The organism is Kangiella profundi (assembly GCF_002838765.1).
Taxonomy (GTDB): domain Bacteria; phylum Pseudomonadota; class Gammaproteobacteria; order Enterobacterales; family Kangiellaceae; genus Kangiella; species Kangiella profundi.
The window spans coordinates 2,075,984-2,306,669 of the sequence record NZ_CP025120.1 but is presented as its reverse complement, the minus strand read 5'-3'; the positions used below and the strand labels follow the sequence as shown (position 1 = coordinate 2,306,669).

The following is a 230,686-nucleotide window of genomic DNA, read 5'->3' as shown; positions in this document are numbered from 1 at the left end:
TCGCGCAGTTCTTTACTGACAGCAGATAACTTAACATCAATCGCTTGAATGGCTTTTTCTGTATCGGTCTGTTGGCTACGGTTTTCCGCCAGCTGTTTCTGGAGCTGGTTAATGACCTGTTTTAATTCTTGGAGTTCCTGCTCTGCCTGTTGCTGATCCTGAGCGGAATAAGCGATAGGCGAAAGAAATAGAGCAAGCACCAACAGGGCAAACTGTGGCACTTGCTTGGGTGAAGATAAAAACAATAAATCAGTTAACTTCAAAGATTGGACGCCCCGTCATTTCTTCAGGTATCGGTAAACTCATTAAGCTTAACATGGTAGGAGCGAGATCCGAGAGAACCCCGTCATTGATCTTGACGCTGGCTTTGCGACCAATATAAAGAAGTGGAACAGGCTCACTTGTGTGGGCTGTGTGCGCCTGGCCGGTAGAGGCATCAGCCATTTTTTCAGCGTTGCCATGGTCGGCGGTTATCAATGCTTCCCCACCTACTTTTTCAAGCGCTGTTACGATGCGGCCGATACACACATCAAGTGCTTCAATCGCTTTTACCGTGGCTTCAAAATTTCCAGTATGACCCACCATATCAGGGTTAGCGAAGTTACAGATAATCACATCATAAGTTTGATTTTCTATAACATCGACAAGATGATCGGTAACCATGGCAGCGTTCATTTCGGGTTGCAGATCGTATGTTGCTACCTGAGGCGATGGTATCAATTTACGCTCTTCACCAGTAAAGGGCTGCTCGCGACCACCGTTAAAGAAGAAAGTAACATGAGCGTATTTTTCTGTTTCGGCAATTCGCAATTGTTTCTTGCCAAGTTTCATTAAATGCTCACCAAGCACATTGGTCATGGCGATTGGCGGATAGGCGACGCTGGCAGGAATGTCAGATGAATATTCTGTTAACATGACAAAGTCGGCAAGTAGTGGACGAACTTGGCGAGTAAAGCCATCAAAGTCATCGTTCACAAAAGTTTTACTTAACTGGCGCGCTCGGTCGGCTCGGTAGTTCATGAATATCACTGAGTCACCATCTTCGATAACAGCTGGCTCGCCAATGGTGGTTGCTTTGACAAACTCGTCATTCTCGTCGCGCTCATAAGCAGCTTGCAAAGCGGAAATAGCATCATCTGCCTGATAAGCCGCTTTACCTTCGGTCAGCATTTGATAGGCTTCTTCGACACGTTCCCAGCGGTTGTCGCGATCCATTGCGTAATAGCGACCAATAATACTGGCAATGCGTCCAACTCCTTGCTGCTCGCACATCTGCTGCATCAGCTTAAGGCTGGCTTCTGCGCTTCTTGGCGGCATATCGCGTCCATCAAGAAAGGCATGAATATAAACTTTTTTAGCACCACGCTGATGACAGAGCTTAAGTGCGGCATGAAAATGATCTTCGTGACTATGCACGCCACCAGGCGAGAGCAATCCCATCAAGTGAACTGCCTTGTTTTGTGCTACAGCCTTATCTATGGCTGTAACCAAAGCCTGGTTTTCGAAGAAGTCACCGTCGACTATGGCTTTACTGATGCGAGTGTAATCCTGATAGACCACACGACCAGCTCCTAGGTTTAAGTGGCCAACTTCTGAGTTACCCATTTGACCATCCGGTAAACCAACGTCGGTACCAGAACCAGAAATAAGCGTGTTGCTGTATTGTTGCCAGTATTTATCCCAGTTTGGGGTATGCGCAGCCATGATGGCATTATCGGTTGGATCTTCACTATAACCCCAACCATCAAGGATGATTAAGGCCATTGGTTTTGGCGTGTTACTCATGGAATCTTGAATCAGCTTGCTAAAAGTTGGCGCTATTGTACCTTTTGCCTTGATTCTAAGCCAGCCGGAGGCTTGAAGATAAACTTAATTACATAAAAACAATTGATTTAATTGTGAAAAACTACCTATAGTTATTGGCTGAATTATTCCGATAAACAAAGAGGATGAATAAATGGAAGCGGGTCTAATAACGATAATTGTGTTGGTTGTTTTTGTAGTTTTTCTACTATTTTCGGGGATCAAAACTGTTAACCAGGGCTTTGAGTATACGGTTGAGCGCTTTGGTAAGTTCCGTAAAGTTCTGACTCCTGGGTTGCATATTATTGTGCCGATCATGGATCAGGTTGCAGCAAAAGTTAATATGAAAGAGCAGGTACTGGATATTCCGGCACAACAGGTTATTTCACAGGATAACGCCACTGTAACTATTGATGCGGTCTGTTTTTTCCAAGTGATTGACCCAATTAAAGCGACCTATGAAGTTAATCAGCTGCATAGAGCGATGCAAAACCTGGTACAGACCAATATCCGTACCGTGTTGGGTAGTATGGATCTGGATTGGATGCTATCTAAGCGTGATGAAATCAATGCAAGAATTTTAACTATTGTTGATGAAGCAACGAACCCTTGGGGAGTTAAGGTTACTCGTATAGAGATCAAAGACATCCTGCCGCCACGTGATTTGGTCGATGCGATGGCTCAGCAGATGAAAGCTGAGCGTTTAAAGCGTGCCAAAATTCTAGAAGCTGAGGGTACAAAACAGTCTGAAATTTTAACTGCGGAAGGTATGAAGCAATCATCTATCTTAAAAGCCGAAGGGGAAAAAGAAGCTGCGTTCCGAGAAGCAGAAGCTCGTGAGCGTCAGGCAGAAGCTGAAGCCAATGCTACGCAGATGGTTTCGAAAGCAATTGCCGAAGGTAACGTGCAGGCGATTAATTACTTCGTGGCGCAAAAATATGTCGATGCTTTAGCACAAATTGCTACTGCGGATAACCAGAAGTTGTTGATGCTGCCTCTCGAAGCATCTTCGGTGATTGGCTCGGTTGCCGGTATTGCTGAAATTGCCAAAGAATCCTTTGGGCAGAATAAGGGGTAATTATGGAATTTTTTCTACAGATTGAGTATTGGCACTGGCTAGTATTTGGGTTGGTGCTTCTTATCCTGGAAATGTTTGCACCTGGCGCCATTTTGCTGTGGTTTGGTGTTGGCGCTTTGGTGGTTGGTGTTTTGCAGCTCATATTGCCCGGCTTGATGCCACCGGAAATTCAATGGTTAGTATTTTCCATATTGTCAGTAGCAAGCCTGGTGTTATGGAAGTCCTATGCCAAGAAACACAAGCTTGACCAGGATGACGACAGTGGCTCACTCAATCAGCGCAGTAAGTCTTTGGTTGGGCGCGAATTCAACCTGAGTAATGCTATCGAAAATGGGGTCGGCAAAGTCAGAGTTGGGGATACCTACTGGCGTGTTGAAGGCCCAGAGCTACCCGAGGGCCATAAAGTAAAAGTTATCGGCTATGAGGGAGCTACCCTTAAAGTCGAGTCAGTTAATCCTGAGACTGCCAATACTGAGGCATAGTCCTAAATGCGGATGGTCACATAAGGAGGCTACGGCCTCCTTATTGACTTTTAAGGAGTGGATATTTTATTCCTGAAAGTCAACAGACTCTAGGTCTTGGCGCTGTTTTGTGTATAATGCGCTGTCTCTATTTTGTGAAATCCAAAGGCTTATCAGCAGATGCAACAACTACTTGAGTTTTACGGCAATCATCCTATTTTAGGTACTGCCTGGCTGGCATTTACCCTATTGTTAACAATCAGCTTGATCAAGACCGCAACAAGCGGCTCTAAGTCATTGACTCCATTAGTGATGACACAGATGGTCAATAAGCAAAATGCAGTGGTGGTTGACCTGCGCGCGATAGCGGATTACAACAAAGGGCATATTCCGGGCTCAATCAATATTCCTTTCGGTAAGCTGAAGGATCGAATCAAGGACCTTGAAAAACATAAAGAGGTCCCCATCATAATGGTCTGTAACGCAGGAGTGCAGGCGGGTAATGCCGCGATGCAACTCAGAAAGCACGGTTTTGCCGATGTGCATAAACTTAAAGGCGGAATCCAGTCCTGGACTACAGAAAACTTGCCTTTAGCGAAAGGCTAAGCTAAAACATCCGACGATATTTGAGAACTATAATGTCACAAGTAACCATTTACACTACTCGCTACTGCCCATTCTGCGTCAGAGCGAAAGCGTTATTAGATGAACTTCAGGTTGATTATAAAGAGATTCCTGTCGACGGTGACCCAGAGCTAAGAGCTCATATGGAATCAATAACCGGTGGCTACACGGTTCCTCAAATTATTATCAATGAACGAGCAATAGGTGGTTGTGATGACCTGTATGCATTACACCGCAAGGGTGAGTTATTGCCACTATTGCAAGACAATAATTAGTAAGAGTAAAAGTTAAGAGAGAAGATTATGGCAGAGCAAGATCAAAACATCGGAAATAACAATGAGCAGAAAGTTGAAACTCCTGAAGGAGCACAACTTGTCATTCAGTCAGTTTATGCTAAAGACATTTCATTTGAAGCTCCAAACTCACCAGAAGTTTTCCTTGAGCAATTTAAGCCAAGTATAAATGTTAACCTTAACAATCAGGTAAAAGATCTAAAAAATGATAGTTATGAAGTAGAGCTACAAGTAACTATTACGGCAAAAAATGGTGAGAAAACCGCTTATATCGCTGAAGTTAAATACGGCGCTGTATTTGGTATTAAAGGTCTTGAAGATGAAGTCCGAAGCCGTATGTTAAGAACTTTCTGTTGCGAACAGATTCTTCCTTACGTTCGTGAGGCAACTTCAGAAATTATCGCTCGTGGTGGCTTCCCACGCTTTACATTGCAGCCAATCAACTTTAATGCTTTGTATGAGCAGGCAATGCAGCAAGCTCAACAGCAGCAGGCAGGTCAAGGCGAAGCGAACGCTTAATGTCTGCACAACTTTCCTTTGCGGTTCTAGGGGCTGGTTCTTATGGAACCGCATTGGCAGTTTTGCTGGCCCGTAATGGCCATAATGTTCAATTATGGGCTCGTAATGCTGAGCATGTTGCAGAAATGCAACAGGCCAGAAATAATTCTAAATATCTTCCCGATGTAGCTTTCCCTGAGAACCTATCTGTTACAGACAGTGTTGAATCTGCACTTGCGGATCATCCAATTATTCTGGTGGCAGTTCCAAGCCATGCATTTCGCGATACGCTGCATCTTATAAAGCCCTATGTAGATCAAAGTAGCCGGTTAGTCTGGGCCAGTAAGGGGCTGGACCCTGAAAGTGGTGATTTGCTTGGTAATGTGCTCAAAAGCATTTTAGGAAGCGATATGCCACATGCCATTTTATCCGGGCCTACTTTTGCCAAAGAAATGGCTATCGGAATGCCAACTGCCATTACTTTAGCGGCCAATAATGATGAGTTTGCGGAACAGCTTGCCTTGGCACTGCACAATGAACGTTTCCGTGTTTATACCAGCGACGATATCGTTGGAGTTCAGGTCGGTGGTGCTGTTAAAAACGTTGTCGCCATAGGTGCTGGTATTGCCGATGGCTTAGGTTATGGGGCTAATGCTCGAACTGCCTTGATTACTCGTGGGCTGGTCGAAATGACTCGCTTAGGTGTTGCCGCTGGTGGCAAGCAGGAAACTTTTAATGGTATGGCGGGGATGGGCGATCTGGTATTGACCTGTACCGATAACCAGTCACGCAATCGCCGATTTGGTCTGGCCTTAGGTAAGGGAGCCAGTCGCGATGAAGCTGAGCACGCTATTGGGCAGGTGGTTGAAGGTGTCCGTAATGCCAAGGAAGTCAAAATGTTAGCAAAGCGACTCAATGTCGAAATGCCCATCAGCGATGCTATCTATCGCATCATCTACGAGGGCGTTGATGCCCGTCAGGCAGCCCACGAACTATTAACGCGCGATCTCAAGTCTGAAGGAATAAAATAGCTGCTATTCTAGGGAAAGAAATATAATAAACCCTTCAAAATTCAAGACTGATATTAAATTGATTGTTCCGCAAATTATCAAAAAAACAGCATGATGACATTTAGATCTTATTAAGATTATGTAAAAAGAAGCTAGTATCAGTTTAAAACCTGCGAATATCCAAACTGGCCACCACTTTAGTCCTATAAAAGGAAACTCACTTAAATGATGGGCATGCCGGATTAGAAAAACGTTTACTAACATAAACGCTAAAGTAGCAATAATCAGTGTTGAATTATAAATCCATGGCCTACTACTATATTTAACTGTTAGATGAGCAATGAGCCAGGGGGTGGTTAGCAAAAGCCATCCAATCACATAATAACTGGTAGAGCCTATATCAAGTCCCACTATAAATCTCCTTACAGAAAGCCTTCAAACTGCTCCTGTCGCAATACTTCGTACGTAACTATAGCAACCGTATTAGATAGGTTCAGACTGCGGCTGTTAGGGCGCATAGGGATTCTCAGCAGGTGTTCTCCCATATCTTGAAGGATATGATCGGGTAGTCCTCTGGTTTCTGGGCCAAACATTAAGTAATCACCATCCTGAAACTCTACCTGATGAAAATAATTTTTGGCTTTGGTGCTAAGCCCAAACAATCTCTGAGGCTGTTCACTATCGAGAAATGCCTGATAGTTCTCATGAATTTTGACCTGTGCCCATTCGTGGTAATCCAATCCCGCTCGACGCATTCGCTTGTCATCTATTTCAAAGCCAAGCGGTTTGATTAAGTGAAGCTGAAAACCGGTATTGGCGCATAAGCGGATGATATTGCCGGTATTAGGTGGAATTTCAGGTTCAAATAAAACGATATGGTACATTCAGTCGTCGTCCTGCTGTTGCCAGTTTTGAAGTTTACGGGTCAGTGTATTGCGTCCCCAGCCAAGAAGTTTTGCTGCTTTCTGTTTGTGCCCCTGAGTCAGCCGCAAGGCATTGTCCACGATAAAGCGCTCAAAATCATCCTGAATTTGTTGCAGTATATCTGTCTGTCCCTGGTGGTAGTGCTGTTCTATGGCCTTGTGAATCTGCTGCTGCCAAGCCGGAAGGTGGGTGTTGGGAAGCTGGCTATCGAGAGCCTTGCGACAGATGTCGATAACCTGGTTAATATTGAATGGTTTAGGCAGATAATCAAAAGCACCAAGTTCGTGGGTTTGACTTCCAATATCCGTATCAGCATAGGCAGTGATCATAATTACCGGCAGATTGGGATTTGACTGATTGAGTTTTTCAAGTAATTCCAGGCCACTCATTCCCGCCATTTGAATGTCAGTGATCACAATATTGGGATTGTGAGTTCTGACCAGCTCCAAACCTTCAGCGCTGTTATCGCAGGAAATGACTTTAAACTCAGCGTTGTTTAGCGCGCGAGCCAGCACCCAGCGAATTGAACTATCATCATCTACGACCAGAATGGTTGGTTGCTCACTCATTGTTGTTCAACCTCGCTATCATGATTGACCACGGGTAGATAAATAGAAAAAGTAGTACCTGAAGCGTCGCTAATAAATTCTATGATGCCGCTTTGCTGCTGAACCAGACTTTGGGCAATCCCCAGTCCTAGTCCACTACTTTGTTTTCCACTGATGAGGGGGACAAAGACGTTAGGTTGCAGTGCAGGGTCAATTCCTGGGCCATCGTCTATGACATCAATTCGAAGGGTCAGCGGATATTGTTTTATGCCAATACTATGACGAGGTAACGCACGGGTTTTTATAACAATGTTCGCCTGTTCCTGAGTCGCGCACGCTTCGATAGCATTCTGAACCACATTCAACAATGCCTGATAAACAGACTCTGGCGCGATCGTAAGGTCTGGCAGACTGGGGTCGTAATCTTTTTTGAGCTGAATGCTCTCTGGCAGGTTAATGCTACAGAAGTCGTAAACCTGTTCAGTAATTTCATGAATGTTGATTAATACCTTACTGGCTTTTTTGCCACCTAGTAACATGCGATCTACCAGTTTAGAGAGTCGCTCAATCTCATGCTGAATGATGTCGGTAAATTCTTTTTGTTCTTCAGGAAGCTCAAGCGCCAAAAGTTGTGCTGCACCTGCGATACCGCTGAGTGGATTTTTTACTTCATGGGCTAGTTGGGCCAATAATTTATTATTAATTTGGTTTTGTTGCAGAATCCCAAGCTCATGCTGATAGCGTTTAATGCTCTGTCTGTCTTGCCACTCGACCATTAGATAAGGTTTATCAAGATGTATCCAATGGCCGGTAAAGTTAGCAATAATGTTGCGGCCATTTAGCAACTCCAGCCTTAAATCATCCTGAGCAAAGCTGCCGTTTTCCTTAAGCGTTTTTAATAGCTGGCGGAGAGGAAGGCTGTCGCTGGCGATAAAAAAGCTATAGCGTTGACCGAGCAGAACCTTGGAAGTGGTTCTTAATGCGCTTTCTGCGGTTTGATTCAAATAGGCAAAGCGACCATGAGTATCGAACAGCATAACTGCAGTAGACAGCTGGTCGAGCAGAGCTTTAGTATTCATAGATGGCTGGACAGGAAAAGAACGAATTATAACAGCTTAAACTGAATAACGCACCAAAACGGTGCGTTATTCAGTTTGGTTGAAAGTCGAGTGCTATCGATTCAAGATTGAGGTCCGTAAGACATGAAATGTCACAGCCTTGCTGGTCTGGACAATTTCCTGCGTTTCGTCATTGATAACCATAGCTACCAGCTCATGAGTACCGCGTGCCACATTGGCTAAATTAAAGTAAGGAATTTTCTGATCCTGGCCTACCTGAACGCCATCCATATGTAATCGAATACTGTGGTTGGGTTGAATCTGTGGCGTAATACCTATCACGATATTGACCGAGCCATCGTTTGCCCTGACTCCTTGATCATTGGTCGGGCTGTCAATTGAAAATACTTCATACATTGGCCCTTGCTCTTCATCATCGCTTTGACTCTGCTGTTGCTTGCTGGGACTTATGCGAGGTGTAGAAACGACATTCTGATTAGTTTTAACAGTAATCGCTTCGGCGCCTTCAATGGGCTTATCGGTATAGGTTACCTTGCCATCTTTGTCCACTTTTTTGTACAAAACAGTGGCATCAGCAGCTGTGAACCATAGTGCCGTGACAAAAAAGAGCGACAGCTTAAAAAGATATGAAACTTTAACTTGCATTAAAATCTCCCTGTAATGAACTTACTTAATTAGACAAAGTATTAGGTAGTTTGTGCCATCTGTCAAAATAAAAAAGCCCAGCTTGCGCCGGGCTTTAAAAGTTACTTTGTGAGCCGTTCTGATTACAAGCTGTAGTACATGTCAAACTCAACAGGGTGAGTGGTCATGTTCAGGCGCTCAATATCAGCACGTTTAAGCTCAATGTAAGCATCAATCATATCGTCTGAGAAAACACCGCCACGAGTCAGGAACTCACGATCTGCATCAAGCGCATCCAAGGCCTGCTCCAAAGATTTGGCAACAGTAGGAATGGCTTTCGCTTCTTCAGCCGGTAAGTCGTATAAATCTTTATCCATGGAGTCACCGGGATGGATCTTGTTCTGGATACCATCAAGACCTGCCATCATCAGTGCTGCAAACGCAAGGTATGGGTTTGCCATAGGGTCGGGGAAGCGAACTTCAATACGACGTGCTTTAGCGCTGGTTACGTGTGGGATACGGATTGAAGCAGAGCGATTGTTTGCAGAGTAAGCCAACATTACTGGTGCTTCAAAACCAGGAACTAGACGCTTGTATGAGTTGGTTGATGGATTGGTAATTGCATTAAGAGCGCGAGCGTGCTTAATAATGCCGCCAACATAATATAGAGCTTCTTCAGAAAGGCCAGAGTATTTATCGCCCGCAAAAAGGTTTTTTCCATCTTTTGCCAAAGACATATGAACGTGCATACCGGTACCATTGTCACCAACGATTGGTTTTGGCATGAAGGTTGCAGTTTTACCATAAGCATGAGCAACGTTATGAATTACATACTTTAAGATCTGAACTTCGTCAGCTTTTAGCATAAGCGTATTAAATTCAGTAGCGATTTCGTTTTGGCCACCAGTTGCAACTTCATGGTGGTGAGCTTCAATGCGCAGACCCATTTGTTCCATTACCAGACACATTTGCGAACGAATATCTTGTGATGAGTCAACAGGAGGAACAGGGAAATAACCGCCTTTTACACGAGGACGGTGAGCATAGTTACCGCCTTCGTATGATTTGTCTGAGTTCCATGCCGCTTCAGGATCGTCGATCTTAACGAATGAACCACTCATATCAGTTTTAAAACGAACATCTTCAAACATGAAAAATTCTGGCTCGGGACCAAAGTATGCGGTATCAGCGATGCCTGTTGATTTTAAGTATTCTTCAGCGCGACGAGCTACTGAGCGTGGATCACGATCATACCCAGTCATGGTTGATGGCTCTAGAATATCGCAACGCAAGTTCAATGTAGCGTCTTCAAAGAATGGATCCATCACAGCTGATGAAGCATCCGGCATCAACACCATATCTGATTCATTAATGCCTTTCCAACCAGCAATTGAAGAACCGTCAAACATTTTACCTTCTGTTAACATTTCTTCGTCAACAAGACGTGCAGGAATGGTTACGTGTTGCTCTTTACCTTTGGTGTCGGTAAAGCGAAGGTCCACAAATTTAACATCCATTTCTTCAATCATTTTAAGAACGTTTTCAACTGACATTAGTATTGCTCCAGTGAGTCAAAAGGAAATTTATGGTGGCTATTATAAGCAGGTCATAAAATTAAGACTATTTAAAACAGGGAGAACCTCATATAAGATTGCACCAAATTGGTGCGACGCGAGGATTCATGTCATTTAAATAATCATGTATGGCCAAAAGTTATAAGAAGTAATTACGACTGTATAAAAAAAGTACATATGTAAATATTTTTTTTAGAGCAATATAAGGCTACATCCCTTCTCATATAAAGGATAGTGACCAGTTTGAGCTCAATCATATAAATGTAAAACTTGTTGACCGAACATAGAAAATTATGATAACTATAACATTCTCCAAGGCTGTGTTTGGCCGTGGTACTTTATTGTGGCGCGATAAAATACAGTTTTGGGCAAAAAGAAAGAAAATTTACCAACTTATCTATAGGTAGGATTTTATGACTAACAAGACAATGATAGCTAAAGCAGTTAAGTACGCTTTATATAGCGGCTTTGCAGCTTCAATGGCTGTTGCTGCTCCAGCTACTTTCGCTGCAGAAGAAGAAGCTGATGACGCAGAAACAGTTGTTGTAACTGGTTCTCGTTTGAAGAGAACTGACGTTGAAGGTGCAAACCCAGTTACTGTAATCACTCGTGAGCAAATCGAACTTTCTGGTGAGATTTCAGCAGCTGAATTACTACGTAACACAACTTTCAATACAACTGGTTCATTCCGTCCACAATCTGGTTCATCAGCGCAAGGTGTAGCGATGATCGACCTACGTGGTATTGGTTCTTCGCGTTCACTAGTATTGGTTGACGGTCGTCGTTTGACTATGTCTCCATCTACTGGTTCTAGCCAAGATTTGAACTCAATCCCAATGGGCGCTATTGAGCGTGTTGAGATTTTGACTGATGGCGCATCAGCGATCTATGGTTCTGACGCGATCGGTGGTGTTGTAAACGTTATTACTCGTAAAGATTACAACGGCGCTGAAGTAAGCCTACAAAAAGGCGAGCCAAGCATTCCATCTGAAGGTGGTGAGCGTGAAGCTGGTAGCGTTGTATTCGGTTCTTCTAACGATACTACAAGCCTACTAGGTGGTGTATCTTGGAACAAGCGTGACATCGTTTTCCAACGTGCATTCCCATGGGTAACTCCTGGCGCATCAATCTATGGTAACAACTGGACTCGCACAGACTTCAGTAATGCCTTTACTGCAATCCCTGGCGGTTGTAACGAAGATAACTTCTATGCAAATGGGGCAGCTTGTGCATACAACTTCAACGCGACTAACGCGAACGAAGCATCAACTACCAATGAGTCTCTTTACTTAAAAGCTTCTCACATGGTAAACGATGACTGGTCAATCTATGCAAATGCAACAATCGCAAAGAATGACTCTTTCGGTCGTTATGCACCTGCTCCTGATTCAAACTATTTCTACAGTGGTTTGACTACTCCAGCAGACAGCTATAACAACCCAACTAACCCTGATGCTTGGATGTATGATCCTAACAACCCTAACGCGGTTGCATATGATGCATCAATCGGTGCTAACGAGCCAATGTGGTTCTTCCACCGTTTCGCAGCAGCGGGTAACCGTGATAACACAGTACAAAACGAGAACATTGACTTCTTGTTCGGTACTACAGGTTACGTTGGTGATGTTGAGCTAGACTTCAGCGTACGTCGTGTACGTAACCAAACTGTTGAAATCGGTAACGGCTACCTAGCAGCTCAAACTGCTTGGACATTCGTAAACGACTTCAACCCAGGTTATGAAGTATATGGTGACAACACTTCTACATTTGACCCTGATTTGTACCGTTATGGTTATGATATTCAAAACCCATCATCTAACCCAACTAACGTGCTTCGTGGTTCTGTAGTAACTACTTCTCGTGTAAGTAACTTCGACTTCGACGAAATCTTTGCTTCTGCAGCATTTGATATCGGTGAGTTGGATGGTGGTACTATCCAGATGTTTGTTGGTGCTGACCGTCGTGAAGAATACTACTCAGACGCTTATGACGCTCAGTCAGAAGCAGGTCTAGTAGGTGGTTCTGCTGGTAACTCTGCTGGTGGTGGCCGTGACGTAACTGCTGCTTACTTCGAAACATTGCTTCCATTTACAGAAGACTTAGAAGTATCTGTAGCTGGTCGTTTCGATGACTACTCAGATTACGGTAATGACTTCTCTCCAAAAGTTTCTGTACGTTATCAGCCAATGGACGAATTGACACTTCGTGCGTCTTTCGGTCAAGGTTTCCGTGCTCCAACTTTGGATATCCTAACTCAGCAAACTGCATTCTCAGCTGACCCAGTACAAGATGAAGCTACATGTCTTGCATTTGGTGAGCCAGCAGACTGTGAAGTTCAAATCAACGCATACCGTATTGCTAACCCAGACCTAGAGTCTGAGCAGTCAGACCAATATGCATTTGGTTTAGCTTATCAGCCAACTGATTGGTTCAACTTCACTTTGGATTACTACAACATCCAGATTGATAACCGTATCGCGTTCTTCAGCTCACAAGGCTTGATTAACCGTGAACAAGCTGGCGATCCAATTCCTGCAGGTCTTGGTGTAACTCGTCGTGCAAACGGTTCTATCGCTCAAATCTTAACTGGTTATGGTAACGAGGGTGACCTTGAAACTGACGGTGTTGATTTGAATGCTCGTTTCAACTTTGACTTCGAAGATGCTGGTCGTTTGGCTTCAAACTTCCAAGTTTCTTGGATCGATAACTTGAGCATCGACGGTGGTCGTAACCTAGTTCGTGACCCAGGTGTTCCACAATGGCGTGCAGTTTTACAAAACGTTTACAATATCAACGACTTCACAGTTGCTTGGAATGTGAACACTATCGGTGGTCAATACATTGATGTAGAATCTGTACCTGGTAACGATGGCGTTGGCCGTTCTGGTAACATGGGTGTGTGGACTACGCATGACCTACAAGTAAGCTATAACACTCCTTGGGATGGTCAAATCTCAGTGGGTGCGCAAAACGTTTTCGAGAAATACCCAACTATCGAAGACTTTGATGGTCGTGAGTACAACTACTACTTGTACAATGGCTATGGTCGCGTAGCTTACGTTCGTTATACTCAAACTTTCTAAGTTTAAGTTAACAAACGAAATAAAAAGGCGAGGGTTACCTCGCCTTTTTTTATATATTTAAAAGTTAATTAATAAAAATCATTCAATAGTTATAGACCAGGCAAAAGGTTGATTCTCAATATTAAAAGTTGTCGATACAGTAGAGCGATTCAATTTAAGCGTATTTTCTTCTAATTCTTTAAGGTTAGTATTTGTTAATGTTGCTTTAATTTGCTCTTCAAGCCGCGCGCGATGCTGATCAAGCAAATTAAAATCATGTGCCAAATGTTGACGAAGTAGTTGAGGGTTAGAGGTTGAGAGATTCTGTAGGATTGGAATAACTCTACTTATGATATCGTTCAACCAGTTAGCATATTTTTCTTCGTGAAACTGTTTTTTAACTGTATCTAATATCCACTTGATAGTATGAGTAATAGACTGGTTGTAAGGGTTTCTATTCCATGCTTGATATTGCCCTGACTGGTATACCTGAGTAGCAATATCGAGTAATAGGTCTACTTGTATAAATAATGGGCTGGTGTGAAGAATTTCATTGAGAACATGCGCACCTGACTTTGTATCTTGAGATATAACAGAGTTGGGATGGTGAGCCATTATATGTATGGAGCCATTGTCAGCAAGTGCCTTTTGGCATTCTGAAAGGGTCTTTAATATATCCGAATATTCGAAACCAAATTGGCTAATAAAAACATCAATAGCCCCCCTTTTAAAGGGCATCTTCTCTGCTGGCGTTTTTGGGTGGAATGTTACTTTAGATAACAGTCCTAAAAGTTTTTTATCATCCTTAAAAGTATCTATTGGCTTGATGTCTGCTGCGTCAATTCCGTGAACTACGAAATCTAAATTATGGGAGTTACTGTACTCAACAGCTAGACATGCCAGAGCGCCATTCCCACAACCAATATCTACAATCTTACTTCCGGGTTTAAGCTTTGAGAAAATATCAAACCAGTAACGTTTTATCTCTCCTGTATAACCTTTTGAAATATCTGACTCTGAAAAGCTATTTAGAGTTTTAGATGAAGACCAATAATTTGACCAATGATTCATAATTAGAGATAGTAATCTTTTGGAGTAAAAGTCAGTATAAAAAAGATATAGATAAATGAACACACAAAAAAATGAAATCATACCAATGTTTTCTGTTCCGCTAGGCATTTCTTACAATTCAGAGCATAAGATTCTTAATCAGCAGCTGCAAAAATTGTTTAGAGAGAAAGCATTAAATAGCAAAGTCGACCAGCATGGATTTGTTAACAAAAATAAACAGGTATATGAGAGTTCATTCGATTTATTTAGTTGGCAAGAAGAGTGTGTACAGCAGTTACAGAAATTCTGTTGGGGGCAGTTATACCAGTTAGTTGGAACACTGAATCAATATAATGTTGAAACTCTGCAACGATTACACATTGCCTGTGAAAGCTGGTTCCACATTACCAAAAAAGGGGGATACTTCGGGATTCATAATCATCCTATGGCATCCTGGTCTGGTGTCTATTGTGTTTCAGCAGGTGATAAAGCACCAGATGATCCTGATAGCGGAGGATTGAATTTTATCTCTCCTCATATTAGTACGACGAGTTTTATTGACAAGTCTTGCTCAAGCCTTGGTGGACAGTTTAGTCGAGGGAATAAGCTAATCCATATGCAAGAAGGACAGCTGGTTTTATTTCCTTCCTGGCTTTTGCATGAGGTTAAGCCATACTATGGTGAATCGGATAGGATTACTGTTGCCTTCAATTGCTGGTTTAAATATTCTGGATAACACATTAGGCGAAAAAAAAACCGCTAGTTAGCGGTTTTTTTTATGTAGAAAATAATTTGATTATCAACTTCTTCAGTGGATAAAACTTCCTGCTGGTTAATGCGACACCAGGTAGGAATGTCGCTCAATGTACCCGGGTCAGTGCATATAACCTCAAGTGTATCACCTTCGTTTAACTCCTTGAGTGCATTCTGTGTGCGTATTACAGGCATCGGGCACAGGAGATTAGAGCAGTCTAAAGTGTGTTTACTACTCATACATGCCATTCCTCTTTAACTTCATGAGCAGGCATGGGCGGCACGTCCATTACATAAGAGGTACCATTAAAGTTTTCGATTTGTACGGTAACGGCATCTGCGCTTTTACCGCCTGAATAACGGGCAACGATTTGCGCTGCAAGCTTTATGTCTTCTTTGTCGAACGAGCCATCCAGTAAAGTTAAGGGACCACCATGGCTAACAGTATGGATACTGGTAAACTGTTTCTTGTAACCTTTTAAGAAGTTATTTTCACCTTCTTCACGGCTTACAATCAATTTGAAGTTGGGTTTTGGTCGTATGTGGCGTCCAACTTTTAATAGCATAATGTCATCAAGTTCGTAGCGTCTTTCACCACGAGCTTCCCATAAGTCTGCAAGTTTTGCTGAGTAATTTGCGTCAGTTAAGAAGCAACACCCACCAGCTGGCTGGGCAAAGTCGTCGAAGCCAAACTTTTTAGCCAGTTCAAACTGAGGCTTACGGCTCCGACCAGAGAAATCGTATAGTTGTTCCCGGTCAACCCAGCCTTCTCGCTCAGGTAAGGTTGGCATTAAGTTTTTGGCGCACAATGGGCGTAACAGCCTGTCTTCGGCACCAGATTCACGGGCAATGATAGGCATGGTTTCTTTACGCTGTGACTTTGGACGCTGACCGATTACTTCTCCGGTAATAATAAAATCAAAGCCGTTTTCTTCAGCCCATGCCCAGGCTTGGGCCTGGTTAACCATGAAGATTTTACAGTCAAGGCAAGGATTCAGATTGGCACCGTATCCGTGCTTTGGATTTAGAACGATATCCTTATATTCTTCAGAAATATCAATAATATGGAGTTTTATTCCCAGCTGTTCTGCAACCCACAGAGCATTATTGCGCTTTTGCTTGTCTTTATCTTTCTTGCGAATGGCATGAGTATGACCTTCTACGCAAAAACCAGTATAAAAATTAATACCTTCCACATGTATTCCCTGTTCCTGAATCACTTTAGCTGCTAATAAAGAGTCCAGGCCTCCAGAAATCAAAGCTACGGCCTTGCGCTTTTTTTGTGGGGCATTGTTCGAAGTTTGAATAGAATTTGCTTGAGTCATAATCAGAAAATCAATAAGTTACACAATACGAGGTGGTCAAAAAATGGACAGCGATTATATATTAGCAAGCCGCTATAGGCAAAGGTTGAGAGGTTAAAAGTAAATAAAAGACAAATTCAATGTAGCAAGACAAGAGTCAAAATTGCTAATAATACAAAAAAAGTTTGGTAAATCAGATAATTAAGTTACTATGAGGGTGCTAGCAACAGGAGGTAATTCTGGACACTAGAACAAGAAAGCAACAAATTTTAAAAGAGCTTGGCTATGCTTCTGCGTATGGCTTGATGGCTTTATTATTCAATAGCTTCCTGATAGCTCATCTGTACGGAAACCTAAGCCTGCATTTCGGGCAAATATTCATTATCTTCTGTTTGGTTACTCGAGGGCTGTATCCGGCTGCTTTTGCGGCACTTCTTGGCTCTATTGGGCTTTATGTTGAAACCCATAACCCTGCATTTTTCGTCAATTCTCTAATTGAAATACTGGTACTTTACGCATTGAGTAGAAGAGGCTGGGTACTTCTAGTTGCAGACGTTGCCTATTGGCTTGTTATAGGTATCCCAATTACCTATGTGTTTGTCATTTATTTCTACGGGATAAGCTCAAGTGACTTCATACAGGTCATCATGCTTAAGCAGCTATTAAATGGCGTATTGGTAGTGTCAGCTGCTTCGTTATTGAGACCATTCTTGCCAAGTAAATGGCATAGACTTGATATTCAGCTACAGCTACCAAAATTATCCTATCGAATATTCGAGTTATCGATGATAAGCATCCTGCTACCATCACTAATAATCACGTTAATTCTATCAAATAATTCTGCCAAGATAGCAGAACAGCAGGCCAGTGAATTGTTAGGTGTTCAGGCTGATCACTACACTGAAATAACAAGAAACCATTTAACTCATCACCAAAGAATGGTTGATAATTTAGCCAATACCTTTAGCTGGCAGCCGTTCAATGATAAAGAGAAACTAGAGTTTTTGTTGGATGCTCACAACCAGTATCCGGATGTCTTTTCGATGCTTATCACAGATGAAATTGGGTATGTTATTCATGGAGCTCCGCAAGAATTTGAAGATACATTGCGGGGTCTTTCCAGATCAGAAAAGATGGTTGACGACCGGTTATATTATCAGGTCCCTTATTCACGTAATACACATTACATATCCGATGTATTCCAGGCCAGGGGTTATGGAAATGACCCCATTGTGGCAATCAGTGCGCCTTATTTTGAAGATGACCAATTTGCAGGTATTGTGCAGGCAACTTTAAACTTGGCTAATTTCGAAAAGTTTGGATCTGGTACTAGTGGCTTTAGTGTATTCGTCATTGTGACCGATGCAAAGAATAAACTTGTGTATGCTTCTGAAATATTAAACCTTGAACCTTTATCAGAGTTCGTTCCTGAAAAAATAGATCAGGTGTACACAGATGAGTTACCGCTACTTAAACTAAGTGAAGGTTTTTTCTTGTTTAAAAATAGGGTTACTGACAGTGGTTGGAAAATATATACACTGAGCTCACCAGACACATTAATAGATGCCTATAAAAATGACTTTTATAATCTAATCGTCAGTTTGTTGATTATTGCCTCCATTGTTTTATTAGTAGTTCAAAAATTCTCAAAACAGATTACTAGACCGCTCGAAACCATAGTGAAACACTTTTCATCAAACGAACCTATACCTAGAAAAGCTCGTTCTATCTATAGTAGTGCAGAAATTGAATCCGTAAGAGAGCAGTTACAGCAAGCGCAGCACTTTATGCTGGAGTATCAGAAAACGTTGCAGGAGCAAGTCGAAGAAAAAACTAAAGAACTCCTGGAAGCCAATGAAAAACTGGCATTAGTCAGTGTGCAGGATGAGTTGACACAAATTTATAATCGAAGAGGTTTCGACCAGAATGTAAAAAATGCCTTCGCTGTTTCAATTCGACATGCTACCCCTGTTACTATGGCTATTCTTGATATTGATCACTTCAAAAATGTCAATGACCAGTGGGGGCATGCTGCGGGTGATCAATGCATAATCATGGTTGCCGAAGAAATGAAAAAGCGATTTAAAAGAGATTCAGATTTTGTTGCACGCTATGGCGGTGAAGAATTTGTAGTGTTTATTGCAGGGGGCGATATTAATATTCATAGACAGATGCTGGAAGAACTTAGATTGAATATTGCAAACCATGAAATCTACTACGAAGATAAAATAATATCGATAACTGTCAGTATTGGGGCATATAGCGTCAAAGACGATTTAAATATTACTTATGATAAACTGGTTTCAAATGCTGATAAGTTATTATATAAAAGTAAAACATCAGGAAGAAATCAGTTATCTGCAGATCAACAGTAGAAAAAATAACTAAGGAATAATCATTGGATCAGGCGGCACCAAGAACATTTAATGAAAAGGCTCTTTTGTTAGGAGGAGTTTATGGGCTACTTGGTTTAATAACCAATCTCTGGTTTATTATCCCGTTATACGGAAACCTTAGTCTCCACCTTGGCGAAGTATTTGTCATTATCTGTTTAATAACCCGAGGTTTTTATCCAGCAGTTTTCGCATCCATAATCACATCGACGGGTCTTGTATACGAAACAGGAAATTACACTTTTTTTGTATCAGCCATTCTTGAAATTTTCGTTTTAAATGCCTTTCTTAGAAAAGGAGTCTTGTTACTGCTAGCCGATGTTATTTTCTGGGTGATACTGGGTATACCTATTACCTATTTAACAATTAAGTATATTTATGATGTGACATCTGGAGACTTTATACAGGTAATCTTACTAAAGCAGGCTGTTAATGGGGTCTTGATCGTATCAATCGCTGCGCTTTTGAAACCCTTTATTCCGTTGAGATTGTTTTCGGCAGCTGCGGAGCCTGAAGCTCCGAAGTTATCGGATCGAGTTTTTGAGTTGTCCCTGAATAGTATTTCGCTACCAGCTCTAATTATATCTTTGTTCTTGTCAGACTCTGCGGCAGACAATACTGAAAAACAGATGGAAAATGTACTGAAAACGCGTACAGAGCATTATGTAAGTTACCTAACAAACTATGTTGATTACCATTTAAATTCTCTAAGAAGTCTCGAGGCAGTGGTTCTGCAGAATGATCTTACAGACGTTGAACGGGACGTGATGCTTAATAAATGGAATCAGATATACAACGGTTTTATAACAATGCTGATTGCAAACCAATCTGGATTGATTATTAGTGGTTCTCCTGCGGAATTTTATAACAATATTAAATCTGAAACTGAAGAAAAAAGAAAAGTAATTGATAGAGATTACTTCAAAGTCCCCAAAACAGAATTAAGAGCATATGTCTCTGAAGTGTTTCAAGGTCGAGGTTTTGGTGATGACCCAATAATTGCAATAAGTGTGCCTATACTGAATGAAAACAATCAGTTTCTTGGAATAGTAGAAGGGTCTTTAAATATTCCAAAGTTTGAGAACATAGAAGAAAGCATGTCTGTTTCCGATGGGCATATTATCATCAAGGATCAAAATAAAAATATTATTTATTCTTCTCCGGAACTTAACTTAAATACGTTGGATCACTTTGAAATAGTCGATATAAGTCCTACGTTTACCAATAGAATGAGAATATTTGAGTTAAAAGGTAAACAGTACCTATATCACGCCGCTACAACGGGTTATGGATGGCGGGTGGTTGCTCTGGCCGAACCTTCTATTCTGATAGGCTCATACGGTCATAATTTTTTACGCCTGACCATTATCTTGCTTTTCATTGCCATTCTGTCACTTGCTGTTACTCGTCGTTTCTCAAAACAAATAACTAAGCCACTGGAAAATCTTGTTAGAAATTTTGCTGCTCACAGACCTATTCAGGACTCTGCTAGTAATATCCAAACCAGCCTTGAAATCGAGTCAGTCAGAGAGCAGCTTAAAGAGGCTCAGTATCTCACGCTTGAATATCAGGAAAGTTTAAAAAGAGAAGTCGAAATAAAAACATCAGAGCTAGTTGAAATGAATGAGAAACTAGAAAAGATGAGTGTTGAAGATGACTTAACCAAAATATTTAACCGACGTGGTTTTGAGAAATCTGTGTATGAAATTTTTAAGTTGAGTTGCCGTAACAAAACGCCATTAACGTTTGCTATTTTAGATGTTGATCACTTTAAGGTAGTCAATGATACCTGGGGACATTCGGTCGGTGATAACTGCCTAGTTATGATAGCCAAGGAATTAAAGGAGCACTTCCAAAGGGAAACTGACTTTGTGGCCCGATATGGTGGTGAAGAATTTGTTGTTTTTCTATCAGGGGGAAACATCGATAAACATTGTAGAATGCTTGAGGAATTTAGGAAGAAAATTGCTGGACACAGAGTTCCCGCTAATGGCAATTTCGTCAACCTGACCATTAGCATAGGCGTCTACAGCCTGGAGAACGATTTTAATATTGGATATCATCACTTGGTCTCAAAAGCCGATGAACTGTTATACCAAAGCAAGAATAACGGTAGAAATCGTATTACCTGTGCAAGCCAATAGAGCTGACAGTTTCCTGAACTTAATCGAGCTTTACGAAAAACTTCCTATCTAGCTGATATCTATAGATAATCTTTCGTACTCTCATCATACCTGAAATTAAATTGACTATTTTCTGTGCGAATGGCGCTATCTAGTATAGAATATGCGCCATTTTTTCACCTTTGAGAAATTTATGATCGATAAGTTACGCAATATTGCGATTATTGCCCACGTTGACCACGGCAAAACAACTCTAGTTGACAAGCTGTTGGAGCAATCGGGCACCTTGGGCGAACGCGCTGGCCCTCAAGAGCGTGTAATGGATTCAAACGATCTTGAAAAAGAGCGTGGCATTACTATTTTGGCAAAAAATACCGCCATCAAATGGAATGATTACCGTATTAACATCGTTGACACCCCTGGACACGCTGATTTCGGTGGTGAAGTAGAGCGTGTTATGTCGATGGTAGATTCTGTTCTACTGTTGGTTGATGCGGCTGAAGGTCCGATGCCTCAGACTCGTTTTGTGACTCAAAAAGCATTTGCGCAAGGCCTTAAACCAATTCTGGTTATCAATAAAATTGATAAACCTGGTGCGCGTCCTGACTGGGTTATGGATCAGGTTTTTGACCTGTTTGATAACTTAGGCGCTACTGACGAACAGCTGGACTTTGAGGTAGTTTATGCTTCTGCCCTGAATGGCTGGGCTAGCCGTGATGCGGATACGGTTGGCGAGAATATGCAACCATTGTTTGAAGCTATCGTCAACAATGTTGCACCACCACCGGCAAATGCTGAAGGCGGCTTCCAGATGCAGATCTCTCAGCTGGACTATAATTCTTATGTAGGTGTTATTGGTGTCGGTCGAGTAAAACGCGGTTCTGTTAAGCAAAACCAACAGGTAACAATTGTCAGCGCTGATGGAAGCAAGCGTAATGGTAAAGTTGGTCAGGTATTAGGTTATCTGGGTCTTGAACGCCATGAAGTCGATTCAGCTGACGCTGGTGACATTATTGCGATCACCGGATTGGGTGAACTAAAGATTTCAGATACTATCTGTGATCAAAATACCGTTGAAGCTCTACCGCCATTGTCAGTGGATGAGCCAACAGTAACCATGACTTTTCAGGTCAACACCTCTCCTTTTGCTGGTAAAGAAGGCAAGTATGTTACTTCACGTAATATCCTTGAACGTTTGCAACAGGAGCTTGTTCATAATGTGGCCTTGCGAGTTGAGGAAACTGACGATCCGGATAAGTTCCGTGTTTCTGGTCGCGGTGAACTTCATCTTGGTATCTTGATTGAGAATATGCGCCGAGAGGGCTATGAGCTGGCGGTATCTCGTCCTGAAGTTATCTTGAAGGTGATTGATGGCAAGCTGCAGGAGCCTTATGAAACAGTCACTATTGATGTGGAAGAAGAGCATCAGGGTAGTGTCATGGAGCGTATGGGCACGCGTAAAGCGGAGCTTACAAACATGTCTCCTGATGGAAAAGGCCGTGTTCGTTTAGATTTTATGATGCCTAGCCGTGGGCTGATTGGCTTTCAGACCGAGTTTATGACGCTAACGTCGGGTTCTGGCCTGATGTACCACACATTTGATCATTACGGCCCACACAAAGGCGGTGACATTGGTCAAAGAGCAAGTGGTGTGTTGATTGCCAACATGACCGGTAAAGCACTGACCAACGCCTTGTTTAACCTTCAAGAGCGTGGCCGTCTGTTTGCAAAGCACGGTGATGAAGTTTATGAAGGGCAGATCGTTGGTATTCACAGTCGCTCAAATGACTTGACGGTTAATTGTCTGAAAGGCAAGCAGCTTACCAACGTTCGTGCTTCTGGAACAGACGAAGCTCAGGTTCTAACACCGCCGGTTAAGTTGACTCTAGAGCAGGCATTAGAATTTATCAACGATGATGAACTGGTCGAAGTAACGCCTAATAGTATTCGTTTGCGTAAGAAGCATCTTACAGAATCGGATCGTAAGCGTGCGAGTCGACCTCCAAAAGCATCTTAAGTCTATAAGAGCTTTAAAAAGCCGCTATCTGGTTAACAGGTAGCGGTTTTTTTTATATCACCAAATTATCAATTCGAGTGAATGAGTTAGCAATAAGTTAATAAAATCGTTACACTTTTTGTATCTATGAAAAATAGTTGCAACCAATTGCAGTGATATCAATCATATAAGCAATAAATTACAAAAAGGTCTTTTATGAATCAGATTAAGATTGCAGCGCTTTGCGCTACTCTGACAACTTTGTCAGCCTGTACGACTTCACAAGGTGTGGACGCTGCCAAAGCTTTAAGTAACCTGTTTGGCGGTCCACCTGATCGTGCTCAGATGCTTGATTCAACTGTTGAGGAAGCTTTGCAATATGAGTTTGACAAGTGTATGAGTGGTAAGGAGTTTACTGCTGATTCGCAATCCAAATGTATTAAGCTTGCCTATGCAACGGTTAAGGAAGACATGAATCTTGAAGAGCGTCCGGGGCAGGATGGAACTGTAATTATAGAGCGTGTCGATGATGACGAAATGATTTACGAAGATCAAAGCAATCAAGAAGAAGATAAGGACGAGTAATAATCGATGATTGCATTGTTACAGCGTGTGCTGGAATCAAAAGTCGTTGTAGAAGGCAAAACTATTGGTGAAATTGATCAAGGGCTAATGGTTTTGCTCGGTGTTGAAAAAAACGACGACCAGGCAGTTGCTGATAAATTATTGCAACGAATTTTGAAGTACCGAGTATTCAGCGACGAGCAGGATAAGATGAATCTGTCATTACAGGATGTGAAAGGTGGACTGTTGCTCGTGCCGCAATTTACTCTTGCTGCTGATACACAAAGCGGTTTACGGCCAAGCTTCTCTTCCGCAGCTCCTCCACAAGTGGGTAAAGAGCTGTTCGAATATGTGGTAGGTCAGGCCAGAGCACATTATGACAAAGTCGAATCAGGCCAATTTGGAGCTGCCATGAAAGTCCATCTGATTAATGATGGACCAGTTACTTTTCAGTTAAAGATTTAAAGTACAATTTCATCATCATCTTGAAGCTTGTCAGGGTGGGTCGATTCAATCAGTTTCTTGAGCTGCTCTAAGTTGGATTGATTCACCTCTTCAATACTTCCCTGAATCAAAAACAAGATAGCATTTTGTACAATGCCTTTCCCTGAATACTGCTGGTTCATTGTTACGATAGTTGATTCATTGTCACTGCCCTCAAAGGTGACTAGTGTTGTCCCAGTTAGCCATTCATTTGAGTAGTCATAACCCACCTGCTGATTTGCAATATAGGAGGTCAGAGTGTGCTGCATTTTAATCGGAGTTCCTTCAGCAGATTGGTAATTCATTTGCCATTGGCTACCAACTTCATTTAAAGAACCGCTGATGTTCTCAATAGAATGGAATTCCGCTACCCAATGATTCAGTAACAGCGGGTTATTATAAACCGCAAAAACCTGCTCGACAGGAGCATCAATGGTTACACTCGAATTACTTTCGAAGTTTCTTTTGAAAATGCCAATTGCTACCAGCACCATAAATAGAGTGCCGATAAAAATAAAACCATACTTTAAAACTTTCATACTGCACTTTTCCTGTTACGGCTTGTTGTCCCGAAGCTCCGCCACTCTATCCTGCAAATATTCTTTCGATATATTCTCAGGAGCAATAGGTTTGCCAATGATTAATGTTACCTTGGTTCGGATACGTTTTAAACGGTCAATAATCTTATTGACTTTTTTACGACTGAATAGACTCTGCCAGAGACCTTGCAACGCCATCGGAATCACGGGCACAGGAGTTGTTTCAATGATTCTCTCGATACCAGATTTGAAGACATTCATTTCACCATCTGTTGTCAGCTTACCTTCGGGGAAGATACAAACCACTTCACCATTTTCAAGAGCTTCAGAAATTTGATACATGGCCTTGTTAAGTAGCTCTTTGTCTTCATTGGCACCAGCGATTGGGATCGCTTTTGCCGTCCTGAAAATAAAGCTTAACACAGGTATCTTGAAAATTTTATGATACATAACAAAGCGGACGGGGCGGCGAATACTTCCCGCAATGATCAACGCATCGACATAGCTGACATGATTGCAAACCAGTACCTGCGCACCTTCGTCTGGGATATTGTCTAAGCCTTTCTTTTTAACTCGATAAATGGTGTGAATAAGGATCCAGACCAGAAAGCGCATCAAAAACTCAGGGACCAGAGTGAAAATATAGATGGCGACCAGAGCATTGAGAATTGCAACCAATAAAAAGAACTGAGGAATGGTCATTCCATTGCCGAGCAATACTGCGCCTAGCACCGCAGCAATTACCATGAAAAGGGCATTTAGAATATTGTTACCCGCTATTACTCGTGACAGGTGTGAACGTTCGCAGCGCTCCTGAATTAAAGCGTACAGAGGAACAATATAAAAACCACCAAAAATACCAACGAAGGCACAATTAATTAAGGTTCTAATGGCACCTTCCTGGCTTAGGTAATCGGCGGGAGACAAGGCTCCTGTGAAAGTGCTGTGTGGGTTAGCAAGAAAAATATCAATAGCAAACCAAGTCATGCCGATTGCGCCAAATGGTACAAGCCCCAGTTCTACTTTTCGACCTGATAAGAATTCACATAGCACCGAGCCTAAACCGATCCCAACAGAGAATGTCGCTAGGATCATTGTTGCTACCAGATCATTGCCGTTTAAACTGACTTTAGTGAAGTTTGGTATTTGAGTAAGAAAAACTGCGCCATAAAACCAGAACCAGGACACGCCAAGGATGGATAGAAAAACCACTTTCTGACGACGGGCGAATTTAAATGTTTTCCAGGTCTGGGTAATCGGGTTCCAGTTAATTTTTAGATCTGATTGCGTAGAGGGTGTGACAGGTATCCTACTGCTGGCCATGTAGCCTGTAATTGAAATAGCCAACAACAAACCTGATAAAACTTGAACGCCAATGTCTCCACGTCCAATTAAAATGCCACCAATAACGGTACCAATAATAATTGATAGGAATGTTCCCATCTCAACCAGGCCATTACCACCGAGTAACTCACTATCATCAAGGTGTTGGGGAAGAATACTGTATTTAATTGGGCCAAATAAACTGGACTGGAAACCCATCAGAAATAAAACCAATAATAGAAACCAGATATTATTCAGGTAAAAGCCAATAACGGCACAAGTCATTATGCAAATTTCTAACAGTTTAATTTTTCGTATGAGCGCTGACTTTTCAAACTTTTCTGCAATTTGTCCCGCGGTTGCTGAAAATAGAAAGAATGGAAGGATAAAGAGTCCGGCGGCAATATTATTGAGCATGTCTGAATTTAAATTAAGCTCTTCAGAAGCTTGATAGGCTATAAAAATCAATAAAGCGCTTTTATAAACATTATCATTTAGTGCCCCCAACGCTTGTGTGACAAAGTAAGATGAAAAGAATCGCTTTTTAAATAATGAAAACTGGTTGGCCACTTATTATCCCTCTTATTGTTCCTGTTCTAATTTGGCAAATTGAAAAAAGTTTGTGAATTTCGATAGGTGATTTCGGCAATATGTTCCAATGACTGTTGTCGGCAGTCCGCTACCTTTTGTGCCACATGCGGCAAAAACATGGGTTCGTTGCGGCCATCTTTTGGTTTCGGCCGTAAATCTCTTGGTGTCAGCCAGGGTGCATCGGTTTCAATCATTAGCCTGTCATCTGGTATCAGATGAACCATGTCGGCAAGCTCCTGTCCGCGTCTCTCGTCGCATATCCAGCCTGTGATACCAATGTATAGGCCTAGCTCCAAATAGTGCTCAAGAGCATCCTGGGAGCCTGTGAAGCAATGAATGACGGCTGGTGGAAGCTGCTGTTTGTATTTAAGTAATAATTCCAACATAGTGTCGCTGGCGTCACGTTCATGAAGAAATACAGGCTTCTGCAGTTCACAGGCAAGCTCTAAGTGTTGATGCAATACCCGGATCTGACTGTCTGGAGTAGAAAAATTGCGGTTAAAATCAAGTCCGCACTCACCAATGGCGACGACTCTGTCTTGCGAGTGAAGCGATTGAATCAGTTTAAAATCACTAGATGTCATCCGCTCAGCGTCATGAGGATGGCAACCAGCGGTACTATAGCAATCATAGCGTTCAGCCATAGCCAATGCCTGTTGGCTCTCGCGGGCATTGGTGCCAGTGATAATGACTGACTCTACCCCCGCGTCATGGGCTCGCTCGAGGACTTGCTGTCGATCCTTGTCGAAGCGATTACTCGTCAGATTAACCCCAATATCAATAAACTGTTTTGTTGCAGTCTGCGCCATAAAACCTGATTGGCATTAGAAAAAGTCTTGTAAGATGTTATAAACTAAAACAGCCTTAAATCAAAGAGATAACAAAAAAGGGAATATCATGTCTGCAGAAACACCGAGAGTCACAAACGCACTGGTTGCCATTGCCGCAACTTTTTTAATTATTGCGGGATTAAAATCCGCCAGTAGCTTTGTGGTACCTGTGATCTTGTCATTATTTGTGGCAATTATTTTGGGGCCGCTTTACTTCTTCTTTGCAAATGCAAAATTACCGGTAATCAAAAAAGATATGCCAGACTGGCTGGCCATCATTTTGGTGGTGGTCATAATGAGCCTGTTCTTCTTTATGATCGGAACACTGGTCGGTAATTCAGTAGAGCAGTTTTCCAGTAATCTTCCTCGTTATGAAATGATGTTACGGGCCAAGTTCGAGGGGCTTGTTGTGTGGCTCGCTGGGCACGGCATAGAAGTACCGCAGACACCGCTGGCTGATCGTTTTTCACCAGGTGTTATGATGAATCTGTCTGCTTCAATATTAAATGGATTAGGGAGCGTGCTGAGCAATACCTTCCTCATTATCCTGACATCTATTTTCCTGTTGATGGAAGCGAGTATTTTTGGAGACAAAATGCGTCGAGCTTTCCCTGATGTGGAAAGCAAAGCCCATCTTGGTCTGGGTGAAGTCATTACCAAAATCAAACAGTATGCATCCATTAAGTCTGTGGTTAGTTTATTAACTGGTGCCATTATCAGTTTGTGGTTATGGCTAATTGGGGTGGAGTATCCTTTCCTGTGGGGCCTGATAGCTTTCATGTTCAACTTCATTCCTAACATCGGTTCAATCATTGCGGCTATTCCTGCGGTATTGCTGGCTTGGTTAACTTCAGACAGTTTTACCACGCCCCTGCTCGCGGCAGCAGGCTATCTGGCGGTTAACTTTGTGATTGGTAATATTGTTGAGCCTAAGTTCATGGGTAAGGGGCTGGGGCTTTCTACCCTGGTAGTATTCCTTTCATTATTATTCTGGGGCTGGGTCCTGGGTCCGGTTGGCATGTTGCTTTCAGTGCCACTGACTATCATCGTCAAAATCTTCCTTGATGCCAACAAAGAGACGCAGTGGATAGGGATTATGTTGGGGGATAAGTAAATCGCTCATCAACTAAACCAATAAAAAACGCCCGAGTGATTTCGGGCGTTTTTGTATTACAGGTTTAGCAATTATCGGTTTACTGATAGGCAGAATCGCCGCCACCCAACGCCTTATACAGAGTTACTGTGTTAGCCAATCGGGTGCGTTCACTTTCCAGCTTAGCTTGCTCAGCAGCAAATAGATCCTGCTGTGCACTCAGAACTTCAAGATAACTGGCAAGGCCTGCTTTGTATTTGGCTTCGGCCAGGTAGAGACGACGCTTTTGAGCTTTAACCAAATCAAGATTGGCATTAAGCTCATCATCGTAACTCTTGCGATTTACCATCAGTTGATACACTTCGGCAAAAGCCTGTTGAATGGTTTGCTCATAGCTGGCCACCATCTGCTCTTTTTGTGCTTTGGCAACATCAAGCTGCGCGTTTAGTGCATTACCAAAAATGGGCACAGAAATGGACGGCATAAAGGTCCAGGTTTCTGAGTCGCCATCAAACAAGTTATCAAGCTCGGTGCTGGCAAAACCAAAATCTCCAGTTAAACGCAAGCTGGGGAAATAAGCAGCTCGTGCTGCACCAATGTTACCGTTTGCAGCATACAATTGGTGTTCGGCGGCCAACACATCAGGCCGGTTGAGTAAAACATTTGAGCTGATGTTGTTAGGCAACTCCAAGCTCATGAGCTCAGGCATCTGTTGCTTGTCACTTAATGACACTTGACTCAGCGGTGTGCCAATCAATAGTTCTAGATTGGTTTTAGACACAGCATACAGACGTTCAAGTTGCGACTTGCGTGCTGAAACTTGGGCCAACGCTGCCTGCGCCTGTGCCAAATCCAGATCACTGGCGATACCGTTATCTTTTCGCTTCTGGATTAAATCAAGGCTTTCCTGGCGACTTTGCAGAGTCTGCTCTGCAAGGCTCAGGTTTTGCTTGGCCGAAAGCCATGAATAGTAGGCATTAGCGGTTTCAGCAATGACTGAAATTTTTACGAAGCGCTGCGCCTGCTCTGTAGCATAAAACTGATTTAAAGCCGCGTCGCTCAGGGAGCGTATTCGGCCGAATAAATCCAGCTCATAAGAAACCAGTCCGACCGATGCATCGTAGCGGTTGAACATTACGCTGCCACCAGTAAACGTCGACAAATCACGTCCACGAGTCTGGCTGACCTCACCACGGAAGCCTGGTACAAACTCTTCCCACTGGATCTGATAGCGTCCTTTAACCTCTGCCACGCGTGCGGTCGCTATGCGTAAATCGCGGTTATGCTCCAAAGCCTGTGCGATTAGACTCTTTGCATTTTCGTCGGTGAAGAAACTTTGCCACTCACGTAAAACAACCTGCTCGGTGGACTGAGACTGCTGTTCGGATATGGACAGGTTTTGAGCCACCGGTAGTTCAGGGCGCTCATTATCGGGTGCCATTGAAATGCAGCCCGATAACACAAGTAGTGCCGCTAAAGGCGTTAAACTTCTTTTAATCATCATTAATCTCCATTCCTCTGGCAGCCATTTCATAATGTTTTAGTTTTCGAGGAAAAATCTTGCGCACCAATAAGTAGAATACTGGAACGAAGAAGATTGAGAAAACTGCCGCGGCAAACATACCGCTGACCACACCTGTACCAATTGCCTGACGGCTGGCAGAACCTGCACCACTCGCCAATGCCATTGGCAGAACGCCCATGATAAAGGCTAGTGAAGTCATTAAGATTGGGCGTAAACGAATCTTGCAGGCTTCAATCACGGCTTCTAACGGCGATTTGCCATCGGATTGTGCTTCACGAGCAAACTCTACAATCAAGATAGCATTTTTTGCAGATAGACCGATGATGGTGATCAAGCCAACTTTAAAATAAATGTCGTTAGGCATCCCTCTTATGTCCATCCCTATAATACAACCCAGAATTCCAAGTGGTACCATCAGTACCACCGCCATTGGTACCGACCAGCTCTCATATAGTGCTGCCAGAACCAGAAAAACAACCAGGAATGACAAGGCGAAAAGCAGGGCGGTCTGATTGCCTGCTACTTTCTCTTCCAGCGATTGTCCTGACCATTCGTAGGAAATGCCTGATGGCAGGCCTGCGGCGAACTGCTCCATCAGATCCATGACAACACCTGAACTCACACCTTCTGCACCCGAGCCGGTTAGTGGTAAGGATGGCAGACCATTGTAGCGAGTCAGTTTGGCAGGAGCTTCGCCCCAGGATGCGGTAGCAATTTCTGACAGATTGACTAGATCACTCTGTTGGTTACGAACTTGCAGGCTCATGATTTCTTCGGTGGTAGAGCGTGTTTGTGCATCTGCCTGCACCCAGACCTGACGGACTTTACCATTATCAATATAGTCATTGACGTAGGATGACCCCAGCGCGATCTGCAACGTGCTATTCAGCGTTGGGATATCAATACCCATGGCTCGCGCCTTAACCCGATCTACTTCCAGTGTCAGCATTGGGGCTGCTGGTAATGTATCTGGACGAACTTCGGCGAATTTGCCGGTCTGTTGTGCTGCACCAATAATCTGGAATGCCGCTGCAAACAGTGCATCCTGACCGCCAGTGCCGCGGTTCTGCAACTGGAAGTCAAAACCATTACTGTTACCCAACCCTGGAATTGGCGGCATGTTAAACGCAAAAGTGTTACCTTCTGAGAACTTCTGGAATTCAGCACTGGCCGCAGCTGCAAATTCATCTGCATTGCGCATGCCTTCCCGCTCATCCCAAGGCTTAAAATTGACGAAAGTAATGGCAGTATTCTGGCCGCTTCCAAAGAAACTGAAACCGGCAACTGTAATTACACGAACCACCTCAGGCTGCTCAAGATACCAGGCGTCAGTTTTCTGGGTTAATTCCAGTGTTCGCTCACGTGTGGCTCCGGGTGGCAGTAAGGTCGTAGAAACAATAAAGCCCTGATCTTCTGATGGAACAAAAGCGGTTGGCATGTATATAAAGCGCGCTACGACATAACCACAGAGCAGTACAAACACCGACATGGTTATTAGCATCCCTTTTTTGCTAAACATTTTCTGCACAGAGTTCATGTAGAAGTTCTTAAAAGACTCAAAACCTCTGTTGAACCAGCGGAAAAAGGCCCATTCTTTTTTAACCTTGTTACCTTCCTCATCACGCTTTTCGAGCTTCAATAAGCCCTGCGCAATTGCTGGACTTAAAGACAATGACAGGAAAGCTGAGATGGCTACCGAGATAACAATCGTTAATGAGAACTGCTGATAGATGCGTCCTACCGAGCCAGAGAAAAAGGCCATTGGAATAAATACCGCGATCAATACTGCGGTAGTACCAATAATCGCGCCAGAGATTTGCTTCATGGCTTTTTTGGTAGCTTGATATGGTTTGAGGCCTTCTTCGTCCATAACGCGTTTGACGTTTTCGACCACGATAATGGCGTCATCGACCACAATACCAATCGCCAGTACCATCGCGAACATGGTCAGCATGTTAATTGAGAAACCAAATAGCTGTAGACCTATGCCTGCACCGATTAATGAGATTGGGACCACGATCAAGGGAATTAACGTGGCACGCCAGCTTTGCAGAAACAGGAACATGACTACGGTTACGAGAACGACAGCCTCTAAAAGTGTTTTAACTACCTCACTGATGGACTCATCAACAAAGATTGAAGCATCATAAGGGACCACCCAGGCCATATCCTCAGGAAAGAATTGCTCAAGCTCTTTCATTTTAGCTTTGACCGCTTCTGCGGTTGCCAGAGCATTACCGGTATTGCTTAACTTAATCGCAAATGCCGCTGCATCTTGGCCACTTAAGAAAGCCTGTGAACCGTAACTGTTAGCACCACGCTCAATGGTCGCTACATCTTCGAGACGAACTACTGCACCCTGGGATGAAGAGCGTAGAATAATGTCACCGAATTCTTCTACTGTCGATAACTGTGCTGGCACCAGAACCGTAGCGTTAATTTGTTGATTGCCTGGTGAAGGGAGAGAACCCAGCTCACCGGTTGCCAACTGTGCATTTTGACTACTGACCGCAGCATTCACTTCCGAAGGCGTTATGCCGTAGGCGGCCATCTGTTTCGGATCAAGCCACACGCGCATCGCATAACGTGAACCAAACTGCTGAGCACTACCGACGCCATCAATACGGCGAATGTCACTTAAAATCGCACGGTCAAGATAGTCACCAAGGTCGGTGCTGTTGTAGGTGCCATTCGGTGAATAGAGAGAAACCACCATCAGGAAGTCTCGACGTGCTTTGTCCACTGCAACACCCTGGGTGCGAACAGAAGAGGGTAATCGAGCTTCAACACGCTTGAGGCGGTTCTGTACTTCTACGCCGGCAATATCAATATCGGTTCCTGTATCAAACGTCAGATTAATGGTGCCGGTACCGGTACGGGAGCTCTCAGAGTTAATGTATTTCAGACCTTCGATACCATTCATCTCTTCTTCGATGATAGTGGTGACTGTGTCCTCAATGACTTGCGCCGAAGCACCCGGATAGGTTGCGGTTACAGAAATTTGCGGTGGTGAAATGTCCGGGTATGACATAACTGGCAGCTGCTGGATCGCGAGCGTACCACCAAGCAAAATAAGTAATGCAATAACCCAGGCAAAAATGGGTCGGTTAATAAAAAACTGAGCCATGAATTACTCCTGAGTCTGATTCTGGGCTGCGCCAGAAGGTTTGTTCATTGCTGTGACTGGAGTTCCGGGTTGTAGAAATTGGGTGTTACTTACAATAACCTGGTCACCACGTTGCAAACCGCTTTTGACCACCCAGTTAGGGCCGACCATTGGTCCTAACTCAACTGGCTGAACTGCCAGTTTTCCGTCTTTGATTAACTTTACGGTTGCGCCATTAGCTGACATGGTCACAGCTTTCTGAGGAACCTGGAGTAGGCTTTCAGATTCACCCACTGGCAGTTTCACTCTGACAAACATGCCTGGCAGCAATAAATGGTCTGGATTATCAACAATTGCTCTTAATTGAACCGAGCCAGTATCGGGTTCAACTGACCAGCTGGAAAATTCAAGTTTTCCAGAACCAGGGAATTGAGTACCGTCATTATAGAAAATCTGTACGGTTGATGAGCTGGCATTAGAGCTTTGCCCTGATTCGAATAGTTTGCGCAACTCCATCATTTCTGAGCTTGAGCGTGTGAAATCAACATACACCTGATCGAGCTGTTCAATTGTGGCCAGGTGAGTTGACTCTGCTGCTCGAACCAAGGCGCCTTCGGTGACCATGGCACGACCGATGCGACCTGATATTGGTGCTGTTACGGTTGCGTACTCAAGCTGGATCTGGGCATTTCTAAGGTTAGCTCTTGCCAGTTCAACACGAGCCTTGGCCTGTTCGTTCTGTGCAGAAAAGGTATCAAACTCCTGCTTACTGACGGCGCCAAGTTCGAGCAACTTGCTGTATCGCTCAAGGGTTTGCTGGTTAAGCTCTTGCTGGGCGATGGCATCGCTTAAATTTGCTTTAGCGGCCTGTACATCAGCCTGCAACTGGCGTTTATCAATGTGAAACAATCCTTCGCCCTGTTTCACCATGTCGCCTTCTTTAAAGACTCTCTTCTCCAGAATGCCGTCGACGCGGGCACGAACTTCCGCTGTACGGATGGCATTAACTCGACCAGGCAAGTCCTGAGTAAAGGTAGTTAGGCCCTCAGAAACGGTGCTAACTTCAACAGGTACTGGCTGGCTTCCTTGCTCCGCGGCAAGACTGCTAAATGTCAGGGTTGAAACAAACAAACCCAAAAGGGTGCTTTTAAAGAGTGTGCGTGTTGTCATGGAATTTGATTTCATAAAACTTTTCTTAATAAAGTTCTGGTTCATAAAGTAATCCTAAAGGGTATTGGTGGGACTTTTGATTGCATCCCAGGCAAATTCAATCATTTCCTCAATCAGTTGCTCATCCACGGTGTTGTGATTAACAAACTGCCAATGGATGAAGTAACTGAAACCGCCGTAAATCTGAATGTTCACGTCGGGGATTCGAATACTTTTTAAAACTCCAGCTGCTTTTGCGTCCTGGTACAATTTTATGAAAGGCTCAAACACGATATGCAATTTCTCACGAGTTTGATCTTCGATTGCGGATGAGAACCCATAAAGGTGACTGAAGCGAAAATACAGACAATTATCCAGCATAAAGCGGATACCAGCCCGTAGAAGAGCCTTGATGGCCTCTTCGTAACTGCTGTCAGGGCGGTGATTTTCCAGTAAAAAATCAGCTTCCTTTTGTTTTACATACAAAAAGATTTCATTTATCAACTGCTCTTTACTTTCAAAGTAGTTATAGACACTGCCAGTCGCGACATTGGCCTCCTTGGCCAGAAGCGACATGGAGGTGCCTTGCAGGCCTCGTTCAACAAATAAACGAATCCCTGCCTCAAGAATTTGTGCTCTTTTGGGCATAAAGATAATTTTTGAAATGAATGTTCATTCATTTTACGTTATCTAGCTGATGATAGACAAGAACTAATCCCACAAACAAATGTAAAAAGTTATTACTTTGTGACCGCTACATACTTGCTGGGCTAACATAAGGTGCATTTGTAGTTGTAATTGATAAATAAAAAGCTCCTGTGAGAGCGTCACATTATGATACGGTTACCCGGTTCTTTATGAGTAGGTGAAATTACTTTAGGGGAAAAGCATGACAATGGTTTTACGATTGATAGTTGGATTTTGTGCTTCGGTACTACTGATATTGGCTATTAGCAATGGTGCTCAGGCGAAAAGTTACGAGCAGGGCGTGAATAACATCAAGGTGCCACAGGTGCTGGCGCACAGTGACAGAGCTGAGCCAATTAATCGGATCTTAAAGCATCGATTGGATATTCTGTTACCTGAGTTGATGGCTGAGTCAGGGCTGGATATGTGGCTGGTGATTAATCGGGAATATGGTGAGGATGCGCTTTTTTATACTTTGGTTCCTGAGCCGACCTTTGCAGCGCGGCGTACTACTTTGTTGGTGTTTGTCAGAAATGAGGACGGTGTCGAGCGCTTTAGTGTCAGCCGTTATCCGATTGCCGGCTTTTATGAAAGTCGCTGGCAGGGTGGTACTGATGAGCAGCAGTGGCAGCGACTGGTAGAGATCATTAAGGACTATGACCCACAGAGAATTGGTATTAATGTCAGCGAAGAGTGGGCCGTTGCCGATGGTTTATCACAGGGGCTTTATTCAACTTTAATGAGTCACCTGCCTGAGGAGCTCCAAAAGAGAGTAGTTAGCTCTGAAGAATTGGTTGTACGCTGGTTTGAGACACGAACTGAACCGGAAAAAGAAGTTTATCCGCAGATTGTGGCCATTGCCCGTGGCGTGATCGCCGAAGCTTTCTCCTCCAAAGTGATTACCCCTGGTGTGACAACCGATAAAGATGTTGCCTGGTATATCCGGGAGCGGTTTGAAGAATTAGGTGTTAAACCCTGGTTCCAGCCTTATGTGACAGTGCAGCGCAAGGGCGACAGTAATGAGCCTGAGTCACCTTTTTTCGGTAGAAGTGATCGCGTCATCATGCCTGGCGATATCATCCATACCGATGTAGGACTGTGCTATTTGAAACTATGTACCGACACACAGGAGATGGGATATGTCGCTCGCTTCGGAGAATATGAGGTGCCAAAAGGTTTAAAAGAAGCATTGGCGAAAGGCAATCAGTGGCAGGATATTTTGACTGCACAGTTTAAGACGGGCCGCACCGGTAATGAGATTCTACAAGCAACTCAGATTGCCTCTGGTAAGAAAAAGCTTAAATCCAGTACTTATACGCATCCACTAGGCTTTGTTGGGCATGCGGTAGGACCTACCATCGGTATGTGGGATAACCAGGGACCAACGCCAGTGAAAGGTGATCGTAAACTCTATCCCAATACTGCTTATGCCATAGAAGGCAATGTTAAAGTAAAGCTGCCTGAATGGGATAATCAGCTGGTACAAATTATGCTAGAACAGTCAGCCTTATTTGATGGCAAGCAGGTAATTTATCTGGCCGGTAGGCAGACCGAATGGCACTTTATTCGTTAAGAGATGTTTGTTAACGAGTAATCTGTAATGTAAAAAAGCCGACTGGAAAGAGTCGGCTTTTTGTTGGGAGGTATTATTTATCTTTCTGCTTTTTAGCGATATGAATCGTTTTCCAGACCTTGGCAATAAGCTGACCATCTTCATCGTGAATATCGACTTCAAATACGGGTTCAATGACATCCTTATCTTTTAGCTGCAGGTTAATATCCAGTAAATCCTGTTCAGTGAGTTTGAACTCAGCATAAACATCTTTACGACCAGGCTTGATAAATTTAATTTCTGCCTTTTTGTCCCATACCACATAGTCACGGCTAAGTTTGTGCAACAGCAGTAGCATATAGAATGGGTCGGTCATCGAAAATAGCGCACCGCCATAGTGGGTGTTTACATAATTTCGGTTAAACCAATACTTTCGTAGCCGAATTTTGGCGTATTGCCAGTTGTCATCGAGTTCAAGAACCTTGATGCCTGAGCCCCAGAATGGAGGCCAGAGATTCATCACTAACTTGAGCCTTTTGGCGGTCAACTGCTTCATAAGAACCTGCTTTAGACGTTGGAGTCGTCTGCTGTCTCCTGTTCATTAGACTGTGCAGCTTTTGGCGCATAAACCCGGGCAAAGATGAGGCCCAACTCAAACAGAATCCACATTGGGATACCGAGCAGTACCTGTGATATCACATCAGGTGGTGTCAGTAGCATGGCAAAGATAAATATAGCAACGACGATGTAGGGTCTTTTGTCACTGAGGGAGCTATGACTGATCATGCCTGACCAAATCAACAGCATGGTAGCAATTGGAATTTCAAAAGCTAAGCCAAAGGCAAAGAATAGCTTGAGTGCAATTGATAGAACGCTGTTGATATCGGGTAAATAGTTGATACCTTCAGGGCCAATACCAGAGAGAAAGCCGAAGATAATGGGAAATATCAGATAGTAGGCAAAAGCGATACCAGCGTAGAACAGGATTATACTGGATAACAGTAATGGAATGGCAAACCGCTTTTCATGCTGATAAAGCCCCGGCGAAATAAACATCCAGATTTGATGTAGAACATAGGGCATAGCAATAAAAAATGCCGCTACAAACGCCAGCTTAAAGGGAGCAAATAAGGGTGAGGTGACATCGGTCGCTATTAAGCTGGAGCCGATGGGTAATTGCTCAATCAGTGGCTTAGCCAACCATAGATAAAGTTCATTGGCGACGAATGCCAGCCCAATAAATATACAGACAATCACCAGGACAATCCGTAACAGGCGATTACGAAGTTCCAGCAGGTGCGCTATCAGTGGTTGTTCCGAATCTTGGCTCATCAGGAAGACTTGTCTGGATTAGCAGTGGATGATTTTAGTTTTTGTTGCTCATTGGCTAAAGCCTGTTCGCTTTGCTTTAAGGCCTGCTCAGCTTTGGCAATGGTAGCCTGGGCTTCTTCGCGCAGGCGTTTTAGTTCTTCGTCGGACTCAGCCTGCTCCATGATCATTTTCTCATGTTCGGCTATACGCTTTTTCATTTCTTCAAGCTCTAGCTCACGCGTGACTTGTTGATTGAATTGGCTAAAGCCACGCTTGGCTTTGCCGATCCAGCGACCGACAGTATGCATGGCCTTGGGCAGTCGCTCTGGCCCCAGTACCACCAGGGCTATAACCACGATCAGCAATAGTTCGAAGAAACCAATATCAAAAGGCATAGTAACTTAAGAAAGGAGGACTATTTTTTTGAGTTTGTTGTTTCAGAGCTTTGCTCTGAGTTTTGTTTTTGGCTTTGTTCAGTGCTTTCAAAGTCAGCATCTTTAGACTTGTCTTCGACCTGCTTATCTTCGTCTTTAACTGCTTTTTTGAAGTTCTTGAAGGCTGAGCCAATGTCACCACCGGCATTGCGCAATTTTTTGGTGCCAAATAACAACAAAATAATAACTAAGAGTATGAGTAATTCCCAAATACCAGGTTTCATGCTTTTACCTCAAGCGTTAATGCTTATGCAAATGGCAGCCGACCACCGCCACCTACGATGTGAATATGAATATGATACACTTCCTGACCGCCATCATCACCTGTATTTATGATCGTTCTGAATCCATTGCTTAGCCCAGCGTCTTTGGCAAGTTGTGGAACTTTGGTCATCATGTAGCCTAGAATGTCGGCATCTTCTGCATTAACTTCCGCCAGACTTGGTATGTGCTGTTTAGGTATCATCAGCAGATGGGTAGGAGCTTTAGGAGCAATATCCTTAAAAACCAGAATCTTATCGTCTTCGTAAACTTTATCGCTCGGAATGTCGCCAGCAATAATTTTGCAAAAAATACAGTCGCTCATAACTTCTCCTTTAGTTGCAATTGAAAAGCGGTCAGTTATTTAGTTGGCCAGAGGCTTTTAATCAAGAACCAGCCAGCACCTGCTCCCAAAATAGCAGCCGGCCACCAGTCTGTAGGAACCGCAAGATAGCTAATACCACTCAATATTGCCAGAGAGCCGCCAATAAATGCGTGTTTAAGTGCATATTGCTGTTGAAGCTTGTGTCTTTCAAGCTCTGTAAACTGGCTTTTCAGTTGCTCGAACTGATTCAGTGAATGGCCAACTCTGTGCAGGTTATCAAACAACAGCCCTGGGAGCTTAGGTGCCTTGTTCAGCCAGTCAGGGAATTGACGTTTAATGTCTTCGAACATGGCTTTAGGACCAATCTGCTCGCGTACCCATTGTTTTAGGTAAGGTTGTGCAGTCTGCCATAAATCGAGTTGTGGATAGAGCTGACGCCCCAGACCCTCGATGTAGAGAAGAGTTTTTTGCAAAAGAACCAACTGAGGTTGAACCTGCATATTAAAACGGCGTGCGGTCTGGAACAGTTGAATCAGGAAGTGACCAAATGAAATCTCCGCCAACGACTTGCCAAAAATAGGTTCGCATGCGGCACGGATTGCTGATTCAAACTCAGGGATTGAAACATCGGCATCAATCCAACCAGACTCAACGTGTAGCTCAGCAATGCGTCGGTAGTTACGATCAAAGAAGGCAAGAAAGTTGTCAGCTAGATAGCGTTTATCGTTTTCGTCCAGCGTGCCCATAATGCCACAATCGATAGCTATGTATTGGGGGGCATTGGGGTTGGTTACATTGACGAAAATATTGCCGGGATGCATATCCCCATGGAAAAAACTGTCGCGGAATACCTGAGTGAAGAATATCTCTACACCACGATCAGCCAATGCCTTCATATCCACCCCACTGGCACGCAGAGCCTCGATATTACCAATTGGTATGCCTGATATTTTTTCCATAACCAGCATTTTTACTCGGGTGTAATCCCAGTAAATTTTAGGCACATAGAGTAAGTCGGAGTTCTCAAAATTGTGGCGCAGGTGTGAGGTATTCGCTGCTTCAATTCTTAAATCGATTTCTCGAGCCAAGGTGCTGTCATATTCCTTAACCACTTCGATAACTCGCAAGCGGCGAGCTTCGCTGGAATACTTTTCAGCCCAGCGCGCCATAGAATGCATCATCTGCATATCACGCATGATCTTTTGACGAATTCCGGGACGTAGAATTTTTACTACGACTTCTTCGCCACTGTTTAAAGTAGCTTCGTGTACCTGCGCGATTGAAGCAGAAGCCAGCGGCGTATCATTGAAGTTGGAAAATACATCGTCTATAGCTGTGGCAAGCTGCTTCTCAACAATTGAGCGGGCAATGTTAGAATCAAAAGGTGGGACCTGATCCTGCAGTTTTGCAAGTTCGTCTGCGATATCTGGTGGAACCAGGTCGCGTCGAGTGGAAAGCATTTGTCCTAGCTTGACGTAAATGGGACCAAGTTCAGTTAGAGCCAAACGTAATCTTTCGCCTCGTGATTTATCTTTAGCTTTACGGCGCAAGCTCAACGAGAAAAGTTTAGCCAGCGGTCTGAACCTGGCCAGGGGAGTTGGAGCAAGAAATTCATCCAAGCCATAGTGAACCAGTGTGCGGTTTATTTTTAGCGCATGGTGAAGTTGTCTAATGGCGTTCATGCTGTCTTCTCGTAATTGGTTTCATAGCGATTAATTGGTATTGCTTTTCGCAGAAGCTTTTTGTTCTACTTTCTGAGAGAGTCGAGCAACTCTCTGCTTGAATCTCTCGGCATCCGATTTGAGATCCGCAATAGCATCATAAAAGTTTTCAAGCTCTATTGAAGCGGGAGAAAGCTTCGCCTCAAACCGAATATATTCACTGAAATTTTGCTTTGCGGTATTTACTGTTTTTTGCAACCAGTCGCCAACTTTTTTGCCGCTGCTAATCATCTGATGAGCCAGAATATCTCCCGTATACTGCGATAAATGCTCTTCCCAATCAATGTCGAGTTGTTTGAAGAAATTCTGGAAACTTTGTGCAGTACCAATTTCGCCGGCAAAGTGAACTTCACCTTTAAAAATTGAGTCGGAACCTTTTTCGCTCATCGCTAAGTTAAAGAAATTGGCTGCTGAGCCTTTTAATTCGGCATTGGGGTTTTTGTCCAGCTCAGCCTTAACCAAAATCAAACCATCTTCAATAACAATATAAAAGTCGCTATTAATATCGGTAAGAATGATCTTGATGATTTTCCCTTCCAGCGACTCAAGCCGAGAATGTGCATCTGGATCAAGCTTGATTGCCTGATTGACAAGCAATTCGATGGGAGGTGTTAATAGCGATATCATCATATGTTGTTTTATTTAACGAAGTGGCTAGTATTTTTTTCCAATATGCAGAGCAACAATGCCACCCGTTAAGTTCGTATATTCAACCTCATCAAAACCGGCTTCTGACATCATCTGCTTCAAAGTTTCCTGGTCGGGGTGCATGCGAATCGACTCTGCGAGATATTTATAACTTTCTGAGTCATTGGCGACAACTTTTCCCATTGCTGGCAGTAGAGAGAAAGAGTAGACATCATATACTTTAGATAAGGCCGGCAATACTGGTTTAGAAAACTCAAGCACTAATAGCTTGCCACCTGGCTTTAGAATACGATACATGGACTCAAGAGCTTTTTCTTTCTCGGTAACGTTACGAAGACCAAAAGCTATCGTGATGCGATCAAAATAATTATCCGGGAAAGGTAGGCACTCGGCGTTAGCTTGAACATATTCAACATTACCCACGATGCCGCTATCAACCAGTTTGTTTCTTCCAACCTTAAGCATCGATTCATTGATATCTGCCAATACCACTTTACCGCCTGGACCTACGATTTTTGAGAACTTAGCAGTGAGATCACCAGTGCCGCCCGCTATATCAAGAATGGTCTGGCCGGTGCGCGCTGCCGCGCGTTCTATGGTGTAACGCTTCCACACTCTGTGCACACCGAATGACATGAGATCATTCATTACATCGTATTTGGCAGCTACCGAGTGAAATACCTCAGCAACTTTTGCTGCCTTCTGGCTTTTCTCAACGGTCTGATAACCAAAATGGGTCGTATTATCCGAGGTTTTCTTGTCGTGCTCTGTCATAGTATTGGGCTTTGTTAATTAATCGCTGTGCTTTGGATTGAAAGTTTTTACCGATTTATCTTTACTGCGGGTCAGTCCGGCGGCTTCCAGTCGCTTCAAATACTGTTGCCAGTTGGTCTGCTGGTCGCGTCCGAGTTCATAAAGTGTTTGCCAAGTATACAGCCCACTGTCATGTCCGTCATCAAAGGTAAGCTTGATGGCGTACCGGCCAACCGCTTCTATGTTAGTTATCTGAATGTTCTTTTTACCGCCAATTAGGGTCATTTCCTGATTGCCGTGGCCTCTGACTTCTGCCGAAGGTGAAAATACCCGAAGATACTCATAGGGCAGAAAATAAGTATTGCCGGGGAAGGCAACCTCGAGTTGTTGGCTTTTTTGATGCAGCTTGATGGCTGTGGGTATGGGAGAACCTGTTTGCGGCATATCGCATAAGCTTTACGGGCTAAGTTGGCTCGATTGTAACAGAAATAAGTGCGGGGGTTATAAAGTTATATGGAGTTTTGTGGCCTCAAAAGTTGAGTAAACTGATATAAATCAGCAGGCATAAAAAAGCTGACCCGAAGGTCAGCTTTTTAAGTTATCGCGTGAGCGATAATTATTGCCAGTCAACCTGTAGAGTTACACCTGAGTAAGATGAGTAACCACGGATGCTGATGTACCAACGATCTTGTGCTGGATTAGAGAAAGAACAAGTTTCGTTGTTACCATAACGGTATGGACGACAATCGTAGCTTGAAGTAGTTGGCTGTGAACCACGACGTACATACAAGTCTGCGTCACCTGAACCACCACTCATTTGAACATTCAAGCTGCTCATGCCAGCAGGAATATCAACATAGTAGTGAGTGAAGCTACCTGAAGCACCTGATAGGTTTTCAAGAGTTGCGCTTCCGCCTGCTGGAGGAGGGTTAGTACCGCCACCATCGTGAGTTGCTACTAGGTTAACGTTAGAGTAACTAGTGTAACCACGAACCATTACATAGTAAGTACCTGTTTGTGCTGTGAAGTCACAAGACTCGGTATTACCATTGCGGTATGGACGACAGTCATAGCTAGAAGTAGTAGGCGCGCTACCAAATTTAACGTAGATGTCAGCGTCACCAGTGCCACCTGACATATCGAAGCTTACGTTTGAAGCACTTGATGGTACGTCAAATGTAAAGTCAGTTTCTGAGCCTTGAGCACCTGAGAAAGTTACAGATACACCATTTTCAAGCTCGTTACCGCCTGGAGGTGGTGGTGGTGGAGGAGTTGAACCGTCAAACAAGCTGTACAATAACAAGTTTGGTGAACCTGATTTAGCATCGGTTACTTTACCTGAAGTTGCAGCATTTTCGATTGCAGCTTCAACTTGAGCAGGAGTCGCATTTGGGTTGTTTGCTAAGTATAGAGCAGCAACACCAGCTACGTGTGGAGAGGCCATTGAAGTACCGCTGATAGTATTAGTACCACCGTTTGACCAAGCTGAAGTGATGCTAGAACCTGGAGCATAGATGTCCAAGCAAGAACCGTAGTTAGAGAAGCTTGAACGTGAATCGCTAGAGGTTGTTGAACCTACAGTGATTGCACTTGGCTCACGAGCTGGAGAGTAGTTACAAGCGTTGCTGTTGTCGTTACCAGCAGCTACTGCAACTGTTACGCCAGAAGCTACAAGGTTTGCAACCGCATTATCAGTAGCAGATGAAGCACCGCCACCTAAACTCATGTTGGCAACAGCAGGTTTAACGTGGTTGTTTGCAACCCAGTCAATACCAGCGATTACGCCAGAGTTAGTACCACTACCGTTACAACCTAGGACTTTTAAGCCATAAAGCTTAACGCCTTTTGCAACACCGTAAGTAGAACCACCAACAGTACCAGCTACGTGCGTACCGTGACCATTACAGTCATTTGGGTTGCTGTCGTTATCAACGAAGTCATAACCACCCATAAAGCGACCACTGAACTCACTGTGTGAGCCTAGGATACCGGTATCGATGATGTATGCGTTTACGTTGCTAGCAGTTGTGTTGTAAGTGTAAGAACCGCTTAACGGAAGGTTACGCTGATCAATGCGGTCAAGGCCCCAAGTGGCATTGTTTTGAGTAGCATTGATGCTAACGATTTGGTCTTCCTCAACTAGAAGTACGTTAGGATCCTGAGCAAGCTTTTGTGCAGCTTTCTCAGACATGTTGAATACACCGCCTTTAACGGCTTTGGTAAATGTGCGCTGAACTTGAGCCTGATATTTACGGCTTAAGTTATCGCTTACCATAGCAATAGCTTGCTCTGAAGCATTGCTAGAAAATAGTCCCATATTAGCTGTCACCGCATCATCCTTTAGAACAACAATGTATTGTCCTTTTACGGCTTTTTCAGGTTGAGCTGCTGCTTTGAACTCACCAGCATATGCGCCGGTTACGCCCGTCGCCAGCAAAACACCTGCGACTACTTGGTTTAGTTTCATGTTAAAACACCCCTTAGTGTTGTTTATTTTATTGTCCTCGAAGATCGAGGCTCTAGGACTCTACTAAAAATTATTACTTCGGAACAATAAAATTTATGCATTTAAGGGGTTTTGATAAGTAAATTTTGACGGCTGTCTAATTTGTACAGAGCGTTACAAAACAAATACAATTTATAATGTTAGTGTTTACTATCGCTACAATTCTTGGTTTCAATGCGTTTATGCTTTTTTGGTAAGTTACTTTTGAAGTGATATAAGATTTTAGAAGGTTTCTGTATTTATCTTAGATAGTTTCTATTGTTCTATTTTTTGCACTTAAAAATCTAATGGGTAATAAAAGTGTTGAGAATCAATATGTTGAGTGATTAATTCAATTAAAAAATATAATAAAGCCCGAATTTGGTCGGGCTTTATTTCATAGAAAGTATTAATGGCTAGAGGATGAAACGGCTGAGATCTTCATCATCAGCTAATTCCGATAATTGCTTAGTGACATAAGCATCATCAATGATCAGGGGTTCCAAATTCTCACTGGCGTCAAAGGAAACCTCATCTAGCAGACGTTCCATCACTGTATGCAAGCGGCGAGCGCCAATATTTTCGGTGGTTTCATTAACCTGGAATGCATACTCTGCGATTTTAGCGATACCGCTTTCTGCAAACTCTATCTTTTTGCCTTCAGTTTCAAGCAGTGCTTGATACTGTTTGGTCAAAGCTGCGTCCGGTTCGGTCAGGATGCGTTTAAAGTCATCAGGTGTTAAAGCTCGCAGTTCGACACGAATTGGCAGACGGCCCTGCAGCTCCGGAATCAGATCAGACGGTTTTGATAGGTGAAATGCACCTGAGGCAATAAATAGAATATGGTCAGTTTTTAACATGCCATACTTGGTATTGACGGTACAGCCTTCCACCAGAGGTAACAGATCTCGTTGCACACCCTCACGGGAAACACCGCCATCGTTATGTTCGCCACGTTTGGCTACCTTATCGATTTCATCAAGAAAGACGATGCCGTGCTGCTCTACTGCTTCTACCGCCTTAATCTTCAGTTCTTCCTGATCAATCAGTTTGGCAGCTTCCTCTTCAGTCAGCATTTTCAGAGCATCTCTAACTTTAAGTTTACGCTTTTTACTTTTGCTGGGTGACATGCTCTGGAACATTGACTGAAGCTGGCTGGTCATATCTTCCATACCAGGAGGAGCCATAATATCGATACCAACCGCCATTTGGGCAACATCGATTTCAATGTCTTTGTCATCCAGCTCGCCTTGGCGCAATTTCTTGCGGAAGATCTGACGGGCAGAAGAATCCTGAGATTCTGCTGGCTGATCCCAGTCACTGTCGCTGGATTTGCGAGGAGGAGGTAATAGTGCATCAAGAACTTTTTCTTCAGCTGCATCCTGAGCACGGTTTTGAACCTTTGCCATTTCCTGCTCACGAAGCATTTTAAAAGCAGCATCGACCAAATCGCGAATAATGGATTCGACATCTCGACCGACATAGCCCACTTCAGTGAACTTGGTAGCTTCGACTTTAATAAAGGGGGCGTTGGCCAATTTTGCCAGGCGGCGGGCAATTTCAGTTTTACCCACACCGGTAGGGCCAATCATCAGGATGTTTTTGGGAGTGATTTCGTTGCGCAGCTCTTCGCTGACCTGCATTCTACGCCAGCGATTGCGCAGGGCGATGGCCACGGAGCGTTTAGCATCTTTCTGACCAATGATGTGTTTATCCAGTTCATGGACAATTTCACGAGGTGTCATAGACATAATGTTGTACTCTTTTGTAAATTCTTTAATTCTGGTTTAGTCACTAGTTATGCATACCGGCAAAAGCTGTTTAATAACTAAGCTCTTCAATGGTCTGGTTGTGATTGGTGTAAATGCAGACATCACCGGCAATGGTTAAGCCTGTTTCAACAATTTCACGTGCACTCAAATCGGTTTTCTGTAACAGAGCCTTGGCGGCAGATTGTGCGAACGGGCCACCGGAACCGATAGCAATCAGGTCATCTTCAGGCTGAATCACATCGCCATTACCAGTGATAATCAGAGAGTTCTCTTTATCCGCCACCGCAAGTAGAGCTTCCAGGCGACGCAATGCCCGATCAGTTCGCCAGTCTTTAGCAAGTTCGACGGCTGCGCGCATCAGCTTGCCGCCATGGGCTTCCAGCTTCTTTTCAAAGCGCTCAAACAGGGTAAAGGCATCTGCGGTTCCGCCAGCAAAGCCTGCTATCACCTGGTCGTTATAGAGGCGGCGTACTTTGCGGGCATTCCCTTTCATGATGGTGTTACCCAGCGACACCTGGCCATCGCCACCAATGACAACAGTGCCATTGCGGCGCACAGATAAAATAGTCGTTCCACGATATTGTTCCAAAATATTCTCCGGATTCAGTCTTATTCTTGGCAATAGTGGCTAGATGGGGGCTGGGGCAGTAAATTCAAGGAGAAGTAAGCCAATTGTAGAAGGTGTTCAAAAAAGAAAAAAGCCCGAATGCTTCGGGCTCTACAGATTAAATGAACTTTGTAAGTAAAAGATTTTGGTTTAGATCACCAAATCCGACAATCCTGATAATTATTATCCTGTAATTTATGACGGTCACTTTCTGCGGCACGTTTGGAGTTGTATGGACCCAGGCGAACTCTGTACCATCCATCCTTTTCTTCCACATTGGCCTGAAAACCAATGAAAGCCATTTCAACCTTCATGGACTCAGCATCATCCTGTTTGCGGAAGGCGCCACATTGCATAATATAAGTTTTGTTGCTGTCGGTTGTTGTCACTCGAGTTGAGTCAACTTTGATTTCTTTATTGGTCAAAGTCTCGTGATAGGTGAACTTCGGTTCTGAACTTTCAGTTTCAGTTGACTCAGCAGCTGTAGATTCTTTCGTTTCAACTTTTTCAGCCTGTTCTTTTACAGGAATCACTTCTTTTATGATTTCAGGCTTTTTTACTAGAACCCACAGGAATACCGCGAATAAGGTGATTAGAACGCCACCGACGAAAACCAGAATCGGGGAAAGCGGCTTACGAGAAGATGAGTTTTGTCTAGGGCTGCGTTTATTGCTCTTACGTGCTGTTTTACGTTTCTTGGCGTAATCCTTGGTCATTCTTATACTCTTAGTAACAGTGCGGCTAAAAAATTATCAATGGTAAAGTCAATTATAGGGCCCATTGGGCAATGCGGTTATTGTATGTGGTATTGGTAACTTAGCCAACTGAGAAAGAGAATAAAGTGTGATACCGGGACGGAAACGGCTCATATTAAAAAGGATCTTGAGGGTCGATGTCGATTGACCAGCGAACTTTGCGAGAACTGGGTAGTTGTTCAATATTGGATATTACGGACTTTAGTGCTCGCTGAATTAAACCTCTTTGTTGTGCCTGACACAAAAGCTGTGCCCGCATTTTACCGGCGCGTTTGGCCATCGGCGCAGGAAAGGGGCCAAAGCAATCCAGACCAGCTATCTGACGCAATGACTGGCTGACCTCCTTTAAAAACTCCATTGGATATTGCAAAGTCGTAGCTTCTGCACGAAACAATGCCATTGAGGCATAGGGGGGCAACATGCCTGCCTCGCGTTCAGCTAATATCTGCTGACTAAGAGACTGATAATCCTGGGTAAAGAGGTTTAGTAGCAATGGGTGTTCGGGGTGATGGGTCTGAATCACCACTTCGCCGGGCTGATCTGCGCGTCCTGCCCGACCGGCGACCTGAGTTAATAGCTGTGCAGTTCTTTCGGTCGCTCTGAAGTCGGCACTAAAGAGACAACCATCTATGTCTACCACGGCAACCATGGTCAGGTTAGGGAAGTGGTGCCCTTTAGCTAGCATCTGAGTACCAACCAGAATATCGACTTCATTATTTTTGATGGCGGTCACATAATCCTGCATGGCCTGCTTCCGTCGGGTACTGTCACGGTCAATCCTGACCACCTTTTTTTTAGGGAAGGCTTTTATTAAGGCCTGCTCAAGTCGCTCTGTTCCCAGTCCTACAGGAAATAAATCCGATGCACCACACTCTGGACACTGCTTAGGCATAAACACTTGTTTATCGCAATGATGACAATGCAACCGTTTTTGCTGTAAATGGAGTGTCATATGCTTGTCACAACGCTGGCAGTCTGCTATCCAGCCGCAGCCATGACACATCAGGCTTGGGGCAAAACCACGTCGGTTCAGGAAAACCAGACACTGATTACCGTTATCAAGGTGGTGCTGCATGTTTTCTAGCAATGGTTGCGATAGTCCATTGTTAAGATGGCGTTGGCGTATGTCGAGAACCTTAATATGAGGCGGTTTGGCATTGGCTGCACGCTTGCGCAATGTCAGGTGAATTAGTTTTGCCTGATTAACATTATGCATTGACTCCATTGATGGGGTGGCGCTACCCAGGACCACTGGAGCCTGCTCGTCTCTGGCACGCAGAATAGCTAAGTCACGCGCTGAATAACGAAAGCCTTCCTGCTGTTTATAGGAAACATCATGTTCTTCATCGACTACGATCAGGCCTAGATTTGCAAAGGGGGTAAATAAAGACGAGCGAGTACCAATTATGATTGAAGTAAGTCCTTGCTTCGCCTTTAGCCAAATGTTTAAACGTTGCCGGTCAGTCAGTCCTGAATGTAACATGGCAATGTCACAGTCAAATCGGCGCTTGAATCGTTGCACGGTTTGCGGTGTCAGACCAATTTCTGGAACCAGCACTAAAACTTGCTGTTGATTGGTTAAGACCTTTTCAATCAGCTGCAAATACACTTCTGTCTTTCCGCTACCGGTGACTCCATCCAGCAGGAACCCCTGAAACTGACCAATGGATTTTTGCATGGATTCAACGGCATGACGTTGTTCAGGATTTAAATCTAACGCTCTAGAAATTTGGGTATGAGATGTTGGAGTTGGCTTAATGGCTTCTTTTTGTAACCAGCCTTTTTCGATTAATGGCTTAAGCTGGCTGGGAATCAGCTCTAGTTGCTCGAGATCGGAGGCCTGAATTATCCCTTGATGGTCGATTGCCCAAAGCAGAATCTTGTGCTGCTTGACTGCGTTCTTATTTAAGTCAGGAAAGGCGGTTTCGCCAGCTTCAGTAAGCTGCCAGCAATACTCGGGTTCCAGTTCTGCCGGCTCACCTTTATTCAGCAGACTTGGCAGGCAGGTAGTAAAAACATCACCAATGGGGTGCATATAATAGTCAGCTGCCCACACTAACAAGTTGAATAGGTGGTTCGGTAGTAAAGGCTCGCTATCAATGGCTTCCAGTATAGGTTTGAGTTTGTTTTGCGGTGTCGATGATGTCTCAGTATGTGCAACTACCATACCGACAAGCTGCTGGCGTCCAAAAGACACGCGTACTCTGCAACCAATGGGCGGAACTGGATGATGGCCCACCAGGTAATCGAAACTACGGCGCAATGGCGTGGGAACAGCGACTTTTAATATGGGCTTTGACTGAGGCATGGATGCACAATTGATTAAAGTTGGGCTAAGCATAGAAAGACTGTGCTGTTAAGGCAACTTTAAATTGAACTGGCTGGCTAACTGGTACGACTTGTGTTCAAGAAAAAGTCTGCTAATGTAGCAATGGTTACAAGATTTGCTAACAATAACGTTGTACTAACACAACATATATGTAACAAAAACATCAATACAAATGGGGGTAATCTATGAAAATCGGTACTTTAGCCTTTTTAGCTGGCCTGGTCATCGCGGTAATTGGAGCATTCGTTAATGTTGAATGGTTTCCTTGGGTATTAGCTGCATTAGGTTTGGTTGTTGGTTTTTTGAATATTTCAGGTGGTGAAACTCGTCGCTTCCTGATTGCTGCAATCGCGTTCATGATGTCAGCATATTCATTAGACACTCTACCAATGGTTGGCGAAATGATCGGAAATATCATGCACAATATCGGCTATTTCGTCGGTTCAGCAGCTTTACTGGTAGCAATTAAAGCGCTGTTTGAGCTCAGCAAAGACTAAATCGAATTCCTGAGTTTCACTCAATTGTTCTTATAATAGTAATAATTGTACATAACTTTTAACGACCCAGAAGGGTCGTTTTTTTATACTTAATCCTGTCAAGTTATTTGTTCTAAGCAATTCAAATTTAAAGAAATTCTAAGTCATATCTGCATTGCTCTGTTTAAAATGTAACCAGTTGATTTTTTTAAAATGTATCAGAATGTATCAATTCATTGGTACAAAATTCATACAAAAAGTAATGCGGATCTGACTCGATCTTTTATTTATTTTTGTGATACAGTTCGCACAACTCGAACTCGATAGAGGTTATCTCCCATGAAATATTTGAAAAGAACTGCTTTAGCTTTTGGTTTATTGCCAGCTTTCGTAGCTGCTCCTGTTACCAATGCAGCTTCACTAGACGTTGATGTAGACATCGCGCTACCAAACGTTGTGATTCTTTATGGATACACAGACATTGATTTGACCATGACTGCTGATCAGTTTGGTCCTTTACTAGATTCTAACTGTACAGCTGATGACTGTTCAGTAGCTGATACTGCTCCAAAATCAGGTGTTATTAACAATGGTTCAGTAGACCTTGCATTCACTAACAATGCTGCTGGTACTAATCCAACCATTACATTGGACAATAGCTGGGGTGTTCGTAGCTTCGGTTACACTGCTTTGTCACCAACTATTGTTGACAATGGTAGTGATGCACCAGTTGGCAACCTTGCTATTGAGCAAATCACTACACCTTCTGCTTCACTACAAACTGGTTCTGTATCTTTTGATTTAGACTTATCGCAAATCAGCACTAACAACGTGCGCGCTAGCTACACAATCACTGTAGTAGGCTCTTAATATCGAGTTTGCAGGTCTATTCAAATGTTTGCCTGTGCAAAAAAGCCGAGCATGAGTTGTTCGGCTTTTTTTGTCTTAAGCATTATAACGGCGATCAGTCTACTGGGCGCTGGTAAAGCTGGCGCTGCACAGCAGGAAACAGCCCGTTGTGAATCATCGCGATTATCCATTCAGCTTAGACGTGGTGACTTGGCTGGAACAGGTAACAATAGTGCTTCGCAATCCATTGGTATCAATACCACCAAAACTGGCCAGGTAACGATTGGTACCCCAATTGATTTAAATATCGCCGCTGATGTAAACGCAAACTTTAATGGCATTGTCACAACTGATACCAGTGATTGGGTGTGGAGAGCCACAGCTACCAGTGGTGGTGGCTTTAAAGGTTTTTTAACAGCCCAATTTGTTTTTAGCGGTTTGGCGATTGGTGACAATAAAATTTGCAGTGGTCCAAACTCCTGCCTGACTGTGACTAATGTTGAAAGTATCGTCACCAACCTTGAATATAAACAGGGTAGTGGCAAGTTACTGTCAGCTGAAGGTCGAGTGAGACTGACCGTTGATGTCAGCCAGGCCAACGAGTCGGGTAATTATCGATCAAATCTATCGGTTAGTATTTATGATAATTGGAACGGTAACCAAGCGCTGATAGACTGTATTTAGTCTTCAGAACAAATTAGAGCCCGCTATGATTCCTCAATCTCACCCTTTCATCCTGCTAAAAATATTGGCCTTTGTGCTTTTTCTTCTTTTATCGGAAAGCGCTATTGCTGCTCAAAATTTAGAACCAAAGTTAGCGATTTCACCATCACGAATTGAAATGTCGCCAGAGAAAAAAGCGACAGAAAGTATTACGGTACTGAACCTTGGCAGTAGCCCAATGCAGGTAGAAGTCTATATACAAAACTGGGATTTTGACGCCAATAATAATTATCGAGCATTACCCCCTAATGAACAAAGCCTCGATCAATGGCTGATTATAAATCCTGTTCGCCTGACTATTCCTGCTAAAAGCCAGCAGACTGTCCGACTGGCTGTGCGCCCCAGAGTAAAACCTGAGGATGGTGAGCATCGAGCGATGGTTTTTTTCCGTCAGCTCAATGATCAGGGTAAGGGACTTAATTACAAATTTAATGTTGGTGTGCCGATTTATGCTTATTTTGGTGAAGTTAAGCGTGAGTCGGAGCTGCTTGGAATGGACTTTGATCCTATCAAGTTGCAGTTTGTTTTTGATATTGCCAACAAAGGTAATGCCTATGTGCGCCCAGAAGGTGTCTTCATAGCCATGAAAGCAAATGATGCAGGTTCTGACGCCGACATTCTAAAGAAACTCGACCTGGAAACAATGACGGTTGATGGCCTGGGGGCTCTTGCCAGCGGCAAGCTTGCGGCAAAACCTGTTTTCGCCGGTACGCGTCGTCAGGTACTTTCAGCTGTGCCAATTAAAGAAATATTAAACGAATCCTACGTAGTTGCTATTAAGGCGACTATTGGCCAACAAACGTTTGCAGAAGTCTATCGCATTAACATTGGGGAATAAGTTTTACATTGAAAACGATTTTATGGACAAAATTGGTTTTGTCGGGGGTGCTATTGTGCGCGCCCCTGGTGTCTTATTCTCAGACAGCCTCTGAAATAGAGGCTCAAACACAGTCGCAAAAGCAAACTAGCTCCCTCCCTGAAAAAAAGCAGAAAGCCCCTCTTGATTTACATCGCCCGGTAGATGTCCAGAATGCTTATTTTGATGCTGCCAGCTCTGGCTATGGGGGCGGTCGCTCCTATGGTTTCCGTAAAATTCTAGTCGGTCTTGAGGTTAATAATAAAGAGGTTCTGGTTCTCGATATTGTTCAGACGGAAAGCGATTACCTGGTCCCCATCAAGGAAGTATTTCCGGTCATTCAGGCAAGCTACACGCTTGAGCATGGCATTTTAACCATTAGAGTTCCCGGCAGTGAGGTTGAGATGTCTTCACGGGTCACTTATCGAATTGATGGTGAGTTGTGGGCCTCACTTGGAACACTTAATGAATACCTGAAAGTCAATGCTCGCTTTGATCCGGCTAAATATGCAGTGACCTTTTTGCCACCGTGGCAGGAAGAAACCAAAAAATCCGATGCGCCTGCAGAGTCTTTAGAAGTTGAGTTTGGGCCAGATCCATTCAGCCTGCGTCAGATTCGTTTATCGCACGAAGTTCAGGGCGTAGAGAAAGATGACGAGGCGCTGGAGTTTGACGTCTTAACAGAGCGGAGTGAGTTGGTAGCAACAGGCTCAGCAGCAGAGGGTTCGTGGCTAATTGATGCCGAAAAAGTGAATGACGAAAGCTGGAAGCTGGATGATTATTTTTGGACTAAAAGAAGCGATCACCATCAATGGCTGATCGGTAAGCAGACGGTCAGTCCATCGGTAATATCACCTGCGGTGACCCTGACGGGTGGACAATATTTTTATAGTAATCAGGCCATTCCATACAACGCTTATCAGGATATTTCCCAGTCTAGCTTTTTTCGTGAACTAGGTAATTCAGTTCAGCGTATTCGAGGCACTGCCGAGCCGGGAGCAATCGCCGAACTTTATGTTAATAATCAATTGGTTGGTGAAACCTTTGTGCGGCTCGATGGTACCTATGATTTCGGTGAGTTTAGAACGGAATCGAGCCTGTTTAATGAAATTGAAGTGGTCATTCTTGATCCGGTGAATCGCTCTGAGCTGGAAAGACAGCTAAAAACCCGGGCAAGTTCAGATTACCTGTTAAATGAAGGGCAGGTAGTTACCAGCGTGGCGCTGGGCCGGAAAGGTAACTGGCTCGACCCAGATTATGTCAATCAAGGCGATGCAGGTATGTTTCTGTATCGCTACGGTATTTCTGATACTACGACTCTCGAGGCCGGATATTTACTTGACGATACCTCTGTAACTACTACCGGAATTGTTTCATCGCTGGGTAATAACTTTGTCGGGGCAATGCGTGTTGCCGATAGAAATGATGCCATGGCAACACAACTGGAGCTGGATGGTTTTGGTGAAGATTGGCGTTTGTCGACCTTTGTGCGCCAGGAAGAGGTAAACTTTTATGAGGGGCGTGACGAGAAAGTGACCTCAGCTAATGGTTATTATTACTATACCCCCGACCCCTCTTTACGATTAGAGCTTTTAGGGCGTTATCAGGAAACGGGGGATAAGGTCAGTTATGTTAAGCCAGGTATTTTTTACAGTCCCAGTTATAATTTTTCGGTAGGTACACGCCCAGATGCCGATGGCGATTATCGTACTGAACTATTTTACCGACCTTCCCAGGATGCACGTTTTCGTATAACTCATAAGCCTGATGAGCAAACGGGGCGATTTGAATGGAATGCATCTGATAATGTGAATGGCTATATGTCAGGGCGGATGTATAAAGATACTATCGGTGAGCGTACTTACGACAATACCATTATTGAGAAGGCGGTTGGTTTCTATTGGTATCCCGACAGCTGGACTGACTACCGCCAGTTTCGATTCGAACTGAACCATTCGAATGAATACGGGGTGGGTGTCTTTACCGAGTACCGTACTCAGTTAATGCCCGGAGTCTATTTTGATTTGAGGTTACGTGATGCGGATCCACAGTTCGATGGTGGATTATCAGCGTTTGCACGAATTTCAATGGACTTTGCAGTGGTTAAAGGCAGTCTGGTTCCGAGTAGCAACCGACTAGCTTACAATACTGCGGGCACTATTGCTGGAACCATCAAAACCGATGGTGATTGCTCCCAGCTTGAACATGTTAGCCTGTTATTGAACGGAGTCGCTTATAAGGTTCCGGTGAAAGCCTGTACCTTCTATCTGGATTATGTAACTCCAGGCCTCTACAAGGTTATGCTGGATGGTGAATTCATGCCGATTGATATGGTTCCAGAGGGTAAGAGCCATGTGATTAAGGTAGCGCCATCTTCTGTGACAAATGTGGATTTTGTCGTTAATTCAGAATACAGCGCCATGGGGCAGCTCAAATCTGCAACGGGGCAGGCTTTATCCAATGTAAGGTTAACCCTGTTTAACGAGAAGGGTGAAATCATGACCGAAACTCTGACCGATCAGTTTGGTTATTACAGAGTTGATGGGCTGGTGAATGGTAATTACACCATCAGCGTTGTCGGTATGGGTGGTCAGAAACTGGCAGAACGAACTTTTAGCATTAAGGGCGACTTCCTGTTTGGTCTAGATATCATCATGCCGCCATCACTGCCACGACAATAGCCCTATAAATACGGGCTTTGGGCTTGATCTAATGGGGCTGTAAGCGTATGATCGCGCTTCTTTAAATCTTGAGTGGTGTTTGGCGCAGTTTAGGTCTGTTGCCCGAATGGCGACTCGCAACAAGAGAGCACTATTATGAAACAAGGTATTCACCCAGAATATAAAACTGTAACTGCAACTTGCAGCTGCGGTAATGTTATCGAAGTTGGTTCAACAGGTTCAGACGTTAACTTGGACGTTTGTTCAGCTTGCCACCCTTTCTATACAGGTAAGCAGAAGATTGTTGATTCAGGCGGCCGCGTAGACCGTTTCCGTAAGCGTTTCGGTAGCCGTAAATTGAAATAAGCAATCGATACATTTACGCGATAGACACAAAAAAGGCACTTTCGACAAGTGCCTTTTTTTATGGATGCTATTTATAAGTTAGTTACTAGAAGTTAGAAAATAGAGCCAGGATCAGTTGTCTGGTCCTGCTCCTCTTCCTGCTCAGATTGATTCTGCAACTGCTTCAGCTCTTCATCCAGTTGCTTCTCCAGAGCCTCTCTGGAAGACTCACCGGTGGTCTCATTGTCAGTAGAAGACTCTTCCAAAAGACGCATCAATTCATCATCAAAAAGCTCATCAATCGGCTCTTCGCGCTGCTGGGTATTGTAGATAGTATTAAAGTCTTCCTGATCTTGCTGTGCCACCTCAGTCGGTACATTGTCATCACGGAAGTATTCAAATATCGCATTGGTTTGGCCAAGTGCTGCGAGTTTCCCCGTTTCTGGATCAATCTTAGTCGAAACCACGCCTGGGGGCTGAATCATTTCTTTTGAAGGAGTACCTTCAAGAACTTGCTCCATGAAGGTTGCCCAGATTGGCAAGGCTGCTCGTCCGCCATATTCGTACTGGCCAAGACTGCGTCGGTGGTCTGAGAAGCCTACCCATGCGCTAGCAACCAGATCTCGATTAAAACCTGAGAACCAGGCATCTTTATAATCGTTGGCTGTACCGGTTTTCCCCGCAAGATCGTTACGTTTAAGCAGAGAGCTATTACGACGGGCCAACTGTGTGGTGGCTGTTCCGCTGTGAATGACATCCTTCATCATGTCATAAATTATGAAGGCATCTCTTGGGTCGACCACTTGCTTGGCGATTCGGTCTTCTGGCATTGGCAAAGCAGGTTCATTGCGAATTTCCGGTGAGTATTTCTGCTCACGAATCTGGTTCTCGATGCGCATTTGCTCGCACTCATCACAGACCAGCATTGGGCTGGCCTGGTATAGGATATCTCCGACCGATGAACTGATTTCCTTTATATAGTACGGTTCGACCTGGTAGCCGCCATTTGCTAGAACTGCGTATGCGGAAGCCATTTCAAGAGGAGTGAAGCTCGCGGTTCCAAGAGCTAAAGACTGGTATGGATCCATGTGCTCATCGGGTAAGCCGAGGTTAACCAGAAACTGCTCGGCATAGTCGGCTCCGATGGCATCAATAAGGCGAGTAGAGATGGTATTGATTGAACGTTTAAGACCAATTCTCAGGCGAGTTGGACCATTGTATTTCAAGTTGTCGTTTTGCGGACGCCAAACCTCATCGATAGACTCATTAACTCTAACGAATGGGGCGTCATTAACCAGACTGGCAGCGGTAAAGCCTTTAGAAAATGCCGCAGCATAAATAAAAGGTTTTATGTTAGAGCCCGGTTGGCGACGAGCCTGAGTGACCAGGTTAAACTTGTTGGAGGCAAAATCGAAACCACCTACCAAAGCGGTAATCGAACCATCGTGTGGACTTAAGGCTACAAATCCGGCTGAGGCTTCGGGTATTTGTGAAAGATGCCACTGCTCTTCTGCAACCTTAAGAATACGAATGATACTGCCAGCGCTAACAATATCTGAAGCCTTTTCAGGTTTGTTGCCAATTCGTGAATCACTGATGAACTTTGCCGCCCATTCAAGGCCTGGCCATTCAATCTTCAGTACTTGGTTATCTTTGCTGAGCACCTCAATTGATTTTTCATCAACATTAAGTACTACAGCTGGTGTTAGTGGTCCAATAGTCGGGGTACTATCGAGAAGCGTAAGCAACTCTTCTCTATCATTGGCATTGAATTCTTCTAGAATTAGCTCAGGCCCTTTGTATCCATGACGACGGTCATATTCCAGCAGGCCATCTCGTAAGGCTTTGCTGGCTACTTTTTGCTGTTGTGAGTCTATGGTTGTTTGGACAATAAGCCCCTGGTTATAGGCGACATCGCGTCCAAACTTGTCAATGACATCAATTCGTGCCATTTCAGCAACGTACGGCGCTTCCAGATCGAGATCGGCTGTGTGTTTTTTTGCCGTTAATGGGGTAGCAATCGCTTCTTCGTACTCAGCCTGGTCAATATAATTCTGTTCCACCATTCGGCTAAGAACCAGATTTCGACGCTGGAATGCTCGCTCAGGATTTGAAATCGGATTGTATGCTGACTCACCTTTGAGTAGACCTGCCATCATCGCGGCCTGTGGAAGGGTCAATTCAGTTAGATCCTTGCCATAATAAACTTGAGCTGCAGCACCAAGGCCATAAGCTCGATGACTGAAATGAACTTTATTGACGTAAATTTCAAGAATTTCCTCTTTGCTCAGCTCTTCTTCCATTTTGATGGCCAAGAACATCTCAACCAGCTTGCGCTGTAGTCGCTGATCTCGAGTCAGGAACATATTACGGGCGGTCTGCATGGTAAGAGTACTGGCCCCTTCAGAAAACTCGCCACTGAATAGGGCAACCTTGATCACGCGCAATAAACCTTGGATATCGACCCCGCCATGTTCAAAAAAACGTTGATCTTCTGTGGCAATAAGCGCATTAATAAAGTCTTGAGGAACCTGCTCCAGTTCGACAGGAACTCGGCGGACATCACCAAACTCGCCGATTAATTTTCCGTCAGCGGTATAAATACGCATTGGAGTCTGAAATTTTACATTCTTGAGAGAATCGATTGCAGGCACTTGAGGCGCCGAAAAGAGGTAAGCTCCAAGAACGATTAAAACCATAAATATTGTGAGTAGACTCACAAAAAAGGCTAATTTCTTCAATATATTGATGGTCATTTTTTCAGAAAGTTTTATTGTGGGCTGTGAAAGCTCGGGAAATAATTGAGCACCAGTATACCTTTTTCTAAAAAAAAGGCTGAATTTTTTTGTAAATCAGTGTAAATATAGTATCTTAGAGACGTTAGTTAATAAAAAAGTTTAACTTTCGTGATGAAAAAGTATGCACTTTTTTGGGGACAAGTCTAAGATAGATAACGCATAGGGAAGATGTTGAACCAACTTAATGAGGCATAGGATTTATGGTTCTGGGGTTATTCAAAAAGAAACAAGTACCAGTCATCGGTATCGATATCAGCTCGACAGCTGTTAAGGTACTCCAGCTTGGCAAGGTGGGGAATCGTTACAGAGTTGATCGTTATGCGGTAGAACCACTACCACAAGGTGTGGTGGTTGAGCGCGATATTCGTGATACTGAAGCCGTCGGCAATGCAATCAAGAAAGCTGTCGATAAAGCTCGTACAACAACAAAATATGCAGCCGTGGCCGTTTCTGGTTCCGCGGTTATCACTCGTTCTATTCAGATGGAAAAAGGACTGACCGACCAAGAGATGGAAGACGTCATCAAGGTCGAAGCAGATCAATATATTCCTTATCCATTGGAAGAAGTTAATCTGGACTTCCAGGTTTTGGGTGATTCAGAAGTTAATGATAATCAGGTTGACGTACTATTAGCAGCGTCTCGAAGCGTGAACGTAGATTCGCGTGTTGATGCACTGGAAATTGCGGGCCTGATTCCAAAAGTGGTGGATATTGAAGCTTACGCCATTGAGCGTGCTTACCAATTAACCAAGAAGAAAACTGTTGAACATATCGAAAATTCGGTAGTGGCCATTGTCGATATCGGTGCGACCATGACCAGTTTGAATGTTTTGCGTAATGGACAGGTTATTTATAACCGCGAGCAGTTATTTGGTGGTAACCAGCTAACTGAAGAAATTCAAAGCCGTTACGGTTTGTCATATCAAGAAGCTGGCTTAGCGAAAAAGCAGGGTAGCTTGCCTGATGATTATGAAACAGAAGTTCTAATTCCATTCGCAGAAATTATCACCCAGCAGGTTGGACGCGCGTTGCAGTTCTTCTTCTCTGCGAGCGAATTTAATTCTGTTAATGAAATCATTTTGGCGGGTGGTTGTGCCTCAATTGATGGCCTTGATGGCATGATTCAGGAGCACCTGGGAACCCCTACACGTGTTGCTAACCCATTTGCTGAAATGTCGATTTCTTCTCATGTGAATACTCAGGCTTTGAGTGCGGACGCTCCAGCAATGATGATTAGCTGTGGACTAGCACTAAGGAGTTTCGACTAATGGCACGCATTAACTTACTCGACTGGCGTGAGGAACTGCGCCAGGAGCGACAAAAAGAATTCTTTATTACTTTATTCTTAATGGCAATTCTTGCTGGTTTGATTTGGTTCCTGGTACATAGTGTTATGGCCTCAAGAATCGAAAGCCAAGAAGCTCGTAATCAGTTTTTAGAAACTGAGCTGAGACAGCTTGATCGCCAGATTGCAGAAATTAATAAACTGGAAAAGCAACGAGAAGAATTAATCAAGCGCATGGACCTAATTCAAGGGTTGCAACAAAGCCGCCCTGAAGTCGTACGTATGTTTGATGAGTTAGTGAACGTTGTACCAGAAGGCATTAATTTAACGTCATGGGAACGTAAAGGTACTAACCTCACTTTTACCGGCCAAGCTGAAACCAACCCTCGTATTTCAGAGTTTATGCGTAAAATGGATGCAGCTGAGCGCTTGAACACAAAAGCTTTGAGAGACGTTAATAAAGATAGTAAAGGCATGCCGGCTCAAAACTTTGTGCTGGATGCTGAGCAAATAACACCTGGCCTTGAAAATAATGGTCAGCAGGAAGGAGGTCAATAATGGCTGATTTAAGTCAATATCAAGACTTTAATAATATTGGGTCGTGGCCACTTCCGGGCAAAATTTTTGTTATCGTGGCAGTAATGCTAGTAGTGCTTGGTTTAGGGTATTACTTTGACACCAATGATCAGATTAGTGCTCTGGAGTCAGCGCAAACTAAAGAAACTCAGCTGATTGAAGAGTTTAAGACAAAATATAAGAAAGCCGCCAATTTACAGGCTTATCGAGATCAAATGGCTGAAATGCAGGAAACCTTTAAAGGGTTATTGCAACAGCTACCTCGAAATACAGAAATTCCGGGATTGCTTGATGAAATATCATATGCGGCTACTGGTGCCGGAGTTGAACTTCTGTCACACAAGTACTTAGATGAGATAAAGCAGGAGTTCTATATCGAGAAGCCAATCCAAATTTTAGCGACTGGTAGTTATCACCAAATCGCTGATTTTGTCAGTCGAATTTCTGGTTTACCTCGAATTGTAACCTTGCACGATTTTAAAATTGAACCTGCACGTTCAGCTGCAAATAACAGAAGAGGTGGACAACCGGATTCTGAGGGGGCAGAGCGCTTAAGCTTCAGTGTACTTGCCAAAACTTATCGTTATGAATCAGAGGATGAGCAGCAGTGAGTTACCGTAATAACAAAATAGCAACCCTACTTGGGTTATCAGTAATGATGGGGATGCTTGCAGGTTGTGAGGATGCTGACTTATCCAGCCTACAGGCACAGGTTCAACAGATAAAGAATGATACACCGACGAGTGTGCCACCGTTGCCAGAAGTGAAGCCCTATGAGCCATTCACCTATTCTGCATCGGATATGCGCAGCCCGTTTGCAAGATTAGATCCTGAGTTTGAAAGCAGATTGCTACAGATTGATGCAGATTGTGTATCTGACGTTAAACCAGATCCAAATCGACGCAAACATGAATTAGAAAAATACGGTCTTGATGCACTGCAATATGTAGGCCTGATTTCCAATAACAAAGAGCACCGCGGTCTGGTTAAGATCTTGAGTGGTGACAGTGCAGGCGTTATACAACCTGTTCATGAAGGTGAGTATCTTGGCTTAGATGATGGTCGCATCACTAAGATTGATAGCAACCAAATCACCATTGAAGCCATAGTTCCCAATGGTCGTGGGTGTTGGGAAGCTCGCACACAATACCTTGTCTTAGGGCAGTAGGGGGCTGGACTATGAATAATACAAACCATTTATGGACAAACAAGTCACAATTGGGTAAATCGACTATGTTGACAAAGACTACTACATTTATGAAAAGTTGTTCGGTGTTTGCTTTTGCGATGCTCGCATCGTGGGCAGTACATGCCAGCCAACTTGAAGCCATTAACTACAACGTGCTTCCGGGGGATAAGGTTCAGCTGAGAATGACTTACTCAGACGTTCCTCCGACACCTCAGGAGTTTACGACTGCAAATCCTGCCAGAATCTCTATGGATTTTGAGGGTGTTGACTCAGGATTGGACTTTAAAACGAAGGACATTGGTGTCGGCGTTGTGAATTCCGTGACAGCTATTCAGGCTCAAAATAGAACACGAGTAGTCATTAATTTGTCTGAACTAGTTTCTTATAACAGTCAAATCGAAGGCACTGATTATGTGGTTACCTTGGAGCAAGGCAGCGTTACCGCAAGTGGCGATTCTAAGCCTAGCCGTACATCCAGCTATAGCCCTGGCTCAGGATATGATATCTCTGGTATTGATTTCCGACGTGGTGTAAATGGTGAAGGCCGAGTATTAGTAAACCTTGGTAACCCAAACGTCTCGGTTGATTTGCGTCAAGAAGGACGTACTGTAATTGCTGATTTCATGGGCGCTGACATTGACCCAGCTTTCATTCGTAGATTAGATGTTATTGACTTTGGAACCCCTGCCCAAATTGTTGAAACTTCTACGCGCGGAAACGCTGTACGTCTAGCTATTCGTGCAAACGACTCATTTGAATACCTTGCCTATCAGGCAAATGATCAGTATACGATTGAACTTAAGCCTTTAACTCAGCAAGAAATAGAAAAGCGTGAGCGTGAGCAGCCTAAGTATTCTGGTGAAAAGCTAACTCTTCAATTCCAGGATATGGATCTGAAAGCTATCTTACACACTCTCGGTGACTTTGCAGGTATCAACATTGTGATCAGTGATGATGTTCAAGGCTCAATGGCTCTTAATCTAGTCAATGTACCTTGGGATCAGGCCTTGGATATTATTCTTAAGTCGAAAGGTTTGGGGAAGCGTCAGGAAGGTAACGTCATGATGATTGCTCCAGCTGATATTATTGCCCAGCGTGAGCAACAGGAACTTGAGGCCAATAAGCAGCAGGAAGAGCTTGCTCCGTTAAGAACTGAGCTCATTCAGGTAAATTATGCTAAAGCTGCTGAAATAGCTGGTATTCTACAGGCTGGCCTAGGCGGAGGCTCTGGTGATAAAAAGTCTGTTGGCATCCTTTCAGAGAGAGGGTCTGTAACTATCGACCAACGAACTAATACAATTTTGATTCAAGATGTGGCAACTAAAATTGAAGATGTAAGACGACTGGTTGCACAATTGGACATTCCTGTAAGACAGGTTCTTATTGAGGCACGTATTGTCACTGCTGATGATGGCTTCGCTCGTGACCTAGGTTCTCGTTTTGGTGTGAGCGATGTTATGAACTCAGGTGAGGTAAATGGAGATTTCAATGTTAACCTTCCAATTGCTAACCCTGCTGGCTCGCTAGGATTATCATTCGCTCGTCTTCAAGACGGTATTGTTGTCGATATGGAGCTTTCAGCGCTAGAGTCTGAAAACCGTGGTGAAGTGGTAGCAAGCCCAAAAGTTATTACAGCCAATCAAAAAGAAGCCTATATTAAAGCGGGTGAAGAGATTCCATATCTGCAAGGCGCTTCTTCTGGTGCTTCGAACGTACAATTTAAAGAAGCTGTTCTTGAGCTTAAGGTTACTCCACAAATTACTCCTGATGGTCGTGTAATTCTTGATTTAGCTATTACTCAGGATACACGGGGTGAGAATGTAATATTCACTAATCCAGATGGTGGTGGTAGTGCCGGTGCTCCTGCAATTAATACTCAGGAGATTGGAACACAAGTATTAGTTGATAATGGTGAAACCATTGTTCTTGGTGGTATTTTCCAACATAGAACGACTTACGACGAGTCTAAAGTACCATTGCTAGGTGACATTCCTCTTCTGGGCTGGTTGTTCAAAAACACTCAGCGTGAGGACACCAAGCAAGAATTGCTCATATTCGTAACACCAAAAATTATTGAGCAGGGCTTGAAAAACTAATCCCTCGTACCCAATTACTGAAAACCCAGGTATAATTCGCACGCCTGGGTTTTTGGTTTTTATCTGTTTTGGTAATCGAAGAGTTCAAAAAATACAATGAAAGGTAAGCGCAATATCTTTTTAGTGGGACCAATGGGTGCCGGTAAAACAACTATTGGCAAGCAGTTGGCCGAAATTCTGAAACTTGAGTTTGTGGATAGTGACCACGAGCTTGAGGATCGCACGGGTGCGCCAATTGATTGGATCTTTGATATTGAAGGTGAAGATGGCTTTCGTAAAAGAGAAGAGGCCATACTGGAAGAATTAACTCAACGTCAAGGCATTGTTCTAGCTACTGGTGGTGGCGCCATTGTTTCGGATAAGAGCCGAAATTTTCTGGCTGCAAGAGGGGTTGTTGTATATCTTGAGACATCAATTGAGCAGCAATTAGAGAGAACTCGACGTGATAAACGTAGACCATTAATTCAAAATGACAATCCTCGCGGAACATTAGAGAATCTGATGAAAGAGCGTGAGCCGCTGTATCTGGAAATTGCAGATTTAACCGTTGCAACTAATATTAGCTCGGTGAAATCAGTGGCCAAAGAAATTGTTGAGTTAATGGAACAGCCTATTGCTTAAAGTCATAAGCCATTGAAATACATTGACTTATCTTTCGATTCAGAACCATTCACTTATAAGATTCTTATAGGCAAAGATCTTTTCAATAAAAAGGTCTTTGCTGATTCCTTAAAGGGCAACTCAGTTTTTATTGTTTCCAACGAAACAGTTGCACCACTTTATCTAAACCAGCTTAAACTAGCTCTATCCGACTATTCTATATTTACCTATTTGTTACCTGATGGAGAGCAGTATAAGAGCCTAGACTCCTGGCAAGAGCTGCTAAACGCCATGATTTCAGTAAGACTACGTCGTAACGATACCATTATTGCACTTGGTGGTGGAGTTGTAGGAGATATGGCGGGTTTTGCTGCAGCATGCCTCAATCGGGGTATGTCCATCATTCAGGTTCCTACAACATTACTGTCTCAGGTTGACTCCTCTGTTGGTGGAAAAACGGCGGTTAATCACCCGCTTGGTAAAAATTTGATCGGAGCGTTTCATCAACCCAGCTTGGTAGTTACTGATATCAAAACATTGGGCACATTGCCAGAAAGGGAGTTTTTAGCAGGTATTAGTGAAATTATTAAAGCAGCGATCATTTCAGACAGTGCCTTTTTTGAGTGGCTTGATGAAAATGCACTTCACATACTAGAACATGATGAAAGTGCCTTGGTAACAATGATTGAAACTTCCTGTCGTATTAAGGCAGACATAGTCGCTGAGGATGCTAAAGAAAAAGGTATTAGGGCCTGGTTAAATTTAGGGCATACCTTTGGTCATGCCATTGAAACATGTGCCGGATATGGCAAGCTGTTACATGGCGAAGCAGTTGCCATAGGTATATGTCTGGCAGCAAAGTTTAGTTTTGGAAATAGTAGCTTATCGAAAACTGATTCTGAACGAATAGTGCGACTAGTCCAAAAGTTTGGTCTGCCAACCACAATCCCTGAATATCTTAATGCTGATGAATTAACCAATGCCATGCGATTGGATAAAAAAAATACTAGTGAAAGCATTACCTTAGTTTTGCCTGAAAAAGTTGGTAAGGTTATGATTGATAAAAGTGTGTCTCTAAGTGAGATCAATGAGTTTTTAACCCAAGCGATGGATTAATCAAAAAGACCATGACACTCGAACTGGCAAAAAATAATAATCCGTTTTCTGCAGAACGCAGAGTTTTGTTCCTTCCAGAGAGCTGGAAGCGATTAATTTCAGTGATTCGACATAAGGCGTTAAATGGTGGCTATACGCTTGTGGAAGGGGATTTTGGAGCTGGCAAAAGTACTTTTGGTGTAATTCTTGAAAAACGACTTCTGCTTGACGAGTCGGTTGAATGTCAGCGAATCCAGGTGCACCCATTAAGCACATATGAGCAGATATATAGTCAATTACCTAAAGAACGAACTAAACCATTAATTGTTGTAGTTGACGATGCTCATGAGGCATCCACTAGTCTGCTAGTGCATCTCACAAAGCCGACCGACAATGTTTTCTGGTTATTATTGGGTGAAGTAGGAACCAGCGAACGATTATCTGATTTCTTTAATAATCATGTCACACTGCCGTTGTTTACAAAGCAGGATTGTTACCAGTTCCTGCTAAAGCAATTACATGATCAACCCAAAATGATGCAGCTTTCGCAAATGCAGAGCGATACGATCTGGTATGCGTCAAAGGGGCTTCCCAAGCTGATAGTGGAAAATGCTGAAAAAAGCATGAAAAAGCTGGTAAGTGGTTATGAAAGCAACGAGTCTTTTGAGAAAGCAAATAAAGGCTGGTGGACAACTGCAATATTAGCCTTTGCTGCTGTTGTCTTCATTATTGCTCTTATTGTTACAGACTCTGATGAACCGCAAAGCAATGATTTACAAAATCAGCGATTGGAAGTGATTCAAGACCAGACTACAGATGGCGAAGAGTTACAACAATTAGACACCACAGAGAGTGAACCCTCACTTGATGCAGAAGGTTCAGAACAACAACTGGTTGCCGAAGACAATCCGGTGGAAGACCCTATAGCTAAAATTGCTTTATCAGAACCGGAGCCTGCAACAACAGAGCTTGTTGTCGCATCAAAACCGACTTTTGACCAATGGTTTGAGGCACAATCAAGAGATCACTACAGTGTGCAGCTATACTCCAATACTCAGCGAGAGGCTGCAACTGAGTTTCAAAAATCTTTAGACCTTGCCGATAGCTATGTATACAAAGCCAATGTCAACAATGAAGTGCGTTACAGAGTGCTCTGGGGTTCATACCTGACTCGAGCTGAAGCTGAGCAGGCAATTCTCTCTCTACCCCCCCATATACTAAACCAGCAACCCTGGATTAGACCTTTTTCTGCAATTGCAGGTGAGATAAGTCAGTAAAATATCATATTGGGCTGTTTTAGGTGTTTATAACCTTTATAATGGCGGCCATGACAATGGCTAACTGACAATATTATGAGCCACCCGCTAAAAAACGATCGTTATATTAAAGCTTGTTTACAACAACCCGTTGATAGAACACCTATTTGGATGATGCGTCAGGCTGGACGCTATTTGCCAGAGTATCGTCAACTGAGAGCAGAAGCAGGCAGTTTCATGGACCTGTGTACCAATCCTGAGTTGGCCTGTGAAGTTACGCTGCAACCACTTCGTCGTTACCCATTGGACGCCGCCATTCTATTTTCAGACATTCTAACTATTCCTGACGCCATGGGCCTGGGGTTGTATTTTACGCCGGGTGAAGGTCCAGCTTTTCGTAAGCCCGTTAGAAGTGAAACGGATGTAAAAGCATTGCCAATTCCTGACCCGAATCAGGAGTTAAAGTATGTGACTGACGCTGTATCAACCATACGTCGTGAACTCAAGGGCGAAGTACCTTTGATTGGTTTCTCCGGCAGCCCTTGGACATTGGCGACTTATATGGTTGAAGGTGGCACTACTAAAAACTTCTCAGAAGTTAAAGGCCTAATGTACAAAGAACCTGCGGTTATGCATCAGCTTCTTGATAAGTTGGCAGACTCTATTATTGTATATTTGAATGCACAGGTTGAGTCAGGTGCTCAGGCGCTCATGGTATTTGATACCTGGGGTGGTGTCTTGAGCCCAAGAGATTATCAGGAGTTCTCGTTACGCTATATGCAAAAAATTGTCGATGGCCTTAAACGTGAACATGAAGGTCAACAGATCCCTGTGACCTTATTTACCAAAGGTGGTGGAGCCTGGCTAGATATTATGGCGGCAACTGGCTGTGACTGTCTTGGTGTTGACTGGACAACTGATCTGGCTGATGCGCGCACTAAAGTTGCTGGAAAAGTAGCATTGCAAGGTAATATGGATCCATCCATACTGTATGCATCAGATGAACGAATTCGTGAAGAAGTTGCCACCATTTTGGCTAGTTACGGTAAGGGGGCTGGCCATGTATTTAATCTGGGCCACGGTATTCATCAAACAGTAGAACCAGAAAAAGCTGGCGTATTCATTCAATCAGTACATGAGTTGAGCAAGGCCTATCATACATAACAGCAAAGTGAAGTATTATGCGCAAGGAAAGTGACTTTAATCCGCCATGGTGGCTCAGTAATCGTCACCTGCAAACATTCTGGGCTCCTTTGAGCCCCAAAATTCCTCTACCTAATTTAGAGCGGCAAAGAGTTGAACTAGACGATGGTGATTTTATCGATATCGACTGGCTCAATCCAAACCGCCATGCACCAACTGTAGTATTGTTGCATGGCTTGGAAGGTGGAATTGACTCACCCTATTTGCGCCGTATGCTGTTTAAAATTCACCAAAGACGCTGGCGAGGGGTTTTGGTTTATTGGCGCGGCTGTAGTGGTGAAATGAATCGACTGGATAAAACCTATCATTCTGGTCGAAGTGAAGATTTGCACCAGGTTATGCAGCATATTCAAAGTGAAAAAAATCCCGAAAAGTTATTTGTAGCAGGCTACTCGTTAGGGGCAAACATTCTTTTGAAATGGCTTGGTGAGCAGGGGGATAGAGCCAATATCACTGCCGGTTGTGCAGTATCTACTCCGTTCAATTTGTCCGTTTGCGCTGACTCCATTGATCAGGGATTTTCAAAAATTTATAAGCATTACCTGTTGACCGCACTTAAGCGTAAGATTGCCAGCAAGTTCACTGCTGAAGAGTTGCTGAAGAAACTTAATCTGACCCTGAAAGATTTGATGTTAATCGGTTCGTTCAGAGAGTTCGACAATCGAGTAACTTCAAGATTAAACGAGTTCGACGATGCTGAGGATTATTACCGCACAGCATCCAGTATCTATTATTTGAAAACCATTACGAAACCAGCTTTGGTGCTGCATGCTGAAGACGATCCTTTCATGTCTCCAGCAATTATTCCCAAAGATAAGCAGATGTCTGAAAGCCTTGAGTTAAGAGTAAGTGCTCATGGTGGTCATGTTGGGTTTGTTAATGAAGCCAGTATTTCCAATGCTAGCTTCTTCCTCGAGAAGACCATCCTTGATTACTTTGATCGATTTCTGTAAGGACTGATATCGAAATTTGAAGTCTAAAAATTGCTTATAGATTTCCAGTCAAAATTTGCTATGCTGAATCCTCGATAAATAAGATGACGCAAGGCAATGGAACAAGTCTTCAAAAACTTAAAACAAAAAGCATTTGCGCAGCCCTATCCAGAAGTCAAAGAGCGCCGCAAAGTCTTAAAGCAAATCAAGAAAATGCTGCTTAAGAGTGAGTCAGCGATTATTGAAGCGATTAATAAAGACTTTACCTATCGCGAACCATTCGAGACACAAATTGCCGAATTATTCCCGTCCATAAAAACCATACAGCATGCCAGTAAACATTTGTCTTCATGGGTACTACCCGAAAAGCGGAAAGTGAGTATCTGGTTTAAACCAGCGACTGCTAAAGTTATGTATCAACCGCTAGGGGTGGTTGGCGTAATAGTACCCTGGAACTATCCTCTTTACTTAGCCATAGGCCCAATAGTAGCTGCCATTGCTGCTGGTAATCGGGTCATGGTAAAGATGTCTGAGTTCACCCCCCACTTTAGTCAGTTATTTGCTGAGCTGTGCGATAAATATGTTGATAACGGTTGGCTGAATATTGTAAATGGTGATGCAGAGGTGGCCGCAGATTTTGCTGCGCTTCCTTTCGATCACCTTCTTTTTACTGGTTCAACCGATATCGGAAAAAAAGTTATGGCATCGGCCAGTAAAAATTTAACCCCTGTAACATTAGAGCTTGGCGGAAAATCACCGACTATTATTGATGAGGGTTACCCCATAGAAAAAGCGGTTGAAAAATTACTGTTTGGAAAGCTTTTGAATTCAGGTCAAACATGCCTGGCCCCGGATTACGTTTTTGTTCATAACTCCCATAAAGATTCATTTGTTAAAACTTGTAAGGCAGTTGCCCAGAAATTTTATCCCGACTGGAAACGCGCTCATTACACAGCAATGATCAATAACAAACAGTGGGAGCGTCATCAACAACTACTGGATGATGCCAACGAAAAAGGCGCAGAGTTGATTCCACTGTTTCAGGATTCGGAAACAACCGGTCGTAAGCAACCACCTCATCTGGTTATGGGCGTTACAGACCAAATGCTAATCATGCAGCAGGAGATTTTTGGCCCATCATTACCAGTCATATTTTTTGATTCGATAGATAGTGTTATAAAGTCCATCAATAGCCGTCCCCGTCCATTGGCGCTTTATCTTTTGTCTTATGATAAGGACCACTTCAAACGCCTGATGATTGAGACTCATTCTGGAGGCGTTACAGTCAATGACACGATTTTACATGTGAGCCAGGAAAATCTGCCATTCGGCGGAATAGGGCCTAGCGGAATGGGGCATTATCATGGTCTAGAAGGCTTTAAAACTTTCTCCCATGCTAAAAGTATTTTTAATCAATCTAGAGTTGCCAGCTCCAAATTGATTTATCCACCTTATGGCAAACTCAGCAGATTCCTGTATCGACTGATGCGAGGTCGATAATGGTAAAAGATGCTGATGAAACCGAAATTGAAAGTTCAGCCCGGCGAAAAGTTCTAAAAGGCGCTTTATGGGGAAGCCTAGCCATTGTTTCTGGGGTGAGCCTTTGGCAGCTGTCGTTAACTGAGTCTGTAGAAACTGTCGAAGCTGATGAATACCCCTATCGTTTTTTAAACATGGATGAGCGGCTTCTACTTTGGGCCATCATACCTGCTTATCTTTATCCTGCCCTGGATAAAAATGATGAAGAATCGAGGTTCTTGGTTTTAAGAAATATTGATGGAGCCATTAGTGGGCTTCCTCAATCTACACAGGATGAGTTACGTCAACTGTTTAGCTTGCTCAGTTTTCAGCTAGGTAAAGCTTTGGTGGCAGGTATCTGGACGCGATGGAATCAGGCTGATATAAACTCTCTTCAATCATTCCTGACGGCCTGGCGAGAAAGCTATGTCGCATTATTGAGAGTTGGCTATCTTGGTTTGCATCAAATCATTGTAGGCTCTTTTTATGGCGAGCCGATGAGCTGGCAAGCTATTGGTTATCCCGGACCACCACAAATGAATTTGCCTGAGTCGTTTTATGAAGACTTCTAATACCTTTGATGCAGCCACTTTACAGAAGAAAACACTGGCTGCTGATGTCGTCATTGTGGGGACAGGTGCCGGTGGTGGAGTCAGTGCCGAAATTTTTGCAGAAGCAGGCTACAAAGTTTTATTGATAGAAGAGGGGCCTTTGAAAACTGCCCGCGACTTTAATATGCGAGAAAAAGAGGCTTACCCGCAATTGTATCAGGAGTCGGCTGGACGCAAGACACTGGACAAGGCAATCAATATTTTGCAGGGGCGAGCTGTTGGTGGTTCGACGACAGTCAACTGGACCACCAGTTTCCGAACACCTGAGCAGACCTTAAAGCATTGGCAAACCCATTTCGAGATTGGAGGGCATAGCAAAGAATCACTGGCTCCCTGGTTCGCCAAGATGGAGCAACGGTTGAATATCGAGCCATGGCAAATACCAGCCAACCCAAATAACCGCACGATAGCTAATGGCGCTGAAAAGCTTGGCTGGTCCCATGCAACTATCGCCCGTAATGTAAAAGGTTGTGCCAATCTTGGTTACTGTGGTTTGGGTTGTCCCATCAACGCTAAACAATCCATGCTGGTCACTACAATTCCGACTGCCCTCAAGGCTGGCGCGAGGCTTATATATAAGGCGCGGGTTGAACGGATAACATATAGCAATGAGGCCGTAACGGGTTGTGAGTTGATTGCAATGGATGGATTTGGTCAGCCTATCACTGATACTACTATTTCTATCAAGGCTCCTTTGGTCATTTTGAGTGCCGGTGCGATTGGTTCGCCAGCCGTATTGTTACGCTCAAAGGTTCCGGATCCAAACAATCTAATTGGCAAGAGAACATTCCTACATCCCACCGTCATCAGCGCTGCGGTAATGCCTGAGGCTGTGAATGGATACGCCGGAGCACCGCAAAGTATCTATAGCGATCATTTCTTATGGCCTGATGATAATGAAATGGGCTTTAAAATTGAAGCTGCTCCACTTCATCCGCTACTAACATCGACAGTGTTGACCAGCTTTGGACAAGAGCACTTTGCTCTGATGCAACAGTTTCCAAATATACAGGGTTCAATCGCTTTGCTTCGAGATGGGTTTAGTGAACAAAGTGTAGGTGGTGAGGTGGTACTGGATGACTATGGCTTTCCAAAAGTGAAGTATGAGTTAAATGACTATTTCTGGAAAGGAGCAAAAAAGGCATTACTGGCAATGGCTGAAATGCAGTTTGCAGCAGGTGCAAAGCAGGTGCTACCCATTCATCTTTACGCAACGCCCTATCGTAGCTGGAATGAAGCCAAAGCAGCAATCGAACAGTTATCCATGAAGCCACTGGAAGCTTTGGTTTTCAGCGCTCATGTAATGGGCGGGTGTGCCATGGGCGGTGATGAGGAACTATCAGTCGTTGATGAGTCAGGTCGATATCGTCATCTGGATGGGCTCTATATCTTCGATGGTTCGATTTTCCCAACCAGCATTGGCGCAAACCCTCAGCTATCTATTTATGGTTTAGTTGCTAAGCTCGCTAGCGAGTTGGTGGCAGGCTCTAGGATTTAATAGTACTTTTCAGTAAGATGGCCTTTTGATTAGTAATCGATATCATGAAGAAAACCGTTTTATACCCAGGAACTTTCGATCCTATTACCAAAGGGCACATGGACTTGGTGGATCGTGCATGTCGCTTATTCGATAAGGTGGTAATTGCTATTGCCCATAGCCCTGCCAAAAAGCCGTTATTTAGTCTTGATGAGCGCGTGGATATGGTGCGTATGATCTTCGCGGATAATCCGCAGGTTGAGGTCTTAGGCTTCCGTGGACTGTTGGCTAATTTTGCAAAGGAAAACAATGCGATAGCCGTCCTGCGTGGGATTCGAGCGGTTTCCGACTTTGAGTTTGAGTTCCAACTCGCAAATATGAACCGCCATCTTGACCCTGACTTGGAGTCAATCTTCTTAACGCCATCGGAAAAATACTCTTACATTTCCTCATCCCTGGTCCGCGAAGTGGCATCATTGGGTGGCGATATATCAGCATTTGTGGATGAGCGTGTTAAGCAGGCGCTGTTTGATAAGTTTCAGTCCTGAATGGAGCTGACAGTCATTAAAAATAATCTGGCTTGAATACTCGAACTTGAACGTTATATAAGCGATAATACTACTGCGATTTGCGTAATAGAGATTAACGATCCTTATGGCATTAAAAATTACTGACGAATGTATTAACTGTGATGTTTGTGAGCCCGAATGTCCCAACGAGGCCATTTATCAGGGGGAAGAGATTTATGAAATCGACCCTAATAAATGTACCGAGTGTGTAGGGCATTATGATGAGCCGCAATGTCAGCAGGTGTGTCCGGTCGACTGTATCCCATTAGATGAGGATCACCCTGAGACACAAGAAGAGTTGATCATCAAGTATGAAAATCTTACCGGTAATAAATTTGTCGGCTAAGACTTATACTCAGACTGATTCAAGGCGACGATAGTCGCCTTTTTTACCCCGTCCACCCCATGTCTAGACCCTTACTTAAAGAGTGGCTTGCTGAAGAGTCCTTTACCTTAACCTTGTCATCAGGTTTTTTTGGTTTTTTTGCTCATGCCGGAGTCCTGAGGGCGTTGGAAGAATCCAATATATTACCTCGGAAGCTAACCGGTTCCAGCGCAGGAGCACTCATTGCCGGCTGCTGGGCTGGAGGTATGAGTTCGAAGGATATCAAGGAGTTGCTGTTTAGTCTTAAAAGACAAGATTTCTGGGATCCCGGTTTTGGTAGGGGCTTACTGAAAGGTGATAAGTTTCGTCAGCTACTAGCTGACTCCTTAATAGTCAAAAACTTCTCTGACTGTCGTACAGAACTGTGTTTGTCTGCTTACTCGATTGATAGCAAGGAAACTATTATTCTGGATAAAGGAGATCTGGTTTCTGCTATTTACGCATCGTGCGCCATCCCAGTGATGTTTCAGCCAGTAACGATTGATAATCATCGCCTTCTAGATGGTGGTATTAAAGATAGACCGGCTTTAGATGCAACTGAGCCCGGTGAACGAATTTTTTATCATCATATAGCCTCTAAATCCCCCTGGCGGCGCAAAAACTCATCAGCCATACAAATCCCAAGGCGTACTAACTTAACCAGCCTGGTTATCCATGACCTACCTCGTTCAGGACCGTTTAAACTTGATGTAGGTCAGGTTGCATACCAGAAAGCGTATAAGGCTGCTCAAAAAGCTCTGCATAGGCCTGTGGTCGATGGCTCTGTCAGCATAGCTTCTTAGTTGGCTATATTGGGGCCTGATATTAGGACCTGAGTTAAAGAGTTGTAGACAAGTTTCTTTCTGCTCAATTAAAATATCCGCTCCTTTGTTGTGTGACTGTTTGGCGTCCTGTTGAGCGATGAGCACGAATCCTAATCCTAATCCTAATCCTAATCCTTGTGTTATCTGTGGTGCATGCTGCGCAACATATCGTGTATCCTTTTACTGGGGTGAAACCACTCTGGCTCCTTATGGCCAGGTTCCTGCTGAGTTAACTGAGAAAATAAGTCCGCAGAGAGTCTGCATGTCTGGAACTCAAGGAACAGAGCCTCGTTGCGTTGCACTAAAGGGTACTGTCGGTCAGGATGCAACCTGTAGTATCTATAATGATAGACCAAGCCCTTGTCGCGACTTTGATATTAACTTTGATGGGGTCAATCCTGGCTGCGACAGAGCGCGAGCGCGTTATGGGCTAGTGCCAATCCATGTGGTACAGATTGAGCCTGAGAATGCTGATATTGAAATTGTGGCTTAGGATTGTTGCTTAAAGATAAGTAGTTCAACAAGTCGTAATTAAACGGGCTCCTGCGGAGACTCCATTTCAACAATGATGGGCCAGCGCCCCTGCATGATGACATGCCCTACATAGCGTTTGGCACCATCGGTGGCAAATTCAAATTGGTATCTTCTTAGAAAGCGCCATTTGCCGTCCGGACCTTTGTCAAAATAGACTTTTTTTAAGGCAACATACCCATCCAGATTCTGAACATAGGCATCTTGGCAAGCTTTGAGAGCTGTTTTGTGCGCCTGTTCGCTGATGCGACTATTGTAGAGCCAGAAGCCTAATCCAAGCGCAATAGCTAATATTATGAGTAAGTTCATCATGAATGGGTAACGTTCTTAATCAAAGAATTAATAGTCCAGATAAGATAAAGGCGGCCAAAGCCGCCTTTTCTCAATAGCTGTGTTCGATTGTTATTTGCCAACAATCCATTTAGCTACGTTGACTTTCTCAACGCCGGCTTCCTTGGCCTGATCAACCGCAGCAATCAGTACTTCGTTATAAGCATCTTCATGCACACGAACTAGAACCGGTGAGCGTGGGTCAACGGCTAGCTGAGTTTCAATATTTGCACGAATCGCTTCTTTATCAACAGTACGGTCATTGATAATGACGTTGCTCGACTCATCAATTGATACAACAATCAACGGTGGAGGATTTTCCGGTGGCGTGGTGTCCTGGTTGGTCGTAGGACGCGCCAAATCAACTGCTGACTCTTTAACGAATGAGGTTGTTACGATGAAGAAAATCAACATGATAAACACGATGTCCAGCATCGGTGTCATATCAATGGAGGTTTCATCATCTTCTCTATTTTTTCTACGCATATTTCTCTAATCCTATCGCTCTGCCTTTTGTTTGGCGGTACTGGTTAATCCAGAAGTGGCCAACAAAGTTACATCTGGGCGACAATTTCACCAATTAAGTTAGTATAGCTGGCACATTAAATGTGATCCAGAGCTAAATGTCTAGTGTAAATTTAGCAAATTCCGATCAGGTTATATTGATTACCAGCGGGCAACGCTTACCTTTTGAATACCGGCTTGTTTTGCCTGGTCCAGAGTACCGATAAGGGTCTCATGCAGTGCCATGTCATTCACTCGAACAAGTAACGAAGCGTCTGGTGAGTTGACCAGTTGTCCTTCGATATTGGCGCGAACAGCTTCTATGTCAATGATTCTATTATCAAAAATCACCTGGCTATCCTCATTAATGCTGACCAGTATGGGTTGACTGTCCTGCTCACAGTTACCCTGACATTGATTGGTTGCTTTAGTGACATCGATGGTCTGAGTATTGATAAAACTGGTGGTGACTATGAAGAAGAGCAGCATGATGAAGACAATGTCCAATAAAGAAGTCATATCGACTTTCGCCTCTGCTGCAGCGTCTTGCGCGGTTTTAGCTTTTGAATGCTTTAACATGGCTAGCTCCTTATTATCTAAGTTATCGCCAAGCCTTCTGGACGTCTATTTGAAGGCGGCAGTTTCAACATAGCAGAACTAACAGTCAGAAGCTAGCTTGAAGAAATAACTATCGCTGGCATTTGGGGCAATAAAAACTCGAACGTTGACCAATTACTTGTTTCTTAATCAGGGCGCCACACTGGTTGCAAGGTAAATCGGCTCTCCCATAAACATTGAGTTGCTGTGCAAAATACCCCGGAGAACCATCTGTCTGGGTAAAGTCCTTCAGGGTTGTGCCACCTTCACTAATAGCCTTTTCCAGTACGGCCTTGATAAAGCCTGCCAACAGGTTGCAGCGAGCCAGGCTGACTTTGTTAGCAGCCCGCTTGGGATGTATGCCGCTCATAAATAGTGATTCGCTGGCATAGATATTGCCAACGCCTACAACGACTTTGTTGTCCATTATTGCGTTTTTAATGGCACCCTTGCGTTTGGATAGAGCTGTGTGCAGATACTTTCCGTCAAAGTCATCACTCAGTGGCTCCGGGCCCAGCTGACTCAAAACGCTTAGTGTTTCGCCTGAGGGTTGCCACAAGATGGCGCCGAAGCGTCGTGGGTCATTGAAACGCAATGCGCTGTTATCATCAAACACCACTTCGAAGTGATCATGCTTTTTTAAACTGGCCTGAGCGCTGACGACGCGCATGGTGCCGGACATGCCTAGATGCATGATCAAATTACCGGTAGGGAATTCCCAGAGCATATATTTAGCACGTCGACGAATCTCGCCTGATGTCACCCCTACCAGTGCTTTTGCTTCCTCTGCTATTGGCCAGCGTAGCTGTGGCTGATAGATGTTCACCGCGGTAATGCGTTTACCAACGATATGGGGCGCGAGGCCATTTTTAGTGGTTTCTACTTCAGGTAATTCAGGCATGTAACTAGAAAGATATCGATAATAACAGGATGGCTAATATTATCGATTACAACGCAAAAAGCCCAGAGTTAACTGGGCTTTTGTTTACATAGAAGCGTTTTCTTGGAGGCAGAAAACTTAAAGTGAGCAACCGTTTCTTTTCAGTAGTTATCTTGTAATAACTATAGAAAAGAAGGTTAAGCTAGATTACTTAATTTTAGCTTCTTTGTAGATAACATGCTTGCGAATGGTTGGATCAAATTTTTTGATTTCCATTTTGCCTGGCATGTTTTTCTTGTTTTTGTCTGTAGTGTAGAAGTGACCAGTACCGGCACTTGATACTAAACGGATTTTATCGCGCATCTCTATCGCTCCTTATACTTTTTCGCCACGAGCACGCAATTCAGCTAGCACAGTATCGATACCTTTTTTATCGATAACGCGCATACCTTTTGCAGATACACGTAATTTAACGAAACGCTTCTCGCTCTCAACCCAGAAACGGTGAGAATGTAGATTAGGTAAGAAGCGACGCTTGGTTCTGTTCTTCGCGTGTGACACATTGTTACCGGTCACAGGACGCTTACCTGTTACCTGACAAACCTTAGCCATGGATAGCCTCCAAAAAAATAACTCAAAAAAACGGTTTAAGGGCACGATGTTGGTAATTGGAACATCGCAGCTCTTCAAATTGGGCGCACTTTATACCAGAAAGCAGCCAGCTTGACAACAAAACTCATAGCAAATGACCTGTTTCTGGCTTAATTTGTTAAATTTGGGTGTTCGCTGGTCATTTAGGGCCGAGTATCAGCCAGATGACATTATAGTAGCCCATGCTCGGCAAAGGAATAGCTGCCTCCCTGTGCAACTATGATATGGTCCAAAGTTCGGATATCCAGTAAGCCCAGTGCTTCTTGAATTTTATCGGTAATATGGCGATCTGAGGGACTAGGCTCAAGCGAACCACTGGGATGATTATGGGCAAGGATAACGGCCGCAGAATGGTAGGTCAGAGCTTTCTCTACAACCACTCTAGGATGCACTTCAGAGCTGTTAATTGTTCCCTGAAACAGGGTTTCTGAAGCCAATAACTGATGTTGATTATTGAGGAACAGAACCACAAACTGTTCCCGCTTATGGTGGCCCAGCAGGCTTTTCAGGTAGAGTTTGACGTCATTGGGGTTGGTAAATGATTGGCTGTGTTGCAGGTTTTCCTGCAAATAGCGTTTAGATAGCTCGAGGCAAGCCTGTAATTGGCAATATTTAGCACTGCCCAAGCCAAGGTGGCTGGTGAACTTTTTAAGGTCAGCTTCGAGCAATGCGCGCAAGCTGCCGAATTCTCCAAGTAAATGACGGGCCAGATCAACAGCATTAAGGCCCTGAGTTCCGGTGCGTAGAAAAATAGCTAGCAGTTCTGCGTCGGATAGGCTTTGCGGTCCCTGGCGCAGAAGTCTCTCCCTTGGCCGTTCGTCCTGTGGCCATTCCATTATCTTCATGTTCTTCCCTGTTTTATTCAACTTGAGTCAGGAATCTTAAAAGCCTGGTGTAGAGGTGTAATTAGGATTTTCGCTATAAATTTTGTGCGTAAAGGCGTAAACTGTGCCAAATATTATAAGTTAAGTTAAATCAACCGGTTAGCATGAAGTTGCAAGGTAAAAAAGTCCTTCTGGGTATTACAGGTGGTATCGCTGCGTACAAGAGTGCGGAGCTATGTCGTAATCTGAAAAAAGCAGGTGCCGAAGTCAGAGTTGTCATGACTAAAGGGGCGCAAGCATTTATTACGCCACTGACATTACAGGCGCTAAGCGGCAACCCGGTACACCATGACCTGCTTGACCCCAATGCTGAAGCTGCGATGGGGCACATTGAACTGGCTCGGTGGTCAGATTTTGTGGTGATAGCGCCTGCTTCGGCGGATTTTATGGCTCGTTTAAATGCGGGTATGGCCGATGATCTGCTGACCACCTTGTGTCTTGCAACGGCCAGTCCGATTGCCGTTGCTCCTGCCATGAATCAGCAGATGTGGGCGAATCCGGCAACTCAGCAGAATGTGCAGCAGCTTATGCAAAAAGGGATTGATATCTGGGGGCCTGAAGCAGGTGACCAGGCCTGTGGAGATGTGGGTCCAGGCCGCATGCTGGAACCTTCGGATTTATTAAACCGAATTGATGATCATTTCAATGATAAACCATTGAATGGCCAACGCTGGCTAATTACTGCTGGGCCCACTGTCGAGCCGATCGACCCGGTGCGTTATCTGGCTAATCGTAGCTCTGGCAAAATGGGTTTTGCCATTGCCGAAGCCGCTGCCAGGGCTGGTGCTGAGGTGACTCTGGTTACAGGACCAGTCAATCTTATTACAAGTAATGCAATAAAGCGTATTGATGTGCAGACTGCGCAACAGATGTTTGAGGCTGTACAGAGCCAGTTTAAGGGTGTTGATACTTTCGTTGCTTGCGCTGCAGTGTCAGATTACCGTCCTAAAGTGACTGCGCAGCAGAAACTTAAAAAGCAATCTGACGATGGGCTGACCATTGAATTAACTCAGAACCCGGATATTTTGAAGTGGGCTGCGGAGCAAAATACTGCATTTTGCGTCGGTTTCGCTGCAGAAACCAACAATATCGAAGAATATGCTGAAGCAAAAATGAATAAAAAAGGAATTAATGTCATTTGCGCCAATGATGTCAGTCGAAAAGACATTGGTTTTTCAAGTGACAATAATGAAGTGAGTGTTTACTATAAAAAAGATGGAGCGTTGCAGGTGCAGCACCTGGGGCCTGCTTTAAAGTCAGTCATAGCACAGCAGCTGGTGAGTTTTTTACCCGGTATCAAATAGTTTATTGAATGACAGGGCGATGAATGTCCTGAATACTTGGCAAAGGGCTGTTTGCTTTACAGTGCAAATAAATAGACCACGAAGGATCTTAAAGGGGGATGCATGGGGAAAGGTAAAAGTCTGGTTAGCTTTTTTTTACTACCACTAATCATAGGCTTGGCTTTGTTATGCGTGGTTGGCGCAGTGCTCTACTATTTGGGAATCCAGCAACCGCTGGAAACTCAGGCCAAACAATTAATTGGTTCGCAGATTGAAGAGCGTGCCGATCTCATAGAACAAAAAATCAATCAAATCCAGAAGACCATTTCCGTTGCGGTTCAAACAGGTGGGCAATCGGACGAAGCTCAACTGGTTCGTGATATCAAATCATCTACTCCACAGATCGACCAAGTGCAGTTTTTTTCGCCTGAGGATTTACAGGTCAACCTGGATAATAGACCAGTCATAACTCATGTGGTTGTTGACTTGCTCAGGAAAGCATTGGCAGGGGAGGCGGTTCCTCCAGAGCTGATATTGAATAAAGGGCAGGCTGATTATGTTGCTTTTGTACATAAGCTGAATGATCAGCGTGCATTAATGGCAACCGTTCAACCCAGTCAGATGGCAGGCCTTATGGGTGGAGCAGATCCTGGCACCTACTTTGAGCTTCGCCAAAGCTTTGCTGAATCAAATCACACAATTGCTTCCGCAGGAACCAATCCTGGAACAGGCCAACCGTTGGTTGTATCTCCTGCATTTGGAGCAAACTGGACGGTTGCATTCTGGCAAGGTACTGGTAACTTTTTGGCGACCGCTGGTTTGCTACCCATTTTATTGATGCTGGGAGCTGTGATTGCACTTTTAATTGCTGCCTTGATGCCAATGATTAGTTTGCAGCGATTATTAAATAAAGATGCCCGTGAGTTTATTCAAGGCATCAATGACCAGCACATGCCTAATCACTTTAGCCTCAAGTTTTTTAATGATATGGCTTCTAGCTATCGTAGAGTCGCTGGATTAAAGGAGCCTGTTGCGCCATCCCAAAGTGCTGAAGAGATTGAAGAAAGTGGTCTGCAGGTTGAAGACGATGCTAGCGAAGACAATGAATCAAGTGTACCTGCTACAAAGACAATACCAATCTCTGGTCAATTCGATCTTGAAAACATCAGCCATTCAATCAGCGCCGATATATTCCGGGAGTATGATGTGCGCGGGCGGGTGGATAAGGATTTTGATGCTGGCGTTGTTTATGCCCTCGGCTTGGCAATCGGTAGCGAAGCTTATGGTAGAGGTGAACAGAAAGTTGTGGTCGCCAGAGATGGTCGGATTTCCAGTCCAGAGCTGCATGAGGCGCTCAAACAGGGGCTGGTGGACAGTGGACGAGATGTTATTGATTTAGGCATGGTTCCTACCCCACTGCTGTATTTTGCGACTCATAAGCTGGACACTCACTCTGGGGTAATGGTAACTGGAAGCCATAATCCAACTAATCATAATGGTTTGAAAATTGTGTTAGCTGGCGAAACCATTCATGGCAAAGATGTAAAGACGCTCTATAAACGAATCCGCGAGCAGGACTTCCTGAGTGGCCATGGTCAGATAACGGATTATCAAATAGAGCAACAATATCTTGAAGAAGTAGCCTCTAATATCAAAGTGGATAAACCACTAAAAATTGTTATAGATAGCGGTAATGGAGTGACAGGAAATATAGCTCCTCGTCTGTTTCAGGCTTTGGGCTGCGATGTTATTGGCTTACATACCAAAATCGATGGTAATTTCCCGAATCATCATCCCGATCCAAACCATGCAAAAAATTTGCAGGATGTGATTGCAATGGTTTTGCAGGAGAAGGCGGATCTTGGTTTGGCTTTCGATGGCGACGGTGACCGACTTGGTGTGATTGATAATCAGGGCAATGTTATCTGGACAGATCGGTTGATGATGTTGCTGGCAATGGATGTTCTATCGCGCAAGAATGGCGCTGAAATCGTGTATGACGTTAAGTGTACCCGTCATTTGCCAGACATGATTAAAAAGCATGGTGGTCACCCAATTATCTGGAAAACCGGCCATTCATTAATGAAGGCTAAAATGCAGGAAACTGGTGCCCAACTGGGTGGTGAGGGCAGTGGTCATATTTATTTCAAAGAGCGCTGGTATGGTTTTGATGATGCGCTGTATGCTGCGGCTCGATTATTAGAGATATTGGGTAAGGACCCACGCCCCTTGGCCGAAATCTTTGAACAACTACCTCAAAGTCTGGAAACCGAAGAAATTAATGTACCTGTTGCAGATAAAATCAAATTCAAATTGATTGAGGTACTAATCAAGAAAGGCCAGTTTGGTGACGGCAAGGTTTCAACAATTGACGGTATCAGAGTAGAGTACCCGGATCGTTGGCTACTGGCACGAGCTTCAAATACCACGCCAAGTATTGTGATTAAGTTCGAGGCCGATTCAAGTGAAGCATTGGAGCAAGTCAAGACACTGCTGAGGGAGCAGTTATTGGCAATAGCACCTAAGTTAAAAGTAAATTTTTAAATTAAAAAATAAGTTGGAAAATAGAGAGTATTATGACAACCAAAAAGAATACAAAGCGCAAAGAAGAAATCTTGCAAGCTTTGGCCTTAATGTTGGAAAAAGGTCCTGGGGAGCGAATTACGACCGCAAAGTTGGCACAGGAAGTTGGTGTTTCTGAAGCTGCCTTATATAGGCACTTTCCAAGCAAGGCGCGGATGTTTGAGGGACTGATTGAATTTACTGAAGAGGCCTTGTTCTCACGTATCAATCGTATCGCGAAGGAACAGGCAGATATCAAAGAGCAGTGCTTTCAGATTATGACACTGGTTTTAACTTTTGCCAGCCGAAACCCTGGGATTTGTCGCTTGTTAACTGGAGAGGCATTGGCTGGTGAAAACGAGCGTTTAAGAGGCCGCATTAGCCAGTTGTTTAATCGTATCGAAACTCAGTTGAAGCAACAGCTCAGACAGCATGAGGTAGCAGTGAGCGGCAAATTTAATCCTGACGTAGCCAGCCGTGCCAATTTATTGATGGCTGTTGTTGAAGGGCGTATTCAGCAGTATGTACGCACAGATTTTCTGCAATCGCCATTAGCAAGCTGGGACCAGCAGTGGCCCCTGCTCAGCAATATGGTGTCTTTAAACTAGGTAAGAAACTGTTAAAGAGATTCTCTTTCGGTCAGGTAGTCTACAAACTTGTTTTTGAGGTTTGTGACTTCCTGACTGGCACACAACTTTTCACCCGCTTCAGAGCTATGACAGCTCACTTCCATGACGATTTGCATACTTTCACTCTCGCCTGGTATGCGTGTAATTGATAATGAAATTTGATTTTCTGACTGTGCCTTGCCTGTCACGATTAGGGTATCGGTAACAATTTCCAGTTTATTTGAGGCATTTTCATGGGCAAATATCTGGGTGAATTTCCATGCCTTGTCACATGACACTCGATCAGGACAGCTATAGACGGCACCAAGGTTGGTTGCATCTCCACCACTACGATTGCGCTCTATTAGCTGTTGTGCCTGAAGCTCTTTAAATCGAATCAGGTCGCTCTGGAACTGTTGTTCAATACTTTTTATCTTTTCTTCGTAGCGAGATATTGAGGCATTATTGGTCTGAATTTGTGACTTTGTCGCATCTATCTCTTTGAGCGTGTTTGCAGGAACGGCTTTGCCCTGACGCTCGAAGTTTGCCGCACGACTTTGTAACTCCTGTAATTTATCGTTTAGGTTGTCGATGTGTCCATTGAGTAGATCAATGTTGGCTCGAAGCGCAGCTGTCTGATTTTTCTCAGTACGCTTAATATCATCTATAGTTTTGTACTGACGCATTAACAGAATATCGCGGCGTCTTTCTTCCATTTGCTTTTTCCGCTGTGCTTCAAGTTGCTCTTCCTTGATACGAGCCGCTTCTTTTTCTTCAGTCGTCATTTCGGGAGGAACAACTTCTAAAATACGTCCCTGTTCATTAATAACTTCGTAGCCTGCAATAACAGCCTCATCCGGCAAGTAATCTTTGACTATAAGTCGTCCATCGCTATCTTTATAACGATAAAAGTTTTTGCCAAACGCGGCTTGGCTAACAAGCAATAGTGAGAGAACAAGAAGCAGTGATTTTTTCATATAGCTCCAATAATTGAACAATTAAGACGAAACACCGTATGTTTGACGGTATTCCAGCACTTTATCATAGAAGTCGCCAAATTCTGTGTTTTGTTGCAGATAGTTGACCAGATCATCAAGCTTAATGATTGAGTAAACCGGGATGCCATAATCCCTCTCTACCTCCTGGACCGCTGAGAGTTCACCTTGACCTCGCTCCTGTCTATCCAGTGCTATTAGAACGCCACAGGGCTCAGCACCGTTATTTTTTATGATATCAATTGATTCACGAATAGCTGTCCCAGCTGATATGACATCATCAATAATCAACACCTTGCCATGCAAGGCGCTACCTACGATGTTACCACCTTCACCATGGTCTTTCTTTTCTTTACGGTTAAAGCTGTATGGCGTGTTGATATTATGGTGTTCGGATAGAGCTACCGATGCGCTGCTGACTAGCGGAATACCTTTATAAGCAGGGCCAAATAGCAGATCAAATGCGATCTTATTTTCAACGATGGTTTGAGCGTAGCAGCGTCCTAGCTGGGCAAGGTCATAGCCGCTGTCAAATAAACCGGTGTTAAAGAAATAGGGGCTTTTACGACCACTTTTCAGAGTGAACTCACCAAATTTAAGAACATTCTTGCTAAGCGCCAGCTCAATAAATTGTTTTTGATAATCTTGCATTGAGGTTTTACAGGGGGATTGTGGTTAATGTGAGCATGATAGCCCGTACCGATTTAAAAAAAAAGCATCGGTCAGCAAGAAGCTAGCATTGAAGCAGGGAGGAGAGGTACTTTAAGGGATTAAGTAAGCGATGATATTAAACAAATTCCAAGGCAATTTTTTCATCATCGACACGTACGACGCGCATCGCATGCAAAATCATTTTGCTTTCATCTTCGCCAAGAATACCTTCGATATGAACTTTCACTACATCGCCTGAATTGACTCTGTCGCCAAGGTTATTCTTGATTAATACACCGCCCTCTGAAATATCGAGGCTTTCGGTTAAAAACACTTGCGAGTCATGCTGACGAACTGCGACAGGCAGGTGAACTGTTACGCGGCAAAAACGACGTGCATCTTCCATATACGATACTGTGTTAGATTTCATACCCATATCCTTGAGTGATTTCCATGAAATTCCATGATAATTAAAGAAGCCAGTAGTGTAAAGGGGCAAAATCGTTGGTCAAACAAGCACTTAATCCGCTTGATTTTCTTCAACTTTTCGACAGATATCAACAAACTGGGCCAATGATAGCTGCTCTGCTCGCTCGGTAGGCTTAATACCAAGTTGTTCCAGACCTGCTTCATCAATGAAGTTTTTCAGGCTGTTACGTAAGGTTTTACGGCGCTGCCCAAATGCGGCCGTCACAATCTGATTCAGCAGCTTCTGATCCTTAACTGGATTGGGAAGTGTCTTGTAGGGCTGCAGGCGAACAATTGCCGATTCAACTTTTGGGGGTGGCTGGAAAGCACCGGGAGGGACTAAAAACAGCATGTCTGCCTGGCAATAATATTGAGTCATAACACTTAGACGACCATATGCGCTGGTTCCCGGTTGAGCACAGATTCTCTCGACCACTTCCTTCTGCAGCATGAAGTACATGTCTTTGATACTTTGACGCTGGTTGAGCAGATGAAATATCAGTGGGGTCGAAATATTGTAGGGTAAGTTACCGACAACTCTGATCTGTTCATTACCCGCCAGCTTACCGAAGTCGAACTTAAGGGCATCACTATGGTGGATAGTGAAGTTATCTCGGCCTGCAAATTTCTGTTCCAGGCGTGGAATGAGATCTCTATCCAGCTCTACCACGTGTAGCTCTGCAACCTTATTCACCAAGTGCTCTGTTATTGCTCCAAGTCCCGGGCCAATTTCAACCAGACGGTCATCTGCCTGGGCAGCAACCGACTCTACAATACGTTGAATATAGTGGTTATCGGATAAGAAATTCTGACCGAAGCGTTTACGGGCCTGATGACCCTGGACCATACGAGATTTTGACATGAGCTAGTAACTTATGTGGTTAGTTCGATTTACTGTTACGAATCAATTGTTGGGTGAATTGTAGCGCATATTGCATGCTACCGATATCAGCAAGGTTCTTACCGGCGATATCCAATCCGGTGCCATGATCAACCGATGTGCGAATGTAGGGTAGTCCAAGGGTTAAATTGATAGCCTTACCAAAGCCTTTATATTTTAGGGTTGGTAGCCCCTGATCGTGGTACATCGCAAGGACTGTATCGACCTGTTGCAGAAATTTGGGCTGGAATGCAGTATCGGCCGGCACAGGGCCAATCAATTCTGCATTAACCTCTGCTCTCAATCGCTCGAGGGTAGGAATAATGGTTTCGATTTCTTCACTTCCCAGATGACCATCTTCTCCTGCATGAGGATTGAGTCCGCATACCAGAATTTTAGGTCGTTCAAGAGCAAACTTGCTTTGTAGATCCTGTATCAAAATCCGAATTACCTGGTTTAGCAGTTGTGGTGTGATGGCATCAGGAACGGCTTTTAGCGGTAAATGAGTGGTAGCTAGAGCCACTCTCAGTCCTTCGGTTGCCAGCATCATGACCACTTTACTGACCTGACTCTTTTCGGCAAAAAATTCTGTGTGCCCGGTAAAACTCAGGCCTGCCTGATTAATAATGCCCTTGTGTACAGGGCCCGTCAGAATGGCGTCAACCCTGTTTTCAGAGGCTAACTGGTGGGCTATTTTTAATGTTTTGATCACGTATGCCGAATTGGCCTGATTAAGGCTTCCAGCAACTGCGGGAGCCTGTAGCTCAACGGGAACCACCCAGAGGTGTGCTTTCTGGTGAGCTGAGGGCGCCTGCGCTGGGTCAAATTCAGATAAGGTCAGAGGAAGCTGTAGTTGCTGTGCGGTTTCTTTCAGAAGTGTAGGAGAGGCACAAACAAGAAGTTGGTCACTATGTTCTAGCTGCGCCAGTTTGATAACAATCTCGGGTCCAATTCCGGCAGGCTCACCTGCCGTAATCAGAATTCTTGCAGGTTTTATCAAGCGTCTTCTTCCACGATTTTCTTCACGTAAGCTTCGTCACGTAACTCACGAATCCAGTTTTCGACTTCTTCACCAAATTTACGCTGTTGCAGAATACGCATTGCTTGTTGACGTTTCATGGCATCGGTCTGGTCATCGGTACGACGGCCTAACAGTTGAACAATATGCCAGCCAAAACTTGACTGGAATGGTTCACTGATTTCATTAACTTCAAGGTTCGCCAGGGTCTGCTCAAAAACAGGATCATAGACGCCCAGATTATTCCAGCCAAGGTCACCGCCTAGCTTGGCAGAACCTGGGTCATCAGAATGTTTCTTGGCTTCTTCAGAAAAGTCAGCATCTCCAGCAAGCACACGTTGACGAATATTGGCAAGTTGTTGCTTGGCGTCAGCTTCAGTAGTGATTGCATCGGGACGGATCAGGATATGGCGCGCATTGGTTTGCTGAACCAAGTGCTGCTGCTCGCCACGTTTATCCTTGATTTTAAGAATATGGAAACCCGATGGGCTGCGAACTGGCTGAGACACTTCACCTTTGCGAAGAAAGCTAACAACATTGGCGAACAAAGTTGGCATGGTGCTTTCGGTGCGCCAGCCAAAATCACCGCCCTCAGCCGCATCTGGGCTACTAGAAACTGCTTTAGCTGTCTCAGCAAAATCAGCACCGGCTTTAAGCTCTTTGATAACTGACAATGCTTTTTGTTTCGCTTGGCTTTCAGTTTGCACGTCTGCGTTTTCAGGCACTGCGATCAGGATATGTCCAAGGTTATATTCCACCTGATTCTGGGCATTCATTGATTGAATCAGTGAATCAATTTCTTTGTCACTGATTTTAATGCGACGAGCAACAAACGCATCTCGTAACTGACCAGTTAAAATTTCTTTACGTAGATCATCAAGAAACAATTCGTAAGAAATACCTTGTTGGGCAAGGCTTAGACGGAATTCATCAAGTGACATGCCGCTGTTTTTTGCTACCTGACTGGCGTACTGTTGTAATTCTGCAGGCTGGATTTGCATACCAGAGCGGCGAGCCATCTGATATTGCAGGCTCTGAATAATCAGCTGTTCAAGCAATTCCTTTCTAAGCACATCTTCTGGCGGTAATTGACCACCACGAGAACGGATTTGCTGTTTGGCTTGAATCACTTTGCGATCGAGTTCACTCTGAAGGATGACGTCCTCATCCACATGCGCAATAACTTTATCAATAACTTCTGCCTGAAGTGAAAATGCTGCAAGGCATAAAGTAAAACCAACTAATGCTTTTTTTAAAATCATAGATTATTTGCCTAATAAATCTTCGTAACCGTAAATGCTGTCTTCTAAAAACTCTGTAGTGCTGCCTCGCAGACTACCAATCCCTTTTAAGACAAACTGTAAAAAGACACCGGAGTTGTGTTCATCTTCTTGCCCCGGCAAGATAAACCCTTCACTGTCGAGCTGGATATTCAAATAACGACGTGCCACTAAACGCACAGCCCAACAGCATGACTCATACTCTAGACCAAGAAAGGAGTCATTGGTTCGATTTTCAATTAAATCCTGATTATAACGGCCTAAAAGTCGCCAATTATCTTTGATCGGCCATGCAAAAGCCAGCTCTGCCTCTTCCTGCTTCCTATCGAGTCGCTCACGATAGCGATGGCCCAAATTGATAATATGATTGGGTTGTGGCTCATAGTGCATGTTGACCAGCCCGTGCGTCGTATTATTGGTCTGATCATCCCATTCAATAACCGATTTAAATTCGATAGAGTCTGTCCATCGCCAGTTAACCTCTGCCAGCAGCCCTGATTGCTTATCTGTTTCACGCCCAACGGTATCAACCAGTTGAACCTGACGGTCAGCGAGGTAAACAATACGTCCAAGCGACATGGAGACTTTTTCACGGCCCTGTGAGTCGAGTATGCGGCTGGTCAGAGCGCCACTGAGCTGATTGGCGTCACCTATGCGGTCAATCCCGCTGAAACGATTGCTACTGAACAGCTGTGTAAAGTTGAACGTTGGTAAGCTGGTATCATAAATCCCAATCTCACTCTGTTCTTCATACGGCGTGTATAGATAAAAGAGTCGTGGCTCCAGAGTATGAGTATAACGCTCGTCGTCGCCATCTATAAATCGCTCAAAATAAAGGCCTGTGTCCAGCGATGCTGTGGGCAAAGTTCGTGTTAGATGCTCAACATTGCCAGTCAGATCTTCCTGCTGATAATGAGTTACCGAATATTTAAGCTGCGGGCGGAAGAAGCTGTAAAGCGTTTCATGGCTCCAACCGATGTTGGGTTCCAGATGATAACGATTGGCCGTAACGGCGTTATCTTTGTCGAAACGGGTCAGCTCAGTTTGGATATTGGCATGAAAGCCATTTTCATCCGGCTCGAAAAAACGTGTCATCTGCATCCGAGGTGCAATGGTATAACGTTCTACCGGGCTATTCAGCAGTTGCCAGTCTTTGTACTCGGTTCGGAAGAACCAGTCTTTGCTACGGTGCTGAATATAGAGATTTTGCGACAGAATATCCTGATTGCTGTTTTCAAGACTGCCACCAAAGTCCTGATAATAGCCATCATCACTGACCTTGCGTGCGTTAATGCCGGTCGTCCAGTCGTCACCAATATCCGTCAAATGCTTAACATCATACTGCCAGCGTTTGTCACCCAGTGCATCTGGATCTTTGTCATTGGGGAGAGCTTCAAAAAACAGTTCACCTTTGCTGGCTTCAGTTAAATAACGAAATTCTGTGCCCAGCATGGAACCGCGCGACGTCATGTAGCGAGGAGTGAGGGTCAGGTCATAATTTGGGGCCAGATTAAAGTAATAAGGCACACTGACGTCACGTCCATTGCGATCTGAGTTGCTGAAGGAGGGTGGAAGAATGCCGCTTTTGCGACGGTCATCAATTGGGAAAGTAATATAAGGCAACCAGAAGACTGGCACATCGGCGACTTTTACAACGCTATTGTAGGCCTTCCCCCAGCCGCTTTCTCGATCAATCACAATTTCATCGGACTCAAAGGCCCAGCTGCGTTGATTGGTCGGGCAGGTCGAAAATTCTGAATTAGATAGGGTCAGCAGTTGATTGTTATCAATGGTGATGGTCTCCGCTGAACCATTACCATTATTACTGTAGAGGTGAAACCGTGTGTTACTGATTTCGGTACTGCCCTCTGCTGCCTGGTAAGTCAGATAGTCTGCACCCACCACAAAATTCTGATTGGTAAATAGCAAGTCGCCTTCAGCTTTATAGCTTTGAGTCAGGTTATCGGCCGTCAGGCTATTAGCTGTCAGCTGCTGGCCATCCTGAGAAACCACTACATTACCGGTCAAATGGGCTGTATCACCTTCGCGTATAGCCTGATCGGAATAAACTCTGATTGGTCCTTTTTCTTTACTTTGAATTGCCTGATAGCGAATAGGCTCCATCGGCTGGCTAGGGCAGGTGTAAAACTCCGGAAACTTAAAGCCAACGTCTTTACTGACAGAGTCGTTATTCTCGTTCGATTCGTTCTGTGACTCGGTAATTGATGTAGACGGAGTTGCTTCGGGGGTGCTTGACTGATTTTCAGCTGCAGAAACAATTGCCGGCATGCTAGATGCGGCAAATAGGAAGCCTGTCGCTAAAAAAGGGTGTACCCAAGGAGTTTTCTTGCTTACCATGTATCCGTTATTTTACCTTCCGCTACGCGCCACCATCGCTTTGTTTCCTAGGTATCAGAGCGCGGAAAGTGACCAAGTGATAGAATGGCACAATGATAAACGCTTATTTGCATAAATGAAAACGTATAATGGAAAAAGATAGCCGACAAGAAGCACTTAAACTCTGGGCCTACGCCAAAATTCGTCATTTAAATCCTCATGTTGGACCATTGCAATGGAGCATGGTGTCGGGTGATGCCAGTTTTCGTCGCTATTTTCGCTGGCAAAGTGATGATGCCAGCTGGATTTGCGTTGACGCCCCGCCTGAACACGAAAATTCAGAGCAATTCATAAAAGTGGCAAACATGCTCAAAGTGGTCAATGCACCAGAGGTCATTGATTATGACTTGGGCGATGGCTTTATGCTGCTTTCCGATCTTGGTGACCAGCTATATTTACCCCTTTTGCAAAATCCTACTGGTTCAGCATTGAGCGCTGATGTTCTTTACAAAGATGCGATTGATAGTTTGATTAGCATGCAGAGCATAGACGACGCAGACTCGCTACCCGCTTATGACAGTGCCTTGTTGAATACTGAGATGGAGCTGTTTCGAGAATGGTTCCTGGGGCGCTATCTTAATTACCGATTGTCAGAGCAGGAGCATAAACTACTCGATGATACGTTTGCCAAACTGACGAAAAGCGCACTAGAGCAGCCACAGGTTTTTGTGCATCGCGACTATCATTCACGCAATATTATGTACGTCGAAGGCCAGCCACCCGGAATTATTGATTTTCAGGATGCCGTTTACGGCCCAGTAACTTATGATTTACTTTCTTTACTGCGTGACTGCTATATTCAGTGGCCGAAGGACAAGGTTCTGGAGTGGGTCGAATATTTTATTGAGCAATCACCGCTATCACTGGAAAAGCAGACTTTTATGCAATGGTTTGACTGGATGGGCCTGCAACGTCACATCAAGGTAGCCGGAATCTTTTCTCGATTGAATTTCCGGGACGGCAAGTCGGGTTACTTGAAAGATATCCCCTTAACCCTCAACTATATACTTCAGCAAGCTGAAAACTATCCTCAAATGGCCAATTTCCATCAATGGTTATCGGAAACTATTATGCCGCTTTATCGCAAACGCATTGAAGAAGATGCGTTGGGAGTGGGTATATGAAAGCCATGATTCTGGCCGCAGGACGTGGCGAGAGAATGCGTCCACTGACCGATGAGCGTCCTAAACCTTTGTTGAAAGTGAATGGGAAGGCATTGATTGAATGGCATATTGAGGCGCTCAAAGAAGCCGGAATACGCGACATAATCATCAATACCTCATGGCTCGGTGAGCTTATTCCTGAGTATCTTGGCGATGGTGCCTACTGGGGCGTCAATCTGACTTTTTCTCCTGAAGAACAAGCGTTGGAAACCGCTGGTGGTATCCGCAAAGCTCTGGATTTTTTCGAAGACCAACCTTTTATGGTTATTAATGGCGATGTCTGGACTGATATGGACTACACCAGAATAGCAAAGGCCCCAGAAAACAGTGCCCATATCGTATTAGTGCCGAATCCTGAGCATCATCCAGAAGGCGACTTCTGTGTGACAGAAGGTGGTAAGGTTAAGTCCGAAGGGGAGCCTAAACTGACCTTCTCAGGAATTGGTGTCTACCACCCGCATATCTTTAAAGAATTACCACAGGATGAAGCCATCCCATTAGGACCATTGTTACGAGAACTAATGGAGAAAGAGGAAGTAACCTATGATTTGTATGAAGGTCACTGGCACGATATCGGTACACCGGAGCGTCTAAAAAAATTGAACGAAAGTTTTCAGCGAAAAGTGAAAACCATTGAATTTGACTTATAAACTAAATTTAGAGAACGATAAATAAACATGAGCTGGTTTGGAAAAGTTTTAGGTGGCGTCATTGGGTTTTCCCTCGGGGGGCCGATTGGTGCCATTCTGGGTGGTGTTGTAGGCCATCAAATTGATAAGAAAAATGATGATGGCTTAGAGCCAGGTTCGCAGGAGCGTGTGCAGGCTACATTTTTTACCGCGACATTTTCAGTGATGGGCCATATAGCCAAAGCCGATGGTCGCGTTACCGAAAATGAAATACGTCATGCTGAAGAGGTCATGCGCCGTATGGGTCTCGATCAAACGGCCCGTAAACTGGCGATTGATTTATTTAGCCAGGGTAAAGAACGAGATTTCGATCTGCATGGCGTGCTTGAGCAGTTTAAACGTGAATGTCATAGACGTCGCAATTTGATGCAGATGTTCATGGAAGTACAGATCAGCATGGCGATGGCCGATGGCATTGTGCATCAGCAGGAAAGAACCGTGTTGCATGAAGTCGGCAAGTCCCTTGGCTTCCCCGCCTTTATGATCGATCAGTTGATTAAAATGGTTCAGGCCCAGCAACGTTTCTATCAACATTCGAGACAGCAGGGTGGTGAGCATGGTGGCCCAGGCTATCAGCCGGCAAGTGGACCTAGCGTAGAGCAGGCTTATCAGGTATTAGGCGTTAAATCGGGTGATGATCAGCAAACTGTAAAAAGGGCTTACCGTCGGCTGATGTCACAGCATCATCCTGATAAACTGGTAGCGAAAGGGTTGCCAGAACAGATGATTAAAATGGCAACCGAAAAGACGCAGGAAATAAAAGCGGCCTATGAATTAATTAAACGCCATAAAAATTGGTAAAAAATACAGGAATACTCAGGGGAAAGATTATGCCAGACAAACATACAATGATTAGACAAATTGCAGTGATGCTTGAAATGCAAAATGCAATGAACTCGAAAGTTCATGAGCAATGGTTCGAGCAGGGCTTTGAATGGTATCGTGCCATCTGGATCGAGTGTGCTGAAATGTTGGAGCACTATGGTTGGAAATGGTGGAAACATCAAAAGCCAGATGCCGAGCAGGTCAAAATGGAGTTGGTGGATATTTTTCATTTTGGTTTAAGTTCGCGCATTGATGGTGAAGCATCTTTCGAAGACATTGCAGAAGAGCTGGCCAATGAAATGCTCGAACCAACCGTAAAAGATGACTTTAAGCAAACGCTTGAAGTTATGGCGGGTCAAGCAGTGATGTATCAACATTTTGATGGTTCAAGTTTTGCCGGTTGTATGCAGCAAATGGAGATGCCATTTGAAGAGTTATTCAAAAGCTACGTGGGTAAAAATACGCTGAACTTTTTCCGTCAAGATCATGGCTATAAAGAAGGAACCTACATGAAAGAATGGCATGGTCGCGAAGATAATGAAGTGCTCGTAGAAATACTCGACAAATTAGATTCATCGGAAGATGATTTTAGACACCTACTTTATCAGGAATTGGCCGATAACTATCCACGTCCTGACAGCAAATAGTTGTTTTAGTTAAGAAATAGCTCAATGCATATCGATCAGGACGTTATCGACTGCATCAAGAACGCCAGACGCGTCTGTATATTAACAGGCGCTGGCGTCTCGGCGGAGAGTGGTATCGCCACCTTCCGTGATGCCAAAGAAGGTAAAGGACTCTGGAGCCAATATGACCCACAACAGCTGGCCAGTATTGATGGCTTCCTGAAAGATCCCCAAACCGTGTGGCAATGGTATCAATGGCGTCGCGACGTCAATAAAGATAAAGAACCTAATCCAGCTCATCTTGCCATAGCGCGCTGGCAAAAAGAATCACATCAAAACGGCAAACAAGTTGTCAGTTTAATTACCCAAAATGTTGATGGTCTCCACCAAAAAGCAGGCTCCGATCCTGTCACCGAATTACACGGCAATATCTGGCGTAATCATTGCCTGCAGTGCGGGCAAATCCATCAGGACTCTGTTGAGGGAATTGAAAGTGTTCCTCAGTGTTTAGCTTGTGGCGGCCAGGTGCGACCTTCCGTGGTATGGTTTGGTGAAGCACTTCCCGAACAAGCCTGGCGTGAAGCAGAAAGCGCTGCCTATTCCTGTGACCTATTTTTATCCGTTGGAACATCCAGTCAGGTATATCCCGCAGCTGGTCTTGCTGCATTAGCTAAAAGCCAGGGCGCAACAGTTATTGAAATAAATCCCGAACCCACAAACAGTTCGGTAGTGGATTATCAGATAGCAGGGAAGGCGGGAGAAGTTTTAAGTACTTTAACTTTTGATCCGTCATCTAGCGATACCTAAAGGTACTTCCTTAGGTCACACCACGGGCATTTCCTTCTGGCACTTACCGCGGGGATCCAGAGTTTCATTTATAAAGGAGTATAGAAGTTTTCAATGGACAAGCAGTTCTACGTTTATGTAATGGCAAGTAAAAAGAACGGTACTTTATACATTGGTATCACCTCAAATTTGGTAAAAAGAGTCTGGGAGCACAAGAATAATGCCGTAGAAGGATTTACCAAAAAGTACGAAGTTCACCAATTAGTTTATTATGAACAACATGAAAGCTCTTATTCTGCGATTCAAAGGGAAAAGCGGTTAAAAGAATGGAAAAGAAAGTGGAAACTGGATTTGATTGAAGGTATGAATCCTGAGTGGAAGGATTTATATGATGAAATCATTTGATTTTCTGGATCCCGCGGTCAAGCCGCGGGATGACCGAAACTTTTGATTTTAAGATAGTTAAACAAAAGATTAATTTTCGCTAAGTTAACTTATGGTTGGCTAAGAAATTTTACAGACTCTCACCGCACGTCATCCCGCGGCTTGACCGCGGGATCCAGTGACTTTAAATAAAATAAGGCGGGATGCCCCGCCTTTAACTTATCTACTTTTAAGCCTAACTAATCTACCAGCTTATACTCGTCTTTTAGAATCTTGATAATCTCTGCTTTGGGATTATCCGACAATTCAATTTTATTGCCGGTAATTTTTTCAGCGATACCAATATAAGTTTTAGATATATCCATTAAGGCTTCAACGGGTAGGTCGTTGTCGCGGGCTAGTGCCTGACGTTCGTCCATGCGATCTTTGTTGAGCAGGATATCCGGGTCTTCGAAATGATTTAACAAGAATTGGCGGAAGCCTTCTTTGGAATTTTCGACGACTTTACCTTCTTCGCGGAATGCTTTGCCGTCCCAGATACGTGAAGAATCGGGTGTGCCAACTTCGTCCATGTAGATCAGTTTTTCGTTGCCATCTTTATCAGTGACATATCCAAATTCAAATTTGGTGTCGATAAATATCTGGTCCAGCTTTTCGAGTTCACGACTGATAACGTCGAAACCTTCTTTCAATAATTTTTCATACAGAGCAATGTCTTCTTTGCTGCGGAAATTGAAGGACTGATAATTGTCTTCAATGTTTTGGCGAGTGACATTGACATCATCCGCTTCGGGTACACCTGGAATGCCTTTAAGAATGCCTTTGGTCGAAGGAGTAATTAACAGCTCGTTCAACTTCTGATTTTTCTCAAGGCCATCTGGAAGCTGAATACCACAAAATTCGCGCTCGCCTTTTTCGTAAGCACGCCACATAGAGCCAGTGATATATTGACGGGCAATGGCTTCAATTTTTACAGCGCTGGCTTTCTGTACAATCCAGACAAAAGGATGTGGGATTTCCAGGATGTGACTATCGGCAAGGTTGTTTTCTTTGAATAGCTTAAACCAATGGTTTGAGATGGCGTTTAAAGCTGCGCCTTTGCCCGGAACACCGTTAAGACCATCCTCACCGTGCCAGATGGCATCGAATGCAGAAATGCGGTCGCTGATGACCATGATGGCCAACGGTGTGTCAGCTGGAACATTATAACCTCGCTCCTGAATCAGGCGTTTGCTGTCCTCTTCGGTTAGCCAATACACTGACCTTACTTTACCGCTGTGAACCGGCTGATGGGTGCGTATTGGAAGGTCATTGTTAACCGCTAAAACTGTGTTTGCGAGCTTCATTCCAGGAGATCCTATTTAAGAGTTTGCCCTGTCGGCGATTCAGGTATCGGACAGTGAGAATTCAAAGCGCATATGATACCAGAATCTTTGTTTCAGGCTAGTTTTCGCTCAGCCTATATCAGATACATTTTGTCTAGAATAAAACACTAATAAGCACACAATTTACAAGGGTTTATTTCCATTCAGGGGCGGGTTTGCGCTATAGTGATATGCATATAACTGTCTGATTTAACAATTAGTTACTGGATAGGGAGACAAGAATGAGCAACTTAGCGCAAGATTGTAAGCAGCAACTCAAAGTAGGTGGAAAGAGCTTTGATATATGGAGTTTGGCTGCTTTAGACCAGAAAGGTCATGGCATTAAAAAGCTTCCTTTTTCGATTCGAATTCTTTTAGAGAACGCTCTACGCAATCGCGATGGTCTGGGCGTTACCGATGAGCATATTGATACTTTATTAAATTGGGAACCGATTCCTAAGCAGGAAGAAGTACCTTATAAACCTGCGCGCGTTTTGATGCAGGATTTCACCGGTGTACCTGCGATTGTCGATCTGGCATCGGTGCGTCAGGAAGCCAGCCGTCATGGAGTTGATGCCAAAAAGATTAATCCTCTGATTCCTGTCGATCTGGTAATTGACCATTCGGTGCAGGTTGACTATTTCGGTAGCAAGGATTCGCTTGAGCAAAACATCAACATGGAATACGAGCGTAATCGTGAGCGATATCAGTTCCTGAAGTGGGCGCAGACTGCCTTTAACAATTTCACGGTGGTGCCACCAGGCATGGGTATTTGTCACCAGGTCAATCTTGAGTATCTGGCGCAGGGCATTGTGGAAAGAGATGGAGCATTATTTCCTGATACTTTAGTCGGTACCGACTCACATACACCAATGGTCAACGGTATTGGTGTTGTTGCCTGGGGTGTTGGCGGTATTGAAGCGGAAGCTGCAATTCTGGGCCAACCAATTTATTTCATCATGCCTGAAGTTGTGGGCTTAAAACTTACCGGTAACTTGCCGCTAGGCACGACCGCGACGGACCTGGTTCTGACGATTACGGAATTACTACGTAAGCATGGTGTCGTTGGTAAATTCGTAGAAGTGTTTGGCGATGGTCTGGATAACCTGACGGTAACCGACCGGGCAACGATTTCCAATATGTCGCCTGAGTTTGGTTGTACGGTGACTTACTTCCCGATTGATGACCGCACCTTGGATTACATGCGTGATACCAATCGTGATGAAGCTGTGATTAACCGTGTCGAAACCTATTGCAAAAATAATATGCTATGGCGTGCTGACGAAGACCAGATTCGATATAGCAGTGTGGTTGAGCTGGATTTAAGCTCTGTGGTTCCGACTGTGTCTGGTCCAAAACGTCCACAGGATAAAATCGAAGTTACCAACTTAAAAGCTCAGTTTAAATCATTGATGGAACTGAATTATGGTCGTAAATATCAGTTATTAGAAGATCGTTCTAAAGCGGATAATGACAAAGGCTTTATTAAAACTGTTGAGGTTCAAGGAGAGGACTTTCAGCTACATGACGGCTCGATCGCCATTGCTGCGATTACTTCCTGTACCAATACCTCCAATCCAAGCGTAATGCTAGGTGCTGGCCTGGTGGCTAAAAAAGCCAATGATATGGGATTAAAAGTAAAGCCGTGGGTTAAGACTTCATTGGCACCAGGCTCCAAAGTAGTAACCGATTATCTTGAGCACTCAGGCTTGCTGGATGATCTCGAAGCACTTAATTTCTTCCTGGTCGGCTATGGCTGTACCTCCTGTATCGGTAACTCGGGCCCATTACCTGATGCCATCGGTAAGGCAGTGAAAGAAAATGATATGGTGGTCGCATCAGTTCTTTCGGGTAACCGTAACTTTGAAGCGCGTGTTCACCCTGACGTTAAGATGAACTTCCTGATGTCGCCCATGTTGGTGGTGATGTATGCACTGGCTGGTCGGGTTGATATTGACTTCGATAGCGAGCCGGTTACTTATACGGTTGATGACAAGCCGGTTTATTTCAAAGATCTATGGCCAAGTAACGAAGAGATCCAACAGGTCATGAGCGAGGTGCTATCGCCTGCTGATTACGCCAAAAGTTATGGCGAGATTTTTGAAGGTAATGAGCAGTGGAAAAACCTTGAGGTTTCCAAAGACAAGGTTTATCAGTGGGATGATCAATCCACTTACATCAAACAAGCACCATTCTTTAAAGGCTTAAAACCTGAGATTGATGTTCCGGGAAATATTGAGGGCGCTCGAGTGTTGCTCAAGTTAGGTGACTCAATTACAACGGACCATATTTCACCAGCTGGCGGCTTCTCAGAAAAATCTCCCGCAGGACAGTACCTGCTGGATAAAGGTGTTGAAAAGCGACTGTTTAACTCTTACGGCTCACGTCGTGGTAACGATGAGGTAATGGTGCGTGGTACTTTCGCTAACGTCCGAATTAAAAACCAGTTGGTAGATAAAGAGGGTGGTTACACACGCTACATTCCAAATGGAGAAACCATGACAGTATTCGATGCTGCCATGAAGTATCAGGAAGACAATACACCGCTGGTGGTATTGGCAGGTAAGGAATACGGTAGTGGTTCATCACGTGACTGGGCGGCAAAAGGCACAACCTTACTAGGTATCAAAGCAGTGATTGCTGAAAGTTATGAGCGTATTCACCGCAGCAACCTGGTCGGCATGGGTGTTCTTCCGTTGCAGTTCAAGCCGGGTGAAGATGCAGAGACATTGGGCTTACGTGGCGATGAAACCTTTAATATTCTTGGATTGGATAAAGGTATCGAAACTGGCCAAACCGTTCAGGTAGAAGCCGTCGCTAATGACGAGTCAGGCAAGGTTATCAAGTTTGAAGCCATATCAAGACTCGACTCACGAGTAGAACTCGAATACTACAAAAACGGCGGTATTTTGCATTACGTACTGCGCCAGTTTATTAATCAGGCTTAAGTCTGGTTTAGTAATAAATAAACAACAGGAGTTTTATGACTGAGTCATCAAAAGCTCAATCCAACTCAACCGATACCGCCTCCACTCTGGAGGCGGTTTATCAATCCCTCACTTCAGAAGACGATGGTCGCGTCTGTAAAGACATTCCAGATTCAGCTTGCCGCCATCAGCCTAAAAATGTTGTCACTCACATCATCTCTCTGACTTCAACCAAAATAGCCGATGGCCTGATTGATCCCAAGCTGATCTTAAGTTGGTTATTGTCAGCGCTGGGCGCATCGTCATTTATGATTGGTCTGCTAGTGCCGATTCGTGAGGCGGGCGCTTTGTTACCGCAACTGTTTACAGCTGGTGCGCTGCGTCGTTTACCACAACGTAAATGGGCGTGGGCTGCGGGCAGCTTCGTGCAGGGAGCCTGCGCAGTTGGCATGGCTCTGAGTGCAATATTTTTGGAGGCGACTACGGCAGGCTGGGCAATCTTGGGGTTATTAGCAGTGCTGGCCATTGCGCGCAGTGTCTGCTCCGTGTCCTATAAAGATGTATTAGGTAAAACTGTTTCAAAGTCGATGCGTGGCCGCACAACCGGACTAGCTGCTTCAATTGCCGCGGGTGCAGTAATCGCTTATGCCTTGTTATTGAGTTCCGGCTTAATAGAAAAGCAAAGTCTGGTCCTTGCTGGTTTATTAGTAGCCGGTGCGTTATGGATTTTTGCCAGTGTCATGTTCAGTAGTCTTGCCGAAGAAAGTGGTGCCACTGAAGGCGGTGGTAACCCATTGACTGTCGCGCGAGAAAACTTTTCGTTGTTGGTAAAAGATAAGCAGTTGATCCGTTTTATCATTGTTCGAGGACTACTGATTGCTACAGCATTGGCTCCGCCCTTTATGGTGGCATTAAGTGGAAACAGTGAGAGCGGCAATGATTTGCAACAAAGTGGTCTACAACAGAGCGGTTTCAGCAACCTGCTCAGCGGACTAGGACCATTGGTATTGGCATCGGCATTGGCCAGTTTATTAAGCAGTTACATATGGGGACATTTATCTGATCGGTCGAGTCGTAAGGTCCTGATTTATTCTGGGCTGTTTGCCGCATTGGCTCTGGTGTTAACCGCAGGATTCGATTGGCAGGGCTGGCTACAGATTTCGGCTGTTTTGCCTGGATTGTTGTTTCTGCTGATGATTGCATATCACGGTGTTCGATTGGGCCGTTCAACGCATCTGGTGGACATGGCTGATGCGGAAAACAGAGCAGCATATACTGCTTTATCTAACACAATTATTGGCATTTTGTTATTGGCCGGTGCTGTATTCAGTGTTATTGCGGAATACTTTGGATTAAGAGCGGTAATGATTGTGATGGCCATAATGTGTTTGCTGTCATCATGGGTTGCCCTGGGTCTGAAAGAAGTGCAGCAGGAATAACCGTTTGCGAATTCTGCTATGAGTAGGGTATAACAAAAGGCTTACACAACAATAGAAATATCAATGGGGGAAGTCATATGAATAAGTTACCAATGTGGTACTGGATTATCGCGATACTGGCTTTAGTCTGGAACCTTGTCGGAGTTTTTCAATACATCAGCATGCGGCTGATCACTCCTGAGCAATTTTCGCAGATGAGTGAAGCGATGCAGCAACTTCATAATGCAACGCCATCCTGGGTTGTGGCTGCATTTGCAACTGCTGTTTTTTCAGGGGCTTTGGCGAGCGTACTCTTGTTGCTGAAAAAAAGTGTTTCGCAATTGTTTTTCCTGATCTCCTTGTTGGCTATTTTAGTACAGGCAAGCTACATTCTGTTCATGAGTGAAAGCATTGCATTGCTGGGCACTCAAGCGGCCATTCTGCCAGCAGTATTAGCTATTGTTGGCATCTTCTTATTGTGGTTTTCGAATTTCAGTAAAAGCAAAGGTTGGCTGAAATAATCAATTTAGAGTAATAAAGAAAGGTGCCTCTGGTACCTTTTTTTATGCCTTGGCGTAGCCTGTTAGAGTTCTCGCTCTACAATCTTTATAATACGCATCCACAACCACTCATGAACCTTATGTTCGGTGTCTATGAATTACCTTCAGTTTGTTAAATCCAATAAGTATTTGCTGCTATTTGGTTTCCTCTGTGTGTTCCTGGGTAACCTGGGGCAGACATTTTTCATTTCGCTTTTTAATAAGGATTTAATCACCAACCTCTTGTTAGAGAAGGACAATTTGAGTCTGGTGTACTCAGTGGCAACACTTATCAGTGGTTTTACCTTGTTTTTTGTGGGCGCCAAAATTGACGACATTCCAGTGAAAAAATTTACTACTTTTGTGGTAATCGGTCTGGTTATTGCTTGCATCATTTTTGCCAATAGCACCAATCTGTGGATGCTATTTATTGCATACCTTGGTATTCGTTTATGCGGACAAGGTTTGATGACTCACATTGCTGTGACCACTTTAATGCGTTACATCCCCAATCATCGGGGTAAAGCGGTTAGTCTTGCTCTACAGGGAATGGGTGCCGGTGAAATTGTGCTACCTATCATGGCAGTGCATCTTTTACTGAATTATGGGCATACCAGTAGCTGGCACCTGTATGCGCTGGTCAGTAGTCTACTGATGTTTCCATTTATGATGTGGTGTTTGCATAAGGCTAAACTTAAACCTATCGAACGAGACACAAAGGGTGTTGAGGATGTATCCAATAATACAGACTGGTCTCGTAAACAAGTCATGGCGGATTGGCGATTCTGGTTTATTCTTCCTGCCATCATCGCGCCAGCATTTTTGATTACCGGTATCTTTTTCCACCAGACGTTATTGGTTGATAGTAAAGGCTGGGAAATAGAGTGGCTGTCGATTACCCTGGCCACATACGGTGTTATTCATGTAGTGGGTGCACTGATAACAGGTCCTCTGGTTGATGTTTCTCATCCACGTAAATTTCTACGCTGGTATCTATTGCCGTTGATTCTGGGGGTTGCCTGTTTGTGGTATGGGCAAAGCGACTGGTGGCTGCTGGCCTTCATGATTCTGGCCGGAACAACGGTTGCCGCCAACGGACCGGTGGTCAATTCTTTCTATGCCGAAGTATTTGGTAGCACTCATCTGGGCGCCATTCGAGCATTGGTATCAGCAGTTATGATTATTTCTACTGGTATAGCGCCATACCTGTTTTCATTATTCGATGATATCAATAGTTTCCTGGCGTTTGCTTTTGCATATGGGGCTGTGTGTATTGTGCTAATTCAAAAGAAGATACTAGCGGAGAAGACATAAAAAGATACGCATTAAAAAAGCGCTCCTGGGAGCGCTTTTTATTAAGATTGAATGAATTACTGAGCAGTTTGCTGATTAATATATTGCTTAACACCTTCCGAGTGATGTTCAACTTTGGCAATACAAAGCTCAATATTTTCAACCGTCTGATCGAAGGAGCGAGGTGCACCGGGTAGCTCCTGTACAATAGGTTCAAAGAATGCCATAAAGTCTTTCTTCTTTTGTTCAGAGCAGAACATATTGCCTACAACTGGTAATCGATTCTGACCGAATGGCGGTATTCTTGATTTAACACCATCAATATTTTCTTTAAACCAATCCCACATGGCGTCCTGAAGTTCTTGGCTTTCCATTTGTCCCATCAGAATGTAGTAAATTTCATTGTCGCGTAATGATTCGGATAAAATCAGTTCGCGTAACTCGGTTGCAAATTCCGCATCCTCAACAGAGCCCAGGCCAATTAACATTCGTCCGCGTACCGTACCATCATTCGACTCGTTTAGCTGTGATAGCAGATGTTCTGCGAAAGGAACACCCAGTTCTTCAACCGCAACAGCCATAGCTGTATTGATGACATTGCTATCGGCTTTGTCTGGATGTAAAGCATTGTCACTTTGATAGCCTGTGTAGTCGGTTGCCATTTTGGTTAGATAGTGACGAAGGTTTTTATCCTGTCCTTTTTGAGCCAGGAAGGCGACTAGCGCATTGCGCATTTGCACCTGATCAACTGAATCTTCTTTGCGAGTAACCAGGCCAAGCTCTTCAAGTTTGAGCTTGTATAAGTCGCGATTTAAGCTGGCAAGAATTTGTTTGTCCTGCTCAGAGCTAACAACTTTGTCATAGGCAAAACTTAAAAGGTCGGTTGGCGCCATCGCAACACGAGGTGATTCAGAATCAATAATCTGTGGTGCAATATCGATAAGATCAAGGAAACTTAACTTGCCAGCATTAATTGCTGCCGAGAAGCTATCGTTTACTGAGATCATATCTTCAGTAGAAAGCTGGTCTTTGTTATCCAGTAGCTTTTGCCAGTTTTCGCCAGACATTGAGAAACGATAATAGCCTGCTCCTTCTGAGTTTGGCATAACGTATTCTGGGCAACCTGCTTCAGGAATTTCAAAACTGTATTCCGCACTGTCAATTACGCTGCAATATTCGTGTTGGTTTCCGTCAATCGCATACTCGATACAGGCTGGCACTTCCCAACTTTGTTGGCTGGAGCCTTTTGACCCAATGGGTAGATATCGTGATTGAGTGAGGTTAACCGTCGCTTGTTCATTGTTACAGTTTAATTCCACTTCTAAATAGGGGATGCCGGGCTGTTCAAGAAAACTGTTGAAGGCCGAACGAATTGTTTCAAGCGGAACCTTGGTAGATTTTTCACCAATGGCGGTAATAAAGTCATTGGCCGTCGCCACACCAAATTCATGCTTTTTCATGTAGTGCTGGATACCGGCTCGGAATTCTTCTGGCGTCATAAAAGATTCAATCATGCTCAGAACACCGCCGCCTTTTGAATAGGTAATACTATCAAAAGCAGATTGGATATCATGGTTGCTGGCAATGGGTTGACGGATCTGACGAGCGTGAATCAGACTATCCTGGCGCATGGCTCCTAATGATCTTTCCAATAGGGTTTGGCGGAATTTTTGCTCAGGGTAGACATTGTTATTGGATACGTGAGCCATCCAGGTTGCGAATGCTTCATTTAGCCAGATATCGTCCCACCACTCAGGCGTGACCAGATTACCGAACCATTGGTGGGCCAGTTCATGTGCATGCACATTGATATAGGCACGCTTCTGATCAAGAGAAATGGTGTCATCAAATAACAGTAGTTGTTCACGATAGGTAATCAGGCCAACATTTTCCATCGCACCAAAATTAAAATCTGGTACTGCAACAATGTCGAGTTTGGCGTATGGATAAGGAATCTGGAAATAATCCTCAAGGCCATTCAAAATGTCTTTGGTATTTTCAAGAGCATAAGTGAGCTTTTTACCTTTTCCTTTGGTTGCAATACCACGAAGTGGAATTTCGCGCTCTCTTACTTTCGTAGGCGGAATGGCTTTCCACTCCACAACATCAAAGTCGCCCACAGCAAATGCCACAAGATAGGTAGGCATTGGTTTTGAGCGTGCGTAGACAATTCTTTTCCAGCCATTTCCCAGATCCGTTTCGGAAACCGCTGGGGTACTGGTAAAGGCTTTATGCTCACTTCGAACCGTTATCGTATAGTTGAATGGTACTTTAAAGGCAGGCTCATCAAAGCCAGGAAAAGCAAGACGTGCTGATGTAGCCTCGAACTGAGTGAAGGCATAATTTAATCCACCATCGTTGACGCGGTATAAGCCTTCTAAAGATTCATTAAATGGAGCCTGGTATTGAATGGTTAAGTCAAACTTACCAGCTGGTAATGGATTATTAAAAGTAAGCTTGGCAACGCCAGTTGGATCAACTTCTTCATAGCTACCACTAATGACTTTGTCATCAGCTAATTTAGCGCTGACGGATTGTGCAGTAATGTCTCTGCCATGTAACCACAAGTGTTGAGTTGGCGTGTCCAGCTTTACATTGATAGTGACTTTACCATTGAAATTGGGTTGGTCCGGGTCAATGGTGAGCTCAAGCCAGTACATGGTAGGGCGGGCCAGGCCTGGTAGGCGACCAGTTGGAATTTCTGCTGGGTAGTCGCTTTCGAATGCTGCAGCATCAAGTTCAGCAGATTCATTATTAAGAGTATCCGATTCATCCTCAGAACCGGCAATTGGCTTAACCAGTGTTTCGTGCTCTGAAACCTGTGTTTTTTGACTTTCATCCTGCTGTTGCTTGTCATCTTGCTGGCAAGCGACTACCAATGTTGTGGCCAGAAAGCAGATGGTGGCCAAATATGTTTTGCTCATTGTTATCCCCTTAAGTGTTATTTACCTCTTCACATAGGCCTGCTCTTTATTATTAGATTTTTCTGAGAACATGACCTGACTCTCTTGCAAGCATAATACTCTATAGATGGTAAATTTGGAGAGGTTTCTTAATATCCTGTTACAATTATTGTTTCAAGGCCCACTTCAAGCCATCATCTTTGCAGTAAAATTGCCCTCTTGAGTTTGATAAAGCACTTATCAGCCTTTCTATTTCACATTTTATTCATAAGTGAGGCTTATAGTAAGCTGAGCTAATTTTGCACTATTCTTTGGAATTTAAAGCCTTATGTCCGAGCAGAAACCTTCTTATCGTAAAGCCAGTAATAAGACGATCTGGTTGAAATACATCTTGCCACTAGTGATTTTGGCGGTTGCGATTGCCGTTACCTATCGTATGGTCAATAGTAAGCCGGTAGCGTTTAACCGCCCTGACATCGAGAAGGTTGAAGTGGTGGATGTCGAAGCGCTGAAGCTGGTCGATCATCAGATCTTTGTGGATTCCTATGGCACGATTGAGCCAACGACTTCAGGTAATCTGGTTGCTCAAGTATCAGGTATCGTAACTTGGGTCGCTCCTAACTTTGAAAGTGGTCGCTCTTTTAATAAAGGCGATGCTTTAGTCCGTATTGACAGCCGCGACTATGAAATTGAAGTCACTATTGCCCAGGCGGAGGTCGCCACTGCGCAACTGGCACTGAATGAAGAAATTGCCCGCTCGGAGCAGGCATTCAGAGACTGGAAAAAGATTAACCCAAGTCGTGAAGCCACTGATTTAGTGTTGCGTAAACCACAATTGGCATCTGCTCAGGCGAAACTGGCTGCCGCTGAGGCACGATTAAATAAGGCACAATTAAACTTAAGCCGCACACAAATTAATGCTCCGTACGATGGTTATATCATTGAAAAATTGACTGACCTGGGGCAATTAATCAGTTCAAACACTCCGGTTGCCAGTATCTTTGCGAGTGACTCTTTAGAAGTGCGTTTACCGGTACCCAGCAATCGGGTTCGTTTTCTGCAACTCGATAATAATCAGGACAAACCTAAGGTTCGTTTAGTGGCTGATTTTGCTGGTGAACAAAAAGTGTGGCTTGCTGAACTGGATCGAACCGATAGCGTCATCGATAACGCCACCCGCCAGTGGTACGTGACAGCCAAATTGCCGGGCTCAATTCTTAAAGAAGAAGCCTATTTGAAAGTAGGGCAGTTTGTTAGTGCGCAAATTGAAGGTCGTTTGCTGGAAAATGTATTTGTTATTCCATCCAAGTTGATTTCACAAAATAACGAAGTGTTTATTTTTAGTGAAGGGCAGCTTCATCGACAAAAAGTTGCGGTTATCTGGAAAGGGAATGACCAAAGTGTGATTGAGCCAGAAAAGTCAGGAGAACTCGTTCGTGAGGGCAGCCTGCTGGTGAGCAATGTTTTGAGCTTCGTGGCGGATGGAGCAAAAGCCAGAGTTCGAGGAGAGGCCGTAAAGAAAGAGCCTGAAGCCGATTTAAATAAAGTTCAGGAGGCTAAACTATGATCGCATGGTTTGCTCGTAATCCTGTTGCGGCTAACCTGTTAATGGTGGTGATCTTAGTCGCTGGCTTTTTCACTATTTCCAAGCGCGTTCCAATCGAAACATTCCCAACCACCGAATTACAGTTCATCAATGTAGTCGTGCCATTTCGTGGTGCTACGCCTGAAGAAGTAGAACAAACTATTTCGACCAGAGTTGAAGAGGCCATTTATGATCTGGATGGAATCAAACAATTAACTTCGACTTCTTCTGAGAATGTATCCCGAGTAACCATTGAAGTAGAAGAAGACTACGATGTTAAAGAGCTACTTGATGAAATCAAAAGCCGAGTGGGTGCTTTAAACACTCTACCTCTTGAAGCGGAGAGACCTATCATCCAGCAGGTAGAGCGACGCCGAGAGACTATTAGCGTTGTGGTTAGCGGTAATCTTCCTGAAAAGGAGTTGCGCCAATATTCTGAGATTATTCAGGAAGAATTATCTTCAATTCCCGGCCTGACTCAAATTGAAACTTCTGGTGCTCGCGCTTTTGAGATTGCTATCGAAGTGAACCAGAGTCTGCTGAAAGAGTACGGTCTGACGCTACAAGACATTGCCAATGCGATTAACAGCCGCTCACTGGATTTATCCGCTGGCCAGGTCAAATCCGAACGTGGCGAAATTTTACTTAGGCTTAAAGCTCAGTCATACACTCAGGAACAATTTGAGCAGGTACCAATCCTGACCCGTGAGGACGGTACTATCCTGATGCTGAAAGATCTGGCAGTGATCAAAGATGGTTTCGAAGAAGAAAGTTTAAATACCCGCTTTGATGGCAAGCCATCAATTGAGTTGGAGATTTATCGTACCGGTGATCAAAGTGCGATTGAAGTTGCACAGCGCGTAAAAGATTATGTTGCGGCTAAGAAGTCTGATCTTCCGGCTGGCGTAGATTTATCCATCTGGCGTGACCGCTCCAAAAGTGTTAATGCTCGATTAAATACTCTGATTAGCAGTGCTGTGCAGGGTGGCTTGCTGGTAATACTTTTATTGGCGCTCTTTTTGCGACCAAGCATTGCAATGTGGGTTAGCCTGGGAATACCGATTGCTTTTGCCGGTGGTATGGCGTTGATGCCAGAGATGGGCGTGACCGTCAATCTGATAAGTTTGTTCGCTTTTATTCTGGTGCTGGGGATTGTGGTCGATGATGCGATTGTTACTGGTGAGAATATCTATAACCACCTCAATCGGGGAGCTAGTCCGCTTGATGCAGCAATCAATGGTACCAAGGAAGTAGCGGTACCCGTGACTTTTGGTGTGATTACAACCATGGCTGCGTTTGTGCCTTTGAGTTTCATTGGCGGCGGTTGGGGAACCTTTTATTCATCAATTCCATTGATCGTTATTCCTGTTCTGATTTTTTCATTGGTAGAGTCGAAACTGATATTGCCAGCGCACATCGGCCATATGAAAAAGTTGAACGCCAAAAATGATAACAAGCTGGTTCAGTATCAACAGAAATTTGCCAAAGGATTTGAAGACGTTGTAATGAGGTTTTATAAGCCTGCACTGAAGTTTGCACTGGCTCATTGGCAACTGACGTTAGCAATTTTCCTGGCTTTCGCATTATTCATCTGGGCTGCAGTAAGTAGCGGCCTGACTCGCTTTATATTCTTTCCACGGATTCAGTCCGAAATCGCGCGCGCCACATTAGTGATGCCGGAAGGAACTCCTTTTGAATTGACTGACAGTTATGTTGAGCGCATGACTGAAGCTGCGCTTGAGTTAAAAGACAAATACCGTGAAGAAGACGGCAGCAGCATTGTCGAACATATTTTCTCGGTCAGTGGTTACGGTGGCGGTGGTGGCGCCGTTAGTTCAAGCAATGGTCTGGTCATGTTTGAAATTACCGCACCTGAAGAGCGCGAAAGTGATATTACCAGTGCTGAGTTGGTCAATGAGTGGCGTAAATTGATTGGGCCTTTGCCGGGAGTGGAGAGCCTGACGTTCCGGGCTGAGATTGGCCGCAACCGTGACCCGATTGATGTCCAGTTACGCGGCTCCAATATTCAGCGTTTAAGTGGCGCTGCCATGGAAGTAAAAGAAATGCTTGGCGATATCAGTGGTGTCTTTGATATTTCTGATAGTTTCTCCAAGGGCAAGCAGGAAATACAGTTCAAGCTCAAACCACAGGCAGAAACGCTGGGGTTAACTCTCAGTGATTTGGCGCGTCAAGTTCGAAGCTCTTATTTCGGTGTGGAAGTGCAGCGTATCCAGCGTGGTCGTGAAGACGTTCGCGTGATGCTGCGTCTGGCCAAAGAGGAACGCAGTACGCTTGATGGACTCAATAGCCTGTTGATTCAAACACCATCAGGAGCCAAAGTGCCCCTTGAGCAATTGGCAGAGCTATCTTATGGCAACAGTCCATCAAGCATTACGCGGATCAACCGTCAGCGAACGTTGAATATCACGGCTGATGTACAAAAGGAAACCGCTGATATTGAGGCGATTAAACGACGTATTCATCAGGAAACTACTGAGATTCTCGAACGATATCCCGGAGTAACTTATTCCCTGGAGGGCGAGGCACGTGAGCAGGAAGAGTCGACCAGTCGGTTAACCACCAGTCTGATGTTTGTGCTGTTCGCGATTTATATTTTGTTGGCCATTCCTTTCAAATCTTATGTGCAGCCGTTCATTGTCATGTCGGTGATTCCATTCGGTGCCTGCATGGCAATTGTCGGGCACTGGATCATGGGCATGTCACTCAGTGTGATGAGTCTAATGGGAATGCTGGCGTTAACAGGTGTGGTTGTGAATGACAGTCTGGTACTAGTCGATTACATCAATCAGCAGCGCCGCAAACATGGAGAAAGCCTGCTTGATGCAGTACTGCATGCCGGTGTAAGACGTCTGCGGCCCGTGATGCTGACCTCATTGACCACCTTCGCTGGATTGATGCCATTGATCTTTGAAAAATCGACCCAGGCGCAATTCCTGATTCCTATGGGCGTTTCACTGGGCTTCGGTATTTTGTTCTCGACCTTGATCACTTTGGTTCTGGTGCCACTGCTTTACTACAAATCTGCCCAGGTGAAGCATTACTTTAAGAAGAAGGTCACTGTATAAAAGTTGAAAAAAAAGGCGGTCTTATGACTGCCTTTTTTATTTTAAAAGCACTGGTGAATCTTAAATTGCAGGCGTAATATATTCTCACCCTGTCCTAATGGTTTGGGTCAGTTATGGAACATCTTAAGGAACAATCCGCTAATTTAGTCTTTTCCTCTTTACCATCAGCGTTACAGCGACGACTGTCGACCAGTATTAAGCTGTCGCAGCTTTCAGCGGGTAAAACACTGTTCGATTATCAGGAAGCTATCAGTTATCTGTACTTTCCGTTGAACTGCGTGATTAACCTAATTTACGAGCTGGATGATGGTGATGAACTTCAGGTTGCCTGTACAGGGTCGAATGACATCTGTGGAGGTGCTGTTTTTTCGGGTAGCAAGGAGTCAATGTTGAGAGCAGAAGTGCTCCAAGCTGGCACTGCTCTGTTGATGCCAGCGAAAGAGGCATTGTATTGGTTTCATAACGAACGAGAATTTCGTGAGCCCATATTAAAATCTATTAGCCGAATTGAACACCAAACTATGGCGAAAGTTGCCTGTAACCGATTCCATACCATTCAGCAGCAACTGTGCTTCTGGTTGCTGGAAGTATCAGACCAGATTCAAAATAAAGTGATTGATGTTACCCATGAGCATATTGCCGGACTGTTAGGAGTAAGGCGCGAAGGTATTTCAGAAGCTGCCCATAAGCTGCAGCTACAGGGATTCATCGATTACAAACGTGGCCATATTAAGATACTCAACCGAAAGCAGCTTGAGCAGCTTAGCTGTGAGTGCTATCACAACCTCTACTCATCAGGTTAACCTTTATAAATAAAAACGCCCCGAAATTTAAATTCGAGGCGTTGAATGTTTGAACTATGCTTTGACGGGATTATTTCTTGCCGCTGCGGCTAGGAGCACCTTTAGCTGCATTTTGTTTTGGTGCAGCTTGTTTTGGGGCGCTTTTGCTAGCTGGAGCTTGCTTCGCTTTATTACTCATAGGAATCTCCTTAAAGGTCATGAGTTACCAGCCCAACACCATGTTGAAACTGATGAATATAATGTGTTCCTAATTGTCACTATTATCTGTGCGCTAGCGTACACAGCAGCATAATTATTTAGGGGAATATTGTGTTTGGAAAGTTCACACAGGATTGGTATTGAAGATTGTAGTCCTAACAGTAGTGCATAGTTAGAAAGGCTTACAGGGTGGTTATTTGCAAAACAGCCATTCACTGATTAGTATGACTTGAATAATACGAAGAAATATAGCCTGACAGGCTTAATGGATAATTATTCAGGACACAATATGAAAACTAAATACCTTCTCGCTTTACTTTTGGTTTTGCCATTCTATGCAAACGCAACCTCCGTCATTTATTCTGAGGAATTGCAGTTCGACAATTGCAGTACACCCAAAGAGGTTCCTATTGTTTACTGTAAAAAAGACGAAGATACAGCGATCATTCAGATTGATGAAAGTGGCAAACTAATAGGTATTGTCCTTGGTATCAATGCACCAAAACCATTTTCTGTTAAGCCCTTATCAGAAAATGGCACAACAAAATATTTCAATGTGCTCAGCGAGAAAATCTATGAGGATGTTGACGTTCCTGAATATGAGACGCCCATAACAATATTCAAGAGCCTGGATGAGCAGGCTAATAGTCTCAACAAGAATATTGTTTCCGCAAAGCAATACCAGCCTGAGATAGTCAGTGAACTAACTGCACTACAAGAGCTGCTTGTTGATAATGCTCGAAAATTCGCGGGGGAGGTTGTCGGTCCAAGGGAACCTATGTTTTTGTTCTCGAAGGGAAATGGTTATCAAGAATGCGAAGAACTGACTCCCAGCACCTGTCCTTTTATGTCCTGTGGTGACAACCATTATCTTTTATTTGATCGCGAAAAAAAGCTCTTTCTGCCTATAAGCTACACTCGAAACAGTAAGGGAGAAGCAAAATTCACTAAAAATGACCCGGAGGCCATGAAGGTTTGGGGTTTGAATACAACTTTTATACGATATAACGAAGAGTATAAGCACTCTCGTCTAACTGCTGCACGCAAGGTTCCGGAAAATCTGCAGAATAATGTCACCGCCTACTTTACTTTCCAGGATGCCGACTTTAGCGAGTATCTTAAGGACATCATTCCACAGTGCCCATCAAGCTTCAAAGATGACATCATCTCTCTGGGCGTTCAGACCAATGAAGAGCGTTCAGCACTGCAATTTGTTCACCTGGTTGAAAAGGTTAACGGTAAGATTCTTAGTCAGTACATAAACAATGCATTCCTACCTGCTGGTATTCGTCTCAAAGGGAATTCCTATTACACGCACGAAGCCTTGAAAGAAATGTCCAAATTTGAACCGGGATCCGTTAAGGCAATATCTGCAAACAAGGCCAAAACTCTTTTCACAAAAGCTAAGGCAATGAAAAATATGGCCTGGTCACAATCTCAAGATGGTGCTTTTGCACGTACTGAGCTAATGGTGGATATGTTTGAAAAAGAAGGAGTCATTGCTGATAAGGCATGGGCTTCAGGTTTCCTAAAAAGTAAAAGAAGTAATGTTTCTTGGAGTTATCATGTTGCACCTGTCGTCTATGTGGAGGGTGGCAACGGAAAAGTTGATAAAATGATCATTGATCCGCTAATCGCTGACCGCCCAGTAACAAGCATGGAGTGGCTGTCATTAATGGGTTTATCCAGTCCGGACGCTCTACATACAGTTGGATTTCCAGTGCCTTTGGATGCCAATGATGTTGGAATGATTTCATTCACCATTACCAATCGTGATGCATTCCACCCGACAGTAGTAAAAAGTTTTTCTAAAGAGGAAAGGCTAGAAGAAGCGCGCAGAGTACTAGCTAAACTGGAGAAAGGGTAATCACGCAGTCCAAAATAGCTTGCGGGTACCGTCGAACAGTTAAGCACCTAAGACAAACGGGGTTAGAGTGACTAATAGCAGGATTTTATTCATATAGGTTCTCTGGCCCCATAATTCTAAAAGGAGTTTGACATGCCATACAAATCGAATGACGAACTACCTGATAGTGTCCGAAACAATTTGCCCAAGCATGCCCAGGAGATTTACCGAAAAGCTTTTAATTCTGCATGGGAAGAGTACAAGAACCCCGAGGATCGAAGAGGAAACGACAGTCGCGAGGAAGTTGCTCACAAAGTCGCCTGGTCGGCGGTAAAGAAAGAGTATCACAAGGAAGAGGGGAAGTGGGTTCGGGATGAGTCTTAGAAAATTAGTTTAAACCATTTGTACTGGGACCTTCCTTCAAAGATCACACCTACCAAATCGTACCGACCCTAGTAAACGCTCCGGCCCATCATGGCTAACGAGTGGGCAAAACAGCTCAAGAAAAAACTATCAATTTATGGCCAGCCTGAACTTCCTGAAGAGGTAATGGCTCTTTATAAAGAATTATGTCAGTAACAAGCCATTAAATTGAAAAGGGAAGGCGAGCTCCAGTATGTGCTTTACCTAACATACTGACATTGCTACTATCCATTTAAGCTGACACGATATTAACGTTCGCTTTATTTGGTATTAGCCGTAAAAGCAGACATTAAAATTAACAATAGAATCTCAAAGGTTATCGGCATTGTCCGGGAGTATAATTTTAGAAGCCTTTGATTTCAGTATCTTTGAAGAGTAAAAAATATGGATTTTAGTGAATACGAGTTGCAAAAATTATTTGGCCATGAGGCTGCTGAAGATGAAGACCCTAAAAGGCTTAAGGAGTATTACTTCAAGAGCAAGGCTTATAAGCAGGTTGTAAATGATCTTTCATTACGAATACTCGTGGGACATAAGGGGATTGGAAAGTCGGCTCTTTTTCAAGTTGCAATTGATGAGGAGGCAGAAAGCAAAAGGCTCACGCTTTTGATTAAACCCGATGACATTATTGGCATAGGTGAAGAAACGGACGATTTTCTAAGACTTATCAGGGACTGGAAAATAGGCATTAACGAAATTATAGCTAAGAAAGTATTGACTTCATTTGGCATGTTATTTGAAGGCTGGCGAGGTAGGTTGAATCAATTTGGTGGTGCCGCCTTAGATTTTCTTGCCTCGACACTAAAGCTGGACGATAAGGTTAGTTTAACCGCATCTAAAGAAGCTGTGCTGAGAGATTTTCTCAAAAACAATAAAATTTCAGTGTACATAGATGATTTGGATCGAGGATGGCAAGGAAGAAAGCATGACATCCTGAGAATTTCGGCTCTACTTAACGCCATACGGGATATTTCTACCGAAAATAGAGGAATATTCTTCAGGGTTAGTTTGCGATCAGATGTTTACTATTTAGCTCGAACTTCTGATGAGTCGACTGATAAAACAGAAAATTCCGTAATTTGGTATTCATGGACTAACCACGAAATATTAGCTCTTCTTGTTAAAAGAGTAGAAAGTTATTTCGGCAGACAGGTTGAGGAAGGTGAGCTGCTTAAGAAGCATCAATCCGAGCTGATGAAATATCTCACTCCCGTGATTGAGGAGAGATTCACCGGAAAAGGACATTGGAGTAATGCTCCTATGTATAGGGTTCTAATGTCACTAATTAGAAAGAGGCCGCGAGATTTAGTTAAGCTTCTAACTTTGGCAGGAAGAAAAGCTTATTCTAACAATTCGGATAAAATATCAACTGACAACTTGGAGTCTATTTTTGAGGAGTATTCGCAGGGAAGACTCCAAGATACCATTAATGAATATCGCTCGGAACTACCTGAAGTAGAAAAGCTGATACTTGGAATGCGTCCTTCAAAAAAGCAAAGAAAAGCATCCCAGGGTTATGTATACAGCACGGATATGCTTCTGCAAAAGCTTAAGGCGATTGAAGAGCAAGGAAAGTTTCGTTGGGCAAATGGGAATCAAGTTGATACTAAAGAGCTGGCCGCATTTCTTTATAAAATTAATTTTATTACTGCTCGCAAACAAACTCCCGTAGGCATAGATCGTAAGTATTTCGAGGAGAATCGGTACTTATCAAATAAGTTTACCGAATTCGGCTATGACTGGGAGGTTCACCCTGCTTATCGTTGGGCACTACAACCTGAAGACCCAATGCAGATATTCAACGAGCTGGAACTAAGTACTAGCTGATGACGGCTTCTACTGATGAGTCTATGGAAGAGGTTAAGTTTGGTCTATAGTGGTCAATTTAACTTGACCACTATATTAGGAACCTTTGAGTGTACGTAGTAGAGTACTGAATTGTAAATTTGTAGTATGTTGCTTGGTTAGGTAATGTTGGTCGTTCATTTTGAACTTCTCCTTAGAATCCGAAGTAAACAGGCAGAAACCGAGTGGTTGAAATTCTGTATAATGGTTCCATGTAAATTGTTAGACATTATGAGGATTAACATATGAGTTTCTTTGGTTAGAAGCAAACAAAGAAAGGGATGCCCCTAACGGTGATTTAGCTAAAGATGCTATTTACGACAAAGAAGCTGAAACCTTATCCAACACCCTGACAGCGTGGGAAGCACATTTAGTAAATAAAATGGCTTGCCCTGAAGCATTAGTAGCGCTGAAGCAAGCATGGGACGAATATATACTGGCTAGCGGTCAATAGTAGGGTGCATTTATAAAGCAGCTGCAAGTTACATTCATAACGTGACAAATGATTTACAGCTTACTTTTTTAGTGGAAAGTATATGATACCTGTATATGGTCTCAGGAAGTCGTACACCGCCTCAGCTTTCTTAAACATACCTTCGTCTCTTGTCATTAAGAAGTCACAGAAGGTAGCATTACCAATGTGAGTTGTGTCGCTCATTGATGCAATTAGTTTTCTTCTTTCTTGTATTCTATCTCGATAATACCCAATAAAATTTAATCCATAAGTTAGTGCATTTGCTTGCTGAACTAGTGGTAATTTATTTCCAGACTCATCTGTAAGTTTAAAGATAGAATCATGTGGGACAGTTTTACCAGTCTTCTCAGCATGTTCATCTATCTTATCCAAAATTTTCTTAATGATATTTGGCGGTTTAATTCCACCCCCTTTAAGATTTCTTGGGCTTACCCCAGTAAATTTCTCAAATTGGGAAACAGCAGAACCTTCCATAGTACCCAGCTTTTCTGCCACTTGATTAAAGCTGTCAGACATAGGAGAAAAGATTTCTTTAATCATATCATCTGACAGATTTTCAATTTCTTTAGGCAGTTCTATTCCACTCTCTTTAGCATGCTCCTTCATGTACTCAAATGCTTTAGTTATCTCACTCCCAAACTTATCAAAAATATCTTCAAAGGATTGCTCTTTGGCACCTCCGTACAATTTTTGGAGAAATATTGATAAAGATTCACCTGCATCATCAGTATCATCTAAGTTTTGAACAAGGTCATCGTACACATCAAATGGATTAGTATTTATAAACTTACATTTGTCTATTTGCTTAAAACTTTCGTCCAACTCAACCTCAAGATATAGTGATGGTATTTCTTGAAGAATTGTAAGAAAGTCATTAGGTCTATTAGACCTATGTATCTCAATTAGTGTTTCTTTAGAGTAAACGGCAACTAGTCCCTGAGAGTGGATCAGGGAGAGCATCCCATCTTCTTTCCCCTTAATTACGCTATCTAAGACATTTTGGTCGAGGTAAACGGTGGCATATCCATTAAGACTAATTGTTGGTGATATCATGATGATCCCTTTATTTATTAGTGTATATGCTACCAGATGAAGCCAATGAAAGGTATTGGGTGCTTAATTCACTTAACTATAAAGCCTAGAAGTTTTGGACATGCACAAACCCAAACATCAACCATATCTGTATTGAGTTGATTAGATTGGGTGAGTGATTATTTATTGGGGATGGGTTCGGAAAAATGGTGGGCCTTCCCAGACTTGAACTGGGGACCTACCGATTATGAGTCGGGTGCTCTAACCAACTGAGCTAAAGGCCCATTTTTCCATGTGTAGTCAATCAGGCGGTGCCTAATCTTTCTACAAATTGAGGATGTGTTTCTTGAAAAAGAACGCGCAGGAGTTTACGAGAAATCTCCTGCGCTTGCAATATTTTGCTTTGTTTTATTCGTCTAGCTTATTCGTCAAGATAAGTACGAAGCTTTTCCGAACGGCTTGGGTGGCGTAGTTTACGCAGTGCCTTGGCTTCGATCTGACGAATACGCTCACGGGTTACGTCGAACTGTTTGCCGACTTCTTCGAGAGTGTGGTCAGTATTCATGTCGATACCGAAACGCATACGCAAGACTTTCGCTTCACGTGCCGTTAGACCCGCCAAAATCTCATCAGTGACTTCTTTCAAGCTTTCGCCTGTTGCTGCGTCAACTGGTGAATCGATAGTGGTGTCTTCGATAAAATCACCTAAATGCGAATCTTCATCATCACCGATTGGCGTTTCCATGGAGATTGGCTCTTTGGCAATCTTAAGCACTTTACGGATTTTGTCTTCCGGCATTTCCATACGCTCTGCCAATTCTTCAGGCTGAGGCTCGCGGCCCATTTCCTGTAGCATCTGGCGAGAAATACGATTCAATTTATTGATAGTTTCAATCATGTGAACCGGAATACGGATGGTGCGCGCCTGGTCAGCAATCGAACGTGTGATTGCCTGACGAATCCACCATGTGGCGTAGGTCGAGAATTTATAACCACGACGGTATTCGAACTTGTCGACCGCTTTCATCAGACCGATGTTACCTTCCTGAATCAAATCGAGGAACTGTAGGCCACGGTTGGTGTATTTTTTAGCGATAGAGATAACCAGACGTAGGTTAGCTTCTACCATCTCTTTCTTGGCGCGACGGGCTTTTGCTTCACCAATCGACATTTCACGGTTGGCTTCTTTAATCTCCATCACGCTCAAGCTACAGCTTTCTTCGATCAATTGAAGTTTACGCTGTGCTTTTAGAATCTCTTCGGCGTGTTCAGCCAAAGGCTCTGAGTATTTGCTTTTCTTTTTTACGTGCTGCTCAATCCAGGTTGGATCGGCTTCTGAACCTGAGAAGGTTGAGATAAAGGTTTTACGCGGCATACGTGCACCGTTCACAGCAAGCATCATGATATAACGCTCTTGCTCACGGATACCGTCCATTTTTTCACGCAAGTTGGTTACCAGCATGTCAAACATTCTTGGCGCAAGACGAAGCTGCATGAACAACTCTTTCATCGCATCCAGTTGCTTGATTGCTGATTTGTGCGTACGGCCATATTTTTCAACGGCTTTAACGGTTTTGTCGTATTGCTTTTTCAGTTCAGCAAAACGCGCCGCCGCTTCTTCTGGATCCGGGCCAGTATCAACTTCAGTTTCATCTTCGTCGTCATCATCCTCATCCACGTCATCGTCGTTATCCAACTCTTCGCTGGCGTTGGCGATTTGCGCGGCTTCAGATTCTTCCTGAACGAATTCGGCTTCTTCACCGTCAGTAAAGCCGGTAACGATTTCAGTCAGACGAACCTGCTCATCTTCATACAGAGCAAACTCCTCTAACAGGATACGGATAGTGTCAGGGTAGTTGGCGATTGCGCCCAGAACCTGGCGGATGCCTTCTTCGATACGTTTGGCGATATCAATCTCGCCTTCGCGAGTAAGCAGCTCAACGCTACCCATTTCTCGCATATACATACGAACTGGGTCGGTAGTACGACCAAATTCGCTGTCTACGCTAGCCAATGCAGCAGCAGCCTCTTCAGCGGCTTCTTCATCGGTTACCGATTCGTCATTCATCAACAGCTCATCAGCATCAGGGGTGGTTTCATACACCTGAATGCCCATGTCATTGATCATGCGAATAATGTCTTCGATTTGCTCGGGATCAACGATATCCGGTGGTAAGTGGTCATTCACTTCGGCATAAGTGAGATAACCTTGTTCTTTACCGCGAGCGATAAGTAACTTTAATTGTGACTGTTGCGAATTCTCTGACATCTAGAATAACCTTTGTAGGGCTCGCAAGACATTTTGCGAGTCAAAAACCAAGCGACGGCTTGCGCATAGCGAACCGCTAATTATACAGAATTTGCCCCAGCTACAGCAAGCGCTACTTATTTGGCGCTATTGCCGTTGGAGCCTTGTTTGGCCAGCAATAGTAATTGCCGGTATTCAGACTTTTCCTGATTGGTTAGACCGTGTTCTGCTGCTTTCTGTTGCAAATAATCCACCCGAATTTTACGAGCATGCAATAACAGGCGATTCACACAGTCCTGTAATTCCTGCTGTTCCTGACCCTGAATGCGCTCTTCGCGCTCGGTCATGGCTAAACTGGCCAGGCGATCATACAGCTTTGGGTTGTCGCGCCAGTTTTCAAGCAGCAAACTAGTATTAATCTTGGGGGTTTTATGAATAATTTCAAGTAATTGATGCAAAAGTTTTGACCCTTTATCGGGTAAAGTCAGTAGCCAGTCGTAATTTTTGAGGTTCAATGCAAGGCTTGGCTGCTGTAATAGTAGCGTAATGGCCAGTTGCAGGGTTTTATTGGTTTTAGTGCTCTGAGGCTTGCTCTGAGTGGGTTTGCGAGACGGTTGTGACTGAGTTGGGGCCTCAATAATAGCCGCCAGTTTGCTTTCCGACAGTTTAGCTTTTTCGGACAGAGCGCTACTAAAAAACTCGTGGTAAATAGGGTCCGTGATTTTATCCAGATACGGCTTGGCCAGATGGACCAGCTGGCCGCGGCCAGATACTGAGCTCAAATCGACCTGTGCTGACAGGTGTTCAAGGATAAACTCAAACAAAGGTGTGGCCTTGCCAATCATTTCCTCAAATTGCTCTTTGCCCACCTTGCGAACCATGGAATCCGGATCTTCGCCATCGGGCAGGAACATCAGGCGTATTTCGCGACCTTCGCGCATCTGCGGCAGGCCATGTTCAATGGCCCGTAGTGCAGCGTCGCGTCCGGCTCGATCACCATCAAAGCACAGCACCAGCTCACGGGTGGTACGGAATAGCTGCTGTAAATGACTGGCGGTAGTGGCTGTTCCCAATGTCGCCACGGCATAATTGATGCCAAACTGGGCTAGTGCCACTACGTCCATATAGCCTTCAACAATCAGTAATCGGCTCAGTTTGCGGTTAGCCTGGCGCGCCTGATAAAGGCCATAAAGCTCATTACTTTTGTGGAAAATCGGCGTTTCAGGTGAGTTCAGGTATTTGGGCTCGCCTTGACCCATGACCCGGCCACCAAAGGCAATCACTCGGCCACGCTTATCCTTGATCGGAAACATGATGCGATCACGGAAACGGTCGTACAGCGAGCTGTCTTTACGAATCATCAGGCCGCACTCGACCAGTTGCTGCTGCAGTTTTTTATCTTGCTGCAGTTTAGGGAATATGGCTTCCAGATTGCGCCATTCACCGGGCACATAACCAATCGCAAACTGTTTAGCGATTTCGCCGCTTAAGCCGCGTCCTTTGAGGTATTCTATTGCACTTTTATTGGATTTTAGCTGCTGTTGGTAGTAGTTGGCTGCTTTTTCCATGATGTCGTATAAGGAGGTATCGACTTTGGGAGCATTGGATACCGTCTCTTCACGTGGCACCTCCATGCCCATCATGGCAGCAAGTTCTTCCACGGCATCCGGGAATTCGAGACGGTCATACTCCATCAAAAAGCCAATCGCGTTACCGTGAACGCCGCAACCGAAGCAATGGTAGAACTGTTTGTCCTGACTTACCGTAAAAGATGGGGTCTTCTCCCCATGAAAAGGGCAGCAAGCTTTGTAATTGGCACCCGCTTTTTTTAACGGCACACGCGAATCAATCAGGTCGACAATATCAACCCGAGCTAATAATTCGTGAATAAAGTGTTGCGGGATAAGGCCCATTGAGTACTTATAATTAGGTAAGGCTTAATTGGGCAATCATAGCAGAGCTGCTGGTTTTTACATAGTCTGCGGATTGGAATAGTTCTTTGGGTGGGGTGTTGGAGATAAAGGTTCGGTAGTGGCAGATAGCACCAATAATTCCTACGAGTTTGAAGTAGATCTAAGCAATCTTTTGTGAAAAATTAAGAGCAGATCCTGACTTTCGTCAGGATGACAGGCCTTAGGGAAGTGAGTTTTCTGAGGGTAAGGTTCATTACGTAAGTTTAATATGAGTATCTTGGGGAATAACAGCGAAACGAATCCAAGCGAAGCCTGCTACTTGCAACAATACCCCTATAAGTATCTTCTACAGATATAGCATCAAACCATAGTTTGTCATCCTGACGAAAGTCAGGATCTGCTCTTGAGAAATTTATAGAACAGATTGACGAAGTAGTGCTTTAGTAAGAAAGAGGGTTGCCACGGTATGACTGAACAAAAGTAGTCATAAATATAGGTACAGATACTTAGGCTGTATCAGTAAATAACAACTGTTTTTTCCTAAAAGATTATAGCTGCCAAAATATGGCGATACGTATTTTTTAAAGGAGGGTGGAAACTAACCTAAGCGGCTTTTGATTTTTCCGCTGACTTGGCCCATATCAGCACGGCCTTGTAATTGTGGCTTAAGAATGCCCATTACTTTGCCCATGTCTTTAATAGATTCTGCGCCGGTGCTACTGATTGCTTGCTCGATAAGTTCGGCAATTTCGTCATCAGTTAATGGCTTTGGAAGGAATTCCTGGAGGACTTCGATCTCAGCATATTCCACATCAGCCAGCTCTTGGCGGCCTGCGTCTTCATATTGCTTGATCGATTCGCGACGCTGTTTCACCATTTTATCGAGAATGGCGAGGATCGCGGTATCATCTAACTCGCTACGAGTATCAACTTCAACTTGTTTGATAGCAGACAGGATTAAACGGATGGTCGACAGGCGAGCCTTATCTTTGGCGCGCATGGCATCTTTCATGGCTTCTTTAATTCGATCGTTTAGAGTAGACATGGTTAATCCTTACTAAGCTAATAGAATTTGGGCTCTTCTTTCGATAGTTCTTAAGAAAAGCCCAAACAGCTATTAATACAAGCGAATGCGACGAGCGTTTTCGCGAGCTACTTTTTTCGCTGCACGTTTTACTGCCGCAGCTTTTTCGCGCTTACGAACAGATGTTGGCTTCTCGTAGTATTCACGCTTACGAACTTCAGCCAAAATACCTGCTTTCTCGCACGAACGCTTGAAGCGACGTAATGCAACGTCAAATGGCTCGTTTTCTTTAACTCTTACGCTTGGCATTAAAAATCACCTAACCTTAAAATGTATGTTTATTAAAAAGTAAATAAAATCAGTACGTTACAATTGGTGAAACGAGAGAATCACCAAGAGGGCGCAAATTTTAATCATTTTTTGATCAAAAAGCAAAGATAAACCCATGAAATATTGATTTTAAGCGGTCAGGACTGAAGATTTCTAGCGAACTCGCTAATTGGCGCAAACTCCATTAAAATTGCCAACAACTTTCTTTGCCTGTTCTGTTGTAGGATTAATCAGGCAACTATTTGACCATTTAATCAGCGTAATAAGGCTTAACCCTATGAAAATTCTCGGTATAGAGACATCCTGCGATGAAACCGGCATTGCTATCTATGATAGTGAGCAGGGTATTATTGCGGATGCATTATTCAGCCAGGTGAAGCTGCATGCTGAATATGGTGGTGTGGTGCCTGAGCTGGCATCCCGTGATCATGTGCGCAAAACCATTCCTTTAATTAAAAAGGTCATGGCTGAGTCGGGCTGTACGCCAGCTGATATTGATGCCATCGCCTACACTAAAGGCCCAGGTTTAATTGGGGCGCTGTTTGTTGGCGTTGGTATCGGGCGCAGTCTGGCGTATGCCTGGGACGTACCTGCGATTGGTGTGCATCATATGGAAGGGCACTTGTTAGCACCGATGCTGGAGGATGATAAGCCGGAATTTCCGTTTGTTGCCTTGTTGGTTTCGGGTGGCCACACTATGCTGGTCGATGTTAAGAATTTAGGCCAATACACCATTCTGGGCGAATCAATTGATGACGCTGCTGGCGAGGCCTTTGATAAGACCGCTAAAATTATGGGGCTGGGATATCCCGGAGGCCCGGCGCTTGCTAAGCTGGCCGAACAGGGGCGGGCAGGAATCTATAAGTTGCCAAGACCCATGACCGACCGACCTGGTCTCGATTTTAGTTTTAGTGGTTTGAAAACTGCGGTGGCCAATCTGTATCGTGATTCAGATAAGTCGCAACAGGACTTGGCGGATATCGCCTATGCTTTTCAGGAAGCGGTGGTGGATACCATTTATATTAAATGTCGACGTGCCCTTGAGCAGACTGGTCACAAGTCTCTGGTTGTTTCAGGCGGAGTAAGCGCTAACATTTCTTTGCGGGGAAAGCTCTCTGATTTGCTGCAGAGTAAAGGCGGCAAAGCCTACTACCCCAGACTTCAATTCTGCACCGATAATGGAGCCATGATCGCCTATGCTGGCTATTGCCGCTACCAGCAGATCATTGAACAGCAAGGTCAGTTTGAAGAACCTGCCGTTCGCGCGCAGCCGCGCTGGCCAATTGCGGACTTGGGTTGAAATACATATTACAGAAATAACTTAAACAGGAAGTTAATTTAAGGTGAAAATCAGTTTAGCTTTAGCAACAAACATCATATTTGGCTGGGTCTTGATTGCGACAACATTGGCCTATTTTCTGGCTCGAAAAAGAGTTGAAAGTGTTACGCCAGTTGTTTTCCTTCATTTTTTGATGGCCTTCATACCACCATTGAGCATCATTGCTCTGTTGTTATTAGCCAACAAGGATGAAATCAAGACCGAATCAAATTCCACCCCAGGCTCGTAATTTTCTGGGGTCATCTCTTCTCCGGCTATCCAATAACTCGAGTACTTGCTCTGCACTTAAACCATCCAATGGGTTACTGGTTGGCAGCAGACTATATTCTTTCTGGATTTGGTAAGTTTCTAATGCCTTCTGAACGGCTTGATCGAACTGGTCAACGTAAGTCTCGCTAACCTGGGCTCTTACTTCTTTCAGGCTTTTATTAAATGCTTGTGGGTCTGTAGTATCGAGACGCGGTGTCCTGTTGTTTTGCTGGCAGCCACCGATCATTCCAACACAAATCAATATGCTTACCAGTAAAGGCAGTGCTGTTCCTTTCATCCTTTTTCTCCGTCGCTATATGTTAATTAATCTCTTGCTCTTATGTTTTATCGCAAGTTTGTTTCGTTAGTTATTAATAATTGTTATGTTATTTTTTAATAAAGCAGATCTTAAAAAAACCGACTCAGAGAGTCGGTTGTCACACAGGTCGATCATAAGGGTAGGTTATTACCTTCTTTATGACTGAAAAACGATACAGTTATCCTTCATTACTAATTTTGTACTAAAGTACGAGTTTTGCGGCTGTTAATATCTTGAATAACCCAGCCTAAGCTTTTGTCATTTGCACGCATGTAATCTTCAGCGGTCAATTCAATGGCCACGTCTGGGAAAACAGCATCTGCATCCCTGTCTTCAAAGCGATACATTCTTTTTGAGTAAGTCACAATCAACCCAGAGTTTGGTAGAGTGAACTGCCACATATCCTGATAGCCGTTAGGCTTTGAACCGGTGGGCTGACCGACCAATGTTGCATTCAACAACTGGGCAAACTGAGAGGCATTTGACATAGCCGCAGAGTAGGTGTTGTTATCAATCATGACGTAAACACCAGACTTCCAGTTGATGCTGTTAGCAAGTACTAACACCTGCGCCAGCTTAAGTCCGATAAAGAAATCGCCGCCTTGATTGCCACGTAAGTCAATGATCAGGTTCTCTGTTTTGTAGTGGTTGATGAAGCGAAGCAACTCGGCAGACATCTCGTCCATTTTGGACATTGAGCTGTATTTTTCAAAGTTGATATAAACGGTTTTACCTTTGTCAGCAGCGCCATACCAAAGGTGATCGTCAACACCGCCATAAGGTTTAAACGGAAGCTTCTGCTTAAAATTGATACGCTGCGTAATTTGATTGTTGGTGCTAGCAGTCATGTGATACTTAAAGCTTTGATTGAAGTTCTTGAAGGTGAATTCGACAGAGTCCAGGCTGTCGATAACCCCCAGACCTCGTAAAAGCTCAGCAGTCATCATGTATTCGGCAACGCGAACAGGAGTTGAGTAGTCATTTTCAGCAAATGGCACAATCTCAGCAAACATGTCATACACTTGTTGCACAGGCTTGCCGTTGATGGCAGTAAGTTCATTGCCAATCAGGCTGGAGTATTCGTTAGAAGAGCCGGTAACCAGAATTTCATCATTGATGACTTTTAACTCAATGGGAAACTTGTGATATTGCTGATCCCACAAAGGAACAGTTGTGTGTCCATCGCCAACTTTATGGGTTAGGCGCATCAATTCAATAATGATTTGCTCATGAGTAAGAGATGGAAGCTGACTTTTAATCGCGCTGATTTCAAGCTCAAAGTCTTTATAGGTAAGCTTGTGGTAAAGATCGATATGCTTTTCTTCAAGGATTCTCCAGTAGGCATCGATATCCTGACTCCACTTCTCAGCATCAGCCTGGCTAACTGCAGTTGCGCTGTGAGAAGTAATAGCCGCTAGCAAGGGCAGGGCTAATAGGAATGAAAATGCTTTTTTACTGAATACCTTCATTTGGACCCTCCTGGTCGGTTACCTATATTGAAGAAGTTGTATTATTCGCTAAAACTGTCAGGATTTTTTACATCTCTGTGATGTCTATAATATACCTGTCAGAATTTTTTACAACTAATTCCATCCGTAAAATGTAAAAAAGTTTGACACTTTTGTCGAGAGTTAGGTTTTCTCGCTGTAGGATTGACTATTATTTAACCATATAAGCATCGATTTAATGTGAATTTCAAATGAAGTTTGCCCACCAAATGTAAAATTTACTGGGGTAAGCTGAGAATTCGCAGGTTTCAGGAGTGGTTATTTCAAAATCAATAGGTTAGCTAAGACTCAGTCGGCGTCTAATTAGCTGCACAATCATGACAATAGCAACGGATGCGAACATCAAAATCGCGAAATTGAGCGGGGTTCCATCAAAGAGAAGTGCCAGAATTGGCCCCGCCAGAGCGCCACTGCCAAAACGCAAAGTGCCTATAACGGCGGTGGCAGTGCCGGTTTGCTGCGGAAACTGGTTGAGAATTAGCCCATCGGAGTTAACGGTTATCAGCGCCAGCGAGCCAATCAGTGGGAATAAGGCACCGACAGTCCAATACAATGACCAGTCAAAAACAGTCACCAGAACCAGGGTAAGCGCAAAGACATTAGCGATAATAGTGCCAATCATCAGCATTCTGGCAGAACCGGCTCGCTCAACGGTGCGGGTGTTGATGATGTTGGTAATCATAAGTGCAACGACATTGGCGCCAAACAAAATACTGAACTTGCCTTCGCTAACCCCAAAATATTCGATATAGACGAATGATATGGTAGTGATATAGCAGAAGAAACCAAAGGAGCCCATCATCGAGCTGATGATATTGAGCCTTGAGGCTGGATGACTAAAGACCAGTTTATAGTTACTGGCAAACTCATGCAGCCACTTACGATCCGAGCGAAGCGGTAGGTTCTTAGGCAGTTTCCAGATGACCAGCAACAATATCATTACCGCATAGCCGGCTAGGCTCAGGAAAATTGTACGCCACACCGACAGTTCCAGAATAAAGCTACCAATTCCGGGGGCAATCATTGGCGCCACCATCATGATCAAGCTGACGTAGGACAATCCCTTGGCGGTGTGTTCTTTATACAAATCACGAATAATGCCGGGTACAACGACGGTGGCTCCGCTGCCGAACGCTGCCTGCACAAAGCGATATGTCAGGAATTCATTAATAGACTCAGTAAAAGCAAGCAATAGGGATGTAATGATAAAGCCAGTTAAACCAACTAGGGCAACTTTGCGGCGTCCAATTCGATCTGCAATAGGGCCAAATAGCATCATGCCCAATGCATAGCCCGCCAGATAGAGACTCAGCGACACCTGGATCGCGCTCGATGAAGTGCCAAGCTCTTTTGCAATGATTGGCATGGCAGGCAAATACATATCAATGGCCAGTGGCGTAATTGCGACCATTGAGGCGAGCAGAGGTAAAAGGTGAGCTACATTGATTTTACTGCGAATCATTACTTCTCTTATCGGTAATTTTGCGTTCGGTACCATGCCACAGATTTTTTATATTGCGATGGTGTCTGGCGGTCAATATCAGGAACATGGCAAATAATGGAAAGAAGTACTTATGATCCAGATAAAAGCCGAAAGCAGCAACAGCAAAACTGGATAGTATGGATGCCAGCGACGCATAGCGTGTAAAGAAGGCTGTTACCATCCAGGTGACAATACAGTAGGCAAGTAGTAATGGCGATAGCGCGACCAGAGCACCAAAGTAGGTGGCCATGCCTTTGCCGCCCTTGAAGCGGAAATAAATTGGGTAAAGGTGCCCGATAAATGCCATGAAGCCCACCCAACCCAGATTTCGATTATGCAGGTCTAAGGCATAGCCAATTAGAATCGGTATGATGGCTTTCAGCATATCGCCAAGCAAAGTGAAGATGGCTGCTTTTTTGCCACCCAGCCTTAATACATTAGTAGCCCCCGGGTTGTGCGAGCCAAATTTACGCGGATCCGGCAGGCCCATAATGCGACAAACGATCACCGCACTCGAAATAGAGCCAGTCAGGTAAGCCAGTAGCCAAAGCCCGGCAAGTTGCCATTCCATTATCAGTTCTTATCCTTTGCGCAGCATTTTATGTTCACAACAGCCATCATTAACCTAAATAAACTCCATCTTATTGTTTAGTGCCCATTTATTCACAAAGAATTAACTCAGATAGAGGCACCGCGGATTTTTCTATAGGATACTGTTATTTTTTAATCAGGTCATGGGAAACTCTTTGATTTGTGTAATCAAATGGCCTTTTCTTTGCTATCCTATGGCCCACATTAACCATAATCATTAAATCAAGAGACGCCTGTGGACATCGTTTTTATTGAAGACTTAAAAGTAGATACCGTCATTGGTATTTATGACTGGGAACGACAAATCCGTCAAACCATCAGTATTGATCTGGAAATGGCGCATGATATTCAGCCAGCAGCGCAGGAAGATACCATCGATAAGTGTCTTGATTACAAATCTGTGGCCAAACGAATTATTGCTTTTGTTGAAGAGTCCGAGTTTCAGCTGGTTGAAACTTTGGCAGAAAAGATTGCTGAGATTGTCCGCAATGAATTTAATGTGCCCTGGTTGAAGTTAAAGCTTAGCAAGCCAGGAGCTGTTCGTGGGTCCAAGAATGTAGGTGTCATCATAGAGCGCGGCAATAGATAATTTATGGCTATCATTTTTATCAGTATCGGCAGTAATCAGGATGCGGCACGCCAAATCCGATATGGTGTGCAACGCCTTGATGAAATGTTCAGCCATTTAAAGCTGTCGAAAGTTTATGAAAGTGAAGCGGTAGGTTTTGAGGGCGATAATTTTCTCAATCTGGTGGCCAGAGCGGAAACTCAGATGACGATTGCCCAAGTGGAACAGATTTTTAAATCCATCGAAAAAGAAGCTGGTCGTCGTCGCGATGTGCCGAAATTCAGTGACAGAGCGCTGGATATTGATCTGTTGCTATATGACGATGTAATTTGTGAGCAGCCAATTCACTTACCTCGTGGTGAAATTCTTCATCATGCTTTTGTGCTGCAACCACTGGCAGAAATTGAACCGCAAGGAAAACATCCAGTGGTTAAAAAAACGTATCAGGAGCTGTGGCAGGCATTTGATAAAAAAGAACAACAAAAGTTATGGGCCATAGAGTTCGATTGGCAACGATAAAAAGGGCAAAAGCATGAGTCAGCAGAAAGTCGCAATTGTTACCGGTGGGGCCATTAGAGTGGGGCGAGCCATAGCGCTTGAGCTTGCAAAGCATGGCTATGCAATAGCATTACACTACAATCATTCAGCAGAAAGTGCCGAGCAAACCGCCAAAGAAATTGAAGCTCTTGGCGTTCAAGTTAAATTAATAGCGGCCAATCTTTCCGAGCCCGATAGCTGTTCTGATGTGGTGGCTCAGGCTGCAGAGCTGGGTGAGCTGTCTGTCTTAATCAACAGCGCTGCGATTTTCCCTGAAAACGATACTATTAATGATGATCTGTCACACTGGGATCAGGTGATGAGTCTTAACTTGCGGGCTCCAGTGTTATTAAGTCAGGCCTTTGCAGCAAGCAAACCCCAGCAAGCTCATATCATCAATATTCTCGATGCTCGTATTAATCATCCAGCGGGCGACCACCTTGTGTATCGCCTGTCCAAAGCTGGTCTTTGGCATCTGACCGAGTCTCTCGCCCGAGAGCTGGCTCCAACAATTCAGGTCAATGGTCTTGCATTGGGAGCTATCTTGCCGCCGCCGGGGGCAGATGCCGATCATTTTGCTCGAATGGCCGATCATATCCCGCTCAAGCGAACAGGTAATCCACAGGCAATTGCAGACGCGGTCTCCTTTCTGATTGGGCAATCATTTATCACCGGCACTATCATTCCGGTTGATGGTGGTGAATTTCTGTAACTAATAACTCTTAAAATATATGGTTCACTTTTTAAAGGATTATCCAACCTATTTTGAATGGCTGACACAACAGTGCCGTTTGCTTAAGGTGCCACTAGTTAATGGCGTACAGGGCAAAGCCAGTTATCGTTTGAGCCAGACCATTGCTGGTGAAATTGAAAAGCAGGGCGCGCTGCCTTTCAGTCAATTCATGCACCATGCTCTGTATGAGCCAGGATTGGGCTACTACAGTGCGGGCAGTCATAAACTGGGTGAAGGTGGCGACTTTGTGACAGCACCGGAACTGTCGCCATTGTTTGCTCAGACTCTGAGCAAGAGTTTTATTAAGGTATTTGAACAAAGTGAGGCGCAAGTTCTAGAGCTGGGTGCTGGTAGCGGTGCTTTTGCCGTAGAGCTCATGAAAGAGCTAGAAATACACAATAACTTGCCGCAAGGGTATTGTATTCTTGAAGTTTCCGCAGACTTAAAGCAGCGACAAAGACAGGCCATTGAGCAATCGATTCCTCATCTGGCCAATCGATTCGAATGGCTCGACCGGCTACCTGAAGAGTTTTCAGGTGTCATTTTTGCCAACGAAGTAGTTGATGCTTTGCCTGTTGATTTGGTGCGCAAGCAGAAGAGTCAATTGCAAAAAGCTCACGTTAAGCTGGATGATTCTGGCTATCGATTTAGCTGGCAAGAAACAGAAGCCATTCAGGAAGTTAACTCTTATCTGAAACATTGGCCACACGGCTATATCACTGAGCACCATCTGCAAACTGAATATTGGCTGGAAGGACTGGTAGAGTGCTTGAGTAAAGGTGCAATAATTCTGATCGATTACGGTTACAGCGCTGATGAGTACTATGAACCACATCGAGCACAGGGGACCTTGCAATGTTATTACCAGCAACACAAACACCAAAACCCATTGTTATTACCCGGACTTCAAGATATCACCGCATCAGTGAATTTTAGCCAGATAGCTTATGCAACACATAAGCGAGGTGCGGAGATTGTGGGTTATTGTGAGCAGGCGCTGTTTCTGATGTCCAGTGGTATTGAGCAGCAAGCAGCAAAGCTAGCCGAAAACCTCGGATCTGATACAATGGCGCAGGTCAAAATCAGCCAGCAGCTAAAAAAATTGCTGATGCCTGATGAGATGGGCGAAAACTGCAAAGTTCTGGTCGCTGCTAAAAACTGTCCTGTTCAACTACAAGGTTTTGCATTGAGCAATAAATTACATCGCTTATGAATATGATGACTAAAATACTGACAGCCGTTGCGTTGTTGCTTTTGCCACAACTGGCTTTTGCAGCCAGCAGCAAAGATAACTGGTTTTGGCTAGCAGGTGTTGCTGTTTTAAATTCCACTGTTATTTCAGCAATACTGGTCTGGAAAAGTAAAAAACTGGATACATTCACGACTAAAGCTGTTGGCTTTGGAGCCTGGTTCTGGTTTTTGATTTTTATTCAGGTGATGTTGTATGGGTTTTATGTTGGGCTGACTAAGTAACTAAAATTGCTAGTTATTTTGTCCTTATACTTTGTGGGTTCGTCATTTATTTTAGTTTATGGTTTCGCCACTCGGCGAATTACTTTCTCTTGAGTGGCCAAGAGAAAGTAATCAAAGAAAAGGCCACCCCGATATTGAGGTCATTCAAAGAATGACTACCTTCGGCCAGCCCTAGCTACTTTACGCACCGTAAAATACGTGCCTTCCCTGGCCCGAATTTTACTATTCAAAACGTCCTGTTTTGAATTGCTATAGCTAGTTCTGGTCTCAGCTCAATATAAGGGGGTAATTGGTGCAAGCCTGAAATAATTAGTAATTATGGTTATGTTAATCATCGAGCAAGCAGAAAATAGTTTATTATTGTCATTCCCTCGTAAGTGGGTGACTAAAGGAAATACCCTCGGGTAAATCCAGAGAAAATAGAGAATATAAAGATGGATTGGCTTCAAGCATTATTTCTAGCATTAATTCAAGGCTTAACTGAGTTCCTTCCGATCTCGAGTTCGGCGCATTTAATTCTGACATCAAAGGTGTTGCAGTGGCAGGATCAGGGATTAGCCTTTGATGTGGCGGTGCATGTTGGGACTCTGACGGCGGTAGTTGTTTATTTCCGTAAGGAAGTGGCGGAGATGATCAGTGCTTGGTTTAAGGCGGTGTTAGGTGGTCAGCCAACGCCAAACTCCCGTCTGGCCTGGGCGGTGATTTTTGGTACGATTCCTGTCGGTTTATTTGGTCTGTTTTTAGAAGCCTTTGATATCGTTGACTTGTATCTGCGTGAGACCTATGTGATTGCGATTACCACTATTATTTTTGGTCTTTTGTTGTGGTACGCGGAGCGTCAATACAAAGGAAAACCTGCCGAGCAATTTAAGGATGAGTATCAATTACGCTGGCGGGATATTTTTGCCATTGGTGGTGCTCAGGCTCTGGCTTTGATTCCGGGCACTTCACGTTCCGGCATTACCATGACAGCAGCGGCGTTATTAGGCTTTTCTCGTACTGCAGCTGCTCGTTATTCATTCCTGTTATCAATTCCTGCAATTGTATTGCCGGGTGGTTTGAAAGGCATTCAGCTGGCTCAGGAAGGTACTAAGTTTGATTGGGACTTTTTGATTTTAGGAATTGTTGTTTCGGCATTGAGTGCATTTGCCTGCATACATCTTTTCCTTAAGTGGTTGGAAAAAATCGGCTTTATGCCATTTGTCTGGTATCGACTTATTCTGGGCGTGGTTTTATTCGCTATCGTATTTATGGGCTAACAAGTCTTTAATAGCTTTTAGTCGAGCTCGGTCGATTGCCTCGCCGAGCTTGGCGCCTTCATAGCCTTTCTCAATCAGTAACTGAACATTTACCTTTTCAGAGACCTTAAAGCATTCTCTCAGCAAGTCGCCTTGCGGATAAGGTTTATCTTCATTACCGAGCCTACCGTTAAAGTCTGCTTCACAGGTCAAAATAAATGCTTCTAAAAAGTCTGGGTTACGATAAGCACTTAATCCCTTAAGCATTTTTAGTACGGTGCTAGGGCGAAGCTCAAACATCTTGTGGCTGTGTAGGTGATAACGGGATACCTGGGTCGCGAGCTGCTCATAAACCTTTGGGATTTTAAGTCGCTTGCATAGTTTTTTTATGACTGGAATACCTGACTCTTCATGACCGCGATGCTGTGGCCATTGATCGCGTGGAGTAACGCCTTTGCCGAGGTCATGCACCGCTGCGGCAAAACGAATACGCAAATCAGGGGTTTTTCTTGCAGCTTGCTCTATCACCATCAATGTATGAATACCGGTATCAATTTCGGGGTGCCATTTCTCAGGGTTTGGTATTCCCCAAAGACAGTCCATTTCCGGCATCACAACAGCCAGCGCCCCGCATTGATGAAGCACGTCAAAATAAACCTGTGGAGATTCGGTGGCCAAAGCCTTTTCGGTTTCAGCCCACACTCGCTCAGGTGTCAGATGCTTGAGTTCATCGCCATAGGATAGCTCCTGCATCAATGCAAAAGTTTCATCGGCAATGATAAAGCCAAGGTGGGCAAAGCGGGCTGCGAAACGGGCAACACGTAAAACGCGCAAGGGGTCTTCGGCAAAAGCAGGCGATACGTGACGCAAAATTTTGGCATTGAGGTCTTGCTGACCGTGAAAAGGATCGATGAGGTTGCCAGCTTCGTCCTGGGCCATGGCGTTAATGGTCAGATCGCGACGAATCAGATCCTGTTCCAGGGTTATTTCAGGTGAAAAATCGACTTTAAAGCCTTTATAACCTTTTCCGGACTTGCGTTCAGTTCTGGCCAGTGCATACTCTCCACCAGTCTTCGGGTGAAGATAGACTGGAAAGTCTTTACCTACTTCTTTAAAGCCTTTGGCCAGCATTTGCTCCGGGGTAGCACCAACCACAACATGGTCATGATCTACAACCTTGAGTCCGAGTAATCTGTCTCTTACTGCGCCGCCAACCAAATAGATTTGCATATCAACCTTATCGAGCTACTTTATACACTGTCTGGCATCTTTATTTTGTGCGATACAGTTTAGCAAAGAGCGGTCTTCAGGTTGAGCATTTCTACAGCTATCAGGGTTCATGATTCTTTTTACTTCATCAAGCTTAGCCAGCCCCTGAGCAAATTGCTCGTCGTTGATTTCTTTTTTTGCCAGCTTTTCGACTAACTCACCACGATACAGCGGTTCAGTATTTTTCAGGTTATCGATAGCTGCCTGGCATTGACCAGCCGTTAAAGGAGTTTGCCTTTGCGAGCGTGGCATGCTGGTCACGGTCAGCTTACTGCTGTCGACTTTTTGCTCTTCCACCTTAAGAGATTGGTCTTTAGGCGGCTTGTCGGAGAAGTGGAGCTTGCCATCCTTATCTTTCCATTTATAAATCTTACCTTCATAAGCCTGGCTACCAGCAGTAAAGCAGAGCGTTAGGACCAAAGTAAATGTGAGTAAAAATCCGTGCATCTTCACACGCTATCCCTTAGATTGAGAGGTGGTTAATAATGAGCCATAATAGGCAAAGCATAATAAGTATACAATATTGAATAGGGAACTTTGGGAAATAGGCCAGATATGTATAACGATTTCTTTGGGTTAAAAGAAACACCATTCACAATCGCACCCGATCCACGCTATCTTTTTATGAGCGAGCGGCATCGTGATGCCCTGGCGCATCTGTTGTATGGAATAGGAGCCGGTGGTGGTTTTGTGCTTCTCACCGGGGAAGTGGGCACCGGTAAAACTACCGTCTGTCGCTGCCTGCTGGAGCAATTACCGGCAAACGTCCGTCTCGCCTATATCCTAAATCCTAAGTTGAATGCCATTGAGCTGATGGCGACCATGTGCGATGAACTGGGTATTGAGTATGATCCCAAAGAATCGAGCTTAAAAACCTTTACCGATTTACTAAGCGGTCGTTTGCTGGACAATCATGAGCAGGGGTTAAATACCGTGCTGATGATTGATGAGGCTCAGAATCTAAGTGTCGAGGTTCTGGAGCAGATACGCTTATTGACCAACCTCGAAACCAACCAGAAAAAACTTCTACAGATTATTTTAATTGGTCAGCCAGAATTACAGGAGTTACTTGCCAAAAAAGAACTCCGTCAGTTGGCTCAGCGAATTACTGCACGATACCACCTACGTCCCTTATCGCTAAATGAAACCAAATCCTATCTAGAACATCGCTTAAGAATTGCCGGTGTTATGCGCCCGGTTTTTAAAGGCAAGGCCATAAAACTGATTCACAAGGCCAGTGGTGGTATTCCGCGCCTGATTAACGTGATCAGTGACCGGGCAATGTTAGGTGCTTTTGCTGAAAATCTTCATCATGTGGATGTTAGGACAGTCAATAAAGCGGTTGCTGAAGTTTTAGGTGAAAAAGCTGATATGGCTGAAAGTGGCTCGGTCATTAATCATTGGAAATGGGCTGTACCAACGCTATTGATTGGACTAACTTTAGGTGTCACCGCCTGGTCATTTGGTTTGTTCAATGATTCTGTTGGAATTCAGAATGAGCAAACAGTTAAGCAAAATGTGCAACTTTCAGATAACACAGAAACCATATTAATTAATCAACAAACACCAGAGTTTGAAAGTTCGGATAACTCAGCTCTTAATACCAATGAGGCTGATAGCGGAAATATCCTTGAGAAAATTCCCAAAAGTCCAAGCGAGCTAGCCGAAGAGTTCTGGGGTGAGCAAAGCTGGGATCGCAGTGGTGCGATAGCGAGCCAAAATTTGTTGGCTCTATGGGGTGTCAGTTACCTGCCATTTCAATCAGCAGACGCCTGCAATTTTGCGGCAAATTATAGTTTAGGCTGCGATCAGGGAATGGCTGACTGGAAACTCTTAAGCCAGCTCAATCGTCCTGCAAATTTAAAATTTACAACCTCACAGGGTGGGGATTTCTGGGGAACCTTGATTGAGATTCAGAATCAGTCAGTGGTTATGCAGTTTGGTGAAAATCAGGTGACGATCGAGCGTAAAAAACTCAATCCGATGTGGACTGGTGAATACCGATTGTTCTGGAAAAAACCTGCAGGATTTAGGGATCCGGTAGGGGTAGGCAGTCGTGGTGCGGAAGTTATATGGCTGACTAATTTCATCGAAATGTCGGAAGGGATTACCATTGAACCTGATAATGTGTTTTCAGAACAGGTTGCAGACTGGTTGGCATTGTTCCAAATGGAGCATGGTCTGATATCAGATGGCATTCTTGGCAAGCACTCGATCATGATGATTAACAATTCTGCTGAGCCGAGTATTCCAAAGTTGTTTGTCGAAAGTTTGCAGGTGGAAAATTAATGTCTTATATACTGGATGCAATTAAAAAAACAGAATCAGGCGAGAAGGACGGTGATGTTCCGAATTTAAACAGTGAACATCAACATACAGCTTTTGTCGAAGATGATGAAAGCAGACGTTGGTTAATTCCGATGCTGGTAGTGATAGGTATATTATTATCAGTGGTCATCTGGTTATTATTAAAGCCTGCAAATCTTCAAGAGAGCGTTCAAGCTATACCCAGTCAAAGCTCTCAAGATAACTTACAAGAAAACGTACAAGAAAACTCTCAGACATCACTTAATAGTCAACAGCCATTTTCAGCACAAGCTAAATCGCAGGTTGATATAGACACCGTAACTGAAACAACTGAGCCATCATCAGACATTGCCTCGAGTCAGTCTGGAGTTATCATTAAAAAAGCGCCATTAGAACTACAACAGCCTGTAGTGCAGGTTCAACCTCAGAGACAGCCGCAAAAGGTAGTTGAAACGATCAACACAAGGCCGGTAACTGAAGTAGTTCAAGATTCTGGAAGTGTTCAGAAACCAGTGCAACAATCTATGCAACAACCCGTAAGAACTAATGACGAACCTGTCTTTCTAGCAGCTATTGATCATGATCATTGGCCAACGTTGATTTATACCACCCATATTTATGCCACAGATCCCGATGACCGTTTTGTGATGCTAAATGGTAAGGCATATAGTATTGGCGATACGATTACTAAAGGAATGGTGGTTGCTGATATTCTGGAGAATGATTTATTGGTGGAGTACCAGGGACAGAAGGTCATTGTCCCCGGCTTGAGTGATGTTAATCCGTAATTGCCTGTTCGGATTTTTGCTCGACTTTATCAACGATATCGGCGCCATCGTCAGGTCGCATGATACTTGTAATCAGGTAACTGTCTTTAAAAAGCATATTGGCAGTTTCCTGAATTTGCTTAGCAGTAACCGCATCTAAACGCTCCATATAGTGAGTTAAATAATAATAGTCTATATTTTCGCGTTCATATAAAACAATTTGTCCCAGCCAGAACTGATTACTTTGTTGACCCTCAGTAAATGTCATGCGTCGCTGTTGCTTGATGTTATCCAGCTTATCTTGTGATAAAGGCTCACTAAGACTTTTCTTAATAACTTGCTGGATAACTTCAATTAAATTATTTTCATGTCCAGGCTCAGCGTTGAAACTGATAAGCAGATTGAACCACTCAGTTGGATAGCGATCGATGCTGGCATTAACACCAATAGAGTACACCTCGCCTAATTCCTCTCTAAGCTTGGCCTGCAATTCTTGTTGAAGTAGTTCCTCATATAGTCCCAAACGGAATCGAGTTTCGGAAATGTAGTTCTCAATAGGTTTATGAAATTGCAAGTTAACCTTAGTTTTTTCATCTAAAGCTGTATTACGTGAGAAATGGATATTGCGTTCAACTGTTCTAATTTTTTCATCACGCCAAGTTTCAGTGTTATCGGTTGCAGGTAGACTTGCAATGTATTGCTCAATTAGCGGCTTAATTTCTTCTTCCTTGATATTGCCGGTAATAACGAAGGTAAAATTATTCGCTTTTGAAAATCGTTGTTTGTAGAAATCTAAAGCAATTTTCGGATCAATTTGTTCAGCCTCTTCAACTGACCAGGGTTGTGATTTTGGGTGGTTGTCAGTGACCAATAAGTGTAACTCATCTGCGTAGCGCTGCTCTGGATCATTAAGACGATTGCGCTGATATTGAATAACAGACTCTTTATAATTTTGAGCAACAACCGGATCAATTTTTGGCTCGGTAAAATAGAGATGAATCAACTGAAACAACAACTCCAGATCCTTGGGCGCGCTACTGGCGGATAGTTGAGAATAGTAACGTCCCACATTCAAATTAAGTTGCACCGTTTTATCCTGAAGCTTTTTACCAAGATCAGTACGGGTGTAACTGCCAATGCCGGAAGAAGCTACCAGTTTCGCTGATTCCATTGCAGAGCGCTGCTGTTGCTTACTGGCAAGCGAGTATCCCCCCGGTGCATAAGCTACCAGCAATACTTCAGTGTTTGACAAATCACTGGGTCGAATGATTACGGTGGCACCATTACTCAACTGATATTTTGTGGCTTCAACCGCTTCTATTGAGGACTGATCAACAATACTGCCTTTTTCGGGTAGAGCTACCATCAGTGGAGCATCGAGTTCAGCTTCCTGGTAAGGTTCAACCTGAACAGATTGTTCCAGCTTTGTATAAAGGTCATTTTTTAGATCTTTAGCTGGCGCTTCATTCACTGGAGCATAGACGATAGTTGAGTGTAGTGGATTGGAGAGCAGTCGCTTAAAGTGTTCGGATATTTCAGACGCACTTATGGTTGGTAACACAGCCTCCAATAACAAATGGCGCTGAATGGTTGAGAAATAATGTTCACCATATAGGAAGTGTGACATATATTGTTCAGTTAGATGACTGGAGTGAGTGGAGTCCATGTCTTCTACTGCGAGTAAACTGCCGTTAAGGACTTCTTTGCGATAACGCTCAAGTTCAGTATCCAGAAAACCATGCTGTTCCACACGCTTCATTTCTTCAATCAGACGAGTGTAACCCTGACTGAAATAACCATCTTTAGGTGTGACCGAAAAATTAAACAGTAATTTGTCATTTCCTAATTGAGAATAGCCAAGTCCGGCATTTTCAAAAGGCTTCTCAGCACTTTCCGCCAGCTCATACATTCTTTTATTAAAAAGACTGACAACAATCTGATTAAGTAGTCGATAGCGCAGTGCATCATAGTCATCAAGGGTGACACTATGGGTTTGGTAGCGAATATTCAGGGAACTGCTGAGAATCTCCTGATCGGTAATGATTTCAAAATCAGGCTCCTGTTTTGCTGGAATTAAATATTCCTGAGGTTTTATGGCATTGGAGGGTTTAATCTGACCGATGGTGTTATTAAAAAATTTAACGGCATTTTCAGGATCAACATCTCCAGTAATGATTAGAGCCATATTGTGGGGTTGATACCACTTCTGATAAAAATCTCTCAGGTCATCCGCAGTCATGGCGTTAAGAGTCTCGTCGGTGCCGATGGGCATTCTCTTGCCATGTCTAGCATCACCAAAATTGATGGGTGTCAGCACTTCAGAGAGTCGCTCACCTAATCCTTTACGAGCACGTTTTTCCGAGAGGATGACTTTGCGTTCTTTCTCGACTTCTTCTGGCTCAAATTTGATGCCTGTAATCCAGTCATCAAGAATCAAAGCTATGGTTGACCAGTTATCTGGATTGTCGGTAGGGATTTCTAAATGGTATCGAGTACTGTCAAAACTGGTAAAGGCGTTAATATCCGAGCCAAAGCTCATGCCCAGACTTTCCAGTGTGGTGACCAGATCATTTTTATTAAAGTGAGTTGAGCCATTAAAAGCCATGTGCTCAACGAAATGAGCAGCACCACGTTCATGTTCTTCTTCCTGCAACGAGCCGACGTTTAGCAGTAGTGTGATGTAAGCTCTTTCTTCAGGTTTTCCATTAGGGTGAATATAGTAGCGGATACCATTTTTCAGCTCACCGGTTGTCACTTCTGGCGATAATGGAAGTCGATTGTTATCTTTTTCCGGAGCAAGAGTCTGACATGAGATCAGAAAACTGATGCACAGAAGTAACAAACTGAATCTTGTTTTGCTGATTTTGGAACTCAAGTTTTTAACCTCAATTGTTTAAATGTGTTATCTCGCGTTTTACTGCTATTAAATTCTTATCTGCTAAAGCTCGGAAAATGGAATATCGTTGACCAGATATCGGGGCAGTGAATTCTTCAACTTGTTTCCCAGATTTTTTGCCAAGCCAATGACAACTCCTTGGTAATGAATCGCAACCTCGCCTTTTTGCAGAGCTTCAGATTTGCTTATTGAAATATCTCGCCCCTGATAATACTCGACAGCCTGTTCGCTATTGAGTTCATAGGTTTGCTGAGTAAATTCATGACCAAAAGCGGTAACGGCCTGGTGCTGTAAGCGAAAACCACTGCGGTGACTTTCTGCCAGTTTAACACCTATCCTGTCCATGCGGATCTTGCCAATCAGCTTTTCAATACCCTGCGGGAAATACCAGATCTCTTTAGAACGTTGCCAAAGAAGATGTTTGATAGGGTCTAGCTGCCAGCCAAGTTCTGCGCAGTGTTTTGCCAAATCCTTGTAGTCTTTTTTTGATAGTTGGGTGAATGGAAAGCGTGCACCCAGGTCACTATCAAGCGCTAATTCTTCCTCAATGGTAGCTTCCTTTTTCTTAAAACAGGCTACAAAGAATCCCTCGCTGTCGAACAGGTGTGGGTAGACGTGCAGGTATCCCTCTTCGGTGGTAACGTTGTCTGCGCCGGCAAATAGTTGGTCGAGCGGGAAAACGCTCATGTCATCAGGGTATAGGTCTAGCAGGTGCTGACAGACCAGCTGATTTTCTTCTTTGGACAGAGTGCAGGTGGAGTAGACCAGAGTACCGCCGGGCTTGAGGGCTTTATAGGCACTGACGATCAGTTCTTTCTGAAGGTCTGACATGCTCAGTACACTGTCTAATGACCAATTGACCAAGGCTTCAGGATCCTTACGAACGGTACCTTCGCCGCCACAGGGAGCATCCAGCAATATCGCATCAAAGGTTTCGGGAGTCAGCTCTCCGAACTGACGTCCGTCATAATGACATAGAACCCCATTACTGACTCCGGTGCGCTCAAGGCTGCCGTAAAGCGTTTTGAGGCGTGATGATGATAGCTCGTTGGCAACCACCAGCCCCTGATTTTGCATACGGGCGGCAATCTGGGTGGTTTTGGAACCTGGTGCCGCCGCTACATCCAATACCATCATCGGTTCAGGATTGGCTGCGAACAATGCTGTGACAGGTAACATGGAGCTCGCTTCCTGAATATAAAACTGTCCTGCCAGATGAGGCAGGTAGTTACCGAATCCTTCGGGAAGAGGCTTATGGGTTTCATCAATCCAGAAGCCATCATCACACCAGGGAATGGGTTCCAACTGATAGCCAGCTACTTTCCATTGCTGGATAAAGGTTTCTCTATCGGCCCGTAATGAATTGATACGAATACTTTTACGTAATGGCTTCTGGCTAAAGTCTAGCAGTGCCTGCAAGGCGTCCGGATCATTGAGCTGCTGCGCAATGTGCTGAATAAAATCTTGTGAAATGTTCGTCATAATGCAGTGGCCATAAAGCTTAGCCATAGCAGGCTGTAAAGCTGGCAAAAAAAAGGGCATCAAATGGTGATGCCCTTTAGTTTACCTTGAAACGGCTTAATCGCCTAACGACAGCAGGGTAGCGTTACCGCCAATCGCCGCAGTGTTGTTGGTGCGAGTATGCTCAGTCGCAAAGCGGTGCAGATAGAATGGGCCACCTGCTTTAGGACCAGTGCCTGACAGACCTTGACCACCAAATGGCTGCACACCAACGGTTGCACCAATCATGTTGCGGTTGATATAGACATTGCCCACGCGTGCACGCTTATCAATGTAAGTGGCTGTGCTTTCGTTGCGTGAGTGGATACCTAGCGTCAAACCAAAGCCATAGCCGTTGATCTGATCGATAACCTGATCCAGCTCTTTAGACTTGTATTTGATGACGTGCAGAATCGGGCCGAACCATTCTTGAGTCAAGTCATTGATATGATTGATAAAGAAGGCTGTTGGAGCAAGGAAGCAGCCTTTCTCAAGACCAGCTGGCATTGGTGTTTCAGCAATCAGGTTGCCGGTAGCACGTAGTTGCTCAACATGACCTGCTAACTCTTCACGCGCAACAGCATCAATCACAGGACCAACATCAGTCGATAAATCAGTCGGATCGCCCAGTTTCAGTTCCTGCATGGCGCCAGAAAGCACTTCCAGAATGCGGTCTGCGACATCTTCCTGTACGTACAGTACGCGCAAGGCAGAACAACGCTGACCGGCACTGGTGAATGCCGATTGAATGACATCAGCAACAACCTGCTCTGGTAATGCCGAGCTGTCCACGATCATGGCATTCTGACCACCGGTTTCAGCAATCAGTGGTGATAACATGCCGTCACGAGTCGCCAGAGTACGGTTAATGGTTTGCGCAGTTGAAGTTGAACCGGTGAAGGCAACACCAGCAATTCGAATGTCAGATAAAATGACTTTACCGAAAGTTGAGCCACGGCAAGGAACAAACTGCAGCACGCTGGTTGGTACGCCAGCCTGATGCATTAATTGCACCGCACGATAGGCTACCAGAGTCGTTTGATCGGCTGGTTTAGCCAGAACGGTGTTACCGGCAACCAATGCCGCTACCACCTGACCCGTAAAAATGGCCAGTGGGAAGTTCCACGGACTGATACAGGCAAACACGCCGCGGCCTTGAAGGTAAAGGTGGTTACTCTCACCAGTAGGTCCCGGAAGAGTGATTTCCTGGCCAAAATCTTTACGTGCGTTATTGGCATAGTAGCGACAGAAATCGACTGCTTCGCGAACTTCATCAATACCGTCCTGCATCGTCTTGCCGCCATCACGACTACATAAAGCAATCAGCTCAGCTTCGTTTTCTTCGAAAACGTCAGCAATTTTCTCAAGAATTTGAGCGCGCTGCTCAACTGGCGTCATATCCCATGCAATGAAGTTCTTATGGGCAATTGTAAGAGCATCCAAAGCCAATTCTTCACTGACCTTATGCACTGTACCAATCTGATGAGTGTTGTCATAAGGGCAGAATACGGCTTCTTCGTTAGTGGTAATTTCTTTACCGTCAATAATGGGCTTAGCGTGCCATTGATTGTCTAAATACTGTTGTACGTTTTGCATAAAAGGCTCGATCTGGCTGTTAATGTGGAGATTAGTACCTGCTGAATTCACACGGTCAGGACCATAGATATGTGGTGGCAACGGAATCCGATCATTGTGCAAGGTCGGGTAACGCTTTAGCACAAGACACGGATGTTCAACCAGGCTCATCACCGGAGTGGCTTTATCCACCAGCTGATGAACGAAGGAAGTATTGGCACCATTTTCCAATAAGCGACGTACCAGGTAAGGAAGCAAATCTTTATGGTTCCCTACTGGTGCATAAATACGGCATTTCAAACCCGGATAGCGTTCCAGTACTTTGTCATACAGAATCTCACCCATGCCATGCAAGCGTTGGAATTCAAAGTCACGACGTTCGCCCGCCATCTCCATAATGCTGAAAACGGTTTGCGCGTTATGAGTCGCAAACTGTGGGTAGAAGCTATCTTTGGTGCTCATGATAAAGCGAGCACAGGCCAGGTAGGACACATCTGTTCCGGCTTTACGGGTAAAGACAGGGTAGTTGCTCAGGCCAGCCTGTTGCGACCATTTAATCTCTGAGTCCCAGTAAGCACCTTTTACCAGTCGGATTGGAATACGACGACCATGCTTGCGGGATAATGCATCCAACCAGCCAAGTACTGGCAGTGCTCGTTTAGAGTAAGCCTGAACTACCATGCCCAGCCCTGCCCAGCCCTGACATATTTCCGAAGTGTAAAGCGCTTCAAAAATATCCAGAGATAATTCCAGGCGATCAGCTTCTTCGGCATCGATGGTTACTGCAACATCCAGTTCACGAGCCTGCTTGACCAGTTTTAGCAAGGTATCAACCATCTCCGTCATGACGCGGTCTTTCTGGCCGACTTCATAACGCGGATGCAGTGCTGATAGCTTGATTGAAATACTAGGAGCTAACTGGCCTTCTTTAACTTTAACCTGACCAATTTCAGAAATGGCTTTGCTGTAGGCTTCGTAATAACGTTGCGCATCATGGGCGGTATAAGCCGCTTCACCCAACATATCAAACGAGTGGGTATAGCCTTTCTCAACACTTTTAGCGCCACGCTTCATGGCTTCTTTGATGCTGCGGCCTAAAACGAATTGGCGACCCATTAGACGCATCGCCTGGTTCATAGCCTGACGAATGACCGGCTCACCAAACTTGGCAATCAGACCTTTTAATAAAGTATCAGGTTTACCATCGCCGTCCTGATCAACGTCGACAATTTTACCGGTTAGCATTAAGCCCCAGGTCGAAGCGTTAACCAGAATAGACTCACTTTGACCGGTATGTTTTTTCCACTCAGCAGCACTGAGTTTGTCTCGAATTAACGCATTAGCAACATTGGCATCAGGAATACGCAACAGCGCTTCCGCCAGGCACATCAGAATCACACCCTCCTTGGTACTCAGACTATATTGCTGCAAAAAGGCTTCAACACCTTCTCGCGACTTACTGCTCTGGCGAATTTCTTCAACCAGTTGCGAAGCCTGATGAGTAATGATATTTACGGTTTTGTCGTCTGGAGTAGCGAGCTCTAACAATTCTTGTAAGTAGCCCGATTCATCGACAGAGTAGTTTTGGGTGATAATTTCCTGCCACTCGCTCAGCGAGAGTTGCTGATAGGAATCTGACAGGATTTGACTGGCTTTAAACATTACGGCAATTACCTAATAACAATGTACTGGTTAGGTTTATCAGAACCTAAAGTACAACCTGAAAACGTCAACGCCAACCGGAGCGCTGACGGCGTTTCATGCTAACACGGGATAATACCCAGCTGATTAGCATGCCCACTAGCAGGACTAATGCGCCTGCGTAAAACACATCGCTGTGAAAACGATCTTTTAGCAGTTCGTTTTGCTGGCGAAGTTTATCCGACTCGTTTTGCAGTTCGGAAACCTGTTGTTGCAGCTGATCATTCAGCGCAATGACATTCTCTTTATCAGCAATCTGCTGTTTGGTCTGAGCAAGCTCCTGTTTCAGTGCATCGTGCTCAACCTGTAGTGCTGAATATAGGGCCTGTACCGTTGGCTGGTCGGTAATGTATTCGGTTTGGATCCAGCCTTCGTCACCATCGGCAGTACGCACCTGGCTACTTTTATTTTCAACGTCGGAAGCCAAAACTTCGATAGGGGTTCCGGCAACTACTCGACCAATGACACGATAACGATTGGTCGGGCCGCTTCGCATAACTACGCCAATATCATCGGATACATAATAGTTGCTTTGTGCGGCTGTGTTTTGAGCTGGATCAGCTGCTTGTGCAAACTGGTTGGTGGTCAGCAATAAAAACACTAATAGTAGACGAAACATAAACTTTCCTAACGGTTAAATTTTGAGCTTAATCGTAAATAAAGGGGCAAGTATATAGCAGGTATTCGGAGGGGGGAAGGGGCAGAATTAAGACTTATTGGCTTATAACTGCAAGCTATTCTAATGGAAATAAAAAAACGGCCTTAAGTCATTGATAAAGAAGACTTAAAGCCGTTTTAATCAGTCTGTTAACTGGCTAACAAATCAACCAGAAAACACTCTTTTTGTCTTATCAGGCTACAAACAACGCCTTAAAGATAAAGAAGAAGGTAACCGATAGGATCGCGCCCGCAGGTAGTGTTACAACCCAGGAGACAAAGATGTTACGGACAACACCTAAGTTCAGAGCCGCGATTCCGCGTGCCATACCAACACCAAGAACCGCACCGACCAGAGTCTGTGTGGTTGAAATTGGCAGACCAGCACCACTGGCGATAATAACCGTTGAAGCCGCTGCTAATTCAGCCGCAAAACCACGGCTTGGTGTCAGGTGAGTAATCTTTTTACCGATGGTGGCCATTACTCGGCTTCCAAGCACGATCAGACCAATCACGATACCAATTGCACCGACTAACAGGATACGAGGGTCAACTGATGCTTTAGCACCAATTTCACCACCGTTCTGGATAACGCTAACAACTGCAGCCAAAGGTCCAATCGCATTCGCAACATCATTTGAGCCGTGAGCAAAAGCCATGCCACATGCAGTAACAATCATTAACACTGCAAACACTTTCTCTACGTTGGCAAAGTGGTAGTCTTTATCGGCTTCTTTTTCCATCTTGATGCGGCTGATGAAAATTGCACCAATGATTGCAATGATGGCACCAATGCCAATTGCAATCAGGTAGGTTTCAGTCAGGCTCAAGGAAATGTCTTTGTCTTTGAAGATATGTTTTAAGCCTTTCATGATGGTAACCAATGCCATCACGAAACCGGCCAGGAACATATAGAAAGGAACATAACGCTTGGCCATATCAAAAGGATTCTGGGTGTTAAGAATCAGCTTCTGTACGCTCAGGACAATCAGGAAAGCAATCACACCTGCAATGAATGGCGTAATAACCCAGCTCCCAACAATTGAGCCAACTTTGCCCCAGCTAACTGCATCAATACTGACACCAACCGCTGCGAAACCAACGATAGCACCAATGATTGAGTGGGTGGTTGATACTGGCCAGCCAAATCTAGAAGCTAGAACCAGCCAGATGCCCGCCGCCAGTAGCGAGGCCATCATACCAATAATCAGCAGCTCAGGTGTTCCCTCAAAGTAACTGGAATCAATGATTCCTTTACGAATGGTCTGAGTTACCTCACCACCTGCCAGGTATGCACCGGCAAATTCAAAAATCGCTGCGACAAAAATGGCCTGCTTAAGTGTCAGTGCCTTGGCGCCTACAGACGTCCCCATTGCGTTGGCAACATCGTTGGCGCCAATACCAAACGCCATTAAGAAACCAAACGCGACCGCTATCCAGATAAAGGTATCGGCATTTTGTAATATAAAATCCACAAGTTCCCCCGGTTTATCGAGCTATCATCATTTCAAGGCGTGAACCGACGCTTTGAGCGCTGTCAGCTAAATCACCGATTTGTTGAACTACCTTATACATAAACATGACCTGTACTGGCGGTAATTCGTTTTCCTGTTCAAAAATCTTGAACAGAAGCTCACGTTGTAATTCGTCTGTGTCGTTTTCGATCATGTCCAGTTGATCAATCATTTCTTCAACCAGACTGGCTTCACGGCCTCTAAAGCCGGTAGCTAATAGTTCATCAAGCTCATTGATCGCCTTGAACGCCTGAGCTGACGCATCCAATGAACGCTGTAATAGACCCATCAGGTCATCATTTACGTTCGACGGGAATTGCATCTTACGACCAAAAACAAGGCCTGAAATATCGCGAGCGATATTGGCAATTTTGTCTTGTTTACTGAGAAGGGCGAGGAGGTCGGTACGGGCAACAGGAAGGAATAAGCCTTTTGGCAGGTGCATGCGAAGGTCATGCTTTAAGTCATCCGCTTCATTTTCCAGTTCACGGATGCGGGTTCTTAGCTGGTCAGCCTTATCCCAGTTGCCTTCAATAGTAGCCTGGAAAAAGTTTTTCAGTTCAGAAGCACACTCATGAACTTTCTCCATATGATCCTGCATAGGACGAATCGGTGATGACGCAAAAAGGTCAAGAATCGAATTAGCCATGTATCCCCCAATGGATTGTCTGGGCCAACAAGTAAAGGTGCACATTATAAGCAAGCGAGCACTTGCATACCAGACTTAACGATTGGCAATTCCCAATTCGCGCTGTAAACTGCATTGAATCACTCAAACGAACCTGAGTATAAATTAAGGCATGTCGATCGAAATAGAAATAAAACTATCAGCGACGCCCGACAAAATTAGTGATATAAAACAATGGGTTAGCGATAGATTCTCGGGAGAGGGTGATTGGCAGGAAAAGCAGCTGGCCAACACCTATTTCGACACGGAGAATCACAAGCTCAGAGAGATGGAAATCGGGCTCAGAATACGTCGGGACGGCGATAAATTCATCCAGTCGGTAAAATCTGCCGGTAGGGTGGTTGGTGGTCTGTTTCAGCGCAATGAGTCTGAGGTTGAACTTCCGACCAATGAACTTGACCTGCAGGCAGTCGACGAGCCTTATCTCATGATTCTGCTGGAAGAGGCTGAAGAAGAAGATGGGCCTGTTCAGCCAGCCTTTAACACCGACTTTTTAAGACGTCAGATATTTGTCAAAGAAGGCGAAAGCCAGATAGAAATCGCGCTGGATGTCGGCTCCATTCGTTGTAAAGACCATAAGCTGGATATCTGCGAAGTAGAGCTTGAGCTCAAAGAAGGTGAACCCTCAGCATTATTCAGTCTGTGTCAGGAATTAATCGAAAAGTTTGATCTGGTCTTAGATAGCGCCAGTAAGGCTGAACGCGGCTATAGTCTGTGTCAAAGACCTTCTCCTTACCTAAGGCAGTTGAGAGTGGTTGAATTAACCGCTAAATCCTCTGCCGAAGCGGCATTTGAAACTATTGCACATACTGGTCTCGGACATTGGCAGCATTATATCAAACAGATTAAACGTGAAGTGACCATTGATCATGTCCTGCAGCTCAACCGAGCACTGATGTTTATGCAACACATGTACTCGGTATTTGCACCGATGATTCCTCGTCATGCTCTCAGTAGCTTGCGCAGTGACTGGCGTGAAATCACTAAAAACTTTTCCAAATTATTAAAAGTTGCTCAAGAAATTAACTGGCTCAATAACGGAAAGCTGTATGGTTTTACCTATGAAGAACTGTCAGATTTCGAAAAGGGGTTACGCAAAGCTTTTCAACGAGAGGGCAACCAGTTTACTGAATATCTCAAATCATCCTCCTATAACTTAAAGTTATTACATTTTTCGCGTTGGCTGTATTTAAAAGAATGGCGTAATGCATTTAAAAATGGGGGCGGTCAAAGACTCAAGAAAGAAATTTTCCCATTCGCCATCCGTCAGTTGCAGCACCAGCTCTTTGATATAAAACGTCATTTAACGGGTAAAGAAGAACTGACCGAAAATGATTATCTGGCCTACCTGCCAAGAATGTATCGAACTCTGGATATTGGTTTGTTTTTCGGTAGCTTGTTTGAAAACAAAAAACGCAAAGCCTATCGCCAAAGATGGGTCGATCTTGTTGCGAGCATTGAGCTCTTCAAACAGCTCGAGTTTATCCGTCGAGCGTTAAAAACCGAAGACCGTGTGGATGAGCGTTTGGAACGCACCGAAAAAGATATTCTTGATGCCTTATTCACTATGCGTACCAGAGCGTTAGAAGAAAACCCGTATTGGAATTAGGCTGTCATTGCGAGGAGTGAAGCGACGCGGCAATCTGGTTAAGCTTTGAATAACTTTATCGAGATTGCTTCGCCATTAGGTCAATAAAGTCGACCTCATTCCTCGCAATGACGGAGTTATGTTTGAATAAGGAATTGGTTTTAAGCTAGTTGTTAAATCTTTCTTTTAATTCTTCTGCAATAAAATTCTTATCAATATCAATTTCAATATTTAAAGTGGGTAAATCAACCGTTGCTAAGTCATATTTGTTCTTTCCATAAAGAATACCACTTACAGTTTCATCATAAACAACATTCCATCCATTAATGCTATCACGCTTCTTTGATTCTAAAATAATATTAACGTTGAAGAGCTCTCCTGATAGGTCTAGTACTTGGAACCAAAGTCTAAAACTGACTTCGGGGTCTTTATCACCCGTAAAGTTAAAAGAATCCTTAGTTGGGTTGAACTTATCAAAGTACTCTCTTACAAACATTTGTTTGTGAATACTCTTATCGCTATTTAGTGTGGCGCTGATAAACCCTTTGTAAGTTCTTTCTGTTTTATTGTCGTCTTTATAGGCGTGTCCGACTTGGCTATAAAGATGAACTGCAAGAATTATTAGAATTCGAAAAATCATTATTGTTCCTTAACCAACTTCTTCTGCGCCTGTTCCAAGATTGGTGGAATAGGGCAGTTCAAACACTCGGCAATTGCACGCAGTAATTCAATTTCTCGAGGGTTCACTTTGCCATCATGGGTCACAGCGTCTTCGAGTGCTTGTATCAATGGCTTTTTCAGCATTGGTGTTAATTGATTGAGGCGCTTCAATGCCTGGTGGAAGGATTCAGCGTCAAAGGTCTTATCAAGCAATGGTGACGGGTCTTTGACAAAAGGCTGAATCAGTTTTGAATACAGCGCTTTCTTGTCTTCGTCACTTTGCCCTGTGCTGTGGATAGTGGCGGAAAGAATCACTTCGATCTCATGAGTAACCGCACTAAATCTCTTGATGCTATTGCTTGATCCTTGCCCGCTGTCACTGAGGTTTTTTTGCAAGATCGAATACAGCACATATTCAAACTCAGATATGTGACTATCCAGATGAATAGCTTGTCGTAATAAGCTGAGAAAGCCTTTGCGCTCGGTAGCGCTTAATCGACGTAGACTCGGTATGGAAATATCCAGAATGGCCAGACGTAAATGGCGCTGTTCCTTGGTGATATGTCGGGCTAGCTCAAGGACCTGGTCAGCATCTTTTTGACTAGTCTTTTCGGCAATAAGATTCAACACAGGTTCCGACATCTGATTATCGTCACTCAGCAATAAAGCTAAAGCCAGATGCATGGCATGATTATTGGAGTGATGGCTATGGGCAGCTTGTCGAATCACTTCGGGTAACGCCAGCAATAAAGCTCCGGCAGCATGTTGGTGCAAAGTCGTCGGCTGGCCGATAGTTTCTACAATGGCGTCAAAACCAAAATCCATGGCGGGTTTTTCTTCTTTTTCCAGCTCGATATCTTCGTATTCTTGCTGCTGGGCCATTTCACGCAGGCGCTGTTCTTCAATCTGTTTCGCCAAATTGCGCCAGCCCGGCATAATCGCCGTCAGGCGCTTTTCAATCGGAGGGTGCGAGGCAAGACCGCTGAAATTCAACTTAATCGGCTCCGAAATACACATATGGCTGGTTTCTTCCGCATGTGAGTTTTTCAGCAAGGAGCCTTGTTGCCTGATTTTAATAAAGGCTCCGGCTAGACCTTCATTGTCGCGGGCATATTGAACCGCTGAAGCATCTGCCAGAAATTCACGTTGTCGAGAAATAGCTGCTTTAATCAGGCGACCAAAGAAGAGTCCTATATAGCCGATAATGAATAGTGATATACCAATGACAAAAATCGCAACTACCGCATTGCCGCTATCTTTGTTACTGCTTCGAATATTTCCATAGCGAATGTATCGCATGACAAAATACCCTGCCTGACCAATTAACAAAATGCCTGCCAGAACCGCTATCAGTCGCACATTGATACGCATATCAGAATTAAAAATATGACTGAATTCATGCGCTACAACGCCCTGAAGTTCCTGACGACTCAGGTTCTCAAGCGCGCCACGTGTAACCACCAGTACCGTATCGCTGGTTTCCAATCCTGCGACGAAGGCATTGATGGTTTCTTCTTCATCCATCACATAGACCGTAGGTACTGAAGTCCCCGAGGCGATGGACATTTCTTCCACTACGTTAAGCAGGCGTCGTTCCAGTAGGTCATTGGTATCAGGCAGGATTTCGCGAGCCTTAACCATTGAGGCAACTGCTTTGCCTCCAGCACTGAGCTGGAACCAGCGGAACAGAGAGCCCATCACAATCAGTAGTAAAGTACCTATGGTAACGGCATAAAACCAGGAGTGTTGAAACCAGTCTGTTATGGAGAAAGGGTATTCCGGAGATGTCTGCGATCGAACAATCAGGAAACCAATCAGATTGAGTACTGCGATAATCAGTATCACAGCCATAAGAAAGTAAAAAACAAGCAGCCGGGTTTTCTTCCTGGCTGCTTCTTGATGCTCAAAAAAGTCCATTCTTGTTATTGCTTATCAGTTGATGAAAAGGAAAGGTTTAATCAAAAGAAACTTTAACGGCTTCTCTGGCTTCCTCGTTTTCAACTTCAAACAGTTCGGCTTCCTGGAAACCAAATGGATTAGCAATAAAGTTATTAGGTACCTGCTCACGGTATGTGTTGTATTGCATGACCGCATCATTATAGGCCTGACGTGCGAATGCTATTTTGTTTTCGGTGGTGCTTAACTCTTCCATCAACTGTGCCATATTCTGGTTGGCTTTCAGATCAGGGTAATTCTCTGATAGGGCGAATAAACGACCTAAGGCACCGGTTAACTGACCTTCTGCCTGATTTATGTTTTTGATGGCATTAGGATCTTCAGGGTGATCTGCGGCTGCCTGGTTGGCAGAGACCGCCATATTTCGTGCATTGATTACGGCTTCAAGCGTTTCACGCTCATGCTTCATGTAACCTTTGGCTGTTTCAACTAAATTAGGGATTAAGTCATAACGACGATTAAGCTGTACATCGATTTGTGCGTAGGCGTTTTTGAAACGATTGCGCAGACTGACCAGCTTATTGTAAATCCCGACTACAAACAGGATTAACGCGACGATGATGACTAAAGTGATAATGGTACCCATGTAAGATGCTCCTTATTCATTGTTATCAGCCTATCCTATCAATGTTTATCTGAGTGATAAATTATTAGTTTGCATTAAAATGTAATAAATCTTACAACATCAATAGCTTAAATTCGGGCAAATACGTTAGGATAAGCGGGCCCAGAGCATAAATAACCACTTATAGTCGACTTATTCATGATGCAGATAGCACCTATTCCAGAAGCACTGAAAGCAGAAGCGGAAAAGAGAACTTCACAATGGCTTGAGGCATTGGAAACTGCCTATTCCGGTGATATGGATCAGGTTAAGCGCATACTTTGCGGCAGTGATTATCTGTATCACTGGGCGAAACGAAAGCCTCAGTGGTTGGTGGATGCATTGGCTGCTGACTTGAGTAGCCTGTCCTCTCATATCCTGAATATTCAGCAGAACCTGGATACCAGCTGGCCTGAATACGAAGTAAAACAATTTTTGCGTCATCAACGTCATTACTGGTCCATGCAAATTGCAGTGGCCGATATTCTGCAATTGCTGCCCATCCGTCAGATCTGTTATTTGCAGTCAGTCCTGGCAGAGCAGTTGATTAACTGTGCGCAGGACTGGAGTTATCATCAAACCTGTCAGCAATATGGTGTGCCGGTTTCCGAAACCGGTGAACAGCAGCATTTGCTGGTATTGGCGATGGGTAAGCTGGGCGGTGAGGAACTTAACTTTTCATCTGATGTGGATCTGATTTTCGGTTACCCCGAAGATGGCGAAACGCGAATCAGCGAAGAGCAACGCAAGTCGATTGAGAATCAGGTGTTCTTCATGCGCCACGGGCAAAAGCTGATCAGTTTGTTGTCCGACAATACTGCCGATGGATTCGTTTACAGGGTCGATATGCGTTTACGACCCTATGGCCAAAGTGGCGCTTTGGTAGCCAACTTTAATGCACTGCAGGATTACTATCTGGAGCAGGGGCGTGAGTGGGAACGCTTCGCCATGATTAAGGCGCGAATCCTGCAGGCTCATCCTCATTTCCGCGAACAGCTGGTTAATATCATTCGCCCCTTCAGTTTTAGGCGGTATATTGATTTCAGTGTCCTCGAATCGATTCGCCAGTTAAAGCAGAAAATCAGCGCGGAACTATTACGTAAAGATGCGCAAAACAATATCAAGCTAGGTGATGGCGGTATCCGCGAGTTGGAATTTATTGTGCAGAGCTTGCAGCTAATCAGTGGTGGCCGTCATCCTCAGTTGCAGGCTAAAAACTGGTGGCAGGCACTTGAAGCTTTAGTGCAGCAGAATCTGCTTAAACAAGAAGATGCTGACGAACTAAAAACAGCTTACGAGTTTCTGCGTAAACTGGAAAACTGCTTGCAGATTCGTGCTGACAAACAAACCCAGGATTTACCCGATAGTGACGAAGAAATGCAGGCAATTGCATTGCTGATGGGCTTTACCGATTGGCAAGGTGTTCAACAGGAACTGGAGCAGCATCAGAAGATAGTCGCCAACTTTTTTAAGGGTCTGTTCCATGATCCTAAAGAAGAGCATAGCCATAATGATGCCATACCGGTTCTCGAACAGTTATTACAGGGTCAGCTCGATAGCGAACAGCAAAGCAAAACGTTAGTGCAATATCATCTATCAGAAGAAACCTTGAAGGAGCTGCAGAGGTTCAGGCAGGAATTTTCAGAGCGCAAAATTGGAGCCAGAGGTTTTGCCCGTCTAGAGCAATTGCTTCCTCATCTGGTTATCCAAGCCAGCAAGCAGAAAGATACCGATAAAACCTTGATTAGAAGTTTAGAGGTTTTACAAGGCATTGGCCGACGCACTGCTTATTTTGAAATGTTAGCCGAGAATATTCCCGTACTCGAATTTTTGGTACAGCTAGTATCGCGCTCCAGCTGGTTAGCTCGGCAGTTAGCGATTTATCCTTCACTTCTGGACGAACTTTTATTCCCCAGTAATTTTGGCAAGCAGCTGACCAAAGATAATTTAGCCAATCAATTACAGCAGGCCATGATGCGTATCGAAATGAATCAGACCGAAGAGCAGTTGCTAGCCTTGAGCCGATTCAAACAATCAAGTCAGTTTAAAATTGCTGCCGGAGATTTAACCCGCCGTTTTGATATCAGTGAAGTGTCGCAACAGTTAACGGATCTTGCGGAAGTCATTATGGAGTATCTGCTTCAGTTGGCCTGGAATGAGGTCACTGCCAAGCATGGTCGACCAAAGCAGGATGCTGGCGAATTGGTGAAGGATTTTCTGGTGCTGGGTTACGGCAAACTTGGTGGTGATGAATTGGGCTATGGCTCGGATCTTGATCTGGTGTTTTTATATCAGGGTGAGCCAGATTCAATGACTGAGCTTACCGGAGAGCAGGGTAAACCATTGGAGCTGCATCAGTTCTATACACGGTTAGCCCAACGATTAGTTCATTACCTGGGAACGCGCACTCAGCAGGGAATCATGTATGAAGTTGATACGCGGTTGCGGCCTTCTGGCAGAGCTGGCATGTTAGTAAGTCATATTGATGCCTTTGAAAAGTATCAGCTTGGCGAGGCCTGGACCTGGGAGCATCAGGCCTTGGTCAGAGCGCGACCAGTTGCCGGCGACAGCGGCTTAAAGGACAGTTATCTCCATCTGCGAAGCAAAGTCTTAAGTTGTGATAAAAGGGAGCATCTTGCTAAAGACGTCATAAAAATGCGTAAAAAAATGCGCGACAATCTGGATAAAACCGATGCGCGACTTTGGGATATTAAGCAAGGTTCTGGAGGACTGGTTGATATAGAGTTTCTGGTTCAATATTGGGCTTTGAAATACTCAAAGCAGTTATTGGAGAAGCACTCGGTCAACGAGTTGCCTTTTAATAATGTGGACTGGCTACAGTTGCTGGCAGGAAATGACCTTATCGATAAGAGTACCCGTGATTGTATGATGGAGAATTATCGATTACTCAGAGATATTGCTAATGCGAGGGCGCTACAGAATCAACCTGCGCTGTTGCCTAAAGATGAGCTAACCGAACAGCGCCAGGCGATTGTCGTTTTATGGCAATCGACATTTAAGCACAGCGATGTAGAATGAATATAGATATAGAGTCAACAAAGGAGTCGGTTATGACCAGTCAGGTGGCTAAGCAGTCTGTTGAAAACCAGGAAGTGATTAAGGTAAAAGACAGTGATTTACCATTACATTGCCCAATGCCCGATCAGACTTTATGGAATCAGCACCCGCGAGTTTTTATGGCGTTTGATAAAGAAGGGCGCGCTAGCTGTCCCTACTGTGGTAATCGTTACCAGCTCATCAAGTAATCTCTACCAATTAAATTTATAAAAACGATTCATTGGATAAATCATGACAAACCAAACAAATTCCTGGGTGGTATTAAAATTTGGCGGCTCAAGTGTTTCCAGTCAAAATGATTGGGACAACATTGCCTCCATTGTCAAAAGTAATATCGAAAGCGGCAAAAAAGTTGCGGTAATACACTCTGCTTTTAAGAACGTGACCAATGAGCTGGAAGCTATTGCACAACTGGCAGTTAGTGATGAAAGTGACGATGCCTTAAACCAACTGTTAAACAAACACAAAGCGATGGCGCATGAATTGGAAGTTGATGCCACCTTGTTGGATCCTTGGTTTGATTCACTTCAAATGGCCATTGCCGATATCCGTCATAAAGAACAACTGACTGCCATGGATAGAGCTCAGGTTGTATCGCATGGTGAGCTTCTTTCTTCAGTACTTGGTGCAGAATTTCTGCGCAAAGTATTAGGAGAAGATCATCGAGTTGAGTGGCTGGATGCTCGTCAAATATTAACCTCAGAGTCCGGCCAGCATCAGAATGTCAATGACCGCTTTTTAAATGCTGTTTGTCACCCAAGACCCAATCAGGAATTAACCAGTCAATGGGCAAGTGAAGCTGATGTGATATTGAGTCAGGGTTTTATAGCTGCCAATGAAGATGGACAGACGGTGCTGTTAGGACGCGAGGGCTCTGATACATCTGCTGCCTATTTTGCGGCATTATTGCAGGCTGACAAACTTGAAATTTGGACCGATGTTGCGGGGATGTTCAGCACTGATCCCAATAAAATCAGTAGCGCAAAAAAGCTAGAAACTATCAGTTACAACGAAGCTTTTGATATGGCGGAAGCGGGTGCAAAAGTGCTGCACCCGAGATGCCTAAGCGCAGTCATGGCTTACAACATACCCATCGAAATTCGCAATACCCATAAACCTGATGAGACTGGAACCTTAATCACCAGCGACTATGAAGCTTCAAAATGGGTTAAAGCGATAGCGCTTAAGCAACAGATTCCAATCATTACATTGCTACTTGGTCGTCGGGGTCAACAGCCAGACACCTTGCAAAAAGTATTTGCCATTATCAATGAGTTTGGCTTAAGCAGTGAATTAATGGCCTCAACTAAAAATTCGTTGGTCATGGCGATTGAAACCAACAACAGTATTTATTCTGATTCGATTTTGCAGAAACTTTCTGAAAAGCTAGCTGAAGTCTGTCGCAGTGTGTTTACTTCACATAGCGCAATGCTGACTTTAATTGGATGTGACGCCAGCCAGGCATTGTGGCACTTATTGCAAATTGATGCGGATCTTCCAGAACAATGGTTATTACTCAGCCATGCCACAGGCGACCATCATTTGTCCTTCCTGGTTAATGATGATGATGCATTAAAAATACTGCAGTTGTTGCATGATAATTTGATTAAGTAAGAGTCTGTTTTAAAGTAATCATTATAGGTTGGGTTAGAGGCTTTGCCTTGTAACCCAACAAAATATTAATATCAGTGACGGGTCCTCAAAGTAGTAGGGTTGGAGTAACTTCCTACATTCCTTAATTTATTTTTTCGCCCCTCGGCGAATTACTTTCTCTTGAGTGGCCAAGAGAAAGTAATCAAAGAGAAGGCCACCCCGTGATTGAGGTTTCGCTATGCTTAACTCCTCTCGTACTCACCAATCCATTTAACGCACCGTAAAATACGTTCCATCCATGGCCCGGATTTTACTATTCAAAACTTCCTATTTTGAATTGCTATGGTTTGGTTCATACTCGACTCAATCAAAGGGGGTATTGGTGCAAGACCGATAGGAAGTTAGCAACAAGAAGCATTCGATGTCTATTTGTCCATAGTTTTTGTTGGGTAGCCAATGGGCTAGGCTCTTTGTTGCGACGCACCCTACGATTGGTAGACACTAAAAAAGGCGCATAAAGCGCCTTTTTTTTTGCGGTATTCTCTACTGAATTAGTAATAAGGATTTTCACCTTCTGCGTGTTCGGTGACGTCTTTAACGCCTTTAACTTCCGGAACACGTTCAATCAAGGTTTTCTCAATGCCTTCTTTCAATGTCACGTCGACCATACCGCAGCCTTGGCAACCTCCGCCGAATTGTAGAACGGCGATACCGCTTTGTGTGAATTCAACCAATGATACCTGGCCGCCATGATTTGCAAGCTCTGGGTTAATTTCTGATTCAAGATAATAGCGAATGCGATCCGAAGCTGGTGCGTCGTCATCAACTTTACGAGCTTTAGCGTTTGGTGCGCGAAGTGTCAGCTGACCGCCAGTTTGTTCTTTCTGGTAGTCGATTTCAGCTTCTTCCAGATAAGGTGCGCTATCTTCGTCGATAAAGGCTGAAAAGCCATCAAATTTCAATTCTGTGTCGGTATCTTCAATGGCATCTGGCGGGCAGTATGAAACGCCGCACTCAGCATGGCTGGTACCTGGGTTCACGACAAATACACGAATACCGGTATCAGGCTCTTCCTGACCGGCTAGTAAACGGCGAAAATGCTCTTGAGCAGCTTCTGAAATAGTAATCATAATAACGTTCAATGCCTCAGCATGTTGCTTTGATGGGTTCTATTATAACCTATCATTGGGCTTGCAGCTAAATTTACAACCTATAGAATGGAGAAAACCACGAAAAACTGAGTCATATGAAACAATTACTGCTTGCTGCTTTTTTATCGGTTTCCGCTGGCCTTCCCGTGCTAGGTCTAGCTCAGGAAAATAACACTTCATTTGATTATTATTTCAATCAGAATATTCAGTTTCAGCCGGATGTTGTTACGCCTAATGAAATATTGGGAAACCCCGTGGGGGAGTGGCATGTCCGCCCCGATCAGTCGGTTGCGTTTTTCACAGCTTTGGCGCAAAGCTCTGAGCGAGTGAATGTGACTGAAATTGGTCGAACTCATGAAAACCGACCTTTGATCACTGCTTATATCTCGTCACCTGAGAATTTGGCACGTCTTGATGAGATTAAACGGCAGCGCGAGAATTTAACTGAGTATAAAGGGCCTGCGATAGTCTGGTTGGGCTATTCGGTGCATGGTAATGAGCCGAGTGGTACTAATGCTGCTTTATTGGTTGCCTATAGATTGGCTGCTTCTGATGAGGCTTGGATTCAGGAGTTATTGGCCAATACTATTGTCATGATAGATCCCATGTTGAATCCTGATGGCATGGGGCGTTTTGCGGGCTGGGTGAATCGTTATAAGGGTAAGGAGCTGGTCGCTGATTCAGAGTCGATTGAGCATAACGAAGCCTGGCCACGCGGGCGTACTAACCATTACTGGTTTGATTTAAATCGAGACTGGTTGTTGTTACAGCATCCGGAAAGCCAAGCACGAATTAAGCACTTTTATGAGTGGCGTCCACATATCGTTGGTGATTTCCACGAGATGGGCACTAATGCAACTTTCTTCTTTCAACCTGGAGTTCCAACACGTCAAAACCCTCTAACGTCCGAATTAAACTTTGAGCTGACTGAAAGAATTGGTCGCTATCATGCCAAGGCTCTGGATGCGATTGGTTCACGCTATTACAGTCAGGAAAGCTTTGATGACTTCTACTATGGCAAAGGCTCAACCTTCCCTGATATCAATGGCGGAATAGGCATCCTGTTCGAGCAGGCCAGTTCGCGTGGTCATTTGCAGGAGTCGGTTAATGGCGATGTCAGCTTTCCATTTTCCATTCGAAATCAGGCAACAACCTCATTTTCAACCTTACAGGCTGCACTTGAGCTAAGTGAGGAGTTGCTGGACTACCAAAGAGATTTCTTCCAGCAGTGGCCAGCTAAAGCCAGTAGTGATCTGGAAAAAGGCGTGATCTTCAGTTCCGAAGATGATGGCCGCATTAAAGAGTTTCTGCGGATCTTGAATAGCCACCAAATTGAAGTTGAGCAATTGGCAGGTCCTAGAAAAATTGCAGGCAGAGAATGGCCTGCAAAAACATCCTATGTGGTAAATTTTAAGCAGCCACAATATGGCCTGATTAAAGCCATGTTCGAGACGCGCACTGAGTTCACTGATAACACCTTCTATGACGTGTCGGCTTGGACTTTCCCTTTGGCATTTAACCTTGATTTTCATCATTTGAACAAAGACGAATTGCAGCGCTTACCGCTAGAGTCAGTTGAGGTTTCAACAGCAAGTTCGTATGTGGGTAGTGAAACCCCGGTTGCTCTGTTGGTTGAGTGGCAGGACTTCCGAGCGGCTACAGCTTTAACGCGATTACTCGAAGCTGATATCGATGCTAAGTTGCTGGAAAAAGGTTCTCGCTTGCCTGTTAACGGTGAGCCTCGCGAATTCATGGCGGGAACTTTTACCGTTCCCCTACCAGCTGAAACCGCTGAGCGTGATGCACTGATGCAGCAGGTGAATGATACCGTTGCTGATCTGGGATTGACTGTTTATGGCGTTGATTCAGGTTATAGCGGACAAGGTGCTGATTTAGGTAGTCCAACAGTCAGTGACCTTGAAATGCCTAAGCCTCTATTACTGATCGGTGATGGGGTATATTCTTATGAAGCTGGCGAGGTCTGGCATTTACTGGATACGCGTCTTGAGTTGCCTGTTTCGATGCAACACGCACAAGATCTTGGCCGGATTAATCTGTCAGACTATACCCACTTGCTGATGGTCAGTGGGCGTTATCCTGCACTTGATGAAAAAGAGTTGGATGTTATTAAGTCCTGGGTTAGTGATGGTGGAACCATTGTCGCTACACGCGGGGCCAACCCATGGTTAGTGCAGCAGGGACTTGTGAATTTTGAGTTGCTGGAACCAGAGGCTCCACAGAATCAAAATCGACCATTTTCAGAACGTGATGATGCGCGCGCCGAGCATATCATTGGTGGGGCTATTTTTGAGGCCAATCTGGATTTGAGTCACCCGCTGGCATTTGGTCTTGAGCTGGATAAATTGGCGTTCACCAAGGCTGGCACTATGGTCTTTAAGCCAGCAACTGAGGATTTTGTGACTGTCGCAACCTATACCGAAAGTCCGCTAGTTGCGGGGTATTCGTCACAAACCAATGTTGATCGCATTAAAAATACGCCAGCAATCTTGGCACAAGAGTACGGTCGTGGCAGTATCATTATGTTTAGTGATAATCCTAATTTCCGTGGTTATTGGCTAGGCTCGATGCGCCCATACATCAATAGTTTATATTTTAATAAGGCGCTATAAGAATTTAATGTTAATTATCAGGTAGGGAATCAACCCATGTTAAAAGCTGTTCAAGGTCTGATTGGGGGAGTTTGTCTGCTGGCAGTGGTATTAACTGCTAACGCAGCAAGCTGGTCTGTAATTGAAAATAAAAGCCGTCGTATTAATGGCTTTATGCCTATCTACGTAAGTAGTAATGAGGGTAAGGTTTGGCTTGAAGTCAGTAAGTTTGAACAGCCATTTATCATGTATACGGGATTGCCGTTTGGTATCGGCTCGAATGATATTGGACTTGATCGTGGCCAACTTGGCGAGTCGAAGCTGGTTCAGTTCGAACGTTATGGCAATAAGATTTTCCTGAAGCACCTGAATACACGATATCGCGCAGATACTGACAATCAGGCAGAAAAGAACTCGGTCAATGAAGCGTTTGCCAGCTCAGTATTATATGGCTTTGAGGTTGATGCCAAGTCAGGTAACCGTTACCTGATCGACTTAACAGCATACCTGCAACAGGATTTGCATGGCGTTAGTAACAGGCTAAAGGCTACTAATCAGGGCACCTATAGTATTGATCGAAATCGTTCTGCTTTGGTGGCTGACAAAGTCAAAAATTTCCCTAAAAATACTCTGTTCGAGAGTGTACTGACTTTTAACGGCTCCGCAGCAGGCGACTATGTAAGACAGGTTGTTCCAACTCCTGACGCTATAACGGTGCATCAGCATGTGTCTTTTGTTGCTTTGCCTGATGATAACTATGAGCCGAGAGTATTCCATCCGAAAAGTGGTTTCTTTGAACTGACTTATGCCGATTATGCTTCACCGATTGACCAGCCGATTGAGAAGAAACTGATTTATCGCCATCGCATCGAGCGCGACAAAGACGGCAAGATAAAACCGATCATCTATTACCTCGACCCGGGTGCACCTGAGCCAGTTCGCACTGCTTTATTGGAAGGTGCTCGCTGGTGGGAACAGGCCTTCGCAGCAATTGGGCTTGAAGGTGCTTATGAAGTTCGAGATTTGCCGTCCGATGCTGATCCGATGGATGTTCGCTACAACGTCATTCAGTGGGTTCATCGTGCCACGCGTGGCTGGTCATACGGTATGGCAATGGCTGACCCGAGAACGGGCGAAATTATCAAAGGGCATGTCACATTGGGCTCATTACGAGTAAGACAGGATCTGCTGATTGCTAATGCCCTAACTGGCGTACATGGCAAAGATGGCGACAAGCAGGCTGCAATGGATATGGCATTAGCCCGAATTCGCCAATTGTCGGCACATGAAGTGGGCCATACTTTGGGCATTGCTCATAACTTTGCAGCAAGTCCAACGAATCGCGCTTCTGTGATGGATTATCCGCACCCACTGGTTTCACTGGACGGTAAAAACATCAACCTGAAAAATGCTTATGCTGAAGGTATTGGTCAGTGGGATATTGAAGCTGTGCGTTATGGCTATACTGAGATTGAGGAAGAGAACGAAGAAGAAGCATTACGAAATATTGTGCGTAATGCCAGCGCCAAAGGACTAATGTTCATTTCTGACGCAGATGCTCGTCCCGCAAGCGGAGCCCATCCTTCTGCACACTTGTGGGATAACCTACAAAATCCTGCTGTGGAATTAGAAAGAGTTTTGGAAATCAGACAGACCGCTTTGAATAACTTTGGCCACAATAATTTAGCCGATGGTGCTCCCTATTCTGAGCTTGCTGAAACTCTGGTGCCATTATATTTATTCCATCGTTACCAGGTCGAAGCGGCTGTGAAACTGGTGGGCGGTGTTAATTACGAATATAGCGTTAAAGGCGACACTTATCGTCCCGTTCGTGCCGTTGAAGATGGATTACAGCGGCAGGCTATCAGCACGCTACTATCTACCTTATCAGTAGAACAGTTAGCGGTACCTGCGTCGGTGTTGGAAGTAATTCCGCCGAAAGCCTATGGTTATTATAAAAACCGTGAGAGCTTTAATGGTTACACTGGATTAACTCTTGATCCGGTATCCATGGCTGAAGCCTCTGCCAAGCATACTCTGCAATTGTTATTAAATCCTGAGAGGTTGGCGCGTTTGTTGCAACAAAAAGCACAAACTGCAGACTTGCCGGGGCTGGAAGAAGTGGTGACTCAACTACTGACAACTACTTTGCGTAGCCCCGAGCAGTCCGGATTAAATGGCTTAATTCAACAGCGTGTCGATTATCTGACCGTGATGCAACTTTTGAGCGTGGCATCTAACCAACAGGCTTCGCCAGAGGTAAGAGCCCATCTGCATAATGAGATAGGTAAACTTGACGGATGGTTGACCACTCAGTCAAAACGCAATTCAGTTCGTTATGCCTGGTTGAAGGATCTGGTGGTGCAATATCTAAATGGTAACTTTAAGCCTGAGGAAGACGTTCAGACACTGCCAATTCCACCGGGTTCACCGATTGGTTCCTGACGGAGAGTGTATATAAAAAAAGCGAGCATTAAGCTCGCTTTTTTATTGTAGAAAAACTGACCCTGGGCTCAGGAGAGGAAGAATAAACACTAAGGGGTAGTTGTGTTTAGAATGCCCAGGGTCAGGAAGAAAGTTTTACCAGCCGAGTACGCTACCTAGAATGATGCCTACTGCAAGCGGTTCCCAATAGCGGTGGTCACAATAATGGGTATGGATGTGGCCACGTGGGTATGGGTGGTAGTAACCGCCATAGTAGTACCAGTCCTGACCTAAGTAATAAACCGTTGTCGGGTAAGTTCTGTATCGTGGGTAATAACGATCATGGTACACACGATAGTAGGTATGCTTCGGTCTTGGATGATAGTTATCACGATAGCGATCGTGTGATCCGTAATGACGGTCATGTCCACGCGAATCGCTGTGGCGATGATGATCTCTACGATCATCACGTCTGTGGTCACGCCATCTATCATCTCTGCGATCATCGCGACGGTGTTCAAAACGGTTGTCGCGGTTATGACGCTGCTCAAAACGATTCGCATCATGTCTTTTTTCAACCGAGGCATGACTGCGTGCATTATTTGACTGAGGACCTTTATGTTCTTTGGCAAAACCAGCCTGCGAAAGGCCCAGGCCCAATGTCATGATCAGTGCTGTGGTTATCATTTTATTCATGGATAACTCCTTAGGATTCACTATAATACCAACTGAGTGGATATTGGGCGCTCAAGGCTCAATAACATTCATTAGTCACAACTTTACCGCTTGTAAACTGAATTCTTACTGAATACCTAAGAAAAATCGCATAAGGATACTGCTTTGAAAATTAAGATTTGTGAAATCAAAGACTTAGAACAGCTTGTGCCTGCCTTTGATAGTTATCGCCAGCGCTACAAACAACCCTCTGAGCCACAGAAAATTGAGCAGTTTTTGCGACAAATGCTGGAACAACAGACTTCAACCATATTTTTATCCTATGAGGGAGATGAGTTGACAGGTTTCATACAACTTTACCCTTCTTATTCAAGTATTGGTCTGGCTCCAATCTGGACGCTGAATGACTTTTACGTATTTGGCGGTACTGGGCGTAAGCAAACAGCTGAGGCATTGTTGAATGCTGCCAAAGATTTGTGCAAGGAAACCGATGCTATTCGAATTGAGGTGACTACCCGCAAAGAGAATCATCGTTTGCACAAGATTTACCGCGACTATGGTTTTGAAAAAGACTATAAATACGATTATTACTTCCTGCGTGTGAATGAGCAGGACATAGCTTCCAAAATGCTCAAATAACAAATTGTTATAACGACTATACGTTTAGCCGTTTGGACTTCCGTGGCAACTCAGGTATAGTTGCCACCTGCGCTGATTTGTACCGCTTGCGGGCGCACTAAAAATTCCGCTAAAGAGTGACTCTGAAACGTATCATTTCGTCCGCAAGCTATTTTTGAAGGTTATTTATGTCCAAAAAGCTTGCTACTGCTCCTGGCCTATCATCAGTTGGCTCTTCCGAATCAATCACTGATACTCGCCACCCAAAGGTCTCTAGCCACAACCCTGCTCATTGGCTGTCATTATTGCCATTGCTGTTATTTATGGTTTTATTTCTGGGCTCTGGCATTTACTACACTGTGATTGGAGTCGACTATGCTTTCTATCAGTTACCCGCTCCAGTAGCGGTATTGCCAGCGATTGCTGTTTCACTGTATCTGGCCAAAGGAAGCTTTGAGAGCAGGATCGCAACCTTATTCAATGGTATTGGTGACAGTAATATTGTTGCCATGTGTCTAATATATCTGCTGGCAGGCGCATTTGCGGCGCTAACTGGCGTTATCGGCGCGATTGATGCGGTGGTCAATTTTGGACTGTACTGGATTCCTCCGGGATTTGTGTTGCCGGGCTTATTTGTCATAGCTGCGCTGGTGTCGTTTGCCATGGGCACTTCGATGGGAACTCTTGCAGCACTTGCGCCAATTGGCTTTGGCTTGTCGCAAACAGCTGGGTTTGAGCCTGCGATTGTAGCTGGAATATTGCTAAGCGGCGCCATGTTTGGTGATAACCTGTCTGTGACTTCAGATACTTCCATTGCTGCAACGCGCACCCAGGGCGCAACAGTTGGCGAAAAATTGCGTCAGAATGCTCGCTGGGCAATTCCCGCTGCAATCATAACCATTACCTTATTCTCCTTAATTACAACCGAGCCCTCGCAAGCAGTGGTTGCTGATTATCAGCTCTATAAAGTGATTCCCTATCTGGCAATCGTGGTTCTGGCATTAATTGGATTGAATGTTTTCATCATTTTGCCTGCCGGTATCATCATTAGTATAGCTATAGGTCTTATTGGTGGAAGTTTCACAGCTGAAAACTCAGTTGCACAGACCATCTATAAAGGCTTCAGCAATATGCAGGAAATTTTTCTGTTGTCGTTATTGATTGGTGGTCTTGGGGCTTTGATAGAACAGCAGGGTGGCTTGCAATGGCTGGTCAATAAAATAAGTCAGTTGTTTGCCGCGAGTCAGTCTAAACTGAGAGCGCAACTTGCTGTATTAAGTACTGCCGCGGTAACTAACCTGGCGATTGCCAATAATACGGTTAGTATCATTTTGACCGGTAAAGTAACCAAGTCTTTAGCTGAGCAGGGTGCTATTCGGCCGAAGCAAAGCGCAAGTCTGGTCGATATCGGTGCATGCTCAACTCAAGGGATATTACCTTATGGTGCTCAGTGTCTGTTACTTGGGGCCAGCTTTGGGATATCCCCTTTGGAGCCGGTGCAGTATGTTTGGTATTTACCTATTTTATTAGCCGTCGTGATTATTAATTTGCTGTTCAGAAAAGGTATTTAGTCAACAACCGAATCGGCCCAGGTTCGACGCTGCCATAGCCAGATAAATGCACCTGTCTGTAACACACGGTAAGCAGCGTAAGCTAACCAAATTGTCATGAGCCCGAAGCCAAAATAGGGACCCAGTAGCCAAGCCACAGGCAGGAATATTAGCCACTGAGAGAGCAGGGAAACGTACATCGGTGGCTTGGTGTAACCGGCACCATTCAATGCATTGAGAAATACCAGCCCCATCGCATCAATAATGATAATGCCTGCAGATAATTTAAATGGCCAATGAGCTATTTCGAGCGCAGTCTGCTCCTTCAGAAAGATGCCCATAATGGGATCAGTGAAGATAAAGAACAACGTTGCCAAAGCGATTGCAAATATCAGTGCCATTTTAGCAACATCCCAACCCCATAAATAAGCATCATCGGGATCCTGTCTGCCAAGTGACTGACCTACCATGGTTGCTGCACCTATGCCCAGAGCAATGCAGGGCAGAATGGCAACCAGCATCACATTGGTAATGGCATTTGCCGCTGCCAGTTGGTGAATACCTACCTGGCCAATGATCCAGAATAAAGCAGTAAAGCCACCAGCGAAGAAAAGTTGCTGGATTGATGATGGAAATGAAATTCTGAAAATAGACTTAATGGTTGTCCAAGTCGCCAGCCTTTCCATATAGCCAAATTGTTTGGTGTGTCTGGTCGCCAATATGTGGTAGTAAATCGAACCCATCGCCAGAGAAATGCTGGTGCCAATACCGGCTCCTAAAGTCCCTAGTTCAGGCATGCCAAAGTTACCAAAGATCAGCGCGTAGTTAAGCACGATATTCAGCGAGTGCATAATCAAGAGGGTACGCAGATAGTAGCCAGTTTGCTTAATGGCGCTCCAATAACTTCGATAGTTGAAATTAAGACCTATGGCTAAAATGCCAGCGAAGCGGGCTTGAAGGTAAGGGATACCTTCTTCTAGCAACTCAGGATCACTATTAAGGGCGCTAAGAATATCCGGAGCCAGGAAAAATAGAATGATGCTGGTTGGGACCGCCAACAGCCCTATGATTAAGAGGGCTGCGTTAAGAGGATAAGCGGCTTCACTGTCTCGCCCTTCGCCCATACGGCGCGAAACCATGGCCTGTACGCCCGCGGCAAAGCCAATAAAGAAGGCCACTGCCATGAAATTTATAAAGCCAGCAATACCAATTGCTGCAATTGCCGCGCTGCCCTGAGTACCAACCATCGCTGCATCGACCAGATTCAAAACATTTTGCGAAATCATGCCCCCAACGATGGGCAGCGATATCTGCAGAACTTGTTGTGAACGGTCTTTATTAAGCAAAGCGGAATGTCCGAGCGCAGCGGGATTTTATGATGCGCATTGTATCAGGTATTGCTCAAAGGGCCAGAGTGCTTTCTCTTATATGGCTTGATTGTGCGGAAGCTAAATTGAAATGGAAGGAGGGTAGCATCCTTGCTGGGGAAATAATTAATCTGGGCTTTTGCGCAGCCAACGTACGTTATCGACTACTTCTGAGAAAAAGCCCCTTAAGGTTTCACCGCTCATACTATAAGGGTCAAAGTCTGAGCTTGAAGAGTACTTTAAGAAAAGCTGTCTGTTATCATCAGATCGAGTGATTAATCCCATTGACCATTCGCTGAATTTGCGCGAAATCACTTCTCTGTAATCTAATATGGCTGGATCTTTGTGGCGAGCATCAGCCAATATCTTATGGTAGGCTTTATTCACTTTTTGGCGATCACCTTCCAGTATTTGAAGAAAAATACCATTCGATAAACACAAAGCACCAGTTACACCATCGGCTTTGTTATTTTTTTGAGAGCTGCTCAGGATGTTCTTGATATCATCTGAGCTTAGCGTCCTGCTTACTCGGCTAGCATAGGTTAGTTGCACAAGCATAATCTTTATCCTCAACATCGGTTTAGTAGTTTGTTAAAAACTCTAAAACCTTATCTCTGCTCAGATGAAAGAGTTGTGAAGATTTATGGAGTGTCTTTTTTCATCATGCTTTTCCAAACAGGATCACCGCTAAGGGTATGCACAATCACGGCGCCAATGTGCAGAATCAGGAATAGAGGGATAAGGGCTTCGCCAACCTCATGGCCTTCTTCTACTGCTTCAAACACCGCAGAGCCAGCGCTGTTTTGCAGCAAAAATATTGCTGTACCGGAAATAGCCATCCACAGAAACAGTAACAATCCAGAAAACTGCACCAGACCTGCCAGCCCCTGATGTATTTCTCTTTGTGGAAGTTTAAAACGTAAAAGTTGTCCAATATCCTGTGCGGCCAAACGCCATTGCGCTCTGTTAAAGTAAGTCCATCCTTTGAAACTCAGTTTCCCTTTGCTCAAAAGACCTGCCCCGAAGCGGGTCAGGATGAACGCCAATACGGCAAGACCAAGATAAAGGTGTAGTAGAAAACCATTGGAGTTAAAGCCATCATCGGCATTTTCCCCGGTCAGCCAGGCGGCAATTCCGAAAAGAGCCAGTCCCCAGTGTAATAGCTGCGACCTACGATTAAAGGTTTCTGTGTTCATGGGATTGCTCCTCCGAATGAATGTAACTTCAATCTAGGAGTTAAGAGTCAATATCACAATGGACAGATGTTCAGGGACTTGATCCCGATCAGGAGGGTTTACAGACAAATGTACGGACTGTGCATTTGTCTGTTATTGCTTACTTAAGAGGTTCTTACGATATTTCCTTTACCATCGACCTGGATACGCACAGACTTATGGCAATTACGACAAGTACCTACACCCGTTCCGCTTCTGGAAACACCCGTCTTGAAGGTTGAAACCGAGCCACACTTAGGGCATGGAATAGTAAAAGTTGCAGACATGAGAAACTCCTATTTTATTGTTTTCTATATAATTTTACTTAAAGGTGTCAGTTTTTTTGACACTTTTGTAACTATATAGGACTTAGTACAAAGCTGCAAACTTTTCAGCCCGCTCAAGTCTTGGCCAGACACCAGACATCAATGCGATCAACACCATGTTTTAGGCATTGTTTCGAGGCTTCCTGAATGGTCGAGCCGGTGGTGACCACATCATCAACTAGGGCAATATGCTTGGGTAGTTCCTGTTTGACAGAAAAAGCACGCTTCAGGTTTTTCCGCCGCTCGATAGCTTTAAGCCCAATCTGATGCGGGGTGTCCTTAATGCGGAGCAGTGCATCTTCGAGCATAGGTATTTCTAATTTACGAGTTAGATGTTTGGCAATCAGTTGTGATTGATTAAAGCCGCGTTCTCGTAAGCGGTTAGAGTGCAGAGGAATGGGCACAATGGCCTGAGGAAGCGGAATGTCCTGATAATAGGTAATCAGTTCATCAAGCAGTAAGTTGCTGAAGCTACGAATATGATGCAGTTGTTTTTCAAACTTCATTTCGCTGATGGCATGATTGACCGGAAATTCATAATGAGTGGCTGCAATTAGCGCCTGATAACGGGGTGGTTTTTTAAGACACTGCCCACAAACAGCACCAATCGGTTGTTTTCCAAGGCTATTGCCGCATTGCTGGCAGTATTGACCTTGGCGTTGAACCGCAGAAAGACAGGGGTCACAAAAGCCCGAGTAATCGCTTCCTAAACCACATAAGGAGCAATTGACGGAGTCTTGAGGATTATTCTTGCGAACAATTGAAAATAGATTGTAAACCATAATTCCCTTTAATTGGTTGACAGTGAGTGATGAAACCGTAAACTTCACGCTATTCTTCCTGAATCTTGCTGTGCGCGAAGCCATAGACTATAAGGGTTTTTAAAATAATGAGCAATCAAAATAACGGTCAAACATTAACCAGTTTAGAGAAATTGAATAGTGGTCAGGTTCGCCATGACTGGACATTGGCAGAAGTCGAAGCTATTTATAACCAACCTTTCAATGATCTGTTGTTCGCCGCACAGAATATTCATCGCCAGCATTTCAATCCTAATCAGGTCCAAACCAGCACTTTATTGAGCATCAAAACCGGTGCCTGTCCTGAAGATTGCGCTTATTGCCCACAGTCTGGCCATTACAACACAGGCCTTTCCAAGGAACAGTTAATGGCGGTCGAAGAAGTGGTGACCAAAGCTCAGCAAGCTAAGAAAAATGGTGCGACCCGTTTTTGTATGGGCGCGGCATGGCGTTCACCACGTGAAAAAGATCTTGATGTAGTGCTGGAAATGGTTCGTCAGGTTAAAGATATGGGCCTGGAAACCTGCGTGACCCTCGGCATGTTGACCGATGAGCAGGCACAAAAGTTAGCTGAAGCGGGTCTGGACTATTACAACCACAATCTTGATACATCGCCTGAATATTATCAGCAAATTATTACTACCCGTACCTACAAAAATCGTTTAGATACTTTGCAGCACGTTCGCGATGCTGGAATTAATGTGTGCAGTGGCGGCATTATCGGTATGGGTGAACAAACCAATGATCGTTATGGCCTGTTGCAACAGTTGGCCAATATGCCAGAGCATCCGCAAAGCGTGCCGATTAATATGTTGGTTGCGGTTGAAGGTACGCCATTGGGCGACGTTGAGAAACTTGATTCAATAGAATTTGTGCGCATGATTGCTACTGCTCGAATCATGATGCCTCAGTCTTATGTACGCCTGTCTGCAGGTCGCGAAGACATGAATCAGGAAACCCAAACTCTATGCTATCTGGCGGGTGCTAACTCCATTTTCTATGGTGAGAAATTGCTTACTACTGCTAACCCGGAAGCAGAAGCGGATATGCAGCTGTTCAAACGTCTGGGCATTCAGCCTGAGCGCCGTGAGATGGATCAGGAAGAGCTGATTGAAGAAACGCCTAAAGTTGAAGAGCAGCAACCGGCCAAATCGTTATTCTACGACGCAACCAAAACTCACTAGATTGTTAATTGAGATCTATTGCCATGTGGCAAAAACTGCAAGCCAGACTTGAGCAGCGCAAAGCTCAGGACCTGTTACGCCACCGTCTGACCCTTGAGGGGGCGCAGGGTGTACGCATTCAGGCTGAAGGTAAAGAATATCTGAACTTCAGCAGCAATGACTATCTGGGGCTGGCTAATCATCCAAAATTAATCGAAGCGATGCAAAGGGCTGCAAAACAATATGGTGTTGGCAGTGGCGCATCGCATTTGATTATCGGTCATAGTGACCAACATCATGCGCTGGAAGAAGAAATCGCTGACTTTTTAGGGGCCGAAAGGGCGCTGCTGTTTTCGACAGGCTATATGGCGAATTATGGGGTGCTAACCTGTTTGCCTGAAAAGAATGATCTGATTATTCAGGACAAACTGAATCATGCATCCTTGATTGATGGCGGTATGGCTAGCGCGGCCAAAATGCTGCGCTACGCACACGCCGATATGGATTCTTTTGAGCGTCAGATGAAACAGCCTGCTGATAGTCGACTGGTAGTAACCGATGGCGTCTTCAGCATGGATGGCGATATTGCTCCGCTGCCCGAATTGGTTAGCAGCTGCAACAAGCATAAAGCCTCATTGATGGTGGATGATGCGCATGGCTTTGGCGTTTTGGGTGAGCAGGGTAAAGGAAGCCTTGAGCACTTTGGATTAGCGCAGCAGTCAGCAGCTATTTATATGGCTACACTGGGTAAGGCGCTTGGTGGCTTTGGGGCTGTTGTAGCCGGCAGTGAACTCTTGATTGAAAGCCTGATTCAGTTTGGCCGCAGTTATATCTACACTACAGCCATGCCGGCGGCAGTAGCAGCAGCTAATCGAGCCGGACTGAAACTGTTCCAGGAAGAGGCTTGGCGTCGCCAGCAATTGAAGAAGAATATTGATTATTTCCGCCGACTGGCCAGTGAACACGATATTCCATTGATGCCTTCTGAAACTGCTATTCAGCCTGTACTGATAGGCCGTAATGACAAAACATTGGCCATTAGCCGTGCCTTAAAAGAGGCTGGCATTTTACTGGTAGCCATCAGGCCGCCAACGGTTCCGGAAAACAGTGCCCGGTTACGGGTGACATTAACCGCTGAGCACAGCACTGACGACATAGATTTTTTGCTTGAAAAGCTCTCCGATGAGTTAAAGCAGGCAAATGCACAAGTATGATTGTAGAGGTAATGGGTGAGTAAGTTACAACCTTATATAGAGAGTACCGGGCAAGGGCCCGATCTGGTTCTGCTGCATGGCTGGGGATTACACTCAGGTATCTGGGAGATGCTGGCCGATGACCTGGCTGAGCACTTCACCTTGCATATGATTGATTTGCCAGGCTTCGGACGTTCACCCATTCCCGGCGATCCTTACACCTTGGATTTGCTCACCGAGCAAGTGCTAAAGGTTGCACCAGACAATGCACACTATCTCGGCTGGTCACTGGGCGGCCTGATTGCTACCAACATTGCCATCGAAACGCCTGAAAGAGTCAATAAACTTATTACGGTGGCTAGTAATCCTCGCTTTGTTCAGGAGGACGACTGGCAACATGCCATGAAAGCCAACATCATGGACAGCTTCTGTCGCTATCTGGAAGAAGATTACCAAGGAACCATTATTCGCTTTCTGGCGATACAGGCCATAGGCAGCGAAACCCAGAAAGACGATATTCGTCGATTAAGAGATACAGTATTTATTCATGGCGTTCCAGCCGGCAAGGCGCTACGTGGTGGTTTGGCGTTACTGAATGAGGTTGATTTGCGCAATGAGTTGAGCAAGGTGAAAGCACCAATGTTGCGCCTTTATGGCAGACTGGATTCTCTGGTGCCTGCCAAGACTGCAGAGCAGGTTGCCGAACTGATTCCGCATAGTCAGCACAAGGTTTATCCAAAAGCCAGCCATGCGCCTTTTCTGTCTCATAAGCCACTATTCGTAAACGACGTTAAAGAGTTTTTGCATGAGTAAAGCACCGCAGGCAAGAATCAATCAGATTTCAAAAGAGGATATCGCCCGCTCTTTTAGCCGAGCAGCGAAGACCTATGATGATGCCGCTTTCTTTCAGAAATTGGCCGGTGAACGATTGCTTGAGCGCTTACAGTATTTCAAACTGCAACCGACCAATATTCTAGATCTGGGTTGTGGTACCGGATATTTTACCCGCGAATTGAGTGGTCGATTCCCGAACGCCAAAGTAACAGGCGCAGATTTGGCGAAAGGGATGATCGATTTCTGTCGAGCTCAATCGAATCAGGAAGACTATGTATGTGCTGATGCACTGCAGCTGCCTTTTGACACTAATAGCTTTGATTTTGTATTTTCAAACCTGACCATCCAGTGGATTGAAGAGTTGCCACAACTGTTTCAGGAACTCAATCGTGTGTTAAAGCCAGAAGGTTTATTGTTATTTACGACATTGGGACCTGACACCTTGTATGAATTGAAGCAAAGCTGGGCAGCTCTAAATGACTATCAGCATGTGAACAACTTTATTGATATGCATCATGTGGGTGATGCCATGCTAAGTGCCCGCATGTCTGATCCTGTGGTTGATAATGAGCCAGTAGTTATTGGTTATAACCGCGCCACAGAGCTAATGCGTGATTTAAAAAATATTGGTGCTCATAATATTGATTCTAGCAGAAACCATGGCTTAACCAGTCCGCGTCAGCTACGTAAGCTGGAGCAGGAATACAGTAAATTTAGAATGGATGATGGCCAGTTGCCGGCAACTTATGAGTTGGTTTATGGGCACGCATTTGGTACCGAAGCCGGTGCGGCTGTCGGTTACCATGACTATGCGGTAGAAATTGGGTAAATCTTTAATCGGGAAAGGCGTTAATTTTTTTTGTTTTCAAAGTTAACGATTTTTTCTTTTAACTCTTCTTCTTTCTGCTCAAGCGTTTGTTTAACATTTTTCATTTGCGCTTCGTGCAGGAAGTCGCGCAGAGTTTCAAACTCAGTACGATAGAAGTCGCGTTCATCGCGTAAGTTATCGATGTTGCGGCTTAAAGTGGCATTGGCCTGAACGAGTCTTTTATGACTCTTTTTAAGGTGTTCGAATTCGGACCCCAAGCTTTCTTTGAAACGTTCTTTTTCATCGAGAGCATCCTGGCGAATGGTGCGAACTCGGGCATCGCACTCTTCGCGAAGCTGATCCATTTCGTCATCAAGTTCACGCTTGGTATCGGCAATGGATTGTAAGGCATTGAGATAATTCTGCTGGGCTTCTTCGTATGAGGTTTGTGCCTGCTTATATTTGCCTTTCAGCTCTCTGTGTTCTTGAGTAAGAGCTGTATTGCGCTCAGAAAGGCTTTGCAAAGAGTGTTTTAAGTCATCTCGGGTGGATTCCAGCTCTTTGATACGCTGGGCTTTGCCGGCAATATTACGAGTATTTTCTTCGAGGACTTTTTTGAGTTCTTCGTTTTTAGACTCAAGCTGTCTGACCACGGCATGCTTTAGAGCAGCAGTCACTACTGCTACCAAAAGGACTACCAGGGCGATAATCGCCAGAGTGAGTATGATAGTGTTGTCGCCAGCCAAATTAAGTCACCTGAAAAACGGACTATGATTCTATGCTACGCCAAAATGTAGCAACTTTGTATCAAATTATAGCGTAACCATTATAGAGCGATGTGTGCGAGGGGTAACAAAATGAACAAAACAAGAGAAATATTATTCATTGCAGGCACTGATACCGAGGTTGGAAAAACCTTTATTACTCAGGCGCTTATCAATGCATTGTTGCATTGTGAAGAGCAGGTTGTTGGGCTAAAACCGGTCGCTTCAGGCGCCGAGCTGGAAGCTGGAGAGTGGCGCAATGAAGATGGTCTGAAAATCCACGAGCTTTCGAAAAAAAGCCCAGGTTTTGAGCAAATCAGCTACTCCGATATTAATCCTCTGTGCTTCGAGCCCGCGATCGCGCCACATATTGCCGCTCAGGAAGCTGGAGTTGAGTTATCAATCGCTGAACTCAACAGGTTGCTTAAATTTCCTGATAGCGAACACTTGCTGGTTGAAGGTGCGGGTGGCTGGTTAACACCGCTCAATGACACCGAAACTTATGCAGACTGGGTTGAGCAGAAAAGAATGGATGTGATTTTGGTGATAGGAATGAAGCTGGGCTGTCTTAATCATGCCATGTTGACCGTACGCGATATAGAGCGCCGCGGACTAAAGCTAAGAGGCTGGGTCGCCAATTTTGTGTTTGGCGATATGAATCGAAGTGAGCAAAACCTAGATTGGTTGAAGAAGAATATTTCAGCGCCTTGTCTTGGCGTGGTGAGCAAGCAAGAAGGCGCTGATTATGAAAAAGCCAGTGAGTTATTGGACCTTAAGGCTTTGCTCTGAGGCAACACACTGATTGTTGACGCAACTAACATGGGGTTCTGGTGTTACCACGCAAATTCCCATGATCTGGTTTTCTTTGAAGTAATCCTGTCGCTCTTTTTTATAAGCCGTCGCCAGCTCTAGAAGTCTGGCTTCGTCAACGTTAGGTTTTGAGTAGGGCTCATAAGATTCCGGACCGCCACAAGGTTTGGCTCCTACTTCAACCAGGGCACAGTCGGCATCCGAGTTGCAGCTTTTGTCAGCAATGGCTGTCTGGATTTGCTGCTGAAAATCCACAGGTTTTATGTCAGGGTTTTCTGAATTGTCCTGATTGCCAGCTTGTGAGCAGGCAACTAGTGGGGCTAAAGCCAAAGCAATGATATATTTTAAGTGTTTGATTTTCATAATATTGCCAATTTTTGTCAGTTTGCTCAAAAGGCTAGCATACAGTAGTATCAGTGCATAAGCCTAATCTATTAAGTCAGTCACAATGTCACTTATGAAACCCAGTAAAACAGGTATTCCTCGCATTATTGATGCCACAAAGTATTCTTTGCAGGGCCTGAAAGGCGCATGGCTTAATGAAGCTGCTTTCCGTCAGGAGCTGGTTCTGGCCATAATCCTCATTCCTCTGGCTTTTGTCATTGGTAACACCACCGCCGAAATTGCGATTTTGCTGCTTACACTGGGTATCGTGCTGATGGCGGAGCTTGCTAACTCAGCGATTGAAGCGGTAGTTGATCGCATTGGTTCTGAAAGACATCCATTGTCTGGACGTGCAAAAGATATCGGCTCAGCGATGGTGTTTGTCGCTTTACTGTTTACAGGTATCGTCTGGGGCACTGTCTGCTACTTCAATTTCTTCTCATAAGCTTAATGACCAGCTCAATCTCTAGAGCTGGTTCAATATAAAGTCCTGAGCGAATTTGGCAGCTATCTGCCAGCTTTCTTCTGTGCTGATCTCAGAGCGCTTTAACGTTTCCAGACTATGATTTCCATTTTCCAGCCATTGAACCTTGATGGTTGGAGATAAATCATAACTGGCAACTTCGTCAGGTTTACCGAAAGGATCGCGTGTTCCTTGCAATATCAATGTAGGCGTCCTTAGACTCTGTAGATGCTCGGTTCTTAGCTTGTCAGGCTTACCAGGCGGGTGAAACGGGTAGCCCATGCAGATTAAGCCAGAGACCTGTTCGTCATCAGCGATCATACTGGCCACACGGCCACCCATAGACTTACCCCCAATAAAAATTTTCCTTCCTTTGCCGAGCTCAAGAATCTGCTGTTTATAGGCTTCTAGCAGTTTAGGCATACGATCTGGTGGTGACTTTTTACCAGTCTGCTGGCGTTTAAGCATATAAGGAAAATCAAACAGCACCACTTCAATATCGGGATGGCTAATGAGCTTAGCCATGCTCTGCATGAATTCAGAGCTAGAGTCAGCACCTGCACCATGTGCAAAAATAAAAACAGCTTGTGAAATGTTTTGATTGTTTGAATCTTGGTTTTGAGTCATGCCTTTCCTAATTGCAGTTACTGCATTTGAATTGAATTTTAACTTTCAATCGTGATCGGTTTTGATACACTAGGCAGCAATTGTAAGAATAAAAACCGACTATGTCTGCACTAAAGCCCACTTCTTATCAAAGACCTTTCCTTAAGTGGGCGGGTGGTAAGTTCCGATTACTGCCAAGAATTTTAAACGTTTTACCCGAGGGCAATAAGTTGATTGAGCCGTTCGCAGGTTCAGGTGCACTGTTTCTTAATGCAGATTATGATCGATATTTGCTTGCTGATATTAATCCCGATCTGATCGATGTTTTTAACCAGCTTAAAAAGGGCAAAACGACATTTATTGATTACTGTGCCAGTTTTTTTACTGACCAATATAATAACCAGAAAACCTTTTACGAATTACGCGAATACTTCAATCAGTTGAAGCCAGGAAAAGAACGAGCGGCATTATTCGTTTACTTCAACCGCCATGGTTACAACGGCTTATGCCGATATAATCGTTCCGGTGGCTTTAACGTGCCATTTGGACGCTATAAAAAGCCTTATTTTCCTGGACGTGAAATGGAGTTTTTTGCTGCAAAAGCAAAGCGTGCGGAATTTCGATGTCAAAGCTTTAGCAAAACCATGAGTCATACAAGGAAAGGCAATGTGGTTTATTGTGATCCACCCTACGTTCCCTGGTCATTAACTGCCAACTTTGCAAGCTACAGCCAGCAGGAGTTTTCACTCGACAATCAGCGTGAGCTGGCACTTGAAGCACAGAAACTCGCCAAGCGTGGCGTGCCGGTTGTGATTTCTAATCATGACACCGACTTCTCCCGCCTAATCTACGCCAAAGCCAAAGATTTACAATCCTTCCCCGTGCGACGCTTTATCTCCTGCGATGGAGCAGGGCGCAATAATGCACAGGAGTTGATAGTGGTTTATGAATAAAAAAATACTAATCCTTATCTCTGTTGCGCTCATATTCATCTGTAGTTTAGTCTATTTCAGCTTGAGTTATATTCTTGCTGAATCAAGTAAAAAAAATGTAAATAAGCAAACTTTCTTCAAAGATATCAATGGCATAAAGGTGAATGATTCGGTAACAGATAAAAATTCAGCAAATGTCAGCTCTAATGTAGAAATATTACAGCTTGATAATTTGTCAGAGCCTAAGCCGGAAGTAGAAGATTGCAATAGTCTGGTTTTAGATTATCTTGATTCAGCTAAGGGTAGAGCAGTTATCGAATGGCAAGAAAGTTTAGGGATGCCATCAATGGATTGGCAAAACAGACATTCCTCTCTCTTTATTGACCATCCCTATAAGTATTACAAAAATTCAGATTTGCTTGTAATGGCAAAAAATGGTGATAGGTTTGCAATGTATGCTTATGGTCAAAATATGTTATGGAAAGCATTTACTGATGAAGAGCTGTCTCCAGCATTAAGTGAAGGTTGGGCTTATCCTGAAATTACATCATTTATTGATAAAAGTGCACTCAAGGAAGCTCGGTATTGGTTATATCGAGCAGTTCTTTATGGCAGTATTTATACCTCTCACAATCTCGCACGTGTTGCCAGCTTCGAGAGAATATATTTAGAACAGAATAAGCTTTTAACGCCTGAACGTGATAAAGAACTAAGGTTAGAAGCCTATATTTACGGGGAGTTGCCCGAAAAACTCATTCACGGATTACATAAAAATACTTATCAGGGAGAACCAAGGCAGGAGTGGCAACAGGAGTTTGATAAAGCTTTGCTCCAGCTAGTTGATAACTATCAAAAGGAAAGAGTTAAGTTAGGGTTGAGTAGGTTTGAAATGGAGGTACCTAAGGAGTACACGGATTTACAAAACTTATGTAATTAACCTTGCCCAGCGCTTTCCAGTGCTGAATTAACGAAGTAAAGAATGGTGAAAATAAATACGATGGTGAAAACCAGGCCGCCGATGATGAAGTGTAGGGCGTTACCTTTTTCGAAGTCTTTCTGACGTTGTTCTTCGGATTGAACACCAAACATGGCGCCAACAACACTTTTTACGGTTGACCAGAAACCTGTGCCTTCATGCTCTGGCTGCTGATTGTTGTCGTTAGTGTTGCTCTGGGTATTACTAGAAAGATTTTTTTGGGTAGAAGTGTGTTGCTTGCTCATTCATCACCGCCAAACAGTTCGAGAATATCGATAAAATGCAGACTTGGCATTGTATGAGATTCTGTTAGCCATGAAAACCAGCTAACTGACTGTTCGGATTTTTTTTCGTCTTTTTTGGCTTTTTGTTGAGGAGCTGGCTGAACCAATTCAGGTTCAAGCTGAGTTAGAACGTGAAGTTGTGTGTCGTCCGTTGGAGAGTATTGTACATTGGAGCACATTTGAGCATTGGCAAAAGCCTGACCTGACAGGAATGAACCGGCCACAAAAACTGAAACAGTCATGTACTTTTTAACAGCTTTAGTCATTTTCATCATTGCTCCTCATACTTTCCATCTGGGTCGAACACGCTTTCCATAGACCTAGTTTACCCATTCGGGCGAACATATCTGCCTAATATACGTGAACATTTGGTTACAATTCAAGAAGATGATACGTGTTTTGTGTCAATTTTATGTAAATGTTGCTGCTTTTCTTCAAGGGAATCAATTAATTCAAATACTTGAGCCACATTGAGGCGTGGGTCGACCAGGCTTGTGTAGGCTTTGTCGAGCTCCTGCTCTGTCACCCCGTAGGTACCGCCAATGCATTCCATAACTGCCTCAGCCGTCATTTCAAGATGCACGCCGCCAAGATGGGTGTTATGGGCAGCATGAATTTCGAAGGCTTGTTGCAGTTCACTTTGGATATGCTGGAAATCACGTGTTTTGATGCCTTGTGAACTTACCCGAGTATTGCCATGCATTGGGTCGCAGCTCCAGAGTACTTTGAGTCCAGCTGCCTGCACGGCCTTGATCATATCCGGCAAGACCTGAGTGATATGCTGATGACCAAATCGTTGAATCAGGGTTAAGCGCCCAGCTTCGTTATTGGGATTGAGTACTTTACATAACTGAACCAGTGTTTCTGGTGACAGATCTTTACCAACCTTAATCGCAATTGGATTAGCGATACCGCGAAGATATTCGATATGGGCGCTGTCCTGAATAGTGGTCCTCATACCAACCCAGGGATAGTGAGTCGATAAATTGTACCACTTGCCATTGTTGGCTTTGCGGGTCAGCGCTTCTTCATAATGCAGATGCAGTGCTTCGTGGCTGGTAAAGAACTCCAGCCAGTGACGACTGTTATGCTGCGGGCCATTGGCCTGATGGAACAGACGCATTGCCTCTCGGAACTGATCAAGGCTCTTGTGCAACTTGGCATTAGTTTTTAGCGACAATAGGTCTTGTGACTCTTGCTCCAGTTGGAACAGATCACTGATATCGCCTTCAAGCAGAGAGCGGATGTAGTTGATCGTTAATGAAGCATAGCTATAGCCTTGGAGCATGCGGGCCGGATCTGGCATCCGCGCGGACTCGCTGAAATGAACATGGTTAACCAGGTCGCCACGATAGCTGGGTAAAGTGGTTTGGTCCTGAGTTTCAGTCAGTTCGGAGCGGGGTTTGGCATATTGGCCTGCGATTCGACCGATACGAATCACCGGCTTTTGAGTTTGCTGACTAACCAGCAGGCTTAAGCTCATGAGCAGACGAACTTTTTGTGAAATGGCTTCGGCATTGCAGTCAGAAAATGATTCAGCGCAGTCACCGCCTTGCAGGATGAAGGCTCTGCCTTCCTGCGCATCGGCAATATGACTTTTTAAGCTATCCACTTCACTGGCAGAAACCAAAGGCGGTAATTGACGTAACTTATCAATAACCTGCGCCAAGGCTTCACTATCACCATATTTGATTTGCTGACTGACTGGTTTACGCTTCCAGCTGTCTGGAGTCCATTGGTCAGCGGAACTGTTACTCATGATTTATTCAGATATCTGCTTCAATAAAGCTATTCTATCTCATAAGATAGGCGCTGGCGAATAGAAGCGTGATTCGGATGATAATCTGAAAATAGCAATGATATACGACATTGTTTATCGCAATGATCAGTGATCATTTCAGCTGAAAATTAAACCAAGCAAAAAGTACAACGGTAGAAAAGTTGAGATAACGCTAATCAAGGCAAAACCGGCACATCAATAAGAAAACGGACTGAGCAATTGTCTGACGCGGCAGAATGTGCGTGTTGGAGGAAGTTTATAAAAAATAAATGACTGACAACTAAGCACATTCTAACAAAGTCAGGCAGACGCTCAGAACGTTTGAAAGTAAGGTAATTATGGGAAAAGTAAAAACAATATATGTTTGCCAAGAGTGCGGCTCTGAAACTCCGCAATGGGCAGGGCAATGTGGCGCATGTAAAGCATGGAATTCCATGGTAGAGCAAGTGGATGCCAAAAAAACCAGCAGCACTGCTAAAAGCTCGCGGTTTACTGGTTATGCTGGACAGGATTCCAAAGTGGTTAAGATGGACAAGGTGGATCTGTCTGAGCTACCGCGCATGTCATCGGGTTTATCTGAACTTGATCGGGTACTGGGCGGTGGTTTAGTACCTGGCTCGGTAGTTCTGATGGGCGGTGATCCGGGAATTGGTAAATCAACCATACTGTTACAGAGTCTATGCAAAATCAGCGAAACTGAATCGGTTTTATATGTGACCGGTGAGGAGTCGTTGCAGCAGGTAACCATGCGAGCTCAACGTTTGGGACTGGCGACCGGTGATTTTTCATTGCTGACCGAAACACAGGTGGAACAAATTACCACGCAAGCCTTGATGCAAAAGCCGAAAGTCATGGTGGTTGATTCCATTCAGACTATCTACACTGAAATGTTGCAGTCAGCGCCAGGCGGTGTTGCTCAGGTGCGTGAAAGTGCTGCTCAATTGGTGCGCTTTGCCAAGCAAACCGGAATTACGTTATTAGTTGTGGGTCATGTAACTAAAGATGGTGCTTTGGCTGGACCGCGTGTACTTGAGCACATGGTAGATGCAGTTCTCTATTTTGAAGGCGAGCGAGATGGACGCTTGAGACTACTACGTGCTGTAAAAAATCGTTTTGGTGCGGTTAATGAGCTGGGTGTATTTGCCATGACCGACGAAGGTTTGAAACAAGTCAAAAATCCTTCCGCGATCTTTTTATCCAAATACCAAGACCCTGTGGCTGGAAGTGCGGTGATGGCAACCTGGGAGGGTACACGACCTATGTTGGTGGAGATTCAGGCGCTGGTAGATACTTCGCATGCACCTCAACCACGCCGTATCGCAGTGGGTCTCGATCACCAGCGAATTGCCATGTTACTGGCGGTGCTCAATCGTCACGCCGGAATTGCAACTTATGATCAGGATGTGTTTGCCAACGTGGTAGGTGGTGTCAGGGTTATGGAAACCAGCTCCGACTTGGCGTTAGTGGCATCGATCATTTCTAGTTTACGGAACCGTCCGCTGGAAGAGCATACCGTCATCTTTGGCGAAATTGGTTTGGCGGGTGAAATTCGTCCGGTGCCCAATGGTCAGGAGCGCTTAAAGGAAGCAGCTAAGCATGGTTTTAAACGAGCAATCGTTCCTGAGGGTAATAAACCTCCAAAACCCTTTGATGGCATGGAGGTTATAGGTGTCAGTCGAATGGCTCAGTTCATTCAACTGATCTAGCAAGTCTTTAAAGTCTTTAGATTGAGTGACTATCGCAATAGCAATGCGGGTCACTCAATGGCTACTCGCCAAAATCTTCTGCTAATTTAAGCCAGAACATTCCTCGCAGTTCACCTTCTTTAAATCCTGTGGCCTGATCGTTAGGGTATTTTTCATTGATTGCCGCTTGCACTTCAGGAGCAATGTTTGGCCCATGACAGGCAAGGCAAACTGCCTGAGTATAGATAGGCTCAACGTAAAGCCATTCACCGCTGGGAAGCTGAGTAATATTACCACCAGCTTTGTTTCCATTGCTTTCCTGATCAAGGTAATAACCGAGAGGACCCTTTAATAATTCGGAAGGTTCATTGTCTGGATTACGTACTTTATGGCTAGTTCGTCCCACCTCGACACCGGCAGGCACTTTTGCAGCGATTTCTGGCGCTTCTAGATTGCAATAATTTATCGCTTCAACGACGCCTTGCTGCATGCCATTCATCAAGGTTTCTTTAAATTGTATTTTAATGGGCTTAAGTGTTGCTTCGGCCAGCTGTGCTTTTTCTTCCCATTGCTGCATTTTTGCTTTTTGGTACTCTTGCCACGCGTAGTAGCCCGCACCTGCGACTACCAACAATACAACGAGAATGATTAAAACTTTTTTCATGGTGTTTCCTTTACCGTTTCTGATAACGCTTTATACTACCGCTTGGAAAGCTCATCTTAAAGCTAACATCAGAAAAACTTAATATATTATGACGGATGTCAATTTACGCCAGTTCAAGCCAGAAAAACTATTTGCTCCTCGGGGATTTGTTAAACCACAAATAGAATCACCCCAATATCTAGAAATTGGTGCAGGTAGAGGCAAGCACGCGCTGATGTTTGCGCAGGATAATCCGAATAAGCATTTGATTGCGATTGAACGAACTCGAAATAAGTTTAATGACTTTGCCGAAAAAGCTGAGCAGTTGTCTTTAAACAATTTAAAGGCTGTTCATGCCGATGCCATTCCCTGGGTGGTGCATGCACTAGAGCCCAAATCTCTTGCAGGTGTTTTTTTGCTGTATCCCAATCCGGAACCAAAAAATCCCAGCCAGCGCTGGTTGAATATGCCTTTTTTTGAATTTTTACTTTCAAGAATGCAGGACAAAGCCAAATTGGTATTGGCAACAAACATTCAGTCATACATTGAGGAGGCCGAACAGTTGGCCAGAAATCAGTGGCAATTAGAGCCAAGTGTGTTTGCAGTAGATAAGAGTTCTCAGCGAACTCATTTTGAAGTCAAGTATTTGGCTAGAGGCGAGACCTGTTGGCAGATGGATTTAATCAAGCCAGAAGGATATCAAACTCGATTTGATGATTGGGTTAAAGAGTAAGGCTAGTTTTTTATTTCACTATCTTTTTCTTCGACTTTAATTTCCCAGAGTGCTTTTGATTCTCTGTGAATATCATCAGGATCGTCATTGTGCATGCTGATGATAGTTCTAAGCTGTAGCATGCTGTCTATATCGATCTCTAAAGTTTTAAGCCCATATTGCTGATCCTGATGATGAACAATTTCAGCTTTTTGATGTATGGCTGGAGAAAATTCGTCAATGATGATTTGAATGTCAACAGGCTGCGTAACGTCCAGTTTTGACTTCGAGTCTATTAAAACACCATTCAAAGACAGTTCAATGACAGAGCCCACTGATTTGTGCTCTCCCTGCTCAATTAATACTTTGGCATTGTATTCAATGCGTGAAAAGTTGCGTCGGTCCTGTTCTGACACCAGTTTAGTCCTGAATCATTACGTTATGATAATTCTAAAGTAGCAGATGGCTTTTGGCTTGTCTAAGGGAATTTGTAGTGTATAGCGCTTTGCTTAATTCTTATTGGAAGTACCAAAATTCATTATCTGTCATACCGCGGCTTGACCGCGGTATCCAGTGACTTTTACGCTTTATATTGTGGTTTCGCTACTCAGCGAGTTACTTTTACAGAATACATCCTTGTATTCTGCTGAAGCCAGCGTCGCTTCACTCCACTGTTCAAATTTGTTCCAGACAAATTTGTCTTGCCTTAAGTAACCACAAAATCGTCTGGAACGATTTTGAATAGCGAAGCTAGCCTGCAAGGTGAAGTACAGGGATGTACTTCATAAAAGAAGACCACCCCGTGATTGAGGTTTCACTTCGTTCAACTTCCTTCGTATCCACCAAGCCACTTAACGCAGGGTCTGCCCCCTTGGGTACCGTAAAATACGTTCCATCTCCCTAAAGGGATTTCCTTCGGTCACCTGCCCGAATTTTACTATTCAAAACGTCCTGTTTTGAATTGCTATGCCTTGTCTACTACTCAGCTCAATCAAAAGGGTAGTAAAGAGCACTTACCTGTAACTTCTTTATTTGTTGGAAGTTCTTGTTAAATTAATAAGCTTGGCACTATTTTGAGATCTTACGATACTTAATACGATGCGGTTGATCAGCTTCTGCGCCAAGTCGGCGTTTGCGATCGGCTTCATATTCCTGGTAGTTACCTTCGAACCAAACGGTTTCACTATCACCCTCAAAGGCAAGAATATGTGTGGCAACACGGTCAAGGAACCAACGGTCATGCGAGATTACAACCGCACAACCAGGGAATGCTAATAGAGCATCTTCCAGTGCACGTAAGGTTTCAACATCAAGGTCGTTTGTTGGCTCATCCAGCAACAGAACATTGCCGCCACTTTTAAGAAGTTTCGCCAGGTGCACACGGTTACGCTCACCCCCTGATAGTTGTCCGATACGTTTTTGTTGATCGGTACCTCTAAAGTTGAATCGTCCAACATAGGCGCGCGATGGAGTGGTGTAGTTTCCAACTGTAATCAAATCGAGGCCGTCAGAAATTTCTTCCCAAACAGTTTTGCTGTCATCCAGTGAATCACGGCTCTGATCAACGTAAGATAACTCCACCGTTTCACCAACAATTAACTCACCTGAATCCGGTGTTTCCTGACCAGTGATCAATTTAAACATAGTTGATTTACCGGCACCGTTTGGACCGATTACACCAACAATGCCACCTTGCGGTAAGTTGAAGTTGAGATCGTTATAAAGCAGTTTGTCGCCAAAGGCTTTAGTCAGGCCCTTAGCGGTAATGACCTGAGTACCCAGGCGTGGGCCTGGTGGAATATACAATTCCTTAGTTTCATTACGCTGCTGATATTCTTTGCTGGATAGTTCTTCAAAGCGCGCCATACGGGCTTTTGACTTTGCCTGACGGCCTTTGGCATTAGAGCGAACCCACTCCAATTCTTCTTTCATGGTTTTCTGGCGAGCCTGCTCCTGCTTTTCTTCAATTTCCAGACGAGCTGCTTTTTGCTCCAGCCATGAAGAGTAGTTGCCTTCCCATGGAATACCGTAACCGCGGTCAAGTTCAAGAATCCAGCCTGCTGCATTGTCTAGGAAGTAGCGGTCGTGGGTAATGGCTACCACTGTGCCTTTGTAATCGACCAGGAAGCGCTCAAGCCAGGCCACTGATTCTGCATCAAGGTGGTTGGTTGGCTCATCCAGCAATAGCATGTCCGGATGTTCAAGCAATAGACGACAGATAGCTACACGGCGACGTTCACCCCCGGACAAGTTTTTCACTTCCGCATCCCAAGGTGGAAGACGAAGTGCTTCGGCGGCACGCTCAAGAGCATTTTCAAGGTTATGACCGTCGGCCGCCTGAATAATGGCTTCCAACTCGCCCTGGCGTTTAGCCAGTGCATCAAAGTCGGCATCCGCATCGGCATAGGCTGCGTAAACCTGATCAAGCTCAGCCAAAGCTTCTTTTACATGAGATACTGCCTCTTCAACTACTTCGCGAACGGTTTTGCTGTCATCAAGTTGCGGTTCCTGTGGCAGGTAACCTATTTTGATGCCAGGCTGAGGGCGCGCTTCACCTTCGATATCGGTGTCGACACCAGCCATGATTCGTAATAAAGTCGATTTACCCGCGCCATTAAGACCTAACACACCAATTTTGGCGCCAGGGAAGAATGATAGGGAAATATCTTTTAGAATAGTTTTATTCGGCGGGACAATCTTGCCCACACGATTCATCGTATAAATATATTGAGCCATTGAAATACAAAAGGATTGATCAAAGTTATGCGCATTTTACATTGCCTCACTAGACTAAGCCACCGTAGCAAGCTCGCAAAACCGCTAACACTCGCCTTTTTCACTGTGTTTTTGGCCAGTTGTAGTGCTTTGACCCCTAAATCGCCACCCTGTGTTGAATCAGCGGTACTCTATCGGTTGGCAGATATGCGTCAAATCAATGAGTCTGCTTTCAACAAGGCATTGGCTTGCGACAACCTTGAGACCGTGGAGCTAGCCTTGATTAATCTCGGACGAATTGGCGGGGAGCAGGCCAGTGAGCTTATTTTGCCTTCGCTTGATCATTCTCAAGACAGCGTTCGGGAAACTGCTGCCTTTGCTTTAGGTATCGGTTTGCATAAACCTGCAACGGCTAATTTGATTGAGCGACTGGGCCAAGAAAAGAACAACAAGGTTAGAGTTGCCATGGTGCTGGCCATTGGTAATCTGGGGGGGGAGCAATCGGTTCCAACCCTGGCCAGGTTGATTGAAGAAACTGACGAGCCAGAGGTTGCTAACGCCGCGATGCAGGGACTAGGAATTATGTCAGTGTTCCATCGTCATCTGTTAACGGGCGATACTGAAATTGAAGTTGCTCGGGTGATTGAGCGATTAGATGAGGAAGACACTGCATTAATGGCGAGCTTTTTGTTAGCGAGAGTTCCTTTACTAAGAGACCCGCAGGTTCCAGATGTTATTGCCTTATTGAGAGAAAAGAATGCCTCATTGAACAGTGCAACTCAGGCCTTTGTAATTCGGGCTTTGTCACGGCTTGGACAAAAAGAGATTACACCGTTTCTTTGGGAAAAGGTCCGCAGTGACAATTTAGCGATACAAATTGCTGTGGCTCAGGCGCTCGGAATTAGAACACTGACAAGCACCGAACAGATTCAGGCGCTGAATGAATTAGCGTTAGCAGATAATCCAGCATTGCAGGTAACGGTACTACAATCTGGTCGCCGCTGGATGACACCTCAGACTTTGAAAACTTTGCGCGAGAGTGACAACACCTGGGTGCAGTCTGAAGCCTTCCTCGCAACAAACGATAAAACCCAACCTGATGTACAGAAACTCGTGAAAGCATGGTTGGAATCAGATGACCCGAATCATCAGCGGGCAGTGATTCAGTATTTTTCGGAACTGAATATGCCACCGGTTTTAAAGCAACTTGCAGAGAGTGATAAAGAGATTATTCGCATCGGTGCACAGCGAGCTTTGAATACTTATCAGGAACCAAAAAACGAACCGATAGCAACGCCTACCGAACTACCTTCCTCATTAAGCGAGGGGCCATCAAGGGTAAAAATCGTTACCACCAAAGGTGATATTGTCATCAAGTTATTTACTGACACACCATATACATCAACCAACTTTATTCGCTTAGTTGAATCAGGCTTTTATGACAACACCTACTTCCACCGTGTCATTCCAAATTTTGTAGCGCAAGGAGGCAGCAAATATGGTGATGGCTCAGGCAGCGTTGGTTACAGTATTCGTGAAGAGCTTAACCAGCGGTCGCATCGCAAAGGAACTATTGGTATGGCAACCGCTGGTAAAGACACGGGTGGTGCGCAGTTCTTTTTTAATCTAGCTCCAAATCTACATCTTGACAGTAACTACACCGTGTTTGGTGAAGTAGTGGCGGGGATGGACATTGTGATGTCACTTGAGCAGAATGATCAGATTCTCAAGGCAGAAATTTCAGAAAAAATTAATAAATAAATTAAAGGGCTAATTATGGACTTATTTACAATAGAAAATTTACTCACGCTGGGAATGTTAATTGTTTTACAGGCAGTGCTTGGCTTCGACAACCTGCTTTATATCTCACTGGAATCCAAGCGTGCTCCACTGGAAAAACAAAAACAGGTTCGTCGTTTAGGGATTGGACTGGCAGTTGCGCTTAGGATCGTTCTGCTGTTTGTTCTCATTGAACTAATTAAGTATGTTCAAGGCGAATTGTTTACCATTCCATGGACTGGGTTTATTGAAGCAACCTTCACCTTTGAAAGCATCATTGTGTTATTGGGTGGTATTTTTATCATGTACACCGCAGTCAAAGAAATCTGGCACATGATGGCGCTGGAAATTGGTGAAGCTCATGAGCGTAAGCCACAGTCCGCAGCAAAAGTTATTGCATTAATTGTACTGATGAACTTGGTGTTCTCTTTCGATTCGATTTTAAGTGCCATGGCATTAACGGATAACTTCTGGGTGATGGCAATTGCTATTGTCTTCAGTGGTGTGTTGATGATCTGGCTAGCGGATACGGTTTCACAATTCCTGCAAAAGAATCGTATGTTCGAAGTGTTAGGCCTATTTATTCTGCTTGTGGTCGGTATTATGTTGCTGGCAGACGGCGGTCACAAATCTCATCTATTATTATTCGGCTACCCAATTGAGCCTATGAATAAAGCAACTTTCTACTTCGTTATCGCAGTAATGGTTCTCAGCGATATTGTGCAGTCAAAATATCAAAAGAAATTAATGCGGAAGAAAGAGGCGGCTGCTCGAGCAAAGTTAGAACAAGAAGCGCAGGAAGAAATATTGTAATTTTGAGTGATATTACAAAGCCCGCATTAGGCGGGCTTTTTTGTTTTTATTCTTGTAAAGCATGATTAAACTTCAGAAATGTCTTCCTATGAGAATAATTAAACACAGGAATTTCATATCGTTTATATAAATCTATCCCAAGTGTATCTGCTTTGACCTCTAATACCCATTGGTGGCATTCATCTGATAAGTTATTACCAGAATCAGGTAGTGCAGCAGGGATAGTGAAACTAAATTCAAGAAGAAATGCTTTGTGATTAACTGACTCAATATTGGCATAAGTTTTATCAGACCACAAAACTTTAATCTTAGGCATTGGCTTCATCCCCGAATAATCGATAGAGACTAAACGACACTCCAAAGTGACAATAATGTCATGTTCTTTTAGATTACCTCTCTTGACCAAGAGTTGCCCCTGATTCGTTTGGCCAGTGAAAAACGGGTGTGGAGTTAATTCCAGCTCTGAATACCCATACTTCATTCTTCTAAACAATAGATAAATTAACGCGATGATGCCAGCTGACGAAAAAATTATACTTAAAGTAACTAGCATTAAATTGGAATCTTTGTCTTTTAGAAGTAATAAGAGGGAAACAGTAAATAGAGTTATCAGAAGGGTTATTGAAAAGACAAATTTTAAATCCATGGAGTTATTAGGTGAGATAGTTTTTTTTATCCATTCTTTTCGCCAAAACCAAGGTTTGAGGGGGTGATTGTCTATTTGTCTTTTTCTATGTTTATTGGTAATAAAGCGGTTTAGCCAATCTCTGCTGATCAAATACGCTAGTAAGTAAAAGCTAAGTAGTCCGATTAATAACCCAAATACCAGTGAATAGTTGTAATATTTATCGATTATTGATTCGCTAGGATCGTTGGGATTAATAAACACTGTTATAGGTGTGTTATTCTGATTGGCCTCTTCTAGTTCTTTTCTTACAGTATCCCACTTTCCAGACTGGCTTTTATAGTTACTAAAATAGCTGATAGTATCATTTGAATAGACTTCACCATCATAGTTGTATTGATAAGTGACTATGTATTTTGGGTGCTTATTTTGTTCCCATGGTGATGTTTCAGGTTGACCTAGTTGAGTTATGAGTGCACTTGACTCAATCCAGCTTAAACTTTGCCATGATTTATAAAAACTTTTAGTAAAACCTACTAATATAACGGTGTTAATAATAAAAATTATTATGCCTGCAATTAATAAAGAACTTTTTGTATTTGTCTTCCTGTACATCATCATTCCTTTTTTATTTTAGGTACGAGCGCGTAAAGCACTCATACCTATTATCATAATTTTATTCTATAACATCGGCTTCAGGTATTTTCCAGTGTAAGACTGTTTGACCTTTGCAACCTCTTCTGGAGTTCCGGTTGCGATAATCTGTCCACCTTTGCTGCCACCTTCTGGACCGAGATCGACTATCCAGTCAGCAGTTTTTATGACGTCGAGGTTATGCTCAATCACTACAACGGTGTTGCCGTGATCGCGCAGGCGATGCAGTACTTTGAGCAATTGATTAACGTCGTGGAAGTGTAGGCCAGTGGTTGGCTCATCCAGGATGTAAAGCGTCTGCCCAGTATCGCGTTTAGACAATTCACGGGAGAGTTTAACGCGCTGAGCTTCACCGCCTGATAGCGTGGTAGCTGCCTGACCCAAAGTAATGTAAGACAAGCCGACATCAATTAATGTCTGTAATTTGCGGGCCACTGCTGGAATTGCGTCGAAAAATTCGCGCGCATCTTCAACCGTCAGATCCAATACTTCATTGATGTTTTTACCTTTGTATAGAATCTCTAAAGTTTCGCGATTATAACGCTTACCTTTACAGACATCACAGGCGACATACACATCGGGAAGAAAGTGCATTTCGACTTTGATGACGCCATCACCCTGACAGGCTTCGCAGCGTCCACCTTTAACATTGAAACTAAAGCGGCCAGGTTTATAACCGCGAGTTCTTGACTCTTGGGTACCTGCGAATAATTCACGAATCGGTGTAAAAATTCCGGTATAGGTCGCAGGGTTTGAGCGTGGCGTACGACCGATTGGGCTTTGATCGATATCGACCACTTTATCAATATGATCGAGACCTTGAATCTCCTTGTAAGGCTTAGGCTGTAAGCTGGAGCGATTAATATCTCTTGCCACAATAGGGTAGAGAGTGTCATTAATCAGAGTCGATTTACCCGAACCGGAAACACCAGTAATACAGGTTAACAGTCCAACCGGGATTTCCAGATCCACGTTATTAAGATTGTTTCCTGTGGCACCAAGAACCTTGATAGTCTTTTTGGCATCGTAAGGAGTGCGCTTCTCAGGTACTTCAATTTTAAGCTTGCCTGTCAGGTATTGAGCTGTCAGTGAGCCTTTGGCTTTTTTGATATCAGCCAGTGTCCCTTTGGCAACAATTTCACCACCGTGGACACCTGCGCCTGGACCGATATCAACAATAAAGTCGGCAGCGCGAATCGCATCTTCATCATGCTCAACAACAATCACCGTGTTACCTAGGTCACGAAGATGAGTGAGTGTCTGTAGTAGGCGGTCGTTATCGCGTTGATGAAGACCAATCGAAGGCTCATCCAGAATATACATCACACCGACAAGCCCCGCGCCAATCTGACTGGCCAGACGGATTCGTTGAGCTTCCCCGCCCGATAAGGTATCGGCGCTTCGCTCAAGAGTTAGATAATCAAGACCAACGTTAACCAGGAAGCTTAATCGCTCTCCAATTTCTTTGAGGACCTTCGAGGCAATTTCACCACGTTTTCCGGGCAGGTCCAGCGTGCTGAAATAGTCATGAGCCTGTTCAATGGACCAGTGAGTGACTTGTGGCAGTGATGTACCATCAATAAAGACGTTACGAGAATCTTCATTAAGACGAGTGCCGCCACAATCTTTACAGGACTGAGTAGTCATGTACTTCTGCAGTTCTTCACGTACGGCACCTGATTCAGTCTCGTGATAGCGGCGCTGCATGTTTGGAATAATGCCTTCGAAGCGATGTTTACGCTGGTATTTATCACCGCGGTCATTACTGTATTCAAAATCAATCTGGGTCTTGCCACTACCGTAAAGCACCACATCCTGAATCTTTTTCGGCAAACTGCTCCAGGGTGCTTCCACATCAAATTTGTAGTGCTTGGCCAAAGATTGCAGCATGTGGAAGTAATACACATTGCGGCGATCCCAGCCTCGAATGGCGCCACCAGCTAACGAAATATCTTCATTAGTAATAATTTTGTCGGGATCAAAAAACTGATCGATACCCAGACCATCACAGGTAGGGCAGGCACCAGCCGGATTGTTGAAGGAGAAAATGCGTGGCTCAAGCTCGGAAATGGAGTGGCCACAGGTAGGACAGGCGTACTTGGCCGAGAAAACCATTTCCTCGAGATCACTGTCTTCATCCATTGGCGCAACACGAGCAATTCCGTCTGATAACTCCAGCGCTGTCTCAAAAGATTCCGCCAGGCGCTGCTGTAAATCAGATTTCACTTTGAAGCGATCGACAATCACCTCAATGGTGTGCTTTTTATGCAGCTCCATGGTGGGTGCGTCGGACAAGTCATACACTTCACCGTTGATACGTGCACGAACAAAACCTTTGGCCTGAAGTTCCTGCAGTAATTGAATGTGTTCACCTTTACGGTTTTTAATAACCGGAGCCAGTAACATCAATTTGGTACCCTCGGGCTGTTCCAGCACATGATCCACCATCTGGCTGATAGTCTGAGCTTCCAGTGGTAAATGATGAGTGGGGCAATGTGGCGTGCCGACACGGGCAAACAACAGACGCAGGTAGTCGTATATCTCAGTAATGGTACCCACTGTGGAGCGTGGGTTATGCGAAGTGGATTTCTGCTCAATCGAGATTGCTGGTGACAAGCCTTCGATATGCTCGACATCAGGTTTTTCCATCAGCGACAAAAACTGACGTGCATAAGCGGATAATGATTCCACATATCGGCGCTGGCCCTCGGCATACAGTGTATCGAACGCCAGCGAGGATTTACCTGAACCGGACAGGCCGGTAATCACGATTAATTTGTCGCGAGGTAGAACCAGGTCAATGTTTTTCAGGTTGTGGGTCTTGGCACCGCGGATATCAATGTTGTCCATCAGTTTCCTATTATATCGTTTGTGTGAGCTCATGACAGAAGTGGCCTATTATGCATTGTGGCTGTGAATTTATTGCCAATATCTTATCGCTCGAAGCTAATCCTGCGATTAGCAAAAAGCTATCAGGCACTACGTCAAAATAAATTTGGGTTTTGCGGCTTAAAATGAGAAAATCGCAAACCGTTAACTATAACGTGAATTGCCTTAAACAGAAAAGGTTTGTTGGGGCTGATGGTCAACCAAAGTGACTAATAATTAAACAGTTAAGCCCTAAGCTATTGGATTGTGTATGAAATCGTCTTCATTGACCACGCTCGAAAAAAAATCCGCTATTTCCTTGGCCAGCATTTTTGCTTTACGTATGTTTGGCCTTTTTATGTTGTTGCCCGTTATACGAATTCTCGGCGAAGGTCTTGAAGGAGCGACTTTACCGCTGTTAGGACTGGCTATTGGCATTTATGGCCTATCGCAGGCAATTCTACAACTCCCTTTGGGACTACTCTCCGATAAAATTGGCCGTAAGCCAGTTATCTACGCAGGATTATTGGTGTTTATCGTGGGCAGTTTGGTGGCTGCAAACTCTGAGAGTGTCTGGGGCCTGATCATTGGCCGAGCACTGCAGGGCGCTGGAGCTATTGCCAGTGCTGTTATGGCCTTGGCGGCAGATTTGAGTCGTCCTCATCAGCGTTCGAAAGTGATGGCCATGATTGGTGGCAGTATCGGGCTGGCCTTTGCCTTGTCGTTGGTACTCGGGCCGTTGCTGTCTAATTGGCTGAATCTTCAGGGGCTTTTTTATCTGATTGCGGTTCTGGCATTTTTAGCACTACTGGTTGCTGCGTTTGTGGTGCCAGCGGTGCCCGCTATTGATGTACCAAAGATTAACTTGAGCTTCGCCGAACGCTGGCGTTATGTTACGGCCAAAGGGCGAATTTTTGTGTTGGCGTTGGCGGTGTTCGTGATTCACTGGGCACTTGTTGCGATATTTCTGGTTGTTCCAGACAAGTTGATTGCCAGTGGTTTTGAGCTGTCGCAACATTCCTGGATCTATTTGGTGGTGCTGGCCTTGTCGATTGCCATCATGTTGCCGATGATGATTAACGCTGAGAGAAAAGGTTGGCACCGTCAGGTCATGCAGGCCGCATTTCTACTATTAGCGCTATCTCTTCTGACCTTACTGACTAACTGGCAGAGTTTATGGTTCTGGCTACTGGTTCTGACCTTATTCTTTGCAGGGTTCAATTTATTGGAAGCCAAGCTTCCTTCCACCGTATCTAACCTATTCGGTGCTCAATACCGTGGCACGGCTTTGGGTATTTTCTCAACCAGCCAGTTTCTGGGCGCTTTTCTGGGCGGTAGCGTAACAGGCTATTTATTACCAAGCCTTGGTTTTAATGGTGTTGTCTTGCTAAACATTGGCTTGATGGTTGTTGCTGGATTGGCTTTAGGATGGTTAGGCAAGTTACCGGAAGTCAAACGCTGGGTGCTGGAATTGGACGAAGCTGATACAGCAAAAGCAGTACAGGAATCGGCATTGAAGTTGGCTGGCGTCATTGAAGCCATTGCGGATGACCATAAAGGCAAGGTATATTTGCGAGTGGACGACTCGACCATCGAGCGTGAAGAATTAGAAAAATTAGGCCGAATTCAAGCCTAATATATTGATAATTAAAGATTTTAGACGATTAAAAGACAAAGACAGGAGTAATCAATGGCCAGTCGCGGCATTAACAAAGTCATCTTAGTAGGAAATTTAGGGAAGGATCCGGAAATTCGTTACACACCAGACGGTAGAGCGATTGCCAACATTACGTTAGCGACTTCTGAAACCTGGAAAGATAAAAATACTGGCCAGCAGCAGGAAAAAACCGAGTGGCACCGCATTGTCATTTTCGGCAAGTTAGCTGAAATTGCTGGTGAATACCTCAAAAAAGGCTCGCAAGTTTACTTTGAAGGTAAATTGCAGACTCGCAAATGGACTGATCAGTCAGGCCAGGACCGTTACACGACAGAAGTGGTTGTTGATATTAATGGTCAAATGCAAATGCTAGGTGGCCGTAGCGGTGGCGAAGCCTCATTCGGTGGCGGTAACAACAATAACCAATCTCAAAAGCAATCACCTCAGCCAGCTCCGGCAATGGATGATGATTTTGACGATGATATTCCGTTCTAGTGACCATCTTAGAAAAATTTGAAAAGTTATAACTAAAGCTTAAACAAAGGAGACATTGATGAGCTATCAACAAACAGAAGAACAAGTCGTCGTTCGTGGTGGATTAGGCGATCGCGCAAAGTTTATTACCAAAACCTACAACCATTTATTGGGTGCAATCTTTGCATTTGTATTGATCAGTGTTTATTTCTATCAATCTGGTATTTCACTAGCAATCGCAGAGTGGGTATTTTCATTTGGTGGTGGCTGGATGGTATTGATGGGTGGTTTCATTGCGGCGTCATGGGCAGCAACTCATATCGCCCATACATCACAGTCAAAAATCACTCAGTATTCGAGCCTTGCCGGTTTTATTATTGCTGAGGCGATTATCTTTGCACCTTTGCTCTTAATTGCTGCGCAGATGGCTGATGGTGTTATTAAGAGTGCTGCGACAGTAACCTTGCTAGGCTTTGCAGTTTTGACTGCGATTGTTTTCTACACCCGTAAAGACTTCTCATTTCTGAGAGGCATTTTAATGTGGATGTTTGGTTTGGCAATCGTGGCAATTATTTCTGCATTTATTTTCGGTTTCCAATTAGGTACCTGGTTTAGTGTAGCTATGATTGGCTTTGCTGGTGCAGCAATCTTATACGACACGTCAAACGTATTGCATCATTATCCGGAAGATCGTTACGTTGGTGCAGCACTGCAACTATTTGCCAGTGTCGCCATGATGTTCTGGTATGTTTTGCGTCTATTTATGTCTAGTAACGACTAGCCGATAAATTGTCTAATAAAGAAAAAGCGGCTACGGCCGCTTTTTTTTGTAAGTATTAATCCTCACCTTTCCCTTCTTTATTCAACTCTGTTTCCTCTATCACCAGCTGCTCTTTTAGCCGCTCGATTTTTTCTTTAGTTTTTTGTTGTTTGGATTTAAGTTTATCCTTTTGCTCACTATTTTCTGAATCTTTGATCTGTCTTGACATTTCATCTACTGAGTCTTCAAGCTTCTCAATCTGTTGTCGCGTTTGATCTACCAGTTCGGCTTTATTCGCCTTGTCGAATATCACTGATTCTGGCTCCCCGTTTTGAGCATTTTTTATTTTGTCAGATTTTGATTTTTTAGCTTTTGGAATAAAGTTGATTTCATCCACCATACGTTGATTTCTGAAGGAGGGAGATACGATTTCAACATCAGCCTGATGCAGATTATCCAAAACACAGGCATTCAGTTTGGAGCGACTGGATAGTAACGTATTGATATCTGTGGCTAGCCCATGAACTTTATAAACAACGGCATGATCGAGTAGCTTTTCGATGTAAACAAAGGGCTTTTCCAGCTCAGCTTGCTCTGCGGCCAGCAGAAGCAGTGGTTCTATAACTTTATGATCCATGTCGTAACCGAGGGACACTTCTGTTGAAATGATGGTGCCGTCACTGTGCATCACGGTGACGGGATTGGTAGCAAGAAACAGGTTGGGCAGGGTGATCAGATCACGTTCCCGATCTTGCAGTTCGGTGTGTAATAGACCACGTCCAGAGACACGTCCAAACATGCCTTTGACTTCAATAAAATCACCGAGTCTGAAGTTTCTTACCGAGCGTAACCAGATCCCAGCCATGATATTGCCCAGAAATGTTGCTGAGCTTAAGGCAATAGAAGCTGACAGTACGATTCCGATTAGACCAATAATCTGATTCTTTAAACTATCCTTGATGGGTAAGACCAGAACAAAAATGATAATAAGCAACAGCATAAAGACAATATTCGTTAACTGTCTTTGCAACACCACATTGGTGTTTTTATTTTTACTTAGTGAAAAGAACTTCTGTAGGAGTTGGTAGGCAAAAAAGCCGATGACGAGTACTGCAATTGGCCAAAAAAGGCTGGTCCAATCAAAGCCGAGAAAGTCAGACATGGTATTTGCTCCTTGTAATTTCTTCTTATCATAATTGTTTACAGGTGTGATGCAAGGAGTGCGAGAGTTATTCAGAAGTTTGAGTAGGGACAACTCATGAGTTGTCCCTACAAGTCGTACTAGAGAGTAGTAAGACAACAAAAAGGGCGCTTGAGCGCCCTTTAAACTCTAACTAACTTAAGTGGTTAGTCTTAGAATACGTACTGGATACGTACTGCTAAAGCGTCACCGTCTTTGTCTACGCCGCCTTCAGTCATGTCACCTGAAACATAGTTCAAGCCGATGCGAACTGCTGCATTTGCATAGTAGTTAAGACCAATAGTGAATGCTTCGGCTTCGTCAGTGCCTGGCTCATAGCTGCTGAAACGGCCAAATACTTCCCATGCGCCTGCATCACCTTTTGGCTTAACGCGTTTGAATACACCTTTGCTGTATGGGCGAGATTCGCCAGTAATGATGTAACCTACCTGAGCGTAGTAACCTTCGAGGTCTGTATCCGCTGCGAAATTACCACCGTCGATCTCACCATCGAAGTATTCAGCTTGCGCGTGGAATGGACCTGTTGAGTAAGCAACTTCTAAGTTGTAAGCGTTGATGCTTTGTCCAGTGATTGAACCTGAACCTACTTTCTCATCAGCCAAGTGGATTTCTAGACGCTGGTCAGCTTCACCGTATGTGTCGCCTGCTAAACGGCTTTGCGTATAACCGAAACCTAAGTGCAAAACTTCATCTTTAGTTGCGATTGGAGCAGTAGTTACACGACCAGAGAAGCCAGTAGCAATATTGCCGCCTTCATCACCGTGATCATATACACCAAATTTCCAAGTAAAGTCGTTGCTGCCGCCACCTAAAGAAACACCATAGTTTTTACCTGGAGCCAAAGCGTTGGTAATCATGGTACGCTCGATAGCTGTAATATCTTTTGAAGAAGTATTTTCTTCTAGACCAAAAGGCTCTTTGTGTTTACCTAAAGTTAGATCAACACCATCCCAACCTGAATATTTGATATAAGCATCTTCAAGGTTTGTTGTGCCGTCGTCTTTGAAGTTACCTTGAACTTTACCAGACCAGTCTTTGCCAATCTTGCCGGATACAAAGATACGTGCACGACGTAATTCAGAATCAGAACCTGACTCATCAGCGCCAGAGAATGCTTCGCCATCGAACATGTCGATGTCATATTGCAAACGACCACCAACAGATAGAGTTACATCATTAGTTTCAACTTTAAAACCACTACCAGCTTTGGCAGAAGCTTCGCCTTCGGCAAATGCCGGTGCAGAGATTACAGTAGCAACAGCTACAGCGATTAGTTTTAATTTCATTGTCTTCTCCAATAAGGGGTTTAATTAATCGACGCTGGCAATTCTACGGAGATTTTGTGACATTTCTATGACAGAAAAGCGAAGGGTTTGTGAAACTGGTCATTGTCATGAAACTTTTTACAATCCATCAGTTCATCATAATAATGACATTCCACTGTCACATTACCGTCTCTGCCTACTCCGAACTTTAATATTACTGTAACAATTCATCCCTATACTAACCTGCATCAATAAATGGTTACTTAGTCATGAATACATCAGTTAAAGAAACCACGCGCAAACTTTTGGACCAACAAACCCAAAGTGGTAAACATAAGCGCAGAAAAATCAATGACTTAATAGCTCGTTACAGCATTGGCCTGGGCGGGCTTTCCGTCATTGGTGCGGTTGGGCTTATCTGTTTTTACCTGTTTTGGGTGGTTTTTCCTATTTTTAAACCAGCGAGCGTCGAATTAGTGCAGGATTATAGCTGGCAACAGACGCAGCCGCAGTATATGGCGGTAGAAGAATATGGCGAAATTGCGTTTTCTATCAGTAAAAGTGGCGATTTAGGCTTTTTTGGCGTGGAAGATGGCCGTATCATCAATAAAGCCCGCTTTTCGCATGATGCAGAGCCGACAGCTTTTGCAGAGCTGGATCTTAAAGGATTAATGGCCGCAGGATTTGCGGATGGCAGTTTTCAGTTATTTTCTCATAAGTACAAAATCAGCTATCCGAATAATGAGCGCCACATTGAGCCGCAACTGCAATATCCTTTTGGTGAAGACAGTTTTGAGTTGACCGATACCGCAATCACCCGACTGTTCGGTAGTCGTTGGGAAGACGGTATTGTGATTGCATCAGTTGGTGCCGATCAGAAAGTGACGACTGTAACCTATTCAATCGATCAGAACTTTCTTACAGAGGAACTGACTCTAGAAGAAGAATCTCGTGACAGCTTTGAAATTCCGTTCACGCCAAAATATGTATTAACCACACCAGGTCCAGACTGGTTATACATCATTAGTGAGCAGGGTGATTTAATTGCCTATCGCCATATTGATGATGAGTGGGAGTTTCATGAAAGCCAATCGCTACTTGAGGACGGTAAAACCGTTACTGAGGCTACTTTTCTTTTAGGACAAACCTCATTACTGATTGGTGACAGCGATGGTGTCATCAGCCAATGGTTCCAGGTTCGTGGTGATAATGGTTTCAACCTTAAAAAAATTCGTGACTTTAAATTATCCGATAGCGCAATTTCACAAATTATTATTGAAAAGCGTCGTAAAGGTTTCATCGCATCAGATGCTAATGGCAAGATGGGGATCTTCTATACCACCTCAGAGCGTCAACTGGAAGAGTTTGATTTTGGTCAGAAAGTTCAGGCTCTGGCCATTAATTCTCGAAGCAATAGCCTGGTGGGAATTGGTGAAAATGGTCAGGCAACTGTTTTCTTAGTAGAAAATGAACACCCTGAAATTTCATGGTCTGCTCTATGGAATGAAGTCTGGTATGAAAGTTACGAAGAGCCAACATTTACCTGGCAGTCATCGGCTTCAACCAATGACTTTGAATCCAAATTTTCATTAGTGCCACTTAGTTTCGGTACTTTGAAAGCAGCGATTTACGCGATGCTTTTTGCAGTGCCATTAGCCATATTCGGAGCAATTTTCACTGCTTATTTTATGGCTCCAAAAATGCGCTCAATGGTTAAACCGACCGTTGAAATCATGGAAGCGTTGCCTACTGTGATTCTGGGCTTTCTGGCCGGTCTTTGGCTAGCACCATTGATCGAGGAACATCTGGCGGGTGTCATTCTTTTAATTATCTTACTGCCGATAGTTACTGTTTTATTTGGATTTACCTGGACAAAACTTCCCGGCTCGATCAAGCATCGTGTGCCTGATGGTTGGCAGGCAGCATTGCTATTTCCAATTATTATATTCGGAACCTTTCTTGCCTTCTGGTTAGGCGAGCCTGTCGAGTCAGCCATGTTCAACGGCAATATGCCAGCTTGGTTAAACGAGCAGGGCATTACCTATGACCAGCGTAACTCTCTGGTGGTGGGTATTGCGATGGGTTTTGCGGTGATTCCAACTATATTCTCGATTACTGAAGACGCGATTTTCAGTGTGCCCAAGCATTTATCCAATGGTTCATTGGCATTAGGTGCCAGCCAATGGCAGACCCTGACCCGAGTGGTTATACCTACTGCCAGTCCCGGTATTTTCTCAGCCTTGATGATTGGTCTTGGTCGGGCAGTTGGTGAAACCATGATCGTATTGATGGCGACGGGTAATACGCCAATCATGGATATGAACATTTTTGAAGGCTTCCGTACCTTATCTGCCAACATCGCGGTTGAGATGCCGGAATCGGAAGTTGGCAGTTCGCATTATCGAGTATTGTTCCTGGCGGCATTTGTACTCTTCCTGTTTACCTTTGTATTTAACACGATTGCGGAAATTGTACGACAGCGTTTACGCAATAAGTACGGTTCACTCTAAACCCAATAAGAATTGATGAGAATATTAAGCGAGTTGAATGATGAGTAAGAAATTCTTTCAAGGCGGACAACATTGGGTTTGGCTCAATGCAGGCGCGATCAGTATTTCAATATTGATGGTGGTCGGGCTATTGCTGCTTATTGCCTATCGTGGGCTTATCCACTTTTGGCCTGCTGATGTGCAGACATTTACCTTTGAAGTTGATGGTCAACAAGAATTAGTGCTTGGAGAAATACACAGCCATGAGATTGATACTCAGGATGGTGCTGAGCGGGAGCAATATCTTCTGAAAGTTGGTAACCGTGATATGTACGGTATCGATTTCCGCTGGGTTGATTTAAAGAACTTGCAATCAACCAGCACCAACGAAGAGGTAACTGTTGTTGAGCGCCATGAGTGGGGAAATGTTTACGGCTTTGTCAAAACCGTCAATTATGATGGCAAGGTATACGAAGGTGATTTTGACGCTCTGGCAAAAGTTGTTGACCGCGCTACAGATTTGCACGAACAGATCCGTGAAATCGAAAAAGATGATATTGGCAGCATTAATTATGATATTGAGCAGCTGCGTCTGGAAGAACGTCGTCTGGAAATTGAAGGTAACCTGACACCAGAAGCTAAAGCCGATATTGAGCAACGCAGACAGGATCGTAAAAAGGATTTTGCTGAGTTTCAGAAGCAACTGGATGAACTGTACAGTCAGATCAAACGTGATAGTGCGGTGTTTGAATTAGTTGACGGCCGTACCATTAATGTAGCAGCTAATAATATGGTGCGTGCTTTCCAACCGAATAAAATGAATGCACTTGAGAAAACAGGTCATTACTTTTCTAAATTAGGTGAGTTCATTTTTGATGAGCCCCGTGAGGCGAATACGGAAGGCGGTGTTTTCCCGGCAATTTTCGGCACAGTGATGATGGTGCTATTGATGTCGGTAGTGGTTACTCCATTGGGTGTCATTGCCGCCGTTTACATGCGCGAATATGCAAAGCAGGGCCCATTGACTAGAACCATACGAATTGCGGTTAACAATCTGGCCGGTGTTCCTTCGATTGTTTATGGTGTGTTTGGTTTAGGCTTCTTTGTTTACTTCCTAGGTGGCTCTATTGACGACCTGTTTTACCCAGAAGTTAAACCTGCACCAATGTTTGGCACGCCAGGCCTAATTTGGGCTTCTTTGACACTGGCATTGTTGACTCTGCCAGTTGTGATTGTTTCAACTGAAGAGGGGCTGTCACGTATTCCAAAATCTATTCGTGAAGGAAGTCTGGCCTTAGGCGCAACTAAGTTTGAAACTTTATGGAAAACTGTATTGCCAATGGCGAGCCCTGCGATGATGACCGGCTTAATTCTTGCGGTTGCCCGTGCGGCAGGTGAGGTAGCACCATTGATGCTGGTGGGTGTTGTTAAATTGGCACCAACTTTGCCGTTGGACGGCAATGCTCCGTTCCTGCATCTTGAGCGTAAGTTCATGCACCTTGGTTTCCACATTTATGATGTGGGATTCCAGAGCCCTAACGTTGAGGCGGCACGTCCGTTGGTTTACGCCACCGCACTATTGCTAGTGTTAATTATTATTCTATTGAACGTGGCAGCAATTAAGATTCGTAACAATTTACGCGAAAAGTATAAGGCGCTTGAGCAGTAATAAAACTGCCATATGACAATACTTTGAGCAACTGAAAGGTGACAGAGATGACACAAGAGCTAAACTTGAATGAAGAATCGAAAACAGATGCACCGCAAGGTGGACATACTTCTCAACAGCAGGGGTATAACCCCGTTGCGGATGAAAAAATTGCTATTGAAGTTGAAAAGCTGAATCTTTTCTATGGTGAAAAGCAAGCGCTGTTCGATATTGATCTGCAAATTCCTGAGAAGAAGGTAACTGCTTTTATTGGTCCTTCAGGCTGTGGTAAATCGACCTTATTGAGATGCTTCAACCGTATGAACGATCTGGTTGATATCGCGCGTACTGAAGGTCAGATTCGTCTTGATAATGAAAACATTTATGGCAAAGGTGTTGATGTTGCCGAGCTAAGACGTAAGGTTGGAATGGTATTCCAGAAACCGAATCCTTTCCCGAAATCGATTTATGAAAATGTAGCTTATGGTCTACGTTTACAGGGTATTAACAAGCGCCGTGTGTTAGACGAGGTGGTAGAGTGGGCTCTTAAAGGTGCTGCACTTTGGGACGAGGTTAAAGACCGTTTGCATGAAAATGCATTAGGTATGTCCGGTGGTCAGCAGCAGCGTCTCTGTATCGCACGGGCGATTGCAGTACAGCCCGAAGTATTGCTTCTGGATGAGCCAGCTTCAGCACTTGATCCGATTTCAACTTTAAAAATTGAAGAGCTGATTAATGAACTGAAGAATGACTACACCATTGTCATTGTAACGCACAACATGCAGCAGGCAGCACGTGTTTCGGACTATACTGCTTTTATGTATATGGGCGACATGGTTGAGTTTGATAATACGGATAAAATTTTCACCAACCCAGAGAAGAAAAAGACCGAAGATTATATTACCGGTCGTTATGGTTAGTGGTGATGTGGACTGGGCTATAATCGAGATAGGTGAACGAGGTTTATTATGATGGATACAGAACATTTAGGAACGCACATCTCCAAGCAGTTTAATGCTGACCTTGAGAACTTGCGCGAAGAAGTGCTGGCGATGGGCGGAATCGTTGAAGAGCAAATCACTTTGGCGTTGGATGCTTTTACCAATAACGACAGCGACATTGCTGATAAAGTTATTGCCAATGAAAAAATGGTCAATGCAAAAGAAATGAAAATTGACGAGGCATGCACCAAAGTATTGGCCAAGCGTCAGCCAGCAGCTGGAGACTTACGTCTCATCGTGACCATTTTAAAGACCATTACCGATCTGGAACGGATGGGAGATGAGGCTGAAAAAGTGGCTCGTATGGCAAAAGCCATTGCCAATAAGGAAATGGCTGTCGCTAACGTTAAGTTGCATTATGGCGCTTTGCTACATCTTGGTAATCATGTGAAAAAGATGTTGCATGATGCACTGGATGCTTTTGCAAGAATGGATGTGGAGTCTGCGGTTAACGTGGCCAAGTTGGATAATCAGGCCGACGAAGAATACAATGCGATTTCACGTCAGTTGATTACTTATATGATGGAAGAGCCGCGTCGTATTTCAGAAGTTCTCGACTTTATGTGGTCGGCACGAGCCTTGGAGCGCATTGGTGACCATGCTAACAATATCTGTGAGTATGTGGTGTATCTGGTGCAAGGGGAAGATGTTCGTCATAAAAGCTGGGATGAAATGCAGCGTCTAGCGAAAGATGAATAAAGAATCTTTAAGGTAATAAAAAAGAATAGCTGAAGGAAAGGAACAAAGATGAGTGCAAAAGTTTTAATCTTAGAAGACGAACGCGATATTCGCGAAATGCTCGCCTTTTGCATGCAACAAGCTGGTTATCAGGTTGAGCAGGCTGCGACCGCTGAGCGCGTATTCAGTCTGTTTAAAGAAGGATTTAAGCCTGACATCATGCTGGTTGACTGGATGTTGCCAGGCGCTTCCGGCGTTGAGCTGACTAAAAAGCTGAAGAAAGATCAGAACTATCAGGATATACCGGTGATTATGCTAACCGCCCGCGGTGAAGAAGATGACCGTGTGCAGGGGCTGGAAGCCGGAGCAGATGATTATGTGGTAAAACCATTTTCGCCGCGTGAATTGCTAGCTAGAGTGCAGGCGGTTTTAAGACGCAGCGGTAAAGGTAACAACCCGAGTGAACAGCTAGCGCATGGCGATATTCAATTAGATACCGCTGGTCACCGCGTGCTGATCAATGGTGAAGAAATTCATTTGGGACCTACTGAATATAAAATCCTACATTTCTTTATGAGCCATCCAGAGCGAGTTTATTCTCGTGGACAGTTATTAGACTCTGTATGGGGACAACAGGTAGTGGTGGAAGAGCGCACGGTTGATGTGCATATCCGTCGCTTAAGAAAAGCACTTCAGGATTATAATGTAGAAAACTATGTGCAAACTGTGCGAGGATCAGGTTACCGTTTCTCGGCAAAATAATTAGACATAAGGCGCTTAGAAGATGTGGACGAATCGTTACTGGCAAACAGAGGTATGGACACTAGCCTTTATTATCCTGGTCGTTGGTTTGATTGGTTCGCTATTCGATCGCGCTGCTGCTTCTGTCGCCGTAGTTATTTTTGCCTATCTTTTCTGGAATCTCGTTCAACTTTCCCGACTGTACAAATGGCTGGTTAAATCCAGAGCACTTTACCCGCCTTCTGCACCGGGTATCTGGGGAGAGATTTTTAATCACCTGTATGTTTTACAGCGCAAGCATCGAAAAGAACTTAAAAAGCTCAAAGGCATCATTTCAGAATTTAGAGCGTCTACCTCAGCATTGAAAGATGGCGCATTGATCATCAGTAATCAGGGTGAGATTCGTTGGTTTAACCGAGCTGCAGAACGTTTGCTGGGACTGAAGTCCAGTACCGATATTGGTCAGCGACTGTTTAACCTGTTGCGTCACCCCAGCTTCATCGAGTACGAACAAACCCGCGACTATAACAAACCGCTTATCATTAACTCGCCAGCCGATGAACGCCTGATTCTTAATATTCGCATTACACCATACAACGATGACCAAAGACTGGTCATCATTCGTGACATTACCGAAAAGCAACATCTGGAAAGAGTACGGCAGGACTTTGTCGCTAATGTATCGCACGAGCTTAGAACACCGCTCACCGTGATTACCGGTTATCTCGAAATGCTCGATCCGGAAACCAACCCACAGCTTGAATCAGTGGCCAAGCCCTTACAGATGATGCGACAACAAGCCTTGAATATGGGGCATCTGGTGGATGATTTATTGTTGTTGTCAAAACTTGATGCCAAAGCAGAAGAAAATGGTAAACAGGAAGTTGATATCAATTTAATGCTGGATAGTATTTGTGCCGAAGCACGCTCACTGAGTGGCGAAAAAGAGCACCAGATCCTGTTCCATTCACATACCAATACCAACCTCTATGGCAGCGAGAAGCAACTGCGCAGTGCCTTCTCCAATCTGATTTTTAATGCGGTTCGTTATACTCAAGCCAAAGGCAGAATCGATATCTTCTGGAAAGAAGACAAGGATAACTTGATCCTTGAAGTCCAGGACAACGGCCCCGGCATCGCTGAAGAACATATCCCAAGACTGACCGAGCGTTTCTATCGCGTGGACAGTGGGCGCACCCGCTCACAGGGCGGAACAGGTCTTGGTCTTGCCATCGTCAAACACGTTCTCGAAGGGCACAATGGCAAACTTAAAATCCAAAGCGAACTTGGCAAAGGAAGCACCTTCAGTTGCGTATTTACAAAAGCTAAGTAGGGTTACCAGCGCAACACTATTCTTCTATTGTCATCCTACAATTCATCCAGAATCCTGGACAAGTCATTATTCCGACAGATTGCGACGCATCTTTCTGTTATTGTTTATATTCATTTTAAGTGGGTCAGCTCTTCGAAAGGTGATGAGGAGTAATAATGAGAGCTCAAAAAAACATTGTGCGTTTGCCAGTAGATAATAAGCGGGTTGATGAGCCTTTGATTGTTGAGAGAAGGTGGCGCCGTTTGTTGAGAAGGATAAGAGGATGGTTCCAACGTTCTCCAAAAGAAGTTGAGCCTGTAGATGAATTGCAACAACTCAGAGAAAGGAATAAGGCTAAGAGGACAGTGTTGCGATGCGTCACGATACTTTTGAATCAGCAGGAGGAGAGTTCCTCTGTCAAGTCGAATGAAAGAAATGTCATAGATTTTAGAACAATGGGTGAGGCGACGATTAAGGATGATTGATATTTAACAGATTTAGCTTGGGCACACACATAGGTGTGCCCCTACCGGAAGAGTTGCAGTTTACTGATCGTATTTTTCAAAGACCAGGCAGGCGTTAGTACCGCCAAAACCGAAGCTGTTGCTGAGGATGCGTTTGAGTTCTACACCATCTTCGCGCTTCTGAACAATTGGCATACCTGCAGCGCCTTCATCAAGTTCAGTAATGTTGGCAGAAGCGGCGATAAAATTATCGCGCATCATAATCAGACTATAGATCGCCTCGTGAACGCCAGTGGCACCTAATGAGTGACCAGCCAGTGATTTGGTTGAGCTGATCTTTGGCAATTTGTCACCGAACACTTCTTTGATGGCTTTCAACTCTGCTGTGTCGCCGACCGGAGTACTGGTGCCGTGGGTGTTAACGTAATCGATATCACCTTTAACGGTTGCCAGTGCCTGTTGCATACAGCGAACAGCGCCTTCGCCAGAAGGTGCGACCATGTCGTAGCCATCAGAGGTTGCACCATAGCCCGTTAATTCAGCATAGATCTTGGCACCACGAGCTTTGGCGTGTTCATACTCTTCCATGACCAGAATGCCGCCGCCAGATGAAATGACAAAACCATCGCGAGTCGCATCGTAAGGACGCGAAGCGGTTTCTGGCGAGTCATTGTATTTTGTTGATAAGGCGCCCATGGCATCAAATAGCAGGGTCAAACGCCAATCTTCTTCTTCACCACCACCTGCGAATACGATGTCCTGTTTGCCCATGGCTATTTGCTCATAAGCGTTACCGATACAGTGGGCGCTGGTAGCACAGGCTGAAGTGATACTGTAGTTAATGCCTTTGATTTTAAAAGGAGTCGCCAGACAGGCCGAGGTAGTGCTGCCCATGGTTTTTGGCACTGCGTAAGGGCCAACACGTTTTACGCCGCGTTCCAGCGCAATATCTACTGACTCGACCTGAGTGCCTTGTGAGCCACCGCCAGAGCCGGTGATTAGGCCAGTGCGGATATTGGAAACCTGATCTTCAGTTAAACCTGCATCTTCGATAGCCTGTTGCATGGAGATATAGGCGTAACCTGCTGCGTCACCCATAAAGCGGACAATTTTACGATCAATATGATCTTTGATGTCCATATCGGGCTTGCCGGCAACCTGGCTGCGTAACCCTTTCTCTTTATAGATTTCTTTGAATTTGATACCGGACTTGCCTTGCTTTAAAGACTCGGCAACTTCCTCAACATTGTTTCCTAGGCATGAAACGATACCCATGCCTGTAATAACGACTCTTTTCATAATGACGATACTATACTTAGATTCTGTATTGTTTGGGTTAGAAGGATTCGACGCTGTCGAAAATTCCGACCTTCAGGTCTTCCGCAGTGTATATCTTCTTACCATCTACGGAAACCGAACCGTCAGCAATTATCATTTTTAGTTTGCGTCGGATCACACGTTTGATGTCGATACGATACATGACTTTTTTAGCCGCGGGTAGAACCTGGCCAAAGAATTTGATTTCACCTGAGCCTAGTGCACGGCCTTTACCGAGTTCGCCTAACCAGGATAGAAAGAAGCCAGTGAGCTGCCACATGGCATCAAGACCCAGGCAACCAGGCATTACTGGGTCGCCTTTGAAGTGGCAGTCAAAAAACCAGGATTTTGGCGTAATATCGAGTTCTGCTTCGATGAAGCCTTTGCCAAATTCACCACCTTCATTGGTGATAGTAGTGATACGGTCCATCATCAGCATATTAGGTAAAGGTAAAGGCGATAATTGATTGCCTTGTGGTCCTACCAACTGGCCATTGCCGCAGGCGATGAGCTCATCGTAGGAATAGTGATTAGTTTGTTGCATGAAACACCTTATGTGATGTGAATTTACTGTTTGGCCCTAAAGTTAATCAGATAATAGGCCAATGGGTAGGCATTATGCCTGTTTATGAGGGGGTTACTGGTTTGACCTTGCTAAATAAGGGATTACTGATTGTTGTAATCTTGATGGAGGTCATAAAAGGCGGGCACATTGACCCGCCCCTACGAGTTGCTGGACTCGTTTCCTAAAAGCTCCAAATGACGCTGGCGGCTACGCTGCGACCAGGTTCTGCCAGCAGCGGCAGAGTTGGGTCATTAGCTGGATAGTTAGCCACATTGCTATTGCGCCAGTAGGTTTTATCAGTCAGGTTAAAAATGCCTAAACTCAACTGCAGATCATCAGCTGGGAACCAGCGAGTAATCCAGTCATAACTGGTGTAACCGGGTGCTGAGAAAAGCTCAGTATCACGTGCGTCAAATAACGCTTTCTGTGATCTGCTGGCAGTTGCGACGAGGCGTGTTTCCCAGCTCATTGATGTTGGCATATAGCTCAATTCTACAACAGCCATGGGCGGGCGCACCTCCGCGATGGGTTCGCCAGTATTTTTATCTTCTCCACGAATATATTCGAGTTTCACATCGGTCGACAAGGTATCGCTGAAATAGTGTTTGAGCCTAAATTCGCTACCTTCAATGATGACTTTATCGCGATTAATAGACTGGAAAATCATGGTACCAGCATCGAAGCCAACGAATGCCCGACTTTGGATAAAGTCGCTGTAACGGTTGTGGAATAGGGCAAATTCTGCCTGAGTGTCCGAGCCACGATAGCGTAGTCCCGTTTCAAAAGTATAACCTCGTTCAGATTTCAGATCGGGATTAGAGATGGCACGAATATTAAACATGGGGATATCAAGGCCAATATTCACATCTGCAAATGGCGGCGCACGATGTCCTCTGGCGTATTGGCTAAACCATTCCATGTTCTCACCAAAGGGCATCAACAAGCCAAGCTTGGGTAGCCAGGCATCGCTAGTCAGATTGGTTTTGTTTGCGTCGGGGAACTGACTGTCAAATAAGGCATCATTATTCGCTTTCAGTTCATAATTTTCGTAACGTAAGCCGGGACTGATGACAAGACCGTTCTGCCACAACTCAATCTCATCATGAATGTAGATGCCTAGCTCACGAACGGTGCTTTTCGGAAAATCGCGTAATGGAAACACTTCGCCAAGCACGATATTAGTGGTTTCATCCGTATCAAGATTGGTTTGCGATGCATTGCGCAGTTCAGTTAAATCCGTATCGCTGAATTCAAAGCCATAGCCTAAGCGCTGAGTCAGCTCACCACTTTCGATAAGAGTTTCCAGATCGGCGCCGATTCCTGAAGTCTTATGGTCATAGTTGAATTCTCTGACCAGGCTGACCGGTGTTGGAGCCAATAGTCTTTCTTCAAAGGTGTCCTGTTCAGTTTCGCTTTTCTGATGCCAAAGCCGCCAGGTGCCCTGATCAACAAATCCCAGTTCGGTGAAATGGTAATCAAGTAAGACGCGGGTTTGATCGCGACTATCATCGCCAATCATTGAAGTAGTGTTGGCCAATCGCCCAGTTCCAAGAACTGCATTGATATCGGTTTGACGCTCATCCTCAAGACCATCAAGAGATAGTCTGAAACGCCCATAATCGGTTTCCAGGGCCGCGCGGATTAAGCCTGCATATTGCGATCTGTTCTGCTCATCTGCTGTAGTACCAGCGGGCAAATTAGCCACATCCGCTTCATGGCCGTATTGTTTTGCGCCAGCGATCAGTAATGAAAAATCATCTTGCTCAAAAGCGGTAGCCAGCGCCAGGTTATATCGGTCGCTGTCGGTGTTATAACCAGCTCTTAGCCAGTTGCCCTGACTGTCGCCCTGCAAGATATCGGAAGCATCAAGCAAGTTCATGGCAACCACGCCACCAAGTGCTTTACTGCCGTACAGCGTGGACGCAGGGCCGCGTAATACTTCAACACGACTGACTAATCCTAGTTCAAATAAACCGCGCCCTGAGTTGGCAAAGTTACCAACACTGTAGTTATCGGCAATTGGTACATTATCCACTACAGTGACAGTGCGATTACCGCCAATACCGCGGATTCGAAAGCCACCATATCCAAAGCGGGTACTGCTGTCGTCCACTTCAATGCCTGGCTCGTAGCGCACCAGATCATCAATATTTAGAGCAATGTTTCGTTCAATATAATCCTGATCCATGATGGTAACGGTGCCGGCCACTTGTGAAATATTTCTTGGTTGGCGATGAGCAACGATGGTTATCACTTCAGTATCTTCCTGTTCAGAAACCTGGTCTGAAGTGTCTGTTGAGTTTGATTGAGCTGCTAATAATACGGTTGGTTGTAGAGCAAAGGTACTGGCTAATAATGTGGCTAGATAGAGTTTAGAACCAGCTCTTTTGAACGGTCTTCTTGTCATAACATCTCGCTTACCCTGATGCGCGGGAGTTTTAGGGTCTGTTGACCATTGTCATTCATAAAAAAGCTAGCTGATAAAACCTTGGTAACTTTCAGGTTTCAAGCAGCTAGCTTAATGGTTACGCCTAGTAGATTTCGTTACGTGTATTGTAGTTATTAAACTTACCTGTTGGAGTCACGATCTTTGGTCCTTTAATGACATGTTTCAGCTTACGAGTTTTGTCATCAACTACGACGATCGCAGATTCCTCCTTCATACCGCTCCACACTGAGAACCAGACTTCATCACCCGCCTTGTTGTACTCAGGCTGCACGATACGTTTTGGTCCAGGACCTAAGTCTGCCCATTCGGCAATTGGCAAGGTCTCAAAACCTGCATCAAGGTTATTGATGTCAAACACCGCCACTGACTGACTGACATTGGTGTCAGGGTTCAATGGAGTATCCACCCACAAGTTCTTTGATTTAGGGTGAGTCTTGATGAACAGCGAACCACCGCCTTGGCCTTCAAGAATACGCACGACTTTAAAGGCGTTATCTTTATGGTTTTCTGGGTCAGTACCAATCAGGGTAATATTCGCATTACCTAAGGCACTGGTTGCCCATACTGGACCATTTTCAGGATCAATGAAGTTAGCGCCACGGCCTGGGTGAGGAATACGATCCACTGGAACCAATGCTTCCAGTTCACGGTCTTCGGCATCCACTACCGCAATGGTGTCGTTTTCATTGGCCGCAGTCAGGAAGTAGCGCTGTGTGCTGTCCCAGCCACCATCATGCAGAAACGGTGCTGCATCAATGGTAGTCACCTGCAGGTTATCGATGTCAGAGTAATTGACCAGTTTGATCTGGCCAGTTTCCTTAACGTTTACGATAAACTCAGGGTGTTTATGCGAACCTACAATTGCTGCTACGCGTGGCTCAGGGTGGTACTCTTGAGTGTCCACTGTCATGCCACGAGTGGAAACAATTTTCTTAGGTTCCAGAGTTTCGCCATCCATCAACACATAGTGCGGTGGCCAGTAAGCGCCTGCAATGGCAATCTTATCTTCGTAGCCTTTGTAGCGTGAGTTTTCAACGGAACGAGCTTCCAGACCAATTTTGATGGTCGCAACTACGTCCGGCTTTTTCATATAAAGGTCAATCAGGTCAATCTTGCCATCACGACCAATCGTAGTGAAATAACGACCTGAGCTTGAAGCGCGAGAAATATGTACCGCATAACCGGTTTTGACATAGTTCAGCACTTTCTTGCTTTTACCATCAATAATGGCAACCTCACCAGCATCACGTAGCGTCACTGCAAACATATCGTCCACATCGTAATTATGCTGTGGTTTTTTAGGACGATCTTCTGGTTTAACAACAACTTTCCAACTGCCTTTCATTTCAGGCATGCCCCATTCAGGTGGCACTGGAGGTTCGTGTTGAATGAAACGGGCCATAAGGTCAATTTCTTTTTCGGTTAGTTCGCCCGATGTTCCCCAGTTAGGCATGCCGCGTGGCGAACCGAAATTAATCAAGGCTTTAAGGTAGTCAGTCCCTTTTTTCTGGGTAATATCGGTCGTTAAAGGCAAACCTGTAGCGCCTTTGCGTAATACACCGTGACAGCCGGCACAGCGTTGGAAATAGATTTTTTGCGCAGTTTCGAACTCATCTTCAGTGATCGGCGGTGCTCCGGGTGTGACCACCATTTTGCTGCCATCAACAGTCGATGGCGCGCCTTTATAGGCTACTTCGGCGGCTGTTGCTTCAGCGTGAGGTTTGCCGGCTGAGCGATCGCCTAGACCTGCGCCCGAGCGCACTTTTTTAACGTCATCTTCGCTGACTTTGCCTAGATCATTGCCCCAGGAGCTGAGAACATAATTGGCAATATCTTTGATATCTTCGTCGGATAAATGCTGCATAGGAGGCATTACAGCATTGTATTTCTGCCCTTTAACCTCCAACGGCCCAGACTTACCTTTAAGGATGGTTTCTACAACATATGCTGGTGATAGATTGGGGTTATCGGCGAGTGGAGGAAAAGCGCCAGCTAAACCCTGTCCCGTAGGTTGGTGACAGGCCTGACAATTTGCCTCGTAAGCTTTTTTACCATCATCAGATGCTTGCGCTGTATTGCTTGTAAAAAGCATAAGCGCTAACGCTGAACTGACAAGTGACAGCTTGACTGAGAGTGATTGGTTCATTGTGCCCTCCTTAGGACATATTTCTTCCTGATCCCATTGAATATTCTAGAGAGTGTCGATGGAGTGTTTCTGATCTAAATCAAACAAGCTGTAACAATTTCGCTGTATTGCTTAATCTGGGTGCTTGACATAGATGTGCTCCTACTCCTAAAGATGTTATTTCCATGCCTCTAAGACTGCCATAATTGACAGCTCTGTTCAAAATATACACGCCCTCACTGTTAAATCAATCACTTATCATGATTTTTGTCTGAAATTTAACCATTTCATCAAACTGACACATATCAGGTTTAGGATAGCTGGCAATGGTTGGTGAGGCCGTTTTGGAATGGGTTATGACTTGGTTTCATATTTGCAGGCTCACAAGCAAACAGATGTCATAAAAGCGTCATATTTAAGTCATATCCTTTTAATAAAGCACAATCATACTAACGGCGTCTGTTAATCATAATCGGTATCAGGAGAACTTTAGCGACTGATACCCAATATAGTTAAGTTGGAGAAATGAAATGAATCTATTTAAAAAAGTTGCTTTAGTTGCTGCAGTTTCAGCATTTTCTGCTGGCGTAGCGCACGCTAAAGTTGATGAAAAGCTTCCTGTTTACGAGAAGACCAGCGGTGTTTCTGGCAACCTTTCAAGCGTTGGCTCGGACACATTGGCTAACTTGATGACCCTTTGGGCTGAAGAGTTCAAGCGTCAATACCCTAACGTTAATATCCAGATTCAGGCAGCCGGTTCTTCTACAGCGCCACCTGCATTGACTGAAGGTACTTCAAATATCGGCCCTATGAGTCGCTTAATGAAGGATAAAGAGCTGGAAGCTTTTGAAAAGAAACACGGCTACAAGCCAACAGCTATCGCCGTAGCGATTGATGCATTGGCAGTTTATGTACACAAAGATAACCCAATCGAAGGCATGACCATTGCTCAAGTTGACGGTATCTTCTCTTCAACGCGTAAGTGTGGTGGCGAAGACATTTCTAACTGGGCTGATTTAGGCTTGGCTGATTTAGGCGATATGCAGATTTATGGTCGTAACTCAGTATCGGGTACTTACGGTTACTTTAAGAAACATGCTTTGTGTAAAGGTGACTTTAAAAACAGCGTAAACGAGCAACCTGGTTCTGCGTCAGTGGTTCAGTCTGTAGGCTTGTCTAAAAACGCTATTGGCTACTCAGGTTATGGCTACCGTACTTCAAGTGTAAAAGCGGTACCATTAGCAAAGAAAGCTGGTGGTGAGTTTTACGAAGCCAACGCTGAGAATGCAATCTCTGGAAAATACCCATTAGGTCGTCAGTTAGTTGTCTATGTTAACAAGCACCCTAACAAGCCACTTTCACCAATTGAGTTAGAGTTTATGAAAATGGTTCTTTCTAAAGTGGGTCAGGAAGTGGTTGTTAAAGATGGCTACATTCCATTACCAGCCAGCATTGCTGAAAGAGAACTTCAAAAATTGATGAAGTAATAAAACCAAACCCTGTAGTAATAAGTTTAGCCGGCTCAATTGAGCCGGTTTTTTTTGCTTTTAATGTTTTAAAGGAGTGAGGTAAGCTTTTTCAAAAAGACAGCGATGCTTTTCTTAACTAGGGATATTTAGTAATCTAAGCGCGGCTAGTGTGTCCACTATAATTTCAATAAGGAATAATTTATGAAAAGAATATTAACGATAATAAGTTGTTTACTTTTGCTTGCCGCCTGTAAAACAGCTCCCGTTTATAATGTAAGTAATGAACCAGTCAATAGTGTTTCCGGTCAACCTGCTCTATCAGTTGAACAAGTTGAAAATGTGATTATCGGTGCAGCAATCAAGAGGGGCTGGAAGCCGAGAGTAGTTAATACCGGCTTAATAGAAGCAAGGCTAGACTTGCGCCAACATACGGCTGTAATCAATATTAGTTATTCACCAACCAGTTATAGCATCCAGTATGTCGATAGTCAGAATTTGCACTATAGAAACGGTGAAATCCATCGAAACTACAATAATTGGATCACTAATCTTTCAAGAGACATCCAATTAGGATTATGGCAGGAAGCCAACCGTTAGCGTGAAATGAGTTATTGAAAAGAGTGCCTTAACGGCGCTTTTTTTATTCATAGTTTAAGTTAGTGAGAAATCAATTTTAGATGTTATACCGATCCTGCTTTCTGCAAAAATGAAGAGTCGCATGTTATAGTCATTAGGAACTCAACAGGGAAATTGATGTGATAAGAGTAAACTCTTCCAGTTGTCAGAAAGTTCAGATGTCGTTCTTGGCAGAGCGGAATATTGAGCTGGATATAAAGCGTGATGACCTGATCCACCCGATTGTTTCCGGCAATAAATGGCGAAAACTAAAATACCTTTTATTAGATGCTCAGGCGAAAAACTGTAAAACCCTGGTCTCCATGGGCGGCAACTGGTCAAATCATTTGCATGCTCTGGCTTTTGCAGGAAAAGAGCTGGGCTTCAGGACTGCCGCATTTGTGCGTGCTCATAAAGAACAACGTTTAACGCCCACTCTGGAGGACTGCCGGCAATGGGGTATGGAACTGATCTTTACCAACCGAGTGGATTATGCACAGTTGCGGCATAGCTTTCAGTGGAATCATTTCTCTGAGCAGTTTCCTAATAGTTACTGGATAAGTGAAGGTGGGTTCAGCGAGCTTGCAATTAAAGGAGTTGAAGAAATTGGTCAGGAGCTGGATAAGCATTATGACCATATCTTTTTAGGAACTGGTTCTGGAGCAACCTTAGTGGGGGTTGCCAAAGCATGTCCCGAAAGCCGAGTCACTGGCGTCGCGGCTTTTTCTGGCGCTGACTACCTGCGGGATCAGTTGGAGCCTTACCTGAAGCCGCAGTCTAATTGGCGAATTGATACCGAGCATCATTGTGGGGGGTTTGCTAAATCGAATTCAGAACTTGAGTTATTAGTTAATGAATTCCATCAGCATAATGATGTTCAGTTTGATACGGTTTATAACGGTAAGTGCTTACTTGCAATAAAAGATGCTGTGGAGCAGGGAAGAGTGAAGCAGGGGGATAAGGTGTTAATGATCCATACTGGTGGTTTGCAGGGAATGCGATAGTGTAGGTTTTGGTAGAGGCGGCGATCCTGCCCTTTGGGTATCAGTGAGGCCGCCTCTGTCATTTGAGCATTATCTTAGGCAATTAAAGAAAGCCTAAACCCGATCCTGTTTCAATAAATCACGAATTTCTGTAAGTAATTCCTGCTCAGCTGATGGCTTAGGTGGCGCTGCTGGCTTTTCCTCTTCTTTTTTCGACAGTCGGTTCATGGCCTTAATCATCATGAATATGGCGAAGGCAATGATAATAAAGTCGACAGCTGTTTGAATAAAACTACCGTAGTTCAGAGTGACTGCAGCCTGATCACCGCTAGCTTCCTTGATGGTAAATGCAAGGTCCTTGAAGTCCATACCACCTAATAATATCCCCAGTGGCGGCATCAAGACGTCATTGACAAATGAGCTCACGATCTTGCCAAAGGCTCCGCCGATGATAATACCGACTGCCATATCGACCACATTGCCCTTCATGGCAAATTTTTTGAATTCACTGACCATTCCCATAATTTGTTCCCCTTAAATTGTGATTGTTGTTACATCAGTAAGCGACTTTGAGCTGTCGCTTTAAATTTAATAGCATGGTTCAAGCGTTTGAGGAATCAGAATTTGCGTCAAGCTTGCGCTAATCGTCGATTTTCTGTGCTATCATCGGGCAAATTCGTAGGTCAATATATGGGGTAGGCTATGCGTAGCGGACAGGAGTGGATTGCTGAGTACAGCGAAAGTCACCGTAATCCAACCAACAAATTACTGCATTGGATTTGTGTTCCAACCATTATGTGGACGGTTTTGGCATTCTTATGGGTAATTCCCGTTCCACAGGCTCTCCAGTTACACCCTCTTGTTAATTGGGCGGTTCTATTTGTCGCCGTGGCCCAACTGTTCTACATCAGTTTTGGCTGGAAGATTTTTAGCGGCATGTTGTTGGTATCTATCCTGATGTTATGGTTCACTTACTGGCTGGAAAGCGTGGTATCGATACCATTGTGGCAAATTGCTTTGGTTGTCTTTATCATAGCCTGGATTGGTCAGTTTATCGGGCATCATATTGAGGGTAAAAAACCTTCATTTTTTAAAGATTTACTATTTCTTTTAGTCGGCCCTGCCTGGGAAATGAATTACTTCCTGCGCCAAATCGGCTGGCTACGTTAATTTAAAATTGATTGAATTTTAACCAATTTAAGTTTTGGGGATATTTTAATGGCAGTAACAGAAACTACTGAGAAAGTAGCTCTTATTCAGTCTGACGCAGTGACGTTCGGCTTGATAATGGCTGTATTAGGTTTAATTTTTTATACCGCCAGTCGCGGCGAAGGCTTTTGGCATAAGTTCTACAAACACATCCCAGCGTTATTGTTGTGTTATTTCATCCCTGGTGCACTGAATACGCTTGGCTTCTTTGAGAAGTCCAGTGCTGACAATATTTACCATATTGCTTCACGCTATTTGTTACCTGCCAGCTTGTTTCTACTTACCTTAAGCATTGATTTTAAAAAGATTTTTGGCCTTGGTTGGCGTGCAGTAGCGATGTTCTTTGCAGGCACGGTTGGCGTCATCATTGGTGGCCCACTTGCAGTACTTCTATTTGCCTTTGTTGCTCCTGAGTGGGTTGGTATTACCGACCAGGCAGTGCCAAAAGGCGAGGAAATCTGGGCCGGTCTAGCAACCGTTGCCGGTAGCTGGATTGGTGGTGGTGCTAACCAGGCTTCGATGCAGGTTCTCTATGAAGTTAGCGATACACTGTTCGGCACCATGGCGGTAATGGACGTATTGGTAGCTGAAATCTGGATGGTTGCCCTGTTATTTATGATCAAAAAATCAGATTCCATCGATAAGTGGATGAAGGCGGATAACTCCAGTATTGAAGAGCTAAAAGTTACTGTTGAAAAATATACTCGCGAGAATGAGCGTATTGCCAGCTTCGAAGATTATAAAATGATCCTTGGTCTGGCCTTTGCTGTAGTTGGTGTTGCTCATTTGGCTGGTATTTATTTCCCTGAGTGGATTCTTGGATCTGTAGAGAAGGGAAGTACGGCCTATAAGATATTTGATAATATTGGTTTCGGAAGTGCCTTCTTCTGGATCATTATTGCCAGTACTGTCTTAGCGCTTATCATGTCGCAGACTAAGCTGCGTCAAATTGAACATGCCGGTTCAACCAAAATTGGTACGGTGTTTATTTATATTCTAGTGGCCAGTATTGGTATGAAGATGGATTTGACCAAGATTTTCGATCACTATCAGGTGTTCTTCATTGGTCTGGTATGGATGATGATTCATGTGATTATTTTGTTTGTGGTCGCTAAGCTAATCAAAGCTCCTTACTTCTTCATTGCGGTAGGCAGTAAAGCCAATATCGGTGGTGCAGCATCGGCGCCAGTTGTTGCCGCAGCTTTCCACCCATCATTAGCTCCAGTTGGTGTTCTACTGGCAATTTTAGGTTACGCCGTAGGTTCTGTCGGTGCGATTGCCACCGCGATTATGATGCGAGCCGTAGTCGGCGGTTAGTCTTTAAAGTTAGAAACTAAAAACAGCCCCTCCATGCGAGGGGCTTTTTTGTCGTGAAACTTAACTTTGCCACCAATTGATTAAATACCATCCCAGGAATTCATAACTGGGCATATGCTCTTTGGCTTTTAATTTCATCTGCAAAATAGCTTTCTTGTCATAATAGATACCGTCTTTAATCAGTCCATTGAGCTCATAGAATGTTGATAAATCAGTCCTGGGATCTGTGTCGGTGATAATGAGGTTTGCTTTGTACCCTTCGGCTACCTGTCCGTTGTTGCTAAGTCCGAGAGCGTTGGCCGGGTTCAACGTGGCACTAATAAGAATAGACTCAGCTGGAACCCCATAACCCTTCAAAAGCTGCATTTCCTGGATAGCGCCAATGCCATTTATAGTATAGTTGGCCCCTGCATCGGAGCCGAGAAGCATAGGGATATTGGCAGCGTAAAGTTGCTTAGCCATTAAACCTAAATAATCTGCTTTTGAACGCCAGGATTCTGGGTTCTTATCCTGCATGATGTGCTCAATCCCCGGAGAAAAAATGCTCTCTATAACATCAGGAATATATTCCATCGGTTTGCTTTCAAGGTATTCAGACTTTAACTCTGCAGCTTGCGCTAACTCGTCATACACAATCAGAGTTGTGGTAACAGGTTTTGGATTTTGTTTTAAAGTAAGAATTAAAGCATCCAGGTCACTTTGTTCACGGGAGTAGTTTAGAGCTGCCTGATACAGCATTTCTATATGTTCAATACTTTGAATGTTTGAAGCCAGAAGCTGATCAAGGGAAACAGCGAATGGAGAGTGACCAGCAAAAGGGATATTAAATTTTTCAGAGGCATGGCTAATAGCTGTAAAGTTCTCTCGACTCAGACCGTCATAGATTTTGATTAAATCATAACCTTCTTCGCTATATGCTTTGACCAGTTGATGTCCCTCGGATTCAGACTCTATAAAAGTATGAAACTCGGAGGCCGCATATTGGCTGCGTTGGTTTATTGCTGGGCTGGCAACCAACATGTCCGGGCCAATGGTAATGCCAGATTGTATTTCTTTCTTTAGGGCCAGTTGCAGCTTGAGGCCATGCATGACGCGAACCTGAGTAACTCCATGGGCAAGATTCAGTAATAAATCGCTTCGATCATAAATATGGGTATGAACGTCGGTCAGTCCCGACATTAAGTAGCGACCATGCCCATCAATAACTAGATCAAAATTATCATCAGCTGGAGTGCTCTCAGGAAGTTTTGTGATGATACCGTCTTCTATTACAACAGTGTGATGAGGCAATATGCTTTTAAAGTCAGCGGACAGGATATTAACGTTCTTGAGCAGAATACGATTAGCGGTAATACCATTGACGATTGGTGATTGAGGGCTGTAAAGAGCATAAGGAACGGATGCAAGTACTGTCAGGAGTAAAATAATACTCACTACGACAATAGACTTAATAATGAACTTGAGACGATGCATGAGGTTTTCTCCAGTAGTGAAAACCCTGAGTCTGTAAGAAACTGGTGTTAAATTCGTCCTGAAAGATGATTCTGGACTTAATTAAGCTGGGATTTATAAAGACTTGAGGTATTCGCTGGGCGTTAAACCACTATGTTTTTTAAATACAGCATTAAAAGAAGACTTTGAACTAAAACCAGAATCCATTGCCATTTGCAGAATGCTTACGCGGCTATCTTGTTGGGAAAGCGACTTGAAGTGTTGAACACGCAACTGATTGATGTAATCGCAAAAATTATGCTGGCTGCCGTTATTGATAGCCCATGATAATTCTTTTTCGTTAATGCCAAGCTCTCTATGTAAGTCCTTCAATGAAAGGCGAGGCTGCAAATAAGACTGTTGTTGCAAAATGTATTGGTGAATCTGATTAAATAAAGTTACCGCCTGGCCTTTATCTTCTATTGGCTTAGATGTCGTTGCTTCGATAGCCTCAAACTCAGAGAGAGACTGGAAAGTTTCAGGCTGTCGCATTGCCTTGAATATCAACACACCAAAAAGAATGAAGTAAGCCAGCTGCATGTAAAAGTACCAGGTTTTGAGTAATGGGATGGGCAGATAGGGCTGTAAGTTCACTCTGGTTAAATCAACAATGCTCAACACAATAACTACTACCAGCAACTTACTGAGCCATTTAAGTTGGAGGGTGTAGGCATCTGAGCGCAACTCCTGGTTGGCTCTATGATATTGGCGGACAAGTAGTACACTTAATGTGAAATAGGCTAGCTGGCTGAGAGTTCCAACTAACAGAACCAGTTGCGGTAGATGAGTAAAAGGGAGTGCTACAACAGCAGGTATCAGGTGAAGTAGGTAATGTTTAGGTTGTGCTGTCTTTGCATACACCAGCTGCCTGACAAACCAATAAAATAAGGGCCCGCAGATTAGTGAAAATACCGGGCTAACCAGATATTCACTGACTCCAGTCTCTTCCAGAAGATTAAATACCATTAAACCGGAGGTGCTTATCAATAACCAGAAAAGGCCTTGATACCGACGCTGATTGGCAACTAATAAAGCGCCAAAGCTGGTTAATGTAAAAAATACAATTTGCAGAATGTTGACCGGAACCAGTGAATAGCTATCCATTAGACTTTTTTAAGAAAATTCTCAGCAAGCATACAGCGTGCACTACCGCCACCCACAGATTCAATGGTGGGAATTGAGCAGGGCAACAACTTGCCATGCTTTTCAAGTTTAGCCTTTTGTTGCTTTGAAAAGCCCTGATAAGCACTCTCAGACATGACGATGATTTTGTCGCCTTTGTTGTTATTCAGCTGCAATATATTGCCGCAGAAGTTTTTCTCGGTTTGTTCTAAGCTTATATCAATCACTTCCTTTTTGGTCTTGGCAAAGCTATCTATCAGCTGTTGCTTTTGCTTTTCATCTTTGATTGAGTCCAGGCAAATCACTACAAAGTGTTCGCCGACACTCATCATTACGTTAGTGTGATAGAAGGGTTTGCCGTTACTGCTTTGGCTGTTGAAACTGATTGGGGCATAGCCTCTTTGTTGGCAGTAGTCTTCGAACAGGGATAGGTCGCAACGCTCTGAAATGGCTGCATAGGCGATCTGGTTTTTATGGTCGAAGATTATAGAGCCAGTACCTTCCAGTATCTGTTGATGATTTTTGTCGACGTGTTCCGTTTTGTGAACCTGATAACCGTTACGATTGAGAAGTTGGGTTAGTTCTTCGGGACGAACTTCGGCGCGTCGATTGGGCGTCTTCATGGGGTAGAGCGTAAGAGTGCCGTCGCTGGAGGTTGAGAACCAGTTATTGGGGAATACCGCATCCGGCAATTCAGGTAACTGCTGATGGCTCTGAGCGTGTTTATTAAGTAATAAAACTTCAATATGCTCGTCACGTAAACGATTTACCATTTCATTGAATTCGCACAATGCATCTTCGCGTATGTGTTCTTGTGCCTGGTTGGGCTTATTTTGAAACTCATTATCGGCACCGGTTTGCTCGTTATAGGCAAAGTCGGTGGGAGGCACCATGATGACAGAGTGAGTGGTCTGGTTTTGATTGTTGGTCATGATTGGCTTTTTTGCCGGGTAGCTTGGAAAGTTGCAAGATAAAAAAAAGGCTTGCAAGGTGCAAGCCATTTATTAGCAATCCGCGGAACATAAGGACCAAATGGGGGTAGGTATATAATTAATGCCCGCTCGCTAAACAAAGGAGTCAGTCAATGAAACCAATAAACCAAATTACCAACTTACAGGAGTTCCTCTCCTGAGGACTTAAACAATGTTAAGTCGAGAACTGTCTTCATAAAATTTTACAATATGCATTAAAAAAATTTTATAAAGTGTTTGCCTTGAGCTACTAAGGTTTGTCAAAATAGCTTCATTCGATGCATATTTGACTTTGCAGAATCCTTTAAAAATAAAGGCTTTCTGGGGTGGCTCCTTGAGACAGGTCAAATATTAACCACTTGTTAGACCAGGTTCAAACGATATATTTTTATGTGTTGTATAAAAAAAACTAATGCAAGGAGAGGCGATGTCTAGACGTTTACCACCGCTCAACAGTTTAAGAGCTTTTGAAGCGGCCGCAAGACACCTGAGTTTTACTAAAGCTGCTGAGGAGTTGTTCGTAACTCAGGCGGCAATCAGTCACCAAATCAAGGCCTTAGAGGACTTTTTGGGTGTGCAGTTATTTATTCGTCGAAATAGAAAACTGCTCCTGACAGATGAGGGCCAACTGTATTGGCCAAAGATTCGCGATATCTTTGAGAAGCTGGTCAATGCTACCGAGCAGGTTAAAGCACAGGGTGCGACCGGGTCATTAACCGTTTGTGTTATCCCAACTTTTGCTACTTTATGGTTAATTCCTCGCCTTGCTGAGTTTGGTGAGCTACACCCAGAAATCGAAGTTCGTATCAAAGCCTCTGATGTGGAAGTTGATTTTGTACGCGAAGATATCGATATCGCCATTTACTATGGTAAAGGCGAGTACGATGGCCTTTGTTGCGATGTGCTGTTTGAAGAGCACCTGACACCAGTCTGCTCGCCAGATTTCCCAGCAAAGAAAAATCTTAAATCTCCTGATGATCTTAAGAATGTTACTCTGTTGCATGATGCGACTACTGACGAATGGCGAACCTGGTTGAAACATGCTGATGTTACTGGCGTCAATCTCGACCATGGCCCTGTATTCAGTCATTCAGGTATGGTGTTGCAGGCCGCCCGTCATGGTCAGGGTATTGCAATGGGACACAGCGTACTGTCACAGATGGATATCGAAACGGGTCGTCTGATTGCCCCATTCGATATTGTGGTCGACAGTGGCTACTCATACGATTTGGTTTGCCCAGAGAACTCCTATGATCGCCCTAAAGTGGTTGCTTTTCGTGAGTGGTTACTCTCAAAAGTTAATGAAGATATGGATGACGATGTGATTTTCTAATCCATGTTGTTAGTCAAAGCCCTGGTCTTGTACTGGGGCTTTTTTTTATTGTTAATTTAAATTGTTAGGAATAGGTTGTAGTGTTAATTATCAGTTACTAATGAAGGTTTGGATAGCTTTGGAGGTTTAGTGTGAAATTAATTTTAGAATCAACTATTACATGCCCTCAATGCGGTGAGAAATCAGAAGAAATAATGCCAACCAATTTTTGCCAGTGGTTTTATGAATGTCCGAACTGCAAAACATTGTTGAAGCCATTAAAGGGAGATTGTTGTGTGTACTGCTCATATGGAAGCGTGAAGTGCCCACCAATTCAGCAAGGAGACGCTTGTTGTCAGTAACCGCTATTGATGACTAATCGAGAAAGGTACCCTTGCCACTACTCTGAGCGACAAGGGTATTTTTATATAGATACAATGATTATTAATCTCTAACCGAGAAATAATCCTGAGTACCGTGAGCTTCAATGGCTTCACCAATTTTACGCATGGCATGAGTATAAGCAGCATTTCTCATGCTGCGACCTTCTTCTTTAGCCAGGTCCCAGATGCGGTTAAAGCTTTCAGACATGATTTTTTCAAGTCGCTCATGCACTGTAGCAAGATCCCAGGCATATCCAGAGCGGTTCTGTACCCATTCAAAATAGGACACTGTAACACCGCCTGCGTTGGCGAGAACATCCGGAATGACATGGATGCCCTTGTCATGCAATGTGTCGTCAACATCACTTATAACAGGACCATTGGCAACTTCAACGATGTATTTGGCCTTGATGTCTTCGACATTGTGTCCACCGATAACGCCATCCAGTGCTGCCGGTATCAGGATATCAACATCAAGCTCAAGCAATTCTTCATTGCTGATGGCTGTGTGTTCAACCTGTTCACAGACCGAGTGTGTGCAATAAACCGCTTTAACCTGCTTAGTAGCCTGCTTTTCTTTGTAGATGCTAGGCACATCAAAGCCATTGCTTGAGAAAATGCCACCACGCGAATCGCTGATCGCAACAATCTTATAACCGCGCTCATGTAACAGGCGAGCGGCATGATAGCCACCATTACCAAAACCTTGCACTGCTACGGTAATCTCTTCCGGCTTCCAGTTATGTTTTTTCTCAAGTTCCAAGATACACAGGTAGGCGCCGCGACCAGTTGCATCGTCACGACCAACACTTCCACCAAGACTTAATGGTTTACCGGTGATGACCCCCGGTGCTTTTTTGCGGGTGATGTATTCGTATTCGTCCATCATCCAGCCCATGATTCGTTCATTGGTATAGACGTCCGGTGCTGGGATATCACGGTCTGGGCTAATAACGTCAGCCATCTGACGAACGTATGAGCGCGATAGACGTTCAAGTTCCATACGCGAAAGTTTTTTCGGGTCAACCGTAATACCGCCTTTGCCGCCGCCATAAGGCAAGCCGACCACAGCACATTTAATGGTCATCCACAAAGCCAATGCCTGAACTTCCTGTAGATTGACGTCGGGGTGGTAGCGGATGCCGCCCTTTGTTGGCCCTAGGGCATTGTTATAGCGACAACGGTAGGCAGTAAAGTACTGGGTTGAGCCATCATCCATGCGCACTGGAAGTGAGGCGACCATGGTACGCATCGGGTGCATTAGGGCTTCGATAACTTCATGATTGACACCGGCGCTTTCGCCGACTCGACGGACACGGGTAATCGCATCCTGATAGACCTGATCAGACATTGAAAATCCTATATTTGTTAATTTCGTGCTTAGAATTCCGTAAGTGGGGAGGTTATAGCACGTCAGAAAAGTGATGTGAAATTAGCTTAGCAAAAAAGAGGAGTGGTCGGAGCTATGATTATTCGTTATAAATAGGCTTATGGTTAATGCTTGATATCATGATAGGTAATACGATGAGTAGTAGCGAACAGGCCTCATTTCAGCACAAAACTGTCTGGGTGACGGGAGCTTCTTCTGGAATTGGCGAAGGACTGGCTTATGTGTTGGCGAAGAAAGGAGCCAGACTTATTTTGTCGGCGCGTCGAATGGATGAGCTGGAGAGGGTCAAAGCTAATTGTGAGCACTCCGAACGGCATCACTGCGTTGAGCTGGATTTGGCACACAGTGAACATTTTGATTCGCTAGTAGCTCAGATCATTAATGAATATGGCCCCATCGACATACTAATTAATAATGCAGGATTAAGCCAACGCTCAAAAGTGCTAGAAACTGATCTTGAAGTGCATCGTCGCCTAATGGAAATTAACTATTTTGGAACCGTAAAGCTGACTCAAAGTTTACTGCCTCATTTATTGGAGCGTAAGCAAGGTGGTGTGATTACGGTCAGTTCACTGGTTGGAAAGTTTACGACACCATTACGTTCTGCCTATGCAGCTTCCAAGCATGCAGTAACAGCATATATGGACAGTTTACGAGCTGAACTGCATGGTCAGGGCGTGCAATTCACGACCATCTATCCGGGCTTTATCAAAACCAATTTAACCTATAAAGCATTGCTCGCAGATGGCTCGGAACAGAACAAGATGGATGATGCACAGGAGCATGGTATGAGTCCTGAAGTTTGCGCCGAGAAAATTTTAAAAGCCTGGCGGAAGGGAAAAGCGGAAGCCTTTATTGGTGGCAGAGAAACGAACGCGGTTTACCTGAAACGGTTTTTCCCAAGGTTATTTGCGCGAATTGTTCGCAGCGCAAAAGTTACTTAGCGAGGTCAATGGGTTAACGAGAGGAATTCATTCTAAGCAAGTAAATTAGAGACATAAAACTGTCACAAAGGCCAACATCAGATATGGATATGGCCTTTTTGTTTTACTTTTCCGCTGACCAGAATATCGTCGGCTTCCTCAATCATTTGCAGTGCGGTAACCAAGTCGGAAGCTTCAGCAACAACAGCCCCTATTGTAATGCTGACTTCAATCGCTTTATTGTTTTTATCGATGACTGCATGAGAAGTAATGTTTTTATGGATTCTCTTGAGTAGCTGAGTAGCATCTTTTTTATCCGATACTTCAGCGGCAACAATAAATTCATCACCGCCATATCGCCCTAGCAAATCAAAGTCACGTAATGAGGCACGCGTCCGATTCACCACAGCCTGCAACACCTGATCACCCACCAGATGATTATGCGCATCATTTATCTGCTTAAAGTTATCAATATCTATCAATGCCACAACGATTGACTGGCCTGTTCTATGAATACGATGAATTTCTTCAGCTAACCGTTGCTCAAATGAAGAGCGGCGCAGGCAGTTGGTTAGATAATCATAAGTTGCATGTCGGTAATACAGCCAGTGCTTATGAATCAGGATAAAGGTGATGGCAATAAAAACGGTAATCAGGAATATTGGTGACAGCAGTCCTGCTATACCTGTTACAAAAAGTGGCAACCACTGCTGGTCAATGGCAAAGTCGATCAGAACCGTGAAAATATACAAAGCCAAAACTTTGGTCATCAAGCTTGCATAGGGTAGCTCCTGAAGCTTTGCTCGGTAAAAAATATAGAAATAATAGGGCACCAGAATAAATACACTGATCAATTGGATGATGTGTAGAATATAGTAAATCCAGTCAATGGGCAGGATCGTCACGCTGACAATCCCCAGTAACAGAATAACGGTAAGAATCCCTTTAATTATCCAAGGAATGCTTTGCTTAAAGAAACTGGAAACAAACAGAAAGAAATTTACCGTGAGGATAGCAAACAGCAGCATATTGATACGGAAGATGCTGGTAAGGTTAATTCCTGAGTCCAGTGCGGCCTGAGAGTAGGTCAACAGATAAATGGATTCAAACACACAGAGAATCGCAAACAGCAAATTTTCACGATGCTCCGGTTGAGCCAGATAATAAAAAATTTGCACCGCAGAAATCAGCAGTATCATACCGATAAATATCATCAGCATAGATTCTTGTGTTGCAGTTTGCTTATATATGTTTTTGACGCTATCAATTACCGGTGCGCCCATAACCAGTCCTCCAGGACGGGCATGGTTGTAGACCTTAATAATCAGTTCGTTGCTTTGGTCGAACTTAAGAATGCTGGATGGAATCGGATAACGGCGTTGATAGAGAGTTGCCTTCTCAAAGTTTGGCGCAAACTGCCCAGTTTCTCCAATCAGATGACCATTGATGTAGAGTTTATCCGCGTCGCGAACCTGAGGTATATAAATTCCTAAAGCCTGATGCTCAAGCTTGCGAGTAATCCAAAATTGAACTCGATAAAAAACAAAACCATCAAGCCCAGGAAAAGCTGATTCAATCGAGTCTGGAACGGAGCTAGTGCGACAATCGTAATGGTTAGTTTTAGGAGGTGAGTAACGACAAATCTGCCATTCGCTCTTCAATACAAAAGGAATCTGCTCGATATCAAATCGAGTCATAGAAGAGTCTATGGTCGAGCTTGTTTCTACAGCAGTAGCTGCCTGCGGTTGCAGGGTACCGAATAGCAAGACAAAAAATACAAACAATAAACGAATCAACAGCCCCTCCTTCATGAGCCTCTCAAGGTCAAAAGACCTAATATTCCTTCAAGCTAAATTCAGTAAAGTTGTTTGGTTTTATACTTATGTAGTCACTATACCAGTTTATTGGAGTAGTGCTAGAGGTATGTCGGAACTCAAAGAAAAAGCCCAGAGCATGTCTGGGCTTAAAGTTTTTTCACGAAAGGGTATTACTTTTCCATGCTCTGGTCACGAATAGCTTTAAACTCGGTGCCTTCGTTCCAGTTCGGGTAATCACCGCTGTTGCTTAACAGGTAGCCTGCTTCAAAGAAGACTTTGACGTCATCTAATGCAGCCTCCCAAGCCCAGTCTTCCTGATATTCGTCACAGGCCTGATGGTAGCATTCGCCACGTTTTGCATTGTGTTTTTCGATAAGAGCCATATCCTGATCTTCTCGATATTCAGTGCCGCCACCTGCATAAATGGCTGGTACACCAAGCTTGGCCAGGCTGAAGTGATCGGAGCGGTAGTAACCACCACGCTCAGGACTGGCTTCTGGTACTAACTCACGGCCCTGGCGCTTAGCTGCCTGTTCAACATAGTTTTCCATTTCTGACTTGCCGAATCCGACAACGGTTAAATCTTTAACACGGCCACTTACGTTCATGCTGTCGATATTGAAAGCGCCAACAATTTTGTTCATGGGTACGGTTGGATTGGCAGCGTAGTATTTAGAACCAAGCAGGCCTTGCTCCTCTGCAGTGACCGCAATAAATGTCACACTACGCTCCGGTCTTTCAGGAAGTGCCATAAATGCTTGCGCAATACTGATGATACCAGCGGTACCTGTTGCATTATCTATGGCGCCATTGAAAATCTGGTCGCCTTCAAGATGTGGGTTCATACCCAGGTGATCCCAGTGCGCCATATAGACTACGTGCTCGTCTGGGTTGGTTTTGCCTGGAATGGTTGCGATAACGTTTGGAGATTCAGATTTAGAAATGGTGTTACGGACGGTAACTGATGCTGTGGCGTCAATTGGCATCGGTTTAAAATCTGGCTTTAAGGCTGCTTCCTGAAGTTCGCTTAAATTTAAACCGGCCTGACTGAACAGGTTTTGAGCCTGGTCATAAGTAATCCACATTTCAACATCAAGTTTCGGATCGTTTCCAGCTTCGGCCAGATGATATTGTGGGCCAGACCAGCTGTTAGAAACTACGTTCCAGCCATAGGACGCAGGTGCTGTATCATGGATAATGATGGCGCCAGCGGCTCCTTGACGGGCAGCTTCTTCGTATTTGTAGGTCCAGCGGCCATAGTAAGTCATGGCTTTGCCTTCAAACACCGCTGGATCCTGGGTGTGGAAACCTGGGTCATTGACTAGAATAACCGCTGTTTTGCCTTCCATATCAAGGCCTTCATAGTCATTCCAGTTGTATTCTGGAGCCACGATACCAAAGCCGACGAATACCAGCTCAGACTTATCAAGAGTTACCGTATCTTCAAGTTTGCTACTGTTGGCGACGAAATCTTCTGGGAATTTCAGAGTGTTATCGCCCAGTTGCAGTTCCATGTTGGCATCGGCTTCGATACTGGTCAGCGGAACCTGTTGCAGGTAGCTGTCACCATTACCCGGCTCTAAACCCAGCTTTTTAAATTCACTGGCAAGAAACTCAACGGTTTTACGGCCACCCTCTGTTGCAGGGCTGCGACCCTGAAAGTCATCGGTGGACATGAATTTTACACGCGCTTTGTATTGCTCGAGGTCAATATTGTCGTAGGCAGTTAAAAAACTGTTCTGTGGTTTACCGCTGTCCTGTGACTGAGCAGGTGTGGTTTTCGTAGAAGCTGCCTGAACCTGTGCTTGTTCAGTGCTCTCAGGCTGCGCATTGTCCTGTTGCTTGTCATCGCAAGCAGACAGAAATAGCGCTGTTATCGAAAGTGCTAATAAGGATTGTTTCATTATCTGATCCTGTTTTCGAGCTGTTATAGGTTTAAAAGTGCGTTTCATATTACCCATGCATGCTGATTAACTCAACTTGAAGTCACAAAACGGCTATGGATAACTTTCGGTTACACAGCAAAGCTTGACTGGGGGGCTATGCTGGGTAAGCTAGTTGCACTTGTTTTGTAGAGTAGAGAGTCCCATTCATGAAAAAACAGCTAATCCCCCAGAGACTGGTACAGTCGTTACTGGGTTGCGCATTATTGGTATCGACAGCGGTATCGACAGCGGCATCGGCAGCCATTCAGGCTCAGCCGTTAACCCTGAACAAAGTTATGTCGGACCCGGACTGGATAGGCAATGCACCTGAGAATGCTTATTGGCACTCAGATGGCCAGAGCATTTACTACCAGCAGAAATTGGTAGGCAATAAAGAGAAAGCCTGGTATC

Annotated in this window: 204 protein-coding genes, 1 tRNA gene and 1 riboswitch (2 of these 206 cut by a window edge); of the genes, 105 read left to right on the top strand and 100 right to left on the bottom strand. The window is 44.3% G+C overall.

Annotation, left to right across the window (positions count from 1 at the left end):
• A protein-coding gene (locus tag CW740_RS10750) for a murein hydrolase activator EnvC family protein (RefSeq protein ID WP_106647497.1) crosses the window boundary here: on the bottom strand, nt 1-263 show its beginning. Its footprint begins 913 nt before the window's first position; only the first 263 of its 1,176 coding nucleotides appear in the window; the start codon lies at nt 261-263; the stop codon falls past the left edge of the window.
• The gene (gene gpmI / locus CW740_RS10745; protein WP_106647496.1) at nt 250-1,785 is read right to left on the bottom strand and encodes a 2,3-bisphosphoglycerate-independent phosphoglycerate mutase; all 1,536 of its coding nucleotides are present in this window, start codon (nt 1,783-1,785) and stop codon (nt 250-252) included. The genes CW740_RS10750 and gpmI overlap by 14 nt, the downstream gene beginning before the upstream one ends.
• 172 nt (nt 1,786-1,957) lie before the next feature.
• Between gpmI and CW740_RS10740 the strand changes: the two genes are divergently transcribed.
• From CW740_RS10740 to gpsA, 6 genes are all read left to right on the top strand, one after another.
• Nucleotides 1,958-2,881 (top strand): SPFH domain-containing protein, encoded by a 924-nt coding sequence (locus CW740_RS10740; protein WP_106647495.1) that lies wholly within the window; start codon nt 1,958-1,960, stop codon nt 2,879-2,881.
• Between the two features lie 2 nt (nt 2,882-2,883).
• Nucleotides 2,884-3,363 carry an NfeD family protein gene (locus tag CW740_RS10735; protein ID WP_106647494.1) on the top strand — a complete coding sequence of 160 codons (480 nt, stop codon included), beginning with the start codon at nt 2,884-2,886 and terminating at the stop codon, nt 3,361-3,363.
• Nucleotides 3,364-3,522: 159 nt separating this feature from the next.
• The gene (locus CW740_RS10730; protein WP_106647493.1) at nt 3,523-3,948 is read left to right on the top strand and encodes a rhodanese-like domain-containing protein; all 426 of its coding nucleotides are present in this window, start codon (nt 3,523-3,525) and stop codon (nt 3,946-3,948) included.
• A 32-nt stretch (nt 3,949-3,980) separates the two neighbouring features.
• Nucleotides 3,981-4,241 (top strand): glutaredoxin 3, encoded by a 261-nt coding sequence (gene grxC / locus CW740_RS10725; protein WP_106647492.1) that lies wholly within the window; start codon nt 3,981-3,983, stop codon nt 4,239-4,241.
• Between the two features lie 27 nt (nt 4,242-4,268).
• The gene (secB, locus tag CW740_RS10720; RefSeq protein ID WP_106647491.1) at nt 4,269-4,778 is read left to right on the top strand and encodes a protein-export chaperone SecB; all 510 of its coding nucleotides are present in this window, start codon (nt 4,269-4,271) and stop codon (nt 4,776-4,778) included.
• The gene (gene gpsA / locus CW740_RS10715; RefSeq protein WP_106647490.1) at nt 4,778-5,788 is read left to right on the top strand and encodes an NAD(P)H-dependent glycerol-3-phosphate dehydrogenase; all 1,011 of its coding nucleotides are present in this window, start codon (nt 4,778-4,780) and stop codon (nt 5,786-5,788) included. Before secB ends, gpsA begins: the two co-directional genes overlap by 1 nt.
• A gap of 401 nt (nt 5,789-6,189) precedes the next feature.
• On the opposite strand, the gene trmL is transcribed toward gpsA, so the two are convergent.
• The 5 genes from trmL to glnA form a co-directional block, all read right to left on the bottom strand.
• Complete coding sequence (gene trmL / locus CW740_RS10705; protein WP_106647488.1) at nt 6,190-6,651, bottom strand: tRNA (uridine(34)/cytosine(34)/5-carboxymethylaminomethyluridine(34)-2'-O)-methyltransferase TrmL; 462 nt, start codon at nt 6,649-6,651, stop codon at nt 6,190-6,192.
• Nucleotides 6,652-7,260 carry a response regulator gene (locus tag CW740_RS10700; RefSeq protein ID WP_106647487.1) on the bottom strand — a complete coding sequence of 203 codons (609 nt, stop codon included), beginning with the start codon at nt 7,258-7,260 and terminating at the stop codon, nt 6,652-6,654.
• Nucleotides 7,257-8,318: a nitrogen regulation protein NR(II) gene (glnL, locus tag CW740_RS10695; protein ID WP_106647486.1), complete on the bottom strand. Its 1,062-nt coding sequence runs from the start codon at nt 8,316-8,318 to the stop codon at nt 7,257-7,259. The genes CW740_RS10700 and glnL overlap by 4 nt, the downstream gene beginning before the upstream one ends.
• Nucleotides 8,319-8,411: 93 nt before the next feature.
• Nucleotides 8,412-8,963 carry a DUF4124 domain-containing protein gene (locus CW740_RS10690; RefSeq protein WP_106647485.1) on the bottom strand — a complete coding sequence of 184 codons (552 nt, stop codon included), beginning with the start codon at nt 8,961-8,963 and terminating at the stop codon, nt 8,412-8,414.
• A gap of 122 nt (nt 8,964-9,085) precedes the next feature.
• On the bottom strand, nt 9,086-10,495 hold the full coding sequence (gene glnA / locus CW740_RS10685) for a glutamate--ammonia ligase (protein WP_106647484.1): 1,410 nt from the start codon (nt 10,493-10,495) through the stop codon (nt 9,086-9,088).
• 434 nt (nt 10,496-10,929) lie between these two features.
• Between glnA and CW740_RS10680 the strand changes: the two genes are divergently transcribed.
• Nucleotides 10,930-13,599: a TonB-dependent receptor plug domain-containing protein gene (locus CW740_RS10680; protein ID WP_106647483.1), complete on the top strand. Its 2,670-nt coding sequence runs from the start codon at nt 10,930-10,932 to the stop codon at nt 13,597-13,599.
• A 78-nt stretch (nt 13,600-13,677) separates the two neighbouring features.
• Here the strand turns inward: CW740_RS10680 and CW740_RS10675 are convergent, their stop codons facing one another.
• Nucleotides 13,678-14,649 carry a class I SAM-dependent methyltransferase gene (locus CW740_RS10675; protein WP_157826416.1) on the bottom strand — a complete coding sequence of 324 codons (972 nt, stop codon included), beginning with the start codon at nt 14,647-14,649 and terminating at the stop codon, nt 13,678-13,680.
• Between the two features lie 55 nt (nt 14,650-14,704).
• Here CW740_RS10675 and CW740_RS10670 point away from each other — a divergent pair, with 55 nt between their 5' ends.
• Entirely contained in the window at nt 14,705-15,364 is a 660-nt protein-coding gene (locus CW740_RS10670; protein ID WP_106647481.1) for a putative 2OG-Fe(II) oxygenase, read from the top strand.
• A gap of 23 nt (nt 15,365-15,387) precedes the next feature.
• Here the strand turns inward: CW740_RS10670 and CW740_RS10665 are convergent, their stop codons facing one another.
• Nucleotides 15,388-15,621: a sulfurtransferase TusA family protein gene (locus CW740_RS10665; RefSeq protein ID WP_106647480.1), complete on the bottom strand. Its 234-nt coding sequence runs from the start codon at nt 15,619-15,621 to the stop codon at nt 15,388-15,390.
• Nucleotides 15,618-16,706, bottom strand: a complete 1,089-nt coding sequence (locus CW740_RS10660; protein ID WP_106647479.1) for a tRNA (5-methylaminomethyl-2-thiouridylate)-methyltransferase — start codon at nt 16,704-16,706, stop codon at nt 15,618-15,620. The genes CW740_RS10665 and CW740_RS10660 overlap by 4 nt, the downstream gene beginning before the upstream one ends.
• A gap of 497 nt (nt 16,707-17,203) precedes the next feature.
• On the opposite strand from CW740_RS10660, the gene CW740_RS10655 reads away from it, so the two are divergent.
• The 5 genes from CW740_RS10655 to dtd all read left to right on the top strand — a co-directional run bounded on the left by CW740_RS10655 (nt 17,204) and on the right by dtd (nt 24,226).
• The gene (locus tag CW740_RS10655) at nt 17,204-19,060 is read left to right on the top strand and encodes a sensor domain-containing diguanylate cyclase (protein WP_227523854.1); all 1,857 of its coding nucleotides are present in this window, start codon (nt 17,204-17,206) and stop codon (nt 19,058-19,060) included.
• Nucleotides 19,061-19,083: 23 nt separating this feature from the next.
• The gene (locus CW740_RS10650; RefSeq protein WP_106647477.1) at nt 19,084-21,222 is read left to right on the top strand and encodes a sensor domain-containing diguanylate cyclase; all 2,139 of its coding nucleotides are present in this window, start codon (nt 19,084-19,086) and stop codon (nt 21,220-21,222) included.
• Nucleotides 21,223-21,394: 172 nt separating this feature from the next.
• Nucleotides 21,395-23,218 (top strand): translational GTPase TypA, encoded by a 1,824-nt coding sequence (gene typA, locus CW740_RS10645; RefSeq protein WP_106648169.1) that lies wholly within the window; start codon nt 21,395-21,397, stop codon nt 23,216-23,218.
• A gap of 195 nt (nt 23,219-23,413) precedes the next feature.
• Nucleotides 23,414-23,782: a hypothetical protein gene (locus CW740_RS10640; RefSeq protein ID WP_106647476.1), complete on the top strand. Its 369-nt coding sequence runs from the start codon at nt 23,414-23,416 to the stop codon at nt 23,780-23,782.
• Between the two features lie 6 nt (nt 23,783-23,788).
• The gene (dtd, locus tag CW740_RS10635) at nt 23,789-24,226 is read left to right on the top strand and encodes a D-aminoacyl-tRNA deacylase (protein ID WP_106647475.1); all 438 of its coding nucleotides are present in this window, start codon (nt 23,789-23,791) and stop codon (nt 24,224-24,226) included.
• Here the strand turns inward: dtd and CW740_RS10630 are convergent.
• From CW740_RS10630 to CW740_RS10620, 3 genes are read right to left on the bottom strand one after another with little or no spacing between them, the layout of a single operon-like run.
• Complete coding sequence (locus CW740_RS10630; protein WP_106647474.1) at nt 24,223-24,783, bottom strand: SRPBCC family protein; 561 nt, start codon at nt 24,781-24,783, stop codon at nt 24,223-24,225. The two genes, dtd and CW740_RS10630, sit on opposite strands and share 4 nt — an antisense overlap.
• Nucleotides 24,784-24,798: 15 nt before the next feature.
• The gene (locus tag CW740_RS10625) at nt 24,799-26,676 is read right to left on the bottom strand and encodes an MFS transporter (RefSeq protein ID WP_106647473.1); all 1,878 of its coding nucleotides are present in this window, start codon (nt 26,674-26,676) and stop codon (nt 24,799-24,801) included.
• A 26-nt stretch (nt 26,677-26,702) separates the two neighbouring features.
• A complete protein-coding gene (locus CW740_RS10620; protein ID WP_106647472.1) occupies nt 26,703-27,506 on the bottom strand; it encodes a TatD family hydrolase in 804 nt (267 codons plus the stop codon).
• An 88-nt stretch (nt 27,507-27,594) separates the two neighbouring features.
• On the opposite strand from CW740_RS10620, the gene CW740_RS10615 reads away from it, so the two are divergent.
• The gene (locus CW740_RS10615) at nt 27,595-28,641 is read left to right on the top strand and encodes an AI-2E family transporter (protein ID WP_106647471.1); all 1,047 of its coding nucleotides are present in this window, start codon (nt 27,595-27,597) and stop codon (nt 28,639-28,641) included.
• Nucleotides 28,642-28,720: 79 nt separating this feature from the next.
• On the opposite strand, the gene CW740_RS10610 is transcribed toward CW740_RS10615, so the two are convergent.
• The 4 genes from CW740_RS10610 to CW740_RS10595 are packed head-to-tail and all read right to left on the bottom strand — an operon-like array spanning nt 28,721 to nt 35,048.
• Entirely contained in the window at nt 28,721-30,124 is a 1,404-nt protein-coding gene (locus CW740_RS10610; RefSeq protein WP_227523853.1) for an efflux transporter outer membrane subunit, read from the bottom strand.
• Entirely contained in the window at nt 30,114-33,272 is a 3,159-nt protein-coding gene (locus tag CW740_RS10605) for a multidrug efflux RND transporter permease subunit (RefSeq protein WP_106647469.1), read from the bottom strand. Before CW740_RS10605 ends, CW740_RS10610 begins: the two co-directional genes overlap by 11 nt.
• Nucleotides 33,273-33,275: 3 nt before the next feature.
• Entirely contained in the window at nt 33,276-34,436 is a 1,161-nt protein-coding gene (locus CW740_RS10600) for an efflux RND transporter periplasmic adaptor subunit (protein ID WP_227523852.1), read from the bottom strand.
• 39 nt (nt 34,437-34,475) lie between these two features.
• Nucleotides 34,476-35,048, bottom strand: coding sequence for a TetR/AcrR family transcriptional regulator (locus CW740_RS10595; protein WP_106647467.1), 573 nt, complete (start codon nt 35,046-35,048; stop codon nt 34,476-34,478).
• Nucleotides 35,049-35,289: 241 nt separating this feature from the next.
• Between CW740_RS10595 and CW740_RS10590 the strand changes: the two genes are divergently transcribed.
• Complete coding sequence (locus CW740_RS10590; RefSeq protein WP_106647466.1) at nt 35,290-36,660, top strand: M24 family metallopeptidase; 1,371 nt, start codon at nt 35,290-35,292, stop codon at nt 36,658-36,660.
• A gap of 73 nt (nt 36,661-36,733) precedes the next feature.
• Here the strand turns inward: CW740_RS10590 and CW740_RS10585 are convergent, their stop codons facing one another.
• From CW740_RS10585 to CW740_RS10520, 14 genes are all read right to left on the bottom strand, one after another.
• Nucleotides 36,734-37,195 carry a DUF4442 domain-containing protein gene (locus CW740_RS10585; protein ID WP_106647465.1) on the bottom strand — a complete coding sequence of 154 codons (462 nt, stop codon included), beginning with the start codon at nt 37,193-37,195 and terminating at the stop codon, nt 36,734-36,736.
• 11 nt (nt 37,196-37,206) lie between these two features.
• Complete coding sequence (gene tatC, locus CW740_RS10580; protein WP_106647464.1) at nt 37,207-37,971, bottom strand: twin-arginine translocase subunit TatC; 765 nt, start codon at nt 37,969-37,971, stop codon at nt 37,207-37,209.
• Entirely contained in the window at nt 37,971-38,345 is a 375-nt protein-coding gene (gene tatB / locus CW740_RS10575) for a Sec-independent protein translocase protein TatB (protein ID WP_106647463.1), read from the bottom strand. Before tatB ends, tatC begins: the two co-directional genes overlap by 1 nt.
• A gap of 20 nt (nt 38,346-38,365) precedes the next feature.
• On the bottom strand, nt 38,366-38,608 hold the full coding sequence (gene tatA, locus CW740_RS10570; RefSeq protein ID WP_106647462.1) for a twin-arginine translocase TatA/TatE family subunit: 243 nt from the start codon (nt 38,606-38,608) through the stop codon (nt 38,366-38,368).
• Nucleotides 38,609-38,631: 23 nt separating this feature from the next.
• Entirely contained in the window at nt 38,632-38,970 is a 339-nt protein-coding gene (locus CW740_RS10565; RefSeq protein WP_106647461.1) for a histidine triad nucleotide-binding protein, read from the bottom strand.
• Nucleotides 38,971-39,005: 35 nt separating this feature from the next.
• The gene (gene ubiB / locus CW740_RS10560) at nt 39,006-40,652 is read right to left on the bottom strand and encodes a ubiquinone biosynthesis regulatory protein kinase UbiB (protein WP_106647460.1); all 1,647 of its coding nucleotides are present in this window, start codon (nt 40,650-40,652) and stop codon (nt 39,006-39,008) included.
• Nucleotides 40,653-40,682: 30 nt separating this feature from the next.
• Nucleotides 40,683-41,321 carry a ubiquinone biosynthesis accessory factor UbiJ gene (locus tag CW740_RS10555; protein WP_106647459.1) on the bottom strand — a complete coding sequence of 213 codons (639 nt, stop codon included), beginning with the start codon at nt 41,319-41,321 and terminating at the stop codon, nt 40,683-40,685.
• Between the two features lie 24 nt (nt 41,322-41,345).
• Nucleotides 41,346-42,113: a bifunctional demethylmenaquinone methyltransferase/2-methoxy-6-polyprenyl-1,4-benzoquinol methylase UbiE gene (gene ubiE, locus CW740_RS10550; protein ID WP_106647458.1), complete on the bottom strand. Its 768-nt coding sequence runs from the start codon at nt 42,111-42,113 to the stop codon at nt 41,346-41,348.
• 18 nt (nt 42,114-42,131) lie between these two features.
• Nucleotides 42,132-42,536 carry a gamma-butyrobetaine hydroxylase-like domain-containing protein gene (locus CW740_RS10545; protein WP_106647457.1) on the bottom strand — a complete coding sequence of 135 codons (405 nt, stop codon included), beginning with the start codon at nt 42,534-42,536 and terminating at the stop codon, nt 42,132-42,134.
• Nucleotides 42,537-42,708: 172 nt separating this feature from the next.
• Nucleotides 42,709-44,559, bottom strand: coding sequence for a S8 family serine peptidase (locus tag CW740_RS10540; protein ID WP_106647456.1), 1,851 nt, complete (start codon nt 44,557-44,559; stop codon nt 42,709-42,711).
• A gap of 434 nt (nt 44,560-44,993) precedes the next feature.
• Entirely contained in the window at nt 44,994-46,328 is a 1,335-nt protein-coding gene (hslU, locus tag CW740_RS10535; protein WP_106647455.1) for an ATP-dependent protease ATPase subunit HslU, read from the bottom strand.
• A 70-nt stretch (nt 46,329-46,398) separates the two neighbouring features.
• On the bottom strand, nt 46,399-46,938 hold the full coding sequence (gene hslV, locus CW740_RS10530) for an ATP-dependent protease subunit HslV (protein ID WP_018624013.1): 540 nt from the start codon (nt 46,936-46,938) through the stop codon (nt 46,399-46,401).
• A gap of 173 nt (nt 46,939-47,111) precedes the next feature.
• Nucleotides 47,112-47,672 (bottom strand): SPOR domain-containing protein, encoded by a 561-nt coding sequence (locus CW740_RS10525; RefSeq protein WP_106647454.1) that lies wholly within the window; start codon nt 47,670-47,672, stop codon nt 47,112-47,114.
• 154 nt (nt 47,673-47,826) lie between these two features.
• On the bottom strand, nt 47,827-50,019 hold the full coding sequence (locus CW740_RS10520; protein WP_188459674.1) for a primosomal protein N': 2,193 nt from the start codon (nt 50,017-50,019) through the stop codon (nt 47,827-47,829).
• 206 nt (nt 50,020-50,225) lie between these two features.
• Between CW740_RS10520 and CW740_RS10515 the strand changes: the two genes are divergently transcribed.
• From CW740_RS10515 to rpmE, 6 genes are all read left to right on the top strand, one after another.
• A complete protein-coding gene (locus tag CW740_RS10515) occupies nt 50,226-50,537 on the top strand; it encodes a hypothetical protein (RefSeq protein WP_018624016.1) in 312 nt (103 codons plus the stop codon).
• A gap of 318 nt (nt 50,538-50,855) precedes the next feature.
• Complete coding sequence (locus tag CW740_RS10510) at nt 50,856-51,386, top strand: hypothetical protein (RefSeq protein WP_106647452.1); 531 nt, start codon at nt 50,856-50,858, stop codon at nt 51,384-51,386.
• Between the two features lie 51 nt (nt 51,387-51,437).
• Nucleotides 51,438-52,049: a hypothetical protein gene (locus tag CW740_RS10505; protein ID WP_227523851.1), complete on the top strand. Its 612-nt coding sequence runs from the start codon at nt 51,438-51,440 to the stop codon at nt 52,047-52,049.
• A 25-nt stretch (nt 52,050-52,074) separates the two neighbouring features.
• Nucleotides 52,075-52,926, top strand: coding sequence for a fimbrial biogenesis chaperone (locus tag CW740_RS10500; RefSeq protein WP_106647450.1), 852 nt, complete (start codon nt 52,075-52,077; stop codon nt 52,924-52,926).
• A 68-nt stretch (nt 52,927-52,994) separates the two neighbouring features.
• Nucleotides 52,995-55,625 (top strand): carboxypeptidase-like regulatory domain-containing protein, encoded by a 2,631-nt coding sequence (locus CW740_RS10495; protein WP_227523850.1) that lies wholly within the window; start codon nt 52,995-52,997, stop codon nt 55,623-55,625.
• Nucleotides 55,626-55,760: 135 nt separating this feature from the next.
• Entirely contained in the window at nt 55,761-55,970 is a 210-nt protein-coding gene (gene rpmE, locus CW740_RS10490; protein ID WP_018624021.1) for a 50S ribosomal protein L31, read from the top strand.
• A 92-nt stretch (nt 55,971-56,062) separates the two neighbouring features.
• Here the strand turns inward: rpmE and CW740_RS10485 are convergent, their stop codons facing one another.
• Nucleotides 56,063-58,558, bottom strand: coding sequence for a penicillin-binding protein 1A (locus CW740_RS10485; RefSeq protein ID WP_227523849.1), 2,496 nt, complete (start codon nt 58,556-58,558; stop codon nt 56,063-56,065).
• A 389-nt stretch (nt 58,559-58,947) separates the two neighbouring features.
• Between CW740_RS10485 and CW740_RS10480 the strand changes: the two genes are divergently transcribed.
• The 17 genes from CW740_RS10480 to CW740_RS10400 all read left to right on the top strand — a co-directional run bounded on the left by CW740_RS10480 (nt 58,948) and on the right by CW740_RS10400 (nt 74,835).
• On the top strand, nt 58,948-60,015 hold the full coding sequence (locus CW740_RS10480) for a pilus assembly protein PilM (RefSeq protein WP_106647448.1): 1,068 nt from the start codon (nt 58,948-58,950) through the stop codon (nt 60,013-60,015).
• A complete protein-coding gene (locus tag CW740_RS10475; protein WP_106647447.1) occupies nt 60,015-60,590 on the top strand; it encodes a PilN domain-containing protein in 576 nt (191 codons plus the stop codon). Before CW740_RS10480 ends, CW740_RS10475 begins: the two co-directional genes overlap by 1 nt.
• The gene (pilO, locus tag CW740_RS10470; RefSeq protein ID WP_106647446.1) at nt 60,590-61,219 is read left to right on the top strand and encodes a type IV pilus inner membrane component PilO; all 630 of its coding nucleotides are present in this window, start codon (nt 60,590-60,592) and stop codon (nt 61,217-61,219) included. The genes CW740_RS10475 and pilO overlap by 1 nt, the downstream gene beginning before the upstream one ends.
• Nucleotides 61,216-61,776: a pilus assembly protein PilP gene (locus CW740_RS10465; protein ID WP_227523848.1), complete on the top strand. Its 561-nt coding sequence runs from the start codon at nt 61,216-61,218 to the stop codon at nt 61,774-61,776. The genes pilO and CW740_RS10465 overlap by 4 nt, the downstream gene beginning before the upstream one ends.
• A gap of 11 nt (nt 61,777-61,787) precedes the next feature.
• Nucleotides 61,788-63,893 (top strand): type IV pilus secretin PilQ, encoded by a 2,106-nt coding sequence (locus CW740_RS10460; protein ID WP_106647444.1) that lies wholly within the window; start codon nt 61,788-61,790, stop codon nt 63,891-63,893.
• A gap of 96 nt (nt 63,894-63,989) precedes the next feature.
• Complete coding sequence (aroK, locus tag CW740_RS10455) at nt 63,990-64,514, top strand: shikimate kinase AroK (protein ID WP_106647443.1); 525 nt, start codon at nt 63,990-63,992, stop codon at nt 64,512-64,514.
• Nucleotides 64,515-64,526: 12 nt separating this feature from the next.
• A complete protein-coding gene (aroB, locus tag CW740_RS10450; protein WP_106647442.1) occupies nt 64,527-65,609 on the top strand; it encodes a 3-dehydroquinate synthase in 1,083 nt (360 codons plus the stop codon).
• A gap of 11 nt (nt 65,610-65,620) precedes the next feature.
• Entirely contained in the window at nt 65,621-66,865 is a 1,245-nt protein-coding gene (locus tag CW740_RS10445; RefSeq protein ID WP_106647441.1) for an SPOR domain-containing protein, read from the top strand.
• A gap of 75 nt (nt 66,866-66,940) precedes the next feature.
• The gene (gene hemE / locus CW740_RS10440) at nt 66,941-68,008 is read left to right on the top strand and encodes a uroporphyrinogen decarboxylase (RefSeq protein WP_106647440.1); all 1,068 of its coding nucleotides are present in this window, start codon (nt 66,941-66,943) and stop codon (nt 68,006-68,008) included.
• A 17-nt stretch (nt 68,009-68,025) separates the two neighbouring features.
• On the top strand, nt 68,026-69,000 hold the full coding sequence (locus tag CW740_RS10435) for a hydrolase (protein WP_106647439.1): 975 nt from the start codon (nt 68,026-68,028) through the stop codon (nt 68,998-69,000).
• Between the two features lie 96 nt (nt 69,001-69,096).
• Nucleotides 69,097-70,479, top strand: coding sequence for a coniferyl aldehyde dehydrogenase (locus CW740_RS10430; RefSeq protein ID WP_106647438.1), 1,383 nt, complete (start codon nt 69,097-69,099; stop codon nt 70,477-70,479).
• Nucleotides 70,479-71,069 (top strand): hypothetical protein, encoded by a 591-nt coding sequence (locus tag CW740_RS10425; protein ID WP_106647437.1) that lies wholly within the window; start codon nt 70,479-70,481, stop codon nt 71,067-71,069. The genes CW740_RS10430 and CW740_RS10425 overlap by 1 nt, the downstream gene beginning before the upstream one ends.
• Nucleotides 71,056-72,606, top strand: a complete 1,551-nt coding sequence (locus CW740_RS10420) for a GMC family oxidoreductase (RefSeq protein ID WP_106647436.1) — start codon at nt 71,056-71,058, stop codon at nt 72,604-72,606. The genes CW740_RS10425 and CW740_RS10420 overlap by 14 nt, the downstream gene beginning before the upstream one ends.
• 44 nt (nt 72,607-72,650) lie before the next feature.
• Nucleotides 72,651-73,133: a pantetheine-phosphate adenylyltransferase gene (coaD, locus tag CW740_RS10415; protein WP_106647435.1), complete on the top strand. Its 483-nt coding sequence runs from the start codon at nt 72,651-72,653 to the stop codon at nt 73,131-73,133.
• Nucleotides 73,134-73,239: 106 nt separating this feature from the next.
• The gene (locus tag CW740_RS10410; RefSeq protein WP_106647434.1) at nt 73,240-73,500 is read left to right on the top strand and encodes a YfhL family 4Fe-4S dicluster ferredoxin; all 261 of its coding nucleotides are present in this window, start codon (nt 73,240-73,242) and stop codon (nt 73,498-73,500) included.
• Nucleotides 73,501-73,559: 59 nt separating this feature from the next.
• A complete protein-coding gene (locus CW740_RS10405) occupies nt 73,560-74,321 on the top strand; it encodes a patatin-like phospholipase family protein (RefSeq protein WP_106647433.1) in 762 nt (253 codons plus the stop codon).
• 118 nt (nt 74,322-74,439) lie between these two features.
• Nucleotides 74,440-74,835 carry a YkgJ family cysteine cluster protein gene (locus tag CW740_RS10400; protein ID WP_106647432.1) on the top strand — a complete coding sequence of 132 codons (396 nt, stop codon included), beginning with the start codon at nt 74,440-74,442 and terminating at the stop codon, nt 74,833-74,835.
• 38 nt (nt 74,836-74,873) lie between these two features.
• Here the strand turns inward: CW740_RS10400 and CW740_RS10395 are convergent, their stop codons facing one another.
• The 7 genes from CW740_RS10395 to radC all read right to left on the bottom strand — a co-directional run bounded on the left by CW740_RS10395 (nt 74,874) and on the right by radC (nt 78,680).
• The gene (locus tag CW740_RS10395; protein WP_106647431.1) at nt 74,874-75,185 is read right to left on the bottom strand and encodes a DUF3301 domain-containing protein; all 312 of its coding nucleotides are present in this window, start codon (nt 75,183-75,185) and stop codon (nt 74,874-74,876) included.
• A gap of 90 nt (nt 75,186-75,275) precedes the next feature.
• Entirely contained in the window at nt 75,276-75,689 is a 414-nt protein-coding gene (locus CW740_RS10390; RefSeq protein ID WP_018624041.1) for an ExbD/TolR family protein, read from the bottom strand.
• A gap of 180 nt (nt 75,690-75,869) precedes the next feature.
• A complete protein-coding gene (locus CW740_RS10385) occupies nt 75,870-76,286 on the bottom strand; it encodes an ExbD/TolR family protein (protein WP_106647430.1) in 417 nt (138 codons plus the stop codon).
• A gap of 109 nt (nt 76,287-76,395) precedes the next feature.
• The gene (gene mutM, locus CW740_RS10380) at nt 76,396-77,205 is read right to left on the bottom strand and encodes a bifunctional DNA-formamidopyrimidine glycosylase/DNA-(apurinic or apyrimidinic site) lyase (RefSeq protein WP_106647429.1); all 810 of its coding nucleotides are present in this window, start codon (nt 77,203-77,205) and stop codon (nt 76,396-76,398) included.
• 186 nt (nt 77,206-77,391) lie between these two features.
• The gene (gene rpmG, locus CW740_RS10375; protein WP_018624044.1) at nt 77,392-77,547 is read right to left on the bottom strand and encodes a 50S ribosomal protein L33; all 156 of its coding nucleotides are present in this window, start codon (nt 77,545-77,547) and stop codon (nt 77,392-77,394) included.
• 12 nt (nt 77,548-77,559) lie between these two features.
• On the bottom strand, nt 77,560-77,796 hold the full coding sequence (rpmB, locus tag CW740_RS10370) for a 50S ribosomal protein L28 (protein WP_018624045.1): 237 nt from the start codon (nt 77,794-77,796) through the stop codon (nt 77,560-77,562).
• A 209-nt stretch (nt 77,797-78,005) separates the two neighbouring features.
• A complete protein-coding gene (gene radC, locus CW740_RS10365; protein ID WP_106647428.1) occupies nt 78,006-78,680 on the bottom strand; it encodes a RadC family protein in 675 nt (224 codons plus the stop codon).
• Nucleotides 78,681-78,823: 143 nt separating this feature from the next.
• On the opposite strand from radC, the gene coaBC reads away from it, so the two are divergent.
• The 3 genes from coaBC to slmA all read left to right on the top strand — a co-directional run bounded on the left by coaBC (nt 78,824) and on the right by slmA (nt 83,172).
• Nucleotides 78,824-80,023 carry a bifunctional phosphopantothenoylcysteine decarboxylase/phosphopantothenate--cysteine ligase CoaBC gene (gene coaBC, locus CW740_RS10360; RefSeq protein ID WP_106647427.1) on the top strand — a complete coding sequence of 400 codons (1,200 nt, stop codon included), beginning with the start codon at nt 78,824-78,826 and terminating at the stop codon, nt 80,021-80,023.
• Between the two features lie 102 nt (nt 80,024-80,125).
• On the top strand, nt 80,126-82,546 hold the full coding sequence (locus CW740_RS12595) for a phosphomannomutase/phosphoglucomutase (RefSeq protein WP_106647426.1): 2,421 nt from the start codon (nt 80,126-80,128) through the stop codon (nt 82,544-82,546).
• A 32-nt stretch (nt 82,547-82,578) separates the two neighbouring features.
• Nucleotides 82,579-83,172, top strand: a complete 594-nt coding sequence (slmA, locus tag CW740_RS10350) for a nucleoid occlusion factor SlmA (RefSeq protein WP_106647425.1) — start codon at nt 82,579-82,581, stop codon at nt 83,170-83,172.
• A gap of 11 nt (nt 83,173-83,183) precedes the next feature.
• Here slmA and CW740_RS10345 read toward each other — a convergent pair whose 3' ends face one another.
• From CW740_RS10345 to CW740_RS10315, 7 genes are all read right to left on the bottom strand, one after another.
• A complete protein-coding gene (locus CW740_RS10345; protein ID WP_106647424.1) occupies nt 83,184-84,149 on the bottom strand; it encodes a hypothetical protein in 966 nt (321 codons plus the stop codon).
• Between the two features lie 21 nt (nt 84,150-84,170).
• Nucleotides 84,171-84,818 (bottom strand): orotate phosphoribosyltransferase, encoded by a 648-nt coding sequence (gene pyrE / locus CW740_RS10340; protein ID WP_106647423.1) that lies wholly within the window; start codon nt 84,816-84,818, stop codon nt 84,171-84,173.
• A gap of 136 nt (nt 84,819-84,954) precedes the next feature.
• A complete protein-coding gene (locus CW740_RS10335; protein ID WP_033413825.1) occupies nt 84,955-85,248 on the bottom strand; it encodes a PilZ domain-containing protein in 294 nt (97 codons plus the stop codon).
• Nucleotides 85,249-85,338: 90 nt separating this feature from the next.
• Nucleotides 85,339-86,148 carry a 16S rRNA (adenine(1518)-N(6)/adenine(1519)-N(6))-dimethyltransferase RsmA gene (gene rsmA, locus CW740_RS10330; RefSeq protein WP_198555361.1) on the bottom strand — a complete coding sequence of 270 codons (810 nt, stop codon included), beginning with the start codon at nt 86,146-86,148 and terminating at the stop codon, nt 85,339-85,341.
• Between the two features lie 19 nt (nt 86,149-86,167).
• A complete protein-coding gene (gene pdxA / locus CW740_RS10325) occupies nt 86,168-87,163 on the bottom strand; it encodes a 4-hydroxythreonine-4-phosphate dehydrogenase PdxA (protein ID WP_188459707.1) in 996 nt (331 codons plus the stop codon).
• Nucleotides 87,163-88,446 carry a peptidylprolyl isomerase gene (locus CW740_RS10320; protein ID WP_106647421.1) on the bottom strand — a complete coding sequence of 428 codons (1,284 nt, stop codon included), beginning with the start codon at nt 88,444-88,446 and terminating at the stop codon, nt 87,163-87,165. Before CW740_RS10320 ends, pdxA begins: the two co-directional genes overlap by 1 nt.
• A gap of 3 nt (nt 88,447-88,449) precedes the next feature.
• Complete coding sequence (locus CW740_RS10315; protein WP_227523847.1) at nt 88,450-90,822, bottom strand: LPS-assembly protein LptD; 2,373 nt, start codon at nt 90,820-90,822, stop codon at nt 88,450-88,452.
• A 128-nt stretch (nt 90,823-90,950) separates the two neighbouring features.
• On the opposite strand from CW740_RS10315, the gene CW740_RS10305 reads away from it, so the two are divergent.
• The 6 genes from CW740_RS10305 to CW740_RS10280 all read left to right on the top strand — a co-directional run bounded on the left by CW740_RS10305 (nt 90,951) and on the right by CW740_RS10280 (nt 95,355).
• Entirely contained in the window at nt 90,951-91,985 is a 1,035-nt protein-coding gene (locus CW740_RS10305) for an aminoglycoside phosphotransferase family protein (protein ID WP_106647419.1), read from the top strand.
• A complete protein-coding gene (murU, locus tag CW740_RS10300) occupies nt 91,982-92,674 on the top strand; it encodes an N-acetylmuramate alpha-1-phosphate uridylyltransferase MurU (protein WP_106647418.1) in 693 nt (230 codons plus the stop codon). The genes CW740_RS10305 and murU overlap by 4 nt, the downstream gene beginning before the upstream one ends.
• A gap of 27 nt (nt 92,675-92,701) precedes the next feature.
• Nucleotides 92,702-93,514: a co-chaperone DjlA gene (gene djlA / locus CW740_RS10295; protein ID WP_106647417.1), complete on the top strand. Its 813-nt coding sequence runs from the start codon at nt 92,702-92,704 to the stop codon at nt 93,512-93,514.
• Between the two features lie 29 nt (nt 93,515-93,543).
• Nucleotides 93,544-94,185: a dUTP diphosphatase gene (locus CW740_RS10290; protein ID WP_106647416.1), complete on the top strand. Its 642-nt coding sequence runs from the start codon at nt 93,544-93,546 to the stop codon at nt 94,183-94,185.
• A 24-nt stretch (nt 94,186-94,209) separates the two neighbouring features.
• Complete coding sequence (locus CW740_RS10285; RefSeq protein WP_106647415.1) at nt 94,210-94,971, top strand: SIR2 family NAD-dependent protein deacylase; 762 nt, start codon at nt 94,210-94,212, stop codon at nt 94,969-94,971.
• A gap of 93 nt (nt 94,972-95,064) precedes the next feature.
• The gene (locus CW740_RS10280; RefSeq protein WP_106647414.1) at nt 95,065-95,355 is read left to right on the top strand and encodes a GIY-YIG nuclease family protein; all 291 of its coding nucleotides are present in this window, start codon (nt 95,065-95,067) and stop codon (nt 95,353-95,355) included.
• Between the two features lie 218 nt (nt 95,356-95,573).
• On the opposite strand, the gene CW740_RS10275 is transcribed toward CW740_RS10280, so the two are convergent.
• Nucleotides 95,574-96,680 (bottom strand): phosphoribosylaminoimidazolesuccinocarboxamide synthase, encoded by a 1,107-nt coding sequence (locus CW740_RS10275; protein ID WP_106647413.1) that lies wholly within the window; start codon nt 96,678-96,680, stop codon nt 95,574-95,576.
• 260 nt (nt 96,681-96,940) lie between these two features.
• Between CW740_RS10275 and acnA the strand changes: the two genes are divergently transcribed.
• The 4 genes from acnA (at nt 96,941) to CW740_RS10255 (ending at nt 102,896) form a co-directional block, all read left to right on the top strand.
• Nucleotides 96,941-99,646 (top strand): aconitate hydratase AcnA, encoded by a 2,706-nt coding sequence (gene acnA / locus CW740_RS10270; RefSeq protein ID WP_106647412.1) that lies wholly within the window; start codon nt 96,941-96,943, stop codon nt 99,644-99,646.
• Between the two features lie 35 nt (nt 99,647-99,681).
• Complete coding sequence (locus CW740_RS10265) at nt 99,682-101,064, top strand: MFS transporter (RefSeq protein ID WP_106647411.1); 1,383 nt, start codon at nt 99,682-99,684, stop codon at nt 101,062-101,064.
• 77 nt (nt 101,065-101,141) lie between these two features.
• Nucleotides 101,142-101,564, top strand: a complete 423-nt coding sequence (locus CW740_RS10260) for a hypothetical protein (RefSeq protein ID WP_106647410.1) — start codon at nt 101,142-101,144, stop codon at nt 101,562-101,564.
• Between the two features lie 132 nt (nt 101,565-101,696).
• Nucleotides 101,697-102,896, top strand: coding sequence for an MFS transporter (locus tag CW740_RS10255; RefSeq protein WP_106647409.1), 1,200 nt, complete (start codon nt 101,697-101,699; stop codon nt 102,894-102,896).
• Nucleotides 102,897-102,952: 56 nt separating this feature from the next.
• Here CW740_RS10255 and CW740_RS10250 read toward each other — a convergent pair whose 3' ends face one another.
• Complete coding sequence (locus CW740_RS10250) at nt 102,953-105,799, bottom strand: M1 family metallopeptidase (RefSeq protein ID WP_106647408.1); 2,847 nt, start codon at nt 105,797-105,799, stop codon at nt 102,953-102,955.
• A gap of 307 nt (nt 105,800-106,106) precedes the next feature.
• Between CW740_RS10250 and CW740_RS10245 the strand changes: the two genes are divergently transcribed.
• From CW740_RS10245 to CW740_RS10220, 6 genes are all read left to right on the top strand, one after another.
• Nucleotides 106,107-107,345, top strand: a complete 1,239-nt coding sequence (locus tag CW740_RS10245) for an efflux RND transporter periplasmic adaptor subunit (RefSeq protein WP_106647407.1) — start codon at nt 106,107-106,109, stop codon at nt 107,343-107,345.
• Nucleotides 107,342-110,449 carry an efflux RND transporter permease subunit gene (locus CW740_RS10240; RefSeq protein ID WP_106647406.1) on the top strand — a complete coding sequence of 1,036 codons (3,108 nt, stop codon included), beginning with the start codon at nt 107,342-107,344 and terminating at the stop codon, nt 110,447-110,449. Before CW740_RS10245 ends, CW740_RS10240 begins: the two co-directional genes overlap by 4 nt.
• Nucleotides 110,450-110,562: 113 nt before the next feature.
• Nucleotides 110,563-111,252: a Crp/Fnr family transcriptional regulator gene (locus CW740_RS10235; protein WP_106647405.1), complete on the top strand. Its 690-nt coding sequence runs from the start codon at nt 110,563-110,565 to the stop codon at nt 111,250-111,252.
• Nucleotides 111,253-111,739: 487 nt separating this feature from the next.
• Nucleotides 111,740-113,317, top strand: a complete 1,578-nt coding sequence (locus CW740_RS10230; protein ID WP_106647404.1) for a protein-glutamine glutaminase family protein — start codon at nt 111,740-111,742, stop codon at nt 113,315-113,317.
• A 132-nt stretch (nt 113,318-113,449) separates the two neighbouring features.
• Nucleotides 113,450-113,680 carry a ChaB family protein gene (locus CW740_RS10225; protein ID WP_106647403.1) on the top strand — a complete coding sequence of 77 codons (231 nt, stop codon included), beginning with the start codon at nt 113,450-113,452 and terminating at the stop codon, nt 113,678-113,680.
• A 423-nt stretch (nt 113,681-114,103) separates the two neighbouring features.
• A complete protein-coding gene (locus CW740_RS10220) occupies nt 114,104-115,546 on the top strand; it encodes a P-loop ATPase, Sll1717 family (RefSeq protein WP_106647402.1) in 1,443 nt (480 codons plus the stop codon).
• A gap of 532 nt (nt 115,547-116,078) precedes the next feature.
• Here CW740_RS10220 and CW740_RS10215 read toward each other — a convergent pair.
• The 6 genes from CW740_RS10215 to rpsU all read right to left on the bottom strand — a co-directional run bounded on the left by CW740_RS10215 (nt 116,079) and on the right by rpsU (nt 122,565).
• On the bottom strand, nt 116,079-117,092 hold the full coding sequence (locus CW740_RS10215) for a hypothetical protein (RefSeq protein WP_106647401.1): 1,014 nt from the start codon (nt 117,090-117,092) through the stop codon (nt 116,079-116,081).
• 186 nt (nt 117,093-117,278) lie between these two features.
• Nucleotides 117,279-117,355: transfer RNA gene (locus CW740_RS10210), tRNA-Ile, on the bottom strand.
• Between the two features lie 137 nt (nt 117,356-117,492).
• Nucleotides 117,493-119,340, bottom strand: a complete 1,848-nt coding sequence (gene rpoD, locus CW740_RS10205; protein ID WP_106647400.1) for an RNA polymerase sigma factor RpoD — start codon at nt 119,338-119,340, stop codon at nt 117,493-117,495.
• Between the two features lie 116 nt (nt 119,341-119,456).
• Nucleotides 119,457-121,232, bottom strand: coding sequence for a DNA primase (gene dnaG, locus CW740_RS10200; protein WP_106647399.1), 1,776 nt, complete (start codon nt 121,230-121,232; stop codon nt 119,457-119,459).
• A 598-nt stretch (nt 121,233-121,830) separates the two neighbouring features.
• Complete coding sequence (locus CW740_RS10195; RefSeq protein ID WP_106647398.1) at nt 121,831-122,277, bottom strand: GatB/YqeY domain-containing protein; 447 nt, start codon at nt 122,275-122,277, stop codon at nt 121,831-121,833.
• A gap of 72 nt (nt 122,278-122,349) precedes the next feature.
• Nucleotides 122,350-122,565 carry a 30S ribosomal protein S21 gene (gene rpsU, locus CW740_RS10190; protein WP_106647397.1) on the bottom strand — a complete coding sequence of 72 codons (216 nt, stop codon included), beginning with the start codon at nt 122,563-122,565 and terminating at the stop codon, nt 122,350-122,352.
• A gap of 298 nt (nt 122,566-122,863) precedes the next feature.
• Here rpsU and tsaD point away from each other — a divergent pair, with 298 nt between their 5' ends.
• On the top strand, nt 122,864-123,886 hold the full coding sequence (tsaD, locus tag CW740_RS10185) for a tRNA (adenosine(37)-N6)-threonylcarbamoyltransferase complex transferase subunit TsaD (RefSeq protein ID WP_106647396.1): 1,023 nt from the start codon (nt 122,864-122,866) through the stop codon (nt 123,884-123,886).
• A 244-nt stretch (nt 123,887-124,130) separates the two neighbouring features.
• Here tsaD and CW740_RS10175 read toward each other — a convergent pair whose 3' ends face one another.
• From CW740_RS10175 to plsY, 4 genes are all read right to left on the bottom strand, one after another.
• Complete coding sequence (locus tag CW740_RS10175; RefSeq protein WP_106647394.1) at nt 124,131-124,472, bottom strand: hypothetical protein; 342 nt, start codon at nt 124,470-124,472, stop codon at nt 124,131-124,133.
• 212 nt (nt 124,473-124,684) lie between these two features.
• A complete protein-coding gene (locus tag CW740_RS10170; protein ID WP_106647393.1) occupies nt 124,685-125,962 on the bottom strand; it encodes a S41 family peptidase in 1,278 nt (425 codons plus the stop codon).
• A 316-nt stretch (nt 125,963-126,278) separates the two neighbouring features.
• Nucleotides 126,279-127,463, bottom strand: coding sequence for a multidrug effflux MFS transporter (locus CW740_RS10165; RefSeq protein WP_106647392.1), 1,185 nt, complete (start codon nt 127,461-127,463; stop codon nt 126,279-126,281).
• Entirely contained in the window at nt 127,450-128,055 is a 606-nt protein-coding gene (plsY, locus tag CW740_RS10160) for a glycerol-3-phosphate 1-O-acyltransferase PlsY (protein ID WP_106647391.1), read from the bottom strand. Before plsY ends, CW740_RS10165 begins: the two co-directional genes overlap by 14 nt.
• 255 nt (nt 128,056-128,310) lie before the next feature.
• On the opposite strand from plsY, the gene folB reads away from it, so the two are divergent.
• The 6 genes from folB (at nt 128,311) to CW740_RS10130 (ending at nt 132,645) form a co-directional block, all read left to right on the top strand.
• Entirely contained in the window at nt 128,311-128,664 is a 354-nt protein-coding gene (folB, locus tag CW740_RS10155) for a dihydroneopterin aldolase (protein ID WP_106647390.1), read from the top strand.
• A gap of 3 nt (nt 128,665-128,667) precedes the next feature.
• Entirely contained in the window at nt 128,668-129,162 is a 495-nt protein-coding gene (gene folK, locus CW740_RS10150) for a 2-amino-4-hydroxy-6-hydroxymethyldihydropteridine diphosphokinase (protein ID WP_106647389.1), read from the top strand.
• 13 nt (nt 129,163-129,175) lie between these two features.
• Nucleotides 129,176-129,892 carry an SDR family oxidoreductase gene (locus CW740_RS10145; protein WP_106647388.1) on the top strand — a complete coding sequence of 239 codons (717 nt, stop codon included), beginning with the start codon at nt 129,176-129,178 and terminating at the stop codon, nt 129,890-129,892.
• A gap of 19 nt (nt 129,893-129,911) precedes the next feature.
• Entirely contained in the window at nt 129,912-131,126 is a 1,215-nt protein-coding gene (locus CW740_RS10140; RefSeq protein WP_106647387.1) for a class I SAM-dependent methyltransferase, read from the top strand.
• Between the two features lie 2 nt (nt 131,127-131,128).
• Nucleotides 131,129-131,386 carry a hypothetical protein gene (locus CW740_RS10135; protein WP_227523846.1) on the top strand — a complete coding sequence of 86 codons (258 nt, stop codon included), beginning with the start codon at nt 131,129-131,131 and terminating at the stop codon, nt 131,384-131,386.
• A gap of 434 nt (nt 131,387-131,820) precedes the next feature.
• A complete protein-coding gene (locus CW740_RS10130) occupies nt 131,821-132,645 on the top strand; it encodes an undecaprenyl-diphosphate phosphatase (RefSeq protein ID WP_106647385.1) in 825 nt (274 codons plus the stop codon).
• Here the strand turns inward: CW740_RS10130 and CW740_RS10125 are convergent.
• Together CW740_RS10125 and CW740_RS10120 are read right to left on the bottom strand one after the other, a co-directional pair.
• The gene (locus CW740_RS10125) at nt 132,619-133,854 is read right to left on the bottom strand and encodes a multifunctional CCA addition/repair protein (RefSeq protein WP_106647384.1); all 1,236 of its coding nucleotides are present in this window, start codon (nt 133,852-133,854) and stop codon (nt 132,619-132,621) included. The two genes, CW740_RS10130 and CW740_RS10125, sit on opposite strands and share 27 nt — an antisense overlap.
• Before the next feature lie 15 nt (nt 133,855-133,869).
• Nucleotides 133,870-134,340 (bottom strand): DUF4124 domain-containing protein, encoded by a 471-nt coding sequence (locus tag CW740_RS10120; RefSeq protein WP_106647383.1) that lies wholly within the window; start codon nt 134,338-134,340, stop codon nt 133,870-133,872.
• Nucleotides 134,341-134,448: 108 nt separating this feature from the next.
• Between CW740_RS10120 and CW740_RS10115 the strand changes: the two genes are divergently transcribed.
• Together CW740_RS10115 and CW740_RS10110 are read left to right on the top strand one after the other, a co-directional pair.
• Nucleotides 134,449-136,182, top strand: a complete 1,734-nt coding sequence (locus CW740_RS10115; protein ID WP_106647382.1) for an ExeA family protein — start codon at nt 134,449-134,451, stop codon at nt 136,180-136,182.
• On the top strand, nt 136,182-136,988 hold the full coding sequence (locus CW740_RS10110) for a general secretion pathway protein GspB (RefSeq protein ID WP_106647381.1): 807 nt from the start codon (nt 136,182-136,184) through the stop codon (nt 136,986-136,988). The genes CW740_RS10115 and CW740_RS10110 overlap by 1 nt, the downstream gene beginning before the upstream one ends.
• Here CW740_RS10110 and CW740_RS10105 read toward each other — a convergent pair.
• The 6 genes from CW740_RS10105 to CW740_RS10080 all read right to left on the bottom strand — a co-directional run bounded on the left by CW740_RS10105 (nt 136,978) and on the right by CW740_RS10080 (nt 147,459).
• Nucleotides 136,978-139,842, bottom strand: a complete 2,865-nt coding sequence (locus tag CW740_RS10105; protein WP_106647380.1) for a M16 family metallopeptidase — start codon at nt 139,840-139,842, stop codon at nt 136,978-136,980. The genes CW740_RS10110 and CW740_RS10105 overlap by 11 nt on opposite strands.
• A gap of 63 nt (nt 139,843-139,905) precedes the next feature.
• On the bottom strand, nt 139,906-141,345 hold the full coding sequence (rsmF, locus tag CW740_RS10100) for a 16S rRNA (cytosine(1407)-C(5))-methyltransferase RsmF (RefSeq protein ID WP_106648162.1): 1,440 nt from the start codon (nt 141,343-141,345) through the stop codon (nt 139,906-139,908).
• A 96-nt stretch (nt 141,346-141,441) separates the two neighbouring features.
• A complete protein-coding gene (gene putA / locus CW740_RS10095; RefSeq protein ID WP_106647379.1) occupies nt 141,442-144,600 on the bottom strand; it encodes a bifunctional proline dehydrogenase/L-glutamate gamma-semialdehyde dehydrogenase PutA in 3,159 nt (1,052 codons plus the stop codon).
• Between the two features lie 67 nt (nt 144,601-144,667).
• The gene (locus CW740_RS10090; protein ID WP_106647378.1) at nt 144,668-145,258 is read right to left on the bottom strand and encodes a TIGR04211 family SH3 domain-containing protein; all 591 of its coding nucleotides are present in this window, start codon (nt 145,256-145,258) and stop codon (nt 144,668-144,670) included.
• A 232-nt stretch (nt 145,259-145,490) separates the two neighbouring features.
• On the bottom strand, nt 145,491-146,771 hold the full coding sequence (locus CW740_RS10085; RefSeq protein ID WP_106647377.1) for an inorganic phosphate transporter: 1,281 nt from the start codon (nt 146,769-146,771) through the stop codon (nt 145,491-145,493).
• A gap of 13 nt (nt 146,772-146,784) precedes the next feature.
• Nucleotides 146,785-147,459: a TIGR00153 family protein gene (locus CW740_RS10080; RefSeq protein WP_106647376.1), complete on the bottom strand. Its 675-nt coding sequence runs from the start codon at nt 147,457-147,459 to the stop codon at nt 146,785-146,787.
• A gap of 151 nt (nt 147,460-147,610) precedes the next feature.
• Between CW740_RS10080 and CW740_RS10075 the strand changes: the two genes are divergently transcribed.
• Nucleotides 147,611-149,107, top strand: coding sequence for a CYTH and CHAD domain-containing protein (locus tag CW740_RS10075; protein WP_106647375.1), 1,497 nt, complete (start codon nt 147,611-147,613; stop codon nt 149,105-149,107).
• A gap of 145 nt (nt 149,108-149,252) precedes the next feature.
• Here CW740_RS10075 and CW740_RS10070 read toward each other — a convergent pair whose 3' ends face one another.
• From CW740_RS10070 to CW740_RS10060, 3 genes are read right to left on the bottom strand one after another with little or no spacing between them, the layout of a single operon-like run.
• Nucleotides 149,253-149,726: a hypothetical protein gene (locus tag CW740_RS10070; RefSeq protein WP_106647374.1), complete on the bottom strand. Its 474-nt coding sequence runs from the start codon at nt 149,724-149,726 to the stop codon at nt 149,253-149,255.
• Entirely contained in the window at nt 149,726-151,663 is a 1,938-nt protein-coding gene (locus CW740_RS10065; protein ID WP_106647373.1) for a M48 family metallopeptidase, read from the bottom strand. Before CW740_RS10065 ends, CW740_RS10070 begins: the two co-directional genes overlap by 1 nt.
• Nucleotides 151,664-151,700: 37 nt before the next feature.
• Nucleotides 151,701-152,288 carry a LemA family protein gene (locus CW740_RS10060; protein ID WP_106647372.1) on the bottom strand — a complete coding sequence of 196 codons (588 nt, stop codon included), beginning with the start codon at nt 152,286-152,288 and terminating at the stop codon, nt 151,701-151,703.
• Nucleotides 152,289-152,465: 177 nt separating this feature from the next.
• Here CW740_RS10060 and glnE point away from each other — a divergent pair, with 177 nt between their 5' ends.
• From glnE to CW740_RS10045, 3 genes are read left to right on the top strand one after another with little or no spacing between them, the layout of a single operon-like run.
• Nucleotides 152,466-155,345 carry a bifunctional [glutamate--ammonia ligase]-adenylyl-L-tyrosine phosphorylase/[glutamate--ammonia-ligase] adenylyltransferase gene (gene glnE, locus CW740_RS10055; protein WP_106647371.1) on the top strand — a complete coding sequence of 960 codons (2,880 nt, stop codon included), beginning with the start codon at nt 152,466-152,468 and terminating at the stop codon, nt 155,343-155,345.
• Nucleotides 155,342-155,572: a zinc-finger domain-containing protein gene (locus CW740_RS10050; RefSeq protein ID WP_264755030.1), complete on the top strand. Its 231-nt coding sequence runs from the start codon at nt 155,342-155,344 to the stop codon at nt 155,570-155,572. Before glnE ends, CW740_RS10050 begins: the two co-directional genes overlap by 4 nt.
• Before the next feature lie 43 nt (nt 155,573-155,615).
• Complete coding sequence (locus tag CW740_RS10045) at nt 155,616-156,998, top strand: aspartate kinase (protein WP_106647369.1); 1,383 nt, start codon at nt 155,616-155,618, stop codon at nt 156,996-156,998.
• 530 nt (nt 156,999-157,528) lie between these two features.
• Here CW740_RS10045 and nfuA read toward each other — a convergent pair.
• Entirely contained in the window at nt 157,529-158,107 is a 579-nt protein-coding gene (gene nfuA / locus CW740_RS10040) for a Fe-S biogenesis protein NfuA (RefSeq protein ID WP_106647368.1), read from the bottom strand.
• A gap of 116 nt (nt 158,108-158,223) precedes the next feature.
• On the opposite strand from nfuA, the gene CW740_RS10035 reads away from it, so the two are divergent.
• Nucleotides 158,224-160,758, top strand: a complete 2,535-nt coding sequence (locus tag CW740_RS10035) for a M14 metallopeptidase family protein (RefSeq protein WP_106647367.1) — start codon at nt 158,224-158,226, stop codon at nt 160,756-160,758.
• Between the two features lie 36 nt (nt 160,759-160,794).
• Complete coding sequence (locus CW740_RS10030) at nt 160,795-163,182, top strand: zinc-dependent metalloprotease (protein ID WP_106647366.1); 2,388 nt, start codon at nt 160,795-160,797, stop codon at nt 163,180-163,182.
• A gap of 135 nt (nt 163,183-163,317) precedes the next feature.
• Here CW740_RS10030 and CW740_RS10025 read toward each other — a convergent pair whose 3' ends face one another.
• The gene (locus CW740_RS10025; RefSeq protein ID WP_106647365.1) at nt 163,318-163,857 is read right to left on the bottom strand and encodes a hypothetical protein; all 540 of its coding nucleotides are present in this window, start codon (nt 163,855-163,857) and stop codon (nt 163,318-163,320) included.
• A gap of 144 nt (nt 163,858-164,001) precedes the next feature.
• On the opposite strand from CW740_RS10025, the gene CW740_RS10020 reads away from it, so the two are divergent.
• Together CW740_RS10020 and CW740_RS10015 are read left to right on the top strand one after the other, a co-directional pair.
• Complete coding sequence (locus CW740_RS10020; protein ID WP_106647364.1) at nt 164,002-164,475, top strand: GNAT family N-acetyltransferase; 474 nt, start codon at nt 164,002-164,004, stop codon at nt 164,473-164,475.
• 59 nt (nt 164,476-164,534) lie between these two features.
• Nucleotides 164,535-164,610, top strand: a riboswitch (SAM riboswitch).
• A 32-nt stretch (nt 164,611-164,642) separates the two neighbouring features.
• The gene (locus tag CW740_RS10015; protein ID WP_106647363.1) at nt 164,643-166,025 is read left to right on the top strand and encodes a Na+/H+ antiporter NhaC family protein; all 1,383 of its coding nucleotides are present in this window, start codon (nt 164,643-164,645) and stop codon (nt 166,023-166,025) included.
• Here CW740_RS10015 and CW740_RS10010 read toward each other — a convergent pair.
• The 5 genes from CW740_RS10010 to CW740_RS09995 all read right to left on the bottom strand — a co-directional run bounded on the left by CW740_RS10010 (nt 166,022) and on the right by CW740_RS09995 (nt 169,693).
• Nucleotides 166,022-167,350, bottom strand: a complete 1,329-nt coding sequence (locus CW740_RS10010; protein WP_106647362.1) for an MATE family efflux transporter — start codon at nt 167,348-167,350, stop codon at nt 166,022-166,024. The two genes, CW740_RS10015 and CW740_RS10010, sit on opposite strands and share 4 nt — an antisense overlap.
• A 147-nt stretch (nt 167,351-167,497) precedes the next feature.
• Nucleotides 167,498-167,929 carry a BLUF domain-containing protein gene (locus CW740_RS10005; RefSeq protein WP_106647361.1) on the bottom strand — a complete coding sequence of 144 codons (432 nt, stop codon included), beginning with the start codon at nt 167,927-167,929 and terminating at the stop codon, nt 167,498-167,500.
• Nucleotides 167,930-168,012: 83 nt separating this feature from the next.
• The gene (locus CW740_RS10000) at nt 168,013-168,567 is read right to left on the bottom strand and encodes a cytochrome b/b6 domain-containing protein (protein WP_106647360.1); all 555 of its coding nucleotides are present in this window, start codon (nt 168,565-168,567) and stop codon (nt 168,013-168,015) included.
• A gap of 143 nt (nt 168,568-168,710) precedes the next feature.
• Nucleotides 168,711-168,872 carry a hypothetical protein gene (locus tag CW740_RS12445; protein ID WP_157826415.1) on the bottom strand — a complete coding sequence of 54 codons (162 nt, stop codon included), beginning with the start codon at nt 168,870-168,872 and terminating at the stop codon, nt 168,711-168,713.
• 113 nt (nt 168,873-168,985) lie between these two features.
• Nucleotides 168,986-169,693, bottom strand: a complete 708-nt coding sequence (locus CW740_RS09995; protein ID WP_106647359.1) for a ComF family protein — start codon at nt 169,691-169,693, stop codon at nt 168,986-168,988.
• A 107-nt stretch (nt 169,694-169,800) separates the two neighbouring features.
• Here CW740_RS09995 and bioB point away from each other — a divergent pair, with 107 nt between their 5' ends.
• Genes bioB through bioC form a run of 4 tightly spaced genes read left to right on the top strand, consistent with a single transcriptional unit; the run spans nt 169,801 to nt 173,730 of the window.
• Entirely contained in the window at nt 169,801-170,895 is a 1,095-nt protein-coding gene (gene bioB, locus CW740_RS09990) for a biotin synthase BioB (protein ID WP_188459676.1), read from the top strand.
• Nucleotides 170,896-170,918: 23 nt separating this feature from the next.
• Nucleotides 170,919-172,088 carry an 8-amino-7-oxononanoate synthase gene (gene bioF / locus CW740_RS09985; RefSeq protein WP_106647358.1) on the top strand — a complete coding sequence of 390 codons (1,170 nt, stop codon included), beginning with the start codon at nt 170,919-170,921 and terminating at the stop codon, nt 172,086-172,088.
• Between the two features lie 15 nt (nt 172,089-172,103).
• The gene (gene bioH / locus CW740_RS09980; RefSeq protein ID WP_106647357.1) at nt 172,104-172,880 is read left to right on the top strand and encodes a pimeloyl-ACP methyl ester esterase BioH; all 777 of its coding nucleotides are present in this window, start codon (nt 172,104-172,106) and stop codon (nt 172,878-172,880) included.
• On the top strand, nt 172,873-173,730 hold the full coding sequence (gene bioC, locus CW740_RS09975) for a malonyl-ACP O-methyltransferase BioC (protein ID WP_106647356.1): 858 nt from the start codon (nt 172,873-172,875) through the stop codon (nt 173,728-173,730). The genes bioH and bioC overlap by 8 nt, the downstream gene beginning before the upstream one ends.
• 20 nt (nt 173,731-173,750) lie before the next feature.
• Here bioC and CW740_RS09970 read toward each other — a convergent pair whose 3' ends face one another.
• Complete coding sequence (locus CW740_RS09970; RefSeq protein ID WP_106647355.1) at nt 173,751-174,455, bottom strand: hypothetical protein; 705 nt, start codon at nt 174,453-174,455, stop codon at nt 173,751-173,753.
• A gap of 111 nt (nt 174,456-174,566) precedes the next feature.
• Here CW740_RS09970 and bioD point away from each other — a divergent pair, with 111 nt between their 5' ends.
• Nucleotides 174,567-175,262, top strand: coding sequence for a dethiobiotin synthase (gene bioD, locus CW740_RS09965; RefSeq protein WP_106647354.1), 696 nt, complete (start codon nt 174,567-174,569; stop codon nt 175,260-175,262).
• On the opposite strand, the gene CW740_RS09960 is transcribed toward bioD, so the two are convergent.
• Nucleotides 175,236-175,646, bottom strand: a complete 411-nt coding sequence (locus tag CW740_RS09960; protein ID WP_106647353.1) for a hypothetical protein — start codon at nt 175,644-175,646, stop codon at nt 175,236-175,238. The two genes, bioD and CW740_RS09960, sit on opposite strands and share 27 nt — an antisense overlap.
• An 85-nt stretch (nt 175,647-175,731) precedes the next feature.
• Here CW740_RS09960 and CW740_RS09955 point away from each other — a divergent pair, with 85 nt between their 5' ends.
• On the top strand, nt 175,732-176,112 hold the full coding sequence (locus CW740_RS09955) for a diacylglycerol kinase (protein ID WP_018624139.1): 381 nt from the start codon (nt 175,732-175,734) through the stop codon (nt 176,110-176,112).
• A 21-nt stretch (nt 176,113-176,133) separates the two neighbouring features.
• Here CW740_RS09955 and CW740_RS09950 read toward each other — a convergent pair whose 3' ends face one another.
• Nucleotides 176,134-176,757 carry an alpha/beta fold hydrolase gene (locus CW740_RS09950; protein ID WP_106647352.1) on the bottom strand — a complete coding sequence of 208 codons (624 nt, stop codon included), beginning with the start codon at nt 176,755-176,757 and terminating at the stop codon, nt 176,134-176,136.
• 101 nt (nt 176,758-176,858) lie between these two features.
• On the opposite strand from CW740_RS09950, the gene CW740_RS09945 reads away from it, so the two are divergent.
• Together CW740_RS09945 and CW740_RS09940 are read left to right on the top strand one after the other, a co-directional pair.
• The gene (locus tag CW740_RS09945; protein ID WP_106647351.1) at nt 176,859-177,689 is read left to right on the top strand and encodes a Dam family site-specific DNA-(adenine-N6)-methyltransferase; all 831 of its coding nucleotides are present in this window, start codon (nt 176,859-176,861) and stop codon (nt 177,687-177,689) included.
• Entirely contained in the window at nt 177,682-178,605 is a 924-nt protein-coding gene (locus tag CW740_RS09940) for a hypothetical protein (RefSeq protein ID WP_106647350.1), read from the top strand. The genes CW740_RS09945 and CW740_RS09940 overlap by 8 nt, the downstream gene beginning before the upstream one ends.
• Here CW740_RS09940 and CW740_RS09935 read toward each other — a convergent pair.
• From CW740_RS09935 to CW740_RS09925, 3 genes are all read right to left on the bottom strand, one after another.
• Complete coding sequence (locus CW740_RS09935) at nt 178,602-178,889, bottom strand: DUF2970 domain-containing protein (protein ID WP_106647349.1); 288 nt, start codon at nt 178,887-178,889, stop codon at nt 178,602-178,604. The two genes, CW740_RS09940 and CW740_RS09935, sit on opposite strands and share 4 nt — an antisense overlap.
• Entirely contained in the window at nt 178,886-179,200 is a 315-nt protein-coding gene (locus CW740_RS09930; protein WP_106647348.1) for a hypothetical protein, read from the bottom strand. The genes CW740_RS09935 and CW740_RS09930 overlap by 4 nt, the downstream gene beginning before the upstream one ends.
• A 107-nt stretch (nt 179,201-179,307) precedes the next feature.
• On the bottom strand, nt 179,308-180,687 hold the full coding sequence (locus CW740_RS09925) for a 3-deoxy-7-phosphoheptulonate synthase (RefSeq protein ID WP_106647347.1): 1,380 nt from the start codon (nt 180,685-180,687) through the stop codon (nt 179,308-179,310).
• Nucleotides 180,688-181,046: 359 nt separating this feature from the next.
• Here CW740_RS09925 and radA point away from each other — a divergent pair, with 359 nt between their 5' ends.
• Nucleotides 181,047-182,414 carry a DNA repair protein RadA gene (radA, locus tag CW740_RS09920; RefSeq protein ID WP_106647346.1) on the top strand — a complete coding sequence of 456 codons (1,368 nt, stop codon included), beginning with the start codon at nt 181,047-181,049 and terminating at the stop codon, nt 182,412-182,414.
• A 61-nt stretch (nt 182,415-182,475) separates the two neighbouring features.
• Here radA and CW740_RS09915 read toward each other — a convergent pair whose 3' ends face one another.
• On the bottom strand, nt 182,476-183,057 hold the full coding sequence (locus CW740_RS09915; RefSeq protein WP_106647345.1) for a Tll0287-like domain-containing protein: 582 nt from the start codon (nt 183,055-183,057) through the stop codon (nt 182,476-182,478).
• Between the two features lie 88 nt (nt 183,058-183,145).
• Between CW740_RS09915 and CW740_RS09910 the strand changes: the two genes are divergently transcribed.
• A complete protein-coding gene (locus tag CW740_RS09910; protein WP_106647344.1) occupies nt 183,146-183,769 on the top strand; it encodes a DUF938 domain-containing protein in 624 nt (207 codons plus the stop codon).
• Between the two features lie 2 nt (nt 183,770-183,771).
• Here CW740_RS09910 and CW740_RS09905 read toward each other — a convergent pair whose 3' ends face one another.
• Together CW740_RS09905 and ettA are read right to left on the bottom strand one after the other, a co-directional pair.
• Nucleotides 183,772-184,164, bottom strand: a complete 393-nt coding sequence (locus tag CW740_RS09905) for a PilZ domain-containing protein (RefSeq protein ID WP_106647343.1) — start codon at nt 184,162-184,164, stop codon at nt 183,772-183,774.
• A gap of 652 nt (nt 184,165-184,816) precedes the next feature.
• A complete protein-coding gene (ettA, locus tag CW740_RS09900; RefSeq protein WP_106647342.1) occupies nt 184,817-186,484 on the bottom strand; it encodes an energy-dependent translational throttle protein EttA in 1,668 nt (555 codons plus the stop codon).
• A 129-nt stretch (nt 186,485-186,613) separates the two neighbouring features.
• On the opposite strand from ettA, the gene CW740_RS09895 reads away from it, so the two are divergent.
• Both CW740_RS09895 and CW740_RS09890 read left to right on the top strand, forming a co-directional pair.
• Nucleotides 186,614-188,224: a peptidylprolyl isomerase gene (locus CW740_RS09895; protein WP_227523845.1), complete on the top strand. Its 1,611-nt coding sequence runs from the start codon at nt 186,614-186,616 to the stop codon at nt 188,222-188,224.
• A 15-nt stretch (nt 188,225-188,239) separates the two neighbouring features.
• Complete coding sequence (locus CW740_RS09890; protein WP_106647340.1) at nt 188,240-189,055, top strand: TerC family protein; 816 nt, start codon at nt 188,240-188,242, stop codon at nt 189,053-189,055.
• 46 nt (nt 189,056-189,101) lie between these two features.
• On the opposite strand, the gene CW740_RS09885 is transcribed toward CW740_RS09890, so the two are convergent.
• A complete protein-coding gene (locus CW740_RS09885; RefSeq protein WP_157826414.1) occupies nt 189,102-190,295 on the bottom strand; it encodes a DUF3592 domain-containing protein in 1,194 nt (397 codons plus the stop codon).
• A 66-nt stretch (nt 190,296-190,361) separates the two neighbouring features.
• A complete protein-coding gene (gene uvrA / locus CW740_RS09880; RefSeq protein ID WP_106647338.1) occupies nt 190,362-193,184 on the bottom strand; it encodes an excinuclease ABC subunit UvrA in 2,823 nt (940 codons plus the stop codon).
• Between the two features lie 289 nt (nt 193,185-193,473).
• Here uvrA and CW740_RS09875 point away from each other — a divergent pair, with 289 nt between their 5' ends.
• The 3 genes from CW740_RS09875 to CW740_RS09865 are packed head-to-tail and all read left to right on the top strand — an operon-like array spanning nt 193,474 to nt 196,114.
• The gene (locus CW740_RS09875) at nt 193,474-194,838 is read left to right on the top strand and encodes an MFS transporter (protein ID WP_106647337.1); all 1,365 of its coding nucleotides are present in this window, start codon (nt 193,474-193,476) and stop codon (nt 194,836-194,838) included.
• 54 nt (nt 194,839-194,892) lie between these two features.
• Nucleotides 194,893-195,354 (top strand): single-stranded DNA-binding protein, encoded by a 462-nt coding sequence (gene ssb / locus CW740_RS09870; protein WP_018624155.1) that lies wholly within the window; start codon nt 194,893-194,895, stop codon nt 195,352-195,354.
• Nucleotides 195,355-195,412: 58 nt separating this feature from the next.
• The gene (locus CW740_RS09865) at nt 195,413-196,114 is read left to right on the top strand and encodes a Bax inhibitor-1/YccA family protein (protein ID WP_106647336.1); all 702 of its coding nucleotides are present in this window, start codon (nt 195,413-195,415) and stop codon (nt 196,112-196,114) included.
• A gap of 55 nt (nt 196,115-196,169) precedes the next feature.
• On the opposite strand, the gene CW740_RS09860 is transcribed toward CW740_RS09865, so the two are convergent.
• Both CW740_RS09860 and CW740_RS09855 read right to left on the bottom strand, forming a co-directional pair.
• Nucleotides 196,170-197,255, bottom strand: coding sequence for a mechanosensitive ion channel domain-containing protein (locus CW740_RS09860; protein WP_106647335.1), 1,086 nt, complete (start codon nt 197,253-197,255; stop codon nt 196,170-196,172).
• A gap of 191 nt (nt 197,256-197,446) precedes the next feature.
• Entirely contained in the window at nt 197,447-198,580 is a 1,134-nt protein-coding gene (locus CW740_RS09855; protein WP_106647334.1) for an OprO/OprP family phosphate-selective porin, read from the bottom strand.
• 248 nt (nt 198,581-198,828) lie between these two features.
• On the opposite strand from CW740_RS09855, the gene CW740_RS09850 reads away from it, so the two are divergent.
• From CW740_RS09850 to CW740_RS09820, 7 genes are all read left to right on the top strand, one after another.
• The gene (locus tag CW740_RS09850; RefSeq protein ID WP_106647333.1) at nt 198,829-201,069 is read left to right on the top strand and encodes an ABC transporter permease subunit; all 2,241 of its coding nucleotides are present in this window, start codon (nt 198,829-198,831) and stop codon (nt 201,067-201,069) included.
• Nucleotides 201,070-201,106: 37 nt separating this feature from the next.
• Nucleotides 201,107-202,717 carry a phosphate ABC transporter permease PstA gene (gene pstA, locus CW740_RS09845; protein ID WP_198555360.1) on the top strand — a complete coding sequence of 537 codons (1,611 nt, stop codon included), beginning with the start codon at nt 201,107-201,109 and terminating at the stop codon, nt 202,715-202,717.
• A gap of 47 nt (nt 202,718-202,764) precedes the next feature.
• On the top strand, nt 202,765-203,616 hold the full coding sequence (gene pstB / locus CW740_RS09840) for a phosphate ABC transporter ATP-binding protein PstB (RefSeq protein WP_106647332.1): 852 nt from the start codon (nt 202,765-202,767) through the stop codon (nt 203,614-203,616).
• 48 nt (nt 203,617-203,664) lie between these two features.
• Nucleotides 203,665-204,396: a phosphate signaling complex protein PhoU gene (gene phoU / locus CW740_RS09835; RefSeq protein WP_106647331.1), complete on the top strand. Its 732-nt coding sequence runs from the start codon at nt 203,665-203,667 to the stop codon at nt 204,394-204,396.
• A 48-nt stretch (nt 204,397-204,444) separates the two neighbouring features.
• On the top strand, nt 204,445-205,137 hold the full coding sequence (phoB, locus tag CW740_RS09830) for a phosphate regulon transcriptional regulator PhoB (protein WP_018624163.1): 693 nt from the start codon (nt 204,445-204,447) through the stop codon (nt 205,135-205,137).
• Nucleotides 205,138-205,159: 22 nt separating this feature from the next.
• On the top strand, nt 205,160-206,449 hold the full coding sequence (phoR, locus tag CW740_RS09825; protein ID WP_106647330.1) for a phosphate regulon sensor histidine kinase PhoR: 1,290 nt from the start codon (nt 205,160-205,162) through the stop codon (nt 206,447-206,449).
• Between the two features lie 155 nt (nt 206,450-206,604).
• Nucleotides 206,605-206,913 carry a hypothetical protein gene (locus tag CW740_RS09820; protein WP_106647329.1) on the top strand — a complete coding sequence of 103 codons (309 nt, stop codon included), beginning with the start codon at nt 206,605-206,607 and terminating at the stop codon, nt 206,911-206,913.
• A gap of 60 nt (nt 206,914-206,973) precedes the next feature.
• On the opposite strand, the gene fabB is transcribed toward CW740_RS09820, so the two are convergent.
• From fabB to CW740_RS09800, 4 genes are all read right to left on the bottom strand, one after another.
• The gene (fabB, locus tag CW740_RS09815) at nt 206,974-208,191 is read right to left on the bottom strand and encodes a beta-ketoacyl-ACP synthase I (RefSeq protein ID WP_106647328.1); all 1,218 of its coding nucleotides are present in this window, start codon (nt 208,189-208,191) and stop codon (nt 206,974-206,976) included.
• Between the two features lie 37 nt (nt 208,192-208,228).
• Complete coding sequence (fabA, locus tag CW740_RS09810; RefSeq protein ID WP_018624167.1) at nt 208,229-208,753, bottom strand: bifunctional 3-hydroxydecanoyl-ACP dehydratase/trans-2-decenoyl-ACP isomerase; 525 nt, start codon at nt 208,751-208,753, stop codon at nt 208,229-208,231.
• A 202-nt stretch (nt 208,754-208,955) separates the two neighbouring features.
• Nucleotides 208,956-211,181, bottom strand: a complete 2,226-nt coding sequence (locus CW740_RS09805; RefSeq protein WP_106647327.1) for a TonB-dependent receptor domain-containing protein — start codon at nt 211,179-211,181, stop codon at nt 208,956-208,958.
• Nucleotides 211,182-211,305: 124 nt separating this feature from the next.
• Nucleotides 211,306-213,369, bottom strand: coding sequence for a cytochrome D1 domain-containing protein (locus CW740_RS09800; protein WP_106647326.1), 2,064 nt, complete (start codon nt 213,367-213,369; stop codon nt 211,306-211,308).
• Nucleotides 213,370-213,878: 509 nt separating this feature from the next.
• Between CW740_RS09800 and CW740_RS09795 the strand changes: the two genes are divergently transcribed.
• The 3 genes from CW740_RS09795 to CW740_RS09785 all read left to right on the top strand — a co-directional run bounded on the left by CW740_RS09795 (nt 213,879) and on the right by CW740_RS09785 (nt 216,436).
• Entirely contained in the window at nt 213,879-214,835 is a 957-nt protein-coding gene (locus tag CW740_RS09795) for a PstS family phosphate ABC transporter substrate-binding protein (RefSeq protein ID WP_106647325.1), read from the top strand.
• 183 nt (nt 214,836-215,018) lie between these two features.
• Nucleotides 215,019-215,414, top strand: coding sequence for a hypothetical protein (locus tag CW740_RS09790; RefSeq protein ID WP_106647324.1), 396 nt, complete (start codon nt 215,019-215,021; stop codon nt 215,412-215,414).
• A gap of 158 nt (nt 215,415-215,572) precedes the next feature.
• Nucleotides 215,573-216,436 (top strand): 1-aminocyclopropane-1-carboxylate deaminase/D-cysteine desulfhydrase, encoded by an 864-nt coding sequence (locus CW740_RS09785; RefSeq protein WP_227523844.1) that lies wholly within the window; start codon nt 215,573-215,575, stop codon nt 216,434-216,436.
• 93 nt (nt 216,437-216,529) lie between these two features.
• On the opposite strand, the gene mscL is transcribed toward CW740_RS09785, so the two are convergent.
• A complete protein-coding gene (mscL, locus tag CW740_RS09780; RefSeq protein ID WP_106647322.1) occupies nt 216,530-216,937 on the bottom strand; it encodes a large-conductance mechanosensitive channel protein MscL in 408 nt (135 codons plus the stop codon).
• Nucleotides 216,938-217,117: 180 nt separating this feature from the next.
• On the opposite strand from mscL, the gene CW740_RS09775 reads away from it, so the two are divergent.
• Together CW740_RS09775 and CW740_RS09770 are read left to right on the top strand one after the other, a co-directional pair.
• On the top strand, nt 217,118-217,585 hold the full coding sequence (locus CW740_RS09775; protein WP_106647321.1) for an Mpo1 family 2-hydroxy fatty acid dioxygenase: 468 nt from the start codon (nt 217,118-217,120) through the stop codon (nt 217,583-217,585).
• A gap of 48 nt (nt 217,586-217,633) precedes the next feature.
• The gene (locus CW740_RS09770; RefSeq protein ID WP_106647320.1) at nt 217,634-218,941 is read left to right on the top strand and encodes a DUF819 family protein; all 1,308 of its coding nucleotides are present in this window, start codon (nt 217,634-217,636) and stop codon (nt 218,939-218,941) included.
• A gap of 60 nt (nt 218,942-219,001) precedes the next feature.
• Here the strand turns inward: CW740_RS09770 and CW740_RS09765 are convergent, their stop codons facing one another.
• The 3 genes from CW740_RS09765 to ctlX all read right to left on the bottom strand — a co-directional run bounded on the left by CW740_RS09765 (nt 219,002) and on the right by ctlX (nt 222,486).
• A complete protein-coding gene (locus CW740_RS09765) occupies nt 219,002-220,414 on the bottom strand; it encodes an amidohydrolase family protein (RefSeq protein WP_106647319.1) in 1,413 nt (470 codons plus the stop codon).
• A gap of 93 nt (nt 220,415-220,507) precedes the next feature.
• Complete coding sequence (locus CW740_RS09760) at nt 220,508-221,536, bottom strand: AraC family transcriptional regulator (RefSeq protein ID WP_106647318.1); 1,029 nt, start codon at nt 221,534-221,536, stop codon at nt 220,508-220,510.
• Nucleotides 221,536-222,486 (bottom strand): citrulline utilization hydrolase CtlX, encoded by a 951-nt coding sequence (gene ctlX, locus CW740_RS09755; protein WP_106648153.1) that lies wholly within the window; start codon nt 222,484-222,486, stop codon nt 221,536-221,538. The genes CW740_RS09760 and ctlX overlap by 1 nt, the downstream gene beginning before the upstream one ends.
• A 466-nt stretch (nt 222,487-222,952) precedes the next feature.
• Here ctlX and CW740_RS09750 point away from each other — a divergent pair, with 466 nt between their 5' ends.
• Both CW740_RS09750 and CW740_RS12640 read left to right on the top strand, forming a co-directional pair.
• Entirely contained in the window at nt 222,953-223,858 is a 906-nt protein-coding gene (locus CW740_RS09750; RefSeq protein ID WP_106647317.1) for a transcriptional regulator GcvA, read from the top strand.
• Between the two features lie 131 nt (nt 223,859-223,989).
• On the top strand, nt 223,990-224,199 hold the full coding sequence (locus tag CW740_RS12640; RefSeq protein WP_106647316.1) for a GDCCVxC domain-containing (seleno)protein: 210 nt from the start codon (nt 223,990-223,992) through the stop codon (nt 224,197-224,199).
• Nucleotides 224,200-224,281: 82 nt separating this feature from the next.
• On the opposite strand, the gene CW740_RS09740 is transcribed toward CW740_RS12640, so the two are convergent.
• Nucleotides 224,282-225,571, bottom strand: a complete 1,290-nt coding sequence (locus tag CW740_RS09740; RefSeq protein ID WP_106647315.1) for a Glu/Leu/Phe/Val family dehydrogenase — start codon at nt 225,569-225,571, stop codon at nt 224,282-224,284.
• 173 nt (nt 225,572-225,744) lie between these two features.
• Between CW740_RS09740 and CW740_RS09735 the strand changes: the two genes are divergently transcribed.
• Nucleotides 225,745-226,554 carry an SDR family oxidoreductase gene (locus tag CW740_RS09735; RefSeq protein WP_106648150.1) on the top strand — a complete coding sequence of 270 codons (810 nt, stop codon included), beginning with the start codon at nt 225,745-225,747 and terminating at the stop codon, nt 226,552-226,554.
• Nucleotides 226,555-226,631: 77 nt separating this feature from the next.
• Here CW740_RS09735 and CW740_RS09730 read toward each other — a convergent pair whose 3' ends face one another.
• Together CW740_RS09730 and CW740_RS09725 are read right to left on the bottom strand one after the other, a co-directional pair.
• Complete coding sequence (locus CW740_RS09730) at nt 226,632-228,329, bottom strand: GGDEF domain-containing protein (RefSeq protein ID WP_227523843.1); 1,698 nt, start codon at nt 228,327-228,329, stop codon at nt 226,632-226,634.
• Nucleotides 228,330-228,520: 191 nt separating this feature from the next.
• Nucleotides 228,521-230,254, bottom strand: coding sequence for a M28 family metallopeptidase (locus CW740_RS09725; RefSeq protein ID WP_106648147.1), 1,734 nt, complete (start codon nt 230,252-230,254; stop codon nt 228,521-228,523).
• Between the two features lie 188 nt (nt 230,255-230,442).
• Between CW740_RS09725 and CW740_RS09720 the strand changes: the two genes are divergently transcribed.
• On the top strand, nt 230,443-230,686 hold the start of the coding sequence (locus CW740_RS09720; protein WP_106647313.1) for a S9 family peptidase. The gene runs 2,189 nt beyond the window's last position; the window shows 244 of its 2,433 coding nt (coding positions 1-244); its start codon is at nt 230,443-230,445; the stop codon falls past the right edge of the window.

Excerpts from the sequence above, each read along its gene's own strand:
- CW740_RS10115 (WP_106647382.1), top strand. The coding sequence starts at position 134,449 with ATGTATAACGATTTCTTTGGGTTAAAAGAAACACCATTCACAATCGCA.
- CW740_RS09860 (WP_106647335.1), bottom strand. The coding sequence starts at position 197,255 with ATGTCTGACTTTCTCGGCTTTGATTGGACCAGCCTTTTTTGGCCAATT.
- glnA (WP_106647484.1), bottom strand. The coding sequence starts at position 10,495 with ATGTCAGTTGAAAACGTTCTTAAAATGATTGAAGAAATGGATGTTAAA.
- CW740_RS10250 (WP_106647408.1), bottom strand. The coding sequence starts at position 105,799 with ATGAGCAAAACATATTTGGCCACCATCTGCTTTCTGGCCACAACATTG.
- CW740_RS10590 (WP_106647466.1), top strand. The coding sequence starts at position 35,290 with ATGACAATGGTTTTACGATTGATAGTTGGATTTTGTGCTTCGGTACTA.
- pilO (WP_106647446.1), top strand. The coding sequence starts at position 60,590 with ATGGCTGATTTAAGTCAATATCAAGACTTTAATAATATTGGGTCGTGG.
- CW740_RS10120 (WP_106647383.1), bottom strand. The coding sequence starts at position 134,340 with ATGCACGGATTTTTACTCACATTTACTTTGGTCCTAACGCTCTGCTTT.
- CW740_RS10675 (WP_157826416.1), bottom strand. The coding sequence starts at position 14,649 with ATGAATCATTGGTCAAATTATTGGTCTTCATCTAAAACTCTAAATAGC.
- CW740_RS10315 (WP_227523847.1), bottom strand. The coding sequence starts at position 90,822 with ATGGTAAGCAAGAAAACTCCTTGGGTACACCCTTTTTTAGCGACAGGC.
- CW740_RS10260 (WP_106647410.1), top strand. The coding sequence starts at position 101,142 with ATGAATAAGTTACCAATGTGGTACTGGATTATCGCGATACTGGCTTTA.
- CW740_RS10345 (WP_106647424.1), bottom strand. The coding sequence starts at position 84,149 with ATGAAAAAATCACTGCTTCTTGTTCTCTCACTATTGCTTGTTAGCCAA.
- CW740_RS10600 (WP_227523852.1), bottom strand. The coding sequence starts at position 34,436 with ATGAAATCAAATTCCATGACAACACGCACACTCTTTAAAAGCACCCTT.
- bioF (WP_106647358.1), top strand. The coding sequence starts at position 170,919 with ATGTGGCAAAAACTGCAAGCCAGACTTGAGCAGCGCAAAGCTCAGGAC.
- CW740_RS10045 (WP_106647369.1), top strand. The coding sequence starts at position 155,616 with ATGACAAACCAAACAAATTCCTGGGTGGTATTAAAATTTGGCGGCTCA.
- CW740_RS10430 (WP_106647438.1), top strand. The coding sequence starts at position 69,097 with ATGGAACAAGTCTTCAAAAACTTAAAACAAAAAGCATTTGCGCAGCCC.
- rsmF (WP_106648162.1), bottom strand. The coding sequence starts at position 141,345 with ATGACGAACATTTCACAAGATTTTATTCAGCACATTGCGCAGCAGCTC.
- CW740_RS10500 (WP_106647450.1), top strand. The coding sequence starts at position 52,075 with ATGATTCCTCAATCTCACCCTTTCATCCTGCTAAAAATATTGGCCTTT.
- CW740_RS09950 (WP_106647352.1), bottom strand. The coding sequence starts at position 176,757 with ATGACTCAAAACCAAGATTCAAACAATCAAAACATTTCACAAGCTGTT.
- CW740_RS10545 (WP_106647457.1), bottom strand. The coding sequence starts at position 42,536 with ATGCCGCAAACAGGTTCTCCCATACCCACAGCCATCAAGCTGCATCAA.
- murU (WP_106647418.1), top strand. The coding sequence starts at position 91,982 with ATGAAAGCCATGATTCTGGCCGCAGGACGTGGCGAGAGAATGCGTCCA.
- CW740_RS10025 (WP_106647365.1), bottom strand. The coding sequence starts at position 163,857 with ATGAATAAAATGATAACCACAGCACTGATCATGACATTGGGCCTGGGC.
- ctlX (WP_106648153.1), bottom strand. The coding sequence starts at position 222,486 with ATGACCAACAATCAAAACCAGACCACTCACTCTGTCATCATGGTGCCT.
- CW740_RS10605 (WP_106647469.1), bottom strand. The coding sequence starts at position 33,272 with ATGGCTCAGTTTTTTATTAACCGACCCATTTTTGCCTGGGTTATTGCA.
- CW740_RS10215 (WP_106647401.1), bottom strand. The coding sequence starts at position 117,092 with ATGATATCACCAACAATTAGTCTTAATGGATATGCCACCGTTTACCTC.
- tatA (WP_106647462.1), bottom strand. The coding sequence starts at position 38,608 with ATGAAACCTGGTATTTGGGAATTACTCATACTCTTAGTTATTATTTTG.
- fabA (WP_018624167.1), bottom strand. The coding sequence starts at position 208,753 with ATGCAACAAACTAATCACTATTCCTACGATGAGCTCATCGCCTGCGGC.
- CW740_RS10680 (WP_106647483.1), top strand. The coding sequence starts at position 10,930 with ATGACTAACAAGACAATGATAGCTAAAGCAGTTAAGTACGCTTTATAT.
- CW740_RS10555 (WP_106647459.1), bottom strand. The coding sequence starts at position 41,321 with ATGATGATATCGCTATTAACACCTCCCATCGAATTGCTTGTCAATCAG.
- CW740_RS12445 (WP_157826415.1), bottom strand. The coding sequence starts at position 168,872 with ATGTCTGCAACTTTTACTATTCCATGCCCTAAGTGTGGCTCGGTTTCA.
- CW740_RS10480 (WP_106647448.1), top strand. The coding sequence starts at position 58,948 with ATGGTTCTGGGGTTATTCAAAAAGAAACAAGTACCAGTCATCGGTATC.
- CW740_RS09890 (WP_106647340.1), top strand. The coding sequence starts at position 188,240 with ATGGACTTATTTACAATAGAAAATTTACTCACGCTGGGAATGTTAATT.
- djlA (WP_106647417.1), top strand. The coding sequence starts at position 92,702 with ATGAGCTGGTTTGGAAAAGTTTTAGGTGGCGTCATTGGGTTTTCCCTC.
- glnL (WP_106647486.1), bottom strand. The coding sequence starts at position 8,318 with ATGAATACTAAAGCTCTGCTCGACCAGCTGTCTACTGCAGTTATGCTG.
- rpmG (WP_018624044.1), bottom strand. The coding sequence starts at position 77,547 with ATGCGCGATAAAATCCGTTTAGTATCAAGTGCCGGTACTGGTCACTTC.
- ubiB (WP_106647460.1), bottom strand. The coding sequence starts at position 40,652 with ATGAACGCCATTAGACAACTTCACCATGCGCTAAAAATAAACCGCACA.
- CW740_RS10035 (WP_106647367.1), top strand. The coding sequence starts at position 158,224 with ATGAAACAATTACTGCTTGCTGCTTTTTTATCGGTTTCCGCTGGCCTT.
- CW740_RS10595 (WP_106647467.1), bottom strand. The coding sequence starts at position 35,048 with ATGCCCAAAAGAGCACAAATTCTTGAGGCAGGGATTCGTTTATTTGTT.
- CW740_RS10125 (WP_106647384.1), bottom strand. The coding sequence starts at position 133,854 with ATGCAAATCTATTTGGTTGGCGGCGCAGTAAGAGACAGATTACTCGGA.
- CW740_RS09760 (WP_106647318.1), bottom strand. The coding sequence starts at position 221,536 with ATGGATAGCTATTCACTGGTTCCGGTCAACATTCTGCAAATTGTATTT.
- CW740_RS10335 (WP_033413825.1), bottom strand. The coding sequence starts at position 85,248 with ATGAAATCTAACACAGTATCGTATATGGAAGATGCACGTCGTTTTTGC.
- CW740_RS10505 (WP_227523851.1), top strand. The coding sequence starts at position 51,438 with ATGAGTTGTTCGGCTTTTTTTGTCTTAAGCATTATAACGGCGATCAGT.
- CW740_RS10225 (WP_106647403.1), top strand. The coding sequence starts at position 113,450 with ATGCCATACAAATCGAATGACGAACTACCTGATAGTGTCCGAAACAAT.
- putA (WP_106647379.1), bottom strand. The coding sequence starts at position 144,600 with ATGTTTAAAGCCAGTCAAATCCTGTCAGATTCCTATCAGCAACTCTCG.
- CW740_RS10140 (WP_106647387.1), top strand. The coding sequence starts at position 129,912 with ATGGTTCACTTTTTAAAGGATTATCCAACCTATTTTGAATGGCTGACA.
- CW740_RS10170 (WP_106647393.1), bottom strand. The coding sequence starts at position 125,962 with ATGAAGGTATTCAGTAAAAAAGCATTTTCATTCCTATTAGCCCTGCCC.
- CW740_RS09885 (WP_157826414.1), bottom strand. The coding sequence starts at position 190,295 with ATGTACAGGAAGACAAATACAAAAAGTTCTTTATTAATTGCAGGCATA.
- rpmB (WP_018624045.1), bottom strand. The coding sequence starts at position 77,796 with ATGGCTAAGGTTTGTCAGGTAACAGGTAAGCGTCCTGTGACCGGTAAC.
- CW740_RS09945 (WP_106647351.1), top strand. The coding sequence starts at position 176,859 with ATGTCTGCACTAAAGCCCACTTCTTATCAAAGACCTTTCCTTAAGTGG.
- CW740_RS10510 (WP_106647452.1), top strand. The coding sequence starts at position 50,856 with ATGAAATATTTGAAAAGAACTGCTTTAGCTTTTGGTTTATTGCCAGCT.
- CW740_RS09775 (WP_106647321.1), top strand. The coding sequence starts at position 217,118 with ATGCGTAGCGGACAGGAGTGGATTGCTGAGTACAGCGAAAGTCACCGT.
- CW740_RS10000 (WP_106647360.1), bottom strand. The coding sequence starts at position 168,567 with ATGAACACAGAAACCTTTAATCGTAGGTCGCAGCTATTACACTGGGGA.
- CW740_RS09850 (WP_106647333.1), top strand. The coding sequence starts at position 198,829 with ATGAATACATCAGTTAAAGAAACCACGCGCAAACTTTTGGACCAACAA.
- CW740_RS09770 (WP_106647320.1), top strand. The coding sequence starts at position 217,634 with ATGGCAGTAACAGAAACTACTGAGAAAGTAGCTCTTATTCAGTCTGAC.
- glnE (WP_106647371.1), top strand. The coding sequence starts at position 152,466 with ATGATGCAGATAGCACCTATTCCAGAAGCACTGAAAGCAGAAGCGGAA.
- uvrA (WP_106647338.1), bottom strand. The coding sequence starts at position 193,184 with ATGGACAACATTGATATCCGCGGTGCCAAGACCCACAACCTGAAAAAC.
- secB (WP_106647491.1), top strand. The coding sequence starts at position 4,269 with ATGGCAGAGCAAGATCAAAACATCGGAAATAACAATGAGCAGAAAGTT.
- CW740_RS10615 (WP_106647471.1), top strand. The coding sequence starts at position 27,595 with ATGTCTGCAGAAACACCGAGAGTCACAAACGCACTGGTTGCCATTGCC.
- CW740_RS10080 (WP_106647376.1), bottom strand. The coding sequence starts at position 147,459 with ATGGCTAATTCGATTCTTGACCTTTTTGCGTCATCACCGATTCGTCCT.
- rpmE (WP_018624021.1), top strand. The coding sequence starts at position 55,761 with ATGAAACAAGGTATTCACCCAGAATATAAAACTGTAACTGCAACTTGC.
- CW740_RS09960 (WP_106647353.1), bottom strand. The coding sequence starts at position 175,646 with ATGAAAATCAAACACTTAAAATATATCATTGCTTTGGCTTTAGCCCCA.
- mscL (WP_106647322.1), bottom strand. The coding sequence starts at position 216,937 with ATGGGAATGGTCAGTGAATTCAAAAAATTTGCCATGAAGGGCAATGTG.
- CW740_RS09925 (WP_106647347.1), bottom strand. The coding sequence starts at position 180,687 with ATGAGTAACAGTTCCGCTGACCAATGGACTCCAGACAGCTGGAAGCGT.
- CW740_RS10390 (WP_018624041.1), bottom strand. The coding sequence starts at position 75,689 with ATGCGTAGAAAAAATAGAGAAGATGATGAAACCTCCATTGATATGACA.
- dnaG (WP_106647399.1), bottom strand. The coding sequence starts at position 121,232 with ATGGGCCTTATCCCGCAACACTTTATTCACGAATTATTAGCTCGGGTT.
- ettA (WP_106647342.1), bottom strand. The coding sequence starts at position 186,484 with ATGGCTCAATATATTTATACGATGAATCGTGTGGGCAAGATTGTCCCG.
- slmA (WP_106647425.1), top strand. The coding sequence starts at position 82,579 with ATGACAACCAAAAAGAATACAAAGCGCAAAGAAGAAATCTTGCAAGCT.
- CW740_RS10280 (WP_106647414.1), top strand. The coding sequence starts at position 95,065 with ATGGACAAGCAGTTCTACGTTTATGTAATGGCAAGTAAAAAGAACGGT.
- CW740_RS10060 (WP_106647372.1), bottom strand. The coding sequence starts at position 152,288 with ATGGGTACCATTATCACTTTAGTCATCATCGTCGCGTTAATCCTGTTT.
- CW740_RS09940 (WP_106647350.1), top strand. The coding sequence starts at position 177,682 with ATGAATAAAAAAATACTAATCCTTATCTCTGTTGCGCTCATATTCATC.
- CW740_RS10445 (WP_106647441.1), top strand. The coding sequence starts at position 65,621 with ATGACACTCGAACTGGCAAAAAATAATAATCCGTTTTCTGCAGAACGC.
- phoU (WP_106647331.1), top strand. The coding sequence starts at position 203,665 with ATGATGGATACAGAACATTTAGGAACGCACATCTCCAAGCAGTTTAAT.
- CW740_RS10235 (WP_106647405.1), top strand. The coding sequence starts at position 110,563 with ATGGAACATCTTAAGGAACAATCCGCTAATTTAGTCTTTTCCTCTTTA.
- CW740_RS10220 (WP_106647402.1), top strand. The coding sequence starts at position 114,104 with ATGGATTTTAGTGAATACGAGTTGCAAAAATTATTTGGCCATGAGGCT.
- CW740_RS10005 (WP_106647361.1), bottom strand. The coding sequence starts at position 167,929 with ATGCTTGTGCAACTAACCTATGCTAGCCGAGTAAGCAGGACGCTAAGC.
- pstA (WP_198555360.1), top strand. The coding sequence starts at position 201,107 with ATGATGAGTAAGAAATTCTTTCAAGGCGGACAACATTGGGTTTGGCTC.
- CW740_RS10485 (WP_227523849.1), bottom strand. The coding sequence starts at position 58,558 with ATGCGTATTTATACCGCTGACGGAAAATTAATCGGCGAGTTTGGTGAT.
- phoR (WP_106647330.1), top strand. The coding sequence starts at position 205,160 with ATGTGGACGAATCGTTACTGGCAAACAGAGGTATGGACACTAGCCTTT.
- CW740_RS10425 (WP_106647437.1), top strand. The coding sequence starts at position 70,479 with ATGGTAAAAGATGCTGATGAAACCGAAATTGAAAGTTCAGCCCGGCGA.
- CW740_RS09995 (WP_106647359.1), bottom strand. The coding sequence starts at position 169,693 with ATGGTTTACAATCTATTTTCAATTGTTCGCAAGAATAATCCTCAAGAC.
- CW740_RS10410 (WP_106647434.1), top strand. The coding sequence starts at position 73,240 with ATGGCATTAAAAATTACTGACGAATGTATTAACTGTGATGTTTGTGAG.
- CW740_RS12595 (WP_106647426.1), top strand. The coding sequence starts at position 80,126 with ATGGGGAAAGGTAAAAGTCTGGTTAGCTTTTTTTTACTACCACTAATC.
- CW740_RS09800 (WP_106647326.1), bottom strand. The coding sequence starts at position 213,369 with ATGAACCAATCACTCTCAGTCAAGCTGTCACTTGTCAGTTCAGCGTTA.
- CW740_RS09875 (WP_106647337.1), top strand. The coding sequence starts at position 193,474 with ATGAAATCGTCTTCATTGACCACGCTCGAAAAAAAATCCGCTATTTCC.
- CW740_RS10110 (WP_106647381.1), top strand. The coding sequence starts at position 136,182 with ATGTCTTATATACTGGATGCAATTAAAAAAACAGAATCAGGCGAGAAG.
- pstB (WP_106647332.1), top strand. The coding sequence starts at position 202,765 with ATGACACAAGAGCTAAACTTGAATGAAGAATCGAAAACAGATGCACCG.
- CW740_RS10240 (WP_106647406.1), top strand. The coding sequence starts at position 107,342 with ATGATCGCATGGTTTGCTCGTAATCCTGTTGCGGCTAACCTGTTAATG.
- nfuA (WP_106647368.1), bottom strand. The coding sequence starts at position 158,107 with ATGATTACTATTTCAGAAGCTGCTCAAGAGCATTTTCGCCGTTTACTA.
- CW740_RS09935 (WP_106647349.1), bottom strand. The coding sequence starts at position 178,889 with ATGAGCAAGCAACACACTTCTACCCAAAAAAATCTTTCTAGTAATACC.
- rpsU (WP_106647397.1), bottom strand. The coding sequence starts at position 122,565 with ATGCCAAGCGTAAGAGTTAAAGAAAACGAGCCATTTGACGTTGCATTA.
- CW740_RS10130 (WP_106647385.1), top strand. The coding sequence starts at position 131,821 with ATGGATTGGCTTCAAGCATTATTTCTAGCATTAATTCAAGGCTTAACT.
- hslU (WP_106647455.1), bottom strand. The coding sequence starts at position 46,328 with ATGTCTATGACACCTCGTGAAATTGTCCATGAACTGGATAAACACATC.
- bioD (WP_106647354.1), top strand. The coding sequence starts at position 174,567 with ATGAACAAAACAAGAGAAATATTATTCATTGCAGGCACTGATACCGAG.
- mutM (WP_106647429.1), bottom strand. The coding sequence starts at position 77,205 with ATGCCTGAATTACCTGAAGTAGAAACCACTAAAAATGGCCTCGCGCCC.
- tsaD (WP_106647396.1), top strand. The coding sequence starts at position 122,864 with ATGAAAATTCTCGGTATAGAGACATCCTGCGATGAAACCGGCATTGCT.
- CW740_RS10690 (WP_106647485.1), bottom strand. The coding sequence starts at position 8,963 with ATGCAAGTTAAAGTTTCATATCTTTTTAAGCTGTCGCTCTTTTTTGTC.
- CW740_RS10265 (WP_106647411.1), top strand. The coding sequence starts at position 99,682 with ATGACTGAGTCATCAAAAGCTCAATCCAACTCAACCGATACCGCCTCC.
- coaBC (WP_106647427.1), top strand. The coding sequence starts at position 78,824 with ATGAAGTTGCAAGGTAAAAAAGTCCTTCTGGGTATTACAGGTGGTATC.
- CW740_RS10070 (WP_106647374.1), bottom strand. The coding sequence starts at position 149,726 with ATGATTTTTCGAATTCTAATAATTCTTGCAGTTCATCTTTATAGCCAA.
- ssb (WP_018624155.1), top strand. The coding sequence starts at position 194,893 with ATGGCCAGTCGCGGCATTAACAAAGTCATCTTAGTAGGAAATTTAGGG.
- CW740_RS10420 (WP_106647436.1), top strand. The coding sequence starts at position 71,056 with ATGAAGACTTCTAATACCTTTGATGCAGCCACTTTACAGAAGAAAACA.
- CW740_RS10175 (WP_106647394.1), bottom strand. The coding sequence starts at position 124,472 with ATGAAAGGAACAGCACTGCCTTTACTGGTAAGCATATTGATTTGTGTT.
- CW740_RS09805 (WP_106647327.1), bottom strand. The coding sequence starts at position 211,181 with ATGACAAGAAGACCGTTCAAAAGAGCTGGTTCTAAACTCTATCTAGCC.
- bioB (WP_188459676.1), top strand. The coding sequence starts at position 169,801 with ATGAGCAATCAAAATAACGGTCAAACATTAACCAGTTTAGAGAAATTG.
- CW740_RS10395 (WP_106647431.1), bottom strand. The coding sequence starts at position 75,185 with ATGATGAACTTACTCATAATATTAGCTATTGCGCTTGGATTAGGCTTC.
- CW740_RS09955 (WP_018624139.1), top strand. The coding sequence starts at position 175,732 with ATGTCACTTATGAAACCCAGTAAAACAGGTATTCCTCGCATTATTGAT.
- trmL (WP_106647488.1), bottom strand. The coding sequence starts at position 6,651 with ATGTACCATATCGTTTTATTTGAACCTGAAATTCCACCTAATACCGGC.
- gpsA (WP_106647490.1), top strand. The coding sequence starts at position 4,778 with ATGTCTGCACAACTTTCCTTTGCGGTTCTAGGGGCTGGTTCTTATGGA.
- CW740_RS09735 (WP_106648150.1), top strand. The coding sequence starts at position 225,745 with ATGAGTAGTAGCGAACAGGCCTCATTTCAGCACAAAACTGTCTGGGTG.
- CW740_RS10735 (WP_106647494.1), top strand. The coding sequence starts at position 2,884 with ATGGAATTTTTTCTACAGATTGAGTATTGGCACTGGCTAGTATTTGGG.
- coaD (WP_106647435.1), top strand. The coding sequence starts at position 72,651 with ATGAAGAAAACCGTTTTATACCCAGGAACTTTCGATCCTATTACCAAA.
- CW740_RS10660 (WP_106647479.1), bottom strand. The coding sequence starts at position 16,706 with ATGACTCAAGCAAATTCTATTCAAACTTCGAACAATGCCCCACAAAAA.
- CW740_RS10285 (WP_106647415.1), top strand. The coding sequence starts at position 94,210 with ATGCATATCGATCAGGACGTTATCGACTGCATCAAGAACGCCAGACGC.
- fabB (WP_106647328.1), bottom strand. The coding sequence starts at position 208,191 with ATGAAAAGAGTCGTTATTACAGGCATGGGTATCGTTTCATGCCTAGGA.
- CW740_RS10050 (WP_264755030.1), top strand. The coding sequence starts at position 155,342 with ATGAATATAGATATAGAGTCAACAAAGGAGTCGGTTATGACCAGTCAG.
- tatC (WP_106647464.1), bottom strand. The coding sequence starts at position 37,971 with ATGAGCCAAGATTCGGAACAACCACTGATAGCGCACCTGCTGGAACTT.
- CW740_RS09725 (WP_106648147.1), bottom strand. The coding sequence starts at position 230,254 with ATGAAACAATCCTTATTAGCACTTTCGATAACAGCGCTATTTCTGTCT.
- CW740_RS10275 (WP_106647413.1), bottom strand. The coding sequence starts at position 96,680 with ATGAAGCTCGCAAACACAGTTTTAGCGGTTAACAATGACCTTCCAATA.
- CW740_RS10075 (WP_106647375.1), top strand. The coding sequence starts at position 147,611 with ATGTCGATCGAAATAGAAATAAAACTATCAGCGACGCCCGACAAAATT.
- CW740_RS10030 (WP_106647366.1), top strand. The coding sequence starts at position 160,795 with ATGTTAAAAGCTGTTCAAGGTCTGATTGGGGGAGTTTGTCTGCTGGCA.
- CW740_RS10460 (WP_106647444.1), top strand. The coding sequence starts at position 61,788 with ATGAATAATACAAACCATTTATGGACAAACAAGTCACAATTGGGTAAA.
- CW740_RS10740 (WP_106647495.1), top strand. The coding sequence starts at position 1,958 with ATGGAAGCGGGTCTAATAACGATAATTGTGTTGGTTGTTTTTGTAGTT.
- CW740_RS10700 (WP_106647487.1), bottom strand. The coding sequence starts at position 7,260 with ATGAGTGAGCAACCAACCATTCTGGTCGTAGATGATGATAGTTCAATT.
- bioC (WP_106647356.1), top strand. The coding sequence starts at position 172,873 with ATGAGTAAAGCACCGCAGGCAAGAATCAATCAGATTTCAAAAGAGGAT.
- acnA (WP_106647412.1), top strand. The coding sequence starts at position 96,941 with ATGAGCAACTTAGCGCAAGATTGTAAGCAGCAACTCAAAGTAGGTGGA.
- plsY (WP_106647391.1), bottom strand. The coding sequence starts at position 128,055 with ATGGAATGGCAACTTGCCGGGCTTTGGCTACTGGCTTACCTGACTGGC.
- folK (WP_106647389.1), top strand. The coding sequence starts at position 128,668 with ATGGCTATCATTTTTATCAGTATCGGCAGTAATCAGGATGCGGCACGC.
- CW740_RS09765 (WP_106647319.1), bottom strand. The coding sequence starts at position 220,414 with ATGCATCGTCTCAAGTTCATTATTAAGTCTATTGTCGTAGTGAGTATT.
- CW740_RS10515 (WP_018624016.1), top strand. The coding sequence starts at position 50,226 with ATGAAAATCGGTACTTTAGCCTTTTTAGCTGGCCTGGTCATCGCGGTA.
- CW740_RS10165 (WP_106647392.1), bottom strand. The coding sequence starts at position 127,463 with ATGATTCGCAGTAAAATCAATGTAGCTCACCTTTTACCTCTGCTCGCC.
- tatB (WP_106647463.1), bottom strand. The coding sequence starts at position 38,345 with ATGCCTTTTGATATTGGTTTCTTCGAACTATTGCTGATCGTGGTTATA.
- CW740_RS10520 (WP_188459674.1), bottom strand. The coding sequence starts at position 50,019 with ATGCCTCAGTCAAAGCCCATATTAAAAGTCGCTGTTCCCACGCCATTG.
- CW740_RS10195 (WP_106647398.1), bottom strand. The coding sequence starts at position 122,277 with ATGTCTACTCTAAACGATCGAATTAAAGAAGCCATGAAAGATGCCATG.
- CW740_RS09915 (WP_106647345.1), bottom strand. The coding sequence starts at position 183,057 with ATGAAAAAAGTTTTAATCATTCTCGTTGTATTGTTGGTAGTCGCAGGT.
- radA (WP_106647346.1), top strand. The coding sequence starts at position 181,047 with ATGGGAAAAGTAAAAACAATATATGTTTGCCAAGAGTGCGGCTCTGAA.
- CW740_RS10015 (WP_106647363.1), top strand. The coding sequence starts at position 164,643 with ATGTCCAAAAAGCTTGCTACTGCTCCTGGCCTATCATCAGTTGGCTCT.
- rsmA (WP_198555361.1), bottom strand. The coding sequence starts at position 86,148 with ATGTCAAAATCTCGTATGGTCCAGGGTCATCAGGCCCGTAAACGCTTC.
- CW740_RS09930 (WP_106647348.1), bottom strand. The coding sequence starts at position 179,200 with ATGAAAATGACTAAAGCTGTTAAAAAGTACATGACTGTTTCAGTTTTT.
- CW740_RS10320 (WP_106647421.1), bottom strand. The coding sequence starts at position 88,446 with ATGATTTTAAAAAAAGCATTAGTTGGTTTTACTTTATGCCTTGCAGCA.
- CW740_RS10290 (WP_106647416.1), top strand. The coding sequence starts at position 93,544 with ATGCCAGACAAACATACAATGATTAGACAAATTGCAGTGATGCTTGAA.
- CW740_RS10245 (WP_106647407.1), top strand. The coding sequence starts at position 106,107 with ATGTCCGAGCAGAAACCTTCTTATCGTAAAGCCAGTAATAAGACGATC.
- CW740_RS10640 (WP_106647476.1), top strand. The coding sequence starts at position 23,414 with ATGAATCAGATTAAGATTGCAGCGCTTTGCGCTACTCTGACAACTTTG.
- phoB (WP_018624163.1), top strand. The coding sequence starts at position 204,445 with ATGAGTGCAAAAGTTTTAATCTTAGAAGACGAACGCGATATTCGCGAA.
- CW740_RS10540 (WP_106647456.1), bottom strand. The coding sequence starts at position 44,559 with ATGAAACTAAACCAAGTAGTCGCAGGTGTTTTGCTGGCGACGGGCGTA.
- rpoD (WP_106647400.1), bottom strand. The coding sequence starts at position 119,340 with ATGTCAGAGAATTCGCAACAGTCACAATTAAAGTTACTTATCGCTCGC.
- gpmI (WP_106647496.1), bottom strand. The coding sequence starts at position 1,785 with ATGAGTAACACGCCAAAACCAATGGCCTTAATCATCCTTGATGGTTGG.
- CW740_RS10230 (WP_106647404.1), top strand. The coding sequence starts at position 111,740 with ATGAAAACTAAATACCTTCTCGCTTTACTTTTGGTTTTGCCATTCTAT.
- grxC (WP_106647492.1), top strand. The coding sequence starts at position 3,981 with ATGTCACAAGTAACCATTTACACTACTCGCTACTGCCCATTCTGCGTC.
- CW740_RS10630 (WP_106647474.1), bottom strand. The coding sequence starts at position 24,783 with ATGAAAGTTTTAAAGTATGGTTTTATTTTTATCGGCACTCTATTTATG.
- CW740_RS10620 (WP_106647472.1), bottom strand. The coding sequence starts at position 27,506 with ATGGCGCAGACTGCAACAAAACAGTTTATTGATATTGGGGTTAATCTG.
- ubiE (WP_106647458.1), bottom strand. The coding sequence starts at position 42,113 with ATGACAGAGCACGACAAGAAAACCTCGGATAATACGACCCATTTTGGT.
- CW740_RS09795 (WP_106647325.1), top strand. The coding sequence starts at position 213,879 with ATGAATCTATTTAAAAAAGTTGCTTTAGTTGCTGCAGTTTCAGCATTT.
- aroK (WP_106647443.1), top strand. The coding sequence starts at position 63,990 with ATGAAAGGTAAGCGCAATATCTTTTTAGTGGGACCAATGGGTGCCGGT.
- CW740_RS10670 (WP_106647481.1), top strand. The coding sequence starts at position 14,705 with ATGAACACACAAAAAAATGAAATCATACCAATGTTTTCTGTTCCGCTA.
- CW740_RS10565 (WP_106647461.1), bottom strand. The coding sequence starts at position 38,970 with ATGAGCGACTGTATTTTTTGCAAAATTATTGCTGGCGACATTCCGAGC.
- CW740_RS10585 (WP_106647465.1), bottom strand. The coding sequence starts at position 37,195 with ATGAAGCAGTTGACCGCCAAAAGGCTCAAGTTAGTGATGAATCTCTGG.
- CW740_RS10145 (WP_106647388.1), top strand. The coding sequence starts at position 129,176 with ATGAGTCAGCAGAAAGTCGCAATTGTTACCGGTGGGGCCATTAGAGTG.
- CW740_RS09740 (WP_106647315.1), bottom strand. The coding sequence starts at position 225,571 with ATGTCTGATCAGGTCTATCAGGATGCGATTACCCGTGTCCGTCGAGTC.
- CW740_RS09790 (WP_106647324.1), top strand. The coding sequence starts at position 215,019 with ATGAAAAGAATATTAACGATAATAAGTTGTTTACTTTTGCTTGCCGCC.
- CW740_RS09910 (WP_106647344.1), top strand. The coding sequence starts at position 183,146 with ATGACGGATGTCAATTTACGCCAGTTCAAGCCAGAAAAACTATTTGCT.
- CW740_RS10385 (WP_106647430.1), bottom strand. The coding sequence starts at position 76,286 with ATGTTAAAGCATTCAAAAGCTAAAACCGCGCAAGACGCTGCAGCAGAG.
- CW740_RS09865 (WP_106647336.1), top strand. The coding sequence starts at position 195,413 with ATGAGCTATCAACAAACAGAAGAACAAGTCGTCGTTCGTGGTGGATTA.
- CW740_RS10405 (WP_106647433.1), top strand. The coding sequence starts at position 73,560 with ATGTCTAGACCCTTACTTAAAGAGTGGCTTGCTGAAGAGTCCTTTACC.
- CW740_RS10065 (WP_106647373.1), bottom strand. The coding sequence starts at position 151,663 with ATGGACTTTTTTGAGCATCAAGAAGCAGCCAGGAAGAAAACCCGGCTG.
- pyrE (WP_106647423.1), bottom strand. The coding sequence starts at position 84,818 with ATGCAAGATTATCAAAAACAATTTATTGAGCTGGCGCTTAGCAAGAAT.
- CW740_RS10435 (WP_106647439.1), top strand. The coding sequence starts at position 68,026 with ATGCGCAAGGAAAGTGACTTTAATCCGCCATGGTGGCTCAGTAATCGT.
- CW740_RS10525 (WP_106647454.1), bottom strand. The coding sequence starts at position 47,672 with ATGACCAAGGATTACGCCAAGAAACGTAAAACAGCACGTAAGAGCAAT.
- radC (WP_106647428.1), bottom strand. The coding sequence starts at position 78,680 with ATGAAGATAATGGAATGGCCACAGGACGAACGGCCAAGGGAGAGACTT.
- CW740_RS10610 (WP_227523853.1), bottom strand. The coding sequence starts at position 30,124 with ATGATGATTAAAAGAAGTTTAACGCCTTTAGCGGCACTACTTGTGTTA.
- CW740_RS10730 (WP_106647493.1), top strand. The coding sequence starts at position 3,523 with ATGCAACAACTACTTGAGTTTTACGGCAATCATCCTATTTTAGGTACT.
- CW740_RS10305 (WP_106647419.1), top strand. The coding sequence starts at position 90,951 with ATGGAAAAAGATAGCCGACAAGAAGCACTTAAACTCTGGGCCTACGCC.
- CW740_RS10665 (WP_106647480.1), bottom strand. The coding sequence starts at position 15,621 with ATGAGTAGTAAACACACTTTAGACTGCTCTAATCTCCTGTGCCCGATG.
- CW740_RS09820 (WP_106647329.1), top strand. The coding sequence starts at position 206,605 with ATGAGAGCTCAAAAAAACATTGTGCGTTTGCCAGTAGATAATAAGCGG.
- CW740_RS09855 (WP_106647334.1), bottom strand. The coding sequence starts at position 198,580 with ATGAAATTAAAACTAATCGCTGTAGCTGTTGCTACTGTAATCTCTGCA.
- typA (WP_106648169.1), top strand. The coding sequence starts at position 21,395 with ATGATCGATAAGTTACGCAATATTGCGATTATTGCCCACGTTGACCAC.
- CW740_RS10475 (WP_106647447.1), top strand. The coding sequence starts at position 60,015 with ATGGCACGCATTAACTTACTCGACTGGCGTGAGGAACTGCGCCAGGAG.
- CW740_RS10255 (WP_106647409.1), top strand. The coding sequence starts at position 101,697 with ATGAATTACCTTCAGTTTGTTAAATCCAATAAGTATTTGCTGCTATTT.
- CW740_RS09750 (WP_106647317.1), top strand. The coding sequence starts at position 222,953 with ATGTCTAGACGTTTACCACCGCTCAACAGTTTAAGAGCTTTTGAAGCG.
- CW740_RS10090 (WP_106647378.1), bottom strand. The coding sequence starts at position 145,258 with ATGTTTCGTCTACTATTAGTGTTTTTATTGCTGACCACCAACCAGTTT.
- dtd (WP_106647475.1), top strand. The coding sequence starts at position 23,789 with ATGATTGCATTGTTACAGCGTGTGCTGGAATCAAAAGTCGTTGTAGAA.
- CW740_RS10135 (WP_227523846.1), top strand. The coding sequence starts at position 131,129 with ATGATGACTAAAATACTGACAGCCGTTGCGTTGTTGCTTTTGCCACAA.
- hemE (WP_106647440.1), top strand. The coding sequence starts at position 66,941 with ATGAGCCACCCGCTAAAAAACGATCGTTATATTAAAGCTTGTTTACAA.
- CW740_RS10400 (WP_106647432.1), top strand. The coding sequence starts at position 74,440 with ATGAGCACGAATCCTAATCCTAATCCTAATCCTAATCCTTGTGTTATC.